Annotated in this window: 216 protein-coding genes, 1 pseudogene and 1 other annotated feature (2 of these 218 cut by a window edge); of the genes and pseudogenes, 88 read left to right on the forward strand and 129 right to left on the reverse strand. The window is 53.2% G+C overall.

The genetic code is table 11. The features are described from left to right. Window positions 1–116, reverse strand: partial view of a GPO family capsid scaffolding protein gene (locus tag ACUTQW_RS01420; protein WP_445654764.1) — the 5' portion only. 700 nt of this gene lie to the left of the window's left edge; the window shows 116 of its 816 coding nt (coding positions 1–116); its start codon is at window positions 114–116; its stop codon lies beyond the left edge, outside the window. Between the two features lie 142 nt (window positions 117–258). On the opposite strand from ACUTQW_RS01420, the gene ACUTQW_RS01425 reads away from it, so the two are divergent. Further along, window positions 259–2,031, forward strand: coding sequence for a terminase ATPase subunit family protein (locus ACUTQW_RS01425; RefSeq protein ID WP_445654842.1), 1,773 nt, complete (start codon window positions 259–261; stop codon window positions 2,029–2,031). Beyond that, entirely contained in the window at window positions 2,031–3,056 is a 1,026-nt protein-coding gene (locus ACUTQW_RS01430; protein ID WP_445654765.1) for a phage portal protein, read from the forward strand. Before ACUTQW_RS01425 ends, ACUTQW_RS01430 begins: the two co-directional genes overlap by 1 nt. A 31-nt stretch (window positions 3,057–3,087) precedes the next feature. On the opposite strand, the gene ACUTQW_RS01435 is transcribed toward ACUTQW_RS01430, so the two are convergent. The 11 genes from ACUTQW_RS01435 to ACUTQW_RS01485 form a co-directional block, all read right to left on the reverse strand. Continuing rightward, window positions 3,088–3,696, reverse strand: a complete 609-nt coding sequence (locus tag ACUTQW_RS01435) for a hypothetical protein (protein WP_445654766.1) — start codon at window positions 3,694–3,696, stop codon at window positions 3,088–3,090. Then, window positions 3,697–4,827, reverse strand: coding sequence for a DUF262 domain-containing protein (locus ACUTQW_RS01440; protein WP_445654767.1), 1,131 nt, complete (start codon window positions 4,825–4,827; stop codon window positions 3,697–3,699). A 355-nt stretch (window positions 4,828–5,182) separates the two neighbouring features. Further along, window positions 5,183–6,265, reverse strand: a complete 1,083-nt coding sequence (locus tag ACUTQW_RS01445) for a BsuBI/PstI family type II restriction endonuclease (RefSeq protein ID WP_445654768.1) — start codon at window positions 6,263–6,265, stop codon at window positions 5,183–5,185. Further along, on the reverse strand, window positions 6,262–8,058 hold the full coding sequence (locus ACUTQW_RS01450; RefSeq protein ID WP_445654769.1) for an HsdM family class I SAM-dependent methyltransferase: 1,797 nt from the start codon (window positions 8,056–8,058) through the stop codon (window positions 6,262–6,264). The genes ACUTQW_RS01445 and ACUTQW_RS01450 overlap by 4 nt, the downstream gene beginning before the upstream one ends. A gap of 418 nt (window positions 8,059–8,476) precedes the next feature. Beyond that, window positions 8,477–10,687, reverse strand: a complete 2,211-nt coding sequence (locus ACUTQW_RS01455) for a replication endonuclease (protein ID WP_445654770.1) — start codon at window positions 10,685–10,687, stop codon at window positions 8,477–8,479. Window positions 10,688–10,792: 105 nt separating this feature from the next. Continuing rightward, window positions 10,793–11,017, reverse strand: a complete 225-nt coding sequence (locus ACUTQW_RS01460) for a TraR/DksA family transcriptional regulator (protein ID WP_443001093.1) — start codon at window positions 11,015–11,017, stop codon at window positions 10,793–10,795. Continuing rightward, window positions 11,017–11,253 carry a DUF2732 family protein gene (locus tag ACUTQW_RS01465; protein ID WP_445654771.1) on the reverse strand — a complete coding sequence of 79 codons (237 nt, stop codon included), beginning with the start codon at window positions 11,251–11,253 and terminating at the stop codon, window positions 11,017–11,019. Before ACUTQW_RS01465 ends, ACUTQW_RS01460 begins: the two co-directional genes overlap by 1 nt. Window positions 11,254–11,319: 66 nt before the next feature. Continuing rightward, entirely contained in the window at window positions 11,320–11,622 is a 303-nt protein-coding gene (locus ACUTQW_RS01470; protein WP_445654772.1) for a hypothetical protein, read from the reverse strand. A gap of 11 nt (window positions 11,623–11,633) precedes the next feature. Further along, on the reverse strand, window positions 11,634–11,813 hold the full coding sequence (locus ACUTQW_RS01475) for a phage filamentation protein Fil family protein (RefSeq protein WP_445654773.1): 180 nt from the start codon (window positions 11,811–11,813) through the stop codon (window positions 11,634–11,636). A 10-nt stretch (window positions 11,814–11,823) separates the two neighbouring features. Further along, on the reverse strand, window positions 11,824–12,333 hold the full coding sequence (locus ACUTQW_RS01480; RefSeq protein WP_445654774.1) for a phage regulatory CII family protein: 510 nt from the start codon (window positions 12,331–12,333) through the stop codon (window positions 11,824–11,826). Window positions 12,334–12,362: 29 nt separating this feature from the next. Continuing rightward, window positions 12,363–12,593, reverse strand: coding sequence for a regulator (locus ACUTQW_RS01485; protein WP_445654775.1), 231 nt, complete (start codon window positions 12,591–12,593; stop codon window positions 12,363–12,365). Between the two features lie 140 nt (window positions 12,594–12,733). Here ACUTQW_RS01485 and ACUTQW_RS01490 point away from each other — a divergent pair, with 140 nt between their 5' ends. From ACUTQW_RS01490 to ACUTQW_RS01500, 3 genes are all read left to right on the forward strand, one after another. Continuing rightward, a complete protein-coding gene (locus ACUTQW_RS01490; protein WP_445654776.1) occupies window positions 12,734–13,306 on the forward strand; it encodes a phage repressor protein CI in 573 nt (190 codons plus the stop codon). Window positions 13,307–13,319: 13 nt separating this feature from the next. Beyond that, window positions 13,320–14,291, forward strand: a complete 972-nt coding sequence (locus tag ACUTQW_RS01495; RefSeq protein ID WP_445654777.1) for a hypothetical protein — start codon at window positions 13,320–13,322, stop codon at window positions 14,289–14,291. 80 nt (window positions 14,292–14,371) lie between these two features. Next, on the forward strand, window positions 14,372–15,406 hold the full coding sequence (locus ACUTQW_RS01500) for a phage integrase (RefSeq protein WP_445654778.1): 1,035 nt from the start codon (window positions 14,372–14,374) through the stop codon (window positions 15,404–15,406). A gap of 47 nt (window positions 15,407–15,453) precedes the next feature. Here ACUTQW_RS01500 and ACUTQW_RS01505 read toward each other — a convergent pair whose 3' ends face one another. From ACUTQW_RS01505 to ACUTQW_RS01535, 7 genes are all read right to left on the reverse strand, one after another. Beyond that, window positions 15,454–16,035 carry a hypothetical protein gene (locus ACUTQW_RS01505; RefSeq protein ID WP_445654779.1) on the reverse strand — a complete coding sequence of 194 codons (582 nt, stop codon included), beginning with the start codon at window positions 16,033–16,035 and terminating at the stop codon, window positions 15,454–15,456. 181 nt (window positions 16,036–16,216) lie between these two features. Continuing rightward, the gene (locus ACUTQW_RS01510; protein WP_006324462.1) at window positions 16,217–16,447 is read right to left on the reverse strand and encodes a helix-turn-helix domain-containing protein; all 231 of its coding nucleotides are present in this window, start codon (window positions 16,445–16,447) and stop codon (window positions 16,217–16,219) included. Between the two features lie 12 nt (window positions 16,448–16,459). Continuing rightward, window positions 16,460–17,023: a DUF2975 domain-containing protein gene (locus ACUTQW_RS01515; RefSeq protein WP_073440286.1), complete on the reverse strand. Its 564-nt coding sequence runs from the start codon at window positions 17,021–17,023 to the stop codon at window positions 16,460–16,462. A 188-nt stretch (window positions 17,024–17,211) separates the two neighbouring features. Further along, window positions 17,212–17,448: a tail fiber assembly protein gene (locus tag ACUTQW_RS01520; RefSeq protein ID WP_269139600.1), complete on the reverse strand. Its 237-nt coding sequence runs from the start codon at window positions 17,446–17,448 to the stop codon at window positions 17,212–17,214. Window positions 17,449–17,542: 94 nt separating this feature from the next. After that, the gene (locus ACUTQW_RS01525) at window positions 17,543–18,511 is read right to left on the reverse strand and encodes a threonine ammonia-lyase (protein ID WP_020438778.1); all 969 of its coding nucleotides are present in this window, start codon (window positions 18,509–18,511) and stop codon (window positions 17,543–17,545) included. A 198-nt stretch (window positions 18,512–18,709) separates the two neighbouring features. Next, window positions 18,710–19,222, reverse strand: coding sequence for a serine protease inhibitor ecotin (gene eco, locus ACUTQW_RS01530; protein WP_004942509.1), 513 nt, complete (start codon window positions 19,220–19,222; stop codon window positions 18,710–18,712). Window positions 19,223–19,362: 140 nt separating this feature from the next. Then, window positions 19,363–20,211 carry a 5'-methylthioadenosine/S-adenosylhomocysteine nucleosidase gene (locus tag ACUTQW_RS01535; protein ID WP_004942507.1) on the reverse strand — a complete coding sequence of 283 codons (849 nt, stop codon included), beginning with the start codon at window positions 20,209–20,211 and terminating at the stop codon, window positions 19,363–19,365. A 152-nt stretch (window positions 20,212–20,363) separates the two neighbouring features. Between ACUTQW_RS01535 and ACUTQW_RS01540 the strand changes: the two genes are divergently transcribed. After that, a complete protein-coding gene (locus ACUTQW_RS01540; protein WP_064798766.1) occupies window positions 20,364–21,098 on the forward strand; it encodes a phosphatase PAP2 family protein in 735 nt (244 codons plus the stop codon). 5 nt (window positions 21,099–21,103) lie between these two features. After that, a complete protein-coding gene (gene ybjG, locus ACUTQW_RS01545; RefSeq protein ID WP_064798765.1) occupies window positions 21,104–21,709 on the forward strand; it encodes an undecaprenyl-diphosphate phosphatase in 606 nt (201 codons plus the stop codon). A gap of 36 nt (window positions 21,710–21,745) precedes the next feature. Here ybjG and ACUTQW_RS01550 read toward each other — a convergent pair whose 3' ends face one another. Then, a complete protein-coding gene (locus tag ACUTQW_RS01550) occupies window positions 21,746–22,579 on the reverse strand; it encodes a hypothetical protein (RefSeq protein WP_004942502.1) in 834 nt (277 codons plus the stop codon). A 226-nt stretch (window positions 22,580–22,805) separates the two neighbouring features. Here ACUTQW_RS01550 and deoC point away from each other — a divergent pair, with 226 nt between their 5' ends. The 4 genes from deoC to ACUTQW_RS01570 all read left to right on the forward strand — a co-directional run bounded on the left by deoC (window position 22,806) and on the right by ACUTQW_RS01570 (window position 28,122). Next, a complete protein-coding gene (gene deoC / locus ACUTQW_RS01555) occupies window positions 22,806–23,486 on the forward strand; it encodes a deoxyribose-phosphate aldolase (protein WP_004942500.1) in 681 nt (226 codons plus the stop codon). Window positions 23,487–23,632: 146 nt separating this feature from the next. After that, window positions 23,633–24,397, forward strand: a complete 765-nt coding sequence (gene deoR, locus ACUTQW_RS01560; protein WP_004942497.1) for a DNA-binding transcriptional repressor DeoR — start codon at window positions 23,633–23,635, stop codon at window positions 24,395–24,397. 969 nt (window positions 24,398–25,366) lie between these two features. Beyond that, window positions 25,367–26,662 carry an HAAAP family serine/threonine permease gene (locus tag ACUTQW_RS01565; protein ID WP_004942496.1) on the forward strand — a complete coding sequence of 432 codons (1,296 nt, stop codon included), beginning with the start codon at window positions 25,367–25,369 and terminating at the stop codon, window positions 26,660–26,662. 92 nt (window positions 26,663–26,754) lie between these two features. Further along, window positions 26,755–28,122, forward strand: a complete 1,368-nt coding sequence (locus tag ACUTQW_RS01570) for an L-serine ammonia-lyase (protein ID WP_064798764.1) — start codon at window positions 26,755–26,757, stop codon at window positions 28,120–28,122. Between the two features lie 53 nt (window positions 28,123–28,175). Here ACUTQW_RS01570 and ACUTQW_RS01575 read toward each other — a convergent pair whose 3' ends face one another. Next, the gene (locus ACUTQW_RS01575) at window positions 28,176–29,381 is read right to left on the reverse strand and encodes a serine hydrolase (RefSeq protein ID WP_004942494.1); all 1,206 of its coding nucleotides are present in this window, start codon (window positions 29,379–29,381) and stop codon (window positions 28,176–28,178) included. Window positions 29,382–29,846: 465 nt separating this feature from the next. Between ACUTQW_RS01575 and ACUTQW_RS01580 the strand changes: the two genes are divergently transcribed. After that, window positions 29,847–31,214 (forward strand): pyridoxal-phosphate dependent enzyme, encoded by a 1,368-nt coding sequence (locus ACUTQW_RS01580; RefSeq protein ID WP_006324452.1) that lies wholly within the window; start codon window positions 29,847–29,849, stop codon window positions 31,212–31,214. A gap of 13 nt (window positions 31,215–31,227) precedes the next feature. Next, window positions 31,228–32,373, forward strand: coding sequence for a trans-sulfuration enzyme family protein (locus ACUTQW_RS01585; protein WP_445654780.1), 1,146 nt, complete (start codon window positions 31,228–31,230; stop codon window positions 32,371–32,373). A gap of 64 nt (window positions 32,374–32,437) precedes the next feature. Here ACUTQW_RS01585 and ACUTQW_RS01590 read toward each other — a convergent pair whose 3' ends face one another. Beyond that, window positions 32,438–33,460, reverse strand: coding sequence for an isopenicillin N synthase family dioxygenase (locus ACUTQW_RS01590; RefSeq protein WP_004942491.1), 1,023 nt, complete (start codon window positions 33,458–33,460; stop codon window positions 32,438–32,440). A gap of 295 nt (window positions 33,461–33,755) precedes the next feature. On the opposite strand from ACUTQW_RS01590, the gene ACUTQW_RS01595 reads away from it, so the two are divergent. Continuing rightward, complete coding sequence (locus ACUTQW_RS01595) at window positions 33,756–34,412, forward strand: HAD family hydrolase (protein ID WP_004942490.1); 657 nt, start codon at window positions 33,756–33,758, stop codon at window positions 34,410–34,412. Window positions 34,413–34,513: 101 nt separating this feature from the next. After that, window positions 34,514–35,134 (forward strand): glutathione S-transferase family protein, encoded by a 621-nt coding sequence (locus ACUTQW_RS01600; protein WP_004942485.1) that lies wholly within the window; start codon window positions 34,514–34,516, stop codon window positions 35,132–35,134. Between the two features lie 23 nt (window positions 35,135–35,157). Here ACUTQW_RS01600 and ACUTQW_RS01605 read toward each other — a convergent pair whose 3' ends face one another. Further along, window positions 35,158–36,267, reverse strand: a complete 1,110-nt coding sequence (locus ACUTQW_RS01605; protein WP_020438773.1) for a PQQ-dependent sugar dehydrogenase — start codon at window positions 36,265–36,267, stop codon at window positions 35,158–35,160. Window positions 36,268–36,398: 131 nt separating this feature from the next. On the opposite strand from ACUTQW_RS01605, the gene ACUTQW_RS01610 reads away from it, so the two are divergent. Next, complete coding sequence (locus tag ACUTQW_RS01610) at window positions 36,399–36,818, forward strand: GNAT family N-acetyltransferase (RefSeq protein WP_004942481.1); 420 nt, start codon at window positions 36,399–36,401, stop codon at window positions 36,816–36,818. A 13-nt stretch (window positions 36,819–36,831) separates the two neighbouring features. Then, window positions 36,832–37,812 (forward strand): magnesium and cobalt transport protein CorA, encoded by a 981-nt coding sequence (locus ACUTQW_RS01615; protein WP_004942465.1) that lies wholly within the window; start codon window positions 36,832–36,834, stop codon window positions 37,810–37,812. 22 nt (window positions 37,813–37,834) lie between these two features. On the opposite strand, the gene ACUTQW_RS01620 is transcribed toward ACUTQW_RS01615, so the two are convergent. Together ACUTQW_RS01620 and speB are read right to left on the reverse strand one after the other, a co-directional pair. Further along, the gene (locus ACUTQW_RS01620) at window positions 37,835–39,217 is read right to left on the reverse strand and encodes a sodium:solute symporter (protein WP_004942463.1); all 1,383 of its coding nucleotides are present in this window, start codon (window positions 39,215–39,217) and stop codon (window positions 37,835–37,837) included. Window positions 39,218–39,288: 71 nt separating this feature from the next. Continuing rightward, window positions 39,289–40,221: an agmatinase gene (speB, locus tag ACUTQW_RS01625; protein ID WP_037430527.1), complete on the reverse strand. Its 933-nt coding sequence runs from the start codon at window positions 40,219–40,221 to the stop codon at window positions 39,289–39,291. A gap of 248 nt (window positions 40,222–40,469) precedes the next feature. Here speB and ACUTQW_RS01630 point away from each other — a divergent pair, with 248 nt between their 5' ends. Next, entirely contained in the window at window positions 40,470–41,411 is a 942-nt protein-coding gene (locus tag ACUTQW_RS01630) for a LysR family transcriptional regulator (RefSeq protein ID WP_006324446.1), read from the forward strand. Here the strand turns inward: ACUTQW_RS01630 and ACUTQW_RS01635 are convergent. Next, on the reverse strand, window positions 41,404–42,228 hold the full coding sequence (locus ACUTQW_RS01635) for an SDR family oxidoreductase (RefSeq protein ID WP_006324445.1): 825 nt from the start codon (window positions 42,226–42,228) through the stop codon (window positions 41,404–41,406). The genes ACUTQW_RS01630 and ACUTQW_RS01635 overlap by 8 nt on opposite strands. Before the next feature lie 229 nt (window positions 42,229–42,457). Between ACUTQW_RS01635 and hisL the strand changes: the two genes are divergently transcribed. The 10 genes from hisL (at window position 42,458) to ACUTQW_RS01685 (ending at window position 50,566) form a co-directional block, all read left to right on the forward strand. Next, window positions 42,458–42,505, forward strand: a complete 48-nt coding sequence (hisL, locus tag ACUTQW_RS01640; protein WP_110605893.1) for a his operon leader peptide — start codon at window positions 42,458–42,460, stop codon at window positions 42,503–42,505. Then, window positions 42,481–42,607: a sequence feature (His leader region), on the forward strand. Its footprint overlaps the gene before it by 25 nt. Window positions 42,608–42,677: 70 nt before the next feature. Next, window positions 42,678–43,577, forward strand: coding sequence for an ATP phosphoribosyltransferase (hisG, locus tag ACUTQW_RS01645; protein WP_004942454.1), 900 nt, complete (start codon window positions 42,678–42,680; stop codon window positions 43,575–43,577). Between the two features lie 4 nt (window positions 43,578–43,581). After that, window positions 43,582–44,889, forward strand: a complete 1,308-nt coding sequence (gene hisD / locus ACUTQW_RS01650) for a histidinol dehydrogenase (RefSeq protein WP_020438771.1) — start codon at window positions 43,582–43,584, stop codon at window positions 44,887–44,889. Next, window positions 44,886–45,974: a histidinol-phosphate transaminase gene (gene hisC, locus ACUTQW_RS01655; RefSeq protein ID WP_006324443.1), complete on the forward strand. Its 1,089-nt coding sequence runs from the start codon at window positions 44,886–44,888 to the stop codon at window positions 45,972–45,974. The genes hisD and hisC overlap by 4 nt, the downstream gene beginning before the upstream one ends. Beyond that, on the forward strand, window positions 45,971–47,038 hold the full coding sequence (hisB, locus tag ACUTQW_RS01660; RefSeq protein WP_020438770.1) for a bifunctional histidinol-phosphatase/imidazoleglycerol-phosphate dehydratase HisB: 1,068 nt from the start codon (window positions 45,971–45,973) through the stop codon (window positions 47,036–47,038). The genes hisC and hisB overlap by 4 nt, the downstream gene beginning before the upstream one ends. Beyond that, entirely contained in the window at window positions 47,038–47,628 is a 591-nt protein-coding gene (gene hisH, locus ACUTQW_RS01665) for an imidazole glycerol phosphate synthase subunit HisH (RefSeq protein WP_006324441.1), read from the forward strand. The genes hisB and hisH overlap by 1 nt, the downstream gene beginning before the upstream one ends. A gap of 5 nt (window positions 47,629–47,633) precedes the next feature. Then, complete coding sequence (hisA, locus tag ACUTQW_RS01670) at window positions 47,634–48,371, forward strand: 1-(5-phosphoribosyl)-5-[(5-phosphoribosylamino)methylideneamino]imidazole-4-carboxamide isomerase (protein ID WP_198640405.1); 738 nt, start codon at window positions 47,634–47,636, stop codon at window positions 48,369–48,371. Then, the gene (gene hisF / locus ACUTQW_RS01675; protein ID WP_062791475.1) at window positions 48,353–49,129 is read left to right on the forward strand and encodes an imidazole glycerol phosphate synthase subunit HisF; all 777 of its coding nucleotides are present in this window, start codon (window positions 48,353–48,355) and stop codon (window positions 49,127–49,129) included. The genes hisA and hisF overlap by 19 nt, the downstream gene beginning before the upstream one ends. Next, window positions 49,123–49,737 carry a bifunctional phosphoribosyl-AMP cyclohydrolase/phosphoribosyl-ATP diphosphatase HisIE gene (hisIE, locus tag ACUTQW_RS01680; protein WP_004942439.1) on the forward strand — a complete coding sequence of 205 codons (615 nt, stop codon included), beginning with the start codon at window positions 49,123–49,125 and terminating at the stop codon, window positions 49,735–49,737. The genes hisF and hisIE overlap by 7 nt, the downstream gene beginning before the upstream one ends. A 175-nt stretch (window positions 49,738–49,912) precedes the next feature. Continuing rightward, window positions 49,913–50,566, forward strand: a complete 654-nt coding sequence (locus ACUTQW_RS01685; protein ID WP_006324440.1) for a hypothetical protein — start codon at window positions 49,913–49,915, stop codon at window positions 50,564–50,566. 78 nt (window positions 50,567–50,644) lie between these two features. Here ACUTQW_RS01685 and ACUTQW_RS01690 read toward each other — a convergent pair whose 3' ends face one another. Further along, window positions 50,645–52,855: a glycosyltransferase gene (locus tag ACUTQW_RS01690; RefSeq protein WP_064798762.1), complete on the reverse strand. Its 2,211-nt coding sequence runs from the start codon at window positions 52,853–52,855 to the stop codon at window positions 50,645–50,647. 185 nt (window positions 52,856–53,040) lie between these two features. Here ACUTQW_RS01690 and ACUTQW_RS01695 point away from each other — a divergent pair, with 185 nt between their 5' ends. Then, a complete protein-coding gene (locus tag ACUTQW_RS01695; protein WP_006324438.1) occupies window positions 53,041–53,853 on the forward strand; it encodes a polysaccharide pyruvyl transferase family protein in 813 nt (270 codons plus the stop codon). Window positions 53,854–53,915: 62 nt separating this feature from the next. Here the strand turns inward: ACUTQW_RS01695 and gndA are convergent, their stop codons facing one another. The 32 genes and pseudogenes from gndA to galU (ACUTQW_RS01855) all read right to left on the reverse strand — a co-directional run bounded on the left by gndA (window position 53,916) and on the right by galU (ACUTQW_RS01855) (window position 97,734). Next, entirely contained in the window at window positions 53,916–55,322 is a 1,407-nt protein-coding gene (gene gndA / locus ACUTQW_RS01700) for an NADP-dependent phosphogluconate dehydrogenase (protein WP_006324437.1), read from the reverse strand. Between the two features lie 137 nt (window positions 55,323–55,459). Then, entirely contained in the window at window positions 55,460–56,647 is a 1,188-nt protein-coding gene (locus ACUTQW_RS01705) for a polysaccharide pyruvyl transferase family protein (protein ID WP_020438767.1), read from the reverse strand. A 28-nt stretch (window positions 56,648–56,675) separates the two neighbouring features. Beyond that, window positions 56,676–57,818: a glycosyltransferase family 4 protein gene (locus tag ACUTQW_RS01710; protein WP_006324435.1), complete on the reverse strand. Its 1,143-nt coding sequence runs from the start codon at window positions 57,816–57,818 to the stop codon at window positions 56,676–56,678. Window positions 57,819–57,832: 14 nt separating this feature from the next. Then, window positions 57,833–58,729: a glycosyltransferase gene (locus tag ACUTQW_RS01715; RefSeq protein WP_020438766.1), complete on the reverse strand. Its 897-nt coding sequence runs from the start codon at window positions 58,727–58,729 to the stop codon at window positions 57,833–57,835. Next, window positions 58,726–59,880, reverse strand: a complete 1,155-nt coding sequence (gene glf, locus ACUTQW_RS01720) for a UDP-galactopyranose mutase (RefSeq protein ID WP_006324433.1) — start codon at window positions 59,878–59,880, stop codon at window positions 58,726–58,728. Before glf ends, ACUTQW_RS01715 begins: the two co-directional genes overlap by 4 nt. A gap of 7 nt (window positions 59,881–59,887) precedes the next feature. After that, complete coding sequence (locus ACUTQW_RS01725) at window positions 59,888–61,783, reverse strand: DUF4422 domain-containing protein (RefSeq protein ID WP_445654781.1); 1,896 nt, start codon at window positions 61,781–61,783, stop codon at window positions 59,888–59,890. 34 nt (window positions 61,784–61,817) lie between these two features. Continuing rightward, the gene (locus tag ACUTQW_RS01730; RefSeq protein ID WP_020438762.1) at window positions 61,818–62,558 is read right to left on the reverse strand and encodes an ABC transporter ATP-binding protein; all 741 of its coding nucleotides are present in this window, start codon (window positions 62,556–62,558) and stop codon (window positions 61,818–61,820) included. Continuing rightward, a complete protein-coding gene (locus ACUTQW_RS01735; RefSeq protein ID WP_020438761.1) occupies window positions 62,558–63,325 on the reverse strand; it encodes an ABC transporter permease in 768 nt (255 codons plus the stop codon). The genes ACUTQW_RS01730 and ACUTQW_RS01735 overlap by 1 nt, the downstream gene beginning before the upstream one ends. Before the next feature lie 362 nt (window positions 63,326–63,687). Then, the gene (gene galU / locus ACUTQW_RS01740) at window positions 63,688–64,575 is read right to left on the reverse strand and encodes a UTP--glucose-1-phosphate uridylyltransferase GalU (protein ID WP_063199883.1); all 888 of its coding nucleotides are present in this window, start codon (window positions 64,573–64,575) and stop codon (window positions 63,688–63,690) included. Between the two features lie 501 nt (window positions 64,576–65,076). After that, a complete protein-coding gene (gene galE / locus ACUTQW_RS01745; RefSeq protein WP_006324428.1) occupies window positions 65,077–66,099 on the reverse strand; it encodes a UDP-glucose 4-epimerase GalE in 1,023 nt (340 codons plus the stop codon). Window positions 66,100–66,223: 124 nt separating this feature from the next. Continuing rightward, window positions 66,224–67,591, reverse strand: coding sequence for a phosphomannomutase CpsG (gene cpsG, locus ACUTQW_RS01750; RefSeq protein WP_202291969.1), 1,368 nt, complete (start codon window positions 67,589–67,591; stop codon window positions 66,224–66,226). Window positions 67,592–67,606: 15 nt separating this feature from the next. After that, window positions 67,607–69,031: a mannose-1-phosphate guanylyltransferase/mannose-6-phosphate isomerase gene (locus tag ACUTQW_RS01755; RefSeq protein ID WP_064798760.1), complete on the reverse strand. Its 1,425-nt coding sequence runs from the start codon at window positions 69,029–69,031 to the stop codon at window positions 67,607–67,609. A 287-nt stretch (window positions 69,032–69,318) separates the two neighbouring features. Next, window positions 69,319–70,695 carry a TolC family outer membrane protein gene (locus tag ACUTQW_RS01760; protein ID WP_064798759.1) on the reverse strand — a complete coding sequence of 459 codons (1,377 nt, stop codon included), beginning with the start codon at window positions 70,693–70,695 and terminating at the stop codon, window positions 69,319–69,321. A 2-nt stretch (window positions 70,696–70,697) separates the two neighbouring features. After that, window positions 70,698–72,029, reverse strand: coding sequence for an HlyD family type I secretion periplasmic adaptor subunit (locus ACUTQW_RS01765; RefSeq protein WP_064798758.1), 1,332 nt, complete (start codon window positions 72,027–72,029; stop codon window positions 70,698–70,700). Between the two features lie 56 nt (window positions 72,030–72,085). After that, window positions 72,086–73,852 carry a type I secretion system permease/ATPase gene (locus ACUTQW_RS01770; RefSeq protein WP_006324423.1) on the reverse strand — a complete coding sequence of 589 codons (1,767 nt, stop codon included), beginning with the start codon at window positions 73,850–73,852 and terminating at the stop codon, window positions 72,086–72,088. Window positions 73,853–74,236: 384 nt separating this feature from the next. Next, window positions 74,237–77,218, reverse strand: a complete 2,982-nt coding sequence (locus ACUTQW_RS01775) for a beta strand repeat-containing protein (protein WP_445654782.1) — start codon at window positions 77,216–77,218, stop codon at window positions 74,237–74,239. A 547-nt stretch (window positions 77,219–77,765) separates the two neighbouring features. After that, window positions 77,766–78,944, reverse strand: a pseudogene (locus ACUTQW_RS01780) (transposase). Window positions 78,945–79,045: 101 nt separating this feature from the next. After that, a complete protein-coding gene (locus ACUTQW_RS01785; RefSeq protein WP_064798756.1) occupies window positions 79,046–80,740 on the reverse strand; it encodes a hypothetical protein in 1,695 nt (564 codons plus the stop codon). A 34-nt stretch (window positions 80,741–80,774) separates the two neighbouring features. After that, a complete protein-coding gene (locus tag ACUTQW_RS01790) occupies window positions 80,775–81,299 on the reverse strand; it encodes an acyltransferase (RefSeq protein ID WP_158513743.1) in 525 nt (174 codons plus the stop codon). A gap of 88 nt (window positions 81,300–81,387) precedes the next feature. Next, entirely contained in the window at window positions 81,388–82,698 is a 1,311-nt protein-coding gene (locus tag ACUTQW_RS01795; protein WP_145917146.1) for a hypothetical protein, read from the reverse strand. 117 nt (window positions 82,699–82,815) lie between these two features. After that, the gene (wbaP, locus tag ACUTQW_RS01800) at window positions 82,816–84,249 is read right to left on the reverse strand and encodes an undecaprenyl-phosphate galactose phosphotransferase WbaP (protein ID WP_445654783.1); all 1,434 of its coding nucleotides are present in this window, start codon (window positions 84,247–84,249) and stop codon (window positions 82,816–82,818) included. Between the two features lie 158 nt (window positions 84,250–84,407). Continuing rightward, window positions 84,408–85,505 carry a glycosyltransferase gene (locus tag ACUTQW_RS01805; protein WP_445654784.1) on the reverse strand — a complete coding sequence of 366 codons (1,098 nt, stop codon included), beginning with the start codon at window positions 85,503–85,505 and terminating at the stop codon, window positions 84,408–84,410. A gap of 11 nt (window positions 85,506–85,516) precedes the next feature. Further along, window positions 85,517–86,581 carry a glycosyltransferase family 4 protein gene (locus tag ACUTQW_RS01810; RefSeq protein WP_445654785.1) on the reverse strand — a complete coding sequence of 355 codons (1,065 nt, stop codon included), beginning with the start codon at window positions 86,579–86,581 and terminating at the stop codon, window positions 85,517–85,519. 54 nt (window positions 86,582–86,635) lie between these two features. Next, complete coding sequence (locus ACUTQW_RS01815) at window positions 86,636–87,757, reverse strand: glycosyltransferase family 4 protein (protein ID WP_445654786.1); 1,122 nt, start codon at window positions 87,755–87,757, stop codon at window positions 86,636–86,638. 25 nt (window positions 87,758–87,782) lie between these two features. Beyond that, a complete protein-coding gene (locus ACUTQW_RS01820; protein WP_445654787.1) occupies window positions 87,783–89,126 on the reverse strand; it encodes an oligosaccharide flippase family protein in 1,344 nt (447 codons plus the stop codon). Continuing rightward, a complete protein-coding gene (locus ACUTQW_RS01825) occupies window positions 89,116–90,345 on the reverse strand; it encodes a glycosyltransferase (protein ID WP_064798750.1) in 1,230 nt (409 codons plus the stop codon). Before ACUTQW_RS01825 ends, ACUTQW_RS01820 begins: the two co-directional genes overlap by 11 nt. After that, window positions 90,342–91,610 (reverse strand): colanic acid biosynthesis pyruvyl transferase WcaK, encoded by a 1,269-nt coding sequence (wcaK, locus tag ACUTQW_RS01830; RefSeq protein ID WP_445654788.1) that lies wholly within the window; start codon window positions 91,608–91,610, stop codon window positions 90,342–90,344. Before wcaK ends, ACUTQW_RS01825 begins: the two co-directional genes overlap by 4 nt. A 73-nt stretch (window positions 91,611–91,683) precedes the next feature. Then, window positions 91,684–93,858, reverse strand: coding sequence for a tyrosine-protein kinase Wzc (gene wzc, locus ACUTQW_RS01835; RefSeq protein ID WP_064799257.1), 2,175 nt, complete (start codon window positions 93,856–93,858; stop codon window positions 91,684–91,686). A 12-nt stretch (window positions 93,859–93,870) separates the two neighbouring features. Further along, window positions 93,871–94,305: an arsenate reductase/protein-tyrosine-phosphatase family protein gene (locus ACUTQW_RS01840; RefSeq protein ID WP_064798748.1), complete on the reverse strand. Its 435-nt coding sequence runs from the start codon at window positions 94,303–94,305 to the stop codon at window positions 93,871–93,873. Between the two features lie 9 nt (window positions 94,306–94,314). Next, window positions 94,315–95,451 carry a polysaccharide export protein gene (locus ACUTQW_RS01845; RefSeq protein ID WP_064798747.1) on the reverse strand — a complete coding sequence of 379 codons (1,137 nt, stop codon included), beginning with the start codon at window positions 95,449–95,451 and terminating at the stop codon, window positions 94,315–94,317. 449 nt (window positions 95,452–95,900) lie between these two features. Next, window positions 95,901–96,794 (reverse strand): UTP--glucose-1-phosphate uridylyltransferase, encoded by an 894-nt coding sequence (locus ACUTQW_RS01850; protein WP_006324405.1) that lies wholly within the window; start codon window positions 96,792–96,794, stop codon window positions 95,901–95,903. Between the two features lie 40 nt (window positions 96,795–96,834). Continuing rightward, on the reverse strand, window positions 96,835–97,734 hold the full coding sequence (gene galU, locus ACUTQW_RS01855) for a UTP--glucose-1-phosphate uridylyltransferase GalU (protein ID WP_064798746.1): 900 nt from the start codon (window positions 97,732–97,734) through the stop codon (window positions 96,835–96,837). Between the two features lie 668 nt (window positions 97,735–98,402). On the opposite strand from galU (ACUTQW_RS01855), the gene ACUTQW_RS01860 reads away from it, so the two are divergent. Continuing rightward, the gene (locus ACUTQW_RS01860) at window positions 98,403–99,989 is read left to right on the forward strand and encodes a TerC family protein (RefSeq protein WP_062791424.1); all 1,587 of its coding nucleotides are present in this window, start codon (window positions 98,403–98,405) and stop codon (window positions 99,987–99,989) included. A 28-nt stretch (window positions 99,990–100,017) separates the two neighbouring features. Here the strand turns inward: ACUTQW_RS01860 and dcuC are convergent, their stop codons facing one another. The 4 genes from dcuC to udk all read right to left on the reverse strand — a co-directional run bounded on the left by dcuC (window position 100,018) and on the right by udk (window position 104,794). Further along, window positions 100,018–101,376: an anaerobic C4-dicarboxylate transporter DcuC gene (gene dcuC, locus ACUTQW_RS01865; protein WP_004942381.1), complete on the reverse strand. Its 1,359-nt coding sequence runs from the start codon at window positions 101,374–101,376 to the stop codon at window positions 100,018–100,020. A gap of 192 nt (window positions 101,377–101,568) precedes the next feature. Further along, a complete protein-coding gene (gene asmA / locus ACUTQW_RS01870; protein ID WP_445654789.1) occupies window positions 101,569–103,401 on the reverse strand; it encodes an outer membrane assembly protein AsmA in 1,833 nt (610 codons plus the stop codon). A 44-nt stretch (window positions 103,402–103,445) separates the two neighbouring features. Next, a complete protein-coding gene (gene dcd, locus ACUTQW_RS01875; protein WP_004942378.1) occupies window positions 103,446–104,027 on the reverse strand; it encodes a dCTP deaminase in 582 nt (193 codons plus the stop codon). Window positions 104,028–104,152: 125 nt separating this feature from the next. Further along, window positions 104,153–104,794 (reverse strand): uridine kinase, encoded by a 642-nt coding sequence (gene udk, locus ACUTQW_RS01880; protein ID WP_004942376.1) that lies wholly within the window; start codon window positions 104,792–104,794, stop codon window positions 104,153–104,155. A gap of 243 nt (window positions 104,795–105,037) precedes the next feature. Between udk and ACUTQW_RS01885 the strand changes: the two genes are divergently transcribed. Then, window positions 105,038–105,667, forward strand: coding sequence for a phosphatase PAP2 family protein (locus ACUTQW_RS01885; protein ID WP_006324401.1), 630 nt, complete (start codon window positions 105,038–105,040; stop codon window positions 105,665–105,667). Between the two features lie 49 nt (window positions 105,668–105,716). Here the strand turns inward: ACUTQW_RS01885 and apbC are convergent, their stop codons facing one another. After that, a complete protein-coding gene (gene apbC / locus ACUTQW_RS01890; RefSeq protein ID WP_004942372.1) occupies window positions 105,717–106,829 on the reverse strand; it encodes an iron-sulfur cluster carrier protein ApbC in 1,113 nt (370 codons plus the stop codon). 160 nt (window positions 106,830–106,989) lie between these two features. Here apbC and metG point away from each other — a divergent pair, with 160 nt between their 5' ends. The 8 genes from metG (at window position 106,990) to sanA (ending at window position 116,798) form a co-directional block, all read left to right on the forward strand. Beyond that, window positions 106,990–109,017 (forward strand): methionine--tRNA ligase, encoded by a 2,028-nt coding sequence (gene metG, locus ACUTQW_RS01895; RefSeq protein ID WP_041416842.1) that lies wholly within the window; start codon window positions 106,990–106,992, stop codon window positions 109,015–109,017. Between the two features lie 204 nt (window positions 109,018–109,221). Further along, window positions 109,222–110,298 carry a sugar ABC transporter substrate-binding protein gene (locus ACUTQW_RS01900; RefSeq protein WP_325986996.1) on the forward strand — a complete coding sequence of 359 codons (1,077 nt, stop codon included), beginning with the start codon at window positions 109,222–109,224 and terminating at the stop codon, window positions 110,296–110,298. A gap of 181 nt (window positions 110,299–110,479) precedes the next feature. Next, window positions 110,480–111,706, forward strand: coding sequence for an MFS transporter (locus ACUTQW_RS01905; protein WP_064798744.1), 1,227 nt, complete (start codon window positions 110,480–110,482; stop codon window positions 111,704–111,706). Window positions 111,707–111,844: 138 nt separating this feature from the next. After that, window positions 111,845–112,252, forward strand: coding sequence for a CidA/LrgA family protein (locus ACUTQW_RS01910; protein ID WP_006324397.1), 408 nt, complete (start codon window positions 111,845–111,847; stop codon window positions 112,250–112,252). After that, window positions 112,249–112,944, forward strand: a complete 696-nt coding sequence (locus ACUTQW_RS01915; protein ID WP_004942363.1) for a CidB/LrgB family autolysis modulator — start codon at window positions 112,249–112,251, stop codon at window positions 112,942–112,944. Before ACUTQW_RS01910 ends, ACUTQW_RS01915 begins: the two co-directional genes overlap by 4 nt. Window positions 112,945–113,081: 137 nt before the next feature. Continuing rightward, window positions 113,082–113,966: a cytidine deaminase gene (cdd, locus tag ACUTQW_RS01920; protein ID WP_445654790.1), complete on the forward strand. Its 885-nt coding sequence runs from the start codon at window positions 113,082–113,084 to the stop codon at window positions 113,964–113,966. A gap of 221 nt (window positions 113,967–114,187) precedes the next feature. Further along, a complete protein-coding gene (locus ACUTQW_RS01925; RefSeq protein WP_004942358.1) occupies window positions 114,188–115,885 on the forward strand; it encodes an NAD-dependent malic enzyme in 1,698 nt (565 codons plus the stop codon). Between the two features lie 169 nt (window positions 115,886–116,054). Then, entirely contained in the window at window positions 116,055–116,798 is a 744-nt protein-coding gene (gene sanA, locus ACUTQW_RS01930) for an outer membrane permeability protein SanA (protein WP_004942356.1), read from the forward strand. Window positions 116,799–116,859: 61 nt separating this feature from the next. Here the strand turns inward: sanA and mglC are convergent, their stop codons facing one another. The 7 genes from mglC to ACUTQW_RS01965 all read right to left on the reverse strand — a co-directional run bounded on the left by mglC (window position 116,860) and on the right by ACUTQW_RS01965 (window position 125,412). Beyond that, window positions 116,860–117,870 (reverse strand): galactose/methyl galactoside ABC transporter permease MglC, encoded by a 1,011-nt coding sequence (gene mglC, locus ACUTQW_RS01935; protein ID WP_445654791.1) that lies wholly within the window; start codon window positions 117,868–117,870, stop codon window positions 116,860–116,862. Between the two features lie 11 nt (window positions 117,871–117,881). After that, entirely contained in the window at window positions 117,882–119,390 is a 1,509-nt protein-coding gene (mglA, locus tag ACUTQW_RS01940) for a galactose/methyl galactoside ABC transporter ATP-binding protein MglA (RefSeq protein ID WP_004942353.1), read from the reverse strand. Between the two features lie 176 nt (window positions 119,391–119,566). After that, on the reverse strand, window positions 119,567–120,559 hold the full coding sequence (mglB, locus tag ACUTQW_RS01945; protein ID WP_004942352.1) for a galactose/glucose ABC transporter substrate-binding protein MglB: 993 nt from the start codon (window positions 120,557–120,559) through the stop codon (window positions 119,567–119,569). 254 nt (window positions 120,560–120,813) lie between these two features. Next, a complete protein-coding gene (galS, locus tag ACUTQW_RS01950) occupies window positions 120,814–121,851 on the reverse strand; it encodes an HTH-type transcriptional regulator GalS (RefSeq protein ID WP_235196104.1) in 1,038 nt (345 codons plus the stop codon). A gap of 129 nt (window positions 121,852–121,980) precedes the next feature. Continuing rightward, the gene (gene yeiB / locus ACUTQW_RS01955; protein WP_277749125.1) at window positions 121,981–123,162 is read right to left on the reverse strand and encodes a DUF418 domain-containing protein YeiB; all 1,182 of its coding nucleotides are present in this window, start codon (window positions 123,160–123,162) and stop codon (window positions 121,981–121,983) included. Between the two features lie 179 nt (window positions 123,163–123,341). Further along, window positions 123,342–124,007 carry a GTP cyclohydrolase I FolE gene (folE, locus tag ACUTQW_RS01960; RefSeq protein ID WP_004942347.1) on the reverse strand — a complete coding sequence of 222 codons (666 nt, stop codon included), beginning with the start codon at window positions 124,005–124,007 and terminating at the stop codon, window positions 123,342–123,344. A gap of 247 nt (window positions 124,008–124,254) precedes the next feature. Continuing rightward, window positions 124,255–125,412 (reverse strand): YbfB/YjiJ family MFS transporter, encoded by a 1,158-nt coding sequence (locus tag ACUTQW_RS01965; protein WP_235196103.1) that lies wholly within the window; start codon window positions 125,410–125,412, stop codon window positions 124,255–124,257. A 107-nt stretch (window positions 125,413–125,519) separates the two neighbouring features. On the opposite strand from ACUTQW_RS01965, the gene ptrR reads away from it, so the two are divergent. The 3 genes from ptrR to fghA are packed head-to-tail and all read left to right on the forward strand — an operon-like array spanning window position 125,520 to window position 128,453. Beyond that, window positions 125,520–126,437 carry a putrescine utilization regulator PtrR gene (gene ptrR, locus ACUTQW_RS01970; RefSeq protein ID WP_235196102.1) on the forward strand — a complete coding sequence of 306 codons (918 nt, stop codon included), beginning with the start codon at window positions 125,520–125,522 and terminating at the stop codon, window positions 126,435–126,437. A 28-nt stretch (window positions 126,438–126,465) separates the two neighbouring features. Beyond that, window positions 126,466–127,593, forward strand: a complete 1,128-nt coding sequence (locus ACUTQW_RS01975) for an S-(hydroxymethyl)glutathione dehydrogenase/class III alcohol dehydrogenase (RefSeq protein WP_004942340.1) — start codon at window positions 126,466–126,468, stop codon at window positions 127,591–127,593. Window positions 127,594–127,607: 14 nt separating this feature from the next. After that, window positions 127,608–128,453 (forward strand): S-formylglutathione hydrolase, encoded by an 846-nt coding sequence (gene fghA, locus ACUTQW_RS01980; RefSeq protein ID WP_235196101.1) that lies wholly within the window; start codon window positions 127,608–127,610, stop codon window positions 128,451–128,453. 33 nt (window positions 128,454–128,486) lie between these two features. Here fghA and ACUTQW_RS01985 read toward each other — a convergent pair whose 3' ends face one another. From ACUTQW_RS01985 to ACUTQW_RS02020, 8 genes are all read right to left on the reverse strand, one after another. After that, window positions 128,487–128,801 carry a CcdB family protein gene (locus ACUTQW_RS01985; protein ID WP_020438747.1) on the reverse strand — a complete coding sequence of 105 codons (315 nt, stop codon included), beginning with the start codon at window positions 128,799–128,801 and terminating at the stop codon, window positions 128,487–128,489. 2 nt (window positions 128,802–128,803) lie between these two features. Beyond that, window positions 128,804–129,040 (reverse strand): type II toxin-antitoxin system CcdA family antitoxin, encoded by a 237-nt coding sequence (locus tag ACUTQW_RS01990; RefSeq protein ID WP_020438746.1) that lies wholly within the window; start codon window positions 129,038–129,040, stop codon window positions 128,804–128,806. 144 nt (window positions 129,041–129,184) lie between these two features. Further along, a complete protein-coding gene (gene gsiD / locus ACUTQW_RS01995; RefSeq protein WP_004942335.1) occupies window positions 129,185–130,093 on the reverse strand; it encodes a glutathione ABC transporter permease GsiD in 909 nt (302 codons plus the stop codon). A 9-nt stretch (window positions 130,094–130,102) separates the two neighbouring features. Further along, complete coding sequence (gene gsiC / locus ACUTQW_RS02000; protein ID WP_004942334.1) at window positions 130,103–131,023, reverse strand: glutathione ABC transporter permease GsiC; 921 nt, start codon at window positions 131,021–131,023, stop codon at window positions 130,103–130,105. A 52-nt stretch (window positions 131,024–131,075) separates the two neighbouring features. Continuing rightward, window positions 131,076–132,614, reverse strand: a complete 1,539-nt coding sequence (gene gsiB / locus ACUTQW_RS02005) for a glutathione ABC transporter substrate-binding protein GsiB (RefSeq protein ID WP_064799409.1) — start codon at window positions 132,612–132,614, stop codon at window positions 131,076–131,078. Between the two features lie 23 nt (window positions 132,615–132,637). Continuing rightward, window positions 132,638–134,515, reverse strand: a complete 1,878-nt coding sequence (locus ACUTQW_RS02010; RefSeq protein ID WP_235196100.1) for a dipeptide ABC transporter ATP-binding protein — start codon at window positions 134,513–134,515, stop codon at window positions 132,638–132,640. Window positions 134,516–134,534: 19 nt separating this feature from the next. Further along, window positions 134,535–135,491 carry an isoaspartyl peptidase/L-asparaginase family protein gene (locus ACUTQW_RS02015; protein WP_202290353.1) on the reverse strand — a complete coding sequence of 319 codons (957 nt, stop codon included), beginning with the start codon at window positions 135,489–135,491 and terminating at the stop codon, window positions 134,535–134,537. Window positions 135,492–135,912: 421 nt separating this feature from the next. Next, a complete protein-coding gene (locus ACUTQW_RS02020; RefSeq protein WP_006324382.1) occupies window positions 135,913–136,449 on the reverse strand; it encodes a DUF924 family protein in 537 nt (178 codons plus the stop codon). A 114-nt stretch (window positions 136,450–136,563) separates the two neighbouring features. Here ACUTQW_RS02020 and moeA point away from each other — a divergent pair, with 114 nt between their 5' ends. Then, window positions 136,564–137,802 carry a molybdopterin molybdotransferase MoeA gene (gene moeA / locus ACUTQW_RS02025; RefSeq protein ID WP_006324381.1) on the forward strand — a complete coding sequence of 413 codons (1,239 nt, stop codon included), beginning with the start codon at window positions 136,564–136,566 and terminating at the stop codon, window positions 137,800–137,802. 2 nt (window positions 137,803–137,804) lie between these two features. Beyond that, complete coding sequence (gene moeB, locus ACUTQW_RS02030; protein ID WP_006324380.1) at window positions 137,805–138,560, forward strand: molybdopterin-synthase adenylyltransferase MoeB; 756 nt, start codon at window positions 137,805–137,807, stop codon at window positions 138,558–138,560. Between the two features lie 122 nt (window positions 138,561–138,682). On the opposite strand, the gene ACUTQW_RS02035 is transcribed toward moeB, so the two are convergent. From ACUTQW_RS02035 to ACUTQW_RS02050, 4 genes are all read right to left on the reverse strand, one after another. Continuing rightward, the gene (locus ACUTQW_RS02035) at window positions 138,683–139,015 is read right to left on the reverse strand and encodes a hypothetical protein (RefSeq protein ID WP_020438744.1); all 333 of its coding nucleotides are present in this window, start codon (window positions 139,013–139,015) and stop codon (window positions 138,683–138,685) included. A 643-nt stretch (window positions 139,016–139,658) separates the two neighbouring features. Continuing rightward, window positions 139,659–141,251 (reverse strand): ABC-F family ATPase, encoded by a 1,593-nt coding sequence (locus ACUTQW_RS02040; RefSeq protein ID WP_004942319.1) that lies wholly within the window; start codon window positions 141,249–141,251, stop codon window positions 139,659–139,661. A gap of 260 nt (window positions 141,252–141,511) precedes the next feature. Further along, a complete protein-coding gene (gene mchS3 / locus ACUTQW_RS02045) occupies window positions 141,512–141,937 on the reverse strand; it encodes an MchS3 family protein (RefSeq protein ID WP_445654792.1) in 426 nt (141 codons plus the stop codon). A gap of 251 nt (window positions 141,938–142,188) precedes the next feature. After that, complete coding sequence (locus ACUTQW_RS02050) at window positions 142,189–142,998, reverse strand: isocitrate lyase/PEP mutase family protein (RefSeq protein ID WP_006324375.1); 810 nt, start codon at window positions 142,996–142,998, stop codon at window positions 142,189–142,191. Between the two features lie 91 nt (window positions 142,999–143,089). On the opposite strand from ACUTQW_RS02050, the gene ACUTQW_RS02055 reads away from it, so the two are divergent. The 3 genes from ACUTQW_RS02055 to ACUTQW_RS02065 all read left to right on the forward strand — a co-directional run bounded on the left by ACUTQW_RS02055 (window position 143,090) and on the right by ACUTQW_RS02065 (window position 146,514). Further along, window positions 143,090–144,010, forward strand: coding sequence for a LysR family transcriptional regulator (locus tag ACUTQW_RS02055; protein ID WP_006324374.1), 921 nt, complete (start codon window positions 143,090–143,092; stop codon window positions 144,008–144,010). Window positions 144,011–144,741: 731 nt separating this feature from the next. Then, a complete protein-coding gene (locus ACUTQW_RS02060) occupies window positions 144,742–146,049 on the forward strand; it encodes an MFS transporter (protein ID WP_006324372.1) in 1,308 nt (435 codons plus the stop codon). Window positions 146,050–146,082: 33 nt separating this feature from the next. Next, window positions 146,083–146,514: a hypothetical protein gene (locus ACUTQW_RS02065; protein ID WP_006324371.1), complete on the forward strand. Its 432-nt coding sequence runs from the start codon at window positions 146,083–146,085 to the stop codon at window positions 146,512–146,514. A gap of 96 nt (window positions 146,515–146,610) precedes the next feature. Here the strand turns inward: ACUTQW_RS02065 and ACUTQW_RS02070 are convergent, their stop codons facing one another. Together ACUTQW_RS02070 and ACUTQW_RS02075 are read right to left on the reverse strand one after the other, a co-directional pair. Next, window positions 146,611–147,111, reverse strand: coding sequence for an AAA family ATPase (locus ACUTQW_RS02070; protein ID WP_020438742.1), 501 nt, complete (start codon window positions 147,109–147,111; stop codon window positions 146,611–146,613). Between the two features lie 196 nt (window positions 147,112–147,307). Then, window positions 147,308–147,655, reverse strand: a complete 348-nt coding sequence (locus tag ACUTQW_RS02075; RefSeq protein WP_006324369.1) for an antibiotic biosynthesis monooxygenase family protein — start codon at window positions 147,653–147,655, stop codon at window positions 147,308–147,310. Window positions 147,656–147,729: 74 nt separating this feature from the next. Between ACUTQW_RS02075 and ACUTQW_RS02080 the strand changes: the two genes are divergently transcribed. The 4 genes from ACUTQW_RS02080 (at window position 147,730) to ACUTQW_RS02095 (ending at window position 151,461) form a co-directional block, all read left to right on the forward strand. Then, window positions 147,730–148,413, forward strand: a complete 684-nt coding sequence (locus tag ACUTQW_RS02080; RefSeq protein ID WP_037432501.1) for an ArsR/SmtB family transcription factor — start codon at window positions 147,730–147,732, stop codon at window positions 148,411–148,413. 63 nt (window positions 148,414–148,476) lie between these two features. Beyond that, window positions 148,477–149,184 (forward strand): glutathione S-transferase N-terminal domain-containing protein, encoded by a 708-nt coding sequence (locus tag ACUTQW_RS02085; protein WP_006324367.1) that lies wholly within the window; start codon window positions 148,477–148,479, stop codon window positions 149,182–149,184. Between the two features lie 138 nt (window positions 149,185–149,322). Continuing rightward, on the forward strand, window positions 149,323–150,750 hold the full coding sequence (gene phoA / locus ACUTQW_RS02090; RefSeq protein WP_004942302.1) for an alkaline phosphatase: 1,428 nt from the start codon (window positions 149,323–149,325) through the stop codon (window positions 150,748–150,750). Window positions 150,751–150,900: 150 nt separating this feature from the next. Next, a complete protein-coding gene (locus tag ACUTQW_RS02095) occupies window positions 150,901–151,461 on the forward strand; it encodes a GNAT family N-acetyltransferase (protein ID WP_006324365.1) in 561 nt (186 codons plus the stop codon). 6 nt (window positions 151,462–151,467) lie between these two features. Here the strand turns inward: ACUTQW_RS02095 and ACUTQW_RS02100 are convergent, their stop codons facing one another. Next, on the reverse strand, window positions 151,468–152,091 hold the full coding sequence (locus ACUTQW_RS02100) for a TetR/AcrR family transcriptional regulator (RefSeq protein ID WP_006324364.1): 624 nt from the start codon (window positions 152,089–152,091) through the stop codon (window positions 151,468–151,470). A gap of 97 nt (window positions 152,092–152,188) precedes the next feature. On the opposite strand from ACUTQW_RS02100, the gene ACUTQW_RS02105 reads away from it, so the two are divergent. Then, window positions 152,189–153,028, forward strand: a complete 840-nt coding sequence (locus ACUTQW_RS02105; RefSeq protein ID WP_006324363.1) for an NmrA family NAD(P)-binding protein — start codon at window positions 152,189–152,191, stop codon at window positions 153,026–153,028. A gap of 434 nt (window positions 153,029–153,462) precedes the next feature. Beyond that, window positions 153,463–155,040, forward strand: a complete 1,578-nt coding sequence (locus tag ACUTQW_RS02110; protein ID WP_004942294.1) for a malate:quinone oxidoreductase — start codon at window positions 153,463–153,465, stop codon at window positions 155,038–155,040. 61 nt (window positions 155,041–155,101) lie between these two features. Here the strand turns inward: ACUTQW_RS02110 and ACUTQW_RS02115 are convergent, their stop codons facing one another. Further along, on the reverse strand, window positions 155,102–158,299 hold the full coding sequence (locus ACUTQW_RS02115; RefSeq protein WP_064798742.1) for a DUF4214 domain-containing protein: 3,198 nt from the start codon (window positions 158,297–158,299) through the stop codon (window positions 155,102–155,104). A 596-nt stretch (window positions 158,300–158,895) separates the two neighbouring features. On the opposite strand from ACUTQW_RS02115, the gene ACUTQW_RS02120 reads away from it, so the two are divergent. Further along, window positions 158,896–159,354 carry a helix-turn-helix domain-containing protein gene (locus tag ACUTQW_RS02120; RefSeq protein WP_004942292.1) on the forward strand — a complete coding sequence of 153 codons (459 nt, stop codon included), beginning with the start codon at window positions 158,896–158,898 and terminating at the stop codon, window positions 159,352–159,354. Between the two features lie 61 nt (window positions 159,355–159,415). On the opposite strand, the gene ACUTQW_RS02125 is transcribed toward ACUTQW_RS02120, so the two are convergent. From ACUTQW_RS02125 to ACUTQW_RS02140, 4 genes are all read right to left on the reverse strand, one after another. Beyond that, on the reverse strand, window positions 159,416–160,312 hold the full coding sequence (locus ACUTQW_RS02125) for a fimbrial protein (RefSeq protein WP_445654793.1): 897 nt from the start codon (window positions 160,310–160,312) through the stop codon (window positions 159,416–159,418). Between the two features lie 137 nt (window positions 160,313–160,449). Further along, entirely contained in the window at window positions 160,450–163,014 is a 2,565-nt protein-coding gene (locus ACUTQW_RS02130) for a fimbria/pilus outer membrane usher protein (protein WP_004942289.1), read from the reverse strand. A gap of 78 nt (window positions 163,015–163,092) precedes the next feature. Next, entirely contained in the window at window positions 163,093–163,821 is a 729-nt protein-coding gene (locus tag ACUTQW_RS02135; protein WP_004942286.1) for a fimbrial biogenesis chaperone, read from the reverse strand. Window positions 163,822–163,885: 64 nt separating this feature from the next. Beyond that, window positions 163,886–164,443, reverse strand: coding sequence for a fimbrial protein (locus tag ACUTQW_RS02140; protein WP_004942285.1), 558 nt, complete (start codon window positions 164,441–164,443; stop codon window positions 163,886–163,888). Between the two features lie 473 nt (window positions 164,444–164,916). Between ACUTQW_RS02140 and ACUTQW_RS02145 the strand changes: the two genes are divergently transcribed. The 3 genes from ACUTQW_RS02145 to ACUTQW_RS02155 all read left to right on the forward strand — a co-directional run bounded on the left by ACUTQW_RS02145 (window position 164,917) and on the right by ACUTQW_RS02155 (window position 168,045). Next, window positions 164,917–165,633 carry an EAL domain-containing protein gene (locus tag ACUTQW_RS02145; RefSeq protein WP_006324358.1) on the forward strand — a complete coding sequence of 239 codons (717 nt, stop codon included), beginning with the start codon at window positions 164,917–164,919 and terminating at the stop codon, window positions 165,631–165,633. Window positions 165,634–165,655: 22 nt separating this feature from the next. Beyond that, window positions 165,656–166,246 (forward strand): hypothetical protein, encoded by a 591-nt coding sequence (locus ACUTQW_RS02150; RefSeq protein WP_004942281.1) that lies wholly within the window; start codon window positions 165,656–165,658, stop codon window positions 166,244–166,246. Between the two features lie 176 nt (window positions 166,247–166,422). After that, complete coding sequence (locus ACUTQW_RS02155; RefSeq protein ID WP_064798741.1) at window positions 166,423–168,045, forward strand: FMN-binding glutamate synthase family protein; 1,623 nt, start codon at window positions 166,423–166,425, stop codon at window positions 168,043–168,045. A gap of 101 nt (window positions 168,046–168,146) precedes the next feature. Here ACUTQW_RS02155 and betA read toward each other — a convergent pair whose 3' ends face one another. From betA to betI, 3 genes are all read right to left on the reverse strand, one after another. After that, entirely contained in the window at window positions 168,147–169,814 is a 1,668-nt protein-coding gene (gene betA, locus ACUTQW_RS02160) for a choline dehydrogenase (protein ID WP_004942278.1), read from the reverse strand. 225 nt (window positions 169,815–170,039) lie between these two features. Next, window positions 170,040–171,512 (reverse strand): betaine-aldehyde dehydrogenase, encoded by a 1,473-nt coding sequence (betB, locus tag ACUTQW_RS02165; RefSeq protein ID WP_006324356.1) that lies wholly within the window; start codon window positions 171,510–171,512, stop codon window positions 170,040–170,042. A 20-nt stretch (window positions 171,513–171,532) separates the two neighbouring features. Continuing rightward, entirely contained in the window at window positions 171,533–172,129 is a 597-nt protein-coding gene (betI, locus tag ACUTQW_RS02170; RefSeq protein WP_037430460.1) for a transcriptional regulator BetI, read from the reverse strand. 390 nt (window positions 172,130–172,519) lie between these two features. On the opposite strand from betI, the gene ACUTQW_RS02175 reads away from it, so the two are divergent. Then, window positions 172,520–174,559 (forward strand): choline transporter, encoded by a 2,040-nt coding sequence (locus ACUTQW_RS02175; RefSeq protein WP_004942272.1) that lies wholly within the window; start codon window positions 172,520–172,522, stop codon window positions 174,557–174,559. Between the two features lie 50 nt (window positions 174,560–174,609). Here the strand turns inward: ACUTQW_RS02175 and ACUTQW_RS02180 are convergent, their stop codons facing one another. Genes ACUTQW_RS02180 through ACUTQW_RS02190 form a run of 3 tightly spaced genes read right to left on the reverse strand, consistent with a single transcriptional unit; the run spans window position 174,610 to window position 176,343 of the window. Beyond that, complete coding sequence (locus ACUTQW_RS02180; RefSeq protein ID WP_004942270.1) at window positions 174,610–174,885, reverse strand: pentapeptide MXKDX repeat protein; 276 nt, start codon at window positions 174,883–174,885, stop codon at window positions 174,610–174,612. 59 nt (window positions 174,886–174,944) lie between these two features. Next, complete coding sequence (locus ACUTQW_RS02185; RefSeq protein ID WP_006324353.1) at window positions 174,945–175,721, reverse strand: molybdopterin-dependent oxidoreductase; 777 nt, start codon at window positions 175,719–175,721, stop codon at window positions 174,945–174,947. A 10-nt stretch (window positions 175,722–175,731) separates the two neighbouring features. Next, complete coding sequence (locus ACUTQW_RS02190; RefSeq protein WP_037430457.1) at window positions 175,732–176,343, reverse strand: cytochrome b/b6 domain-containing protein; 612 nt, start codon at window positions 176,341–176,343, stop codon at window positions 175,732–175,734. 153 nt (window positions 176,344–176,496) lie between these two features. On the opposite strand from ACUTQW_RS02190, the gene ACUTQW_RS02195 reads away from it, so the two are divergent. Both ACUTQW_RS02195 and ACUTQW_RS02200 read left to right on the forward strand, forming a co-directional pair. Next, complete coding sequence (locus tag ACUTQW_RS02195) at window positions 176,497–177,210, forward strand: response regulator transcription factor (protein WP_006324350.1); 714 nt, start codon at window positions 176,497–176,499, stop codon at window positions 177,208–177,210. Between the two features lie 3 nt (window positions 177,211–177,213). Beyond that, on the forward strand, window positions 177,214–178,680 hold the full coding sequence (locus ACUTQW_RS02200) for a HAMP domain-containing sensor histidine kinase (RefSeq protein WP_006324349.1): 1,467 nt from the start codon (window positions 177,214–177,216) through the stop codon (window positions 178,678–178,680). 41 nt (window positions 178,681–178,721) lie between these two features. Here the strand turns inward: ACUTQW_RS02200 and ACUTQW_RS02205 are convergent, their stop codons facing one another. Continuing rightward, window positions 178,722–180,146: a heavy metal sensor histidine kinase gene (locus ACUTQW_RS02205; RefSeq protein ID WP_064798739.1), complete on the reverse strand. Its 1,425-nt coding sequence runs from the start codon at window positions 180,144–180,146 to the stop codon at window positions 178,722–178,724. Continuing rightward, window positions 180,143–180,814: a heavy metal response regulator transcription factor gene (locus ACUTQW_RS02210; protein ID WP_004942258.1), complete on the reverse strand. Its 672-nt coding sequence runs from the start codon at window positions 180,812–180,814 to the stop codon at window positions 180,143–180,145. The genes ACUTQW_RS02205 and ACUTQW_RS02210 overlap by 4 nt, the downstream gene beginning before the upstream one ends. A 140-nt stretch (window positions 180,815–180,954) precedes the next feature. Here ACUTQW_RS02210 and ACUTQW_RS02215 point away from each other — a divergent pair, with 140 nt between their 5' ends. From ACUTQW_RS02215 to ACUTQW_RS02235, 5 genes are all read left to right on the forward strand, one after another. Beyond that, the gene (locus ACUTQW_RS02215) at window positions 180,955–181,581 is read left to right on the forward strand and encodes a hypothetical protein (protein ID WP_020438728.1); all 627 of its coding nucleotides are present in this window, start codon (window positions 180,955–180,957) and stop codon (window positions 181,579–181,581) included. A 14-nt stretch (window positions 181,582–181,595) separates the two neighbouring features. Next, the gene (locus tag ACUTQW_RS02220) at window positions 181,596–182,201 is read left to right on the forward strand and encodes a cytochrome b/b6 domain-containing protein (RefSeq protein WP_064798738.1); all 606 of its coding nucleotides are present in this window, start codon (window positions 181,596–181,598) and stop codon (window positions 182,199–182,201) included. After that, window positions 182,194–182,961 carry a molybdopterin-dependent oxidoreductase gene (locus ACUTQW_RS02225; RefSeq protein WP_004942254.1) on the forward strand — a complete coding sequence of 256 codons (768 nt, stop codon included), beginning with the start codon at window positions 182,194–182,196 and terminating at the stop codon, window positions 182,959–182,961. The genes ACUTQW_RS02220 and ACUTQW_RS02225 overlap by 8 nt, the downstream gene beginning before the upstream one ends. A 173-nt stretch (window positions 182,962–183,134) precedes the next feature. Beyond that, complete coding sequence (locus ACUTQW_RS02230; RefSeq protein ID WP_006324345.1) at window positions 183,135–183,911, forward strand: HPr family phosphocarrier protein; 777 nt, start codon at window positions 183,135–183,137, stop codon at window positions 183,909–183,911. 67 nt (window positions 183,912–183,978) lie between these two features. Then, window positions 183,979–184,509, forward strand: coding sequence for a GNAT family N-acetyltransferase (locus ACUTQW_RS02235; protein ID WP_006324344.1), 531 nt, complete (start codon window positions 183,979–183,981; stop codon window positions 184,507–184,509). 9 nt (window positions 184,510–184,518) lie between these two features. Here the strand turns inward: ACUTQW_RS02235 and ACUTQW_RS02240 are convergent, their stop codons facing one another. Beyond that, window positions 184,519–185,394, reverse strand: coding sequence for a LysR family transcriptional regulator (locus tag ACUTQW_RS02240; protein ID WP_006324343.1), 876 nt, complete (start codon window positions 185,392–185,394; stop codon window positions 184,519–184,521). Between the two features lie 93 nt (window positions 185,395–185,487). On the opposite strand from ACUTQW_RS02240, the gene ACUTQW_RS02245 reads away from it, so the two are divergent. Then, a complete protein-coding gene (locus ACUTQW_RS02245) occupies window positions 185,488–186,471 on the forward strand; it encodes a nitrilase family protein (protein WP_006324342.1) in 984 nt (327 codons plus the stop codon). A 97-nt stretch (window positions 186,472–186,568) separates the two neighbouring features. On the opposite strand, the gene ompX is transcribed toward ACUTQW_RS02245, so the two are convergent. Continuing rightward, window positions 186,569–187,087, reverse strand: coding sequence for an outer membrane protein OmpX (gene ompX, locus ACUTQW_RS02250; RefSeq protein ID WP_004942247.1), 519 nt, complete (start codon window positions 187,085–187,087; stop codon window positions 186,569–186,571). Between the two features lie 399 nt (window positions 187,088–187,486). Between ompX and rhtA the strand changes: the two genes are divergently transcribed. Both rhtA and nanQ read left to right on the forward strand, forming a co-directional pair. Beyond that, entirely contained in the window at window positions 187,487–188,374 is an 888-nt protein-coding gene (gene rhtA, locus ACUTQW_RS02255) for a threonine/homoserine exporter RhtA (protein WP_004942245.1), read from the forward strand. A gap of 144 nt (window positions 188,375–188,518) precedes the next feature. Next, entirely contained in the window at window positions 188,519–189,016 is a 498-nt protein-coding gene (gene nanQ / locus ACUTQW_RS02260; protein ID WP_020438723.1) for an N-acetylneuraminate anomerase, read from the forward strand. Here the strand turns inward: nanQ and ACUTQW_RS02265 are convergent. Further along, window positions 188,991–189,530 carry a shikimate kinase gene (locus ACUTQW_RS02265; protein ID WP_006324340.1) on the reverse strand — a complete coding sequence of 180 codons (540 nt, stop codon included), beginning with the start codon at window positions 189,528–189,530 and terminating at the stop codon, window positions 188,991–188,993. The genes nanQ and ACUTQW_RS02265 overlap by 26 nt on opposite strands. 398 nt (window positions 189,531–189,928) lie before the next feature. On the opposite strand from ACUTQW_RS02265, the gene dps reads away from it, so the two are divergent. The 5 genes from dps (at window position 189,929) to glnQ (ending at window position 193,487) form a co-directional block, all read left to right on the forward strand. Further along, a complete protein-coding gene (gene dps / locus ACUTQW_RS02270) occupies window positions 189,929–190,432 on the forward strand; it encodes a DNA starvation/stationary phase protection protein Dps (RefSeq protein WP_006324338.1) in 504 nt (167 codons plus the stop codon). Between the two features lie 189 nt (window positions 190,433–190,621). Continuing rightward, window positions 190,622–190,888: a DksA/TraR family C4-type zinc finger protein gene (locus ACUTQW_RS02275; RefSeq protein WP_006324337.1), complete on the forward strand. Its 267-nt coding sequence runs from the start codon at window positions 190,622–190,624 to the stop codon at window positions 190,886–190,888. Between the two features lie 371 nt (window positions 190,889–191,259). Continuing rightward, window positions 191,260–192,003 (forward strand): glutamine ABC transporter substrate-binding protein GlnH, encoded by a 744-nt coding sequence (gene glnH, locus ACUTQW_RS02280; protein ID WP_006324335.1) that lies wholly within the window; start codon window positions 191,260–191,262, stop codon window positions 192,001–192,003. Between the two features lie 105 nt (window positions 192,004–192,108). Further along, a complete protein-coding gene (gene glnP / locus ACUTQW_RS02285; protein ID WP_006324334.1) occupies window positions 192,109–192,768 on the forward strand; it encodes a glutamine ABC transporter permease GlnP in 660 nt (219 codons plus the stop codon). Further along, the gene (glnQ, locus tag ACUTQW_RS02290) at window positions 192,765–193,487 is read left to right on the forward strand and encodes a glutamine ABC transporter ATP-binding protein GlnQ (protein WP_004942230.1); all 723 of its coding nucleotides are present in this window, start codon (window positions 192,765–192,767) and stop codon (window positions 193,485–193,487) included. The genes glnP and glnQ overlap by 4 nt, the downstream gene beginning before the upstream one ends. A 186-nt stretch (window positions 193,488–193,673) precedes the next feature. Here glnQ and rlmF read toward each other — a convergent pair whose 3' ends face one another. Next, a complete protein-coding gene (gene rlmF / locus ACUTQW_RS02295; RefSeq protein WP_006324333.1) occupies window positions 193,674–194,639 on the reverse strand; it encodes a 23S rRNA (adenine(1618)-N(6))-methyltransferase RlmF in 966 nt (321 codons plus the stop codon). 120 nt (window positions 194,640–194,759) lie between these two features. Between rlmF and ACUTQW_RS02300 the strand changes: the two genes are divergently transcribed. Both ACUTQW_RS02300 and bhsA read left to right on the forward strand, forming a co-directional pair. Further along, window positions 194,760–195,398 carry a flavin reductase family protein gene (locus ACUTQW_RS02300; protein WP_004942223.1) on the forward strand — a complete coding sequence of 213 codons (639 nt, stop codon included), beginning with the start codon at window positions 194,760–194,762 and terminating at the stop codon, window positions 195,396–195,398. Between the two features lie 169 nt (window positions 195,399–195,567). Continuing rightward, window positions 195,568–195,828 (forward strand): multiple stress resistance protein BhsA, encoded by a 261-nt coding sequence (bhsA, locus tag ACUTQW_RS02305; RefSeq protein WP_004942221.1) that lies wholly within the window; start codon window positions 195,568–195,570, stop codon window positions 195,826–195,828. 66 nt (window positions 195,829–195,894) lie between these two features. On the opposite strand, the gene ACUTQW_RS02310 is transcribed toward bhsA, so the two are convergent. From ACUTQW_RS02310 to ACUTQW_RS02325, 4 genes are read right to left on the reverse strand one after another with little or no spacing between them, the layout of a single operon-like run. Next, complete coding sequence (locus ACUTQW_RS02310; protein ID WP_006324329.1) at window positions 195,895–197,751, reverse strand: M3 family metallopeptidase; 1,857 nt, start codon at window positions 197,749–197,751, stop codon at window positions 195,895–195,897. Between the two features lie 49 nt (window positions 197,752–197,800). Continuing rightward, window positions 197,801–198,760, reverse strand: coding sequence for a DNA-binding protein YbiB (gene ybiB, locus ACUTQW_RS02315; protein WP_006324328.1), 960 nt, complete (start codon window positions 198,758–198,760; stop codon window positions 197,801–197,803). A gap of 38 nt (window positions 198,761–198,798) precedes the next feature. Then, window positions 198,799–199,431, reverse strand: a complete 633-nt coding sequence (locus ACUTQW_RS02320; RefSeq protein WP_006324327.1) for an FMN-binding negative transcriptional regulator — start codon at window positions 199,429–199,431, stop codon at window positions 198,799–198,801. A gap of 60 nt (window positions 199,432–199,491) precedes the next feature. Next, on the reverse strand, window positions 199,492–200,913 hold the full coding sequence (locus tag ACUTQW_RS02325) for an MFS transporter (protein ID WP_037432490.1): 1,422 nt from the start codon (window positions 200,911–200,913) through the stop codon (window positions 199,492–199,494). A 97-nt stretch (window positions 200,914–201,010) separates the two neighbouring features. Between ACUTQW_RS02325 and ACUTQW_RS02330 the strand changes: the two genes are divergently transcribed. Further along, window positions 201,011–201,847 (forward strand): helix-turn-helix transcriptional regulator, encoded by an 837-nt coding sequence (locus tag ACUTQW_RS02330; RefSeq protein ID WP_006324325.1) that lies wholly within the window; start codon window positions 201,011–201,013, stop codon window positions 201,845–201,847. Between the two features lie 2 nt (window positions 201,848–201,849). Here ACUTQW_RS02330 and ACUTQW_RS02335 read toward each other — a convergent pair whose 3' ends face one another. After that, window positions 201,850–202,479: a LysE family translocator gene (locus ACUTQW_RS02335; protein ID WP_006324324.1), complete on the reverse strand. Its 630-nt coding sequence runs from the start codon at window positions 202,477–202,479 to the stop codon at window positions 201,850–201,852. 73 nt (window positions 202,480–202,552) lie between these two features. Beyond that, entirely contained in the window at window positions 202,553–203,467 is a 915-nt protein-coding gene (locus ACUTQW_RS02340) for a LysR family transcriptional regulator (RefSeq protein WP_006324323.1), read from the reverse strand. 112 nt (window positions 203,468–203,579) lie between these two features. On the opposite strand from ACUTQW_RS02340, the gene ACUTQW_RS02345 reads away from it, so the two are divergent. After that, window positions 203,580–204,224 (forward strand): MFS transporter, encoded by a 645-nt coding sequence (locus tag ACUTQW_RS02345; RefSeq protein ID WP_445654794.1) that lies wholly within the window; start codon window positions 203,580–203,582, stop codon window positions 204,222–204,224. A 20-nt stretch (window positions 204,225–204,244) separates the two neighbouring features. Further along, window positions 204,245–204,940, forward strand: coding sequence for an MFS transporter (locus ACUTQW_RS02350; protein ID WP_445654795.1), 696 nt, complete (start codon window positions 204,245–204,247; stop codon window positions 204,938–204,940). On the opposite strand, the gene ACUTQW_RS02355 is transcribed toward ACUTQW_RS02350, so the two are convergent. Further along, entirely contained in the window at window positions 204,899–205,813 is a 915-nt protein-coding gene (locus tag ACUTQW_RS02355) for a DMT family transporter (RefSeq protein ID WP_020438719.1), read from the reverse strand. The genes ACUTQW_RS02350 and ACUTQW_RS02355 overlap by 42 nt on opposite strands. A 137-nt stretch (window positions 205,814–205,950) precedes the next feature. Between ACUTQW_RS02355 and ACUTQW_RS02360 the strand changes: the two genes are divergently transcribed. Beyond that, window positions 205,951–206,385, forward strand: coding sequence for an Lrp/AsnC family transcriptional regulator (locus tag ACUTQW_RS02360; protein WP_004942199.1), 435 nt, complete (start codon window positions 205,951–205,953; stop codon window positions 206,383–206,385). Here ACUTQW_RS02360 and dinG read toward each other — a convergent pair whose 3' ends face one another. From dinG to ACUTQW_RS02375, 3 genes are all read right to left on the reverse strand, one after another. Continuing rightward, a complete protein-coding gene (dinG, locus tag ACUTQW_RS02365) occupies window positions 206,386–208,584 on the reverse strand; it encodes an ATP-dependent DNA helicase DinG (RefSeq protein WP_006324320.1) in 2,199 nt (732 codons plus the stop codon). Window positions 208,585–208,651: 67 nt separating this feature from the next. Then, entirely contained in the window at window positions 208,652–209,044 is a 393-nt protein-coding gene (locus tag ACUTQW_RS02370; RefSeq protein WP_004942196.1) for a tautomerase family protein, read from the reverse strand. A 4-nt stretch (window positions 209,045–209,048) separates the two neighbouring features. Continuing rightward, entirely contained in the window at window positions 209,049–209,366 is a 318-nt protein-coding gene (locus ACUTQW_RS02375; protein WP_020438718.1) for a carboxymuconolactone decarboxylase family protein, read from the reverse strand. Between the two features lie 426 nt (window positions 209,367–209,792). Between ACUTQW_RS02375 and ompC the strand changes: the two genes are divergently transcribed. The 3 genes from ompC (at window position 209,793) to ACUTQW_RS02390 (ending at window position 212,865) form a co-directional block, all read left to right on the forward strand. Next, on the forward strand, window positions 209,793–210,890 hold the full coding sequence (gene ompC / locus ACUTQW_RS02380; protein ID WP_004942192.1) for a porin OmpC: 1,098 nt from the start codon (window positions 209,793–209,795) through the stop codon (window positions 210,888–210,890). Window positions 210,891–211,160: 270 nt separating this feature from the next. Then, window positions 211,161–212,009 (forward strand): GNAT family N-acetyltransferase, encoded by an 849-nt coding sequence (locus ACUTQW_RS02385; RefSeq protein WP_006324317.1) that lies wholly within the window; start codon window positions 211,161–211,163, stop codon window positions 212,007–212,009. 40 nt (window positions 212,010–212,049) lie between these two features. Then, window positions 212,050–212,865: a 5'-nucleotidase, lipoprotein e(P4) family gene (locus tag ACUTQW_RS02390; RefSeq protein ID WP_004942188.1), complete on the forward strand. Its 816-nt coding sequence runs from the start codon at window positions 212,050–212,052 to the stop codon at window positions 212,863–212,865. A gap of 45 nt (window positions 212,866–212,910) precedes the next feature. Here the strand turns inward: ACUTQW_RS02390 and ACUTQW_RS02395 are convergent, their stop codons facing one another. From ACUTQW_RS02395 to ACUTQW_RS02425, 7 genes are all read right to left on the reverse strand, one after another. Further along, window positions 212,911–213,309 carry a GNAT family N-acetyltransferase gene (locus tag ACUTQW_RS02395; protein ID WP_044033784.1) on the reverse strand — a complete coding sequence of 133 codons (399 nt, stop codon included), beginning with the start codon at window positions 213,307–213,309 and terminating at the stop codon, window positions 212,911–212,913. A gap of 50 nt (window positions 213,310–213,359) precedes the next feature. Continuing rightward, complete coding sequence (locus tag ACUTQW_RS02400) at window positions 213,360–213,878, reverse strand: GNAT family N-acetyltransferase (protein WP_020438717.1); 519 nt, start codon at window positions 213,876–213,878, stop codon at window positions 213,360–213,362. A gap of 2 nt (window positions 213,879–213,880) precedes the next feature. After that, on the reverse strand, window positions 213,881–214,450 hold the full coding sequence (locus ACUTQW_RS02405; RefSeq protein WP_020438716.1) for a helix-turn-helix domain-containing protein: 570 nt from the start codon (window positions 214,448–214,450) through the stop codon (window positions 213,881–213,883). A gap of 69 nt (window positions 214,451–214,519) precedes the next feature. After that, window positions 214,520–214,831 carry an AzlD domain-containing protein gene (locus ACUTQW_RS02410; protein WP_004942179.1) on the reverse strand — a complete coding sequence of 104 codons (312 nt, stop codon included), beginning with the start codon at window positions 214,829–214,831 and terminating at the stop codon, window positions 214,520–214,522. Next, on the reverse strand, window positions 214,828–215,538 hold the full coding sequence (locus tag ACUTQW_RS02415; RefSeq protein WP_037432489.1) for an AzlC family ABC transporter permease: 711 nt from the start codon (window positions 215,536–215,538) through the stop codon (window positions 214,828–214,830). Before ACUTQW_RS02415 ends, ACUTQW_RS02410 begins: the two co-directional genes overlap by 4 nt. A gap of 70 nt (window positions 215,539–215,608) precedes the next feature. Further along, window positions 215,609–216,454, reverse strand: a complete 846-nt coding sequence (locus tag ACUTQW_RS02420; RefSeq protein ID WP_006324312.1) for an AraC family transcriptional regulator — start codon at window positions 216,452–216,454, stop codon at window positions 215,609–215,611. Between the two features lie 33 nt (window positions 216,455–216,487). Then, window positions 216,488–217,939 carry an MFS transporter gene (locus ACUTQW_RS02425; protein ID WP_006324311.1) on the reverse strand — a complete coding sequence of 484 codons (1,452 nt, stop codon included), beginning with the start codon at window positions 217,937–217,939 and terminating at the stop codon, window positions 216,488–216,490. A gap of 104 nt (window positions 217,940–218,043) precedes the next feature. Here ACUTQW_RS02425 and ACUTQW_RS02430 point away from each other — a divergent pair, with 104 nt between their 5' ends. From ACUTQW_RS02430 to ACUTQW_RS02445, 4 genes are all read left to right on the forward strand, one after another. Then, window positions 218,044–218,697 (forward strand): helix-turn-helix transcriptional regulator, encoded by a 654-nt coding sequence (locus ACUTQW_RS02430; RefSeq protein WP_004942172.1) that lies wholly within the window; start codon window positions 218,044–218,046, stop codon window positions 218,695–218,697. Window positions 218,698–218,731: 34 nt separating this feature from the next. After that, complete coding sequence (locus ACUTQW_RS02435; protein ID WP_006324308.1) at window positions 218,732–219,223, forward strand: DUF2878 domain-containing protein; 492 nt, start codon at window positions 218,732–218,734, stop codon at window positions 219,221–219,223. A gap of 148 nt (window positions 219,224–219,371) precedes the next feature. Then, window positions 219,372–220,283, forward strand: coding sequence for a drug/metabolite exporter YedA (yedA, locus tag ACUTQW_RS02440; protein ID WP_006324306.1), 912 nt, complete (start codon window positions 219,372–219,374; stop codon window positions 220,281–220,283). 146 nt (window positions 220,284–220,429) lie between these two features. After that, window positions 220,430–220,606, forward strand: coding sequence for a hypothetical protein (locus ACUTQW_RS02445; protein WP_006324305.1), 177 nt, complete (start codon window positions 220,430–220,432; stop codon window positions 220,604–220,606). Here the strand turns inward: ACUTQW_RS02445 and ACUTQW_RS02450 are convergent. Further along, window positions 220,594–221,505, reverse strand: a complete 912-nt coding sequence (locus ACUTQW_RS02450; RefSeq protein ID WP_006324304.1) for a LysR family transcriptional regulator — start codon at window positions 221,503–221,505, stop codon at window positions 220,594–220,596. The genes ACUTQW_RS02445 and ACUTQW_RS02450 overlap by 13 nt on opposite strands. A 128-nt stretch (window positions 221,506–221,633) precedes the next feature. On the opposite strand from ACUTQW_RS02450, the gene ACUTQW_RS02455 reads away from it, so the two are divergent. Continuing rightward, window positions 221,634–222,365 (forward strand): SDR family oxidoreductase, encoded by a 732-nt coding sequence (locus ACUTQW_RS02455; RefSeq protein WP_037432484.1) that lies wholly within the window; start codon window positions 221,634–221,636, stop codon window positions 222,363–222,365. Window positions 222,366–222,392: 27 nt separating this feature from the next. On the opposite strand, the gene ACUTQW_RS02460 is transcribed toward ACUTQW_RS02455, so the two are convergent. The 7 genes from ACUTQW_RS02460 to ACUTQW_RS02490 form a co-directional block, all read right to left on the reverse strand. Further along, on the reverse strand, window positions 222,393–223,175 hold the full coding sequence (locus tag ACUTQW_RS02460) for a phosphate/phosphite/phosphonate ABC transporter substrate-binding protein (protein ID WP_020438710.1): 783 nt from the start codon (window positions 223,173–223,175) through the stop codon (window positions 222,393–222,395). A 5-nt stretch (window positions 223,176–223,180) separates the two neighbouring features. Beyond that, the gene (locus tag ACUTQW_RS02465) at window positions 223,181–223,957 is read right to left on the reverse strand and encodes an ABC transporter permease (RefSeq protein WP_006324301.1); all 777 of its coding nucleotides are present in this window, start codon (window positions 223,955–223,957) and stop codon (window positions 223,181–223,183) included. Beyond that, window positions 223,954–224,889, reverse strand: coding sequence for an ABC transporter ATP-binding protein (locus tag ACUTQW_RS02470; RefSeq protein WP_004942157.1), 936 nt, complete (start codon window positions 224,887–224,889; stop codon window positions 223,954–223,956). The genes ACUTQW_RS02465 and ACUTQW_RS02470 overlap by 4 nt, the downstream gene beginning before the upstream one ends. After that, a complete protein-coding gene (locus ACUTQW_RS02475; RefSeq protein WP_006324300.1) occupies window positions 224,886–226,046 on the reverse strand; it encodes an ABC transporter permease in 1,161 nt (386 codons plus the stop codon). The genes ACUTQW_RS02470 and ACUTQW_RS02475 overlap by 4 nt, the downstream gene beginning before the upstream one ends. 73 nt (window positions 226,047–226,119) lie before the next feature. Then, complete coding sequence (gene osmF / locus ACUTQW_RS02480; protein ID WP_004942154.1) at window positions 226,120–227,052, reverse strand: glycine betaine ABC transporter substrate-binding protein OsmF; 933 nt, start codon at window positions 227,050–227,052, stop codon at window positions 226,120–226,122. A 29-nt stretch (window positions 227,053–227,081) separates the two neighbouring features. Beyond that, the gene (locus tag ACUTQW_RS02485; protein WP_006324299.1) at window positions 227,082–228,149 is read right to left on the reverse strand and encodes a fatty acid desaturase; all 1,068 of its coding nucleotides are present in this window, start codon (window positions 228,147–228,149) and stop codon (window positions 227,082–227,084) included. 88 nt (window positions 228,150–228,237) lie between these two features. After that, a complete protein-coding gene (locus ACUTQW_RS02490) occupies window positions 228,238–228,714 on the reverse strand; it encodes an OsmC family protein (protein ID WP_004942150.1) in 477 nt (158 codons plus the stop codon). A 231-nt stretch (window positions 228,715–228,945) separates the two neighbouring features. On the opposite strand from ACUTQW_RS02490, the gene ACUTQW_RS02495 reads away from it, so the two are divergent. Next, on the forward strand, window positions 228,946–229,734 hold the full coding sequence (locus ACUTQW_RS02495) for a PhzF family phenazine biosynthesis protein (protein WP_037432482.1): 789 nt from the start codon (window positions 228,946–228,948) through the stop codon (window positions 229,732–229,734). A 62-nt stretch (window positions 229,735–229,796) separates the two neighbouring features. On the opposite strand, the gene ACUTQW_RS02500 is transcribed toward ACUTQW_RS02495, so the two are convergent. Next, a protein-coding gene (locus tag ACUTQW_RS02500) for a LysR family transcriptional regulator (RefSeq protein WP_445654796.1) crosses the window boundary here: on the reverse strand, window positions 229,797–230,686 show its 3' portion. 19 nt of this gene lie beyond the right edge of the window; 890 of the gene's 909 nt are visible here — the last part of the coding sequence; its start codon lies beyond the right edge, outside the window; its stop codon occupies window positions 229,797–229,799.

A 230,686-nucleotide genomic window follows, 5' to 3' on the forward strand; every position in this document is an offset into this window, starting at 1 on the left:
ACCTTCGTGCTGTAGGTCGCAGCCATCTGCTGAATATCCGCACCGCCGATCTCGCGGCCGTCAATGGTGTCGCCTTCAACGCCAATGCGGAAAAACTTAGAAACTTTCTTTGCCATATAAACGGCTCCGGTTGTGGTGGTTGGGTTCGGAGCTAGTTTCAGGGGAATGGCGTCGCGTCTCAACGCGTTGCGGTTGGAAGATCTGAGGCACAACAAGGGCTTAATGCAGGGTGTCCGGCGCTTCCGTAGCCTTGACATCATGAAAACGACACCGACGACAACCATCATCAGCGATCCGCGCCGCCAAGCTGCCTTGCTCTACTGGCAGGGCTTCTCTGTGCGCCAAATTGCGGAGACGTTGAACGCCAAAGCACCCACCGTGCAGAGCTGGAAGCTGCGCGACAAATGGGACGATATCGCGCCCATTTCCCGCGTGGAGCAAAGCATGGAAGCGCGGTTAATTCAGCTCATCATGAAAACGCAAAAGGAGGGTATCGACTTCAAAGAAATTGACCTGCTCGGCCGCCAGATTGAACGGCTGGCGCGGGTCAATCGCTACTCAATGAGTGGTAACGAGGCAGACTTAAACCCGAATGTCGCCAACCGCAACAAAGGCGAGCGTAAGCCCGTCGAGCGCAACCTGTTCAGCGAGGCCGCCGTGGAGAAGCTGCAAAGCATCTTCATGGAAAATGCCTTCGAATATCAAATGAGGTGGTATCGCGCAGGGCTGCAGCATCGTATTCGCAACATCCTGAAATCGCGCCAGATCGGCGCAACATTTTTCTTTGCCCGCGAAGCACTTCTCGATGCACTGACCACCGGCCGCAATCAGATTTTCCTGTCGGCTTCAAAGGCGCAGGCGCATGTATTCCGCAACTACATCATTGATTTTGCCCGGCTGGTCGATGTTGACCTGAAAGGCGATCCCATGGTGTTACCGAACGGCGCCCGCCTGATTTTTCTCGGCACCAATGTGCGCACCGCGCAGAGCTACACCGGCAACCTTTATCTGGATGAATATTTCTGGATACCGAAGTTTCAGGAACTGCGCAAAGTCGCCAGCGGGATGTCACTGCACGCCAAATGGCGCACTACCTACTTTTCCACGCCGTCCAGTCTTGCACACTCCGCTTATCCGTTCTGGTCAGGGGAGCTGTTCAACAAGGGCCGCCGCAGCAAAAACGACCATATTCAGCTCGACCTCAGTCACAGCCACCTTGCAAAAGGCGTGCTGTGCGGGGATGGGCAGTGGCGGCAGATTGTCACGGTAGAGGATGCGCTGACCGGCGGCTGTAACCTGTTCGACCTCAATCAGCTCTCCCTTGAATACGCGCCATCAGAGTATCAAAACCTCTTGATGTGCGAATTCGTGGACGATACCGCGTCTGTGTTCCCGTTCGCGGAGCTGCAAAGCTGCATGGTCGATACGCTGGAAGAATGGGAGGACGTCAATCCGTACGCCGTGCGGCCGTTCGGCTATCGCCCGGTATGGATTGGTTACGATCCGTCAGAAGCCAACGGCGGTGACAGCGCCGGTTGTGCTGTGATAGCGCCGCCTATGGTGGCCGGTGGCAAATTCCGCGTGCTGGAGCGCCACCAATGGCAGGGCATGAACTTTGCCGATCAAGCGCAGAAAATCGCAGACCTCACCGAAAAATATTGCGTGGAATACATCGGCATCGATGCGACCACCGTCGGGCAAGGGGTTTTCCAACTAGTGCGCGAATTCTTCCCGGCAGCGCGAGAAATCAAATACACCCCTGAAATCAAAACCGCCATGGTGCTGAAGGCCAAAGACACCATCGGGCGCGGCTGTCTGGAATACGACACCAGCCACACCGATATCACCGCCGCCTTTATGGCGATCCGCAAAACCATGACCGCCAGCGGCGCACGCTCCACCTACACCGCCAGCCGCAGCGAAGAAGCCAGCCACGCCGATGTCGCGTGGGCAATCATGCACGCCTTGCTTAACGAACCGCTGACCGCAGGCAGCGGCCACAGCAGCCCGAACATTTTGGAGTTTTATTAATGAGTAAGCGCAAAGGCCGCAAGGCACTCACCTCCCCTGTCCCTTCCACTCAGGGGCAAGACTTTGAGGCGTTCTCCTTTGGAGAGCCTTCTCCGGTGTTGGATAAGAGGGAAATTCTTGATTACATCGAATGCACCGGTAACGGCAAATGGTACGAGCCGCCGATCTCGTTCGACGGGCTGGCGCGCAGCGTGCGGGCCGCCGTTCACCACAGTTCGCCAATGTTCGTGAAGCGCAACATTTTGGCGTCTACCTTCATCCCCCACCCCATGCTGAGTCAGCAGGAATTTAGCCGTTATGCGCTGGATTATCTGGTGTTTGGTAATGCCTTTTTAGAGGTAAGGAAAAACCAACTTGGCGAACCGCTTCGCCTGCAATGCTCACCGGCAAAATATACCCGCCGGGGTGTTAAACCAGATACATATTGGTTTGTACAAGACTGGAAAGAGCCTCACCAATTTGCGCCGGGAAGCGTGTTTCATCTGATTGAGCCGGATATCAATCAAGAGCTGTACGGCCTGCCGGAGTACCTGAGCGCCTTGAATTCTGCGTGGCTGAATGAAGCGGCGACACTGTTCCGCCGCAAGTATTACCAGAACGGTGCACACGCCGGTTACATCTTGTATATGACCGACGCGGCGCAGAGCACCAGTGACGTCGACAAGATGCGCCAAGTGATGCGAGACACTAAAGGGCTGGGTAACTTCCGCAATCTATTTATGTACGCGCCGAACGGTAAGCCCGATGGCATTAAAATCTTGCCACTGAGTGAGGTCGCTACCAAAGATGATTTTTTCAATATCAAGAATGCTACTAGAGACGATTTGCTAAGTGCTCACCGCGTTCCACCTCAGATGATGGGGATTATACCGAACAATACTGGCGGGTTTGGGGACGTAAAAAAGGCCGCTCAGGTGTTTGTACGCAACGAGCTAACGCCGCTACAGGAACGCATGAAAGAGGTCAATGAGTGGATAGGTGAAGAAGTGATTAGATTCGCGTTGTATGAGTTGCCGAGCGAATAAGAAAAAGCCGCCCATGATTGGCGGCACTATTCTAAAATTTATAGTAATGCATTCGCAATAAACTAAGTATATCTTCTGCATCTTTTACTTCTGATGATGGAGAGAGAAAATTGGTAACATGTCGAGGCCCTTTATGAGCTACAGAACCACGTCTTTTTCCATATGTGGTAATATTAGCTAATAGCATCGGGTCTATTAATGCTTTATCGTACCCTGAGAACAAAGCGAGCTTCGAGAATGAATGACTCTTGATACCATTATTGTCAGAAACTTCTTTTTGTGCTTTTTTTATAAGACTATTAACCACCGCTTTGAATTCACCCTCATCATATGGAGCAGTTATAGAGATAGGCACACCTAGTTCGTTAGCTATTGCTAGCAAGTTTTTAAAATATGCAGTGCCATAACCATTTTGCACAACATCATTTTTTATTAAAACCAACATTTCGAGAGCTTTTGTTTCTATATATTCTTCAATTTCAGCATGTACCAATAGTTGATATGCCGCTGCATTTAAAATATCAAACTTATAGTTTATTGGATCTGTAATCTCATTTTTTATTTGACGAGCCATATACTTACTTTTTAATCTTTTGACTCGCTTAGTCATATCATTAAATAGAGGGCTGGCTTGAGACATTTAAACAATCCTTCGCGCTACGATGTCATACTGCTTGCCAATAACACCTGCTAATACACGACCCCACATATCTATACGAGTATGGGTCGCTCCCGTTGTTTTAGGGGTTTTTTCCACAGAGTCTCTAAACTCTTGAGATAGGCAAAGTTGTCGAAACGCATTTTCTATATTTACTTTATCTCTCAAGACAAGCGCAGTTAATGCTGGCTCACTGAAAAATCGCGCAATGCAGTCAAAAATAGCTCTATTGATAACGCGCTCATATTTTGTACCAAGCCACTTTTTGAAAGAATTTTCCCCAAAAACCTTTAAAGTAGTATCTAAAGCGAGATCTAAAGAGTTTAGTGAATCAATTGTCTCTTGCTTAAGGTTGTCCCAGTCATTTTCATAATACTCTACTGTTTTATCAAGAAACTCTTTAAAGTTCCCCTTATAATTCTCAATACCCCTATTATAAGCTATAAACCTAAGAACTAACTCAGAATCACGCATCCTTTTATCAAGCAACTTGCCAAATAATGCTTGGAATGGATTACTACTTGAGAGATAACTTTCAATTTCATCAAGCAAGTTCCCACCAATTAATGCTTTTCTCAATTCTTGAGGGGATAATTGCAAGCTTCCACTATTCAATCGATAGAATATCGCATATAAGAAGCTTTCATCTTTCCAGCTTCTAATCACTGTAGAGCGCAATGTACTATTATCTAGATATTCGCCATCTTCACTTGGAAGGCCACTATAATCCAAACCATTTAGCTCAGGCCTAATGTCAAGTCCTTTAAGACGAAATTTACCTGACAAAAAATCATTGATGGTAATCAATCTTTGCTTTCCATCGATAACAATAAAACGGCCTCGATGTTCTTTTTGCTCGGCTAATACTATATTAGGAACTGGCATTCCTACAATAATTGACTCAATCAACCTGCTTTTACGTGTGTCATCCCAAGCGCCACGACGCTGAAAGCTAGGCTGCAAATTAATATTACCCTTATTAATCTGACTATCAATAGTTTCTATCGTCCAATCAGCATTCATTACGACAGACTCTTTAAACGAGATTGCTTTGTTTAAATCATCTTCATCTTCTTGCTGGTCATCTGGAATCTCTAATTCGTACTGAGACATTTAACACCTCTATGCTCTACTGGTATTGAATTTTCACTCAATTTGACATTATAAACAATACTTACCCTTTCATCAGCAGTAGATTTCCATCACATAAACGTTCTACGCAATGTTAAGTAGCGTTTTTAACAGTTTTGGATTTATACCCGTGTAATATTCAGATGAACATGTTTTTCGACGGCTGCGCGCAATGCTATCCCCGCCTCGCCTGCCCGCTTCGTGTGTCACTTTTCATGCAGGTGCATGATCCGGCGCGATCCGCGCCAGTGCTGACGCTGTGGGGATAAAAATCACACCGGATCATCATGCAATTTCATGCATCTAATGCATGCAATGCAGCGGGTAATGGCATTTGCTAATTTCTGTCTGACAATTTAACTGGCTGCCCATCTCTTAGATCAATCAAATGCTCAGGTTCTGAAGCAAACCATGCATACGATCCCCAAGCTAGTTCAGAGATTGATTTTTTAAATGGTCCATTGCCACGATCCATGAACGCAGTGAGAAAAGCCAAGTGGTTCTCGCTAAAACCCGCTTCCAAAGCTAATTTGGTTAATGTAACTTTCCTTTCCCTGTTTATTGGGCCATCAGTCGCGACGACTTCTGTGAAAACGACCAACATGTCTGCGCCACTGCTATCATCTCCTAAATCAACGAGAATTATGTCAGGCAATGCCTTTGATGCATCAATTTTTAGACCTAATGCATGCGCTAAATCTTCATCCCTAGCAACTACTTTATTACCGGATTCTGACAACCAGAGAATTGCTGGGGCTTTAAGGAATTTTGGCGCAAAAACTTCAATTACAGCTTTCGCAATTACACTTGAAGGACCAGGTGCTAATGTTCTTTTTTCCCCATTGGGAAAAGTTATAATCACCGCATCCTCTGCAATAGCTGCTCCTGATTTCATCAATCGCAATCTAGATAAGGCAGCTTTATTTAAACGTGTGTCTTGCCACTTAGTGATAGCTACCTCTAAATCGCTATCGACTAACTCTTCATCAAACAATGTAGCAAAGGATAACTCAAGGCTATATTTAGGCTTAGATGATGTTGTTGGAATACCACTACGTTCAATTACAGCACCACATGGTATAAAACCAGAACGTATAGTTTCATCTCTGATCGGTTCTCGTGAGTTCGGAGCATACCAAGCGTCTATTGGGCGTTCTTTTTTACTAGACAGTGTCCGCTTTACCCACTCCTCACGGCTTACATCATCGATAAGTTCAGATTGTCCGACACCCATATCCGTAACCTGACTAGGTCTTATCCACCGCTCACTGCCTGAGACAGCACCAGCATAAAACATAACATACAACGTCTTAGCTGCCATTTCACGGATGACATAATTCCGATTTTCTGTGCCCTCAGGAAAAATGAGCGGAAGCCTCTCTATTATAATTTCTAATTTTGGAACTTTCGGCAAGCTCATTTAAAATTCACTCCATAGAATTTAGACAATGTCTTTTCAATTTTTTCGCTAGAAGAACCAGATAAAACCACCTTCTCAAATTTTAAGATCTCATCAACACTTGGAAGTGGTATTGAATTCAATTCATATGCTGAAACGGCTACGCTTCCACTAATACAGCGAAAAGCTCGGTCAACGATTTTTGAGTTTAGTATTGCAGCAATAGTTTCTGGTTTTATTTGAGAAAATAGCTCACTGGGATAAATCATATTGATATGATTCTCAACCACAACAGCTCGATTTTTGTCAAGAAATGCCTGCGGTAAAACCGCAGCTAAAAGCCGCCGACTCTGTTCTTTTGAAGTTGTTCTTTGAACAAGAACACACTCGGTAGATGTAAGCAAATGAGATTGCTCTGGATAAACATCAATATAGGGAACGTGATTCCGGCGGTCTGAACTAAAATTGAACCCAGAGTTTGTAATAGACTCAGCCCAAATAAGAGGGTAGCTTTTCTTAGTTGGGACGGTACGTAATTGCGACTTGAACCTATTCCATACCAACTGCCCTGTGGATACATTGTAACCAAGGTCGGATAGTCGATTAGGCATGAGTTTTATTGCATTCAAAAAAGCAGCATCTTTTGCATTTCTTGGAAGTAACCACGCACTCCCACCATGTTCTATTTTCACATCGCCAATCTTTTCAACTTTAGCATCATTTAACCCTTTAGGTATCAATGATGAAATTTTAGATGGTTCCTGATGCTTACCTAATCTAAATGTCGTGAGTAGTGTTTCTTGGAGCACATCATCAAATACGCCTTCGCGATCAGAAATAAAATCAAACGCGAATGGAGTAGCTTCATCAGTTAATAGTTTCCTTAGTGCCATAAAATACTGCCCACCTAGAAATGATGTAGGTGTCAGATATGCAACAATACCACTTTCTGGCTTTGCTAACCGAATAGCCAAATCAGTAAAAAGACCATAGAGATTAGCATGCCCATAGAGTGAACGAGAATACTTTTCTCTCAGCTCAGAATTAAGAGTAACTCTACCATATGGAGGATTACCTATAACAAGATCAAAGTGACCTAAATTACTTTGCTGTAGTGCATCTCCAACAATGATAACATCATCAGGTAATCTTCTTTTTGCTGCAATACAAAGGGGCATTAATGCCGCCTCAAGGAGGACTAGAGTCATCCAAGCAGCAAAAGGATCTATTTCAATACCTTTAAGTCTCTTAACTAAACGCCTTAGTATCCACTCTGGTGAAGAGCCTTTTTCCTTCTGTAACATTCTTAATGCGACTGGTGCTAAAAATGCCCCACCACCGCATGCTGGATCAATAGCTGTACCTTTAGAAAAATCAACCCCTGTACTCTCAGCCAGATCTAATAACCGTGAAACTAAAGGCGGGGGGGTATAATATGCACCAATTTCTGAACGGTAAGATGAAGGCAACATCACTGTGTATATAGAGCCAATCAAGTATCCCGCATCTTCAACAGGAAAAGTAGCTATTAAATCGCCAGTCATTTTAGCTAGCTCAATAGCATCACAGGATATGTCAGCCAAAAAAACAGTGTGGGATACTGATTTAATTTTTATTGTACTTTCTTGGGCTTTAGCAAGTGAATCCCAATATGCACTTATAACATAAGCACAGTACGAACGAGCGTGAGCAAGTCGGTCTTTATCCGCTTTATAGCTTCCAGCATAACCACGAGCCATAGCCTTACAGGTTTGATACCGTTCTAATAATGTCAACTCACTATCAGTGAGGAAATCAAATTGTTGGGCATTCATCACACTATCCTACTGTTTATAACTATATGTATTTTAACAACATTACCAAGTTAGGCCGGGCTTGCTTCGCAAGAATGTCATGTCCCAATAGCCCCTAAGCTTAACATCTCATCCAACTAAGGGGCAGCATACAAAAAAAGTATGAATTTATAAATTTAATTATACGAACGAGTGAGTTGTATTTGCATGCTCAGTTGCGTCATCTTTAACCTGACTCACTAATTCCGAAATCCATACAAGAGCTATGTCTTTATCCTTCGGTTGACTCTCATAGCAAACCCCCAAACGGGCAATGAGTTCAATACGTTCCAAAACAACCATTTCTTCCACTGCTGGTAAATGCACCTTGTTCCTCCGATGCTCAATAACTGTATGCATATACAGTATTAACCATAAATTTCGCTTCTGCAACCAATTATTAAAAACCTGCCCAATCATTAACCGGCGCATACTGCATTGAAATATCACCAAATTTGATTTTAGCACCACGCGCTAGCGCTTCCAGTTCCCAGCGCTTAGCGGCAATGTCGTGCAGTGCCAAATCGGCCCGAATTACTCCCAGCCGGTCACGTTCTACCGAGGTCAATCTTGCTGAAGGGGCAACATCTGGAACGCTATAAGGGTCAAAACTGCGCTGGGGTTTCTTTATCTGTGAAGGAATAGCCCGTATACGGCTCATGACAGACCGTGTAACGGTCATATCATCCCAGTCAATTGGGATTTCCGACGGGTACTCCAGCACCGCCACGGCCCCTACAGGCTCACTATCCTGCGTATCTGTCACGCCTTTGCTATCGGCCAACCCACAGTTATTGACAGGACTCCGAGGCGCGCCGGAGGCGCTTTTCAAAGTCAAAGGCTCAACGGCAACAGCTTTAGCGACGATGCGCCATTGCGTTATGCGGGTTTCATAGATGCGATCTGCTCCAATATGCGGGGCATAAATCCCCGCGATTTTCTGGACTTCTTCGTCATAGGCGTTGAGTTCGTCGGCAACCCTGCGGGCAACACGCACGGTCTGATCGTCGCGGGAAACATTGGTGCCGCCCTGAGCCAGAATGTAGGCGGCAAAATCACCGGCATCAGCGGCAGCGCGTACCGCTTCCACGCTGTCGTCAAACTCATCGGCCAGACTGATAGAACGAATTTTTCGGCATTCACGCCACGCTCCACGCGACGGCAGGCCAATGAATTGAAATTGGGGAATGCGCCACGTGGAAGCCCACGCAGTGACAGCGGCGGCCGTCTCGGTCAACAGCTCGCCGGTTTCATGATCACGCTCGCCATCCAGCGCGTAACCGTCGATATTTTTGGCGATGTATTTGGCGATATAGCCCGCCGCGCCACCTTTGTTCAGGTGCTTGCAGTCAAAACGATTCTTAGTAGCGCCGCGCTCGTCGCCATCCTCGGCCATGGCATAGCGCCGCATGATATCGATCACCGGCTGGCGCTGCTCTTTGGAGGTAAACAGCATCATATGCCAGTGCGGCGTTGCATCGTGATGCGGCTCGACAACTCGCACGCCGTAAACTTGCAGCCCGTTGTCTTTAAACGCCGTCCGAATATTGCTAAACAAGTTCACAAGATAACGCTGGCCGTCTTTTGGCGTATACGCTTCTTCATCCCAATTGTGGTTAAACTGCACCTTCGGGCTGTTTTTGCCGACGGTACGTGTCGGATGGTATTTGGATGGCGTGGTGATAGTGATAAACATCCCCTTATCGCCTTTAATCTCGGCAGCCTGTTGAACCCCGGCAACTATCGTCATTAACTCCATGCGGCGGATCTCCGGGTTAGAGATACTCGCCATTACCTTATCGATTAGGCTGAATCGCTCGCCGGTTTCGACGTTCTCCAGCTCGCGGCTGTTGAGGTAATCAAAGTTAGACTGGCGACGAGCTTTCACTTCACGGATCGCCTGCTTGCTGGCATAGGACGACGCCCCACGGTTCACATTGCCGACGGCAATCAGCAACGCCTCGCGCCAGCGCGTGCGCTGGGCTTTTAACTGGCGTTCCCACCATTCCGCATCTACCAACCTAGACAGACTTGCGATCGCTGCCCGGGCATCAAGTTTGCCCTTGCGGTATTTGCTCCAGTGCATCGGTGTGATGTTGAAAGCTCGAGCCATCGGCGCGGTATGACCATAAAAACAGGCTTGAGTGCTGTCTTCAAACAGCCCTGTATTGTCTCCGCCGTTGCATTTAATGAATTCTTCAACGCGGCTCTCATAGATAGACAGCAGTTGACCGGCCACGCGATCCGCAAGGCGTTTCAGCTCTTTGTCATCCATGCCCGGTAAGCCAGCATAATTATCAATCTCAGCCATCCAGCGAGGTGAAGCCGCTAAGTTCATTCCATTCTTGGCATTAACGGCTTCCATACGGGGCCAGATGCGGCGCTCGAACTGAAACACCAACCATTTATTGGCGTCATGCAGCCCTTTGGATTTAAGCAGATAGTCATGGCGTGACAGGAAAATGGCGCTGAGAAAACGCGGTAGAGAGTGGATATTGCGTAAAACAGCTTGCCCCTGAGCGTGTTCCTCACGGGTAAGCGGTCTTACTGGCCCGGCAACTGCCGGGCGTGGTGCATTCCATGGGTAAGCCCATAGATTTCGTTCAGTCATACTGCTGTACTTCAGGTCTGCGAACATATTCAGCATCGCTCAAATCGGCGGCCCAAAAAAAGCCCACTGCAATAAGCAGCAGGCTGAGCACGATAAAAAAGCTTGTCATGACTGCACCACATAAGAACGACACTTGGCCTCACGCAGCTGTTGGCAGGAAACACAGGTGTCTACCCCAGAAAGGGCAATGCGGCGCGCTTCGGGGATCGGTTCGTCGCAGTCTTCACATTTGAAAGCAGAAGGCATAACCGAGAACTTACGGGCGTTAGCAATCTGTGCATCCAATAGCAGAGCCTGACGCTCTTGTGACAAATCCATGAGGTCGGCCATCAGTGCAACTCCTGCGCTTGACTCTCGATGGCTTCAGCTTCTTGGCGCAGCAGTTCTACAGCTTCAGTTACACTTAGGCCGTCGCACGTGATGTGTGCTGCTAAACGCACCAAGCGAGCCGCAGCAACCTCAGCCTGATTCCTGCGCTCATCCAAGCGAGCATCGTTAAGTAAAACAGTCACGGCACTAACATCTTTGCCGCTGGCAGGATCAAACCCGATAATGCATTTATTCATTTTGTTAATTCCTTATTTTAGGTAAAACGATGCCCGGCGGGTTAACGCCAGAATTACGCAATGCCGTTAATTAGTGTTTAATTCGCAATCATCATTACTGATAAAACGCGGTAAGGTTTTTGATAAATCAATAAGGTCATTAAATGCCCATATTAATTTCTGACGTTCGGTATAACTCATTTCTGCAAATTTCATATTTACATGCCGCTCTTTCAGCCCAGCATGAAAACAAAGCGTTCTGCGGATATGCCCCGGTGACTTATCAAAAGCCTCTTGCGCCACGTTCTTTCTATGCGCAAACAAATCCCGCTTAATCTGGGAAATGCGCTTTATGCCAATAGCTTTTTGGTCATCAGTAGCCAGTAACATATCAACCCCAATTAGCGGCAGAACAAACGGCGCAGCAGTTGCGCAGGTTTTGCAGTAGACAGACCGCGCAGCAATGCAGCCTGATCGTGACGTGGACGCCAGCGTTTACCGCCCGGCAGTTCAATAAAGCCGTTTTCAAAATGGCGCGATGGGCTTTGCTGTTTCAGCAGTGGAGCGATTGAGATAGGCACAGTGATCACCTCAACTTAAACCAGCAACTGCACTCAACCCGCTGATCACGTCAACGGTAGAGGCTAGCGCCGGGGTGGATTGGATACGGTTTTGAACGGTAAGGCCGATTAGCGACAAATGACGGATCGCCGTGTTAACGCTATCGAGTAGAGCGGATTTACGAGATGCCGTTTTGTGATCGCCTTCTACCGCCGCCGCCGCAACTGAACCTACTGCCGCTGTTGCTTTCAACGCGTACGTAGATATGTTGCCAGCACATGCCTCATTAACTGGCACTGAAGGTAAACAGTTCAACTGTGCCAGCAAGGCATCTACCAAGCTGGAATCTTCTGTTGCATCAGTGATTGCCAACAGTTCGGTGCAACTCAGCTGATGCGGTTGTTCTGGGTTCAGCTTGTTGCGCAGCATCTGCGGCTTCATTTCAATCTGTTCAGCAACGCGCACAAGGTTTTGCCGAACCGCAAACTGGCGACACGCCATCTCAAAATGTGGATGTTTCGAAACTTCAAAATCAAACATTCCTCTCCCCTTTTGCGTCTGGCAACATCTCAGACCGTTACCGAAAATTCACATTCCGAGAGTGCATTAAGCGTAAGCTTCACCATATTGATCAGGACTTTCTCTCGTTTTGCACCAGTACCTAAGCGATGACGGTATGAAGACAGACGCCCATCAGCGAGCATGTCATCAACGGTATTTTTAGATAACCCTGTGAGTTCACAGTACTTTTCTATAGTGACGTGCGGTGTAGGAACCGTGATTGAAATGTTTTGACGCATAGTGCAAGATCCTCCGATGACCTGTGGCGGGTCGCGTTAAGTGGTGGTTAATGGTGTTTAACGCCAAAAACTCCGTTTCGAGGTAAATTTAATACTCCGAATCGGATTAGTCAACGAGATTTACTTTGTTTTGGTGGTGTATGGAATTTAATCAGGGTGCTAAAGCAGCTATCGAAAGGATGGTTGAGGCCTACGGGGTCAAGACAAAACTTGCCTTATGTGATGCATTAGGTGTTACTGCCAGCGCTCTTTCTAACCGACAAGTCCGTGATTCGTTCCCAGCGGAGTATGTTCTGAAATGCGCCCTTGATACCGGAGCATCATTGCGGTGGTTAACTTATGGTCAAGGTGAGATGCATGAGAAAAACGTTGTTACGGCACCATCGGCACTTGCTGTACCAAGCAAAAAACTACTAAGTCGCCAGCTTCATGACGGCGAAACCCTATTACTAGATAAAAGATTTCTCCCTGAAGAAATCAAGAACCCACTTGTTGTCATCGATGGTGAGATTAAATATATCGCAACTCAAGCTTATGATGAGATTTATGATGGCGTCTGGATTATAAATATAGATAACAATATCAGTATTAGAGAGTTGACCCGCATTCCTAACAATAGAGTTCACGTTTCTGACAAAAAAAACACTTTTGACTGCCCTATTCCAGATTTAAACGTAGTTGCAAGAATAGTAATGATCTGCGAGAAAGTATAAAAAGGATTAAAACATGAATAATAATGATACTGAAACCCCTCAAAAAAAATTATTCGAGAAAGCAAAGTACCTTTGGAAAAAAAACGCATTAACAACGGATGAATTCGACAGCGTTATGCAAAAAATAAATAGGGGCGATTTTGATTATGCTCATAATTTATTAGAACTTATTGAACATGAACATATAAGAAATGTAAGCAATAATAATAGTGACCTAAGTCTAGATGATCTTTACAAAACAAAAGAGAATCAAAAAAGATACATTGATGGTGTATCAAAGAGAATAAACAACCTTGAAAAAACAAATACAAAATTAATAATTACAAATGAAAACCTTAAAAAAACAATTGAAATATTGGCCGCAGAAAATGAAACAATAAAAGAAAATTCAAATGAAATACAAAAGGAAAATTTAGAACTAAAAAACAAACACCAACAAAATAGAATTGACGAAAAAATACCAGATTATGTAAAGGATGTGAGCCAAAAGTTAGACGTGGCAGATAAATTTTTTTCTGACATGTCTCGCTACTGGTCTATTGCAGGTTTAATATTGGCTTTATGTGCAGTAGCATCTGCATTTTGTACTTTCTTTTATGGTTTAGATACTATATTAGACAACCAAAAACTGACTCCTACCGTTATTCTCTACACATTTGTCAGAGGAGGGCTAGGCATAGCCCTTCTATCATGGGTTTCTTATATAAGCTTTTCTAACGCCAGAAACTACACCCATGAATCTATCCTTAGAAAAGATAGACAACATGCATTAACATTCGGACGACTATTCCTGCAGATATATGGCTCAACAGCAAGTAAAGAAGATGCCATTCATGTATTTAAAGATTGGAATATGTCCGGTGATACCGCATTCTCAAGTAAAAGTAGCGCTCCCCCCAGCCCATTGAGCTATATAGACACCATAAAAAATGCTTTATCAAAAGCATCAGCAACAACTAAAAGCGCTGATAAAACGAATGAATAAAGTATGACTTAGTAAAAATCAAACATTGACCACTGTTATTATATACAGTTAAATACCCCTCAATTTCAAGAGGGGTCACAATGGCAGTTCGGAAACAATCATCCGGTAAGTGGTTATGTGAGTTTTACCCTGCAGGTCGCGATGGCCGCAGGGTACGTAAGCAGTTTGCGACAAAAGGTGAGGCAGTCGCATTTGAGCGCTTCACTACAGAGCAGGTAGATACCAAGCCGTGGCTAGGAGAAGCAATTGATCGCCGTAAACTGAGCGAAGTCGCCAAGCTTTGGTATAACCTCCACGGCCAATCGCTTACTGCTGGCGAACGCACCTACAAGAAATTAGGCATGATAATCGAAGCCCTAGGCGATCCCACTGCGACCACCTTCACAGCTAAAGACTTCGCGCATTACCGTGATAAACGTTTGTCTGGCGAGATCTACTTTTCCGAAAAGTGGAAGAACGGTGCTGAACCTGTAACCGTCAATCTTGAACAAAGTTATCTAAGTGGCATGTTCAGCGAACTGGCCCGGTTAGGCGAATGGAACCAGCCCAATCCGTTGGAGAACATGCGCAAGTTCACTGTTGCCGAGAAGGAAATGGCGTGGCTGACCCATACACAAATCACAGAGCTGTTAGCAGCCTGCAGCAGAAGCGACTCTGATTTACCTCTTATAGTCGAGGTGTGTCTCAGTACTGGCGCTCGCTGGCGAGAAGCAGAAAACCTCACCCGGTCACAGATAACACCGCATAAAATCACATTCATTCGCACCAAGGGCAAAAAGAACCGCAGCGTTCCGATCAGCAAGGCACTGTACAAGAAGTTGAAAGCACGGGGTGATGGTCGACTGTTCAGCGAATGCTATTTCCGCTTTATGGCCGCACTTGAGAGCACCAACATTCTGTTGCCCAAAGGTCAGCTTACCCATGTGTTACGCCATACCTTTGCGGCACACTTTATGATGTCTGGCGGTAACATTCTGGTGCTGCAACGCATCCTTGGCCACCATGATATCAAGATGACAATGCGCTATGCTCATCTTGCTCCAGAGCACCTCGAAACAGCCCTGCAATTCAACCCATTGGCGACGATGCCAAGTGGCGACAAAGTGGCGGCATAGGTTGGCAATCACCGTATTTCCTCACCCTTTATCAATATAAAAACTCCTTATAAATCAACTAACCTATTGATTTTATTATTGTAGTAAGGAAATCGGGTTTTTTGTTGTCTGTAACCTTCCGCCCTTACAAAACGGGCCCTCCCGCACGGCCCTGTTTCGCTGATGGCGACAAAGTGGCGACAGCCATTTTGCGGGACACAAAAAACCTGCTTTCGCAGGCTTCTTGTTAAATCCAAAGTGATCCCTGATTGCTCCTTGTTGGGTGCGGTATCGAGCGAGGCAAGCTGGGTAATAAACGTCGTAGCAGTTTCTTGCGTCTGGTCAATATGGCTCACCTTAATGGTACTTAAACCTGCGGCCAGCGTGGCGTTGAGCTTATTACGCGCCGCCACCTTCTGCACAATATCGCTCAGGGAGGTGTCATGATAAGGCTCATCCCGGCGGGTATTGAGTGAGCCGCGAAAATCAATACTCCTGCGCGAAGGGCCAGCAATGGATAGTTTGCCCCGTAGTGAGTTGATGCAGGCATGATGCCGCCCGGCACGACAGACAACACGCGTTGGGTGATGGAAGACAGGCCAGACAACAGGGATACCTACCGGGGCGGTTTTGAGGAAATGCGGCAACATCAGAGAAAGCCGCAAACACAAAACCCGCATTGCTGCGGGCTTTTTCTTATTAACGTTCTACACTTCCAGTCTCATGCGTTGTGCATGCGCCCGTACGGTTCAAATGCAACCAGAGACACGCATTCATTGAGCAGTTTCTCTTTACCTAACGTAAAGGCTCTTCATCTTAAAATAGAAAGTCTCACACTGAATCTTCGTGAAAAAACTCATCTTGACAGTAAATTAATATGTCGCCGGGCTGACATTCAAGATAGTGGCAAATTGCATTTAACGTGGAGAAACGCAATCCCTTTATTTTACCCTGTTTAAATAATGAAAGATTTTGCTCGGTAATACCAATGGCCGAAGCCAAATCTTTTGATTTAATTTTACGACTAGCTAAAACCACATCTAGCTTTACGATAATCGACATATCAAAATGACCTTAAATAAACTGCTGATTTTCTTCATGTAGATCGCTGGCCTGCTTCAGTATGTGTGCAATTACCATGACACAAGCTGCGATAAATAAAGACATAACATCTTGCGGTGTGAAACTGAAAGTGACCATTCTATGTTCATAAGGCTCTCGCATCGTTCCCCAGATACTGAGTAATGGGCCACATATCAGATTTAGCAAAGTCCAAATAGCAATTGAGCGGCCAGTTTTCCCGAGATGTATACTGGCCGTGGCAGAGAAGTAAGCTCGTTTAGCATAGGTTTGAAAGAGCAAACGTAAATGGTAAAGGCCAAAAGCGAGAGCCAGGAGCGGGATACTGGTCAGAATAATCGCCCCAGCAATTTGCCACCAAGGGAATAAACTCAAGTCAGCTGCACTTTCTTTAACAAATTGTGCCGTAAGCGAGAAGCTGAAACCATACCCCCCTTCGCGTGAAATCATAACGGGGAAAAGCCACCCAGCGACATTCAGTAATATGATTATGATTAGAAACATAAGTGTGATTGTGGCCATGCGCTGGCTCAGGATTGAAATCCGTTCGGTAGACATAGTGACCTCGATTCTTAAGAGTAGAAAACGAAAGAATCCTACCGCGCAAAACATCACTAAACAACAATTTTTTATCGTTTTACGATAATTTATTGCCGCATAACGATGACCACTGACTCGACAGCGATTGAATTTCGAGCCGTAAGGATAGTGACTTATTGGTGCTGCCTTTCATGGTATTCACCTTTTTAGCTACTGGGCGCTGACGGCCAGTCAATGCCAGGCGCGTCTGAAATATCCAGGCGATTTAGCATCACAGGGTATCTTTTCCATTCGTCCAACCTAACTTGCCCCGTCTTGCTCGCTATATCCAAATCCATTGCATCCTGTAGCGGCGCGATCATCCTGGCGGCTGATGCAATGCGGATGCACTGCTCAGAGCGCCGTCGAACATAAAATAGATGGGGCGAAGCCGCACGGCCCACCAATGAAGACGGTCGTGAGGCCCCGAATACCGATGATGAAAACGGGAAGGCTGCGGATTTTATCAGGCACCGTTACCGTAACCGCGGACCTAAATCACTGCTCTTGCGAGTAAGCCACCCATTTGGCCATGTCGTGATGCGAGATATTCCCGCCGCACACCACTATCCCGATGACGGCATCAGAGGGCAACCTGGGTGCGGTCGCAATGACTGCGGGTATAAGCGCCCCGGAGGCGAGTTCAACCCATAATTTTGCCTGTTCGCCAAAGGCGAGCATGCCGTCAATCGCCTCCTTATCCGAGACAACAACTATATCCTCGGCATAGGCTTGAGCATGGGCCAGCATCATTTCATCAATAATCGGTACCCCAAGGGTAGAGATGATCGAGGTGACATCAATATTTACCGGCTTTCCGGCACGCAACGCCTGATGCATTGAACTGGCACCTCCGGTCTCAACGCCCCAGATTCGGATATCCGGCTTAATGGCCTTCAGCGCCGTAGCCGCACCTGCCAACATTCCACCGCCACCCACGGCAATGAAAACGTCGGTTAACTCCGGGCAATCGGCAATAAACTCAAGCGCCAGGGTTCCATGCCCTTCAGCTATCAGCGAATCGTTGCAGTCGTCGATGACGACATATCCCTCGTCAGCCATAACTTTGGCGCGCTCAAATGCCGCGTGGACATCGGATTCGATGATGACGGAACTGCCGAGGTCACGGACCCGATCGACAGAGGTCGCCGGCGCGTTGGGGGGCATGATAATAGTGACGTTGGCGCCAAAGATCTTCGCAGCCTCGGCAATGGCGATACCAAAATTGCCGCCGCTCACCGCGACAAATCGGGTCTCGTTGAAATCGCCGTTCAGGCTCAGGAACTTGTTGAGCACTCCGCGCGCTTTAAAGGAACCGCCAAGCTGGGTATTTTCAAGCTTCAGGAAAACCGGTCTCTGAATCTTTTCGGCCAATCTCGTTCCGGCAATGGTTGGCGTACGTATGACCTTCCCTGCTAACCGTTCCGCCGCCGCGACGACCGCGTTAAATTCAATTAATGTTGTCATTTTTGCCCAGTCAGGTAGAAGTTGTTGAATCAAGTGTTTGGCAAACTATCCCGACTGAGAATAGAGTTCTGCGGGCAGGGTTGCAACAGGCGTCCATATTCGGTCTTAGCCACAAAAAACCCGCCTGCGGGCGATTGCCAACTGCGCAATCCACTCTCCAGACGGGTTCGTTTCGTGTAATGGCCTAGCCGTGCTGCATTACTTTTGTTCGGCGCTGCTCAGGGTGTCTTCGGCTTTCCACACGCGGTATTTCACTTCCACGTCCTTCGGCACGTAAACCACGATCGGCAGGCGGCTGTTGTAGCGCTGCATGGCGGCATCGCCCAGGTTGGCGGCAATAAACTTCTGCTGCTTGGCACCGTCCGGGCAGGCCATCATGGTGGAGGCCGGTGCAGACAATTTATCCAGCACCAGGTAGTCGTAGCCCCAACCGGAAAGGGTTTTGCTCTCCAGCGTGCCGCCCATCATGTGGCGGTTACAGTCCACTTCCAGCGTTTTCCCGATCAGCAGCTCAACCTTGAAGTTTTCTTCCTGCTCCTGCTTCGGCAGGTAAATCACCTGGCGGCTCATGCCTTTTTCCGCTTTCGGGTACGGCGCGATCTTTTCCAGTGGCTGTTTGCTGATATCGGCGTCAGCGGCCGGGGTGGCAGCAATAGCGCTGGCGGAAACGGCCATCAGCAGGCCGGAAAATACAACGGATGCCTTGTTCATGTTTTATCCCTACAATTTATAAGATGCTTCGGCCATAAACTAATACACTGCCGCCAGCCTGGCTATAGGTTTAATCTTCTTTACAATAGCCAGTGTCCAGGTACAAAAACCTATCTTCAGCCATTGGTCGGGATAAAACCTCAGTGGATTGCGGTTTTGGCGATATAGGCCTTCACCACCTGATAAACATAGTCCTGGCATGCCAGCCCGGTTTGCGGGTCGTATTTGCCCTGATTGGTAATATTGTTGGACAGCACCCGGATGCCGATAAACGGAATAGAGAAAGAAGCGGCGATCTGCGCCGCAGAAGCCGTTTCCATCTCTTCAACCGAGGTGTGATAGCTTGCCCGGAAATGGCTAATACGGTCCAGTTCGCTGTTCCACACGTCGGCGGAGCCAATCACGCCCTCAACCACCTTGCCCCGGGTGTAGCTTGCTTTAACGCCCTCCGCTATCGCCAGCAGTTTGGCGTCTGCCGGGAACTGGCGAATGCTGTGGACATTTTTATCCTCACCCGCACTGCCCTTCGAAGCCAGCAGGTCCATGGGTTGCCATTGCCGTGAGTCGCTGCCTTCCCCTGCCGCCTTCTTCGGTGTTTTAAAGGCCCCCAGGCTCACCGAATATTTGCCCAACACGATATCGTAGACCTTGAGCGCCGGATCGTGGCCGCCTGCGGTTCCCTGGTTGATGATCGCTACCGGCTGGAAGCGGGTGGCGGCAATCGCCGTGGCCGCCGCTGCATTGGACATGCCTTTCAGGGTTTCAGATACCACCACCGGATAACCGTCCACGGTGCCATGCCAGAAACGCCAGCCGCCAATCTGTTCCTCACGCGGGTTATCCAGGCGTTGGGCGAAGCGTTCCGCCTCCACCGGCATTGCGCCTTGCACCACAATCGGCCCGGCTGCATGGCCTTGCTGCGCCAGTGCTAACGGGGAAAATGCCACGCCACAGGCGGCCAACAGCATAAAGCTCAGTTTTTTCGTCATCACCACAGCGTCCCGATAAAAAGCAAAGGGTTACCTTAGCCGAAAGGCGAAATCCCGCCTATCGCTTTCTCGCGGGCCTGCCGAAGGGTTAAGGTTTTCTTAAGACAGAATTATTACAGTGACATAATTCCTCACTGCCACCGAGCCTGCGCGTGAACCCAAAACCTTCATTAAATCAATCCTCAACGACACCACAAATTCAGACTAACGCCCTTTACTCCCTACCGGCATCCTTTTACCTTTGGCAGGTTTTTGGGTTGATAGTCAGCGGGTTATTGTTCCTTTGGCTGTCGCGCAACGAACAGCTGGATTGGGCAATCAGCAATTACTGGTTCGACGCCGCCAGCGGCCATTTCCCCTGGCAAAACGATCGCTGGCTGGACCTGATCAACCATCGTTTGCTGAAAATCAGCGTGATTAGCGGTGCGGTGCTGGCGCTGTTTTATGGCATTTACCGCCGTAACCCGCGCATGATCGTCGCCATGCTGCTGATCGGCATCGGGCCGTTGGTGGTCGGGATCCTCAAAGCCACCAGCGCGCATTCGTGCCCGTGGGATCTGATCGAATACGGCGGTAAAGCGATGTCCTACCCGCTGTTCGGCGCGGTGCCGGCCGAACCCGGGCCGGGCCGTTGCTTCCCCGGCGGCCATGCTTCCAGCGGTTTTTCGGTGATGGCGCTGTTTTTCCTGTTTTATCCGCAACGCCCGTGCCTGGCTTACTGGTGCTGGTTCGGCGGCATTATGCTCGGCATGCTGATGGGGTTTGGTCAGGTCATGCGCGGCGCACATTTTCTTACCCATAACCTGTGGGCAGGTTGGTGGGTTTGGCTCAGCCAACTGGCTGTTTATTGGATGGTGAGCGGGTATTTCCGCCGCAAGACAAGGTAAATATTATGGAGCAGTTGAATTATCTTCTTTTCGCCTGGATCAACGCGACCCCGGCGTCCCCCGAGTGGTTAATCGATGTCGCGACCTTCCTGGCGCGCGATCTGATCGCCATCGTGCCTGTGCTGATCGTTGGGCTATGGCTGTGGGGGCCGCAGAGCCAACTGATATCGCAACGTGAAGTGGTGACCAAGACGACGATTGCTCTGCTATTCGCCATGCTTTCTGCCGCCACCATCGGCATGTTGTTGCCGCACGAGCGGCCGTTTGTCGCCAGCATCGGCTTCACCTTCCTGGCCCATGCGCCGGACAGCTCATTCCCCAGCGATCACGGCACCGCCATCTTTACCTTTGCCCTGTCCTTCCTGTTCTGGCATCGGGTTTGGTCCGGCATTTTATTGCTGATCGTCGCGGCCGGCATCGCCTGGTCACGCGTGTACCTTGGCGTGCACTGGCCGCTGGATATGGTCGGCGGTTTCCTGCTCGGCCTGGTCGGCTGCTTGTTCGCGCAACTGGTGTGGAACCTGTTTGGCGATGCTATCGCCGCTAAACTGACGCGCCTGTACCATTTCCTGTTCGCCTTCGCGATCCGCAGGGGCTGGGTAAAAGAATAATCGCGCATAACGGCAGGGGCGGCACCGTCCCTGCCATTACACCACCCCGGTGGTGACACGAAACTCCCGCATTTTTCCTCCCCCCAACATCTTCACCGCCGCCCCGCCGGGCGTATATGGGCTGCAGGTAGCCGGCTGAACAAACCTGACCAAGCGTTGGCTGCCTTGTTGCGTAATGGGGCGCAGGCCGTAATTGAACTGGGCGGTAGAAAACCGTGTTACGTACCGCCTGCCCTTTGACGCCAGCATAAAGAACTCGGCCTGATCGACATACAGCGACAGATCGTCCGAGCACAGCATCTCTTGTTCGGCCACGTTCCCGTGCGGTGCCAACGCCGGAGCCGGCAGATTCTGACGGAAGACCGCATCCGGAATGCAGCCATAGTTAAGGTGGCAAACGTAGTTCAACGGCAGCGGCTCATCGGCAAGGTTGGTGATTTGCATCTCGATGGCAAATTGCGCGCTGTTCGCCGTTAAACGCAATGCCGGGCGTACCCGGCAACGCGGGTGAGAAAGTTCTCCGCTACCGTAAAGCGCCAATGTATCGCCTTCCACCTGCAACCCTATCCGTTGCATGCCTGCCAACAAACTGTCTTGCTGCGGCCAGGGTGAATGAAACGCAACGCCGCCAACCGGTTTGCCCTTGCCCGCTCGGGTGCTGCGACGCCCCGATTTCAGCGAGTAGCCGTCAAACTCGGCATCCCAAATCGTCAGGCCGCGGTAAGGCAATACCGTCAGAGTGCCACGGCGATTCGCCAGCGTCAGCACCTGGCCGCCCTCTTCACAGGTAAAAGCCGTGACCACAAAATCCGCATTGCGGAAAACTTCATCCGGTTGCATCCCAAACTGCTCAGGCGCCAGATTTATCATCATGTTCCTCCTTTTCCCCTGGGTGTTTCGCTCGTAAACGCGCAGCTTGCACTCTAAATGTTACTTAAATAACATAACATCATTCATTATGTTATACACCTAACAGCCCAAAAAACGATGATCTCCGCGTCATTTTTAAAATCGCGCTATGTTTACCGTCAGTGAAATGTTATTATTCTAACATTGTTCACATTCTGCTTTGTTTAAACCTCAATAAGGAATAGAGATGACTACCGAAAACATTGATTACGCCCGTTATGTCGATCACACCCTGCTGGCCATGGACGCGACCGAAGCGCAAATCGCCAAGCTCTGTGAAGAAGCGCAGCAGCACAATTTTTACGCCGTGTGCGTAAACTCCGGGTACGTACCGCTGGCGGCGCACCTGCTGCAAGAAAGCGAAGTAAAAATTTGTTCCGTGATCGGTTTCCCTCTGGGTGCCGGCCTGACCGTAACGAAAGCCTTCGAAGCTAAAGCGGCGATTGCGGCCGGCGCGCAGGAAATTGATATGGTGATCAACGTAGGTTGGCTGAAAAGCGGCCTGCTGGATGAAGTCAAAGCCGACATCGCCGCAGTGCGCGAGGTTTGCGCGGCGATCCCGTTGAAGGTAATATTGGAAACCTGCCTGCTCAGCGATGCGCAGATCGTTCAGGTTTGTGAAATGTGTCGCGAACTCGATGTGGCCTTCGTCAAAACCTCAACCGGCTTCAGCACCGGCGGCGCTCGTGAAGAGCACGTTAAACTGATGCGAGCCACTGTAGGCAGTGAAATGGGTGTGAAAGCATCCGGCGCCGTGCGCGATCGCGCAACCGCCGAGAAGATGATCAAAGCAGGTGCCACTCGTATCGGTACCAGCTCTGGCGTAGCAATCGTTTCCGGTGATCAGGCTGCCGCCGGCAGTTACTGATAACCTGAGGCGCCCCGATACCGGGCGCACGCCGTGATAATCTGATGCGGGGCAATGCGTCCAGCCAATAGGCTGAGTGCGTATTGCCCCGCATTTGTGTGTTCGGCCCTAGAGATTGGCTATTAACCCTGTGGGAAGACAGACTGATGGAAACGCGGCGCGAAGAACGTATCAACCGGTTAGTGCAGGCGTTAAAGCGCTCTGACAAGATCCACTTAAAAGAAGCCGCCGTGTTGTTAGGCGTTTCAGAAATGACCATTCGCCGCGATCTCAGCGCGGAGCCGGCCGCCGTGGTGTTGCTCGGCGGCTATGTGGTGGCCGATCCACGCAGTAACGGCGTGACTCACTATTTTGTTTCCGATCAAAAAGCCAAGCAGGTAACGGAGAAGCGCCGTATCGGCCTGCTCGCCGCTGCGCTGATCGGTGAAAACGACACGGTATTTTTCGATTGCGGCACCACCACCCCGGCGATTATCGACGCTATTTCCGATGAATTGCCCTTCACGGCGGTGTGCCACTCGCTGAATACCTTCCTGGCGTTGCAGGACAAACCGAACTGCAAAGTGATCCTGTGCGGCGGCGAATTCAAACCGAACAACTATATTTTCACCGCCGTCGGCCGGCACAACGAGCTGGATCATATCTGCCCGAATATCGCCTTTATCTCCGCAGCCGGCCTGAGCCTCCAACATGGCGCCACCTGTTTTAACTTCGACGAACTGGAGATGAAGCACCGGGCGATGGCGATGGCGCAGCAAAAGATCCTGGTCGCCGACCACAGCAAGTTCGGTAAAACCAAGCCTGCGTGCATCGGCCCGTTGACCCAGTTCGATCGGGTGATTACCGACCGTCAGCCCGACCCGCTATTTGTCGATTTTTTCAACGAAAACGCCATCGCCATTCGTTTTTAAACCGCCTCTTACCGTCGGCCGCGACCGGCGGTGCTCTTCATCGCTCGGTTCAGCCCCGCCGCAAACAGGACAAATAATGCGCAGTTGATGCATTTATTTTTTTAACCGTACGCTAGATTCAGGTTAATAAAGCGCAACAACCTATCAGGTATATTCCCCCACTTCAGCAAAATCCGACGAAATATCGACGATTCATTCGGCTTGATGGCGCTTTTATATGATAAATAGCGGCAACGTCGATGCGATAAATATCAACAAACATGCAACCATAACGCGCTAAATATGCCCAAATTAGTTTATTTATATGATGAATGGTTAAGCATTTTTATTCGCTATCCGGTTAACTAGTTTACCTGCGTTATTAGCGGGATATTCCCAACAAAACAAATAAAAATCATTAAGTTAATAGATATTTTACTTAAAAATACAATGTGATCTGCGTCACTAAAACTGCTTAATCCGGGTTTTTAGCTAGATCCAAACCTGCGCTTAAAATATATTGCTCGGCTTGCTGACAACAACAGCGTTTTATCTGGTTAAATATTGTTCGCACCGAATAAACATTGAAAGACTCTTGAGAGCGTTCTCAGTGCGAAATCTTACACAACTGCGCAACACATGCGTGAAAAACCAATAAAAAAGCAGTTACACGCACACATTACGCATTTGAGAGCATGATCACGGTTGTTTCCACTGTAAATCGTTATCTTGCCGCCAACAAAATCGGCAGGCACGGACCTTCCGGCAGCAGTACCGATGTAATGCCCTGATTCGGCGGAACGTCATTTGGTTAGTTATCCGACGCCTGCGCAAAAAGATAATTAGCATAATAAACAACCAGGGGGACGCCAGTTATCCCCGCAAGCAACACCTGATTCTTACCGATGTCGTATCTGAATTACGCCATTCGGTTTTAACCTTAAGTTTTGCCTTTAATTTTAAATTATCGTGTTCACTTCGGAGATATTTATGGACACTACACAGACCGGCACTATTGCCTCTGCGGCTTCTGGCTCCACCAGTACCTGGCGTAAAACGGACACCATGTGGATGTTGGGCCTGTATGGCACCGCCATCGGCGCGGGCGTTTTGTTCCTGCCAATTAACGCCGGCATCGGCGGTTTGATTCCTTTGATCATCATGGCCATCATTGCTTTCCCGATGACCTTCTTCGCCCACCGTGGCCTGTGCCGTTTCGTCCTCTCCGGCAAAAATGCCGGTGAAGACATCACCGAAGTCGTTGAAGAACACTTCGGCATCAGCGCCGGTAAGCTGATCACCCTGCTCTACTTCTTCGCTATCTACCCAATCTTGCTGGTTTACAGCGTGGCGATCACCAATACCGTCGACAGCTTCATTACCCACCAATTGGGCATGACCTCGCCACCGCGCGCCATTCTGTCGCTGATTCTGATCGTCGGCTTGATGACCATCGTGCGTTTCGGTGAGCAAGCCATCGTGAAAACCATGAGCATCCTGGTGTTCCCGTTTGTCGCCGTGCTGATGCTGCTGGCCGTGTATTTGATCCCGAACTGGACCGGCGCCATCTTCGAGAACGTCTCTCTTTCCGGTGCAGGCACCGGCATGGGCCACGGTCTGGTGATTACCCTGTGGCTGGCGATCCCGGTCATGGTGTTCTCCTTTAACCATTCGCCGATCATCTCCGCCTTTGCCGTAGCCAAGCGTGAAGAGTATGGCCAGGAAGTTGCCGAGAAAAAGTGTTCTCGCATTCTGGGTTACGCTCACATCATGATGGTGCTGACCGTCATGTTCTTCGTGTTCAGCTGCGTACTGAGCCTGTCTCCGGAGAATCTGGCGGAAGCCAAGGCGCAGAACATCTCGATTCTGTCTTACCTGGCCAACCACTTTAACAACCCGATGATCGCTTACATCGCACCGGTTATCGCCTTTATCGCCATCACCAAGTCGTTCCTCGGCCACTACCTGGGCGCACGTGAAGGTTTTAACGGCCTGATTGCCAAATCGATGAAGAGCCGTGGCAAAACCATCAGCACCAACAAGCTGAACCGCATCACTGCCATCTTCATGCTGGTCACCACCTGGATTGTTGCGACCCTGAACCCAAGCATCCTGGGTATGATCGAAAACATGGGTGGCCCAATCATCGCCATGCTGCTGTTCCTGATGCCGATGTACGCTATCCGCAAAGTGCCTGCAATGCGCAAATACAGCGGCCACATCAGCAACGTATTCGTCGTAGTGATGGGCCTGATTGCCATCTCCGCTATCTTGTACAGCCTCTAATCAAGCTCCGCCGGCGCCCCGTGCGCCGGCTTCTCTCAGCACGGCCCCCTTTACTGCACTAACGCCTAACACCTGAAGAAGGAGGCGAGACCATGGTCAGCGTTTTCGATATTTTCAAAATTGGTATCGGTCCATCGAGCTCCCACACCGTCGGCCCGATGAAAGCCGGCAAGCTGTTCACCGATGATTTGATTGCCCATCAACAGTTGATGGATACCACCCGCGTGGTAGTGGATGTGTACGGTTCGCTGTCGCTGACCGGCAAGGGTCACCACACCGACATCGCGATTATCATGGGGCTGGCGGGCAACCTGCCGCATGACGTGGACATTGACGGCATCGCCGGTTTTATTCGCGACGTTGAACACCGTGGCCGCCTGCTGCTGGCTAACGGCCGCCATGAGGTGGATTTCCCGTTGCAAGGCGGCATGAACTTCCACAGCGATAATCTGCCGCTGCACGAAAATGGCATGCGCATTCGCGCCTTTGGCGGCGAGCAACTGCTGCACAGTAAAACCTATTACTCGACCGGCGGCGGCTTTATCGTCGATGAAGAACATTTCGGCCAACCCGCGACAAATCAGGTTCAGGTGCCCTACCCGTTCCGATCGGCGCGTGACCTGCAGCAACACTGCAAGGATTCAGGCCTGTCGCTATCCGGCATGGTGATGCAAAACGAGCTGGCGCTGCACAGCAAGGCCGAGATCGACGCCCATTTCGCCGACGTCTGGCAGGTGATGCGCGCCGGCATCGAACGCGGCATGAACAGCGAAGGCCTGTTGCCCGGCCCGATGAAAGTCCAGCGCCGCGCCGCCGCCCTGCGCCGCATGTTGGTCACCGGCGACAAGAACAATATCGACCCGATGAACGTGGTTGACTGGATCAACATGTTCGCCTTCGCCGTGAACGAAGAGAACGCCGCTGGCGGCCGCGTGGTGACTGCGCCGACCAACGGTGCCTGCGGCATTATCCCGGCGGTGCTGGCCTATTACGACCAGTTTATTCGCCCGGTGAATCCGAATTCCTATACCCGTTATTTCCTGGCTTCCGGCGTGATTGGCGCGCTGTACAAGATGAACGCGTCGATTTCCGGTGCAGAAGTGGGTTGCCAGGGGGAAGTGGGCGTCGCCTGCTCAATGGCGGCGGCGGGATTGGCGGAGCTGATGGGCGGTAGCCCGGCACAGGTTTGCATCGCGGCGGAGATCGCCATGGAGCACCATCTGGGGTTGACCTGCGATCCGCTGGCCGGCCAGGTTCAGGTGCCTTGTATCGAACGTAACGCGATTTCTGCGGTGAAGGCGGTCAACGCCGCACGCATGGCGCTGCGCCGCACCAGCGAGCCGCGCGTGTGCCTGGATAAGGTGATTGAAACCATGTATGAGACGGGCAAAGACATGAACGCCAAGTACCGCGAAACCTCGCAAGGTGGCCTGGCGATCAAGGTTGTGGCCTGTAACTGATAAAAGCGAGGGCGCAATGTTATCCATTGCGCCCTCTTTCATTATTATTGCCGTTAACCGAAAACGCTGCCGAACCACTGGCTCAGCTTCATCATCACCATGTCCCAAATGCGGCTGAAGAAGTTGCCTTCTTTCACTTCCTGCATCACCACCAGCGGGTATTGTTCAATGGTTTTACCGTCAAGCTGGAAATCAATGGTGCCCACCACCTGGTTTTTCGCCAGCGGCGCTTCCAGCGTTGGCTGATTCAGTTTGTAACTGGCTTTCAGATTTTTCATCTGCCCTTTCGGGATAGTGACCGCCGCATCTTTGGCGACGCCCAGCGGCACGTCGTTGATTTCACCGAACCACACGCGCTGAGTCACAAACGGCTTGTCGGTTTTAATCGGCGTGGCGGTTTCGTAGAAGCGGAAACCCCAGGTCAGCAGTTTTTCACTTTCGCTGAAACGAATACGGTCGCTCGGCGCACCCAGCACCACCGAGATCAGGCGCATCGGGCCGTCGGTCGCGGATGCCACCAGGTTATGGCCGGCGCCGCCGGTGTAGCCGGTTTTGATGCCGTCGACATTCAGGTTGGAACTCCACAGCAGGCGGTTGCGGTTAACCTGGCGGATCTTGTTGAAGGTGAACTCTTTTTCTTTATGCAGCGCGTACTCAACAGGCACGTCGCGGATTAGCGCCTGGCTCAGCAATGCCATATCGCGCGCGGTGCTGTACTGCCCTTCCGCATCCAGGCCATGCACCGTCAGGAAATGGGTATTCTGCAGGCCCAGTGATTTGGCGTAGTTGTTCATCAGACCGACGAACGAATCCTGGCTGCCCGCCACATAATCGGCCAATGCGATGCTGGCATCATTGCCCGACTGAATGACGATGCCTTTGTTCAGTTCCATTACCGGCACCTGATCGCCCGGTTTGATAAACATCAGCGAAGAGCCGCGCAGCGCCGGGTTGCCGGTTGCCCAGGCGTCCTTACCGACGGTCACCATATCCTCCGGTTTGATCTTGCCGGCCTTGATGGCCTGGCCGATCACATAGCTGGACATGATCTTGGTCAGGCTGGCGGGATCGAGACGCGTATCGGCATTGCCCTCCGTCAGGATTTTGCCGCTGTTGTAATCCATCAGCACAAACGCCTTGGCGTCAACCTGCGGGGCCGCCGGCGCTTCGGCTGCCTGGATTGCAGGCGTAGCCAGCAACAAAATGCTGACGCTAAAGGTCAATTTCTTCAGGGAGGTGGATAAGTTTTTTTTCATCATGACGTCGCCAGAGTGTCCATTCAAATCATTGAAATAGCGTTAACTTTCAAACATGTTCACGTTTTCAGCCAACCAGCGAGAGTGGCTCGGCGCGCGTTTGCCAACCGCAGACTCCCTGCGGCCCCCCAACGGGTGAGCGGCGCACCAAAAATGCCCTTGCTGTGAGTTTATTAGATTTATCTTATTTTTGCAGGGTTTAGCATGAATTTTCATCATTTTTACATAACTGTACGCTCTGTCGCGCAATTTGGATGAAAAGCCAGCCATACGATGTTTTCTTATACCACTAACGGCTATACGGCTGCACATCTGAACCGCTGAACATCTGCGCATCCATACGTCCAAATCAGACTAATATATTCCAAAAATGCATATTGAACGGTTATTTGTTCTTTTTAATGCGCTTATTCACAGCGCTATCATCCAGATAACGGTTTTTAAACCGAATTATCCTGGAGATTACCCATGGCAATACCGCACTCCGTCATCGACATGATCGGCAATACCCCGATGCTGGAACTGACCCAGTTCGATACCGGCCCCTGCCGGCTGTTCGTCAAACTGGAAAACCAAAACCCCGGCGGCTCGATCAAGGATCGCGTGGCGCTGTCGATGATCGAGCAGGCCGAGCGCGACGGCAGCCTGCAACCCGGTGGCACCATCATTGAAGCCACCGCCGGCAATACCGGCCTGGGGCTGGCGCTGGTGGCGGCCCTGAAGGGCTATAAACTGCTGCTGGTGGTGCCGGACAAAATGAGCCGCGAGAAGATTTTCCATCTGCGTGCGCTGGGGGTTGAGGTGGTGCTGACGCGTTCGGACGTGGGCAAAGGCCACCCGGCTTACTATCAGGATTACGCCAAACGGCTGGCGAATGAGATCCCCGGCGCTTTCTATATCGATCAGTTCAACAATCCGGCCAACCCTGCGGCCCATACCCGCACCACTGCGCCTGAACTGTGGCAGCAGATGGAGAATCGGGTGGATGCCATCGTGGTCGGGGTCGGTTCAGGCGGTACCCTGGGCGGCCTGAGCCAGTATTTTGCCGACGTATCGCCGCAAACCGAGTTTGTGTTGGCCGACCCTGCCGGCTCGATCCTGGCGGACTATCTCGATAACGGCCAGATCGGCGAAGCCGGCAGTTGGCTGGTGGAAGGCATCGGCGAAGATTTCATTCCGCCGCTGAGCAACTTCAATCAGGTGCGTAACGCTTACCGCATCGGTGATGCCGAAGCCTTCACCACCGCGCGCGATCTGCTGCGCAAAGAAGGCGTGCTGGCCGGTTCATCCACCGGCACCCTTTTAGCCGCCGCGCTGCGCTATTGCCGGGCGCAGACCGAACCAAAACGCGTGGTCACCTTCGTTTGCGACAGCGGCAACAAATACCTGTCCAAAATGTATAACGATCACTGGATGCTGGAACAGGGCCTGTTGAGCAAACCGCAGCACGACGATCTGCGCGATCTGATCGCCTACCGTCACGACGAGGGCGCAGCGGTGTCGGTCGCGCCGGAAGATACTCTGGCGATCGTTCATGCCCGCATGCGGCTGTATGACATTTCGCAACTGCCGGTATTGGAGGGCGATCGCGTGGTCGGCCTGATCGATGAGTGGGACCTGCTCAATGCGGTTCAGGCGGACGCCAGCCACTTTAGTCTGCCGGCCACCCGCGCCATGACCCAGTCGGTCAACACCTTGCAAAAAGAGGCCAGCTATCAGGATTTGCTCGCCACCTTCAATCACGGCCACGTTGCGGTGGTGCTCGACGGCGAGCGCTTCCTCGGCCTGATTACCCGGACAGACGTGCTTAACGCCTGGCGCCAAAAATTACGTTAATAAGGATTATTGTATGGCCAAGTTCGATACGTTGACCGTTCATGCCGGATACACCCCGGACGCCACCGGCGCAGTGATGCCGGCTATCTACGCCACCTCGACCTACGCCCAACCGGCGCCGGGCGAGCACACCGGCTATGAATATTCACGCAGCGCCAACCCGACGCGCACCGCGCTCGAAAGCGCCATCGCCGAGCTGGAAGGCGGCAGCCGCGGCTACGCCTTTGCCTCCGGCCTTGCGGCCTGCTCAACGGTACTGGAGCTGCTCGATCAGGGCAGCCATCTGGTGGCGGTCGACGATCTGTACGGCGGCACCTACCGCCTGCTGGAAAAGGTGCGCAGCCGTACCGCCGGTTTACGCGTCACCTATGTTTCCCCGGCGGACATTGCCGCGCTGGAACAGGCGATCGAGCCGGAAACCAAAATGATCTGGGTAGAAACGCCCACCAACCCGCTGTTGAAGCTGGCCGATCTGAGCGCCATTGCCGCTATCGCCAAAAAACACGGGTTGATCAGCGTGGCGGACAACACTTTCGCCTCGCCGTATATTCAGCGGCCGCTGGAGCTGGGGTTCGATGTGGTGGTGCATTCCGCCACCAAATACCTTAATGGGCATTCCGACGTGGTGGCCGGAGTCGCTGCCGTGGGTGATAACGCGGCGCTGGTGGAACAACTGGGCTTCCTGCAAAACGCGGTGGGCGGCATCCTCGATCCGTTCAGCAGCTTCCTGACGCTGCGCGGTATCCGTACGCTGGCGTTGCGCATGGAGCGCCACAGCAACAGCGCCTTGCGTATCGCCCAGTGGCTGGAAACCCAGCCGCAGGTGGAGGATGTTTATTACCCAGGCCTGCCGAGCCACCCGCAGCACGCGCTGGCGGCAAAGCAAATGAGCAGCTTCGGGGGCATGATTTCGGTCCGGCTGAAAGGTGATGACGCCTTTGCGCGCAGGGTTATCAAGCGTTCGCAACTGTTCACCCTGGCGGAAAGCCTGGGCGGCGTTGAAAGCCTGATCAGCCAGCCATTCAGCATGACCCATGCGTCGATCCCGCTGGAGCAGCGGCTAAAAACCGGCATCACGCCGCAGTTGCTGCGCCTGTCGGTGGGGATTGAGGATGTGGAAGATTTGATCGCCGATCTGCAACAGGCGCTGGCGGAATAATCCCCCGTCATGAACATGAGATAAAAAGGCCTGGCTTACCGCCAGGCCTTTTTGTTATCCGCAGTCAAACGCCGACGACATCCTGATAGTGGCGCTGCGCCACATCGGGGTGGGAGCGGATCCGCCCCTTCAGATAGTTAAAGCCCACGTCGCGGAACAGCGGGTTATGCGGATCGCTGGCCGGGCCGCGCGCCTCTGCCGCCAGTTGCGCAGGCAGTTGATACAACGGCACCACGGCGTCTAACCGCGCCCCCAGGAAGAAAGCGATCGACAGCCTGTCGCTTCCCGCCGGCGGCGTCTCCACCCGATGCACCGTAGCGCGCAAATAACCGTTGGTCGCCAGTTCCAGCAGCTCGCCGATGTTGACCACGAAGGTCTCCTCGCGCGGCTCGGCGTCGACCCAGTTCCCTTCGCTGACTTCGACCTGCAAACCTTTTTGCCGGTCTTGCAGCAGGAAGCTGAGGAAACCGGAATCCTTATGGGCACCCACCCCCTGCCCACTGGCGGTCGCTTCGCGCCCCGGGTAACGGATCAGCTTGATGTGTTCATTCGGCTTCTCGCCGTAGAGCGGGTCAAACGCCTGCTCCGGCAACGAAAGCGCCAGCGCAAAAGCGCGCAGTAACCGCAACGACATGCCGGTCATCGCTTGCTGCCATTGCAACAGCAGCGGTTTCAGCTCGGGCAGCGCCTCTGGCCATTGATTCGGCCCCTGCAATCGTGCCCAGCGCGGCGTTTCTTCGGCCAGTTGCAACGCCGGGCGTTCCGCGCCGATATCAAACTGCTCGCGCCAGTCCGGCTGGCCACGCGTCAACTCCGCTGCCGCACGGTTATAGCCGCGAAAGTGCGGCGAATGAACCATCTGCACAGCCAGCTTGTCCGCTTCCGGTAACGCGAAAAATTGCCTTGCCCGCTGCTGCAATTGCGCATTCAACCGGGTATCGACGCCGTGTCCGCGCAGATAAAAGAAACCTACGTCACGCGCCGCCGCACGCAAGCCGTCGAGAAACGCCTGCCGCTGCTGCGCATCACCGTCAAGCTGCGAAAGATCCAACAGCGGCAGCGTCTTCAGCGTCAGTGGTGGTGTCATTGTCCTGTTCCTCGTCATCCCCAACAAAAACCGGGCCGGTATAAAGGCGAATTATCAACATTTTCAGCTCCTGAATGGCCTGCGTATGCCCCTATAGTTACCACCCAGTCTGACGGGCGAGCCAATATTGTTGCGTTCTAAGATATGCAAAGGTTCAACAAAATGACGTAAAACCGTCATCAATGTTTCTTATGCTCTGCGCAATTTCGTCGCCGCCACTGGCTGGCGGCATAGGGTATCCGCTATTGTTGTATTCAACCCCCCGTTTCCCTCCCTGCCTGCCGGAGAAATACTGATGGATTTAGCCTTGTTCGACCTGGATGAGACCCTGATTGATGATGACAGCGCCAGCCTGTGGATCCGTTGGCTGGTGGCGGAAGGGTTCGCGCCGGCGGAACTGGAACAGCAGGAACAACAGCTGATGCAGCTCTATTACCAGGGCAAGCTGTCAATGGAGGACTACATGCAGGCCACCCTGACGCCGCTGACCGGCTTAAGCACCCAGACGGTGGCCGGTTGGGTACAGCGCTATATCCGACGTGATATCCTGCCGCGGGTTTATCCCGCTGCACGTGAGCGATTGCTGTGGCACCGCGAGCGCGGCGACTGCATTCTGGTCATTTCCGCCACCGGCGAACATCTGGTCGCGCCGATAGCCGAACAGCTCGGTGCCGACGGTGCGCTGGCGATTGGCGTCTCCATTGAAGACGGACGCTTCACCGGTGACACCTACGGCACCATGACCTACCAAAAAGGCAAGGTGATCCGCCTGAAGCAGTGGCTGGCGGAACACCCGGAGCTGAGCTTCGAACACAGCCACGGTTACAGCGACTCGCTGAACGACAAGGCGATGCTGGAATATGTCGACAGCGCTACGGTGATTAACCCAGACAGCGATCTGCATGCGTTGGCTGTCGAACACGGCTGGGAAGTGTGCCGCTGGGAACGCTGAAAGCGGGCAAAAAATGCCATCCGGATGTGACAAAACCCAAATTGTGGCGTAAGAATAATCACTTAGGTTTGTTAATCCGCTGAAGCTTAAAGAGGGGCTCTATGCTGACCATCTGGGGTCGTGAGAATTCAAATAATGTCAGAAAAGTGCTGTGGTGCGCCGCAGAGCTGGAGTTAAGCTACACCCATATCAATGCCGGCGGCGCATTCGGTAAGGTGAACGAAGAGCTCTATCGTTCGTTAAACCCGAATGGCCTGGTGCCGTTGCTGCAAGACGATGACTTCGTGCTCTGGGAATCGAATACCATCGTGCGTTATCTGGCGGCGAAGTTTGGCAGCGAGCCGTTCTACCCGCAGGATCTGCAGGCGCGAGCCAGCGCAGAGAAGTGGATGGACTGGACAACCTCCACTATCGTCGCGTCCTTCTCCATCGTGTTCTGGGGACTGGTGCGCACTAAACCAGAACTGCGCGACATGGCGAAAATCGAAGCGGCGATCGCCACGCTGGAAAAACACTTCGACGTGGTGGAAGCCACTCTGGGCAGCCAGCCTTATCTGTCCGGCGAAGCCTTCGGTTTCGGCGACATTCCGCTCGGCAGCTTTGCTTACGCCTGGTTCTCCATGCCGATTGAGCGCCGTCCGCGCCCGAACATGGAGCGCTGGTACCAACGGTTGACCGAACGCCCGGCCTATCAACGCGCCGTGATGAGCGAGTTAACCTGAGTGTTGCGCGCCCCGTTGGGGCGCTATGATTTCTCCGTCAGCCCGACACGCAACAGCTTGCCGTTATCCGCATCGGTTAACAGATAAATATAGCCATCCGGCCCTGTCCGTACCTCGCGGATCCTTTCCCCTCGATCCTCCAGCAACCGCTGTTCGGCGATCACCTTGTCGCCCTGCAACGTCAAACGAATCAATGCCTCCTGCGCCAGCGCACCGATAAACAGCGAGCCCTGCCATTCCGGGAAACGGCTGCCGTTGTAAAACGCCATGCCGCTGATGCCCGGCGAGACTTGCCAATAATGCAACGGCTGTTCGGTGCCGGCCACTTTCTGCCCTTTCGCCTCCGGGATCGCCAAACCGGAGTAATTGATGCCGTAGGTGGCGATAGGCCAGCCGTAGTTTTTGCCCGCCCGAGGAAGATTGATCTCATCGCCGCCGCGCGGGCCGTGCTCGTGCTCCCAGAGCGCTCCGCTCCACGGGTTCAGCGCCAGTCCTTGCGGGTTACGGTGACCATAAGACCAGATTTCCGGCCGCTTGCCGGCCTGGCCGACAAACGGATTATCCGGCGGTACCGCGCCGTCGGCAGTTAAGCGCACCACCTTACCTTGCAGCTTGTCCAAATCCTGCGCCGTCGGCCGTTGGTTATTTTCACCCAACGCGATAAACAGATAGCCCCGACGATCGAACGCCAACTTGCCGCCAAAATGGTTGCCGACCGACAGCTTCGGCTGCTGGCGGAAAATCACCTTGAAACCGTCCAGCCGCCGGTTGTCGGCGCTCAGCCGCCCATAGCCCACTGCGGTGCCCGCCTTGCCGTCATCACCCGCTTCGGCAAAGCTGAGATAAACCCGACGGCTGTCGGCAAAATCTGGCGCCAACAGCACTTCCAACAGGCCACCCTGCCCTTCGGCATACACCTGCGGCACGCCGGTAATCGGCGCTGACAGCCCTTTGCCCTGCTGCCATAACCGCAAACGCCCCGGTCGTTCGGTAATTAACATCCCTTGTTCACCGGGCAAAAACGCCAGCGACCACGGGTGTTCCAGCTTGTCTTGCAACTGCGTTACCGCCGGTGCGGCCTGCAGCAGGCCACTGAATAACAGCAAACCGGCCATCATGGTCAATCGGGGCATGGCATCCTCCTGGACAAAAACCGACCCATTCAGTGTAGCCCAGCAGGCCGATTCCGACGTTTGTTTTAAATTTCAATATGTTGAATTTTAGCCAAACTGAGCTTAAGTTAACGAATTACTCAGGAGAAAACATGGATATCACCGTAACCGATACACTCAGTGAAGACACCCTTGACGCCATCCGACAAGGTCTGAGGGCCCATAACAGCCCGTACATTGATGCCAGCCAGCGTAAACCGCTTGGCGTCTATACCCGGGATGCTTCCGGTCAGGTTGTCGCCGGGCTGACCGCAGAGACCTGGGGCTACTGGCTCAGCGTCGACTGGCTATGGGTGGCGGATTCGCAGCGTGGCACCGGGCTGGGCCGTAAAGTGCTGCTGGCCGCCGAACAGGAAGCTATCGCCCGTGGCTGTCGTTACGTTCGTTTAGATACCTTCAGTTTCCAGGCTCGGCCGTTCTACGAGAAACTTGGCTACCAACTCCAAATGACGCTAAAGAATTACCCGGTGGAGCATGAATGTTACTTGCTCACTAAAACCCTAATTGAATAAAACAGGTGGCCTGATGGAAACCGCAACCATGGTTGTGAACAGCGTGGCGTACAAAGCCGGTAAACGGCTGGGTGAAGTGACCATTGATGACATCAGCGACGTGGTCAAGCAGCCGGATACCTTCGTCTGGCTCGGGCTTTGGCAGCCGGAGGACGCCTTTATGCGCAAGGTGCAGGAAGAGTTCGGCCTGCACGATCTGGCGATTGAGGATGCGCTGTGCGCCCACCAACGGCCCAAGCTCGAAGCCTACGGCGATTCGCTGTTTATCGTGGTCAAAACCGCGCAGTGGGGCGACAACGAAGTCGAGTACGGTGAAACCCACTTCTTCGTGGGCAAAAACTTTTTGGTCACGGTGCGCCACGGCGCGTCACCCAGCTATGCACCGATCAGAGCCAAAGCGGAGGAAAACCAGAAGCAGCTGTGCCACGGACCCGGCTTTGCACTGTATTCGGTGCTGGACTTTGTGGTGGATAACTACCGCACCGTAGTGGCCAAATTCGAGGCGAGCATCGAAGGCATCGAAGCCAACATGTTCAAATCGGAGTTTGATCAAGCCGCCATCGAGAACGTCTATACCCTGCGGCGGCACCTGCTGGCGCTGCGCAATGCCGCGTGGCCGATGGACGAAATCTGTAATCAACTCATTCGCCTGCATGAAGAGGTGATTCCGAAGGAACTGCGTGCCTACGTGCGGGACGTTCAGGATCATGCACGCCAGGTGGTCAGCAACATCGACGACATGCGCGAAATGCTGACCAATGCGATGCACGTGAACCTGGCGCTGGTCACCGTTAAACAGAACGAAGTGGTGAAACGGCTGGCGGGCTGGGGGGCGATCCTGGCGATCCCGACCGTGGTTTTCAGCCTGTACGGCATGAACTTTGCCGACATGCCCGAGCTGAAATTCCCCTGGGCCTACCACGCCACCCTCGGGGTGACCGTCGCCGGTTGTTTCTTCCTGTATCAGAAACTGAAGAAGTCCGGCTGGTTGTAAACGGCAACCCCGTTTTGCCAAATTACTCAGACAGTACCTGCGGTTGCGGGTTTTGCCGGGTCAACAGGCTGCCAAGCACAAAGGCTACACCGCCCGCCAGCAGCCCACCGTAGATCGGGCTGTTGGCCTCGATGCCGTGATAATACATCAGCCCCAACACACACAGGCTACCGGCCAACATGCTCGCGATAGCGCCGGTGCTGGTGGCTCGCTGCCAGAAAATCGCCCCGACCAGCGGGATCAGCATGCCGCCCACCAGCAAATTATAAGCCAGCGTCAGTGCCGCCATGACATCCCTTACCAGAAACGCCAGCCCCAGCATAATCACGCCCATGATCAGGGTGGTCAATCGTCCGGCCGCCAGCCCGCCCGAAGGCCGCTTGCGGATCGCCGGCAACACGTCTTCCAGCGCGATGGTGGAAGAAGCCAGCAGGCATGCGCTGGCGGTTGACATCAGCGCAGCCAGGGCGGCGGCGGCCACCAGCCCGCTAACGCCTGCCGGTAATACCGCCTGAGCGATGGCGGCAAAGGCGCCGTCGGTGTTGGCCAACTGCGGCAGGACAATTTTGCCCGCCATGCCGATCAGCGCACCTGTGACGCCATACAGCACACAGTAGACCCCGGCTCCCAGGCCGGCATAGCGCGCGACATTGGCACTGCGGGCGGTAAATACCCGCTGCCAGATATCCTGACCAATCAGGATGCCAAAGAAGTAGATCAGGAAAAACACCAATATGGTGTCCAGTCCGATGGACGACAACTGATAATAACCGGCCGGCAACAGGTTGCCGAAGGCTTCCCAGCCGCCGGCCTTGACGATACTCATCGGCATCAGCACCAGCATCATGCCGACGGTCATGATGATAAACTGGATGATATCGGTGAGCGTCAGTGACCACATGCCGCCCAGTGTAGAATAGAGCACCACCAAACCGCCCCCCAGCAGAATTGACGCGGCAAAAGGCAGATCAAACATCACCTGCATCACGCTGCCGATGGCGATAATCGAGGTCACCGCCACCATCAGGTCATACGCCAACATGATGGCACCGCTGGTGACCCTGGCTGCCGGATGATAGCGGCGCGCCAGCACCTGGCTGACGGTATACAGCTTTAACTGGAGCAGCGGTTTGGCCAACACCGTGCTCAATACCACAATGCCCGCCCCCAGCGCGCCGCACAGCCACACGCCGGAGATGCCATAGGTGTAACCCAGTTTGACGCTGCCGATGGTTGACGCGCCGCCGAGCACCACGGCGGACAACGTACCAAGATACAGCCCCGGCCCCAGATTGCGGCCGGCAACCAGGTAATCCTCTTTGGTGGCGGCTCGCCGTACGCCCAACCAGCCCACCGCCCCTATCATCAAAAAATAAAACACCACTACCAGCAGATCGAGATTCATCGGCCACTCCGTATGCTTGTTGTTATGTGAACTCAGGCGCAACGGCTCCGCCGGTCCGGGTTCGCCGCGTCTTATCTTTCAGGCAGGACGCACAGCATTTCAAACAGCAGGTTTGCCGCCAGCAGAGCCGTGTTGCCGGAACGATCATAAGCCGGCGAGACCTCCACCACGTCCGCGCCGATCAGATTCAATCCCCGGCATCCCCTGACGATCTCCAGCCCCTGCCAAACCGACAGCCCACCCACCTCCGGTGTCCCGGTGCCCGGCGCAAACGCCGGATCCAGCCCGTCGATATCAAAGCTGAGGTAAACCGGAGCACCGCCCATTTGCTGACGCACCTCCGCCATCAACGGCGCCAGCGAGCGATACCAGCAGGCTTCCGCAGGCACCACACGGAACCCCTGCCGCCGCGACCAATCAAAATCGTCCGCCGCATAACCGCTGCCGCGCAGGCCAATCTGCACCACCCGTTGCGGCTCCAGCAGCCCTTCTTCATAGGCGCGGCGAAAAGTGGTGCCGTGGGCCAGCTTTTCGCCGAACATCTCTTCGTTGGTGTCAGAATGGGCGTCAACATGGATTAACCCAACCGGGCCATGATGGCGGGCGACGGCGCGCAGGATCGGCAGCGTCAGCGTGTGATCGCCCCCCAGCGTCAGCGGAACGCACCCATGGGACAAAATGCCGTTATAGGCCAGCTCAATGCGACGAACGCTGTCCTCCAGGCTGTAAGGATTAATGGCGATATCACCTAAATCGGCGACTTGCAGCCGCTCAAAAGGCGCGGCGCCGGTGCCCATGTTGTAGGGACGGAGCATCACCGACTCCTGGCGAATTTGCCGTGGCCCGTAGCGCGTTCCACTGCGATTCGAGGTGCCTATATCGAGAGGAATGCCGACAAAGGCCGCAGCCAGCCCCTGGGCATCATCGGCTACGGGCAGGCGCATCATGGTGGGGATGCCGGCAAAACGCGGCATCTCATTACCGCTCTGGGGTTGATTCAACATGTTTTTTCCTTTTCTCAGACGTCGAAAATGCCAACATTCAGATAACAAACACAGGCTACCCGCCGCCAGAAAGGGCTACCATTCCATCTTTGGAATGTAAGCATCGAAAACGCCGATGCCAGTAACACATTGAACTATTGATTTTTATTTCAAATCCATGACATATGAACGCAGGCTTCCAACCTTGGATGCCCATTGCGATGATGTTATCAGAAGGTTAACTGCCGGCTATTCTTGCGGAGGGAAAGGTGCTCACCAACCTAAGCGATATCGATCTCAGACTGCTGCGGGTTTTTGTCGCCGTAGCCGAAGCCCAGGGCGTCAGCGCCGCCCAGGAGGCGCTGTTGATGAATCAGTCGACCATCAGCACCCACCTCGCCACGTTGGAGACCCGGCTGGGTTTTCGCCTGTGCCAACGTGGCCGATCCGGTTTTATGCTGACCCCGAAAGGGGAACGCATACTGATCGCCTGCCGCAGTCTGTTCAACGCGGCACGCGACTTTACCCGGGTGAGCCAATCGCTAAATGGGTTGCTGACCGGCGATCTGCAGATCGGTCTGGTGGATAACCTGGTGTCGCTGCCGGGCAATCCGTTCAGCCGCGCCATCAAACATTTTCAGCACCGGCATCAGGATGTTCAGTTGCAGTGCCGGATTTGCGCCCCCGCCGAACTCGAACAGGGGCTGCTGAATCAACAGCTCGATCTGGGGATCGGGTACTTTGGCCAGCAGTTGAATGAATTGCAGTATCAGCCGTGGCTCCAGGAAACGCAGGCGATTTATTGCAGCAACGATCATCCGCTGTTTACCGTCGAGCAACCGAGCCGCGAACAGATCGAAAATGCGCGCTGGGTTAAACGTGGCTATCTGCTGGCGCAACGGCTGTGCCCTGTCGCACCGTTAAACCTCGGCGCGGTTGCCCATCATATGGAAAGCGTTGCCCATTTGGTGCTTAGCGGGGAATATCTCGGCTACCTGCCGACCCATTACGCCGCGCGCTGGGTGGAACAAGGGGTATTGAAACAATTGGGTGGGCAAGCGCTCTCATATCAGGCGGCGTTAAACCTGGTGACACGGCCCGGCCAGCCTAAGGAGGCGTTGAGCGCGTTGCTGGAGGATTTAAATCAATTGGCGCGGGAAGCGCAAAAAACAAACCCCGCGACAGCGGGGTTTGAGAGGCGAATTAGTTGACCGGCATACGTGCCGGATCCGGGTACTGGTACTCAAACCCCAGTTCGTTGCAGATGCGGCTGCCGTCCACCAGCCGACCGCCCTGCTCGCTCTCGGCGGCAAACTGTGGCGGGGCCAGATGCAACTGCTCCGCCAGCGCAGGGTAGAACTCGCGCTTGGTCGGATGGGCCGGCGCGCACAGATTATAAACGTGGCCGCCTTTCGGCAGCTTCAGCAGCAGTTGAATGGCCGCAATCACATCATCCTGATGTACCAAATTAACCCCTTGCGAGCCGCCCTTGACGTCTACTTTGCCGGCCAGGAAACGGCCAGGGTGACGATCCGCGCCAACCAGCCCCGCCAGACGCAAAATATCCACCGAGGTGTTAGGCAGTTCATGCAGCCAGCGCTCAAGCTCCGCCAGCACACACCCGGAGGGCGTCACCGGCCTCAGCGGCGAATCTTCGCGCACCGTGCCGGCCGTTTCGCCATACACCGAGGTTGAACTGGTAAAAATGATGCGCGACACGCCAAAGGCCATCGCGCTGTCCACCAGCATGCGAACCGCATTGAAGTAGTTTTCGCTGCCTTCTACGGTACGGCGAGCGGGCAACGTCACCACCAGCGCATCGACACTCAGCAACGGCTCCAGATCGTCCGGATCGCAAATCAGATCAGGCGTCATTTCCAGCCGATAACATTCAATCCCGCTCATGCGCGCGGCCTCGACGCCATCCGGCGTAGTTTTACTGCCGACCACGTCAAACCCACGGCTCATCAGCGACAGGGCCAGCGGCATCCCCAACCAGCCCAGACCAATAATGGCTACCTTTTTCATTATCTTCCTCTCTTGAAGATCGCAGCGCTCTGCCCATTAAGGCTACGCCACTCCGTGAGGTGATACAATCCACCCTGCTTAAGCTTAGGTAAAACCGTGTCTAGCTAATAACCCACCCTGTTTCAATAAATTAAATTTATGACTGTAAAAAAGGGTTGCGCGACAGACAGCGGATAGTTTAGGTTAATTAGCAATTCGGTTTGTACCGACATTTTACAGAGAAAACACCATGACACGCATTCAGTTCAACCACCATCATCACCATCATCCTGACTAGTCTTTCAGGCGATGTGTGCTGGGAGACGGTTTTTTAATCTTCCAGTGGCGCGCAGAATGCAAGAGAGAGCCCTCGGAAGATTTCTTCCGAGGGTTTTTTTTTGGCTCCGGACAGACAGAAAAATAATTTTTACAATAAATTCATAAAATTACAGATTAAAACAGAGGTTACCATGCTGGACAAAACACGTTTACGGATAGCAATGCAGAAATCAGGCCGCCTGAGTGATGAATCCCAGGAACTGCTGGCGCGTTGCGGGATCAAAATCAACCTGCAACAACAACGCCTGATTGCCTTCGCCGAGAATATGCCGATTGATATCCTGCGCGTGCGTGATGACGATATCCCAGGGCTGGTCATGGATGGCGTGGTTGATCTGGGCATCATCGGTGAGAACGTGCTGGAAGAAGAGCTGCTCACCCGCCGCGCCCAGGGCGAAGACCCGCGTTACTTCACCCTGCGCCGCCTGGACTTCGGCGGCTGTCGCCTGTCGCTGGCCGCACCGCTCGACAGCGAATACAACGGCCCGCAAAGCCTGCAAGACTCCCGCATCGCCACCTCTTACCCGCACCTGCTGAAGCAATACCTCGACAAACAGGGCGTGCGCTTCAAATCTTGCCTGCTGAACGGTTCCGTCGAAGTGGCACCGCGCGCCGGTCTGGCCGACGCCATCTGTGACCTGGTCTCTACCGGCGCAACTCTGGAAGCCAACGGCCTGCGTGAAGTCGAAGTGATTTATCGCTCCAAAGCCTGCCTGATCCAGCGCGACGGCGAAATGCCGGAGGCGAAACAACAGTTGATCGATCGCCTGATGACCCGTATTCAGGGCGTGATCCAGGCACGTGAATCCAAATACATCATGCTGCACGCGCCGAGCGAGCGCCTGGACGAAATCGTCGCGCTGCTGCCGGGTGCCGAGCGCCCTACCATTCTGCCGCTGGCCGGCGCGCAAAACCGCGTGGCGATGCACATGGTCAGCAGTGAAACCCTGTTCTGGGAAACCATGGAGAAGCTGAAAGCGCTCGGTGCCAGCTCCATTCTGGTGCTGCCAATTGAGAAGATGATGGAGTAACGCCATGTCGACCTTCAATACCCTCGTCAATTGGGCGGACTGCAGCGAGCAACAGCGGGCAGAACTGCTGATGCGCCCGGCGATCGCAGCCGAAGACAGCATCACCCGCACGGTGCGCGAAATCCTCGACAACGTGAAGGCCAAGGGTGATCAGGCACTGCGTGATTACAGCGCCAAATTTGATAAAACCGAGGTTGGCGCGCTGCGCGTCACCGCAGAACAAATCGCCGCAGCCGGCCCTCGCCTGAGTGACGAGGTCAAGCAGGCGATGGCGGTGGCGGTGGCCAATGTGGAAACCTTCCACAATGCGCAACAACTGCCGCCGGTCGATGTGGAAACCCAACCTGGCGTACGCTGCCAGCAGGTAACCCGCCCGATCGACTCCGTCGGCCTGTATATTCCCGGCGGTTCCGCACCGCTGTTTTCTACCGTGCTGATGCTGGCAACCCCGGCGCGCATCGCCGGCTGCCGCCGCGTGGTGCTCTGTTCGCCGCCGCCGATTGCCGACGAAATTCTCTATGCCGCGCAGTTGTGCGGCGTGCGGGAAGTCTTTCAGGTGGGTGGCGCGCAGGCCATTGCCGCCATGGCGTTCGGCACCGATTCCGTGCCGCGTGTGGCGAAAATCTTCGGACCGGGCAATGCCTTTGTCACCGAAGCCAAACGCCAGATCAGCCAACGGCTGGACGGTGCGGCTATCGATATGCCGGCCGGCCCTTCAGAAGTGCTGGTGATCGCCGACAGCGGCGCCACTCCGGCGTTTGTCGCCTCTGACCTGCTGTCGCAGGCGGAACACGGCCCAGACTCCCAGGTGATCCTGCTGACCCCGGACGCGGCCATGGCGCAGGCGGTGGCCGTTGCGGTAGAGCAGCAGTTGGCTCAGTTGCCGCGCGCCGAAACCGCCCGTCAGGCGCTGGCCAGCAGCCGACTGATCGTCGCCAAAGATTTGGCCGAGTGCATTGCCATCAGCAACCAATATGGCCCGGAACACCTGATCATTCAGACCCGTAACGCCCGAGAGCTGGTCGACAGCATCACCAGCGCCGGTTCGGTGTTCCTTGGCGACTGGTCGCCGGAGTCCGCCGGTGACTACGCTTCCGGCACCAACCACGTATTGCCGACCTATGGCTATACCGCCACCTGTTCCAGCCTGGGCCTGGCGGATTTCCAGAAACGCATGACGGTGCAGGAACTGACGCCGCAGGGCTTTATGAATCTGGCGGCCACCATTGAAACGCTGGCCACCGCCGAGCAATTGATTGCCCACAAAAACGCCGTCACCCTGCGCGTTGCCGCCCTGAAGGAGCAAGCATGAGCATAGAAAATCTGGCACGCGCCAACGTTCGCGAGCTGACCCCTTATCAATCGGCACGCCGCCTGGGCGGCAACGGCGACGTGTGGCTGAATGCCAACGAATACCCGACCGCGCCGGAATTCCAACTGACCGCCCAGACCTTTAACCGTTACCCGGAGTGCCAGCCCGCGCTGGTGATCGAGCGCTACGCCGATTACGCCGGGGTTAACAAAGAGCAGGTGCTGGTCAGCCGTGGCGCGGATGAAGGCATTGAGCTGCTGATCCGTGCGTTCTGCGAGCCGGGCAAAGACGCTATTTTGTTCTGCCCGCCGACCTACGGCATGTACGCCGTCAGCGCCGAAACCTTCGGCGTGGAGCGCCGCACCGTAGCGGCCAGGCAAGACTGGCAGTTGGATTTGCCGGCTATCGCCGACAGCCTGGACAACGTGAAACTGATTTATGTCTGCAGCCCGAACAACCCGACCGGCAATCTGATCGATCCCGACGACCTGCGCACGCTGCTGGAGATGGCCAAAGGCAAGGCGATCGTCGCAATTGACGAGGCCTATATCGAATTCTGCCCACAGGCAAGCTGCGCCGGTTGGTTAAAAGACTACCCGCACCTGGCGATCCTGCGCACTCTGTCGAAGGCCTTCGCGCTGGCCGGCCTGCGCTGTGGTTTTACGTTGGCTAATGAAGATCTCATTACCCTGCTGCTTAAGGTGATTGCACCCTACCCACTGTCGACGCCGGTGGCCGACATCGCCGCTCAGGCGCTCAGCACCGAAGGGATCCGCACCATGCGTCAGCGCGTTACCGAGATCTCGGCCAACCGCAGTTGGCTGCAACGCGAACTGGAAAACTGCGCCTGCGTTGAACAGGTTTTCACCAGCGACAGCAATTACCTGCTGGCACGATTCACTGCCTCAAGTAATGTGTTTAAAACCTTATGGGATCAGGGCATTATCTTAAGAGACCAAAATAAACAGCCTGGGTTGTCCGGTTGCCTGCGCATCACCATAGGCACCCGCGACGAATGTCGGCGTGTCGTCGATGCGCTGTCAGCCCTGCCCGGAGCAACCAAGACTCGCCAGGAGCCAATGTGAGCCAGAAATTCCTCTTTATTGACCGTGACGGCACGCTGATTGCTGAACCGCCGGAAGACTTCCAGGTCGATCGCCTGGACAAGCTGGCGCTGGAGCCGGACGTGATCCCTTCGCTGCTGAGTTTGCAGCAGGCCGGTTATCATCTGGTGATGATCACCAATCAGGATGGCCTCGGCACCGCCAGTTTCCCGCAGGAAACCTTCGATGCGCCACATGGCCTGATGATGCAGATCCTCAGCTCACAGGGCGTTCACTTTGAAGATATCCTGATCTGCCCGCATCTGCCGGCAGACAACTGCGACTGCCGCAAGCCGAAGACCGCGCTGGTGAAAGGCTATCTGGAACCAGGCGTGATGGATACCGCCCACAGCTATGTGATCGGCGATCGCCCGACCGACGTTCAGTTGGCGGAAAACATGGGTATTCAAGGGCTGCGCTATCAGCGCGACACGCTGGGCTGGAAAGAGATCACTCGCCAATTGACCCAACGTGACCGCCACGCGCGGGTTAATCGCGTCACCAAAGAAACGCAGATCGACGTCAACGTTTGGCTGGATCGCGAAGGCGGCAGCAAGATCAAGACCGGCGTCGGCTTCTTCGACCACATGCTGGATCAGATCGCCACCCACGGCGGCTTCCGCATGGACATCGACGTGAAAGGCGACCTGTATATCGACGATCACCACACGGTAGAAGACACCGGTCTGGCGCTCGGCGAAGCCTTGAACAAAGCGCTGGGCGACAAGCGCGGCATCGCCCGTTTCGGCTTCGTGTTGCCAATGGACGAGTGCCTGGCGCGCTGCGCGCTGGATATCTCCGGCCGCCCGCACCTGGAATATAAGGCCGAGTTCAACTATCAGCGCGTCGGCGATCTCAGCACCGAAATGGTCGAACACTTCTTCCGTTCGCTGTCATACACCATGGGCTGCACACTGCACCTGAAAACCAAAGGCAAAAACGACCACCACCGGGTCGAAAGCCTGTTCAAAGTGTTTGGCCGCACGCTGCGCCAGGCGATCCGCGTTGAGGGCAACACCCTCCCGAGTTCGAAAGGAGTGCTGTGATGAACGTGGTGATTCTGGACACCGGCTGCGCCAACCTTTCGTCTGTCACCTATGCGGTGCAGCGGTTGGGTTACCAGCCGGAGGTGAGCCGTGATCCGGAGATCGTGCTGCGCGCCGACAAGCTGTTCCTGCCGGGCGTCGGCACCGCGCAGGCGGCGATGGATCAATTGAAAGAGCGCGAGCTGATTGATCTGATCAAAGCCTGCACCCAGCCGGTGCTGGGTATTTGCCTCGGCATGCAGTTGCTGGCGAAAAGCAGCGAAGAAAGCGGCGGCATCAACACGCTGGGCATTATCGACACGCCGGTAGTGCAGATGACCGACTTCGGTCTGCCGTTGCCGCACATGGGCTGGAATCAGGTTTCCGCGCAGGCAGGTCACCATCTGTTCCGCGGTATCGAAGACGGTGCCTACTTTTACTTCGTTCACAGCTATGCGATGCCGATATGCTCAAGCACCATCGCCCAGGCGAACTACGGCGAGCCCTTCACCGCCGCCGTGCAAAAAGACAATTTCTTCGGCGTGCAGTTTCATCCAGAGCGATCTGGAGCGGCCGGCGCGCAACTGTTGAAAAACTTTCTGGAGATGTAGGCAGCATGATTATTCCGGCTTTGGATTTGATCGACGGTAACGTGGTGCGTTTGCATCAGGGCGATTATGGTCAGCAGCGCGACTACGGCAACGATCCGCGCTCACGTCTGCAGGACTATCAACAACAGGGCGCGCAAGTCTTGCATCTGGTCGACTTGACTGGCGCCAAGGATCCGGCGGCGCGCCAGATCCCGCTGCTGCGCAAACTGCTGGCAGGGGTTGACGTACCGGTACAGGTCGGCGGCGGTATTCGCACCGAGCAGGACGTCTCGGCCCTGCTCGAGGCGGGCGCGACCCGGGTCGTCATCGGTTCCACGGCGGTCAAACAGCCGCAGCTGGTGCAGGGTTGGTTCGAACGCTACGGCGCGGAAGCCCTGGTGCTGGCGCTGGATGTACGCATCGACGCCGAAGGGACCAAGCACGTGGCGATCAGCGGCTGGCAGGAGAACTCCGACACCACGCTGGAACAGGTGGTCGAGCAGTTCCTGCCTTACGGCCTGAAGCACGTGCTGTGCACCGACATTTCGCGTGACGGCACATTGGCCGGCTCTAACGTGGCGCTGTATCAGGAAATCAGCCGCCGCTATCCGCAGATCGCCTTCCAGGCATCGGGCGGTATCGGCAACCTGGATGATATCGCCCAGTTACGCGGCAGCGGCGTTGAGGGCGTCATCGTAGGCCGCGCCCTGCTGGAAGGTAAATTTAGCGTTGAGGAGGCTATCGCATGCTGGCAAAACGGATAATTCCCTGTCTGGATGTGAAAGACGGGCAGGTAGTGAAAGGCGTGCAGTTCCGCAACCATGAGATCATCGGCGATATCGTGCCGTTGGCGCAACGCTATGCGCAAGAAGGCGCAGACGAGTTGGTGTTCTACGATATTACCGCCTCCAGCGATGGCCGGGTGGTAGACAAGAGCTGGGTGTCGCGCGTGGCGGAGGTGATCGATATTCCCTTCTGCGTCGCCGGCGGGATTAAAAGCCTGGAAGATGCCAGCCAGATCCTCTCTTTCGGCGCCGACAAGATTTCCATTAACTCACCGGCGCTGGCCGACCCGACGTTGATTAGCCGGCTGGCGGATCGCTTTGGCGTGCAGTGCATCGTGGTAGGGATCGATACCTGGTTCGAAGCCGACACCGGCAAGTATCACGTTAATCAATACACCGGCGACGAAAGCCGCACCCGCGTCACAGAGTGGGAAACCCTGGACTGGGTTAAGGAAGTGCAAAAACGTGGCGCCGGCGAGATTGTGCTGAACATGATGAATCAGGACGGTGTGCGCAACGGTTACGATCTGGAACAGCTTCGGCGGGTGCGAGACGTGTGCAAAGTGCCGCTGATTGCCTCCGGCGGTGCGGGCACCATGGAACACTTTCTGGAAGCGTTCCGCGATGCGGACGTCGACGGCGCATTGGCCGCTTCGGTGTTCCACAAGCAAATCATTAATATCGGCGAACTGAAAAAGTTCCTGGCAGACCTTGGCGTGGAGATTCGCGTGTGTTAACAGAACAACAAAGAAACCAGCTGGACTGGGAAAAAACCGGTAGCCTGCTGCCGGTTATCGTCCAGCACGCCGTGTCCGGCGAAGTGCTGATGCTCGGTTATATGAACCAGGAAGCGCTGGCCACCACCGAACAGAGCGGCAAGGTCACCTTTTTCTCTCGCACCAAACAGCGACTGTGGACCAAGGGCGAAAGCTCCGGCCATTTCCTGAACGTGGTCAGTATCACCCCCGATTGCGACAACGATACGCTGTTGATTTTGGCCAACCCGATTGGCCCAACCTGCCACCTGGGCAACAGCAGTTGCTTCCACCCGGCCGCCAGCGATTGGGGTTTTCTGTATCAGTTGGAGCAACTGTTGGCGGAACGCAAGACCGCCAGCCCGGACAGCTCTTACACCGCCAGCCTGTACGCCAGCGGCACCAAGCGCATTGCGCAGAAAGTTGGCGAAGAAGGTGTGGAGACCGCGCTGGCCGCCACGGTGAACGATCGTGAAGAGTTGACCAACGAGGCTTCAGATCTGATTTATCACCTGCTGGTGCTGCTGCAGGATCAGGATCTGGATTTGAGCAAGGTGATTGGCCGGCTGCGCGAGCGGCACCAGAAATAACCTGATTTTCCAAGTAATAAAAAAACACGGCTTAGTCCGTGTTTTTTTATATCTAATTGAAATTAAACAACATTAACCCAACATAAATCAACATAAAATCCATATGTAAAAACAAGAATTTAACTTAAAATCAACACAGGAGAATCATATGGGCAATATCTAGTAGGGTTAAAAAATGAACAATTATGATCTGGAACGCTTTGAAAGCCTGGGTGACAACTGTGAATTTGGTTTCTACCTGAGAAGTAAAGGTCTCGAAAATGGTAGTCTTTTTCGCTGGTCATTGATCAAAGATCATCAAGACCTGCTCAACCTGGTCACAGGTGATTTTGTAAATTTCTATCAGTTCGACAATTTGCAGCCCACCTGGAGCAATATGCTCGTTGATAAAGATAACGGTATTATCTTCCATACCGATCTCTATAGCAGCCAAATTGATAACAATTGGGTTTTTGATGATGCCGAAAATGAGCGAAAAGAAAAATACCTGATCGAAAAAAATAAAATAAATTATCTTGTTAAAAAATTTCTTGATGGTCTAAAAAGTAATAAAAAGATTTTCGTCATTAAGAAGAATAATAACCAAATTGATATGAACGTAATAGCGCTACTAGCTAATGAACTGAATCGTAGAGGAAAGGCTAAGATTTTGGTGGTTTTCCAAAGTGATGACAGTAGTCAACATGGCGTCATTGAGCATGCAGGCGAAAATGTTCTTATTTCTTACATCGAACGTTTTGCAGAATATAATAAAGCGGATGACATCTCTGTTGCGGGATGGGATAAAATCGTAAATAACATATTGCATGCACTGCCCTCGGAGATATGATAATTAAATATCTCGGCAACTGGAATGCAGACATAAAAAAAGCGCCGTAAAAACGGCGCTTTTTTATCATGCGTTAAATCAACGGCCTTTAAGGATACGATAACATTTTCTCAAAGCACGGTAAAATATGTTTTTTCTATTGACTGCGTCAATTAACACGTTGAAGCGATCATGTGCCCAACCATCTCGTTGCTGAGAAATAAGAAACTCCAGCTTTTCATTGATGGTGCCGAGGGTACCAGCATCCCCCATATTCCCATTATTCCGGTAAAAGGCAAGATCGCGTTCCAATTTATTAATCTTGTCCATAAAAGAGGGTAGCAATCCCATCGTATACTGGACTTGATTACCTGGAGTCATGAATGGACGATAGCTGCGGAAATTATTCTTTGATTTATTACCACTGATCAGCATGCCCGTATTAGCAACGCGATACCAGAATAACGGTTCAGGAATAACCTGCATTTTATAGCCTGCCAACGCTACACGGCAGAAAAACTCCCAGTCTTCATGACCAATACCATAATCTTCCGTAAATCCGTGCAGACTATCAAAAACGTTCTTTTTTACCATAGCATTAGCATCGCCAAAGCAATTGGCAAAACTGGCTACGTTGATGTCAGCACCCAACGGCAGCCAGCAATCCTTCATTTTTCTAAATGGCGACGGGAATTCATCACCGTAGATCAGATCGCTTGGCGTTGTTAAGACATCGCTACCGGAGTGGATTGCCGCCTTAACAAACATCTCAATTTCGTCAGGTTTGGCGACGTTATCGTCATCCATGAAAATCAGGTACTCACCTGCTGCGTGTTTTGCAGCCAAATTCCTTGCTGCGCCCAAATAGTTATTTGAGCTTTTAATGATCTTCCAGCCTCTATCCGTGAACTCTTTATTAATCAGGTTCAGGTAACGATGAGAATCTTCTTTTACGCTGCCATCGTCGACAAGGATAACCTCAAAATTCGAATAGGTTTGTGTCTTGAGGGAAGCTATCGCCTGCTGCAGTAAATGGCACCGATCGTGATGAACCAAGCAAACAGTAACTAATGGCTCAGGATTAACGCCTGGGGCAATTTCACGCGTCTTAAAATCTTCTTTAAGTTTAGCCACCCATTTTTCTTTAATCTCTTCGACAGATTCTGAAAGCTGCGAAGCAATGCTCAAGTTATCAAGTCGAGAGGCTATTTTTAGATAAAGTTCACCAGGTGTTGGGTTAAAGATAATATCAGGATGGTTTTCCTCGGGGATTAGCTCTTTGATGCCACCAACGGAAGAAGCTATGAAGTTGACACCACCAATAAGACTTTCATAAACCGTATAAGGTGAGTTCTCCACCAACGAGGGAATGACTACCAGAACATTTTCTTTCTTTATATATGCATCAGCCTGGGTGCGATCGTAGTCGGTAATAATATTAACTTTTACTTTGATCTTATCCGTTTTTTCACGAATATGCTCAATCGAATTAAAGTTATCCGACGTCACACTTTTTCCTAGAAACGTAACGGCCGATACCTTTTCTAGTTCATTATCTTTTAAACTCTGTAAAGCGCGCAGAAAAATGTCCAGGCCCTTACGCGTTTCAAGACGACCGAAGAAAACCAACTCCACCCCAGAGGCATTATTTTTCTTACTACGGGGACGAATAAGCTGATCATCTTCTTCTTGTATAGAAAAGGGTTCGCAGTTAAAGATAACCTGGCTGCGCTCCGGCAGAACCCATTTCTTATCTTTCATCCAGTCTAAAAGGTATTGGGATGGGCTAATAACCTGATCCGCCATCTCAACGACCTTCTGCTCCATGAAATACAATTCCATGTGATTCTGATCGTAAGGCAATTGATAATTGCCCTCATCAGCCCAAAGCGTCGAACTATGGGTATTAACGATAAAGGTTGTTTTTTCAAAGAACAACCCCTGCTCCTTACTCAGGAGCGAATAATACAAATCAGCCTGCCATTCACAGCTAATGACGACATCATACTTATCATTATTTTTTAACCAGTCATATACAGTATAGCTTTTCCTTCTAAAATATGGAGCGTCAATATTAACTTCGCTCAATGAAGGAAGAACCCTAAGATTAACGTTATGCTCACTGTATACATCAATCCAATAATCAATATTTTTATCACCTGATTCAGAGTAATCTCCGCAGGTATAAAGAACATCGATATCGAATCCCTCCTTGGCCATATTTACTGCCAGAGAGGTAAATGCTGTGCCTATTCCCCCATTACGAATTGGACCTTCAATGTCGGGAGTAACAATAAGAACTTTCTTCATTCTAAAATAATCCTTTTAAATCATTTATTGTCTAATTTAATTATTCTTATTATAATTTAGTAACAAATATATAGTTGTTGATATGAGAACAAAAATTCAGTACGGTACATACTATCTATCTATGCGAAGGAGCGTGTTCACAGTACTTTCAACTATTATGTTATTGCGAAACGCGGAGTTACAAGATGTTACACAAAAACGAAAATCCACTGACCCTATTGTTAAAATCATATTGCGAAAATTATCGTTTTATTTACAAAGCCAATCCAGGAAATGCAGGTGATGGTGTCATAGCTGCTGCGACGTATGACTTCCTTGAAGGAAATAATTTTAACTTTTCCCCTTATGACGCCACAGAAAATTACACACCCGAAAGAGATATTTTACTCTTTGGGGGTGGCGGAAATCTTATTGAAGGTTATTATGCCGAAGGTCGTGATTTCATACGAGACAACATTCATAAATTTGCAAAAACAATTATATTTCCATCAACAATAAATGGGTATGAAGATTTTTTTGAAAATAATAAAAACTCATTATTTATTTGCTGTAGGGAAAAAATATCTTATTCGAAATTATTGAAGTTAGGTTATCTCCCTAATGAATCAATTATATTGACTCATGATATGGCATTTTATCTTAATAAAGAAAATTACGTAACTTCAATCGTTGCGAAAAAAAAGGCAGTTTCCTGTTATAGAACAGACTCCGAGTCATTAACAAAAGAACATCGGGAAAATAATTACGATATATCGCTCACTTGGAATGGTGACTTTTGGGATAACGTGCATCTTGCCAGAAACTCAACGCGTTCTCTGATCAGCTTCTTACAAGAGTATAAAACTGTGAATACCGACAGGTTGCATATTGCCATCTTAGGTTCACTACTTGGTATGGAGGTTAACTTCCATCCTAACTCTTATTATAAAAACGAGGCTGTTTATGACAACTCATTGTTGAATTATTATCCCAAGACTTACTTTATGAAGAATTCGTAATTTTTATAAAATTTTATATGAAACCGCCGGGTTTCCCCGGCGGCTTTACTAGATTCGGTTAATTATTCCATCCATTCGGTATGGAATACACCTTCTTTGTCGATACGCTTATAAGTGTGGGCACCGAAGTAGTCGCGCTGCGCCTGGATCAGGTTGGCAGGCAGTACTGCTGAACGGTAGCTGTCGTAGTACGCGATAGCTGCGGAGAAAGTCGGCGTTGGGATACCGTTCTGTACCGCGTAGGACACCACATCACGCAGCGCTTGCTGATATTCGTCAGCGATCTGCTTGAAGTATGGCGCCAGCAGCAGGTTGGCGATGTCGGCATTGTCTGCGTAAGCATCGGTGATTTTCTGCAGGAACTGAGCGCGTATGATGCAGCCTGCGCGGAAGATCTTGGCAATATCGCCATAGTGCAGATCCCAGTTATTTTCCTGAGAAGCCGCTTTCAACTGAGAGAAGCCCTGCGCGTAAGAAACGATTTTGCCCAGGTACAGCGCACGGCGCACTTTCTCGATGAATTCAGCTTTGTCGCCGCTGACTGGCGCAGCTTTAGGACCGGTCAGCACTTTAGACGCGGCAACGCGTTGGTCTTTCAGTGAGGACAGGTAACGTGCGAAAACGGATTCGGTGATCAGAGACAGCGGTTCACCCAGATCCAGAGAGCTCTGGCTGGTCCATTTGCCGGTGCCTTTGTTGGCCGCTTCATCCAGGATCACATCAACCAGGTATTTACCTTCTTCGTCTTTCTTGGTGAAGATGTCTTTGGTGATGTCGATCAGGTAGCTGTTCAGTTCGCCTTTGTTCCACTCGGAGAAGGTCTCAGCCAGCTCTTCGTTGTTCAGGTTCAGCGCCTGTTTCAACAGGGAATAGGCTTCTGCGATCAGTTGCATGTCGCCGTATTCGATGCCGTTGTGCACCATCTTCACGTAGTGGCCGGCACCGTCAGCTCCGATGTAGGTCACGCAAGGCTCGCCTTCGGCAACCGCAGCGATTTTCTTCAGGATTGGCGCCACCAGCTCATAAGCTTCTTTCTGGCCGCCAGGCATGATTGAAGGCCCTTTCAACGCGCCCTCTTCACCGCCGGAAACGCCGGTACCGATGAAGTTGAAGCCTTGATCAGACAGTTCGCGGTTACGACGGATGGTGTCCTGATAATAGGTGTTACCACCGTCGATCAGAATGTCACCTTTATCCAGGTGTGGAGTCAGGGAAGCAATGGTTTTGTCTGTCGCTTCACCCGCTTTTACCATCAGCAAAATGCGGCGTGGTTTTTCCAGCGATTCGACAAACTCTTCGACGGTGTAGAACGGCGCCAGGTTTTTACCCGGGTTCTCAGCGATAACCTCGTCAGTCTTGTCGCCTGAACGGTTAAAGATAGAAACGGTGTAACCACGGCTTTCGATGTTCAATGCCAGATTGCGGCCCATTACCGCCATGCCGACAACGCCGATTTGTTGCTTGGACATTTAGGAACTCCTGTCTGAGGATGACCCTGTTAACAACTTTGGCCAACAGGTTTTGTGATGTGGCACACATGTTAACTCAGGATTGAGCAGCGTGGGTAGTGATTGGTGCGATAGGCTTTGCAACAGTCTATAACCACTCAAAAATCATACAGCCTGGCTAACAATTTCCGCTTCGCCAGGTAAATTTTCTCACATCCTTCAGAGCGATCAGCGCGTCTTTCAACCAGCAACTGCGCTATTGAATCCGCAGAAACTTCAGGGCTGGCCATCGGCCAGTCAGACATCGGCTGCAGACTGGCAAATTTGTTATCATAGTAATCTGACCAAGACAGAGAGATGCCTGCGACGCCCAAACTGGCGGCAATGACTTGAAAGTGAAAACGCGAACTAATGCAGAAATCATTAACGGCAAATTGAAGACCATCGCGCCAAATATCTTCGAAACGAATGAACTCAGCCTGCGGAAAACACTGCCTTATCTGTTGGAAGAACACGCCGTCGGAACCTGGTCTGAATTCATAAAATCTGATCGCGGTATCCGGATACTGCTTACTGAATAAGGAAACCGCCTGCTGAAGTATCGCCAACAAATTCTGCGTCAAAAGGCCATTTTCAGAAAGCTCAGTATGAATGCATAAGTGCAACGTAGGCTGTTCGCGCTCGATCAGGCGCCCTATCGGATGATCGGGGAAGGCGAAGTAATCATCGCCGGTGAAACTCAAAGCAGGAATATCGAACGGCTCCAGCACTTCGAAACTGGCTCGGTCACGCACGTCAAAGTAATCGAACTGACGAATAAAGGGCGAAAGTTTATTAGCATTGTCGGCAGACAATGGCTGCAATCCTAAGCCGGTAGCGTAACAAACCAAATCGTGTTTCTTTGCGAAATAGGCCGTAAGCTCCATAAGGCGAACGTTCGCACCCCACAGCTCATTAATATACCCGCCGCCCAAAAGATGGATGCTGTGCGCGCCACCAAATATCTTTCCCATAAGACGTTCACGCAAAGGAAGTTTGTAAAAATCGGCAAACTTTTCTTCAACCGAGCCTTCATCACCCAGAGCTTGTGCCAGACGCCAGACATAATCCACGCATCTGGCAGCTGGAAATAATTCCGAGGCGACTACGGAATCAACCGCATCAAGATAAATAGTACAACCAGGAAACCTTTCTTGGAGATAATCCACCCAATAACGCGTCAGCATATCATCGCCAAAATTTGGCATGCCGGCAGCAGATATTAGATAAAAGACTTTCGTTTCAATGAGCTGAACGGGAATGTCCTTATTGTGCCTTTTCGTCCATCGCTTTGCGAAAAAAGCCAAAATGAGACTCCTGTATTTCAGTCAAAAATTAGTAACCTTCAGCAGAAATAGCCCTTTGATAGAGTTTTAGAGTGTCGTCAATGACTAAAGACGAGGCGAACTTGTTTTCAATGCGCTTTCTCCCGCGCACCCCCATCTCGACTCTTTTACTGGGGCTGGTAAGCAAATGCTCCAGTTTTTCCGCCAACAGAGCGATATTGCGTTTCTCAACCAAGCTGCCGGTGTATTCGTCGATAATCAAACTTTGGCAACCACCAACGTCATACGCGATGCAGGCACGCCCGACTGACGAAGCCTCCAAGAGGATGCGTGGGATACCTTCGGAATAGGTCGATGGAAGCGCAACCACATTAGAAGCTTTAATCAAGCTGTACACATCGCTGCAACGGCCAAGCCAGTTAATCAAACCCTGCTGATGCCATTCTTCGATCTGCGACAGAGGTATAGCATCCTGATCGTCGCCGATGGAAATACCCGCCACGTTGAGCACAAAATCAACGCCTTTAAGTGCCAAGCGTTTTTTCACCTCGACCAGATCGCCCAGTCCTTTACTCCAGAGCAAACGGCTGGCGAACAGAACAATCGGCTTTTCGCGATTTATTTCCAATGAATAGTGGTAGATTTCCGGGTTGATGCCCGCCCCGTCAATCACTACGGTCTGATTCTTATTTACCTGGGTCAGCTCGATCAAACGATCTCTATCGTGCTCGTGTTCAAAGGCAAGCAACGATTTTTTATTTTGAAAAATATGCTTGTAGGAATGCAAGGTGAGCAAACGAATGATGTTCATAGATAATTTATCTTCCATAAACACCCGTCCCAGCCCGACAAAGCCCAAGATAATGGGTTTGTTATAGAAGCGGGCAAAGAACCCCCCCATCAGACAAGGTTTGATGGTGATGCAATGAAGCACATCAGGGTTGATCTTCTTGAGCAAACGCCACACTTTGAAAAGTGAACCGACAAAGTGGAACGGGTTAATGGATTGCTCAGAAACTGAAGAATTGTGACATACAAAGCCTTTCTCTGTCAGTTTTTGCAGGATATCATCGCCTACAAAGTGACTGACAACATGTATTTCATAGCCTGCCGCTTTAGCAGCAAAAGCGCGTTCAACCCAGTGCAGATCAAAGTACCAGTCTGAGTTGATAAAATAACAAATCTTTTTCATTTAACTCTTACCGGCTAATGTTGTTTACCATTTTTACCTGATATACCGTCAACAATACCGCGAACTACGTATCTAATATATTCCGCTTTCCGCTCTTGGGATGTAAAAGAAAGTAAATATTTTGTAATACGCAGTGCGATAGCACCTACTGAGTATGGTCTTTCATTTTTTCTGAACAATGCCCTTGAAAGGAGCAGATTTCTTACCAGATAGTAGACCTTCCAGGGTGGGTTGACTCCCACACTCGCAGTCGGTACATCGTGTAAGAACGTCAGCTCGGGTGAGTATCGGATACGATACCCTCGTTGACTTAACCTGTAAGAGAAGTAAAGATCATCATAATAAATAAAAAGCTCAGGCCAAATTGATTCGCGATTAGCGCTTAAAACGTCTTTGCGAATTATTGCGCCAACAAACGAAAGTGTCGCCACCTCAGACGCATGTTGCTCATCAGGGAGGTAACTTTTGGGCCTGAGAATATACTCTAAGGTCTGCACCATCGAGGTAGGCATGGTTCTATAGGGTACGTTCATTTTACACAACGCCCCCTGCATATCTACCACGCGGCAACAATAAGCATCGTAGCCTGATTGAACCACGGCAGAAAATTTCTCGATCAGCCCCGCCGTTGGGTAAGCATCATCATCAAACATAAACACCCAGTCGGTGTTTATGTTCTCTGCAATAAACTCGCTTCCCAGTTTAAAACCGCCAGCCCCTCCGCCGTTGCTTTTGGCACGTATCACATGAAGGCGCGTATCATCAATTGCATTCAACCATTCAAAAGTATTGTCGGTAGAGGCGTTATCAACGATGACAATGTGCTGAAAGGGCAACGCTACCGTCGCTGCCCAGCAGAGCTTTAGTTTTTCCAATCGGTTGAAAGTAACAATTAACGCCGTTGCATTCATCTGACGCTGACCGTAAACACTGGCATTGAGTGTGCTGTTTCAAGACTTTCCAGATAGGTCTCAGCCGTTTTCAAAGCCTCGGCAATAGTCACATCCATATCCAGGTAGCGATAAGTCCCCAAACGACCGATAAAAGTGATGTTTTTTTCTTGCTCAGCCAAATCAACATACTTCGCCAACAGGCTCATCTCACCGACCTGACGGATAGGATAATAAGGGATATCATCCGCCTCACAGGCCCGACTGAACTCTTTGTAGCATACTGAACCGTCATGTTGTTCCCATGGTGAGAAGTATTTATGCTCTGTAATACGAGTATAAGGCACTTCTTGCTCGCAATAGTTCATTACGGCACACCCCTGGTAGTCCCCTTCCACGGTAAAACGCTCAAAATCGAGGGTCCGATAGCCCAGACGACCGAACTGGAAGTCGTAGAAAGCATCCAATGGCCCACTGTAGAACACGTGATCATATTGCGCACGTGTTTCCGTCTGGTATGCGATCCCCAGAGACACTGAGATATTAGGATGATTAAGAATACCCGCAATCATGCTGGTATATCCGTCTTTCGGCATGCCCTGGAATTTATGATTGAAGTAATTATCATCATAATTAAAGCGAATCGGTAAACGTTTCAGGATTGAAGCCGGCAATTGGGCGGGTGACATTCCCCACTGTTTGATGGTGTAACCTTTGAAGAAGGCCTCATACAGTTCTTTACCGACAAAACGCAATGCTTGCTCTTCAAAGGACTGAGGGTCCGTTATGCTACTGTCGCCTTTTTCAGCAATTAATGCTTTCGCCTCTGTAGGCGAACAGGTCTTTTTAAAGAACTGGTTAATGGTATGCAAATTAATAGGCAGAGAGAAAACCTGACCATTCACTGTAGCCTTTACACGATTTACATAGGGCATCATGGTGGCGTATTGGTTCACAAAATTCCACACTTGCTCATTGTCAGTATGGAAAATATGTGGGCCGTAGGTATGTACCATCACATCAGTTTTTTCATCACGGGCATCATAGCAATTACCTGCAATATGCTCGCGACTATCGATGATTTGGACTTTATGCCCTTGCTCAGCCAATTGACGACCGATAACCGCGCCAGAGAAACCAGCGCCAACGATTAAAACATTTTTGCTATTCATCAGTATGTTACCCAAGTATTACGCGTCTAACTTTATAATAGTACTTCGTCAATGTGTTGCGGCGTACAGTTCCTTTTGGTGCCAACTTGTTCAAGGCAGGCATTAGTAACCTTTTGACCTTTGTCAGATTTAGTACGGGTACATGATGATCTTTCTGCGTGCTACCCGAGAGCGCCACTGAAGTCACTAATCGTTCATAGCTCTCAAATGCCCAGGGCGTATTTACGACATTCTTGTGATAATTATCAAAGAAATCAACATGCCTATTGTTCCAGGGTTTATTTTCCCCGGCAAAGTGAATCATTTTAGGGTTTTTACGTGCCTTGAGGAAACTCATATACGTGGCAAAACGTAAGTTCGGGAAGAAATCATCAGTATTACCGTTGCCATGGTATACGTTCCATTCTAATGGCAGATAATGTACGCGCCCATGGAATACCTGATTCATAATATCCTGATCCAGGAACCAATAGGTCTTGCTTTTCAAGGCATCCATCAGGCTGGAAAAAGTATTTTCTCTATTCATCTGAACGATATTGAATACTAAAATTCCGGCCTGGAAATAACCATCCGGATTAGCCATACCCAGTGAGGTTGACAAATATTGTTCCGCGGGCATCACACCATCGCTGGATTGCGACATGGCACCAAACATGACGAAACCTTCCATTACAATATCTTTTACTGCAGCAACCAGATTATCTTCCAACGGCACCGTCATCAACTCCGCCAGATCGCTTTCCACGACGGTATCGGAATCGATAAAGATAACTTTTTCAAAATCAGAAAAAAGTTTCGGAATAAATAAACGGGCATAGGTTGCAGCACTAAAGTGCGCCCGCGTAAATACGCTTTTTATTTCGCTGAAAGCATTAACATCAAAGAAACGCAGATTAATATTTTCATGTTTGGAAACTAATGTAAAAAAGCGTTCTTTATTGGCTAAAGCAACACCATTTTCCAACACCACCAGATCGTAATTCAGTTCCGGATTGGCATTGGCAATAATGGAGTGAATCAGCGCCCCACCGCTAATCGCATAATTATCATCAAAACAGATTACTACCGGCACATTTTTGACTGGAAATGCAGGTTTTAACTTTGCATTAAAAGTTTCCTGCTGAATGAATGTACGCTGTAACTCTTTGATTTTTAATTCATGCTTATCAATTTTATAATTGATATAAATATTTAGCAATCTTTCTGAAATATGACCTACAACCCGTTTTTCTTGATTATTGTAATTTTTAAACCGGATTTTTTCTTCTAACTTATCAAGAATGGCGAACAACCATTTTGAATAGTCATCAAATATGTCTTTCCTCATGACAAACATATTTGTGTAATAACCGTCTGATGCGTTATTAAATTTATCTGCCGCGCTCTTATACTCTGGATAAAGCGCATCCAGAACTTCCAATGCAGCATCATAGTCTTCAATATGAAGATAATTGGATATCTTATAATGCTGGTAGTTATTTTTACTACCCGCAGCGTTAACATCCCACTTTTTTGGCAAAATAACATCAACGTCTGCTAAACATTTGATAATGTCGGGGTCGTTTAATCCGTATTGGTGTTGGTACTGTTCGTCGATTTTCTCATAATTGACCACACCCCAATTATCCTCCGGGGCATGTTGATCTTCAGAAAAATTGAAATGACGACGATAATGCATAAAGCCGATATAATCAGCTGGAGCGGCATTTTTCCACACCCAATAATGGGCAGTCAATTCACAGTAGAACGGATTTTTGAATGAAATATTATCGCCAGTATCATCACCTGGGCAACCAATCTCATTTAAACTATTTGCCTTTCCCACATGAATTGGTTGGATTAATGTAGATTCAAGAAAAGCACTTGGCTTATGGTGACAAGTGTAAATTTTAATATTACTCATTTGTATTACCTAAAGATTACCTTGTTCATAAACATCAAGCCATTGCCTCTTTATAATGAGAGATAACTGTTTTAGCATCTCCAATTTCTCTCATTTTATGGTTCTCTATCCAAATGACCTTGTCACAAATTTTCTCAACATCGGCAAGATTATGACTTACAAAAAGAATAGTGACACCTTTTGCCTTAAACTCACTGATAGTATTTAAGCATTTGCGTTGGAATGAAATATCCCCCACAGCCAAAACCTCATCGATAATGAGAATATCAGGATCAACTTGGGTGATCACAGAAAAACCTAACTTTGCCAACATACCGCTGGAATAAACACGAATAGGTTCATCAATGAAATCCCCCAATTCGGAGAACTCAATAATCTTATCGAGTCTTTCCTTCAACTCCTTACGGCGCAGCCCTAATAAAGTTGCATTGAGGCGGATATTTTCACGGCCGGTCAATTCAGGATGGAAACCGCCGCCCAATTCTAACATGGAAGCCACGCGCCCCTGTACGCTAACCGTACCCGAGGTAGGCCGCATCACACCGGCTACAAGCCCTAAAGAAGTACTTTTTCCTGCACCGTTTCGGCCTATCAGCGCAACTGATTCGCCCTTTTGAACCTGAAAACTAATGTCGCCAATAGCCAAATAGCTACGTCCCCGTAGCAGGTTGAACGCGCGGCGCGGATTAAAAATCAACTCTTTAATGCCAGATCCAATATGATGATATAATGGATAGCGCTTAGTCACATTTTTAAATTCGATAGCTATGCTCATTATAGAATCTCTGCAAACCTGTACTTCAGCTTATTGAATATACTAACGCCAATGATAATAAACAACAGTGCATATCCGTATAGCATGCCAACCTGTTGATAATCTATGACACCATTCATGAACAGATCACGCCAGCTCAATATCATATTGGCTAGGGGGTTATAATCAATCAGGAATTTGTATTCTTTTGGAATCATATCTCCGGAATAGAGAATTGGGGTGCAATAAAACATCAGCATAATACCCAACGTGACAAATCGCTCCAAATCGCGGAAAAAAAGATTCAATGTTGATAACATCATGGCAATACCGAAAGTCATCATCATTTGTGCCAAGCCTATTAATGGAACACCCCAAATCCAATCAATAGATGGTCGCATGTCATAGACATAAAGAAATACGATAATAACTGGGATCGTGCATAAAAAATGCAAACACTCCATTAACACATTACTGAATGGAATCACCGAACGTGGAAAAACGGTTTTTTTAATAATTTGAGCATTCGCTAGAAAAGAGTGTAACGAGTTTGACGTTGAGCTGGCGAACCATTGCCAAGGGAAAAGACCGGTAATAATAAAAATAGTATAGTTAGGGATTTGAACCCGCATGACTAACTTAAATATAAAATAGTAGATCATGGCAAACAGCAATGGGTTAGCGATTGACCATAAATAGCCAAAGAAACTACTTTTATATCTTACTTTTAATTCTTTCTCTGTAATGACCGCGGCCAAATCCCAGAGGTAACCTAGACTATACTTCATATAAAAACTCGATTTAAGATTAAAATTCCCTAACATCTGAAACGTAATAGCATTTCAACCGGTGCAGATCTTGATGAGAAACACTTACCTACGACTGGCTCGAAGGAATCAAGTACTGCTCAATTTTAAACGATATTTTCAACCACGCTACCGCCCCTGGCGTTGCTGCAACCAGAGTACACTTGAGATAACTCACTGATTTTTATTAAAACAGCAAACTGCTCACGCCCCTACTCGCTTTCGCTATCGTGGCCCCAACAGCCTCTCTATTGCGGGTCTGGGTGCTCGCTAAGGTACATCCAACCGCACCCTATTGCTCTAGGAATAGGCTGGATTCACCGTCATCAAATCACTTGTAAGGCTTAGTCCTGCAGCATCCCCTTCAGCCACTCGGCGAATGCAGTTCCCTGAACAGGATGACGAACGCCGTACTCTACGAACGCTTTCATATAACCCAATTTATCGCCACAGTCATGAGAACGCCCCACCAAAGCAAAAGCATCAACCGGCTTTTGCTCCATCAGCATAGCGATAGCATCGGTAAGTTGAATCTCACCGCCAGCCCCGTAAGGCGTTTTTTCAAGCAACGGCCAAATGTCTGCAGCTAAAACATAGCGCCCTACCACTGCCAGGTTGGACGGTGCTTCATCAAGCGCTGGTTTTTCTACAATCGCGTGCATTGGCACACTTTCACCCGGCGCGACCACAGCACCTCGGCAATCCACCACCCCGTACTTGGAAACATCCTTTTCTGGCACCGGCTCAACCATCACCTGACTGCGACCCTGCTGTTCAAAACGGGCTATCATACTGGCCAGGTTATCTCTTTTCAGGTCGCTGGCAACATCGTCCATTAAAACATCAGGCAGCAGCACAGCAAAGGGTTCATCGCCAATTAAAGGCCGAGCGCACAAAATCGCATGACCCAAACCTTTGGATTGCCCCTGACGGACATGCATCAGCGTGACGCCTTTAGGGCAAATCGATTGAACTTCCTCCAGCAGTTGCCGCTTGACACGCGACTCCAGCATGCTTTCCAGTTCAAAGGAAGTATCGAAATGATTCTCGATGGCATTTTTAGATGAATGAGTTACCAGAATAATTTCTTTAATGCCGGCAGCGACACATTCATTCACGATGTATTGGATGAGGGGTTTGTCAACGACTGGCAACATTTCTTTAGGAATAGCCTTTGTTGCCGGCAACATGCGGGTGCCAAGACCTGCAACTGGAATAACAGCTTTAAGCATTTCTGTGGAGACTCCCAACTACTTTAGTTTCATTAACACAACACACCAAATGTTTACCACTGTGGCCCATCGTTCCGTCCGCCAATTTTGGGTGTATTGCCAAAATGATGTCAATTTTCTTCGGGCTGAAGTATACACCTATGTTGAGGGTTAATACATTAACACCACATAGACGACCACCTAGTTGCCTATCAGTTAGCCTGAACACAACTAAAAAATCAAAGTAAGATAATGAAAAAAATGAAAAAAACTAAATACGCGCCTATTTTGGCGCTAACATTGAGTCAAGTATATAGATATAGAAAGCATCGGCTTTTGAACAAATATCAATCACAATAAATAGCAAAAATATAGTAACTTACGTTATAAATAACTCCATTTATTGAGAATGATTATTGATCAACCCATTCAGCCCATAGGCTATAAATATCAACGTACTATTAATAAAAAAAAGCCCACAAAATAGGGGCTTTTGAAGATTTTTTGTACGTTAGCGCAGCCTTAGAGTTTATTGCCGTACCCTTGCGGGTTGTTCTTTTGCCAATTCCACGTATCACGCATCATATCATCAATCCCGCGACGTACTTCCCAACCCAACTCCTGGCGCGCCAGATTGGCATCAGCCCAAAATGCTGGCAGATCGCCATCACGGCGCGGCAAAATCTGGTAAGGAATGTTCACTCCTGAAGCCTTTTCAAAAGCCTGGACCATAGCTAAAACAGAGTAACCAACTCCAGCTCCCAAGTTATAGGCTTTGAACCCATCGATCTTATCCAAGTGGTCCATCGCCATCAGGTGGCCCTCGGCCAAATCCATAACATGAATATAATCGCGCACACCGGTACCATCTTCAGTCGGATAATCGCCACCGAATACACCCAGTTTCTCAAGTTTACCAATGGCAACTTGAGAAATGTAAGGCAACAGGTTATTTGGGATACCGTTTGGATCTTCACCAATCATCCCCGACTCATGGGCCCCGACTGGGTTGAAGTATCGCAGGGCAATAATGGAGAATTGAGGCTCGGCCTTGGCGAAGTCCTGTAGAATTTGCTCCACCATCAGTTTCGATGTGCCGTAAGGGCTGGTGGTACCGCCGATCGGCGTGGTTTCAACATAAGGAACAGGGGAATTGGCACCATAGACCGTTGCGGAAGAGCTGAAGATGAACTTGCTCACCCCTGCGCGACGCATTTCTTCCAGTAATACCAGAGTACCAGAAACATTATTTTGATAATATTCAAGTGGTTTGCGAGTTGACTCACCGACTGCTTTCAGGCCGGCAAAGTGGATCACGGCTGAAATCTTATTCTCGTCGAAGATGTTGCGCAAACATTCACCATCCTGAATATCGCCTTGGTAGAACGTTGCCGCTTTACCAGCCAACTGTTCGACGCGGTGCAACGACTCCTCTGATGAATTCGACAGATTATCCAGCACAACAACATCTTCGCCACGCCCCAACAAGGCCAGCACGGTATGAGAACCAATATAACCGGCACCGCCAGTGACTAAAATCGCCATAACAACTCCTTATACGCGCCTATGGCGCTAAAGATATAAATTTTGATTATCGCCCATGACGTTCATTCAAACAAACAGGGCTGCAATAGCAGCCCTGTTCTGATGCAACATCGTGGTAATGACATTAGCGAGACAGCATCGCCAGAATTTCGTTTGTTTTTTCTTGCATCAACGCTACATTCGCACGTGACTCAACGTTGAGACGCACTACCGGTTCGGTATTGGATGAACGCAAGTTAAAGCGCCAATCTGCAAATTCCATGCTGATCCCATCGGTGTAATCTACCTCACCGGCCTGGGCCAGATAGTGTTGCTTCACGCTTTCAATTGAAGCTGCTGGCTGCGACAGTTTGATATTGATTTCTCCTGAGGACGGATAAGCTGCAATCCGGTCCTGCACCAGTTGCCCCAGCGTCTGGCCCTTAACACAGACCAATTCAGCCACCAGCAGCCACGGAATCATGCCGCTATCGCAATAAGCAAAATCGCGGAAATAGTGGTGGGCGCTCATTTCACCACCATAAATGGCATCTTCTGAGCGCATACGCTCTTTAATGAAGGCATGACCCGTTTTTGACATCACCGGCACGCCGCCAGCTTTGTTCACAACATCGATAGTGTTCCAGCTCAGGCGTGGATCATGAATGATTTTTGCCCCTGGTTGTTTTTGCAGGAAAGCTTCCGCCAGCAGGCCAACAATATAGTAACCCTCAATGAAATCACCTTTTTCATCAAACAGGAAGCAACGGTCGAAGTCGCCATCAAACGCGATCCCCATATCCGCACCCTGTTCACGCACAGCATTGGCAGTATCTGCGCGACACTCGGGCAATAACGGGTTAGGAATACCATTCGGGAATGTGCCGTCCGGCTGATGATGGACCTTAATAAACTCCAACGGGACGTTCAGGGCCTTAAGAGAGGCTTCGATCGCATCGATTGCATGCCCGGCCGCACCATTGCCTGAGTTGATAACCAGTTTCAACGGTTTGAAGTTTTCGGTATTCACATAAGACAGCACATGCTGAACGTAATCACTCAACACGTCCTGACGCACATAGCTACCACGCGTAGCGACCGGTGCAGGGAACTGATTGGTTTCCGCCAGTTCCTGGATTGCCCGTAATCCAGTATCTCCGCTAATCGGGCGTGAACCTTCACGAACCAACTTCATTCCGTTATAGTCGATGGGATTATGACTGGCTGTCACTTCCACGCCGCCGTCAGCTTTCAAATGAGAAGTGGCAAAATAAACCTCTTCAGTCCCGGTCATACCGATGTCGATAACGTCGGTGCCAGCATCCTGTAAACCTTTTGCCAGAGACAGCTTCAAACTTTCGCTGGTCAACCGCACATCACAGCCCAAAACAATGGTCTTCGGTTTCAAAAACTCGCCATAAGCGCGCCCTATGCGGTAGGCGATATCATCATTCAGCTCTTCACCTAATTTACCGCGCACATCGTAAGCTTTAAAACACGTTAACTTTTCCATCGCCAAACCCTTTAATTAAACTCTGCCATACCGATCGTGTAAACGCTCAATGTCATCTTCTTCAAGGTAAAACCCTGATCGAACTTCAATGATTTCAAGATCGATTTTTCCAGGATTCTCCAGCGTGTGAACGCTGCCGGCCGGGATGAAGGTGGATTGATTTTCCGATAAGAAGAATTCTTTGTCTTCAACATTCACTTTTGCCGTACCACTGACGACCACCCAGTGTTCTGCGCGGTGAAGATGGCGCTGTACTGACAATCCTTCGCCAGGACGGACAATGATTTTTTTGACCTGGAAATGTTCGCCGCTGTCGATATCGCAGATCTTGCCCCATGGACGATAAGAAGAGGAGTGTTGGCGGAAGTGATGAAGATTACGTTTCTTCAACTCATCAACCACCTTTTTGACATCCTGAACACGGTCTTTAGTCGAGATCAACAACGCATCATTGGTATTGATCACGATAAGATCGTCCAAACCAATGGTCGCCACCAGAGCAGAGTCCGAAGAGATGTAGTTATTGTTGGAGTCGATAGAGATAACCTCACCAACGTTGACATTCCCTAAGCCATCTTTTTCGGAAACCTCCCATAAGGACGACCAAGAGCCAACGTCGCTCCAACCGGCATCAATAGGAATGACTACCGCATCCTGCGTTTTCTCCATGACCGCATAGTCTATGGAGTCACTTGGGCAGTGCTTAAATATTTCCTGATCAACACGGATAAAATTCATATCACGCTGACTGGCAGCCACAGACTGTTGCGTAGTGCTGAAAATTTCTGGGCTGAACTGCTGCAGCTCTTGCAGGAACTTGGCCGTTTTAAACATAAACATACCGCTGTTCCAGCTATACTCGCCACTGGCAAGATACTCAATCGCCATTTCCAGGCAAGGTTTCTCCACAAAAGCATCAACTTTGAAGCATTGATTGGAGAGCGCAGTACCACGTTTGATATAACCGTAGCCGGTTTCCGGATGCCCAGGAATAATACCGAAAGTCACCAAATTATCTTCGGTGGCATGCATAATTGCCGTTTTTATTGCCGCATGAAAATTTTCAACCTTTTTAATCAAATGGTCGGCAGCCAACACCAATAATATGCTGTCTTCGTCTTCTTCGGCAGCCAAATGCGCTGCCAACGCAACAGCTGGCGCAGTGTTACGCCCAACAGGCTCTAAAATGATATTGGTCGCAAGTTGATCGATTTCACGCAGTTGTTCAGCGACTAAAAAACGATGCCCCTCATTGCAAATAACCAATGGGGCGGCGACTTCCACACCATCGAGCCCGGCTAAACGTTGCAAAGTCTGCTGCAACAGGCTAAATCCACTGTCATCAATGGATAAAAACTGCTTAGGAAACGATTCGCGCGACAGCGGCCACAGCCGGCTGCCAGTACCGCCAGCCATAACCACAGGAATTATTTTTGACATTATTAATCCTTTACTCAATCGTCTGGCTTATAAACAAGAATGCGGCTTAAAACCTACCTACCCACCATTCTAAAGTCATACAATTACACATAAACAGTGGTATACATGTTAAAAAACAGTCACTCCAAAGCCAATCACCGCCTATGAAACAACATACGAGAAAGATGAATTACTTTCGGGTAAGGGCAGGAGCACCACTTGCAGCTAACATAACGTATTGTGACAAAAAAGAGCAGCTCAAGGCTGCTCTTTCAGACTAATACTCATAACCAAAGTTAAACTCTGTCTCAACGGCTTAGAGCAAAGTACTGAGCCACACGCTTTACATCATGCTCATCCAGGGTACCTGAATCACTTAGCAGGGTGATCCAAGCCTTGATATAGGTATATTTCGCCGACGCCAAGTCCTTTTGCGCGCTGTATAACTGTTGCTCAGCGTTAAGCACATCTACGTTGACGCGTTGCCCCGCCAGCACGCTTTGCCGGGTAGCCGTGACCTGAGTGGTCGCCGACTTGACCGCCAACTCGTAGGCAGCCAGCTTGGCACGGCTGCTGATGCACAGATTGAACTGCTTGCGTAAATCATTCAGCGTGGTGCCCGTCTGAGCATCCATTTCATACATTGCCTGCCCATAGCGTGCGGCAGCCTGGCGGGTTGACGCCGAAACGCCGCCACCGGCATAGATGGGTACGCTGACCTGTACGCCAATGCTGTCGGTGCGATACTTTTGATTAACCGTGTTATCGCTGCTGGAGTCATTTTCCGAATGTGAGGCGTAAAGCTGCACCTGAGGCATAAAACCTGCGCGATTTCTCTCCACTTCATATTTAGCAGCATCAACACCGTGACGTGACGCCGCCAACGTCGGGTTATTTTCCAGAGCGATCTTTTGCCATTCCTCAAACCTGGAAGGGATGAGCGGCGCCACCTGGAATTTGCCTGGGCGCAACGTTTGCAACTCATCCAGTTGGTTGAGCGGGACACCAATAATCACCTCCAGCTCGCGCTGAGCGGCATCCAACGCATCACGCGCTTCAATCTCCTGTGCCTCGGCCAGGCTATAACGGGCCTGGGTCTCAGAAACGTCGGTAATGGTGCCTTCACCGGCCCCCATTAAACGATCGTTCAGCGCCAACTGCTCTTTATAAGCCGCTTTCTGCGCGGAGGCCAACGCGATCTGGTCTTTCGAGTAAGCCACCTCCACGTAAGCGGAAATCACCCGCACCGCCAAATCCAGAAACTTGCTGCGATAGCGCTCATCCGACATCAGCGTTTGCGCCACGCCGGCTTTATAACGCGCATAAGCCTCGTAATCGAATAACGGTTGCGTCAGCGTAATCGAGCTGGAATAGCTGCGATACTGCCTGCGCTGGGTGACTTCGCTGACATTGCCAAAAATGTCACTCGATGGAAATTTTTGCGTCTGCCAGTTTCTCGGCGAATTCTGGTAATTGCCCGATACCTTCGGCAACAGCCCCGCCCTGCCGATATTTTCGTTTTCGTCTCCTGCCTCTTTCTCTTTTATTGCCGCCCGGAAGGTCGGATCTTTTTCAAGTGCCAGCGAATATGCGTCTAGAATCCCTATCGAATGAACCGGCGCAGATATCGCAAACAAGAGGGTACTGATAGCAAGGCCAGCAACCTGTCGTTTAAATTGAATCAAAATTATTCCTCGGTTAAAGAAGTATGAGCGCGATCCAAAATGGGTTTAAACAGATAGCTCAACAGCGAACGCGACCCCGTCTTCACGAACACCTCAACAGGCATACCCGGTTTGATGTCTTCCCCACTCAGCATCTTCATGCCTTCTGGCGTTACCGTAACCTGCATCTGGTAGTAGGGTTCACCGTTGGCCTTGTCCACCAGCCGATCGGCGGAAACCAACGTCACCGTTCCCGGAATTTTCGGGGTCTTGTTTTGGTTGAAGGCGGTAAACATCAAATCCACCGGCAACCCGTTGTACACTTTATCGACCAGTTCCACCTTGAGGCGAGAGTCCACCACCAGCGTAGCCTGACTGGGTACAACGTCCATCAGGTGGTCACCCGCTCCCACGACGCCCCCCTGAGTAAAGATACTTAATCCGACCACGGTGCCATCCACCGACGAAGTGATGGCCGTGTTGCCGAGCTCAAAATTCGCCATTTCAAGTTTATTTCTGAATTCGCTGGCATCCATTTGGGTCTGCGCCAACTGGGTTCGGACCTCACGCTGATAATCGGCAAAACGTTGGTCGATCCGCTGCTGAGACTCCTGCAACTGCTTTTGCAGTTGGCCAATTCGCCCAACGGTTTCATCGATGCTGCTGTTCACCTCGGCAAACTGGCGCTGAACTTCCAGATAGCGGTTACGCGGCAAATAGCCGTCCGCAGCCAGCTGTTTCATGCTGTTCATCTGCTCGCGCAGACTCGAAAGCTGAATCTGTTTGTTAACCCGTGAGTCCTGCAGGCCTTTCAATTGGAAACGCATGCCATCCATTGACTGCTTATAGCCGTCGATTTCGCTTTGCAGCCCCAGGCGCCGGGAAGAAAACAACTGTGTTTGCAATGCAATAATTTCGGCCACACGTGGCTGATCTTGGATTTGCTCAAAAACGGGGGAGAAAGTGACTTTGGTTAACCCATCTCGCTCGGCGAGCAACCGCCCTTCCGAAGCCAGCGTGGTGTAGTACTGGTCCCGCAGCGAAGCGACCTGAGCCAGTGCTTGCACCTGGCTCAATTGCACCAGCACCTCACCGGCTTTAACCTTGTCACCTTCTTTAACGGCGATATTTGTGATAATGCCACTGGCTGGCGCCTGCACCGTTTTACGGTTGCCGGAGACGGTAACGGACCCCGGCGTCGCAACCCCTTTGTCCAAAGGCGCAAATGCTGCCCAGGCAAAAAAACCAAACAGTCCAAACCCAACCACTAACCATCCCATGCGGGTGAAACGCCGCTCATCCTGGGGGATCTGCTCTGAATACGAGTCTTGCGGCTCACCAATGTGCGTAGACATACCAACTCCTTTGACTGCAGACGACGCATTTCAGCGCCGCCCGGCAAGTTCACAGCTTAATTAATTTGAGTTTTTGGGATATTGCCTTCGTCCGGCTCGGAATTGACTGCGCGAACCGCCTGCTGTGGAGTCTGCGCTTTCTGAGCATTCGCCAGCGCCTGCAACACCTGCTGAGTTGGGCCAAATGCATTGACGGTGCCGTTCACCAGCAACAACAATTTGCTGGTCATCGACAGCAGATTGGTTCGATGGGTAATCAGAATCACCGTTTTATTGCGTTGTTTAAGGAACAGAATCGCCTGATTCAGCGCCTTTTCACCGGCATCATCCAGGTTGGAGTTAGGTTCATCCAACACGATCAGGGAAGGATCGCCATACAACGCACGCGCTAGCCCAATACGCTGCTTCTGCCCACCAGAGAGCCCTGCACCACCGTTGCCTATGACCGAATCATAACCATTAGGGAAACGCAGAATCAGTTCATGCACACCAGCCAGTTTGGCGGCCTCAATCACTTTCTCTGAATCGATAGCGTTAAAACGCGCGATATTCTCTGCAATGGTGCCGGCGAACAATTCAATGTCCTGCGGCAGGTAACCGATATAGGGTCCCAACTCGTCTTTGTTCCATTGATAAATATCGGCGTTATCAAGCCGTACAATGCCTTCGCTTACCGGCCAAATACCGACCAGCAAGCGCGCCAACGTGGATTTACCGGAAGCGCTTGGCCCAATAATCCCCAGCACGTCTCCCGGTTGAATGGCAAAGCTGACGTTATGCAATACCGCGTCGGCTTTGGAACCCGGTGGCGTGGCGGTTACGCCTTCTACCGAGATGACACCTACAGGTCGAGGCAACGACATGCCCAACCCGCGCGGCGGGTGCTTATCAAGCAATTTTACCAGGCGTTGATAGGAGAGCTTGGCTGAACTCCAGCTTTTCCAGACGTTGATCACCTGTTCGATAGGTGCCAGCGTGCGCCCCATGAGAATCGAACCGGCAATCATCATTCCGGGGGTAATGTGGCCATCAATCGCCAGCCAGCCGCCCAGCCCCAGCACCAATGATTGCAGCGAGAGACGAACAAACTTGGTGATTGAAGTAACGGTGGTGGCGCGTTCGCTGGCCACACGTTGGCTATTGAGGAAGCGTTGGTGCAATGTAAACCAACGTTGTTTAAGATTAGGCAACATGCCCAATGCCTCGATCACCTCGGCATTACGCAAGTTGGTGCTCGCCAGGCTGCTGGACATGATTGACAGCTTGCTCGCTTCGCCCAAAGGCTTCTTGGAAACCATTTCGTTGACAACCGCCAGAGCGATCAACAACAGCGATCCCACCAGCGCAAACAAGCCAAGCCAAGGGTTGAACAGGAAAATCACCAGCAGATAGATCGGGAACCAGGGCGCATCGAAGAAAGCGAATAAAGCGCTACCGGTAAGGAATTGGCGAACGGTAGTTAAATCACCCAGCATCTGTCCTGCATCCGAAGAGCCATTTTTAAGATTTGCCTCATACGCCGCAGTATAAATACGGGTATTCAAGCGCATATCCAACTGGCTGCCAATACGGATAACCACCATGCTGCGGACATACTCTAATAACGCCATCATGCCGAACATACCCAGCATAATCAGCGTTAACATCAGCAATGTGATCTCATTACGCGATGGAAGCACCCGGTCATAAACCTGGAGCATATAGATCGAGGGGACGAGCATTAACAAATTAATAAATGCGGTAAATATGCCAACGGTCCAGAAAATTTTGCTGCGTGTCCGTATAACATCCGCAATTTCATTGCGCGGTATAAATTGATTCACTTTCTGCCCTTACATCATGTGCACTGTCAGTCCAATCCGCATTGATTTCCTCTAAGGAAATTCCTAAAAAGAAAAAATAGAAAAAATCCTAAAGAAGGCTCACCCCAAACATGCTCGAGACTGCAGATACTTTTTTTAACTATAGGTAGAGAAAGTGGATATCGGCAAGGTGGAACACGAAAAAAACCTCTCGCAACTAATCAAGCTAAAATCAGTTAAAACAACAAGATGAAAGGGAACATAAATAAAGTGGGATTATTCAGTAGAGAGATAAGTCAGAGATGATGACACTGCTCACAAATAAAAAACGGGGAGATTTAACCTCCCCGTATTATTTAATAACTAACAGTTTCAATGGAAACTATTACTCTGCAGAGTTTACACTCATGCGTAATGCAGAGTATCAATCAGTTGTTGGTGGTTTTGACCAGTCAGGTAAACAACGCTGTCGTTGGTATCCAGAGTGTGGTTATCGTTATTATCGATAATCACATAGGAGCTGGCGTTATTGCCTGTTCCGCCGAACACCACAGATGCCACACCGACTTTAGCGGTCAGTGAGTTACTGCTATCCAGGCCGAGGATACCGCCCAGCAGCCCGATAACGCCGTTGGTCAGACCGCCAACCAGCGTACCCAGCAGAGCATCCAGAGTATCGGAAGCACGGGTGCCGTAATCCGCCACCGCAGTGCCGCTGGTATCGCCGGAAATGGTCAACGCGGAAGCAACGTCGACAATTTTGTCTTTGGTGCTGTCAAAGTCGGTGATGGTAATACCAGCCTGAGTATTACTGGCCTTAGCTTCGAAGGTATTTACACCAGTGCCGCCGGTCAACGTGGTATTGCCGATCGCCGCCAGGTTGTCGGCAGCTGTAGAGCCTTCCACCGTCAATTGGTAGCCATTCAGACCCAGGGCAGTCAGAACCGGCGCCAGCAGCGCGGTAGTGACAGCACTCAGTGGCAGAATGTTCAGCAACTGAACGATGATACCGTCACCGGTACCGCCGTGGCTTGAATCAAGATTCAGGCCGCCAGTGTTGGCCGATGCATCGATATCACGGACGTTGCTGTAACCGCTACCCAGAGTCAGGTCAAGCAAGTGATCGCCGGTAACGGTGATGTTTTGTACCTGAGCATTGGTCCCGGTCAGCGACAAAATATTGTCAAAGTTACCGGTACCACCGGAAGCGATGTTCACGTCGGTTAATGCCGTTGGGAACAACAGGCTACTGCTGCTGTTCAACGCCAGAGAGCCTGCGTTCACATCCGAAGAACTTGTAGCGGTAAAGTTAACATCAAAGTGATTGGTCGCATTCTGCAGGAAAGTAATTTCCACGCTGCTTGCCGCAGTCGCATTACCCGTAACTTCCAGTTGCGCCGAACTGCCCCCGGCGGCATTAATCACTTTCACCGCTTCGGCCAGGCCAGAGAGTACGAAGCCTTGTGAACCGATATTAGAGGTAGCAGCCTGATTGATAGTGGTGCTAAGAGTCCCTGTCAGGCTTGATTCTGAGATGGCATTACCGGTTAATACGCCAAAATCAAAGGTATGGTTTGCCGCAGTGGATCCGCTGCTTACCGTTGCCTTGCCGATATAACCCGCCAGATCCAACTTCTCGAAATTGCTGAACTGTGAAGAATTGCTGGTAATAGTCGCAGTACGAGTAAGGGTGTTGCCTGACATCACGACGTTTTTGGTAATAAAGTTGGCGGAGATAGTATCAATACCAGCGCCACCGTTGCCGGAAACGCCTGCACCTACGGTATTAGCACCGCCAACCGCAGCATTGCCCAACCATTTCAGCGAGTCATTCCCTGCGCCCAGATTAAAATCACCGGTAGCGGTAGCGACAGCCGCCGTAGCGGTAACCAGCACATCATCCGCGCCGGAGCTGGCGTTAAGGATTACGTTGCCGTTATTCACGGTGATATCAACACCCGGGTTAACCCCGTTGTCTGACAGGTTAACCGTTGCTGCGCTGGTGCCGTTAATGGTGAGATTCGCCAGATGATCGGCGAACTTCAGGTTAACGACGCTGGCGGCATTGGCGGCAAGCAGGACATCGGTCAATACCGCAGTTTCTGCATTACTGATCTGATGTGAAGCCCCGGTATTAACCGTTCCGGTAGCGTTGCCACCAGCCGCTGTTGTGCTCAGGGAGGCTGCAGTTTTGTACAACAAGCTGGTGCCGATATCAAATTCAAACCCGTGTTGCTGGGTTACCGTAGTCGCATCGGTCGCCGTCGAAGTGCGCAAATCGTTGATAATCGCCTGAGTAATGGCCGATTTATCAGAACCTAACGCGCTGTAGACTGCTAATTGACCTGCATTGGCAGCAACACCATGCACCGCAGTATAAACATGTTGAATAAAATCATCACCTGTCAGCTGCGCGCCTTTGCGTTGGAATTCAGCAGACGTCAACAGTGTAGCAATGAACCCTTTATAGGTGGTGGTACTAAGAGCTAAATACTTACTCCAGTTATCTAATGCACCAGCATCGATCCCGCGATCAGGTACGGCTAAATACAAAGCAGCAGCTTGTTCCTGGAAACTCAGCCCAGGTAGCTGTCCGGGAGCGTAAGTCACTGTTGCATCATTGAAATGCTGCTGTGCGACCAGATCACCAGACGCGACAGTGCCTTTCAACGAGTTAATAATTTCAACCATCACCTGACCACGAGTAGAACCTGCTCCAAGTTCATTCACATAGGTAGAGAGTTCACTGGAGGAAGGGGCTCGTTCAAAACCAAATTTAAACAGACGAGTGACAAAATCAGCACTGCTCAGCGTAGAAAGATAAGATCTTTCATTCACAAACTGTTGAGCAACCTGCGCTAAAGATTTTGTCCCGGCGTTTAAAATAGTACCCCAAGTATTGATACCTGCTGCTGATTGCACTGAACCAATAATGTGATAAAGAGCCTGAACGTCGGAAGCACCTTGACCCGATGCAGTTACGCTGGCCGAAGGGTACAAAATCTTGTTAATTTGAGTATCGAAAGCGCTTTGCGAATTAAGGCTTGCGGAATCAAAACCATGATAGCTATTAAGATTTTCAATACTCTTATCAATGGCTAAGGACAACGAACCACTCGACGAGAGCAGATCTTGTAAAACTGACGTTGAAGCAGCTACACCATACACTTTGGTATAGATAGTTTGTAGGATATTAAGATCTGTTTGACCACTATACAACGCCTGACCACTTGCAGATGAAATCAAGTCCGCAATGTATGCACCACTGGTTAAGGTTCCAGATTCGAGTTGCGCACCTACGCTGTCATATACTGCACTACTTGCACTTTTTCCTAAGACAGCATACAGAATAGCAGCTGCCTCTTTTTGAAATGCCAGAGAAGCCATAACAACCCCCTTCGAGGTACATTAAAAAGTAATAAATGTCCACCTTGACAAAGCCTTAATCGGAAATGCAAAAGTGGATGAATTATTAAAAAACCTTAAAAAACAACCATCTTTAAACTACAGTTCACGTAATCGGAATCCTCCCAAAATATTAATATTTCTATTTAAAGAAAGGACAGGAATGGAAAGTTGTCAAGAAATGCGGAAAAAATAAAAATCAGCAATAACAAAACGATGGCACTTAAACAAAAAACACATGTATTACATGCACATAGAAAAGAGCTTCATATTAATTTAAGAACTAGTTAGCCAGCATTGGAGCAACAATAAGAAAAATAGGGTATGGGCATAACAAAAATTCGGAGCAGAATGGCTCACTCAAATCATGTTATGTCATAAGAGAAAAACCATTAAATTAGCATGGTTATTGATGAGCGGAAAATGCAAGGAGTAAAATAGGAGAGGGGATAAAGGAGGTGAGAATAAGAACAACAGCTGAAAAGTCTTCACTGGAGATTGCCCATAATTCGCTATAACTGCCAGCGTATTAAAGGTGATTGCTCGGACGGTCACCGAATTCGATAATAAAACGGCTCACCACCAGTCGCCAGTTTTGATCGGCATACTCCATGTCTTTGAAGCATCCTTGATTGCTAGATAAATAATCTTTCATACCGAGCCGCCCATCGCGAACACTTTACGTTTTTTATCGCGCGTTGGACCAAAGCGTTTAGCGACTCGATCGCATTGTTGCTATAGATGGGGTTACGGATATTAGATAGATAGCCGAAGAACGTATTGAGTTTTCTCAGTGTGTACGCCAGCTTTTACTAATTTACGGATACTTATCATCCCAGAGACCCGCGAACACATCCAATGCCATCAGTACAACTTCTTCGGTGCCTGGTACTCGGTGAGCTCTATAGCCCTTTCAATCAGGCAATCAGGCAATCAGGCAATCAGGCAATCAGGCAATCAGGCAATCAGGCAATCAGGCAATCAGGCAATCAGGCAATCAGGCAATCAGGCAATCAGGCAATCAGGCAATCAGGATATCCTGAACACCCCCAGTTTTTAAGCTCCACTGCACTCTAAGGCAGACTTTACGCCTTCATTTTCTGCAAACTACATGCCCAGAAGCCCTTTCCAACCTTCGGTGTTAATGCCCAGAGCAAAAAATACTGCTTTATTAATTACACTACTGCCGTGGCAGACTTTTACAAAAAAATAGCCAAGAAAAACTACAAGATACAGATAATCAAGAGGTCGATTTTGGCATTCAGCAACTTACTCTTTTACTGTATCTGTGACTTTAGATATCAGTATTGGTAACATGCGGGTATCGGGCATTTCCTTGAACATGGTGATGATGTCTCGTCTTGTCATCCGTTTGACGTACAGGGATAAAATTTGGTCGCCCATTTGAGTAATTCCCATCCGGTTTTTCTTTATCAGTTGGGGTTCAAAGGTGATTTCACGGTCACGTGGTATACTCAGTTAAATCCCGCCACATTGTAAAGCAACGTTGTAGACGAGTATCCATTGCAGGTGTTAGAGCTGGATTTAGGGGGGGATCTCATGCCCGGTATGGTTCAATCAGTTCAACTTTCAGTGCTGTTTCGACAGTAAGTTTCGTCAGCATGCGGGTAAATTGATTGAGATCGGCTTCGGTTTTAAGGCCCTAAGCCGGTTCAAGAGCCAGTGCTTGAAGCTGCTTTTCGTCCATATTTTCCAGCCTTCGTTACTGGAATGAACATATCAAAAACTGGCAATTACACAATTTAATTACAGTCTCCACCATCTATGTAGAAATCTCTAAATATATTTCTACATAGATGTTATTAGAGCATCAGCCAGACTAAAACTTCCTGGTGACATACCCTTAGCATTAACGACTAACATATAATGCGTTGCCCATTCTGGTGCCTGTAACCTTAAAGGAGACTGAACAACACGCTGCCAATTGCTGCCAATCGAGCCTATTTCAATCTCACGCACAGGGCCATGTTGAAGCTTACGTTTCAGGTTTGCGTTTCCATTTTCATTAAAATATGAAACACTTACAAAATAAGCAGCCACAAATATTTTCCCGCTCGACTTACCATCCCCTTTAATTTTAAAACTATAAGTATAGTTCTGCAGTCTACGTGCAGGTGCCATTGCGACCAAACTTAGTGGAATACCACTACCTACAAGTTTAGTCAATAATAAAGTTTTGTCTTTGGACTGTTGCTGCAATTTATATTTAGCCGCAGGAGATTCGGTATTGGCAGCTAATTTCCCTACCTTTTCGTTTTGATCGAAAAATATTGCCCAATCCCCGCCCTGATCAGAAGAAAACTCACCATCCGCTAATTGATTCTCCGACTGACTTAGCAGTAGTGAAACGGCAAAATTTCCATTGCCATTCAGTAACCGAGAATCAACCGCACTGAAAATTCCATCCCCAATTTTGAAAGTATCTTGTTGAGTTAGAAGGTTCAAAAGTCGGCAGCAATAAAAATAAACTCCGCCTCCGCCCTTAACTGATTCAACCACTGCATCAACAGGGAGTTTTCCTTTTTCAAACCCCATGATAGTCGCATCTCGAATAACAATACTCGCAGATTGATCCTCGCTACAAAAATAAGGTATCATTTTAATTGGGCTTGATTTATTATTAAACTCGTGATGACCACCATGTATAACAATTGAGCCAGCATTGGCCTCTAAAATTCGTCCAACATAGTCGATAGAAACACCTGCGAGATAAAATTCACCATTTGGGTTACTGTTACGAACGCCTATTCCTGCTGATGTCGCAATAACACCACCAAAGTAAGCAATATTTTCGCCACAATTAGGAAAACCAGAAGGCATATCGATGTGAATGCCCGTTCGAAAGATCTGAGCACCATAGTGACATATATTATATGAATTGCTTTGGTAAACGTCCCCACGACCAAACTCAGTAAGGGTGACAGCTCCCATCACAACATTTCCAAGTAATCCTTCAGGGCTATGAAATAACCGCCCTATCACCTTGCTCTTTCTACCAGGCCCTTGAACTAAGGTTCCAATCATTCTCGCACCTCCCAGATTAGGGAGTTGGCCAAGGTCAAGAGCACCAGAATTATAAAACCGTATAAAATAATTGCCTTCAACATCTGGAATGCCTGAGGCATCGATCACGGTACCATCGGCATGACCGACCAATGTAACAAAAGCCAAGTCAATATCAGTTTTTTCAGCAACCCAAGGCTGAAAATCTTTAGCTAGGTGGATTTCGGTTCTTTTTTTAATATTTTTCTTAATAAACTCTTGCGCCGCGAGCAACTCATCACGAGATGAGACGATAATTGAATCAGAGACCAAAGCGCCGGAGAATGAGCGTTTTTCATCCATAAAACGTGCTTTATCAGACAGGTCTCCACTCGTAGGAGTATCTACTTTACTACTGCGGTTATCTGCTGCTAGCGTATTTGCCGTAAATGCGGCAGCCAAAGAATAACCAGCCCCCCTTAAAATAGCACGTCGATCCATATAACCTCCTGCAGATGAGAAAAAATTAAGAACACTAGAGCTCCCAAGAGATATTTCTTTTAACAACCTTTGCAGGATTACCGGCAATAAGACAATTCTCTTCTAAAAAATCACCACTGACAACAGAGTTAGCTGCAACGACACAGCCAGAGGCAATATTTGTACCTTTCAAAACAGAGACATTGCAACCAATCCAAACATAATCGCCAATATTAATTTTTTTACTTCTTTCTTTTTTATTCTCGTAAGTTAGCTGATGGAAGTCATCATCAAGAAATTGACAACCCCAGGATATATTACATCCCTTTCCAATATAGATACCATTGTAAATAATAAAGGTATTATCAGGGCCGATATACCCACCTTGACAAATAAAGGTAGCATCTTTGTTTATATCAACTCGACATCCTCGACCAAAGGATAATGAACCGCGACAAGTTAATTTACCGCGAACGTTAAAGTAACTCGGTGTTTTATTACTAACGTGCCCCACATTTCTCAGACCAAGGAACAGCAAACCGTCATCTAAAATAAAGTTATCTCGCCCTTTGATATACACTTTATTTGCTGAAAATAAATTTCGTAGACCTAGCAATCGATAAAAAAGAGATCTAGCCAAGACATATAAAAAATTGCATTCTGATTTTTTACATAGCACTCTTAGTTTGTTCAACTCGGATATCATTTTTATCGGTCCCAGAAATTAATGAAGAAACTGATGCAACGTAGATTAAGAACATCCATAAAGAAGGAGATGATATATCAGGAACAGAGAAAAATGCGCCTAAGATGAAGCCTAAAAAGAGCGTCAAAAAGAAAAGAGCGTTAGGTTCACTTCTATTTTTGAACAAAGGTTTTGTTAGGAAATAAACAACAACTGCAAACAAAATAAAACCAACAACACCCAAATTAGTCAATATTGTAAGTAAAAGCGAAGAGGCACGATTACTACCTAAACCTAATCCCATGAAATAGCTATCATATAGGGCAGACAATGACAAATAGTTACTCCAACTGCGGATCATTCCTGAGTCCGAAGTCATTTTCTGGTCATATAAGGAAATCAACGTATCACCGAAGAGAATAAATACTATTGACGATATAATTACTAATAAACATAAAGAAATTAAAACACGTTGAGAGTTAGTGCCGCGCAAAACAAAGAATAACAAGAACGAAGTAGTAGCAGTTAAAATCGCAGTTGATGACCTATTAAGTGTCAACAAGAAAAGCATGCCTACCCCAAGGACAAGTATACCGAACTTTCTTCGTGCGAAAAGCAGAGGAGCTAAGGATGATGCAATAAAAGCCCCAGCAGATGAAGGTTCTGAGTAAGTACTTGCCAAACGATTTTCAGCCAGGGCTGTAATAGAATATCCACCATTAGAATACAGGAAATCAACAGGAAGAGTTTCCTTACTTACTAACCACCAAAGAGAGAAGAAAGCGAAAATAAAAATACTTAAATAATACGATATATATAACTGATTAAAGTTTATTATTTTGGGTGCAAACCGATAAGTTACAAGCAGCGTGGTCACATTTATAATAAAAAGACAAATCTGTGATATATTTGACATCGAGAAACGAAGTGGCTTTCCATTTGTCGCATAATTTATCTCAAAGCTAAATGCAGATGAGACGACACGGGTTCCAGAGAAAAGAGAAGGAGCAGACATTGTAATTAAAATTGAAAACATGACAAGCACGATGAATAGAAAAGTTACTTTGCTTATATTTATGCTTAGCCCATTAGCGAGTACATAGGGACTCAATTTTATCAAGAATAAGATCTGAGTAAAAAAGAACGGTGTAATCCAGAGGCTACCGAATGAGAAAACAGAGGCAGCCTGAAAGACACAGGATGTCAGCATCAACACATAGAGATACTTAGGTGGAAAAAATATAAAAAGCAGTGCCAAAGAACACCAAACAATTCCAAAAAGAGTTAAAGTCATATTTGTCACTCATCACTGTCATATGTACAAAAACCAAAAATTAAACAACTACTATTCAGCTAATCAACTTTAATAATTTTATACAGAGGATGTTACTCCTCTGTACCGACTACAGTATCAATATGCGCCATCACGTTTAAGGACAACACCGATTGTTTTGAAAAGAATAGCGATATCATTCCATAATGCCCAGTTTTTAACATACCAAGCATCAAAATAAACGCGAGTATCATAGTCTATATCGTTTCTTCCTGATACTTGCCAGAGGCCTGTCATACCTGGTTTAGCCATTAAATAGTAGTCTACATCTCCCGCATAACGCTCAAGTTCATCTTCAATCACGGGACGTGGTCCAACCAGGCTCATTTCACCGATAAAAACGTTCCATAGTTGAGGTAATTCATCGAGGCTGGTTTTACGAATAAATGCTCCAATCTTTGTTATCCGCGGATCATTTTTCAACTTAAAGTCTTTATTCCATTCCTCACGAGCAACAGGGTCACGTGCAAGGACTTCTTTCAATACTTCTTGTGAATTCAATACCATTGAACGGAACTTTAAACATTTGAATTTTTTACCTTCATGTCCAATACGTTCATGGCCATAAATAGGCTTTCCGCCATCACGAGAAACTTTATAGGCCAGAAGAGCCAACACTGGTGAGAGGGCAATCATAATAAACAAAGAACCGACAATATCAAAAGTGCGTTTAATAATTCTCGATGATCTTTTAGCCAAATTATTGCTAACACGAAGTATCATTACTTCGTGGCTAAAAATGAATGACATATCGGTCCCATAAAGCGGGACTCCGCGCAATGTTGGAATAACAGATACTGATCGACAATTATGCTTCGCAAGATTTTTTAACCACCAATCTCTCAATGTATGTTGCTCAAATTCTAATGCAACGATAAACTGTGTATTCTCAGTATCAACAAAACCCCATAATTTTTCTTCGCTATTAATCACTGGAATGTTGAAGTAACTGTCTTCACACGGTTTATCTGTACATACAAATGCTGACACAGCAAAACCTAATACCTCCTCGCTTTGTAAAGCAGCATAGGCCTCAAAAGCATTTTTCCCCGAGCCAATAATAACAGTTTGTTTTTTCCACAGATTAAAATTATTTAGTATCCTTTTTGTGAGCGCGCGCCCCATAGGAATAAGGAAGATAATCAGTCCCCATGAAAACATCCAAACATAGCGTGAGAAATTCCATTTAGAGAAAGCAACTAGTGCGAGATCCAATACTGCAAAAATCACCAATGTACGGATGACTTCTTTCAGTTCAAACCAGAATGGCTTTCTGTAAGTATAGTGCCTCAGCCTTGTCCAGAACCATATAACACAGACGGCTGATAATACCAGTTGGGCTATAGCCCTCGTAAATATTTGATCTTCTGGGATGAAATCACCTAAATCGCCAAAAATTTTATATATAATAAAATATGCCAGATAAATTGACAAATTAAAAAATATCAAATCTGAAAGGGCAAGTGACAATTTACTTATTATGCCTTGGAATAGGCCACTATTTCTTTTCATCGATTTTTCCATGCCATTATTTAATATGACAATAAAATAAATATCAAATCGTAGAGTTAGAACAATCAAGCGATTTCAATATCATTTGACTATCTATTAACCCTTCGGACTGTTAAAGCTTAGCTCGCAATATGTCGAATTAACATAAAAATTGAAGTTCAAGTATTGTCATCTAACAATTCTTTATAGATGCGAGATGTGTTAGAAATCATTTTATCAGCTGTGAAATTCTGTAAGAATATTACTTTGGCTTCCATTCCCATAGTTTTCCATTTCTCCCTAGGCGTATTAATTAAACGCTCCACAATTTCTGATGAGTTCCCCATCTCAAACAAATAACCATTTCTATTATCTTTCACGACCTCTGGTAAGGAAGTGCAATTAGTAGCCATAACAGGTAACCCATAACTCATAGCCTCTAAAGGCACCATTCCAAACCCTTCCCAACGACTTGGCATGACCAAAACATCTGCATGCGTAAAATAGGGAGCAAGAGCATCAGAATCTAACCAACCAGTGAATGTAGTTTGTGGTAGGCTTCCAACTTCAAAACTCTCATTATGTACTGCCCCTCCCACCGCGGTAAGATGAAACGGTTGATTCTCTAGCGATCGCATAACTTCAGCAAGTACATCAAACCCTTTCTGAAAATCAAACCGCCCAACAAACAGCACGTTGAAAACGTCATGACGATAAGGATTTAATGGGACAATTTTCGAATCTTGTTTTGCGACACCATTATGAACGACCCTCAGTTTTTCTGAAGGAAGCCCAGCCTCTATGGCTTTTTCCTTTTCATATTCGCTAACACAGATAATAGCATCTGTATATCTTGACAAGATTTTTTCTATCCACGAATAGATTATCTGTTTTTTACGTGATGATTGCATGAGGAATGCAAATGCATGTGGGCAATACACTACTTTTGGGCGCCGTATTGGCCTCAATAAAATTAAAGCGACCCGTCCCATAAATCCTGCAAAAGTGCTGTGCAAATGCACTATTTCTGGGTTTTCTTTAAGAACGACTCTTAAGAAAAGGAAGAAAAAACTCAGAAAAGAAGACAATCCACGCCCTTTCCTGCTATAAGGAATTAAATATTCGTTCCCAATATTTTTTAACTCTTGGCGCTGATCCTGAGGAATAATGCAAAGTACATTATTTCTCTTATTAGGTACTAATTGATCTTCGACAAGCTGCCTCATTACCGTTGCAACGCCACCCTTTATCGTCTCTGCAGCATGGAGAATCTTCATTTGCATACCTGTCATTTTTTATGGGCCAATATTTCGTCTACGATTTGGCTAATTTTCAAGGCTGAGTCGCTCCAAGAAAATCGTTTGATATTAGCATCCCCCCTACTAATCAATTCTGATCGTAATTTTTCATCTAGGATTATTTTTTCCATTGCCGATGCAATATCTTGTTCATTATACGGATCAAAATAAAGGGCACTATCTCGCAGAACTTCGGGCATAGAAGCCATATTAGAGGATATTACAGGGCAACCACAAGATTGGGCCTCTAAAGGTGGGATGCCAAAGCCTTCGTAGAAAGAGGGAAAGACAAAAGCCAGTGCATTTTGATATAACTTGATCATATCTTTGTCATCAACTCTTCCCATAAATTCTATTTTTTCAGTTTTATTTATTAATGAAGAAAAATCTTGTTTGGAAAAGCTAGTGGCTGTTTTACCAATAATTTTTAGAGAAATATTATATTTATCACCTAGCAATTCAAATGCTTTCAACATACCATGAAAATTTTTATGGAAATTGGGTGATGACACAGCCAGAAAGTAAGGTTTATTTTCATCTGAACGCACTGTTCTTTTAAACTCATCACTTACAGCATTATAAATTATTTCTATTTTATCTATAGGGTAACCATATACATTATTGATTTCTTTTTTCGAAAACTCGCTAACAGTAAGCAGCTTTTTACTATGCTTCAGCATCATTGGGATAAGAAATCCATAAAACAACCTGAATTTTTTTGAGAAACTTTCTGGGTAGCGTTTATAGGTAACATCATGATGAGTAACTATTTGATTATTATAAAATACAGGTGCAGTACTACCTAAATTGAGTAATAATCCAGAATCATTATTTTTTAAAAATCTAGGTAATTCAATCTGTTCCCATTGATGTCCACTTTTACTACCAATCTCTTTGACTTGAAGTTGCTCGGCGACATCTTTTCTTAAAATCCCTGGTGGGGACAAAAAAATAATATCGTCGCGAATATCATTCAATGACAGGGATATTTGTTCTGCAAACCGCTGAACACCCGTAAGTTCTTGAGTCAAATATCGTGCATTAACAAATAACATCCGTCATCCTTTAAAGTTTAATTCTAAAAAGTACTAAAAGAAATTTAGTAATGATTACGCTCTATATATTTCAATATACTTATTCGTAACTTCATCACAGTTGAACATTTCGCTATTCCTTACTTCGACATTTTTTTCAGAGAGATTTACTGTATCCAAATTCTCCATGAAATATATTGTTGGAAATAATGTCTCAAGTTCTGATATCCCACCAACTGCATTAGTCAAAACAATTTTTTTTGCCAAAACAGACTCTAAAACAACACGCCCGAAAGGCTCTCGCCATTTTATCGGGAGAACAACCACATCAATCTGAGAAAGAAACTGACTTGACGGTATAAAACCAAGCAGTTTTATTCCTTTTTGATTTGCAAGAGATTCTAACTCTTTACCTTCTTCAGACATAACAAAACGACCCGCCGCATAAAAACTCGCGTTAGGGTATTTTTCTTTAAACTTGTCGACAAGTTGGCAATAGGTATCGAAACCTTTGTCTTTTGTCAATCTTCCAATAAAACCAAACCGTAGAACTTCTGATTCAATTTCGTTGATTTCTGGTTTTTCAACAGCATTATAAATATAATCAAGAGTAGCATTAGAAAAAAATCCATTTTCAGAATGAAACTTCCGAATGAAATCACTGATACCAATATATATATCAACATTCTTACTGGCTAATTTCTTTCCAAACGACCAAACTTTAACACTTTTCTCAGAAGGATCCATATTTCTATCACTTGAGAACATTATGGAGTTCGGGTGAAAAAGGTAATAATCTCGAGTCGTGTGAACCAGTTTCTTTTTTTTCTTTTTAATAACTGACCAAATAGCAACTGAAAAACCAGCAATGTTGTTTGTATGAACCACATCAGGGTTAAAATCATCAATTTCTTTCGAAATTAATTTAGCCATTAGGATATTGTAGCTATCTATAATATGCCACATCAGACGCTGTATTTTACTCTTGCGACTATCATCAAATGGCCAATAAATATTTTTTAGAGGAAGATAAACTACTTCTACATCATTTATATTAGCAATCTTCTTATTATTTTCTTTATGTATGCAAACCACTCTTACCTGATGCCCTTTACGTACCAGCTCTTCCGCTAATAATTGAACAGAAACCTCTGCCCCTCCAATTTGATAAGGATAGTAAAGCGTGTTTACGATCATAATTCTCATAATATAATCACATACCTTATAAAATTACTTTGTATAACCACTCGCTAAAATTAAAGTAATTTATGCAGAGTACAATAATCAAAGAAAGTAGCGCCGAACCACCCCAGGAAGTCATATACTCCTTAAACGTCACGCCGACAACAGGACGAACAAAAAGAGGATAAACTGCGATACTCATCACTACTTGTGCAATTGATAACGACATAGCGACTAAACTAAGGCTTGAGCCAAGCAGGGAGGCGAAAACAATAATAATAACGATGATACCAGCCCAAATATTCCACATGAACTCTTTTTTTGTCGTACCATTCGCTTGTGAAATAGCTCCAGTAAGCCCCCCCATTGGACGTAAAATACCGAGTAACAACATATATGGTATAAGCTCAGCAACATTTTCATGTCCAGAGCCATACAATACTCGCACACCTATATAGGCACAGAGACCAATAAGTATATAAATCACGGCACTGTAATTAACAATAATAGTTACAGATTTAAGGAACAATTCTTTTAATTCTTGTCCGGAATGTTGTTTCTCAGCAAAGCGTGGTAGTGTCAACCGGTTGATAACAGGAGTAATTAATTTTAATGGTTGTAATATCAATTCTTTGGCTAAAGAATATATACCCAAAAATTCTGCGCCTAAAAATTTACCAATAATAAAAGTATCAGCTTGGGTTCTCAGTTGGTTGATAGTTTGTGAGCCGAGTTGATAACTACCATAGTGCAAAGCACTTTTGAACGTAGTTTTACAGAAAGCAAATGTCGGGTGCCAAGAGCGCTCTCCTATAATCAGCATTAATAAAAGCCTTAAAAAAGCATTTAAAAACTGACCAATTATTACGGCAGAAACAGTAAGTTTAGCAAAGTAGATCAACGCGACGGTGACAAGGAAAGAGATAAACTTGGCAAACATCTCTATTCGAGCCAAAAAAATCAATAACTTATTTTTTACAAAATGGGCCTGATATTGTGACATGGCGCCAAGAATAAAGAAGTTTAGGCTGATCAGCCCAAAAAGATATACCAACTCTGGCATATTATAAAATACAGAGAGTGGATATGCTAATAGCAATATAAAAACGCCTGTAGCCAGTCCAAAAAATACGTTTACCCAAAAAATAGTGCTTTGTTCACGTTTCGTTATCGCTTGTCGATGAACAAGGTAACTACTCATCCCCATATCCTGGAGAACCATCGCAACCATTAAAACTGCATTAATGATGGCCAGTATTCCCAGTTCTCTAGTGTCAAACGAACGCGCGATTACCCCTAGCTGAGCCAGCTGTACCACCGCGGCAAATATGGTCCCAGCAAACAACCATACCGCTTGTTTTTTTACACTATTGTCAGACTTCATTTTTTATTAACTCTAACAGCTCAGTATTAAGTTTATCTTGGTTAAATTTTTCGACGATCGTTATTCTTGCGGCCTGTGTTACTGCCGTAATTTCATTCTTTGCCATTAATTCTAATACTAAATGTAGTAACTCAGCCAATTGCTCAGCACTTCTTTCATCTGCCAACCAGCCAGATAGATCATTTTTAATCAACTCTGGAATGCCGCTATGCTTAGTGGAGATTACCGGTAGACCAACTGACATGGCCTCCATCAACGCAACCGGTATTCCCTCCATATCTCCATCTGCCGCAGTAACTGAAGGTAGCAGGAAAACATCGGACTCTGAAAGCATAACTTTTATGTTTTCTTGCGACACAAAACCCAAAAGTTTGACTTTGCTTTCTAATCCGAGTTGTACAATAAGCTCTTTTAAATTATCGTGTAGTGGACCAGTACCTACAATACAATATTCGAAGTCGACTTTACCGGTATTGAAAATCGAACATGCCTTGATTGCATATTCAAGCCCTTTTTTCTCAGTTAACCTAGCGACACTGATAATTTTTATTTTCCCAGTGTGTTTTGTTTTTTCTTTATAAGAAAATCTCGAAATGTCTATCCCCATCCTCGACACATAGATTTTATCTTTATCGCAGCCCATGCTTTCTATTTTATCTGCCCACAAATTACTAATAGGCAAAATTAAATCCCCCTCATCAAAAAGCACTTCATAATCACTTTTAAAATCAGAGAGTGTTTTTTTATGGGAAACATCTAGTCCGTGAAAAATTGTTGCAATCTTTCCTTGCAAAAAACCCAACCCCCTCAATTTATTCGCAATCACTCCAACCGTACCAAAGTGTGCAACAAACATATCAGATTTAATTACACCAGGATTTTTTGCAATAATTGCAGGCAACAATAAATTGGCAGAGTGCTTACCATATTTTCGCTGATTAAATGAATTAAATAACGCACGACTTTTATTTCCACTAACGACCTTTAACAAACGCGCCGATATCTTCTTCCAACTACTTTTAGACTCTGAGGGCAAAAGATAACGTACTTTTTCTTGCAAATTATACTTCTCTACAATTTCGTGTTTTTTTTCTGTATCGCCTGGCCATATGGAAATTATGCTTACATCAACACCTTTATCTATAAAGGCCACTATTTGCTGTATAACAAATGTTTCTGAATAATTTGGGAAGTGACTCAAGAAAAATGTAACTTTCAATTTTTTCTCTCCACTTCTTTTATTATATCTTTCATTATTACCATACCTTTTACGCGCTCATTATTTATTGCGGCATGTACTTTCTCATTTACTGCTGCAATGTTTTCGAGTATCGCATTCACTTTCGAAATGAGCGAACCATCGATTAACGTAGCGACATCTGATGAAAGTTCAGGTAGGCCTAATTGTTTCATAATACCGGCCGATTTATGCTCATAATTAATAGCTACGGCTGGTGTTCCAAAGTTCATCGAGATAATTGCAGAGTGTAAACGAGTACCAATTGTTAGTTGGCATTGGCTTAAAATGCTACCTAATTCAACATCATTAAATTCATCCATGACAACATGATAGTTATCTTTATTAGTCAGACGATTTCCAACCTGAATCGCAATCATTCTGTCGTCTTTATGATAGCTATCTATACCTGTGCATGTGGACACTGCCAACACATTAAAACCTTGTGAGATCAAATTATCGATCAAAGACCCTATTGCTATTTCATATTCAACTTGGGTCACCCCGAGGCGCTGGTCAAAGGGTGCCAACTCTCGCATTGTAATCGCAACACTCGCACGCTCATTAATAACACGGCTCCAATGCTCCAGAGCATAATTAGAGGGCCTCACACAATTATTAACCAACCACGCCGTATCAACACCACTGATCACTTTTTCCGTAGTGATACCGCTTTTAAGCATTAGATCTTTACTGATTTCTTCCCTAAGAGCCAACATTTTTACTTTTGAAAATACCAAATTGGCAATTTCATTAAAATTTTTTCTTTCAAACGGCCCAACACTGTGCCCGATCATATAGATTGGTTTCTTTGCAAGAATTGCACAAAGTGAATGTTCAAATTGATTTTTACCGTAGAGATCAACGAAAAATGATCCACCGACTTGTATAACAGCATCATATGTTTCTAATTTTTGTATATAGTCGTCAAATTCAACTGGGATTTTGAGTATTTTAGCTAGCAAGCCATTATTAATTCGTGATACTAATAGGGCAGGTAAATAGCGATTTATTAATGCCTTAATAACTCTACCTTTAAATCCACCATTTTTCTTAAAATGATAACGATAAAGCACATCATCTTCGACTTTTCTTCCTAACAGATAGGACGAGCTCACAGAGTAACGACTTATGGCAGTAACTTCGATCGCTGGATCAATTACTTCTATCGACTCGATCAACCCCCTCAATATAGCACCATCTCCACGATTTCCGCACGTATGGTTTCCCACAAGTAAAAGCTTCATATTACCCTCTGGATATTTCGAAAAAATAGCAACACCGTAACCGGTGCTGCTTAATTAGATGTTAAATTATATATTATGACTTCTCATTCGAGCGGTAATCGTACTGATAGTATCCATAATCACCGTAATAACTACTCGCGCGTTTCTCGACAGCGTTGAGTATTACACCTTTAATATCAATTCCGTTCTGGTTAAAACGACGAATACTAATCTCCATTTCTTTGACCGTATTAACCGAAAATCTAGCTATCATTAAGCTAGTACCTGCATTGTGCCCGATGATCGCGGCGTCGGTAACAGCCAGAATTGGTGGTGTATCAATCATTACAATATCGTAATTTTTCTCTGCCCACTCAATAAGTTCATTAAAGCGAGAACCCATCAACAACTCTGAGGGATTAGGTGGAATAGTACCACGTGGTATAAAATCTAAATTCTCAATTTCTGTTTTTCTTACTGCTGCTTCTTTCGATACCTGTTGCGACAATATATCAGAGAGTCCATTTTGCCAGTTAGTATTGAGAAGCGTATGGGAATAGCCTTTCCTCATATCAGCATCGATAACCAAAACACGTTGTCCTGCCTGGGCAATCACTGCTGCTAAGTTAATACTAACAAATGTTTTACCAATATTAGGGCTAGCGCCGCAAATCATCAGAACATTATTCTTCGATTCCAACATGGCAAAATGCAGACTCGTACGAAGGCTTCTAACTGCCTCAATCGCAAGATCTGCCGGATTACCTACAGCAAGAAGAGTTTTAGAGCGAGTATTACTTTTCTTGTTGTTACGAAGAATAGTTTCTATATCCTTCTTCTGCTGCCATTCAGAAAGCGGAATACTTGCATACACATTGATCCCCTGTTCCTCCAATTGGTCAGGACTTTCAATACCGCGATGCAACATGTTCTTAACAAGAACGATAACGACTGCAATTGCTCCTCCCAGTAAAGTAACAATGACTACGATTAAACTTTTCTTAGGTTTCACCGGGTTCGGTTGTGTTACTGCTGGATCGATAATCCGTACGTTTCCTACGGTGCTTGCTTTTGTGATCGACAGCTCTTGTTGCTTATTCAGCAACTGCATGTAAATCTCTTTACCAGCATCAACATCGCGGGTCAGGCGTAAAATTTCCTGCTGCGTTTGGGGCATTTTGCTTACGCGCTTGTCTAACTTATCTTTTTCTTGTTGAAGCGTTATTCTTTTCTCAAGCAATGCACGGTAAGCAGGATGCTCTTTGGTATACAACTTCGATATTTCTGCTTCTTTGAACGTCAATTCGTTGAGTTGAGCCTCAACACCAACAATAGTGTCCAATACCGATTTGGCTTCAAGAGAAAGGTCTACAGAATCATTAGCTTGACGGAAACTATTAAGTTTATCTTCCGCCGTATTCAACGAATCTCTTACCAACGGCAATTGATCTTTCAAGAACGCCAGGCTTTTAGCGGCTTCTTCCGATTTACGCTCTACGTTTTGTACGAGATAATTGTTGCTGATGCTATCAATTATTTTTTTAATTCGTACAGGATCATCTCCCATAAGGCTAAGAGATAGTACTCCAGTATCTTTACCTTTATCTTCAACTGTCAGTTCATCAAGTAACTGCAGTGTAGCTGCAAGTTTAGATAATTTGCTAACCTCAAATACTGTTCCTGGCTTGGCGACGACTTCGCTAACAAGAAGAGAAACTCCATTTCCTGTTGCATAAACGCCAGCCTTCCCTTTAATTATTTCTACTCCATCAAATTCAACAGAATAATTGTTTTTATCAATGACGGTAAGTTCTAATGGCTTTTCCGCCATGCTCTCAGGAATATTCACACGAGATACTGCAATTTGACCTGGGACCTCGCCAGTTAAACGGGCCCAACCACGGCCAAACATAGGGAAATATTTTTGATTTACTACAGTATCAAGATTCAGATCTTGCACCGTTTTCCCAGCAATCATTCTTGAAGTGATCAACTCAATTTCAGTTGATGATGCGGGTTGCGAATTGGGTAGCATTTGTGAAATATTATTTACAAGCGAGTTACCTTCATTTTGCTCAACTTGTACGGTTGCATCAGCCTGGTAAATTGGCGTTGCGAACAGACTGTAAATAATACCCATTACGGCAAATAAGGCAGTAATTCCTATAATTAACCAGCGATGGTCAATTAACGTTCCTACCAGCCGCCCCAAGTCAATCTCTTCATTTTCCTTGCTGGCAGTAGAGACAGCTCTAGTTTTTTCAGTCATTGTCATCTCTGTTTAGCGATTTAATGCTTGTGCCCACTTCTGAGCTGAATCAGCAAGCAAGCGATATACAAATTCAAATGCCTCAGCACTTTTTCGGTATGGGTCAGGAATCTCTCTTTGATCAAGCCAGTGACCAAACAGCATCGTTTTCCCTCTCACTTCCGGGGCTAATCGACAAACTGCATCAATGTGCCCCTTTTCCATAACCAAGATAAGTGAGTAATCTCGGCACATCTCTTTGGTTAATTGCTTGCCTACATGCCCTTCTAAAGACAAGTTATGTTCATTCGCTACAACGATTGCAGTCTCATCCGCCGATCTTCCGACAAGGGCACTAATGCCCGCTGAATCGATCCGCTTGTTGGGCACAGACCGTTGTAGCAAACGTTCCCCCGTAGGAGAGCGACAAATATTCCCTACGCAAACAACCAATATTGAATCAAACATCGTTCATTCCTATGGCCAGTTACGAATACGCAGTGTGCCTTCGGTGAGGTCATTGAAGCTGGAAATTGTCGGCGCCAACTGGCTGATCAAACGGTTCCAACGCACGATAGGTGCCGCTGTTACGTAAACAACGTCATAGGGTTGCAGTTGGAATTCTGCTCCCATAACCATGGCAGTAGCATCTGCCATATTAAGTTGGTATATGTCAGCTAACTTATTCCCCTGCGTGCCGTGTAGAGGGCGAATAACGAACACCCCTGTAGCATCTGCCGCAGTTTGGCTAATCCCTTCAGTATTTCCCAGCGCTTCGGTCAGCGTCATGCCGCTTCTGTCCATCTTCAGCGTGGCCGGCGCTTTTACTTCACCCATAACGAAAACTTTCAGATCGTCGTTACGCGGTACATAAAGAATGTCACCAGGATATAACAGCTGGTTTTGTGTAAGATCGCCATTTTGCATCAGCTTTTGCAACGATAAACGCTGCTCTTTGCCATTATGCGTTAAGACGATATTTCGCCAGTCTGCATTATCACTCAGACCACCAGCTGCGTTGATCGCGTCAAGTACCGTGAGAGGAACGTTAGTGATAGGTTGCTGACCTGACGTTTTAACTTCGCCGGTAATGTATGTTTTTTGAGAGCGAAAAGCGGCAATATTGACGTCAACTTGTGGGCTTTCAATATACTGTGCCAATCGATTCGATATTTCGGTACGAACCTGACTTGCCGTCTTCCCGGTAACCTTTACCTTGCCAATGTAAGGATAGAAAATCGTGCCATCCGATTGCACCCAGTTGCCCGTGTCGCTGGCGCTACGGTATTGCCCGGCAGGTGTGGTCAACTCAGGGTGATCCCAGACAGTAACGTTTAAGACATCACCTACGCCAATCCGATACTCATAACTACGCAGAGAAGCTTCCAACAGAGTATTGGGCTGTGCAACTACCTTGGCAGGGCGCAGTTTTTGGATTAATTTTGGGGTAACAGGATAGACGTTCACAAGATCGTCAATGTCGAAATTGCTATCCTCCTGTTTTACTGTATTTTTTCCCGAGGTACTTAAATGTTGACCTGGGAGAACCGTACAGCCACTGATTATACTGATTGATACCAATACCGATATCATTTTCAATTGTCGTTTTGCCATCGAGTTATCATCACTTTCAAAGTAAATGTATCCGCAAAGCTACCAAGCCAGCCCACCTTGGCTGCGTATTTGTAACCTTACCAAACTGCATTGTTACTTACCTGGAGTTAGGTATCTTCACCAAGACGGGCACCCTTCACAGATAGCTGAAATGTCGAACTGTTAAGCCACTGTTGAAGTTAAAAGAGTTAGTATGGCTTATTGTAAAAGTATGACTCTGTTGTCGATAAAGCCACATTATAAATGACTATTATAATCAATTGAGTCACAGTGGTGGATGTTCACAGAAATGTTGCCCTCTTGTGCAGTTACTACAACCAGTAACCTGATTGCCGCATTATTCCACAAGCCACCCGATACTAATATAAAAACATTTTTCCAGAATGGAGGCTGCCAGCGTAATGAAATATAGCCTTTTTACGCCTGCAGCCCAAGAGAATTGAGATCGTTCAAAACGCCAGCTTTTCTGCCCATTCGCGGAAAGCCTTGCCTTGAGTTGGGTGACGCAGGCCGTAGGTCACAAATGCCCGCAGATAACCCATTTTTTCTCCGCAGTTGAAGGATTCACCTACCAGTTCCATCGCTTCTACAGGTTTACTTTTCAGTAACTCTGCAATGGCATCTGTCAATTGAATGCGGCCCCAGGCACCGGGTTCGGTCTTTTCCAATAACGGCCAGATATCGGCAGACAAGACATAGCGCCCTACCGCCGAATAATTGGATTTAAACTGAACGTCACGACCCGGTTTTTCTATAATCGAGGTCATGCGGGAACTTTCACCGGGTTGCAAACTGTTGGTCTCGCATTCAACGACCGAGTAATCGTGCAGCACATGCTCATCAGCCGCCTGCACCAGCACCTGGCTCAGCCCAGACTGTTCGAAGCGAGCAATCATGTGCGGCAGGTTATCTTTCTTAAGATCAGCCTTTGCGTCGTCAAGCAGTACATCCGGCAACAGCACGACAAACGGTGAGTCACCAACCAAAGGTTTGGCGCACAGCACCGCATGGCCCAGGCCCTTAGGTTGCCCCTGACGGATGTGCATCAACGTCACGCCTTTAGGCGTAATCGACTGAACCTCATCCAGCAGTTGGCGTTTTACACGCGCCTCAAGCATCGCTTCCAACTCAAAAGAGGTATCAAAATGGTTTTCGATCGCATTCTTGGAGGAATGAGTCACCAGAATGATTTCTTTAATCCCGGCAGCCACGCACTCATTGACAATGTATTGAATCAACGGCTTATCAACGATCGGTAACATCTCTTTGGGAATAGCCTTGGTTGCAGGCAACATGCGCATACCCAGGCCGGCAACAGGAATGACAGCTTTCAACTTGGTCATGGTAATCCTCTTTCTTGTGATCGCGTTTAAGCCGCAAAACTTATTTACTGTTCAATGTCTGCTTCAGCCATTGGGTAAAACCTTCACCTTCCGAAGCATGACGCAGGCCATATTGTACGAACGCTTTCATATAGCCCAACTTATCGCCGCAGTCGTGCGATTTGCCGCTCATATGGAAAGCTTCTACGGTTTCCTGCCCCATAAGGGCGGCAATCGCATCAGTGAGCTGAATTTCATCACCGGCCCCCGGCAAGGTTTTTTCCAGCAAAGGCCAGATATCCGCAGACAACACATAACGGCCAACTACCGCCAGATTGGAAGGGGCTTCCTCTCTTGTCGGTTTTTCAACCACAGCAGTCATTGGTGTGCTTTCACCTGCTGCCAGCGCAGCACCGCCGCAATCTACAACACCGTATTTCGACACGTCTTGTTCCGGTACCGGTTCCACCATGATCTGGCTGAAGCCGGTATCAGCAAAACGCTGAATCATTTTGGCCAGGTTCTCTTTACGCAGATCGGCGGTAGAGTCATCCAGCAATACGTCCGGCAATAACACGATAAAAGGCTCATCGCCAACCATTGGCTTGGCGCAAAGTACCGCATGCCCCAGCCCTTTCGCCTGGCCCTGACGGACTTGCATGACTGTCACATCTGCCGGGCAGATAGTCTGTATTTCTTCCAGCAGTTGGCGTTTGACACGCGATTCCAATACAGCCTCAAGTTCAAAAGAGGTGTCGAAGTGGTTTTCAATTGCATTTTTGGACGAATGAGTGACCAGCACGATATCTTTGATCCCGGCAGCTACGCATTCATTCACAATGTACTGAATCAGTGGTTTATCGACCACAGGCAGCATTTCTTTAGGAATTGCTTTTGTTGCCGGCAACATACGGGTTCCCAGGCCCGCCACGGGAATCACAGCCTTCAATCTCTTTTGCATGTTTTTTATCCACAATCAAATAACTATAACGTAGCCGAACCACCTTGCCTAAGAGAGTTACGAAGCACGGAGCGGAGATGGTTTAGACACGCTACCGCCCTTGGCTTTCAGCTACCAATACACTGTTATTAATTTTCCTGTCTGCCAGTCACTGTTTGCAGCAAGACCAACATCTGTACCCATCATTAAGTGATAATCAGGTCACATAAGAACAAAAAAATTACACCCTTATAACTAAACAATGATACTTGTAAATGTTTATGCGCCTAAGATTCTTATACTATTACTTTGTTGATACAAGCCTAAGATGCCTGTTGGCTATCCTTTTCAGAATAAGACTACTAAGGGCACATAATTGAACTGAGTGTAGCAGCCAAAAACCAATGCAACGATTTGATTTTAAAAAAATTATAATTATGATGTTTTTATGTCTACAACTTAGTCACAAGAATCTCTCCAACGTTTTGGCCCCCTTCTTCCTAATCACCACTATCAACCTCCTCCCTGGCTATCCGACCGATGATTTTTTATGCATTGTTCCGGCTTAAACTCGGCATGCAACAATTCCATCGCAGAACCAGCACAGTTTTAAAGTTGAATTTTCCCCGCCCAACACCCATCATTCCCTTACGGCATAAGCCGTCGAACTTACAGGTGAAATTGGGCGTATGGAATGGATCGCAGATCCAACAATTTGGGCCGGCCTGGCCACTTTGGTCGTGCTGGAAATCGTTCTGGGTATAGACAACCTTATCTTTATCGCCATTCTGGCGGAAAAACTACCAAAACAACAAAGAGATAAAGCTCGCGTCGTGGGTCTGTTGCTGGCCTTGCTGATGCGTCTGGCACTGCTCGCCTCTATTTCCTGGCTGGCGACGCTGACCAAACCGCTGTTTGTGGTCGCGGAGCACCCCTTCAGCGGCCGCGATCTCATTATGCTGGTCGGTGGTATATTCTTGCTGTTCAAGGCCACCATGGAGCTGAACGAGCGGCTGGAAGGCAAGGATGATGAGCAGCAAGGGCCGCGCAAAGGCGCCCGCTTCTGGCCCGTGGTGGCGCAAATCGTGGTATTGGACGCCGTCTTCTCTCTCGATTCGGTGATCACCGCCGTCGGCATGGTTGATCATCTGGCAGTAATGATGATTGCGGTCTGTATCGCTATCGGGCTGATGCTGCTGGCCAGCAAGCCGCTGACGCGATTCGTCAACGCCCATCCGACTATCGTCATTCTGTGTCTGAGTTTCCTGCTGATGATCGGCTTCAGCCTGGTTGCGGAAGGGTTCGGCTACCATATTCCCAAGGGCTATCTGTACGCAGCGATAGGCTTCTCCGTAATGATTGAAGCCTTAAACCAGCTGTCTCAGTTTAACCGTCGTCGTTTTCTGTCAAAGGTACGGCCACTGCGTGAACGAACCGCAGAAGCGGTGCTCCGTATGCTGAGCGGCAAACATGAAGAAGCGGAGGTGGACAGCCACTCTGCCAACCTGCTGGCCGACAGCGCGAGCGAAAGCGGGGAGATATTCAACCAACAGGAACGGCACATGATAGAACGTGTGCTGGGCATGGCACAGCGTACCGTAAGCAGCATCATGACCTCTCGCCATGACGTGGAATACCTCGAGCTGAATGATCCGCAGGAAAAGCTGACCCAGTTGCTGGAAAAAAACCAGCATACGCGCATTGTGGTGGTCGAAAACAGCGCCAGCGATGAACCGCTTGGCGTCATTCATACCATTGATGTCCTGAAACAGCAGTTGACTCAGGTACCGCTCGATTTACGTGCGCTGGTGCGTCAACCGTTGATTTTCCCGGAGCAATTAACGCTGCTAAGCGCACTGGAACAGTTCAGACAGGCGCAGACGCATTTCGCTTTTGTCGTCGATGAATTCGGTTCGGTCGAGGGGGTCGTTACCCTGACAGACGTGATGGAAACCATCGCCGGTAACCTACCGGAAGCGGGCGAGGACGTTGATGCACGGCACGACATTCAGCAAAACGAAGATGGCAGTTGGACCGCCAATGGCCATATGCCGCTGGAAGACCTGGTGCTTTATCTGCCTCTGCAGCTGGAGGATAAGCGCGAATACCACACGATAGCCGGCTTGCTGATGGAACACAGCCAGCGCATCCCCCAGGAAGGTGAGCAATTGCAGATCGGTGACTACCTGTTTGAACCGCTGGAAGTCAGTAGCCACCGTATTTTGAAAGTGAGGATCACCCCGCTGTCGGTACCGGAGCCAGACTACGAGGTATAAATCGGTGCCGGGCGATGCCCGGCTACCTTTATAGATGCTGAGGCACCAGCAGTTCGGTTGCCACAATCACCACGATCAACCCGACAATCACCGGCACCGAAGTCCGTTTCACCACGTCGAACGGCGAGATTTTCGCCATGCCTGATACCGCCACCACCACACCGGAAACCGGCGACAAAGTGCGCCCCAGGTTTGAAGCCTGCAACATCGGGATCACCAGATAGGCCGGATTGACGCCCATCTGCGCAGCCAATTTGGGGATCAGCTCCACAAAAGCATAGAACGGCGCATTCCCCGAGCCGGTGGTCATTGCCGCCAGCATGGTAATCACCACCAGTACCAACATCATGATAATGCCGCCGGTACCGAAAGACTGCGCCAGACTGATTAACCCACTGATAAAGCCGAGGGTGCTCAACCCCTGAGCGAATACGCCGGCGGCCACCAACAGCATCACCACGCTGGCAAAAGCGTCCGCCATACCGCGATACGCGACTTCCAGGCCGGTAAACACCTGTTTGGCGCTGAAACTACGCAGGAATTCAATCACCGCCGCCAGCAACATACAGCCAACCAGCACCGTGATGATATGCAACTCCGGCCCCCATTTACCGTCAAAAACCAGCACGCCCAGGATCGGCGTGAACGGCAAAACCGCGTAGAAACCCGGAGCATGCGTGGTAATTTCACTCACATCCATAATGTGGTGCTGTTCGTTATTTTTCTTGTCGAGATAGCGTTGCCAAAAGAAATGCGCAATCGCCATACAAACAATTGCCGCAATCGAAATAGGTAAGGTGGTTTTAAAAGCGAAGTCCACCAAAGGCATTTCCGCCGCCTTGGCGGCCAGCACCACGTCACCGGACGTCGGCGCCAGAATAATCGCCGCGGGCGAAGCGCAAATCGCTGCCGCAGCACCACGACTAATACCGACGTTAACCATCAATGGGAACAGTGTAGCCATCAGCAATACGCCCAGGCCGGTGGCGGAAGAGACCGCCAGAGACATCAGGCAGGCGACGAAATAGGCCGCGACCATCAAAAGATACGGGGAATTGATCATCTGGAGCGGACGGGAAGCCAGCTTTACCACCACATCGTTGGCGCCAATGTGTGTCATATAAGCCGCAAATCCGCACAACATCATGATCATCATGCCAAGATCGCCACCGCGGCTCATCAGCAGAATTTTAACGTATTCGATGATGTCGGTGGTGCGCCATCCCGTAGACGCGGCGCCGGCAGGCAGCAGGTTTTTCCCCATTACGGCGCTTATAGCCAGCAACAGCAGGCCGCCAACCATCAACACCCCGGTAGCGGAGTAGCCCTTGATAATATAGCGACCAACGGCAGCCGCAACGGCTGCACCAATAAGAAGTTCTATCATATTCCCTCAATTTGTTGTTTTTAACCGTGCTGAAGCCCAGAAGTCGCATAACTGCCCAATACTCTGCACAAACACAGCAGAAGTTGTCATGATTTCTATCAAAGTTACGGGAGGAAATTATTGGGAACGGCAAATGCTCTGCGGGGATCAAAGAAGGCGCGGGCCGCTGACCGGCCCGCATCTTACCAGGGGCTAAAGCTTATCGAGCAGCTTTTTAAGATCCTGGCCTTCACGCGAATCTTTGTTTTTTTCGGCCCATTTGTTCAGCGCATCCTTGGCCCGTTTTTGCAGCGTTTTACGTAATATCTGATCAACCTGCAATTGGTAGTTAAGCTGTTGCCAAGGGCCATAAACCCGCAGTGGAATTGGCGTTTTTTGCAGTTGCTCGATCAGTTCGCCGCGCCCTTGCCAGCCGCCAGTCACCCGCACGTTAAGCACCATATCGCACTGTTTACCCGGCATATTCACCGTACCGCCACCGCTCAGATTCAACAGCGGGGAGTCCGCACTCAGTTCACTGATGTTTACCGTACCGCCGCTCAGGTTGGCTTTCGCCGAAAGCTGTTTCACTTCGGTAAAGCGCTGGTAATTATCCTGCCCGCGCACGCTGCTGTCGTTACGCGCCACCGCCTGCTGGATCAACTGCTGAATATTCAGTCCATGCAGTTGCGCGTCCTGCATCGCTAACTGGGCGGATCCCTTCCACCGGTGTTCAAACGACTGCGAAGTCAGGCGATCACCCGTTAAATCCCCTTGCATGCTGAATTTGCCGGTCAACACCTGCGGCATGTCGAACGCCTTAAGAACGGCACCCAGCTCAACCTGCTTCAACACCGGTTGCACGGCGATCACCGGCCTGCCGCCACGCGCATCCAGCGAACCCGGTAACGCAAAGTCCCCCCCAGCCAATTGACCGGAGAGCGTATGCACCGTCAGCAAGCCCTGTTGGTTATCCGCTTGCAGCGCCAAATGGGCAATGTTCATGCCACGATAGGTCAGTTGGTCAACGTTCAAATTAAGCTGCGCAGTAAAGTCTCGCAACACTTCCAGATTTTGTTGCGGATCTTCCGCTTGGTTAGCTATCACCGGCGCCGCAGTCACACTCACGGCTTGTTGCGTGCCCGAGCTGGATTGCCAGCCGGAAAGCGCATCCAAATTCAGGGCCGTCGATGTCAGATTCATTGCATAAACCGGCACCTCGCCGAATCTCACGCTGCCACTGCCAGAGAACTGACTGTCATTGGCGCTCAGAATCAATTGGCTTAGGGCAATTTGCTGCGGTGTTTGTTGATACGCCACCTGGGCGCTGCCATCACCTTTAATGCCGCCACCCAGAATGTCAGCACCTTCCAGTTGATAATTGAACTGAGTGACCGTGGCCGCGATACGGCGCGGGTATTGCTGCAGATCGATATCTGCCGCCATGCTGAAAGTCAGATCGCGCTGGTCGCGGTTAACCCGGCTGGAAAGCTCCATTTGCGCATGACGATTGGCATTTTGCTGCAGGACGAGGTTAATATCGCGAACGTTAATCTGCTCGTTATTGGCGCGCTGCCAAATCAGCAGGCTGTCCACAATCCGCAGATTATCGATATCAAATTTCCACGGGGTATCCAGGGTCTCTTCGGTATCGCCCGCAGGTGCGATAGGTGCGTTCGGTTGATTTTGCTCTTCACTCTCGGGTGTCAGGCGAATGACGGCATTTTTCAGCATCACCTGTTTCACAAACAACTGATGCGACAACAACGGCAAGAGTTTGACATCAAGGCGCATGTTATCCGCGCTCACCACCGGCGCTTTGGCTCCGGGTGCAGTCAACGTCATGCGCCCGGCCAGAATGCTGAGCTGCGGCCAGATATGCCAGCGAAGCTCGCCGTCCAGCGTCAGATGATAACCGCTCTTTTGTTCGACCTTCGTGACCATATAGGCGCGAAAATCATTCGGATTAACCAACAGCACCAGCGCGGACATTCCCGCCACCAGCACAACCAGTAAAATCACCAAAGTCGTCAGTAATCTTCTCATGCCATCCTCTTGTCAACGCCACACCGACAGTGCTTCAAGCGCTGTTAGTCCTTGTCGATTCGACTGGCCACTGCACCCTGCTGATCGCGGTATTTTGCATCCTGCCGGCTGTTGTAAGGACGCGCCGCCGGCCCGGAAAGCGGTTCAAAGCTTAGAGCGCCAATCAACATGCCCGGACGCAACGCCAGCGGCAACTTACCTGAATTATAGAACTCCAGAACAATCCGCCCCTGCCAGCCGGGATCGATACGGTGCGCGGTCACGTGAACCATCAGCCCCAGACGCGCCAATGAGGAACGGCCATCAAGCCAGCCCACAAGATCGCTGGGCAACGTGACCGACTCAAGCGTGACCGCCAGCGCCAGTTCGCCCGGGTGCAGGAAGAAGGCTTCGCCTTCCGGCAGCACTATCTCGTCACTCATCACGCGGTCCAGCGCCGCGCTGACTTCGTCTTTTGGTCCGCTGAGATCGATAAACGCGGCAGTATGGCCGCGAAACACGCGAAACTGATTGCCTAAACGGACATCCACTGTAGCCCCGTTAATACGCTCAATCGGCGGACGCGGTGAAATCACCAGTTTTTCACTATCCAGCCAGGCTTCTATATCACGGTCGCACAGTCTCATTTCTTTATCTCCATCAAGGCGTGTCACTAAAACAAAAATTGCCACACAACGGACAAAAGGTCTACGCCACGGCGTAAATACTTGCCCGACGGCCGGAAACACAGGTTTCCCGGCCATGAACGGCATTATTCAAAGAATTGGCTGATTTTAGCTTTTAGAATGTCGATCGCAATGCGGTTTTTGCCGCCGCGCGGAACGATAATGTCGGCATATTGCTTGGAAGGTTCAATAAACTGCAGGAACATCGGACGAACGGTTTTCTGATATTGCGCCATGACCGAATCCATAGAACGTCCACGCTCATTGACGTCACGCTTCATGCGGCGCATCAGGCAAATATCCAGCGGCGTATCGACAAAGATCGAAAAGTTCATTTCCTGGCGCAGGCGGATATCCGTCAGCAACAGGATCCCCTCCAGAATAATCACCTTTTTCGGCTCGAGGTGGATAGTCTCTTTCTTGCGCGTATGTTCGGTGTAACTGTACAGCGGCAACTCTATCGCCTTGCCTGATTTCAGCATTTGCAGATGCTGGAACAGCAGGTTGTGATCCATGGCGCTCGGGTGATCGTAGTTAGTCTTGACCCGTTCTTCCATGGTCAGGTGCGTCTGGTCTTTGTAGTAACTGTCTTCAGGAATAACGCCGATATGTTCATCGCCAACCTGATCGCGAAGTTCACGATATAACGTGCTGGCAATAAGGCTTTTTCCGGAGGCAGATGCGCCAGCTATACCAATAATGACGCACTGATGCGGCTTGTCAGTCATAAAATTTAAAGACCTGATTTCGAAGTGTGAGGGAGGGAACTAAAACGCGACAATTATAGGGAGTTAGCCGGCATTGCGCCACCCTATATTGTCGCAGCGGGGCCGCTATCTCGGGTTATTTCGCCAAAATCGGCCTTAAGGTTTTAAGATTATTGCGCCTAGGGTAATCCGATGTGGCAGGGTAAACTCCGTAGCTTGTTCATTATCCTGCTGATGGGATGATGTATTTCACCGGAGACTGACGTGCTGGACTGGTATTTTCTGACATTTTTTGGCGACAGCATGCTGCTGCTGCCCTGCGCGTTGATTCTTTTTGTCGCATTAATCGCTCCGCGCGCCACCCGAACAGCAGGCTGGCAATGGGCACTGATCTTCGGCTGTGCCGGCGGCTTGGTATGCGCATCCAAACTGGCCTTTATGGGCTGGGGTATCGGTATAGAACGTTATGATTTTACAGGGTTTAGTGGCCACTCGGCGCTGGCTGCCAGTATCTGGCCGGTATTTCTCTGGACGCTGAGCGGTCGTTTCTCGCATGCGGTGCGCAGTCTGGCATTGGTCGTTGGCTACGTATTGCCTCTGACGATTGGCTTGTCGCGGTTAGCCATTCAGGTACATTCGCCTTCGGAAGTCATCAGCGGCCTGGCGTTAGGCTATCTGGCCAGCAGCCTGTTTCTGTGGTTACAGAGCAGCAAGGCACGCCCGCAGCTTTCCTGGTGGCAAATCGCCGGTGCGCTGGCTTTACCGATCGTTCTGATGGGACATCGACAACCGGCGCCCACCCAGGGTCTGCTGGAACACATAGCCACTGCCTTGGCGCATATCGACCATCCTTACACCCGAGCCGATCTACACCGGCTGCGAGTCACGCCATAAACAAAAACCCCGGACCTGCGCCGGGGTTTTGCTTTTTAATCTGCGAGGATTACAACGCGCGGAAAGAGATTTCCGTCGGAATGGCTTCGCCCTGCCAGTACATCTGCGCCGCGACACGGCCGGCAAGCTGGCGATACAGTTCCGCAAATTCGCTGTCAGGACGACTGATTACCGTCGGCGCGCCGCGATCCAAATCTTCGCGCAGCGAGATGTGCAACGGCAGTTGCCCCAACAAGCGGCTGTTGTACTTTTTCACCAACTTTTCTGCCCCGCCAGTGCCGAAAATCGGCTCATGATGACCGCAGTTGCTGCAAATATGCACGCTCATGTTTTCCACAATACCGAGCACAGGCACATGGACTTTTTCGAACATCACAATGCCTTTGGCCGCGTCCAGCAGGGCGATATCCTGCGGTGTGGTCACCACCAGCGCACCGGTAACCGGAATGTTCTGCGACAGCGTCAGTTGGATATCCCCGGTGCCCGGCGGCATATCCAGCACCAGATAATCCAGATCCGGCCACAGCGTGTCCTGCAGCAGTTGCATCAGCGCCTTGCTGGCCATCGGGCCGCGCCACACCATGGCGTTGTCGTCGGTCACCAGGTAACCAATGGAATTGGTCGCCAGACCGTGCGCCAGGATCGGCGCCATATGCTGGCCGTCCGGCGAGGTTGGCCGTTCATGCTCGGTGCCCAACATATTGGGGATCGACGGGCCGTAGATGTCGGCGTCCAGAATGCCGACCTTCGCGCCTTCGGCAGCCAGCGCCAGTGCCAGGTTGACGGCGGTAGTGGATTTCCCCACCCCGCCCTTGCCGGAACTGATGGCGATGATATTGCGCACGCCCTTGATGCCGGCCTGATCGTTGGCGCGTTTCAGCGTGGCGATGTCATGCTTCAACTTCCAGTCGATCGCCTCTGCCCCGGTGACGCGCAGCAGTTCTGCACTCACTCGGTCTTTCAGCGTTTCAAAGGCACTCTGCCAGGCAAACGGCATGATCAATTCAATATGCAGTACGTGATCCAACAGCGTGCAGTGGTGAATAGCCTTCAACGCGGTCAGGTTGTTTTTTAACGTCGGGTGTTCAAAGGCGGCCAGTACACCGGTCACCAGGGCACGCAGAACTTCGGGGTTGGTCTGCTCGGGGGATTTTGCGCTCATCCCGGCTCCTTGATTTTGAATGGATAGCTTCCCGCTAAGCATATCAGAACTGCAGGTCCGCTGGCGTGTGTCTGTAGAAAGAAACCGCCCTAGCCGTAGAGAGCGCGATCGGGTAACATCGAAGACCCTTTTTATTCATTACAGAAAGCAAGTTCTCACTATGGCTCAAGTCGCGAAAAAATTATTGGTGACGTGCGCGCTACCGTACGCAAATGGTTCCATCCATCTCGGCCACATGCTCGAGCACATCCAGGCGGATATCTGGGTTCGTTACCAACGAATGCGCGGCCACGAGGTTCATTTCATCTGTGCGGACGACGCGCACGGCACGCCGATCATGCTGAAAGCTCAGCAGTTGGGCATCAAGCCGGAAGAAATGATTGCGGAAATGAGCCAGGAGCACCAACAGGATTTCGCCGGTTTTGGCATCAGCTATGATAACTATCACTCCACCCATAGCGATGAAAACCGTGAACTCTCGAGCCTGATATACGGCCGTCTGAAAGAGAACGGCTTTATCAAGAACCGGACTATTTCCCAGTTGTACGATCCGGAAAAAGGCATGTTCCTGCCTGACAGATTCGTGAAAGGCACCTGTCCGAAATGCAAATCGCCGGACCAATACGGCGACAACTGCGAAGTGTGCGGCGCGACCTACAGCCCGACCGAGCTTATCGATCCGAAATCCGTTGTTTCCGGCGCCACACCGATCCTGCGTGATTCGGAGCACTTCTTCTTTGATCTGCCTTCGTTCAGCGAAATGCTGCAGGCCTGGACCCGTTCCGGCGCGCTGCAAGAGCAGGTAGCGAACAAGATGCAGGAGTGGTTTGAGTCGGGTCTGCAACAGTGGGATATTTCCCGCGACGCGCCCTATTTCGGCTTTGAGATCCCGGACGCACCAGGCAAATACTTCTACGTCTGGCTGGATGCGCCAATCGGCTATATGGGCTCATTCAAGAACCTGTGCGACAAACGCGGCGATCTGGACTTCGACGAGTTCTGGCGCAAAGACTCCAGCACCGAGCTGTATCACTTCATCGGCAAAGACATCGTTTATTTCCACAGCCTGTTCTGGCCGGCGATGCTGGAAGGCAGTAACTTCCGCAAACCGACCAACCTGTTCGTACACGGCTATGTGACGGTTAACGGCGCCAAGATGTCCAAGTCCCGCGGCACCTTTATCAAGGCCGGCACCTACCTGCAACATCTGGATGCCGACTGCCTGCGTTACTACTACGCCGCCAAGCTGTCCTCGCGCATCGACGACATCGACCTGAATCTGGAAGATTTCGTGCAACGCGTGAACGCCGATATCGTGAACAAGGTGGTTAACCTGGCATCGCGCAACGCCGGCTTTATCAGCAAGCGTTTTGGCGGCCAACTGGCCGATAACCTGGCCGATCCTGCGCTGTACCAAACCTTCGTTGACGCGGCAGGAAGCATCGCCGAGGCCTACGCCAGCCGTGAGTCCGGCCGAGCAATCCGCGAAATCATGGCGCTGGCCGATCTGGCCAACCGCTATGTGGATGAGCAGGCACCTTGGGTCGTCGCGAAGCAAGAAGGCCGCGATGCCGATTTGCAAGCCATCTGCTCGATGGGCATCAATCTGTTCCGCGTACTGATGACCTACCTCAAGCCGGTGCTGCCATCGCTGACGGAACGTACCGAAGCCTTCCTCAACTGCGAACTGACCTGGGATGCGATCCAGCAGCCGCTGCTGGGCCATCAGGTCAATGCGTTCAAAGCCCTGTTCAACCGTATCGACCTGGACAAGGTGAATGAAATGGTCAGCGCTTCAAAAGAAGACATGGCAGCGGCTAAAGTGGTCAGCGGCCCGCTGGCTGAAGATCCGATTCAGGAAACCATCACCTTTGACGATTTCGCCAAGGTTGATATGCGCATCGCCTTGATCAAGAGCGCCGACTTTGTCGAAGGCTCTGACAAACTGCTGAAACTGCAGTTGGATCTGGGCGGCGAGTCTCGTCAGATCTTCTCCGGCATCCGTTCCGCCTACCCGGATCCGAAAGCGCTCGAAGGCCGCCTGACCATCATGGTCGCCAACCTTGCGCCGCGCAAAATGCGTTTCGGCATCTCTGAAGGCATGGTGATGGCTGCCGGCCCTGGCGGCAAAGAGATCTTCCTGCTCAGCCCGGACAGCGGTGCTCAGCCAGGAATGCAGGTGAAGTAACTTCCGCTTTACTGCCATAAGGGCCAAGCAACAGCTTGGCCCTTTTTTATTTGTGCCCCCCTCAAAAGACGCCATCGCAGGCAAATTTTGCATGCCGCCCAAAAGCGATATATTTCAGCACTACATATAGACGTCCAGATGTAAGGACTGCTATAAATAACGCCTTACCGGGATAGCCATCACCTGCTTTTGGAGCCAATAATAATGAAAACGATAAAAACACCGCTACTGGCCATTGGCCTGCTGGCCGCCCTGCCACTGTTCGCCGCAGAATCGTCCACGCCGGCTCCGGTGCCAACCGCCATCGCCCAGCATCAGGGGCCGATCCGCATTGCAGTGATCCGCAATCTGGGTTCAGACGACAACACCACTCAGTTTCTGGCCGGCGCCATTCAGGAAGGGCGTAAGCTGGGTTTCAAAGTAGATACCTTCCTCAGCAACGGTGACGATGCGCGTTTTCAAGATTTCGTGAACCAGGCTGTCAGCCAAAAATATGACGGCATTATTCTCTCGCAGGGCCGTGCGCCCTATTCCACCGATTTGGTCAAACGCATTGCGGCGGCGGGCATTGCCGTCTCCGTATTTGATACCGACGTCAGCGGCAGCATTCCCGGCGTAACGGTTTCGCAACAGGATGACGCTTCGCTGGCAAATGAGTCGTTCGGCCAACTGATTAAAGACTTCAACGGGAAAGCCAATATCATCAAGCTTTGGGTCGCCGGTTTCCCGCCGATGGAGCGCCGTCAGGCTGCCTACCAGCAGTTGCTGAAGCAAAATCCGGGCATTCATGAGTTGGAATCGATCGGCGCAGTGTCATCGGACGTGCAGGGCGATACCGCCAACAAGGTTGGCGCGGTGCTGGCCAAATATCCGAAAGGCAAGATTGACGCGATCTGGGGCACCTGGGATGCCTTTAGCCAAGGCGCCTACAAGGCTCTGAAAGAAAATGGCCGTACCGAAATCAAACTGTACAGCATCGATATCTCCAATCAGGATCTGCAACTGATGCGCGAAGCCAATAGCCCGTGGAAAGTCAGCGTAGCGGTGGATACCAAGCTGATTGGTGCGGTAAACCTGCGTCTGGTGGCGAACAAAATTGCCGGTGAACCTACGCCTGCAACCTATGAGTTCAAGGCCGCGTCTATTCCGCAGGCGTTGTTGGCCAGCCAGCCGGGGCCGGTCAACGTGGCCGGGCTGGCAAAAATTATCCCGGGCTGGGGCAGCAGCAACGATTTTATCCAGCCCTGGTTCGCCACGCTGCAGGCTAAATCGGGCAAATAATCTCTTCCGCTGATCCCCAGATAAAGAGGGGCGCTGCATGCGGCGCCCCTATTGTTCGGGGCAGCGGCAGCGTGAAAAGCGGCGGCGTAACCTCTTTTTTTCACACAGCATCTTCCCAGTCGGCCAAAATGAGCTATGTTATCAACATCGCTCAATAGCTGTATGCATAAACAGGTCCGACATGAAGGGATTCCCACCGCTGATCATCGCACTGCTGGCCAGTTCGCTGGTGTTGACCATTGGCCGCGGCGTCACGCTGCCGTTCATTACTATTTACCTCACCGGGCATTTCCACCTGTTGCCGAAAAGCGTCGGCATTATTCTGGGCATCAGCCTGGCGATCGGCATTTTCGCCAGCCTGTATGGTGGCTATCTGGTGGACAAGTTCAACAAAAACACATTGATCCTGCTTTCCATTTTACTGTTCGCCCTGAGCTTTTTCGCCATCCCGTGGATCCCGCGCCCGGGAGGCATCGTTCTGGTGCTGGCGATCCTGCATACTGCCTATTCGGTGCTGGGCATCACCATTAAAGCGTGCTTTGCCGACTGGCTGCCGGTCACGCAGCGTATAAAAGCCTTTTCGCTCAATTACACGCTGGTAAATGTCGGCTGGGCGGTGGGGTCATCTCTGGGCGTTATGGTGGCCGGGCTGAACCCGCTGCTGCCGTTCTACCTCTCCGGTGGGCTGGCCTTATTGACGGTGGCGACACTGAGCTTTCGTCTGCGTGGGCAGTTGCATTCAGGGCAACCCGCGGCCGCCGAATCTGCGCCGACCACATTGCCTGATTTTCGTCAGACGCTGGCCATCCTGCGCAGCGATCGTCGGCTGATTTACTTTACGCTCGGCAGTACGCTGGGGGCTGTCGTTTTCGGCCAGTTCACCGGCTATCTGTCGCAATACCTGATTATCGTATCGAACGCCGAATTCGCGTACAAAATCATTGGCATGGTGATGATCGTCAATGCCTGTATCGTCATCGCGTTGCAGTATTTGCTGAGCCGGGGCATGCGTCAGGAAAACATGCTGCGCTGGCTGGCGCTGGGCACACTCTTTTTCATTGTCGGGCTGATCGGTTTCATGCTGGCGGGGCAATCCGTCTGGCTGTGGGCCGTGGCCATGGCGATATTCACGCTGGGGGAGATTATCGTTATCCCGGTGGAATATATGTTTATCGACTTTATCGCACCTGCGCATCTGAAGGGCAGCTACTACGGCGTGCAAAACCTCAGTGCGTTGGGGGGCGCCATCAACCCGGTGCTCTGCGGTTTTATCCTCAGCTACGCCGCACCGCCATTGATGTTCCTGATGTTGATTGCCGCCGCGTTATTGAGCCTGCTATTCTTTTTCCTCGGCCACCGGCTGGCGCAGAAACAGCAACCGAACTCTATCGCCACCTACGTGGAATAAGACTGCGCGCGACCTTTCGCCGGTGCTGCCAACCTGCCCAACGGGCATGGATGTCATAGAGAGAATTCATGGTGTGATTTGTGGCGCAGGTCACAGTTTAATTGTATGATGAATACATCAGTTAAACGGGAAAAGGTGATGGCCAACGTGCTTACACTGTGCTGGAAATACCTGAGGGCAATCGTCCTTATCTACCTCTGCTTGTTTGCCGGCAATGCCATCGCGGCGCTACTGCCGATCGCCATTCCCGGTAGCATTATCGGCATGCTAATCCTGTTTGCCCTGCTCTCCAGCCAAATTTTGCCGGCGAAGTGGGTCAAGCCCGGCTGTCATCTGCTGATCCGTTATATGGTGCTGCTGTTCGTGCCGATTGGCGTCGGCGTGATGAACTATTACGACCAAATCATCGAACATCTCAGCCCGCTGGTGGTTTCCTGCGTTATCAGCACCCTGATGGTGCTGATCGTCGTCGCCTGCACCTCTCATTATTTTCACCGTGAACGTAAAATCATCGGCAGTGACGATCCTGCGGAGGGTAAAAAATGATCCATGAAATCTGGTGGTCATTGCCGTTGACGCTGTTGGTCTACTTTGCGGCTCGCTGGCTGGCTCAGCGGTTGAAGATGCCGCTGCTGAACCCGCTGCTGGTTTCCATGGCGGTGATCATTCCCCTGCTGCTGCTGACCGGCGTTCCCTATGAACGCTATTTTCAGGGCAGCAAAATTCTCAACGATTTGCTGCAACCGGCAGTAGTGGCGCTGGCCTTCCCGCTGTATGAGCAGTTGCACCAGATCCGCGCTCGCTGGAAGTCGATTATCGCAGTGTGCTTTATCGGCAGCATGACGGCGATGATCAGCGGCGGCGCCATCGCGTTGTGGATGGGCGCAACGCCGGAAATTGCCGCATCAATCATGCCGAAATCCGTCACTACGCCAATCGCCATGGCGGTAGCGGGATCCCTTGGCGGCATCCCCGCAATCAGCGCCGTCTGCGTTATTTTCGCCGGCATCTTCGGTTCAGTATTTGGCCATTCGCTGTTCAGGATGCTGAAAATCACCACCCGTTCGGCACGCGGCCTGGCGATGGGCACCGCTTCGCATGCCATAGGCACGGCACGTTGTGCGGAAATGGACTATCAGGAAGGCGCTTTCAGCTCTCTGGCGCTGGTGATCTGCGGGATTATTACTTCTCTGCTGGCGCCCTTTGTCTTCCCGGTGCTGCTGCATCTGTTCGGTTAACGGGTTGGAAACTTGCGATACATCTCGCATTTATCGTTTTCATTGCAGTGATTTCATCAATAAAGAGATATAAATCACACTTTATTGCTTCAAGGCTGCCTAAAATGTTATCCCGTTAACCTGTAGAGAGATTTTCTATGCACCCGCGTTTTCACACCGCTTTCGGCGAACTGTCCGCGACATTGCAATCCGTCCTGCTGCCTTATTTTGATGCGCCTGATTTCCCGGCCATGTTCAGAGCGGAGCAGGTAGACGCGATCAAGCAGCGCTGCGGGCTGGATGATGATGCTCTGGCATTTGCCCTGCTGCCTTTGGCGGCGGCCTGCTCGTTGACGCCGATCTCCCATTTCCACGTCGGTGCCATTGCCCGCGGCCAGAGGGGCAACCTCTATTTTGGCGCCAATATGGAATTCAGCGGTGCGCCGATGCAACAAACCATTCATGCAGAACAGTGTGCCGTGACCCACGCCTGGTTGCGCGGTGAGCCTGGCCTGGTCTCCATCACCGTTAACTACACGCCTTGCGGCCACTGCCGCCAGTTTATGAACGAACTGAACAGCGGCAGCGGCCTGCAAATTCGCCTGCCCGGTCGTGAGCCGGCCACGCTTGGCGACTATCTGCCGGACTCGTTCGGCCCGAAAGACCTGGATATCGCCACGCTGCTGATGGATCGGGTCGATCAGGGCTACCAGTTGACGCTGTCTGACGAACTGGAGAAAGCCGCGCTGGCGGCCGCTAACCAAAGCCATGCCCCCTACAGCAACGCCCACAGCGGTGTCGCGCTGGAGGCCGAAGACGGTACGATTTATGCCGGGCGCTATGCGGAGAACGCCGCCTTTAACCCGAGCCTGCCGCCGCTGCAGGCCGCGTTGATTCTGCTGAACGTCTCCGGAAGCGACTGCCAGAAAATCCGCCGCGCGGTACTGGCCGAGCCGCAAACCGCTATCCTCACCCAGTGGGATGCTACCCGCGCCACGCTGGAAGCGCTGGGTTGCCAAAACGTCAGCCGCATCACTTTCTAATCCCGATCACGGCGGTGCCGCCCGGCGCCGCTGTTAACAGCCCCGTAAGCCGATTACAATGGCATTCACGTCTTAAAACACTTTCTTTAGTTAAATTAGGACGTGATCGTCGATAATTACGCCAATTTACCTCATGATCCGATAACAATTGCTGTACATATTTTCCCGATCTTTTAGGATCGGCATCATAAAAGCTATCCGATACGTTGAAGAGCAAAACAATGGAACTTGAATACGAAAGCAAACGCCCCCTCTACATCCCTTACGCCGGCCCGATTCTGCTGGAATTTCCGCTGCTGAACAAAGGCAGCGCCTTCACTGAAGATGAACGCAGCCATTTCAACCTGCACGGTTTACTGCCTGAAGCGGTGGAAACCATCGAAGAGCAGGTTGAGCGCGCCTATCGTCAGTATCAGGATTTCAAGAACGATAACGACAAACACATCTATCTGCGCAACATCCAGGATACCAACGAAACCCTGTTTTACCGCCTGCTGGACGCGCATCTGAGCGAGATGATGCCCATCATCTACACCCCGACGGTCGGCGAAGCCTGTGAGCATTTCTCCGACATCTACCGCCGCGCGCGCGGGCTGTTTATCTCTTACCCAAACCGCGATCGCATCGACGACATGCTGCAAAACGCCACCAAGCAAAACGTCAAAGTGATCGTGGTCACCGACGGTGAGCGTATTCTCGGCCTGGGCGATCAGGGCATCGGCGGCATGGGCATTCCTATCGGCAAGCTGTCGCTGTATACCGCCTGTGGCGGCATCAGCCCGGCCTATACCCTGCCGGTAGTGCTGGACGTTGGCACCAACAACCCGCAGCGCCTTAACGATCCGCTGTACATGGGCTGGCGCCACCCGCGCATCTCCGGCGATGAATACCACGCCTTTGTCGAAGAGTTCATTCAGGCCGTAAAACGCCGCTGGCCAAATGTGCTGCTGCAGTTCGAAGACTTCGCGCAGAACAACGCCACTCCGCTGCTGAACCGCTATCGCGATGAGATTTGCTGCTTCAACGACGATATTCAGGGCACCGCAGCGGTCACCCTTGGCAGCCTGATCGCCGCCAGCCGCGCCGCCGGCAGCCAGTTGCGCGACCAAACCGTGACCTTCCTTGGTGCCGGTTCAGCCGGTTGCGGCATCGCCGAGCAGATTATCGCGCAGATGAAATCTGAAGGGTTGAGCGAAGCCGAAGCGCGCGCCCGGGTCTTCATGGTGGACCGTTTCGGCCTGCTGACCGACAAACTGCCCAACCTGCTCGATTTCCAGAGCAAACTGGTGCAAAAGAGCGAGAACCTGGCTTCATGGCAGACCTCCAGCGACGCTATCTCGCTGCTGGACGTAGTGCGTAACGCCAAACCGAGCATTTTGATCGGCGTTTCCGGCCAGCCGGGCCTGTTTACCGAAGAGCTGATCCGCGAAATGCACAAGCATTGTCCGCGTCCGATCGTCATGCCGCTGTCCAACCCGACCTCGCGCGTGGAAGCCCGCCCGGAAGACATCATCAACTGGACCGACGGTGCCGCGCTGGTCGCGACCGGCAGCCCGTTCGCGCCGGTGAGCTATAAAGACCAGTTGTTCCCTATCGCCCAATGCAACAACTCCTATATCTTCCCGGGGATTGGTTTGGGCGTGTTGGCTTCCGGCGCCACTCGCGTGACCGACGCCATGCTGATGGCGGCCAGCCGTGCGCTGGCAGATTGTTCGCCGCTGGCGACCGACGGACATGGCGCACTGTTGCCGAATATCGACGATATTCAGGGCGTCTCCAAGTGCATCGCGATGGAAGTGGGTAAAGCGGCGCAGCTGCAGGGAATGGCGGTGGTCACCTCTGAAGAAGCGCTGTCGAAAGCCATTGAACACAACTTCTGGCGACCGCAGTACCGCAGCTACAAACGCACCTCGTTCTGATTTACGCAGGTGAAGCGCAAGGTCCGGCACGCCGGACCTTTTTTATTGTCAAAACCGCCTAAAAATGCGGCGCAATACGTGCTTCAGGCGGCGGACAGCTTGCGTCAGCCAGTCAGGTAAAGTAGCCTTGAGCCATCTTTTTTGGCCCCTGTGCGCGTAAGGCAATAACATGTGGAAACGCCTGATAATCAGCCTGTTCATCATCATTGCGGTGTTGATGCTCTCGGCGCTCGCGCTCGATCGCTGGATCAGTTGGAAAACCGCACCTTACGTCTACGACGAACTCCAGGGTCTGCCCCATCGCCAGGTTGGCGTGGTGCTAGGCACCGCCAAATATTACCGTACCGGCGTCATCAACCAGTATTACCGTTACCGTATTCAGGGCGCGATTAACGCCTATAACAGCGGCAAGGTGAAATACCTGCTGCTGAGCGGAGACAATGCCCAGCAAAGCTATAACGAGCCCATGACCATGCGCCGCGATCTGATCGCCGCAGGCGTGGCGCCCAGCGATATCGTGCTGGATTACGCCGGGTTCCGCACCCTGGACTCCATAGTGCGCACCCGCAAGGTGTTCGACACCAATGACTTCATCATTATCACCCAGCGCTTCCACTGCGAGCGCGCGCTGTTTATTGCCCTGCATATGGGGATCCAGGCTCAATGCTACGCAGTGCCGTCGCCGAAAGACATGATGACGGTGCGCGCTCGCGAGATCTTCGCCCGCCTTGGCGCGCTGACCGATCTGTACATACTCAAACGCGAACCGCGCTTCCTCGGCCCGCTAATCCCCATCTCCTCCATGCATGCGGTGCCGGAAGACGCCCAGGGTTATCCGGCGGTGTCGCCAGAGCAACTGGTAGAGCTGGAGCACAAGCTGAAAGAAGAAAAGCAAAAGGCCAAACAGCCTTAGCTGCAACGGTGAAAATAAAAACGGTCGGCATCTGCCGACCGTTTTTATTGCTGCGGAACGCTTATTTCTTCTTGGCGTATTTCAGCGAGTCCAGCGCCACGGCGAAGATAATGATGCCGCCCTTGATGATGTACTGCCAATAAGGGTTAACGCCAATGTAGGTCAGCCCGTAGTTGATGACGGTAAAGATGATCACCCCGGTCACTACGCCCAATACCGTCCCCACCCCACCGGCAAAGGACACGCCGCCCACCACGCAGGCGGCGATGGCATCCAGCTCATACATAAAGCCAAGGTTGTTGGTGGCGCTGCCGATACGGCCGGCTTCCAACAGGCCGCCGAAGGCATAGAACACGCCGGACAGCGCATAGATCATGATCAGGTTCAACGACACGTTCACGCCGGAAACCTTTGCCGCTTCCGGGTTACCGCCGATGGCGAAGATATTTTTGCCGAAGCGGGTTTTATTCCACAGGATCCAGACAAAAATAATCGCGATAATGGCGTAGAAGGTAATGTACGACAGCTTAAAGTCGCCAAAGCGCAGGAATCCCTGGGCAAAGCTGGAGAACTTCGGATCGAACCCCGCCACCGGCGAAGCGCCGACAGAATCGTAATACAGCGAGTTGATGCCGTAGACGATGATCATGGTACCCAGGGTGGTAATAAACGGCGTCACATTCAAGTAGGCGATGATCAGACCGTTCACCAGGCCGATCACAGCACCCACGGCGCACACCAGCAGGATCACCAGCGGAATAGACCAGGTTTCCATATGCGGAAACACTTTATTGACGTTGTCCATCGACTGCAGCAGCGTTGCCGCCACCACCGCCGCCAGCCCAACCTGGCGCCCGGCGGACAGGTCTGTGCCCTGAGTCACGATCAGCCCGGCCACGCCCAGTGCAATAATGATACGCACCGATGACTGGGTCAGGATGTTGCTCAGGTTCATTAAACTGAGGAAAGTCGGGTCCTGGATAATAATAATTGCCAGCAGTACCAGCAATACCACGTAAATGCCACCTTCTTTAAAATAGGTGAACAAAGTTTTTTTATTCAGCGCGTTCATAATTCTGATCCTTAAAGGTGCAGGGATGCGAGACGTAAAATTTCATTTTGCGAGGTCTGTTTGGTGTTGACGATGCCCGCAACCTGACCATTACTCATCACCAGTATTCTGTCGGTAATTCCCAAAAGCTCCGGCATTTCGGACGATACAATAATGATCCCCTTGCCCTTCTTCGCCAATTCGGTCATCAGCTGATAAATTTCGAATTTGGCGCCGACGTCAATGCCGCGCGTCGGTTCATCCAGCATTAATATTTCCGGTTGGGTTAGCAGCCAGCGGCCGATAATCACCTTCTGCTGGTTACCGCCGGACAGCGAACCGATATGGGTGTGGTGGCCCGGCGTTTTGACCCGCATGGCGTCGATCACCCATTGGGTGTCGCTTTTCATCCGGGCGTTGTCCAGCAGACCGATTTTATTTTTATAGTTGCGGATATTGGATATCAGCGAGTTAAAGCCCACGTCCAGATAGGCGTAAATCCCGGTAGAGCGTCGCTCTTCCGTTACCAGTGCAAAACCGTGGTTAATCGCTTCATTGGCGCTGTGATTGTTGATGGCCTTGCCGTGCAGCTTGATGGTGCCTGCCACTTTTTCACGGATACCGAACAGGGTTTCCACAATGTCCGTGCGCTTGGCGCCCACCAACCCGGCAATGCCAAGAATTTCACCCTGGTGCAGATCGAAGGAAACATCGCGAATGGAAGGCTGGCGCAATGACGTCAGGTTCTTCACCTCCAGAATTACCTCTCCCGGCGTATTCTGTCTGTCGGGGAAACGCTGACTGAGCGAACGGCCCACCATCATCGAGATGATCTTGTCCATATCCAGCCCTTCCAGCGGCTGAGTGGCGATCCACTGGCCGTCGCGCAGGATGGTGATTTCATCGCACAGCTGGAAGATCTCTTCCATTTTGTGCGAGATATAAACAATGCCGCAGCCGCGCTCTTTCAGCTTGCGAATAATGGTGAACAAATGGTTCACCTCTTTTTCCGTCAGCGACGAGGTCGGCTCATCCATAATGACAATCTTGGCGTCATAGGAAAACGCCTTGGCGATTTCGATCATCTGCATTTGCGATACCGATAGCGTGCCCACTTTATCCCGTGGGTTGATATCGATATCCAGCTCGTCGAATATCGCCTGGGTGTCCTTCAACATCTTTTCCTGATCGACAAACATGCCTTTGGTCGGATAACGCCCCAGCCACATGTTGTCCATCACGGTGCGCTGCAGGACCAGGTTTAACTCCTGATGCACCATTGAAACGCCGTGTTCCAGCGCCTCTTTTGAGCTTTTGAAATCAATTTCCCGGCCCTGAAAAACAATACTGCCGGCATCTTTTTTATAAATGCCAAACAGGCATTTTAATAATGTCGATTTCCCGGCGCCGTTCTCTCCCATTAACGCATGAATGGAGTGCGGACGAACGCGCAGGTTAACATTATCCAATGCCTTGACGCCGGGGAATGACTTACTGATATCGGTCATTTCCAGGAGGAATTCGCGTGGGCTGTCGGCCATAAATACACCTGGCTATTATTGTACCCCTCGTCTTTCAAACCGCAGCGTTGTCCGCTGCACCGTGAAATCCGTCGGGTATAGGCTGTCATTTTAATAAAAAATTCCCCCGCCTGCGGCTTTCCTGGTGTTGGCGCTGAGCGCACCCCAGGCGGGGTCATTACGGCTTATCTCAGAACTTACTTAACAAACTGAGACAGATTGTCTTTATCTACGCCAACGTAAGGAATGCGCACCACTTTATTTTCGATTTTATATTGGGTGCCGTCGGCGGCCGGTTTGCCCGCAGCCAGGTTTTTCGCCAATTCGAAGGTGGCTTTAGCCTGGTTGTCGGCATCGTTCAGCACCGTCCCCGCCATCGCGCCGGATTTGACCATCGCCAGAGCTTCCGGCAACGCATCCACGCCGAATACCGGAATGCTGGATTTGTTGTGTGCCTTCAGCGCTTCTACCGCGCCCATTGCCATTGCATCGTTGTTGGCGATAACCACTTCAATTTTGTTGGCGTTCGGGCCGGACAACCAGGCGTCCATTTTGTCTTTCGCCTGAGCGGTGTCCCACATGGCGGTGTCCATCTGCAGTTGCTGAGTTTTAAGACCGCCTTCGTTCAACGTCTTCACCACATAGGTGGTGCGCGCTTCGGCATCCGGGTGGCCCGGTTCGCCTTTCAGCAATACATACTGAATCTGACCGTCTTTGTTCAGATCCCAGTTCGGGTTGGCTTTCCAGTGCTTGGCGATCAGCTGGCCCTGGATCACGCCGGACTCCTTGGAGTCGGTCCCGACGTAAAACGCTTTGTCGTAGCTGTCCAGCGCTTTGCGGGAAGGCTCTTTGTTGTAAAACACGACAGGGATATCGTTTGCGCGTGCCTTATCGATAACCACCGGAGCGGCGGCAGGGTCAACCAGGTTAATCGCCAGCGCTTTCACGCCTTTGGCGATCAGCACATCAATCTGGTCGTTTTGCTTGGACTGATCGTTCTGCGAGTCATTCATCAGCAGAGTGATATCCGGAGAGGCCTTGGCGTCTTTCTCGATCGCCTTGCGCACTACCGACATAAAGTTGTCGTCGTATTTATAAATGGTGACGCCAATACGGGTATCTGCATGAGCTGCAGCACCAAACATCATGGCTGCGGCCGTCGCGGCCAGGGTGAAAACCTTCTTATTCATTGTCTGTCTCCGGTTTATGTAGGTCGTACTCGGTATTGAGCCAAAGGTAACCGGCGGTGGGTGCACGACCGGGTCTGGCAGGTTCCCTGTCATCCGTGAATCATGTTATTCCTGAAAAGTGCTGTGTCAGCGCGAGATCAAAACGGCAGCGGCAAGTGCCTTTGCGCCGGAAAACGCCTAGAGCATAGACGGGGCGATGTTAATAATCTGTGAATTTTCTCACAGATTGAAAACGGTTACACAAGATTAAATCTTCAGAGAGTGACCGCCGCCTCACTTTGCCAGGGGGCATCGGAATGGCGACGTACCAGAGTGGGCATAAACAGGTGGCGCGCCTGTGGCTCCAGCCCGCCAGCCGCGCCCCGCAGGGCCAATTCGGTGGCAAGAGTCGCCATGGTAACAATGGGATAGCGTACCGTGGTCAGTTTAGGGCTGGTATAGCGTGCAATGGGGATATCATCGAACCCCACTATCGAGAAATTTTGCGGCACAATGATACCGTTTTCTTTCAGCACCGCCATGGCACCGGCGGCCATAGCATCGTTGTAAGCGAACACGGCGCTCAGATGCAGATTACGGCCAAGCAGCTCGACCATCGCGGCCTCCCCGCCCTGCAGATCCGGCGAGCCGTAAGCGCGCCAGCTGTCCGGCGTCGCCAGCCTCGCCACGCTCATCGCCTGTTCATAGCCCTGCTGACGCAGCGGCCCGTCTTCGATCGGGTGATTGGAGCCCAGATAGCCAATACGTTGATGGCCCTGCGACAGCAGCAGGCGCATCGCCATCTCCGCGCCGCTGACGTTATCCAGGCCAACGCAGCGGTGTTCGTAGCCGGCGATGATTCGGTTAATCAGCACCATACCCGGCACTTGTTCGAGAAAGGCGATCAACTCGGCGTCACACAAGGCCTTTGCATGAACAATCAAGGCATTGCATCGCTGCCGAATCAATACTTCGATGGCATGACGCTCTTTTTCCGCCTGATGGTAACTGTTGCCTATCAGCAGGTATTTGTGGTTTTTCTGCGCCACAGTGTCTACCGCTTTCACCAAAGCGCCAAAGAAGGGGTCGGAAACGTCCATCACCACCACGCCGAGGGTATCGCTGCTTTGGGTGGCCAACGCCTGCGCATTGGCATTGGGCCGATAGCCCAGCTCCGCTACCGCCTGCAGCACCCCTTCACGCGTCTGTTTGCTGGTCAGGGCGCTATTGTTCAGCACGCGGGAGACGGTCGCCACGGACACGCCCGCGCGTTTCGCCACGTCGCGAATGGTGATTGGGTGAACAGAGGCCATGAAAGATCCTGAGGTCGGGGTAGTTGACAGTGGCGCTATCCTACCCCGTTTGTCATCCTCCTCTGCGTGAATTACGTCACAGGAAAGAAAACGTTTACATACATTTTTTTAACCTGCCTGCGCCAGATCTCAGTTCAGCGCCTTGGTTTCCGCTTGGCCGGCGGCCAGATGAGTCAATTTGCGCCACAGCCACTCTACCGGCCCCTGCGGGAAGTGCCTCAACCACAGGTTGGAAAACAACAGGTTAGCCAGCCAGACCAACGGCACAAACGCCAACAGTTGCAGGCGGTCAAACTGCTGATACAGGCCAAAGCGATAGAACAGCGTGGTGCAAATCAGCGTTTGCAGCAGATAGTTGCTCAGCGCCATACGCCCGACCTGCGTCAGCCAATGGCCGATGCGCAAGCGCGACAGCGTAGGCCAGAAACCGTAACACAGCGCCAGATAGCCCATCGCCTGCAGCGGCGAGCCCAACTCACGCGGCACCTGCAATAAAAACCCGCTCCAGCGGTAGTCCCAGTGCAGATGCCATTGCAACGCCACCGCCGGCACTTGGATCAGCAATGAAAGCGGTATCAGCCAGGCCGCCTGCCGGCGATAGTAGCCCGGCGAATAGGTACCGCGCAGCCAACCGCTGCGCATCAACCCCGCGCCGAACAACATCAGGCCCGCCAGTTCCCAGCCGTATTGAGCGCCAATCGCCAGCAGGCTGGAAGACAGCAGGTCAACACGGCTGCGCCATGCCTCCATGCCCCCCTGCAATTTCCAGAACTTCTCATACTGCAGCTCAGCTACGCCGGGTTGCCAGAAACCGCCCGGCTCACCGTGCGAAACGAACCCCAGCAGCAGCAACACCCCAACGCCAATCAGGTACAGCACCACGCCGGTTTTCAGCAGTTGATACGTTTCTTTCGCGTCGCGGATCATCCGCCAGCACACCAGGCCGATTAAGCCGTAAGCCAGCAAAATATCACCGTCCCAGAGGAAAATGGCATGCCCCAGACCAAACAGCACCAACCACGACAGCCGGGCGCGTATCCAACCTTTGCCGCGGCGCAGCAGCATTTGCAGACCTGCGCCGAATAACAGGGCAAACATGGCCAGGAACTTGGCCTGCGCGAAAATATCCAGCAGCGCCCAGGTCCAGGCATCGCGAGAAGTCGGCAGCCCCAGATAGGCGGGGTTAAGGTAGGCCGCCTTTGGCAAGCCAAAGGCGCTGATATTCAGCAGAAGAATGCCAAGAATGGCGATACCTCGCACGCAGTCCAGCGTGGCGATGCGTGGCAAGGGGGCCGTGGAGCTAGTGTTCATTATTTTACCGCTGTATGCCGCTCATTAAAAAGGCGCCCGCAGGCGCCTGTTATACTTGAAGCTGCCTCTGTGTTGACTGCGTGCACTTACCCGAATCACTTACCTGAGTAAGCTCATCGGGATAAGCGCCCTTGCCGCCTTGATGCAACTCAATTATCTAGGGTAGAAATGGCCCGCCATCACCCCTGGTGATGACGCACCGCGCGCAAAAACTCCTGGCGCGTGTTCTGGCTGGACTTGAACAGCCCGCCCAGAGAAGTGGTGGTGGTGGCGCTGGTCGCGTCACGGATGCCGCGTGCCTTGACACAATAATGGACCGCATCGATCGATACCGCCACGTTATTGGTACCGAGCAAGGTTTGCAATGCCACCAGGATCTGCTGAGTCAAACGCTCCTGCACCTGGGGGCGCTGGGAGAAGAACTGCACGATACGGTTGATTTTCGACAGGCCAATGACCGCATCTTTCGGAATGTAGGCCACGGTCGCTTTGCCGTCGATGGTCACGAAGTGATGCTCGCAGGTGCTGGTCAGCGTGATATCGCGCACCGTCACCATTTCATCTACCTTCATCTTGTTTTCGATGACGGTGATTTTTGGGAAGTTGGCGTAGTCCAGACCGGAGAAAATCTCATCGACATACATTTTGGCAATGCGGTGCGGGGTTTCCGCCAGGCTGTCGTCGGACAGATCGAGATTAAGCAGCTGCATGATTTCCGTCATGTGCTCTTTAATACGACGTTTGCGCGTTTCGCGATCCAGCACTTCACCGCGCAACGGGGTTTCCAGACCACGCTCTTCGAGCGCTGCGTGAACCAGGGCAGCTTCTTTACTTAATGATGTCATTTATTCTCTCCAACGGACTTGAACTCACCCATCCGGCGGCTTTACCGGGCAGACAGGTGAATTGCATACTCTCCTGACGGCAGAAGTTTCCGTAGTTGATAACGTGAACTCGGTCAAGATTTTGACCCCACTCTAGAGGAGAGTGAAGGGATTATCCAGTGATTGTACTTCAACCGCAGGTGAAATATTCGCATTTAGCACAATCAGGCCTGCTGCGGGTATCCCGCGTTTTTTGTACGGAATTTAATCACGGCGGCGTCGGTTTTCGCGCCAATTCACGCGCCGGCGTATTCACCACCAGCAGACCGGCCACGATCAGACCCACAACCGCCACATACAGCGCCGGTTCCAGCCTGTGGGTCAATGCCGTCGACAGCGCCGACAACGTAGGGCCAACCAGTTGCCCCAGCGCATAACCGGTGGTCAACAATCCCGCCATATAGCGCGCATGGTTGGGCGCCAACTCCCGGCCATGCTGGATGGAAAGCTGCACCACGCTGAGGAAACCGCCGCCGGTAAGCAGCGCTCCCAGCGCCAACCCGGCCACACCCGGTACCACTTCCGCACACAATACCCCCAGCGCCTGCACCCACAGGGTAATAGCCAGACGTGACTGAGTGGTCAGCCGGTGGCGGGTCAGAATGCCGAGGACGATCCCCAACACCGCCGCACCACCGAAGATCGGCCAAACGAATTGAGCGAACACGCTGTTAGGGAAACGCGCCGCCGCCATCTGCGACAGAAAGGTCGCCGGCAGAATATAGCCAAACCCCGCCAGACTGTAGCTCCATACCAGGCGTTTCAACGCCGGGGTCAGTTGCAGCGGCTCCGCTGCCACGTTGGGGCGATGCAACTCGCCGGCACGCGGCAGGTTGATGCTGATGGCGCCAATCAGTACCAGCGCCAATACGCCGTACACCATCCAGGCCTGCGACGCCGTCAGGGCCAGGCTATGAATGCCCACCGCCAACATGCCGCTGATAAAAATTCCGGCACCCGGGCCGGCGAATACCGCCGCGCTCAGCGCCGGCCGGCCATAATGCGCCAACCGCTCGTTGGTCCAGGCCGCCACCAATACCATCGACCAGCCGCTGGCCCAGCCGATGATAAATCGCACCGCACCATGCCACCACTCGCCCTGCACCACGGCGGAAAGCAGCGTCAAGGCCACCGCACCCCACACGCCCAGCCACAGCCGGCGCTCAACGTGGCGGCTGGCGCGCATGGCGTCGTAAGCGCCGCACAGATACCCAAGGTAGTTGATTGCCGCCACCAGCCCGGCCCCGGTCAGGGTAAACTGGTGCTCGGCAATCATCAGCGGCACCTGCGGGGTAAAGGCGAAGCGCCCAATCCCCATCGCGACGATCAACGCAATAAAACCGCTCAGGGCAATTCTTAAGGCCATGTAGAGTTATCCAGACTGTTAAAAGAGAGTTGCCAGCATCATGCCGCAGTATTAAACTCACAAAAAATGAATAATACTCATCAAGTTCATCACGAAAAGAGAAGACCATGGATCTGACCCAGCTTCGCATGTTCTGCAGCGTCGCCGAAACCGGCTCCGTCGCCCGTGCCGCCGAGCAACTGCACCGCGTGCCGTCGAACCTGACCACGCGCCTGCGTCAGCTTGAGCATGAACTGGGCACCGATCTTTTCATCCGCGAAAAACAGCGCCTGCGTCTTTCGCCGATGGGTCACAACTTTCTCTGCTACGCCAACCGCATTCTGGCGCTCAGCGAAGAGGCCATGAGCATCACCCATGCCGGTGAGCCGGCGGGTAACTTCGCTATCGGCTCGATGGAAAGCACGGCCGCTACCCGCCTGCCTACTCTGCTGGCCGCCTATCACCAGCGTTTTTCGCAGGTGTCGCTGTCGTTGATCACCGGCACCTCGGGCGAAATCACCGAACGGGTACGCGCCGGTACGTTGGCGGCGGCGCTGGTCGATAGGCCGGTTCAGTATGACGAACTCAACGGTTGTATCGCCTTCCCCGAACACATGGTGGTGATCTCCTGCCTTGACCACCTGCCGATTCATAACGCTAAAGACGCCAAAGGCGAAACGCTGTTTGCCTTTCGGGCAAGCTGTTCTTACCGCCTGCGGCTGGAGTCCTGGTTCAAGCGCGAAGGCGTATTGCCAGGCCAGATTATGGAAATCCAGTCCTATCACGCGATGCTGGCCTGCGTTGCCAGCGGCGCCGGGCTGGCGATGATCCCGCATTCGGTGCTCAGCCTGTTGCCAGGCCATGAACGGGTGAAAGTGCATGCCCTGCCGGATGATATCGCCCAAACCGCCACCTGGTTGCTGTGGCGGCGCGATGCGTTCAGCCCGAACGTGCGGGCGCTGAAAGAACTGATTATTGAACAGGCGGAAACCGCCGCTGTTGACAACACCAACCTCGTTTCATCAGACGCTATCGACATAGCCTGATTTAAAAAATAGACCACTGGAGACTATGATGGAAATGATCAAAACCCGTGCCGCCGTTGCCTGGGGCCCGAACCAGCCGCTGAAAATCGAAGAAGTCGACCTGATGCCACCGCAAAAAGGCGAAGTGCTGGTGCGGATCGTCGCCACCGGCGTCTGCCACACCGACGCTTACACCCTGTCAGGGGCCGATCCGGAAGGCGTGTTCCCGGCGATCCTCGGCCATGAAGGCGGCGGCGTGGTAGAAGCGGTGGGCGAAGGCGTCACCAGCGTGGCGGTCGGCGATCACGTGATCCCGCTGTACACCCCGGAATGCGGCGAGTGCAAATTCTGTAAATCCGGCAAAACCAACCTGTGTCAGGCGATCCGCGCCACCCAGGGTAAAGGTCTGATGCCGGATGGCACGACTCGCTTCTATAAAGACGGCCAGCCAATCTTCCACTACATGGGCACCTCGACCTTCTCCGAATACACCGTAGTACCGGAAATCTCTCTGGCGAAAATCAGCAAAGAAGCGCCGCTGGAAGAAGTCTGCCTGCTGGGTTGCGGCGTCACCACCGGCATGGGCGCGGTGATCAACACCGCCAAAGTGCAAAAAGGCGACACCGTGGCCATCTTCGGCCTCGGCGGCATTGGCCTGTCGGCGATTATCGGCGCGCAGATGGCCGGCGCAGGCCGCATCATCGGCATCGATATCAACACCAGCAAGTTCGATCTGGCGCGCAAACTGGGTGCTACCGATCTGATCAACCCGAAAGACTACGATAAACCCATTCAGGACGTGATCGTTGAGCTGACCGACGGCGGCGTCGATTTCTCCTTCGAGTGCATTGGCAACGTCAACGTGATGCGCTCCGCGCTGGAATGTTGTCATAAAGGCTGGGGCGAATCGGTGATTATCGGCGTAGCCGGCGCCGGCCAGGAGATCTCTACCCGCCCGTTCCAGTTGGTCACCGGCCGCGTCTGGCGCGGTTCTGCCTTCGGTGGCGTCAAGGGCCGTTCGCAGTTGCCGGGCATCGTCCAGCGTTATCTGGACGGCGAGTTCGCGCTGAATGACTTTATCACCCACACCATGGGGCTCGATCAGATTAACGAAGCGTTCGATTTGATGCACGAAGGCAAATCAATCCGCTCGGTTATTCACTTCGACAAAAAATAAGCCAGGAGGCAGAGATGAACTCGTCATTAGAACTTCTCGAAGAGCACCGCATGTTCGGTGGCTGGCAACAGCGTTACCGCCATGCAGCGCAGAGCCTGAATTGCAACATGACTTTCAGCATCTATCTGCCGCCGCCGCGTGATGATAACCCGCCGCCGGTGTTGTACTGGCTGTCGGGGCTGACCTGCAATGATGAAAACTTCACGTTGAAGGCCGGTGCGCAACGCATCGCCGCCGAACTGGGTCTGGTGCTGGTGATGGCCGATACCAGCCCGCGCGGCGACGATGTGCCGAACGATGAAGGCTACGATCTGGGCCAGGGCGCCGGGTTCTATTTGAACGCCACGCAGGCGCCGTGGGACAAGCATTTTCGCATGTACGATTACCTCAGCGATGAGCTGCCGGCGTTGATCAATCAGCATTTCAGCGTCAGCGATCGCCAGTCGATCTTTGGCCACTCCATGGGCGGCCATGGTGCGCTGATGCTGGCGTTTCGCAATCCGCAGCGCTTTCGTTCGGTATCGGCGTTCGCGCCGATCGTCAACCCTTGCCAGGTGCCCTGGGGGCGAAAAGCCTTCACCGCCTATCTGGGGAACGACGAAAGCCAGTGGCTGCAATACGACAGCTGCCACCTGCTGGCTAACGGGGCGGAAAAAATGCCGGTGCTGGTGGATCAGGGCGACGGCGATCAGTTCCTGGCGGATCAACTGCAACCGGCGAAACTGGCCGAGCTGGCTCGCCAGCGCGACTGGCCGCTGACGCTGCGTATTCAGCCAGGCTACGATCACAGCTACTTCACCATCGCCACCTTTATCGAAGACCACCTGCGTTTCCACGCCGAACACCTGTTCCGCGGATAAAAAAATCCGGGCGGTTTAACCGCCCGGATTTCATCAGATACCGTCGAAAAGAAAATCTATTGCGGCTTTCACCTTGGTTCGGTATTGGGAAGCATCGCAAAATTCAGCGCCCAGGATACGAACGGGAATACTTGCCATCTCATGAGTCATAACGGCGTACTCGTTGTCATCCACCAGCCTGACCAAAGGGTTCAAGCGTTCCGGGCGAGTACTGGCCGGATACTTTTCAATGGGTAATAACGGGATCACAACTCGGCGATTTAATTGCCCAATGATATCGCTCGTCACATCAAGCAGCAGAGGATAGACTGCGCTTTTCCCTGTATTCGCGTATACCGTAAATTGCATCGCTAAAACGTCCTGTATTCGTCACTGAAACAGCCATGTTCATCATGAAAACGATTTAAAGCATCGATCGCTTCTCGGTTTTCTTCCTTCCATTTTCTCATCTCATGCTGACGCAATTCTGCATCCAAAGCAGCATTCAGCGTAGCACTGAGGTTAATGCCCGCCTCACGTGCACGGCTCAGTAAACTGCGTTCCACCGCCATGGTAACGCTTTGGGTCGTTCGTTGTTTTACTGGCATTATCACCTCCCGCAATAACCTTCGTGCAAGCAACACGGCTTATTGAACGAATAATAACACCGAGAAGTGGTGTTAGCCCATTCAAATGTGCGCCACGCATCATGGCGAAACCGGCCCGGACGCGCAAAGGCAACAGACCCAAAGTCACCCCTTCAGTTTCGGATCCAGCGCATCGCGCAGCCCGTCGCCCAACAGGTTGAACGCCAGCACGGTGAGGAAAATCGCCAAACTGGGGAAAATCGCCACGTGCGGCGCAATCACCATATCGGCTCGCGCCTCGTTGAGCATCGCGCCCCACTCCGGCGTCGGCGGCTGCGCGCCCAGGCCAAGGAACGACAGGCTGGCGGCGGTAATGATGGAAGTGCCGATACGCATGGTGAAATACACCACAATCGACGAAAGAGTGCCCGGCAAAATATGCCGCACGATGATGGTCCAATCCGAAGCGCCGATGCTGCGTGCCGACTCGATATAGGTCAGGTGCTTCAGCACCAGGGTATTACCCCGCACCAACCGGGCAAACGCCGGAATGCTGAAAATGGCCACCGCGATAATCACATTGGCCATGCCACTGCCCATGATCGCCACCACGCCAATCGCCAGCAGGATGCCGGGAAACGCGAACAACACGTCGCAAATGCGCATGGTGATACGATCCCACCAGCCCTCATAATAGCCCGCCAACAGGCCCAGCAACGTGCCAATCAATCCGCCGGCCAGCACCGAGAACACCCCGGCGGCCAGCGAAATGCGCGTGCCCATCAGAATACGGCTAAAAATATCCCGCCCCAGCGAATCCACGCCCAGCCAATGCACCAGCGAAGGGCCTTCGTTCAGGCGGTCATAATCAAAATAGTTTTCCGCATCAAAGGGGGTCAGGTACGGCGCAAACAGCGCTGCCGCCACCAACAGCAACACAAACAGTCCCGCGACCAGCGCCACATGCTGTCGGCGGAAACGCCGCCAAAACTCATGCCACGGCGTACGCACCGCGTTAGGGTTGATCGTCGGCATCGCCTTCAATGCAGCGTTACGTCGCCAATGCTTAATCATGCAGCGCCCTCATTTGTAGCGTATCGCCGGGTTAATTGCCGCATACAGCATGTCCACCAACAGGTTAATCAGAATGAACTCCAGAGAAAACAACAGCACCTCGGCCTGGATCACCGGGTAATCGCGCATCTCGACGGAATCGACCAGCAGCCTGCCCAGCCCCGGCCAGTTAAAGACTTTCTCCACCACGATAGAACCGCCAAGTAGAAAGCCGAACTGCAATCCCATCATGGTCACCACCGGGATCATCGCGTTACGCAGCCCGTGTTTCACCACCACCATGGTTTCTCGCACGCCCTTGGCGCGCGCGGTGCGCATATAGTCTTCTTGCATCACCTCAACGAATGAAGCGCGGGTAAAGCGCGCCATCACCGCCGCCACCGCCGCGCCCAACGTAATCGAGGGCAAAATATAGTGCCGCCAGCTGTCGGCGCCCACCGTCGGCAACCAGCCGAGGTTGACGGAAAATACCTGCATCAGCAACATGCCCAGCGCAAAGGCGGGGAATGAAATGCCCGAGACCGCCAGCGTCATGCCCAGGCGATCCGGCCAGCGGTTTCGCCACACGGCGGACACCATGCCGATGGCCATGCCGAAGATCACGGCCCACAGCATGCTGGTGAGGGTCAGCCACAGCGTTGGCAAAAAGCGCGAGCCGATCTCCTCGCTCACCGGGCGCTTGGACACCATCGAGGTGCCGAAATCGCCCTGTAACGCATTGACAAAAAAATGGACGAACTGCTGAGGCAACGGCTTATCCAGCCCCAGGTCCTTGCGCACCAGTTGCACCACCGCTTCGTCGGCATCCGGCCCCGCAGCCAGCCGCGCCGGATCGCCGGGCAGCAGGTGAACGAACAGAAACACCAGCACCGCGACAATCAGCAGCGTCGGGATCAGACCCAGCAGTCGTTTCAGAAAATAATTAAGCATGTCGGGTTAATCCCCTCACCCCGCCCCCGAATAGAGGGCGGGGATTGGCGCCTTATTTGAGATCGGCATTATCAAAGTTGAACGAGGTATCCGGCATCACATAGAAACCGCTCAGCTGTTTGTTGTTGGCCGACAGCAGGCGCTCGGTCGCCAGGAAGATCCACGGCGCGTCGGCCCAGATCCGGTCCTGCGCATCCTTGTAGAGTTTTTGCTTCTCGGCGCGATCGGTGGTCGCCAGCGCGCCGGTCAGATCCTTGTCCACCTGCGGGTTGCTGTAAAACGCGGTGTTGAACTGTTTGGGTGGCGCAGCCTGGGTGGAGAACAGCGGCGACAGCGCCCAATCCGCCTCGCCGGTCGACGCCGACCAGCCGGTATAGAACATGCGCACGCCGGTGTCTTTCACCCCGACGCTTTCCACCTGCGCGGCACGCTGGCCGGCATCCATCGCGGTCACCGTCACTTTCACCCCAACCTGCGCCAGCTGCTGCTGGGCAAACTGCAGCACTTTCTGCGCGGTGCTGTGATTATGCGAAGACCACAACGTGGTGGTGAAACCGTTCGGGTAACCGGCCTCTTTCAGCAGTTCGCGCGCCTTGACCGGATCGTACGGCCACGGCTTGTAGCGGGTAGCGAAGTCGATCGCCGGCGGTACTGGGCCTTCCGCCGGTACCGCGTAGCCGGAGAACGCCACTTTGATCAGCGCATCCTTGTTGATGGCGTAGTTCAACGCCTGGCGCACTTTCGGATTGTCAAACGGCTTCTGGGTGACGTTCAGACTGATATAACGTTGCAGGATCGACGGAGCCGCCACCACGTCGAGCTTGGCATTGCCTTCCAGCACCTTGGCCTGCTCGTAAGGGATCGGGAAGGCAAAGGTCGCTTCGCCGGTTTGCAGCATCGCCGCACGGGTGTTGTTGTCCACCACCGGGCGCCAGGTGATGCTGTCGAGTTTCGGCAACCCCGGCTTCCAATAGCCGTCGAACTTCTTCACCTTGACGAAGTCGGTCTGGTTCCAGGTCACGAACTGATACGGCCCGGTGCCCACCGGATGGAAACCAATGTCTTTGCCATACTGCTTCAGCGCCGCCGGGGAAATGATCGCCGCCGCCGGGTGCGCCAGATTGTTGATAAAGGCCGAGAACGGTGCCTTCAACACAATTTTCACCGTGTTGGCGTCCACCACTTCGGTTTTGTCGATCATCTTGAACAGGTTGTAGCGCTTGAGATGGCTGTCCGGGTTGCTGGCGCGATCCAGGTTCACCTTCACCGCCTCGGCGTTGAACTCGGTGCCGTCGTGGAATTTCACCCCAGGATGCAGCTTGAGGGTATAAGTCAGGCCGTCTTTACTCACCTCGTAGCCGTCCGCCAGCACGTTAACCAGCTTCATGTCTTTATCGAAGCCGAACAGCCCCTGATAGAAAGACTTGGCCACCGCCTGAGACAGCGTGTCGTTGGCGTCGTACGGGTCCAACGTGGTGAAGTTGGAAGCCACGGCAATCACCGCATCCTTCGCCGCCCAGGCCGGGCCGGCGCCCACCGCCGCCAGCAGCACGGCGGCCACCAACGCATTACGTTTGAATGTGTGCTTCATGTCGCTTGTCTCTCCTGAGGTCTTTAATAAGCACCGGCGATAGGGTGGCGGGCAACAAAGTGCCCCGGCCCAACCTGTACCAGCGGTGCGGTAACGGGTTCATCGCCCAACGCGCGGATCGGGCTGGGAATTTCATCCACCAACAACGGTTGGCGTTTATGGACATGTGCCGGATCGGCCACCGGCACCGCCGCCATCAGTTTGCGGGTGTATGCGTGCTGCGGGTTGTCGAACACCGCCCGGCGCGGGCCAATTTCGACGATCTGGCCGAGGTACATGACCGCCACGCGATGGCTAATGCGTTCCACCACCGCCATATCGTGCGAGATAAACAAGAATGCGATGCCGAGCTCACGCTGCAGATCGAGCAGCAGATTGACGATTTGCGCCTGAATCGACACGTCAAGCGCCGACACCGATTCGTCGGCAATCACCACCTTCGGGTTCAATGCCAGCGCACGCGCAATACAGATACGCTGCCGCTGGCCACCGGAAAACTCATGCGGGTAACGCCGCGCATGCTCAGGTTTCAGCCCCACGCGCTCCAGCAACCAGGCCACACGCGCCTCCGCCGCCTTGCCACGCGCCACGTTATGCACCAGCAGCGGCTCCATAATAGAAAAGCCGACGGTCAGCCGCGGGTCCAGCGAAGCGTAAGGATCCTGGAAGATAAACTGGATATCGCGCCGCAGGTGCTGCAACGCCGAGCCTTTCAGTTGGTTTATCTGACGGCCGTCAAAGGTGATGGTGCCGTGCTGGCTGTCCACCAGCTTTAGCAGCGAACGGCCGGTAGTGGATTTGCCGCAGCCGGACTCCCCCACCAGCCCCAGCGTTTCGCCGGGATAGAGATCAAAACTGACGTTTTCCACCGCGTGTACCCGACGGGTGACCCGGTTGAAAAGACCGCTGCGCAGGTCAAAGCGCGTGACCAGGTTTTCCACGCGCAGGATCGGCGCTGCGCCCGGCGGCACGGTATCCTGCGGCAGCCCATTGTCTTCGCCGTTGGGCAGAGGAAATTTGGCCGGGAAGTCTTTATCCGCCATCGAACCCAGCTTCGGCACTGCCGCCAGCAACGCCTGGGTGTAAGGCTGTTGCGGCGCGGCGAACAACTCGCGCACCGGCCCTTGCTCCACTTGTTCGCCCTGATGCATCACCAGCACCCGGTCGGCAATCTCCGCCACTACGCCCATATCGTGGGTGATAAAAATAACCCCCATCTGCATTTCCTGCTGCAACACGCGAATCAGTTGCAGGATCTGCGCCTGAATGGTGACGTCCAGCGCGGTGGTCGGCTCGTCGGCAATCAGCAGCGCGGGTTTGCAAGATAACGCCATGGCGATCATCACCCGCTGGCGCATGCCGCCGGAAAGCTGGTGCGGATAACGGTTAAGTACCTCTTTGGCTTCGGGAATGCGCACCAGGTCGAGCATGCGCAAGGCTTCTTGTTTCGCGGCGCGACCGCCCATCGCCTGATGCAGCCGCAAAGACTCGGCGATCTGCTCGCCTACCGAAAACACCGGATTCAGCGACGTCATCGGTTCCTGAAAAATCATCGCCATATCGGCGCCGCGCAGGGTTCGCAAGGTGCTCTGACGCGCTCGCGCCAGATCCAGCACCTCGCCGTTGCGCCGGCGAAACGGCATAGCGCCGCTGACGATAGCGCCGCCACCCTGCTCAACCAACCGCATCAACGCCAGAGAGGTCACCGATTTGCCCGAGCCGGACTCGCCGACGATCGCCAGCGTTTCGCCGCGATCGATGTCAAATGACAGGTGGCGCACCGCCTCGACGGTGTCGCCCTGTTGGTTAAAACGGATGCCAAGATCGCGTACCGACAGTACGCGCTGCGGCGGCAGAAATAACCCGGAGTCCGCCGCAGGCGGCATTGAAGTATCGGTCATGCACCCTCCTGGTGATCGGTTAGCGATAAATCCCTATGGACGGCGCATCGCCGACATAACCGAAGCCGCGGTACATCCCTTCGCTGTTGAAAGGCAGGGCCACGTTGCCGTGGCGGTCGATGGCGATCAGCCCGCCGCTGCCGCCCATGGCCGGCAGTTTTTCCATCACCACCCGGTCGCTGGCCTGCTGCAGGCTCAGGCCGGCGTACTCGATCAAGGCAGAAACGTCGTAAGCCGCGACGCCGCGCATGAAGATTTCGCCGGTGCCGGTACTGGAGACCGCCACCGTGGCGTTGTTGGCATAGCAGCCGGCGCCGATGATCGGCGTGTCGCCAATCCGGCCGGCCTGTTTATTGGTCATACCGCCGGTTGAGGTGGCGGCCGCCAGATTGCCTAATGCGTCCAGCGCTACCGCACCGACGGTGCCGAATTTACGATCGGGGTCTATCGGATCGCCGGCCTGCGCCGCGCCGTCGTGATCGAGCAGCACCCGGCCCTGCTCCGCCTGAGCGCGGTGCAGTTGATCAAAACGTTCCTGGGTAAAGAAGAAATCGGGGGCGACCATTTCCAGGCCGTGGGCCGCGGCGAATTTTTCTGCGCCTTCACCGGCGAACAGCACATGTTGGCTGTTTTCCAGCACCGCACGCGCGGCCAGCACCGGATTGCGTATCCGGTTAACGCCCGTCACGGCGCCGGCATCGCAGGTGCGGCCGTCCATCACGCAGGCATCCAGTTCGTGGGTGCCCTGATGAGTGAACACCGAGCCCAAGCCCGCGTTGAACAGCGGGCACTCTTCCAGCAACCTCACCGCCTCGGTGACCGCATCCAGCGCGCTACCGCCCTGGGCCAAAATATTCTGGCCTGCGGCGACAATGGCCGACAGCACCTGAATATATTCCTGTTCCTTTTCTGCACTCAACGCCGCACGGGTAATTGCGCCCGCACCGCCATGAATGGCAATCACTGGTTTGCTCATTTGCCTGACACCCTGTGTTAATTCCAGCCCTTTTCCAAGACGCCTATCCCCTATGGATTTCAAGTTGCAACCAGGCGGCCAGTTCGGGAGCCGCCAGGTATGCTTGAAATACGACGGGTGTAATTATTATTCAGACTTTTTTCGACTATATTTAGCCCGGCAATCGAAGTAAAGCATAAAGTCGCCGTTCAGCATTTAGCGTAGCCCTCTTAGACCATTTTGCACCTTGAAATAACTTAGCGGAATAAAAACAGGGTGTTAGATCAAAGCATTCACGCAAAAAGTCATGTCTGATATTTTTGGCAAGCGCCCTACTTGATGGACAGTCATTTTCCTAAAAAATAACCGATAGCTCTGGATAAATAGCCGTGAATCGCTCAACCTGCGGTTTTTTCGCAGGTTGAAAGCAGATAATCGATATTCAGAAACCCGATCCTGGCAACAGCAGAAATGCCTCTTCTTCCGGCGTGCTGATCCGGCCTAATATCGCATTACGGTGCGGGTAACGGCCAAAACGATCAATGATCGCCTTATGCCGTAATTCAAATTCCAACTGATCGCCATTATTCAGTTCGGTATACAGCGCCAGTGCCTGCTGATGAATCACCGCCGATTCCGAATGCATAAAGGGTAAATAGAGAAAACCGCGCTGTTCGCGGCTGAGCTGTTCGCATTGCCCGGAGCGGATCGCCTCTTGCGCCAGCACCAGCGCCATGCAGTCGCTGGAAAATGCGCGGGGCGTGCCGCGAAACAAATTACGGCTGAACTGATCGAGCACGATCACCTCCGCCAGCCGCCCTTCGATAGTTTCGCGCCAATGCGCCAATTCACCCGCCGCCGCCGCGTGCCACAGCTCGCCAAAACGCACCTGCAACCGGCTGTCGAAATCCTCGTCTTTCTTGAACCACATCACCGGATCGATCTCCTCGAACCAGAAGTCTATGACCTGTTTATGCATAACGTCTCTCCCTTGTTTAACTCAGTGTAACCCGTTCTCCCCTTCGGCGTTATCTGCCATAATACTCCCACTTTGCCGCTATTTTTCGCGCACCCTGATTACGGAGTTCCCTTTATGGATCATTGCCATACTTCCGATCTCATTTCCCTTGAGCAGGCGCTGGAGAAGATGCTCAGCCAACTCTCTCCCCTGCAGCAGACCGAATCCATCCCCCTGAACGCCGCCGCCGGCCGCATTACCGCCGCGCCGGTGATTTCACCGATCGACGTGCCGCCGTTCGCCAATTCGGCCATGGACGGTTATGCGGTGCGTATCGCGGACCTGCATGCCAACGCCCCGCTACCGGTCGCAGGCAAAGCCTTTGCCGGTGCGCCGTTCGACGGTGACTGGCCGGCCGGCACCTGCGTGCGCATCATGACCGGCGCGCCGATCCCAACCGGCGCCGAAGCGGTGATCATGCAAGAGCAGGCCGAGGTGAGCGATGCAGGCGTTCGCTTCAATGCCGCCGTGCGCGCCGGACAAAACATCCGTTTGGCGGGAGAAGATATCCGACAGGGCGCCGGCGTGTTGCCTGCCGGCGTCAAACTGGGCGCTGCGCAGTTGCCGTTGCTGGCCTCGCTCGGCGTCGCCGAGGTACTGGTGATCCGCAAGTTGAAGGTCGCGGTATTCTCCACCGGCGACGAGTTGCAGCCGGTAGGCCAGCCGCTAGAGGCCGGGCAAATTTATGACACCAACCGCTTTGCGGTACGTCTGATGCTCGAACAATTGGGCTGCGAGACGCTCGATCTGGGTATTATCCGTGATGACCAGAACGCGCTGCGCGCCGCCTTCGAGCAGGCGGACAGCCAGGCTGACGTAGTGATCAGCAGCGGCGGCGTGTCGGTGGGTGAAGCCGACTACACCAAACAAATGCTCGATGAGTTGGGCGAAGTCAGTTTCTGGAAATTGGCGATCAAACCCGGCAAGCCCTTTGCGTTTGGCAAGCTGAAGCACGCCTGGTTCTGCGGCCTGCCGGGCAACCCGGTTTCCGCCGCCCTGACCTTCTACCAGTTGGTGCAGCCGTTGCTGGCAAAACTGGCCGGCCACAGCGAGTGGCACCTGCCACCGCGCCTGCGCGCACGCGCATTGACGCCGTTGAAGAAGGCGCCGGGTCGTCTTGATTTCCAGCGCGGCGTGTTTGCCAGCAATGCCCAGGGCGAGTTGGAAGTGAGCACCACCGGCCATCAGGGCTCGCACGTATTCAGTTCATTCAGCCAGGGTAACTGTTTCATCGTGCTGGAGCGCGAACGCGGTTCAGTGGCGGTTGGCGAAACGGTGGAGATCGAGCCATTCAACACCTTGTTGAGGAGCTGAACATGCTGCCGGAATTAACCGACGCCGAAACGCTGCGCTATAACCGTCAGATTATCCTGCGCGGCTTTGACTTCGACGGCCAGGAAAAACTGAAGGCCGCTCGAGTGCTGATTATCGGCCTGGGCGGGCTGGGTTGCGCTGCTGCGCCATACCTGGCCGCGGCGGGCGTCGGCCACTTGACGCTGGTTGATTTCGACACCGTCGCCCTCTCCAATCTGCAACGCCAGATCCTGCATCGCGATGCACGCCTTGGCATGACGAAGGTCGAATCGGCTCGCCTCGAGTTGAGCGCTATCAATCCGCATATCCGTATTGATGCCGTGGACGGGCAGTTGAACGACGAACAGATGGCGGCGCACATTGCCGCCTGCGATCTGGTGCTGGACTGCACCGACAACGTAGCGACACGCGATCAGCTCAACCGCCAGTGCCATGCGCAACGCAAACCGCTGGTTTCCGGCGCGGCGATCCGCATGGAGGGGCAGCTCAGCGTATTCACCTACCAGCCGGACGAGCCCTGCTACCGCTGCCTGAGCCGGTTATTCGGCGAAAACGCCCTGACCTGCGTCGAGGCTGGGGTTATGGCGCCGCTGGTGGGCACTATCGGCACGCTACAAGCTCTGGAAGCGATTAAGCTGTTGACGCATTACGGCCAGCCCCTCACCGGAAAACTGTTGATGTTCGACGCCATGACGATGCAGTTCCGCGAGATGAAATTGCCGAAAAACCCGCAGTGCGAAGTGTGCGGCGGGGAATAGTAAGCATTGGCCAAACGGGTAACCATGCAGGGCCGCAGAGCCCCATTCTGATGAATAATATATAGGGCGAACCATCGCCCTATATTATGCCTGACCCAATCATTTTCTGAACCTGATCGATGCTATCCACCCCAAACATCTTTTTGAAACCTTGCCCAGCCAATTGCCTGGATTTCCGCGAGAGAAAAACTATTCCCAGAAGGTTGCCATGGCCCGATCAAACCAGGATTATAATTAGGGTTGTAGGACCCTAATCCTTGTCCAATGCCGGGGGCGGTTTGGTGACCATGTTGTATCCCACTGTATAATTCACCAGCCACATACCCTCCCAATGCTCCGGCGTAAGGATTACCACCAGAGGCCCAAGTCCCTACTAAAGTGCCGCCCAGTTGAGCCAGTTGTTCACCACCAGCACCCGATATCTGAGCAATTTCGCGCAAACCAAGCTCTTTCATTTTTCGTCATCCTTTACATTGATAATGTTGAAAAAAACAAAGGCAAAGCCGCCCAAAAGACATAAAAAAACAATCAATAAAAAGAAATATAAATCTCCACCATGAATACTGTTACCAATATAATTCACAGCGGTGAATATCATAAAAAGGTATGTAGCGCAGCGCATCCATTTCCGAAAAAATATGCCATTAGTTCTAAAAGACTGCATTAATCACCCCTAAAATACTGAAAAAGCCTCTCATCATGTGTGATAACGATTATTACTAACGTTTGCGCGAGAAAATATCAAGATATTTTCATCCTTATTAAAATCAAGGTAAACAGACTAAAACCAGCAACTACTTCAATATATAAGTCATTCGCATAACCGATTTTTAACTAATTTTATGGCAAGGTTAATTAATGGCATTAACGAACCAGGTAAATATACGGGCAGCTTAAAATAATAAAATTAAGCTTCTACACTCGCTTTACGATAAATAAAAGACATGCATTCCAGATTTTATGCTTACGGGGAAAAATGCAGATAGTGAACGATATTTGAGGAGTGTATGTCAGAATTTCAACAGAACATTTTACTCTGCACTATAACGGAGACAAAAAAGGCGGGAATGCTCCCGCCTTTTGACTGCCTAAGCAGAGTTAAACGATACCCTGGCTACGCAGATAGTCTTCGTAGTTGCCGGTAAAGTCGATAACCTTGGTCGGCGTCATTTCCAGCACGCGCGTCGCCAGCGAACTGACGAACTCACGGTCGTGGGAGACGAAGATCAACGTACCTTCGTACATTTCCAGCGCCATGTTCAGCGATTCGATGGATTCCATATCCAGGTGGTTGGTTGGTTCATCCATAACCAGGATATTAGGGCGCTGCATCATCAGCTTGCCGAACAGCATACGGCCCTTTTCACCACCAGACAGCACCTTAACTTTCTTCTTGATGTCATCCTGGCTGAACAGCAAACGGCCCAGCACGCTGCGCACCGCTTGCTCGTCGTCTTTTTCCTGCTTCCACTGGCTCATCCAGTCGAATACCGTCAGGGTGTCATCGAACTCGTATTCGTGATCCTGAGCGTAGTAGCCGATCTTGGCGTTTTCGGACCACTTCACGCTGCCGCTGTCCGGCAGAGCGTCGCCCACCAGCGTTTTCAGCAGCGTGGATTTACCGATACCGTTCGGGCCCAGTACCGCCACTTTCTCGCCCACTTCAACCATCAGATTGAACTTGCTGAACAGCGGGCCGTTATCGAAGCCTTTGGTCAGCGCTTCCACTTCCAGCGCGTTACGGAACAGTTTCTTGTCCTGATCAAAACGGATGAACGGGTTCTGACGGCTTGAGGCCTTCACTTCTTCCAGTTGGATCTTGTCGATCTGGCGGGCGCGAGAGGTCGCCTGCTTGGATTTGGAGGCGTTGGCGCTGAAGCGGCTCACGAACGATTGCAGTTCGTTAATCTGTGCCTTCTTCTTGGCGTTGTCCGCAACCAGACGCTCGCGCGCCTGAGTGGCCGCAGTCATGTATTCGTCGTAGTTGCCCGGATAAACGCGCAGCTCGCCGTAGTCCAGATCCGCCATGTGAGTACAGACCATGTTCAGGAAGTGACGGTCGTGCGAAATGATGACCATGGTGCTGTTACGATCGTTCAGCACCTGCTCCAGCCAGCGAATGGTATCGATGTCCAGGTTGTTCGTCGGTTCGTCGAGCAGCAGGATTTCCGGATCGGAGAACAGCGCCTGCGCCAGCAATACGCGCAGTTTGAAGCCCGGCGCGATCTCGCTCATCGGGCCGTAATGCTGTTCAACCGGGATGCCTACGCCAAGCAGCAGTTCGCCGGCGCGCGCTTCGGCGGTGTAACCGTCCATCTCACCGTAAGCCACTTCCAGATCGGCCACTTTATAGCCGTCTTCTTCGCTCATTTCGGCCAGACCGTAAATGCGGTCACGCTCTTCCTTCACCGCCCACAGCTCGTGATGGCCCATGATGACGGTGTCCAGCACGCTGTATTGTTCGAAAGCGAACTGATCCTGACGCAGTTTGCCCAGGCGTTCGTTCGGATCGAGGAACACGTTGCCGCCGCTCGGCACCAGATCGCCACCCAGAATTTTCATAAAGGTGGATTTGCCGCAGCCGTTGGCCCCGATCAAACCGTAGCGGTTACCGCCGCCAAACTTGACGGAGATGTTTTCAAACAACGGCTTACTGCCAAACTGCATAGTGATGTTGTTAGTGCTTAACACAGCGCTCGCTCTTCATATCATTGGGAATGTGATTTGGCGCGCATTATGCCATAACGAGGATAAGAGATCGCGGGAAGTTTCGGTGACAATTTGAGCAAAGGTGCGGCGGCAGAGGATCATGCGCTTAACCCGACATGCCGGCCCATGGTTCGGCGTAATGCAAGCCCGCCCGTTGACGGAGGGATACCGGTGAAGCTATTACCGCTTGAAGGTTGCCATGGGCCGCTTCCCCAAGAAATAGAGTAATTCAGTAAATTTACTCACATGCATCCATGATTCAAAATACCAAAATATAAATGTTTAAATTTTTCTTTTCTTAGAATGTCTGCTTTCAATACAGAAACATCATCATTCCACTCTTTTTCAGAAATGGATTTGACGTCATTATTATTTAGTTTACCTAGTTGTTTCAATCCACAAGCTGCATAGAGTTTACTTTCTGGCGTTGCCTTGGGATTATTGGCTGTTCTCAGGAAAATATCAGTTGCGTTCTTGCTTTTAAGAATATCTATTACAGCAACTTCCCCTTCACTAATCTTGCCAGCAAAGCCATTCATTCCTAAAGAAAAATAACCAACCTGGGATAAGTTGGCTTCTATAGTTTCATAATGATTTTCATTTGCGTAGCCATAGAGAGGACATAACGCAGTAAAAAATAAAGTAGCAACTATAAAAATCCTTTTCATAAAGCCCACCCGCATTCACAAATCATTTACCTTATGCCAACCTAACCACATAAATAAAATCATTGCAAATAGAAAACTTATAGCCGCATTAATAACATGAATCATTAAAATCCATAAAATAGCTTGATTCATATACTCTTATTATACGAGCATCAACCATAACCTTACTTTTCTTCAACCATTTTTTTGAAACCGCCCCGCCCCCCCGAACATGCCGAATGCGGTAATCCCCCATCCGGCATCCTGACTCGTTAATCGGGGAAACAACCGTTGATATGCGAGTAAGGCGCTGCATCACCGAACAGCGGTTCGGAACTGCCATCGGCCAGAAAACCTGCCGCCAATCTGGCAGTGTGCGTCCACAGGCTTTGCGGGATCCATGAGCCGACGCTCACCCGGCGTACGCCAAGCGCGGCGAGTTGCTCCGCCGGCAAAAGACCAGGCCAGGCGATCACATTAAGCAGCAGATCGGTTTGGCCGGCAATTTCACGGATCTGTTCCGGGTCCGTCACGCCCAAAACAAACAACCCATCAGCCCCCGCCTCGTGGTAGCTCTTGGCTCGACTCAGCGTTTCACTGACTCGCATGGCGGCAGGGACCAGGCTGCGCGCATAAACGTCCGTGCGCGCATTGATATAAAGTTTAATCCCCATGCGCTCCGCGACATTACGCACCTGGGTGATTTTCTCGCACAAGATCTGCGGCGAATCCGCCCCATCCTGAATATTGATGCCCACCGCACCGGCGTCAATAAAGCGCGCCACCCGGCTTTCCAGGCTGCCTTCTTCATCCGGGTAACCACTTTCGATATCCACGCTGAGCGGCACTTTAATGACGCGCGCAATCGCCGCAATGCTCGCCAGATGCGGGGCTAACGGCAACCTGTCGCCATCGCGATAGCCCAACGACCATGCGACACCGGCGCTGGTAGTGGCGATCGCGGCGGCACCGAGGCTTTCAATCAACAATGCGCTGCCGGCGTCCCAGGCATTGGGCAGGCGTAATGGGTGTGGCTGACGGTGCAGATTGGCAAAAACGGCGGCATTATTGTGAGTGTCCATAAGGTTCTCCCGGTAAAAAACGCATTCTAACCATCATCAATTTGGATGATAATAGCCGTAAATTTCAGATATTCATTCCCTGGGAGAACGAATGGAAGAACCTTCCCTGCAACTGGTAAAAGCCTTTGTCGCCGTGGCTGAACATCAGAGCTTCGCCAGAGCGGCGCAAGCGCTGAATATGACGCCTTCTGCCGTCAGTCGCCTGGTCAAAAAGCTTGAGCAACAGGTTGATATGCTGCTTATCAACCGCACAACCCGGGCGATGTCGCTGACCGAAGCCGGCCAGCGCTACTTCACAGACTGCAGCGCCGCGCTGGAACAATTGAGAATGGCCTATGAGCGAATGCGCGATGAGCAAAGCCAGCCGCAGGGAACGTTGCGTGTCAGCACTTCGCTGTCGTTTGGCCGCCTGCACGTCGCGCCGCATCTGGCGGCTTTTATGGCGCAGTATCCCCAACTGCGAATAGACCTGCTGATGACCGATCGTTATGTCGACATTGTCGCGGAACGCGTGGCGGTCGCTATCCGCATTGGCCGGCTACCGGATTCAAGCCTGGTGGCGCGCAAGCTGCTCAACAACCGGCGGATCCTGGTCGCCTCACCGCATTATCTGCAACAGCACGGCACACCGACAACGCTTGAGGAACTGCGGCAGCACCAGTGCCTGGTTTCGACGGCGAGCCACGATGGCGATAACTGGCGCCTGTTCGGGCCCGCGGGGGAGACGGTGTTTCAGCCCAAGGGCCGAATGCGAGCGGATAATGGCGATGCGGTCAAACAATTTTGTATAGACGGCCAAGGCATCGCATTTCATTCCGCCGTGACGATGGCCGAATCGATACGTTTGGGGGAATTGGTGCAACTGCTGCCGCAATGGACAGGGAGAGAAACCGGAGTTTATTCCGTTTACCCGCCGGGGCCGGTGGGGCCGGCAGCGCGGGCGTTAATCGATTTCCTGACACTGAGATGGCAACAGGAACCTTGCCTGCAAATGCAAAAAACAGAAGTTTAAGAAAAAATCAGCGGGGCTTGGCCACGACATTCAATCGCCCCGCATTTTGCACTACTGGCGCATCAGGGCATAGGGAGCCTTGTTCGAGAGGTCTCAATATCCTGGATTACTCGTCTTCCTGCCTGCGTTCGAGAAAACACATTTGCATTCACAAAAACAATTATTCCAATAAATTAAATTCACTAAAAATATTAATCACTCCCAGGCAGGCCTAAAAAAACCATCAGACTTATCGCCTGAGCGATAGAGAGTGCCAATGTTTACGTTAAACACCCCAACAAAAAAACAACCTTAGCCTGCAGGTGATAAACCATTATCCCCTTGGATTAAGTAAATGCTTTTCCTTTACCCTCGCCTTCAGGACGAATAGCAATTTTTATTGCTACGGCAGAACCACACCACCGCATATTCCTCTCTACGATTAAAATTGTGATTCACCTCTTAAAACCCACAAGGAATCGGATTCTTTGTGTGTGTCAGGTCACTAAATCGTCAGCCAGGCATGCTTTCCACACCACCCAGATACCCATTAACATTTTGATAAAATTAAAATTAAAACCATTAATTTCATTTTCATGCCGCGAACAAACCCGTATTGCATATAGTTGTACATACAAGTATATGTAAACAAGAGATTGCAAAAATGTGATCACGGCAAACAGCATCCTTCAGGTATCACTGGTGAAACATTAACAATAAAAACATGCCACCCATCGCGAGAGATAGAGATAATGACGAACACAGTTGAAAATGAGTTATCCGAGAATCGGACGATCGACAAGAAAACGATAAATTATAAAATCATATTTGGCGCCAGCCTCGGTAACGGGCTGGAGATCTTCGATTTCACCGTTTACAGCTTCTTTGCCGCCATTATCGGAAAGCTGTATTTCCCCAGCGACACGGCCTACGGTTCTTTATTAATGTCGGTGGCCGTTTTTGGCGTCGGCTTTATTATGCGGCCGCTGGGCAGCATGGTGTTGGGGGCCTACGCCGATCGGGTCGGGCGTAAGGCCGCCATGTTAATGACTATTGTTCTGATGGGCGTCGGCACGGCGCTGATCGCCTTCGCCCCCACTCATGCGCAGATTGGCATCTTCGCACCGATGCTGATCGTGGTCGGGCGATTGATTCAGGGCTTTGCCGCCGGCGGTGAAGTGGGGTCTGCGACCACCCTGCTGCTGGAGTCGGCCGGGGCCAACCAGCGGGGATTCTTTGTCAGTTGGCAGGCGATCAGCCAAGGCATCAGCGCCTTGCTCGGTGCCTCTTTCGGGCTGCTGTTGACCTATTTTCTGCCGGAAGAAGCCCTCTATTCCTGGGGCTGGCGCGTGCCTTTCATCGTCGGCCTGCTGATTATTCCCGTCGGCGTATATATCCGTAAACACCTGGAAGAAACCTATAGCGGCGAGGTTGCGGATCAAGAACGCCCACCGGTTAACCCGGTCTGGGATGTGCTGCGCAATCACTTTAAAGACCTACTGCTGGGAATGCTGATCATTATGTCCGGCACCGTGATGGTTTATATTGTGCTGCTGTATATGCCGACCTATATGATGCAGACCTATCACATTGCCGCACCAACCGCCTATCTCTTCAGCTGCATTGCCTCAGTGGTGCAAATCGTCGCCGTTTATTTCGCCGGCCGCTATGTCGATCGGGTACAAAACTACAAAAGACCGCTGCTTTTCTCTATCTTTGCCGCCCTGATACTGATTTATCCCACGTTCTGGTTCCTGGGCTCCACACACTATCTGTGGCTGGCAATCCTCTTTCGCATCTTGCTGATCGGCGCTTTAGGGATCAATATGCTGTCGAGCACCATGCTGATCGTCTCTGCGCTACCGCGCCATGTCCGCGCTACCGGCACCTCAATGATTTATGCCTTCGGCGTTACGCTGTTTGGTGGGTCGGCGCAGCTCATCGTCACCTGGTTACTGGATGTCAGCGGCAATCCTATGGCGCCGGCCTGGTATGTCACCGGCATGCTGACTATCAGCCTGATTGCCACTACAGTGTTCAAGGAGCGGCACAAAAACTGACGCAATGGTTTTGTCCCAGGAGCGAAGAGAAGTATGGATACCCCTTATAATTTGGCATTACTGACAGGCGCAGGGCTGAGCGCCATGGCGGCCCTGGTGCATGTTTGGGTGATCAAGGCGGGGCCGCGCGGATATCGCCTGTGCGGCGCCGGCGATCGCTTTATCCGCGCCGCCGAAGCCGGCAAGACATTTCCGGCCATCGCGACCGCAGGTATCGCCCTGGTGCTGTTTATCTGGGCGCTGTACGCTTTGGCCGGCGCCGGCATTATTGCGCCGCTGCCATTGCTGCGCCCCGCGCTGTGCTTCATCACGTTTATCTATTTGTTGCGTGGTATTGCCGGCCCCGTTGCGCTGCGCAATACCGGCCGCAGCCACAGATTTATCGTCATAAGCTCATTGATATGTCTCTGCATAGGTCTGGTTCATCTGCTGGGGCTTATACAGCGTTGGAATGTGCTGGTATAGCTTTCCGTTAACGCAAGAGATAACACCCGCTCTGCACCGCAGAGCGAGGTCGCTGTCGATACCGCGTTTGAAACCACGCCCCTCAAACGGGCTGACTCAGGCCTGATCGCCGTATCTAACCACAGTCAGCCGCTCTTCCTCTGAAGGGGAAACAAAGTAGTGGGTAAGCAGATCGAAGGTTTCTTCGCTGAGCACAAAAGGATGATCGCCCTGTTCATTTCTCAGTTTGATCCGGCTTTTGCATTGCGTATCGCTGACGTCCAGAAAATGCAGACAATGGCTAACGCCGGCGGCGTCCGCCAGTTGTCTGGCCCAAAGACGACGATCCGGCGTGTTCATCGGAAAATCGAGCACCACCGACAGCCCATGACGCAGCAGCTCTACAACATGTTCGCTCAATGCCTGCCGTAGCCGGGCCGAATAGCGGACGTAATCCTGCAACCCGGTCATCTGTTGTTCATACAGCGTCGCCAGCCAGCTGTCCTCAACAATCAACAGCGTTTGTGGCTGCTGCGACAAGCGGTTTGCCAACGTCGACTTGCCTGAACCGGCTTTGCCGCACATCAGATGTAAAACAACCTGGGGGTGATTTCCCATGACGTCCTCCTGGGTGATGGCCAGCAGGAGGATAGATTGCCCCGCCTTACTGGCGGGTTTTGGCTTGAAAGAGACGCGCTATCCCACCACTCTGAGAATGGTGATAATAATCTGCGCGAATACAAGTCGGTTTTTATTCATCCACTATCAATAGAATAAAGCCGGGAGGGCTGTCAACGATAAAACCAACTTTGCATTAACCTGCGTGATAGCCGCAGCTGTCCTGCGGCGCTTGATCCCGCTGATCCAAACCATAGTCGCGCACCACCTCCGCCACCCGCAGGCGATACTGCGCCAGCACATCATGGCGGCCACGCGCCTGCGCAGCCCGGTGCTGCTCGAGATTGCGCCACTGTTTTACCGCCTCTTCATCCCGCCAGAAGGACAGCGACAGCAACCGCTGCGGATCGGCCAGGCTTTGAAAGCGCTCGATGGAGATAAATCCGTCAATCTCCGCCAGCAGCGGCTTTAGCTCTGCCGCCAATTTAAGGTAGGTTTCACGCTGCCCGTCGGCGGCCTGCAATTCAAAAATAACGGCAATCATAGAGAGTTCCTGTCAGGACGATTAACCCTATCCTAAGGCTAGACCTACAGCCATACTTCGCCTAATCTCGAAGTATGAATGACATCAATATCGAAGATCGCCTGGCGGCACTGACTGCCGCTATTGCCGACCGTACCCGTGCGCGCATGTTGTGCCTGCTGATGGACGGCCGCGCCTATACCGCCACCGAGCTCAGCGCCGCCGTGGACGTCGCCGCCTCTACCGCCAGCGGGCATTTGGCGCGCTTGCAGGAACAACGGTTGATCGCCTGCGTCAAACAGGGGCGCTACCGCTATTTCCGCCTGGCGGGCCAGCCGGTGGCCGATGTGCTGGAAACGCTGATGGCGCTGGCCGGCGTCGAACGGCCGACGGTGAAAAGCACAACCCCCACCTCGCTGCAATTCGCCCGCACCTGCTACGATCATATGGCCGGTGAAGTGGCGGTAAAACTGCATGACCGTTTGCATCAGTTGGCCTGGCTGGTGGGCGAGGAAGACTACCGGCTGAGCGACGCGGGGCGGGCTGCCCTGACGCGGTTGGGCATCGACTGCACGCCTGCGCCTTCACGGCGGCGCTTCGCCTGCGGCTGTCTGGACTGGAGCGAACGCAAGGCTCACCTCGGTGGCGCACTTGGCGCAGCGATGCTTAACGCTTTTATCGAACGCGGCTGGATAAGGCGCCGGCTCGATAGCCGCGAGCTGCAACTCACCGCCACCGGCAAGAATGCTCTGAAAGCACATTTTGACCTCACGCTTTAGCCCCACAGCGCGTTAGCTTTGGTGCAATACTCAATAGGCACACCGTCAACCCGAGGACTCCTCATGCTCGATCAAACCCAATTCCCCATCACCAAACTGTGGCCGGCGCAACATCCGGAACGGCTGCAGCTTTACTCGCTGCCAACGCCTAACGGCGTAAAAGTCTCCATCATGCTCGAAGAGATCGGCCTGCCTTATGAAGCGCATCTGATCGATATCGGCAAGAATGAAACCTGGACGCCGGAGTTTTTGTCGCTGAACCCGAACGGTAAAATCCCCTCGATTATCGATCCCGATGGTCCGGGCGGTAAGCCGCTGCCGCTGTTTGAATCCGGTGCCATCCTTTTGTATCTGGCAGAGAAAAGCGGTCAATTCCTGCCACAGGATCCCGCGCAGCGCTACGAAACCATCCAATGGGTATTTTTCCAGATGGCCGCGGTCGGCCCGATGTTCGGCCAGCTCGGCTTCTTCCACCGCTTTGCCGGGCGTGAATACGAAGATAAACGCCCGCTGGAGCGTTATAAAAATGAATCCAAACGCCTGCTCGGCGTGCTGGAAAGCCGCCTTGAAGGCCGCGACTGGATCATGGGCGCAGATTACACCATCGCCGATATTTCACTGCTGGGCTGGGTGCGTAACCTGATCGGTTTCTACGAAGCGCGCGAACTGGTGGAGTTCGACAGTTTCCCACGGGTGGGGCAATGGCTGGAGCGCGGTTTGGCGCGCCCGGCAGTGCAACGCGGCCTGACTATTCCCGCCCGCAACGAATAATTTATTGCCTGGGATAGCCGCCGGCTATCCCATTTTCGCCCCCCGCATCGTCATAAAAGTGTCACACCTCTGCACTACTCTCCCTGCGTAACAAACTGATGCTATTTGTGTTTTATTATTACGACAAGGAGTTTTCCCATGCTGCAGCCCGTTTCTTTGATCGCCGGCGCCGTGTTATCCGCCCTGCTTTGTTCCACCGCCCTCGCCGATGAAACGCCGGCCAATACCGCTGGTCTTTCCGAGCGAGCGGCACGCGGTAACATCGTGGAACCGGGCGGCGCACGCCGTCTGAGCGGCGATCAAACCGCCGCGCTGAAAGCCTCGCTGTCTGACAAAACGGTCAAAAACGTGATTTTATTGATCGGCGACGGCATGGGCGATTCTGAAATCACCTCGGCGCGCAACTACGCAGAAGGCGCGGGCGGCTATTTTAAAGGCATTGATGCCCTGCCGCTGACCGGCCAGTACACCCATTACTCGCTGGATAAGAAAACCCACAAACCGGATTACGTGACGGATTCCGCCGCTTCGGCGACCGCATGGTCCACCGGCGTAAAAACCTATAACGGCGCGCTGGGAGTTGACGTCAACGGCAAGGACCAGCCGACGCTGCTGGAGATCGCCAAAGCGGCGGGCAAAGCCACCGGCAACGTCTCCACCGCCGAGCTGCAGGACGCCACACCGGCAGCGCAGGTCTCGCATGTTACCTCGCGCAAATGTTACGGCCCGGAAGAAACCAGCGAAAAATGCGCCACCAACGCGCTGGAGAATGGCGGCCGCGGCTCGATCACCGAGCAATTGCTCAAAACCCGTGCCGACGTCTCGCTGGGCGGTGGAGCGAAATCCTTTAATCAGCTGGCGAAAAGCGGCGAATGGCAGGGAAAATCATTGAAAGACCAGGCAACTGCGCTGGGTTATCAGTGGGTGGAAAACCTCGACGGCCTGAATGCCATCAGCGTAGCCAATCAGCAAAAACCGCTGCTGGGATTGTTTGCCGCCGGCAATATGCCGGTGCGCTGGCAGGGCCCGAAAGCTTCGCATCACGGTAATATCGACCAACCGGCGGTCACCTGCGAGAACAACCCGGCACGTACTGCCGACATCCCAACGCTGGCGGCGATGACCGAAAAAGCGATAGATCTGTTGAAAAACCAGCAGAACGGTTTCTTCTTGCAGGTGGAAGGCGCATCGATCGACAAGCAGGACCATGAAGCCAACCCTTGCGGCCAGTTCGGCGAGACGGTCGATCTGGATGAAGCGGTACAGAAAGCGCTGGCCTTCGCCCGCGCCGACGGCAACACCCTGGTGATCGTCACCGCCGACCACGCCCACTCCAGCCAGATTATTGCCGTCGATGCCAAGGCTCCAGGCCTGACGCAAACGCTGACCACCAAAGATGGCGCGCCAATGACCATCAGCTACGGTAACTCGGAGGAAGGCTCTCAGGGACACACCGGCACCCAGTTGCGCGTTGCCGCCTACGGCCCGCATGCGGCTAACGTCGTGGGCCTGACCGATCAGACCGACCTGTTCTACACCATGCGTGACGCTATGGCGATCAAGTAAGTTGGTTGCCGGGTAGCTTGCTCTATCCCTTCTCCTCCTGAATATCAGGGGGAGAAGCGGCTTTAACAGGTTAAAAATGATCGATTAACGGCTATATTCCCCCTTGAGTCTTCACTTCGCGCCAAAGCGCCCAGATGAAAGGATGAACCCTTGCAGTTGATTAGCCTGCCATTGACCACCGAACGCCTGCGGCTACGCCGCTTTACCCCTGCCGATCTCAACGCCTACGCGGCTTATCACCGTCTGCCGGCGGTTTATCGTTATCTGTACGCCCCCACGCCGAACGACACGCAGTTGGAAGAACAGCTTTCCCAGGCGGTGGCTTCGCGTTTCAGCGAGGATGGCGATATCTTTTATTGTGCGGTCACCCTGCAAGACAGCGGGGAATTGATCGGTGAAGTGCTGCTGAAACTGGCCAACCGCGCGGCATTGCAAGCAGAGATCGGCTATATCTTCAACCCGGCCTACGCCGGTAAAGGCTACGCCGCAGAAGCGGTGCGCGCGGTGCTGGAGCGTGGCTTCAGCGAAGTGGGCTGCCACCGCATCTTTGCCCGGCTCGACGCCGCCAACCGGGGCTCGATCGGCGTGGTCGAGCGGTTGGGCATGCGCAAAGAGGCGCACCTGCGGCAAAACGATCGTTTCAACGGCGAATGGGGCGACGAGTTTATTTACGCCTTGTTGAATGAAGAATGGCAGCACGGGCTGCCGTAGCGCGTTCTAGGCATCTGCCAGCACCTTCGCCGCCATTTGCTTATAGCTCTCCACCAGTTCTCGGCCCTCATCGGGGCCGGTACTGACCGCCAGGCGCATCGTCGCCTCTCCCAGATGCATCAGCAGAAAAGCGGCATTTTCAACCGCAACGGGAGCCGCCTGTGGCCGTAAACGCCGTATCGCCGCCGCCAGCAATGCACCGTTCAATCGGCTTTCCGCCACCTCTTCTTCGCGCAGCGTTTTGTTGGCCTGCGTCGCCGCCCAGATATCCCGCATGACGGGCTCGGCCATAAACAAGGCATAATATTCGTCAATCAGGCAGCTAAAAGCCTCGATCAGTTGCGGAAAATCCTGCACCCGAGATAAACACTGCTCGATGCATTCGCGCGCTTCCTGGTTATAACGCTGTGCCAACACGCGCACGATAGCGGTCTTATCCGGGAAGTACTGGTACAGCGCCCCAATGGAAATACCGGCATTGAGCGCCACTTCGCTCATGCGCATCGCATCGCTGCCCTGCCGGGCTATCAGCGCGGTGGCGCAATCGAGGATCAGCTCCACCTTCTCGCGGCTCCGCGTCTGGCTGGGTTTACGCCGCAACGCGGGCGGATTTTTTTGCTTGTCATTCATCAGCATCGTCCTTTGAACCAAAAACTGCCTTGACAATAATACGAGGGTTTATCATATTTACAAAACATGAGTGACACTCACATTTTGGAGATGAACGATGGATAACAGCGATAAGACCGCACCGATACTGGTTTTAGGCGCCACCGGAAAAACCGGCAGCCGTGTAGCAGCGCGTTTGCAACAACATGGCGTGGCCGTACGCCCCGGCCACCGTGGCGCCGCCATTCCTTTTGACTGGGAGGACAGCGGCAGTTGGCAACCGGCCTTACAAGATGTGAAAAAGGTGTATCTCAGCTTTCAGCCCGATCTGGCGGTGCCGGGCGCCATCGACACCATTGAACGTTTTTGCCGTCAGGCGGTAACGGGCGGCGTGCAAAAGATCGTGTTGCTCAGCGGGCGCGGAGAAGACGAAGCCCGGCAGGCGGAGGAAGTGGTCGAGCGCAGCGGCGCGGACTGGACGATATTGCGCGCCAGCTGGTTTATGCAAAACTTCAGCGAAAGCTTTATTCTCGATGAGCTGCTGAACGGCACGGTTTATTTGCCGCCGGGCGAAATTCCAGAACCCTTTATTGATGCCGACGATATCGCCGACGCCGCGGTCGCCGCTCTCACTCAGCCCGGCCACAGCAATAGGGTATATGAGCTGACCGGCCCGCGACTGATGACGTTTGAACAAGCCATTAGCGAGATTGCCGCCGCCAGCGGACGTGAGATCCTCTATCGGCAGGTGCCGATAGCCGATTATGTCGGTTATCTGCGCGAAGCGCAGTTGCCGGAGGAGATGGTCAGTTTGCTGGAATATTTATTCAGTACGGTACTGGATGGACGCAATGCGTCACTGACCGACGGCGTTCAACGCAGCCTTGGGCGCCCGGCGCGTGATTTCACCACCTATGCCGCCGACACGGCAACCCGCGGTATTTGGCAACCGCGCTAATCGGATGCCGGCCGCCCTACGGCGGCCATTTTCTTTTTGTTACCGGTTAGCCTTTGCAATTCATCGCTAAATATTGTGTGATAATGAAATATCGTTTAAATCAACGGCAATTAAACCCTGCTAATTTAACGGTTATATTTAGCCCGCAATAATAAATGAATTATTCCTGCCTATATTTCTCTTTTTTTAGTTACAAAAGTAGTTTTTAACATTCTTGCAAACAATAATATCCCCTCAGTAACCTGAGTTGAACACTCCGCCTCCAGGTAGCCTGTAATAATCCACTTTTCGTTAAAGAAAACTATTAACAAAAAGACATTATCACTGCAATTCGGCTCATGCCGGGCGGTCTGTTTTGGCTTATTTCCAGGGTAACTCCCGATAAATTCTTTCACCTGCAATGAGTAGAATTTACACATAAGAGATTTGATTTAATGAGAAAATTACTCGTCCTGATCTTCTGTCTGAATCTGTTCGGCGTCACGCAACAGGCTGCCGCAGAAGAGAATAAGACCGTCGATGTGGTACTGATTGGCGGCGGCATCATGAGCGCCACCCTGGGGACTTACCTGCATGAGCTGGAGCCGAACTGGTCCATCGACATGTATGAGCGCATGAACGGCGTTGCGGAAGAAAGCTCCAACGGCTGGAATAATGCCGGTACCGGCCACTCCGCTTTCGCCGAAATGAACTACACCCCGGAGAAAGAAGACGGCACCATCGATATCAGCAAAGCCGTGGTGGTTAACGAGTCTTTTGAAATTTCTCGTCAGTTCTGGTCTTATCAGGTAAAAAATAACGTCCTGAAAGATCCAAAATCCTTTATTAACAGCGTACCGCACATGAGCTTTGTCTGGGGTGACGATAACGTCAACTTCCTGCGCAAACGCTATGCGGCGCTGCAGCACAGCACCCTGTTCCGTGGGATGGAATACTCCGAAGACCCCAACCAGATTAAACAGTGGGCGCCACTGGTAATGAACGGCCGCGATCCGGCGCAGAAAATTGCCGCGACCCGCATGCCGCTGGGTACCGACGTCAACTTTGGCGTGATCACCCATCAACTGGTGGATACACTGACCAAAAATCCTAACTTCAAGCTGAACCTGAGCCATGAAGTGCGCGATATCAAACGCAACGCCGACAACACCTGGCGCGTCACCGTGGCCGATCTTAACCGTGACGGTAAAGAAACCACCGTTAACGCCAAGTTCGTGTTTATCGGGGCAGGCGGCGCCTCTCTGACACTGTTGCAGAAATCCGGCATTCCTGAAGCCGACGGCTACGGCGGTTTCCCGGTCGGCGGCCAGTTCCTGGTCACCACCAATCCGGAAGTGGCGAATCAGCATCTGGCCAAGGTTTACGGCCTGGCCAGCGTAGGTTCGCCGCCAATGTCGGTTCCGCACCTGGATACCCGCATGCTGGATGGCAAGCGCGTGGTACTGTTCGGGCCGTTCGCCACCTTCTCCAGCAAGTTCCTGAAAAACGGTTCGCTGTTCGATCTGCTGCACTCGCTGAGCACGTCTAACCTGATGCCGATGACCCACGTCGGGCTGGATAACTTCGACCTGGTGAAATACCTGGTTGGCCAGCTGATGATGAACGACGATGACCGTTTCGCTGCGCTGAAAGAGTACTTCCCTGAAGCCAAACAGGCCGACTGGAAGCTGTGGACCGCCGGCCAACGCGTGCAGATCATCAAGAAAGATGATGAGAAAGGCGGCGTGTTGCAGTTCGGCACCGAAGTGGTCAGCTCCGAGGACGGCAGCATCGCCGCCCTGCTCGGCGCATCACCGGGCGCCTCTACCGCTGCGCCAATCATGCTGCATCTGATGGAAAAAGTGTTCAAAGATAAAGTGGCGACGCCGGAATGGCAGAGCAAGCTGAAAGAGATCATTCCATCCTATGGCCACAAGCTGAACGGCGATATTGAAATGACCAACAAGATCCGCGGCTACACCAGCAGCGTCTTGCAGTTGGACTATATCGAAGTGAAGCCGGAAACTAACTGATTTTCCATAAAAAAGCAGGCCGCAAAGCGGCCTGCTTTTTTAAATGGCCTAAGGTCTGAATCTAGCTAAATAGCTCATCATAATGAGTATCTTGTATCCTGCCTGTTATATTAACATCTGTTTTAAAGAACAAACTGTTTATCAAATCATTATGAACTTGATCCTTAAGCAGTACCACGCCGTCATTATTATCCAATTGCTGATTGTTATTTCTGTCGATAATCAAGAAACTGTCCGATTTGCCATTACCATGTTCAATAGATGCGATCCCCACTTTGCTGCTTAACCCTGTATCCAGATGCAATAGCGCCTTCAACAAACCCAGTGCGTCCCCTGGAACATTCCCCGCCATCTCCGTAAGTTGGCTGACCACACTGGTATCATTGCCAACACCGTAATCTGCCACCTGAGTATTACTGTTGTTGTTGGAGATTAGCGTTACCTTGCTGGAGGTGTAACCGTCGAGGGTAGTATCAAGGATAACATCCTGCTGCGCCTGGAAATCCTTGAGTGTAATGCCTGCAGTTGCGACACTGGATTGGATCTGGAAGGTATCTCGCCCGCCCCCGCCCGTTACGGTAGTATTATTGGTCAACAGGAACAAATCGTCTGCCTGGCTGCCTTTGATATTAAGTTGCTCACCGTTCAATCCCAGGCCACCCAATACGCCATCCCACAAGGCCAAATCACTACCGGTTAGCGATAGTGAATGAAGCAAATTCACCACCGCTCCGTTACCGGTGCCTCCTGTCGCACTACTGTCGATTTTGACCCCGGCGCTATTATTGGTCGCATCAATAGTATGTACTGTCTTATAGCCTTCTTTCAAGGTTAACAACATCTTATGGTCACCGGTGATATTCACCGTTTCTACCTGTAATTTTCCTGGAAAATACCTATCGGTTATGTCTATTCTTGAACTCGTATCATGCAATCCCAATTTGTTGGCAAATTCACCATACCCTGACGATTCGATATTAATCGTTTTCAAGCCCACTCCGCTTGGGCCATCACTTTGTTGACTCTTTACACCAATATAACCCGCGTCAACTAATCCTGAAGAAGATGCATTAAACTTAATATCAAATTTTTCAGTTACATCAGGCATAAATGAGAATGTGGTGGTATCTCTGTACCCATTCCCTTGCACCTCCAGATGAGCCATTTTCGAACTTTGTATATTAATAATACGAACACCTATATCATTCACGTATGCATCCACAGGTATTTCCTTCGGTAGCACCCCCGTTTTCAATGTGTAATAAGCAGCTCTACTGCCAAAAACAAAACCTTTCTCACCAAGTGTAGTATTTTTAGCTGCCTGTGTGACTACACCTGGAGCATCGATAAAATCCAATGTTGCATTTCCCGTCAGAAGCCCCATATCCAACACCCCGCCAAAGATCTCCGTGAGCTGACTTTCATTATATATTTGGCCCCCTGGCTCATATTGAGAACGGTATAAAACCCCGCCGATATAACCATCCAACTCTATCTGTTGAAAGTTTTTATAAAACTCAGCGTGAGATGAAATTTCGGTGTGTCGGCTGATACCGTTGTAATAGATGGTAATGACTTTTTCAATATAGTTTGCCGAAATTATATTATTACCAGCCCCTCCATCGAAATAAACAGAACCCTTTATGCTATTAAAAGTAGCGCGCATGCTGTGGGCATTTCCATCCCAGTACAGGACATCATCTCCCGCACCGAATCTATAGTTCGCGACACCAAAATAATGTAAAGCATGGTCGTTGAAGTAGTCACCACCATTACTTCCATAGAAATTAAGCGCAGACATACCGCTATCGATAGTTACCCCCTCGCTCACGCCATTGGTCGAAAGTTTAACCGTGCCTGCTGTAATATCATAAGGCCCGACATCGTTAATGGTTAAATATTTTAGGTGGTCGGCAAACGAAAGGTCATTAGTACTACCATCAAACTCATTAGGATCTATGGTGACACTTGTAAGCACAGCAATTTCCGCATTGCTTAGAGTATGTTTTACGCCAGAATTAGCCGTGCCTGTATTATTCTTCCCTAATTTGAGAGCGGTTTCATACATCAAGCTGGTGCCAATATCTCGTTCAAAAGCGTGCTGAGCTATACTACTCTCATTATCAGTCGCTGTGTTATTTCTTAAGTCAAAAATGATCGCAACTGCAATATCACTTTTAGCCCCTAATCCTGCATAATGGCTTAATTCACTGGCAGTAGCATTGCGTCCATGTAACTCTTTAAAAACATGTTGTATAAATTCATTGCCATTCAGCTGCGCGCCTTTGCGCATAAACTCAGCAGACCCTAGTAACAACTCGGCCAGCTCTTTATAGCTTCGACCTTTTTCAAGGTATTTACTCCAGTTATCCAAGCCACCGGAGTCAATATTTCTGTGAGGTATAGCCAAATATAAAGCCGATACCTGCTCCTGATAATTTAGTGCCGGCAGCTCACCCTGTTTGTGAAAAACTGTGGTATTTGCGATGAATTTGTCTTTGGCCGCCTGATCTGCAGGTGTAACGGGATCCCGTAAAGATTTAATTATTTCGACAAGAACATCACCTCTTCGGCTGCCATGTTCTAGCTCATGTAAATATTTATTCATTTCACTTTGATTGGCCTCTCGTTTAAACCCTTGCAAAAAGAGTCGCTCAATAAACTGAGTATTATCCAGTGCGGTGAGGTAGGCTCTATCATAGATGAATTTTTGAGCGACCTGTTCCAATGTCATCTTTCCACTATTGAGCATATTCCCCCAATAGCCGATCCCATCAGCAACGGCCACAGAACCAATAACATAATAAAGTGAAAAAACATCCTGAGCGCCATGCGCATCAGTTGCCTGATTCACCGTTGGATAAAGTATTTCATTAACCACCTTATCAATCTTGGCTTTTGCTGGATAATAGATACCTGTTTTGTCTCCACCTGTCTTATACTTATTAATATAAGAAATTAGAGTCGCAAGAGCCTCATCCAATGGTAGTGAGTATAACTCATTGAAGGATGGCATATTATCTGGAGAACGGCCAAAAATAGAATAACCAATTGCGGTGATCACCGCGCTGTTAGAATACCCACCGTACATTTCCTGCCCAGTTTCCGAGTCGAGTAATTTTCTCGCAAGCCCAGTGGCGCTGAGTTCCCCCCTCTCCATTTGGGCACCTACACGATCAATCTCATAAATATTTGATTTAACACCAAGTATGCCATAATAAAAAGTAGCGACCATCTTTTGATATGCTAGTGAAGCCATAATTCCCCCCAGATTATTTTCTAAAAAATATCGTTATCACAACGTTTTTACCTTACAAAACTAGCGCAGCAGTAGTTTCTCAAATTCGGTAATTTTCAGCGTACCCTTTTCAATACACGGTTCAACACAGTCAGACTCTATAATTCTCACTTTGGCACCAAGAATGACATACAAAAACATCTACCTTCAGATAGAACACTCATCCAGAAAAATAAAAAACCTTACAAAACAAATAATTAAAATAAATTAATAAAAATTGGTTAGAGAAACCCTAATTAATAACAGACTAAACTCTTATGAATGTCAAGCCGATAAAAATAAATTAATGTTATTATTAAAATTGAAATGATTACTAATTAAAATTTTTCACACGGGCATATATGCTAATGAATCAGCGGGTAGCTAAAGTGAATATGCATATCTTATCGCTCAGAGGATTTATGCCCCCTCAATGTTATGCATCAAAAAGTATGACTCCAGAATTAACAAGATATCACTTGCAAAAACCGATGCATCATCTATTATCAAAGAACTAGCTTGGATAATTACTCTTACCTACTATGACCTGAATGCCGTACCGCGGGAGAACTTAAACAATGGATCGCGTCAATATCATTCACGATTTGCTGAACTGGATTGAAACTCATCTGGATCAACCGCTGCTGTTAGATAACGTGGCGGCGAAATCGGGCTACTCCAAGTGGCACCTGCAAAGGATGTTCCGCAGCACCACCGGCCATGCGCTGGGCAGCTATATCCGCGAGCGCCGCCTGTCACAGGCCGCGCAGGCGCTGCGTTCGACCCCACGCCCTATTCTCGACATCGCCCTGCAGTTCCATTTTGATTCCCAACCGTCATTTTCACGCGCATTTAAAAAACAGTTCGGCAAAACGCCGGCAGTGTATCGCCGCACCACGCGCTGGGACGTGGTAGAGATGCATCCGCAACCGATCACGCCGCAGAACGGGCATCGGCACGAGCCGTCGGGTGCGCACTTGTGGTATGCGGGGAAATGCGTCGAAGGCGCCTGCACTCATTGGATGGGCCTGCGCTGAGGCGGATAAAAAGCAAAAAGCCAATGGGCAATCCCATTGGCTTTTTTAATGCCCGCGACACTCAGTTGTATTCGATGGTAAAGGTTGCGGTCGACTGGATATTGCCGCCTTTGATCGTAGTACCGGTACGGTAGTAACGGGCTTTCAACGGCAGGGTCAGGGTGTTGGCCTGGTTCGGCACGGTGCGGCCTGCATTGACCGCGTCACCGTTCTTGATAGGCTGCGTGGTGCTGCCCGTCAACAACTGCACGGCAACGCCGGAAGCCGTATTGGCGCCAGGTTGCGATTTGATCACGCCTGGCGCATTAGAACTGTCCGGAGTGTAGTCAAAACGCACATTCACAATCCCCTGCCCGGCATTGCCTGGCAGCAGATTTTCTCCGACGCCGCCAACGCAATTAATGTTGAGATCAAACGCCTTCTCACCCTGGGTTGAGCCGACGGCGCCAAAAGAGGTTGCCGTGACGGTATCCAGATTAACCACCTTGTTTTTGGAACCGCTGTCCACATTGCAGGTGGAAGTGACAATCGTCAGGCTGTTGGCATCGACAATCGATTGCAGCAGCGGCAACCCAGGACCGGTACCGTCCATGTAATAGTTGGTATATAGCCCGGTAGTCAACTGGCCGGTGCCTGTCTGAGCCGCAGTTTTAACGACGTCGATCTTGAAGTAACCGCCGTTAAGGGTCACGTTGGAATTACCAGAGAACCTCAAGGTATGAGGGTAGAAGTTACTCACCGAGCCGGCCTCACGGTACAAACGAATGCCGATACCCGGAATATTGGTGCTCCACACATTGGCGAAGCTGGTAGAGCTCCCCTGCATGATCGAACCAATCGCGCTGCCGCCTCTTGAGCAAGTGGCGATATTACTGACTTCATTGATTGGAAACTGTCCGGTAACCAAGGTATCGCCCACCTGGCTGCCTGGGGTCACCAGCACACGCCCAAGCTTCATATTGATCACCTGCGCCTTGTAACCACTTCTGACAGAACAGGCGGCATAAGCACTTTGACTGCCTACCATCATCAAACCGAACAGCATCAAGCATTTCGCCGACGTTTTATTCAGTGACAGAACACGCGTTAATTTTATCATTTGCAACTCGCTTCAATAATTTCGTAGTCAGTATTGCCCTGCGCTTTCGCCTTGTAGCTATAGCTGACAGAACACTGCTGCGTAGGCTGCGTGCCCCATTTCACCTGTAACAACCCTTTTTGCGCTTCAGTACGCAAGTAGATGCGGCTGCCCTGGCCGACGATGCCCACCACCTGATTGCGGGTATCCAGCACTTCAGAACCAAATGGCAACGCGTTGCCGTCCGGGCCGAGGGCATGAATGATCAACGCCTGGCCTTTGGTGGTTTTGAACTCCAGCCGTGCGATGGCACCGGCGTAAGGCGCAATCTGCTGACTGCTGCTTTCCAACTCCACATCGCGCGACATGCCGCTCGGATCGAGCGTTACGTTGGTCATACGGTATGGCGCCACATAAGGCACTACCGCATAGCCGTTATCATCGATACGCACGCCCGGCGAGTTGGTCACGATAGCTCCGGCGGCGTCCGGCGCCTCTACCAGCACCATGGTCTGGCCGCGCTGCGGCGTCATGGTCACCCCACCGCTGTGAGCCACTACGCTGCCCGATGCCCCGATCGACGACTGACGATAATCTTTGCCGTAGCTGTAAGAACCGTTCAGCGTCGAGAACCGGCTACGGTATTCGCCGCTTACGCTGCTGTTGGTGCCGCCGGATTGATCGTTAGCCAGCGCCGCGCTGTAGCTGATGTTGTTGTCTTCACCGGTAGAACCGTTAATGCCCACGCGGCTGCTGTCGTAGCCGTTATCGGTATAGCCCAATGAACTGTTCAGGCTCAGCGTCTGCGAACCGACGCTGAACGGAACCGACAGCGTCAGGTAATAACGGGTTTCATCACGGTTATACATGTCCGAGGTGCGCATGGCGGACAGGCCGTAGGTGACGCGACCATAATAGTTGTTATAACCCACCTGATACTGCTTGGTGCTGCCGCCCCGGTTCCAGTAATCGCGAACCGAACCGGTGATATACAACGCGCCATAGTCATCGCCCAGCCCCTGATTGAGGGTCAGTTGGTATTCGCTGCGCTGACGGTTAACGGCGTCGGCACTCAGGTTTTTGCGTTCGTTGTCTCGCGAGTAAACGGCGTCGCGCAACGAAAGGTAACCGGAGGTGGAGTAGCGATAAGCGGCGATGGTGAAGTTGGTGTTGGTTTCAGTCATCAACTTGCTGTAGCTGAGCTTATAGCTCTGGCCGGATTGGTCGCCCTGCTTCAGGCGGGTATTGGCCTGAGTCACATCCAGAGCAAAGGCGCCGATCGGCGTCGCCACCGCACTGCCCAACAACACGGCACCATAGCCGTCACTGGCGATAGCGCCGGTGTAGCCGGTGATGATATTGGTAAACCCGCGCTGATAAGTCGCCTGGAACATATCGGGTTCCTTGCTCAAATTATCATCGCGCACTCGGCCTGCAGTCAGGGCATAACGCTGGATCCCCGGACGCAACATCTGCGCTACCGAAGCGTAAGGCACGCTGAACTGGCGCTTGCTGCCGTCGGCCTCGTTGATGGTGACGTTCAAGTCGCCGCCGTAACCGGTTGGGTAAAGATCGTTAATCACGAATTCGCCGGGAGCAACGGTGGTCTGGTAGATCAACTGGTTATTCTGACGAATCTCTACCAGCGCGTTACTTTGCGCCACGCCACGCACCACGGGCGCATAACCGTTGAGAGAGTCAGGCAACATGCGGTCATCGGTCGCGACCTGTACACCGCGAAAACCGATAGAATCAAAGAAGTCGCCGCTGGTATAGGTATCACCCAACGTCAGCATGCCACGCACGGCCGGGATGGCGCGCTGCGCGTAAGTGGCGGTGTTTTGCCAATGGGTGCTTTCGTTGGAGCGCCAGTTGACGTTAGAGTCGTGGCGCAACTGCCAACCGGCCACGTTTAACCCGGCGTTCAGGGTCAAATAAGCGTTGGTTGAATCCGCGTTGCTGCCGTTGGCGGAACTGTGGGTATTAAAGGCATTGAAATTATACGAAAGGCTGCCGGCGGTAATGCCGCGATCCCAGAATTTCGGATCGACATAACCGCGCGCACTGCGGCGCAGCGACGACTGCGGGATACTGATATCCATTCGCAGCGAGCTGGTATCCAGGCGATAATAGGCTTCCGGCACCCACTGCGGCAGGCTTTTACAGGTATCGGTAGTCACCGAAGGATCGCTGCTCAATGCCGCAGTATCCACACCGAATTCATCCAACGACAGCAGAGAAAAACAGGTATCGGCACTGTTTTTACCCGGCACGTTTTTGAAATCGATACTCTTCTTGCCTTTCCACTCGCCGTTAACGTAAACGTCGAGTGAGTATTTGCCGGCAAGAATAGGGTTGCCGTCGCGGAAGCGCGAAAGATCGACGCCTTGCGCCTCTCCAACCAGGAAACTGCTGTTGAAGGAAGCTTCAACCGGGGCGGTGGGCTTTTTGCTGTCGGTAACGATTTCCGCCAAGGCAAATCCAGGCGCCGCCAGGCAAAGCGCGCCGCCGGTCAACAACAGAATCGATTTATAGTTAAATAGCGCCAGTTTAATGGCCGCAGAGATAGGCAACTCTTTCATATAAAAGCATTCCTTTACCAAATTAAGCTCACCCCACCGACAGCTTGCGCTCTGGGGTATGAGTCTCTCTTCCAAGAGTTACTTTTGCTTATTCTTAGTGCGGGACACGCGTCCGCCAAAATCGTTAATGGTGGTAAATGCAACGTCGGCGATGCGCGAGCTGTCACCGGAAAACGACAGCGTTTTTTCCTGGCCTGGAGCCAGCATGTCGCCGTGTGGTGCCAACGGCACTTTCTTCTGGTTGACGACGGCATTGATTTCGGTAAACGACACGTAATACGGCGTTGGGTTTTTCACGCTGACGCCGGCGCCGCTAAAGCGCCACTGCAGTTTTTCAGGTGCATCGTTCGCTTCGCCAGTCAGGCCGGCCGGACGATACAGCAGTTTGACGCGGGTGCGGAAAGCCACCTGTAAAAAGTTTTCAGGCGTACTGCTGCTTGCCCCGGTCGGCGCAGGAGGGATCTCCAGTACGTTCAACCAGAACAGGGATTCTTTGTCTTGTGCCAATGCTGACGTGGTCAGTGAAACACGCAGCGCCTGGCCGGTAGCCGGTTCAACACGGCTGATTGGCGGGGAAACGATAAACGGCGCCTTGCTGTTTTCAGGCGTGGTTTTCGCATCGCCTTCGTCAATCCAGGATTGGATCAATGCCGGTGAAGTTCCATTATTTGATAATTGGACAGTAACTTCCCGTTGTTTTCCCGGATAAATAATACGCGTACCGTTAATGATGACACTGGAAAAAACGCTGCTGCTGAATAGCGCGGCAATCAGCAATACACTGTATTTTTTAAATGAATTTTTCATTATTTTATCACTACGGTAGGGAAAAACGGCGGGGGTAATTCCCCCGCCCGAATAAGAATATTACTTATTGATAAATGATGGTGTACTGAACGCTTGAAGTCACATCACCAGCGCCGGCAGCGTTGGTCGCGTAATATTCAGCGTAGTAGTTCAGGTCGGCAGAATCGCCTTCGTTAGCAACGGTAACCCACTGAGAGTTATTCTGCGCACCGTTGGTGCCGGCTGCCAGAATTGGCAGGAACTGGTTGTTGCTGCCCAGCAGCTGAATTTGCACGTTGGTCGCTGCATCAGTCTGTGCCTGGTTGTTCAGACGGCCAGTATTGAAATCAACAGTTGCGCCTGGCTCGAAATAAGTGGCTACCTGGCCTTTAGAACATTTGGTCAGGTTGATTGCGAATGGAGTACGGCCGGCAGTCGCGCTCTGAGTTGCCAGAGTTGAAGCAGAAACAGTTGGCAGAGTAACGGTGAAATCTTTACCGCCTGGGGTGCTGATAGTACAAGTCTGGTCAGTCACTTTACCGTTGAAAGTAATAGTACCGTCAGTCGCTTGTGCAGAAAAAGAAGAAATAGTAGCGGCGCTTACAGCCAATGCCAATACGGCAGACAGTTTAGAAATTTTCATATTTAGACTCTCGATGAATTAATACAACTATTAAGTACATTCAGCGATGCTACTCCTTGTCAGGAATGAAGCCCCGATGAATCCATTGCCCGGCGAAATATAGACCAGGCGTATTCTTATTGTTAAATCGTTTATAACATTCATATCACCCCTCTTGATAGGAAAAAACTATCAACAAATACCTATCGATCGATGTTGACGATTCAACTGAATAGGAATAATCTGTGTTTTGAAAAGCCAGGTAGTGCAACATATTGCTTTAAGTGATAATTATCAGGATATTATCCTGTATTTTTACATTTTGTTACCTTTGAAATCATTTGGACTTCACGACAAATTGCGCGTTTAATGGTCTGGAGGCGGCATGGCACGTCCTGGTTAAATTAAATAAGATAATTACCAATAAAAAGCATTTTTTTACTTTTATTACCGTTAAAAAACAATAAGTTACATATCAGTCAAGGGATTGAGAAATGAGCGGTTCTTTTAGAGCGAAAAATAACGGGATTAATTATGTTTTCCAGCCTATGTTCGGAAAATCCGGACAATTGCTGGCCGTTGAATGCTTGTCCCGATTCACTTTCAATAGCGAAAATGCTCATTTTTCCCCTGAACAATTTTTTCGTTCTGCCGATAGCGCAACCCGGATTGAGATTCTGTTAGAACAAGTCAGCCTGATAGAAAAATATAATCACTGGTTTCGTGACAATCAGGTTATAGCCACATTGAATGTGGACGACCATTCGTTACGTTCGCTGGCCAGCGACCATTTTGCAGAAAGAATTCGCGCCACTCGTTGTATTCACTTTGAAATCAGCGAAAACTCAACCCGACTGGTAAAAGATCGCGTTCATGGCGATCCCTTACTGAAAAGTTATTCATTTTGGCTAGATGATTTTGGTTCTGGCTACGCCGGTTTCTCCGCGTTGTATAACAGCCAGTTCCGCTTCGTTAAGCTCGACCGATTTTTGTTATGGGATTTCATGGGAAAATCTGGCGGTGACGGCTTAATGCGCGCTTTATTGCGATTTTTTTACCTTAACCATTACAAGGTAATTATCGAAGGAGTTGAAACTCCCGACCATAAAAAATGGCTGGACGAAATGCCATATTACGCACTGCAGGGAAAGCTGTGGAAGGAATCCGACATCAAGGATTTGAACTCGCTTCTTACAGCTGAATACTTTTAACTCATTATTGGTGTCTGCCATTATGTCTAAAAACAATGTCCTTGTTATTAGTGAGTGTAAGTACAGCTATGTCGGCCTTTCGGTATTAGTGAAAAAACATTACGGCAAGTACGATATCAGACTGTTTTCGGATTTTATGCAGGGTGGCTCCAAGGCGGAAAAGATAATTAAGCACGATATCGCGCTGATCTTTACCTCGCAAAATCTGGAGCAAAGTGTCAACGTCATTGAAAGCCTGGTGTCAATGCATCAGCAATACAACACCAAAACGCGGATCCTGGTGTTTTATGATGACGAACGCGTAGTGAAACTGCTGTCGATACTGGGTATTTCCGTTGAATTGGTCTCTACCCGCATCCCACTTTATTCGCTGCAGGAAAAAATACAAAATCTGTTGGAAAGCAAAGAATCAGGCGGGATAAAAATGCAGAAAACCCGCGAACTCAGCCCGGCGGAAAGCGATGTCATCTTCAACCTGCTGCGTGGCGATAGCCTGCTGCATATTGCCCAGAAGCGCGGCACGCACCCCAAAACCATCTTCTCGCAAAAATACAGCGCGATGAAAAAGCTGCGTTTGCGCAGCATGAGCACCATCTTCGTCGCCAGTAAATAACCCTTCAGGCTGCTACCCGGCGGCCTGCTTTTGTCACGCTAGGTTAAATTAATGTAACAATGAGCGACAAAGCAGCAACAGCCACATAACACTCCTGTCCATTGGTTACGATTTGCCCGCGGGAAAGTCCCGCGAGCCCTGTCGTCTGGATTAAATAAAAAACATCAGGAGATGTTATGAAATCATCCTTATTCAGCCGTTATACCTGCTTTGTTTTGAGCATCTTGCTTGCGTTGGCGTCATTGACGCTGTTGCCGCAGCGGCCCTGGTTTTGGCTGCCTACCCTCCTTTTCGGGGGGCTGAGCGCTCTGGGCATTTACGATCTGACTCAGCAACGCCACGCCATCTGCCGCAACTATCCGATCATCGGCCGCCTGCGCTTTTTCTTCGAATTTATCCGCCCGGAAATACGCCAATATTTACTGGAAGAAGATAACGCCCAGATCCCGTTCTCACGTACTCAACGCACGCTGGTCTATCGCCGCGCCAAAAATGAGATGGGCGACAAGCCATTCGGTACCCAACTGGACGTTTATCAAACGGGTTATGAATGCATCGGCCATTCCATGCGTCCGGTAGCGGCATCCGATCCCACCAGTTTTCGCGTGGCGATCGGCGGCCCGGACTGTAGCCAACCCTATTCCGCCTCAATCTTTAATATCTCCGCCATGAGCTTCGGCGCGTTGTCGGCCAACGCCATCCGCGCCCTCAATCTTGGCGCAGCGAAAGGCAATTTCTATCATGACACCGGCGAGGGCAGCATCAGCCGCTATCACCGCGAGCACGGCGGCGATCTGGTGTGGGAACTGGGCAGCGGCTATTTCGGCTGCCGCACCGCCGACGGCCATTTCGATCCGCAGCGTTTTGCCGAGCAGGCAAAAAGCCCGCAGGTAAAAATGATTGAAATCAAACTCAGCCAGGGCGCCAAACCGGGCCATGGCGGCATTTTGCCGGCAAAAAAAGTGGATGCGGAAATTGCCGCCACGCGCGGCGTGCCCGAGGGGGAAGACTGCATTTCTCCGGCTTCGCACAGCGCCTTCACCACCCCGGTGGAAATGATGCATTTTATCCAGCAACTGCGCGAACTGTCCGGCGGTAAACCTGTGGGTTTTAAGCTGTGCATCGGCCACCCGTGGGAGTTTGTCGCTATCGCCAAGGCGATGCTGCATACCCATATTTTGCCGGACTTTATCGTAGTAGACGGTAAGGAAGGCGGCACCGGCGCCGCACCGCTTGAGTTATCCAACTATATGGGTATGCCGTTGCGCGAAGGGCTATTGTTCGTCCACAACACTCTGGTGGGCTGCGGACTGCGCGACAAGATCAAAGTCGGTGCCAGCGGCAAAATCATCAGCGCCTTCGACATCGCCAGCGTGCTGGTGTTGGGGGCCGACTGGGTGAACTCGGCGCGCGGCTTTATGTTTGCCGTCGGCTGCATCCAGTCGCAAAGCTGCCACACCAACCACTGCCCGACCGGCGTCGCCACGCAGGACCCGCTGCGCCAGAAGGCATTAGTGGTACCGAACAAGGCGGAACGCGTTTACCACTTCCACCAAAATACGGTCAAAGCGCTGGCGGAAATGCTGGCAGCGGCCGGCGTCAGCCGCCCGGAGCAACTGACGTCTCACCATATGCTACGCCGCATCACCTCAACCGAAATCAAGGTCTACGCGGACATCTATTACTACCTGGAGCCAGGCGCATTGCTGGAAAAAGAGATCCAAAGTGATTTTTATGCGCGGATGTGGCGCATGGCGACACCCAACAGTTTCGATCAGGCGATCTCGCTGCCGGTTTAACAGAAGAGGGAAAGTATTGCCCCCTCGCCTCGGGGAAGAGCATTGGAGAGGGGGTGCTTGCTACGGCGGCCCTCCCCCTCAGCGGCGAGAGGGCATATAGGTTACGGCTTGCGCGCCGGGGCGTCGCCGGCCACGTAATACTCTGCGGTACTGCGCGGCAGCGGCGCACGCTGGCGAATGTTGTCGGCAATCTTCTCGGCAATCATTATGGTGGTGGCGTTCAGGTTACCGGTAATGATCAGCGGCATGATGGAGGCATCCACCACCCGCAGCCCTTCCATGCCGTGCACCCGCCCCTGGCCGTCGACCACGGCCATCTCGTCTTCGCCCATTTTGCATGAGCAGGAAGGGTGAAAGGCGGTTTCAGCATGCTCACGCACAAAGGCGTCCAGCTGCTCGTCGGTCTGCACCTCCGGCCCCGGGCTGATTTCGCGACCGCGGTACTCGTCCAGCGCCGGTTGCGCCATGATTTCACGCGTAATGCGGATCGCGTCGCGGAACTCCTGCCAGTCTTGCTCCGTCGCCATATAGTTGAACAGGATGCTCGGATGCTGACGCGGATCTTTCGATTTCACCTGCACCCGGCCACGGCTCGGGGAACGCATCGACCCGACATGAGCCTGGAACCCGTGTTCTTTGACCGCGTTGCTGCCGTTGTAATTAATCGCCACCGGCAGGAAATGATATTGGATATTCGGCCAGGCGAACTCCTCGCGGCTACGGATAAAACCGCCGGCCTCAAACTGGTTACTGGCGCCAATGCCGGTGCCGTTGAACAGCCACTCTGCGCCAATCTTCGGCTGGTTGAACCATTGCAGTGCCGGATACAACGACACCGGTTTTTTACAGGCGTACTGCAGATACATTTCCAGGTGATCCTGCAGGTTCTCACCGACGCCCGGCAGATCGTGCACTACCTTGATATCCAGGCTTTTCAGCAGCGACGCTGGGCCGACGCCGCTGCGTTGCAGGATCTGCGGCGAGGCAATCGCCCCGGCGCACAGCAGCACTTCGCGCCGCGCGCTTGCGCTGGCGATCTGATTGCCGTCGCCCTGCAAGTAATCAACGCCCACCGCACGTTTGCCATCGAAGCGAATACGATCGGTCAATGCATGAGTAACGATTTTCAGATTAGGGCGTGAACGCGCCTGATCCAGATAACCGCGAGCGGTGCTGGCGCGGCGGCCTTTCGGCGTCACGGTACGATCCATCGGGCCGAACCCTTCCTGCTGATAGCCGTTTAGATCTTCGGTACGCGGATAGCCCGCCTGCACGCCGGCTTCCACCATCGCGTGGAACAGTTCGTTGTTGCCGGCTTTCGGGGTAGTGACGCTGACCGGGCCGTCGCCGCCGTGATAATCGTTCGGGCCGATATCGCGGGTTTCCGCCTTGCGGAAATACGGCAGACAGTCCAGGTAGCTCCAGTTTTCCAGACCCGGCGCTTTTGCCCAGTTGTCGAAATCCATCGCGTTGCCGCGGATGTAGCACATGCCGTTGATCAGCGAAGAACCGCCCAGACCTTTGCCACGGCCGCATTCCATACGGCGGTTGTTCATGTGCGGCTCAGGATCGGTTTCGTAGGCCCAGTTGTAGCGGCGCCCCTGCAACGGGAAGGCCAGCGCGGCCGGCATCTGCGTACGGAAATCCATCCGGTAATCCGGGCCGCCGGCTTCCAGCAGCAACACGCTGACATCGGCGTCTTCGGTTAAACGGGTCGCCAATACGTTGCCGGCGGAGCCGGCACCGATAATGATATAATCGTATTCCATCGATTATCTCCTAAATATTCGTATGCCTGAATGATGCGAATGGCTTGAATTCCGCATGCTGAATATATCAAGGCAGCTTTGGATGCAAAAAAGGATATATCCCCTATGGATTTCGAGTTACAGCTAGGCGGCAAGGGCGCAGAGCCCCAGGAGCTTACTCAAGTAAGTGACTGGGGTCTGCGCTCGCAGCCAACCACGCTGTAGCTTGAAAGACGACGGGGATAGTTAAAATACCGAGGCGTAATCGCCCAACTCGACCTGCACCGATTTTATCTGCGTGTAGTGCTCCAGCGTGCTCAGGCCATTCTCGCGGCCGACGCCGGATTGCTTGTAGCCGCCAACCGGCATTTCCGCCGCCGACTCGCCCCAGGTGTTGATCCAGCAAATGCCGGCTTCAAGCTGGTGAATCACGCGGTGAGCTCGGGTCAGATCCTTGGTCACCAGTCCGGCTGCCAGGCCGAAAGTGGTGTCGTTGGCACGGCGCACCACTTCTTCTTCGCTGTGATAAGTGAGGATGCTCATTACCGGCCCGAAGATTTCTTCACGCACAATTTCCATGTCGTCACGGCAATCGGTAAACACCGTCGGCGCCACATAAGCCCCTTTGGCGTATTCGCCTTCGGTCACGCGCTCACCGCCGCACAGCAAACGTGCGCCGCTGTTCTTGCCGCTCTCGATAAAGCGCAGCACGGACTCCATATGCGCAAAGCTGACCAGCGGCCCAAAGTTGGTTTGCGGATCGGCAGGATCACCCAGACGAATGCGCTTCACGCGTTCGAGGATTTTCGCTTCGAACTCTGCCTGCAACGCCGCCGGGACAAACACGCGCGTACCGTTGGTACACACCTGGCCGGAGCTGTAGAAATTGGCCATCATCGCGATGTCGGCAGCGCGATCCAGATCGGCGTCGTCAAAAATAATCAGCGGTGACTTGCCGCCCAGTTCCATAGCGACTTCTTTCAGCGTTGAACCCGAGGCATTGGCCATCACTTTCTTGCCGGTTTTTACCCCGCCGGTGAAGGACACCTTGGCAATGCCTGGGTGATCGGTCAGATACTGGCCGACTTCCGCGCCGCTGCCGGTGAGCACGTTGAACACGCCGTCCGGCACGCCGGCTTCGGTGTAGATCTCGGCCAGTTTCAGCGCAGTCAGGGAGGTCACTTCGCTCGGTTTGAAGATCATTGCGTTGCCCGCCGCCAAGGCCGGCGCGGATTTCCATAATGCGATCTGAATCGGGTAATTCCAGGCGCCGATACCGGCCACCACGCCCAGCGGCTCGCGGCGGGTATAAACGAAAGAGGTGTCGCGCAGTGGAATCTGCTGGCCTTCGATAGCCGGGATCAGCCCTGCGTAGTATTCCAGTACGTCGGCGCCGGTGACGATATCGACCGCGGTGGTTTCCGACATTGCCTTGCCGGTATCCAGCGTTTCCAGTGCCGCGAGTTCGTCATTACGCTCGCGCAGAATATCCACCGCACGGCGCAGAATGCGCGAACGCGCCATCGCCGTCATCGCCGCCCACACCTTCTGCCCGCTGGCTGCGCTGGCAACCGCACGGTTGACGTCTTCAGCGCTGGCGGACTGGATCTCGGCAAGCACTTCGCCATTCGCCGGGTTCACTGCGTTGAAGGTTTTCCCCTCGGTACTGTCTACATAGGCACCATGAATATAGAGCTTCTGCAAGCCAAAACGGGACATAGGTTCTCCTTGGATTGTCCTCAGGGTGGCGTTTGCCCCCGGAGTTGAAACGTAATGTAATCGGTAGTGAGTGCGATCGCCTGCGCCTGATTAAACGCCGCCCCGCGCAGTGCGCTGCGCAACCACAAACCGTCGATCAACGCCGCCAGCCCTTTGGCCGCCAAACGCGCCTGCGCCTGCGGCAATGCGCGGCTGAACTCGGCGCACAGGTTGGAATACAGACGGCGGCCGTTCACCTGTTGCAACCGGTTAAGCTGCGGCTGATGCAGGCTGCTGGCCCAAAAGGCCAACCAGGTTTTCATCGCTGCGCTGTTGATCTGGCTGTCGTCGAAGTTGCCGGCAACGATCGCCTGCAGCCTTGCGGCCGGGCTCTGGTTGTTCAGCGCCTGTAGCCGCAGCTTCACCGCTTCCCCCAAATGGCTGATCAAATAGCGCATCGTGGCTTCCAGCAACCCGTTCTTATCCTTGAAATAGTGGCTGATGATGCCGTTGGAAACGCCCGCCCTGCGCGCTATCTGCGCAATGGTGGCGTCATGCATTCCGACTTCGTTTACCGCGGCCAGCGTGGCATCAATCAACTGCTGCCTTCTGATTGGCTGCATTCCTACCTTTGGCATAATTCGACTCTCACAAAACCGACTTCGGCCTCATCTCAGCGGCGAATTTCATCGACTTTCCGCCTGCTGAACTTGGTCTTCATGCGGACTATTAAACTTTTTTTTGATTGAACGTTCAATAAAAATTGCATATATTTTATTGCCGCCTGGTTACAAAAATGTACTTTTCGGTTGTGGAACTGGCTGATTTTTGTGAGGTATTTAACGAATCTGACCAAAATCAGTGTCTGTAAGCGGTTCCCACCACGAAACGATTTTCCGTTTCGTTAACAGGCTAAACGGCAAGCAGTGCCGCTTTTTATCCGCACTTTTCCGGACGACGCCTGCGCGTCGTTCAGAGCAGAAAGGTGGGCACGATTTTATTCAGTTGTTAAAAAACAGAGGACGACGATGACAACCAGCGAAACCTCCTCAAAACCGCAAAAGGATCGCCTTAATCCTGTGGTTTTCTTTACCTCGGCAGGGCTGATTCTGGCCTTCTCGCTGATGACAATCTTTTTTACCGATTTCTCCGGGCGATGGATCACCCGCACCCTGAATTGGGTTTCAACCACCTTCGGCTGGTATTACCTGCTGGCCGCCACCCTGTACATCGTATTCGTGGTGTTTATCGCCGCCTCGCGCTTCGGTTCGATCAAGCTCGGGCCGGAACAGTCGAAACCCGAGTTCAGCCTGATGAGCTGGGCGGCGATGCTGTTCGCCGCCGGCATCGGCATCGATTTGATGTTCTTCTCGGTCGCCGAACCCGTGACGCAATATATGATGCCGCCGGAAGGCGATGCCCAAACGCTGGAAGCGGCACGCCAAGCCATGGTGTGGACGCTGTTCCACTATGGGCTAACCGGCTGGTCGATGTATGCGCTGATGGGCATTGCCCTCGGTTATTTCAGCTACCGCTATAACCTGCCGCTGACCATCCGTTCGGCGCTGTACCCGATCTTCGGTAAACGCATTAACGGCCCGATCGGCCACAGCGTGGATATCGCAGCGGTGCTGGGCACCATTTTCGGCATCGCCACCACGCTCGGCATTGGCGTGGTGCAGCTCAACTACGGATTGAAGGTGCTGTTCCAGGTACCGGAAAACCTGACGGTTCAAAGCGCACTGATCCTGCTTTCGGTGATTATGGCCACCATTTCGGTGACCTCCGGCGTCAACAAGGGCATTCGTATTTTGTCGGAGCTCAACGTGTTGCTGGCGCTGGGGCTGATCCTGTTCGTGCTGTTCTGCGGCGATACCGAGTTCCTGCTCAATGCGCTGGTGCTCAACGTCGGCGATTACGTCAATCGCTTTATGGGCATGACGCTCAACAGCTTCGCCTTCGATCGTCCGGTGGAATGGATGAACAACTGGACCCTGTTCTTCTGGGCCTGGTGGGTGGCGTGGTCGCCGTTTGTCGGCCTGTTCCTGGCGCGTATTTCGCGCGGGCGTACCATCCGTCAGTTTGTGGTCGGCACGCTGATCATTCCTTTCGTGTTCACCCTGCTGTGGCTGTCGATCTTCGGTAACAGCGCGCTGTACCAGATTATCCACGGCAATGCCGCCTTTGCGCAGGAAGTGATGCAATACCCGGAACGCGGCTTCTACAGCCTGCTGGCGCAATACCCGGGCTTCACCTTCAGCGCCTCGGTGGCCACCATCACCGGCCTGCTGTTCTACGTGACCTCGGCGGATTCAGGTTCACTGGTGCTGGGCAACTTTACCTCGCGCCTGGCCGACATCAATAATGATGCGCCCAACTGGCTGCGGATTTTCTGGTCGGTGGCCATCGGCCTGCTGACCATCGGCATGCTGATGACCGACGGCGTGCCTGCGTTGCAGAAAACGACGGTGATCATGGGTCTGCCGTTCAGCTTCGTGATCTTCTTCGTGATGGCCGGGTTGTATAAATCACTGCGGGTGGAGGACTATCGCAAGGCCAGCGCCCTGAATACCAACGCCCCCATGCCGATTTCGAGCAATGACGTGCTGAACTGGAAGCAGCGCCTGTCGCGGGTGATGAACTACCCTGGCACCCAGTACACGCAAAAAATGCTGGATACCCGTTGCAGACCGGCAATGCAGGAAGTGGCGCGCGAGCTGGAACTGCGCGGCGCCAAAGTGGAATTTACCGAAGTGCCGCCGACGGAAGATGAGCGTTTGAACCACCTGGAACTGCTGGTGCATTTGGGTGAGGAGCAAAACTTTATCTATCAAATTTGGCCACAGCGTTATTCGGTGCCGGGCTTCACCTACCGCGCCCGCTCAGGCAAATCGCACTATTACCGGCTGGAAACCTTCCTGATGGAAGGCACCCAGGGCAATGATCTGATGGATTACAGCAAGGAGCAGGTGATCGGCGACATCCTCGATCAGTACGAGAAGCACCTGAACTTCCTGCACATTCACCGCGAAGCGCCGGGCAATACCCTGACCTTCCCGGATATGTGATCCGTTCGACACGGCCAAAAGGCGCAGTTTTTTAAACTGCGCCTTTTTTGTTACTGCCCCATCGCATCCTTTTTCATGGCGTCTTTCTTCATACCGTCTTTCGCCATGTGGTCCTTTTTCATCGCGTCATGCTTCATGGCGTCTTTCTTCATGCAATCCTTGCCCATGCAATCTTTCTTCATGCCGTCTTTAGCCATGCCGTCATGCGACATCTGGCTCATGGCGTCCTTCTTCATCGCATCCTTACTCATACTGTCGGCGGCATTGGCACCTGCCACACCCAACATCAACGCGCTGCACATCATCATTGCGAATAACTTTTTCATGCTATGTCCTTCTTTCATGTCAAAGACGCCTGAGGCGCCGGGGAGATTCGCGGCCGCCGTCAGCTGCCGCCAAACCAGTTATAACCTTGGTCTTCCCAGTAGCCGCCGGGGAAGCGATTGGTGATCTCAATCACCTGAATGTGTTTCGGGTTCTTGTAGCCGAGCTTGGTCGGCATGCGCAGCTTCATCGGATAACCGTATTTGCGCGGCAAAATCTGGCCGTCATAGGTCAGCGCCATAATAGTCTGAGGATGCAGCGCGGTGGCCATATCGATGCTGGTGTAGTAATCATCGGCGCATTTAAAGCTGACATAGCGCGCGTTCAAATCCGCGCCAATTGCCTTGAGAAAGGTCGCAAAGGGCACCCCGCCCCACTTGCCGATGGCGCTCCAGCCTTCGACGCAAATATGGCGCGTCACCTGGCTGATTTGCGCCATCCGGTGCAATTGCGGCAATGTCCAGGCGCTTTTGTCCAGCACCAGCCCGCTCACTTCCAACCGGTAGTCGTCGCCGTTGATGTCCGGCGCCTCCTCTTCGCCGTAAAAGGCGTTGAACGGAAACGGCCGGGTGATCATGGATTCGGGATAGACCGGTGCCAGATGGTCAGCGCTGAACAACCAACCCTGCACCCGATCGTTAAAACGCGAAATGCGGCTCAGCGCTTGCTCGACGTTGGCATTGCTGCTGAGATCACAGCCGGTGAGCATCGCGATGCCGCCCAGCGTCAAACCGTTGCGCAGAAAGCGGCGGCGCGACGAAGATGCCAACAGTCTCTGCGCCTCTTTGACGATCGCCTGTCCTTCACTCACAGTGATAGAGGGCTTATCCGTTTTCATTGTCATCTCCTTAACGCCCGCGCAGCATGGCCAGCAAGGTGCGGGGCACCAGTGCTACCATCACCAGATGAATCACGACAAACCCCACCAGCGCCGACATGGCGAAAAAGTGGATATAACGCGCCGCCTCGTAACCGCCAAGCAGCTCGCGCAGCAGCGGAAACTGCACCGATTTCCACAGCACCAGCCCGGAGAGCGCCATCAGGATGCTGTCGGCCATCACGAACAGATAAGCCGCACGCTGCACCATGTTGTAGTGGCGCAAATCGGCATGCTGCAGCCGGCCACGCAACGCGGCGCTCAGATCGGTGAAAAACTGTCTGGGGCTGAGCGGCCAAAATTTGCGTTTGAAACGGCCACTGACCAGGTTGATCAACAGGTAACACAACCCGTTAAGCCCAAACAGCCACATGCCGGCAAAGTGCCACTGCAACGCGCCCCCCAGCCAACCGCCGAGCGTCAGCTCGTTGATAAAGCTGAAATTGAACAGTGGCGATGCGTTATAAATGCGCCAGCCGCTGGTGACCATAATCAGCATCGCCAGCGCATTCAGCCAGTGGGTCAACCGCAACCACAGCGGATGCACAAGCGATGGTTTTTCCGGTGTGAGAGTCATGCTCATGCTTATCTCCTGGCGGCCAAGGTGGCGATGAGCGAAGTATTCCCCAAATTTGTTCCCCGAGACCTCACGCAAAGTTAAATAAAATGTGATAACTCCATGCACGGCGGTTGTGTAGACTTTCAGCTAGGATCGGGCAATCAGCGGTGGGTACAGATGGAAAAACCAAAGAGAATTTTAATCGTTGAGGATGACGGCGACATCGCCGAGCTGTTGCAGTTGCACCTGCGCGATGAAGGCTACGACATTAGCCACGCCGCCGACGGCAATCTGGGCATGGCGATGCTGGAACAGGGCGGCTGGGACGCGCTGATCCTCGATCTGATGCTGCCGGGCGTCGACGGGCTGGAGATCTGCCGCCGGGCGCGCAACATGACGCGCTACACGCCGATCATCATCATCAGCGCGCGCTCCAGCGAGGTACACCGCGTGCTGGGGCTGGAGCTGGGTGCCGACGATTACCTGGCCAAACCCTTTTCGATGCTGGAACTGGTGGCGCGGGTCAAAGCGCTGTTCCGCCGCCAGGAGGCGATGAGCCGCAACCTGCGTATGGACGCCGGCACGCTGAGCTTTGACGGCTTGACCATAGACCCCATAGCCCGCGAAGTGCAGCTGAATCGGCAACCGATCGATCTGACGCCGCGCGAGTTTGACCTGCTGTATTTCTTCGCTCGCCATCCGGGCAAGGTGTTCTCCCGCCTTAGCCTGTTGAACCAGGTGTGGGGCTATCAGCACGAGGGGTATGAACACACGGTGAATACCCATATCAACCGGCTGCGCATCAAGATAGAAAGCAACCCGGCGGAACCCCTGCGCATCCTCACGGTGTGGGGGATGGGCTATAAATTCGCGGCGCCGCCGCAAGAGTAAAACATGAAAAATCTTACCTTAACGCAACGCCTGACGCTGATCTTCGCCCTGCTGCTGCTGCTCTGCTGTGCCTTCTCCGGCTGGTTGCAGGTGCGTAGCAACACCCAGTACAGCCAGGCGACCATTCAACGGCTGTCCGGTAATCTGGCGCAACACATCGCCGCCAGCAACCCGCTGCTGGGCCAGGACGGTTTGAACCCGCAATCAGTACATACCCTGTTCGATCAACTGATGGCGGTGAACCCCAGCGTCGAGGTTTATCTGCTCGACATACAGGGCAATATTATCGGCAATGCCGCGCCGGCCGGCCGCCTGAAACGACAAAAGGTCGATCTGTCGCCGCTGCAGGCGCTGCTCGACGGCGCGAGGATGCCGGTGTACGGCGACGATCCGCGCAGCCCCGACGGGAAGAAGGTATTCAGCGTCGCGCCGCTGAAGGTCAACGGCCAGATTGAAGGCTATCTGTATGTGGTGTTGCTCGGCGAAGATTATACCGCGCTGGCCAGCAACGCTCAGTTCAGCTCGGCGGTTAAAATGGCGCTGTGGTCGATGGGACTGGTGGTAGTGTTCGGCCTGCTGGCCGGCGGCTTCGCCTTCCGCTGGGTGACGCGACCTATCCGCCAGTTGACCCGGCAAGTGAGCGTGCTGGATAACGGCGGCATCGCCGCGGTGCAGGCCTATGCGGCGCAACCGGTTCCCAGCCTCGGGCGCGATGAGGTTAGTCAGTTGCAGTTGGCGTTTCACAGCATGGCGCAGCGCGTTGCCGAACAGTGGCAATCGCTGTCGCAGCAGGACCAGCAGCGGCGCGAGTTTATCGCCAATATTTCGCACGATCTGCGCACCCCGCTCACCTCGCTGCACGGCTACCTGGAAACGCTGTCGGTAAAATCGGCCAGCCTGAGCGAAAACGATCGCAGACGCTACCTGGAGACCGCGCTGGCGCAAAGCCGCAAGGTGGGCAAACTGGCGCAAGAACTGTTCGAACTGGCGCGGCTGGAGTACGGCGTGGTGAAGCCGCAAAAAGAGCCGTTCTCGCTCGGCGAGCTGGTGCAGGACGTATTCCAGAAGTTCGAGCTGGCGGCCGAGGCGCGGCATCAGCGGTTACGCGCCGATATCGCCCCGGGCATGCCGCTGGTGTTTGCCGATCTGAGCATGATCGAGCGGGTGCTGACCAACCTGCTGGACAACGCCATTCGCCATACGCCGCAGGGCGGTGAAATCGGCGTACGGCTGTGGCAGCAGGAAGACAAGATACTGGTGCAGGTCAACGACAGCGGCCCCGGCATTCCGCAGGCGCTGCGCGCCGACCTGTTTGTGCGGCCGTCTATCCTGCACGGCGCGCGCCGCCATGCCGGCGGGCTGGGCCTGATGATCGTACGGCGCATTTTGCAACTGCACGGCAGCGACATTCAACTGGTCGAGCAAGCGCAAAAAGGGGCCTGCTTCCGCTTCGCCATTCCGCCGCGCTGATCGATGCAGCCGGGATCCAATGCGCCGCATTCAGCGCAGTATTAATCGGCCTGAGGAAATATCAGGCTAAAGGTGATGCGCGCCGAGGGTTCACCGGCGATGCACTCGGCACGAACCTCGCCGCCGTGCAGCGTCATGATGGCGCGCACGATCGATAACCCCAGGCCGCTGGCATGGCTGCCGGCGCTGCGGGCTGCATCGGCACGGTAAAAACGGTCGAACAGCTTGTCCAGGTGCGCCGGTGAAATGGGCCGCCCTTGATTGACCACCTGGATCACTACCCTTCCCTTCGGCTGACTGAGCGCCTGCAACCGTATCTGGCTGTTTTCGTCGGCATAACGCACCGCATTGGCGACCAGATTACTCAACGCACGCTGAAACAGCATCGCATCCGCCATCAGTTGCCCCTCGCCCCGGCAAACTAAAGTGATGCCCCGCTCTTCCGCCAGGCCTTCGAAATAGTCCGCCACCCGCTGAAGCTCCTGCGCTATATCCATTCGGCTACAGTTCAGCACCGCCTGCGCTTCCCCGGCGCGCGCCAGGAACAGAATATTTTCCACCATGCGCGAAATGCGCTCCAGTTCGTCCATATTGTTCGACAACAGGGTTTCATACTCTTCCACGCTGCGCGGCTGATACAACGCCACCTGGCAATGGCCCATCAACGCGCCCACCGGGGTGCGGATTTCATGCGCCAGATCGGCGGAGAACTGCGTCAGGCGTTGATAGCCTTCATTCAGCCGATCGAGCATGGCGTTAAACGAACGGGTCAGTTGTCGCAGCTCCTTCGGTGCCCCCTGCTCACTCAGCCGAGTCGACAGCGTATTCGGCGTGATCACCGCCGCCTGTGCCGCCATGCGCCACAGCGGCTGTAACCCACGGCGCATCACCCAATAGCCCAGCAGCGCGATCAGTAAAAACGCCACAGCCACCGCAGCGACGATCCGCCACAGATAGCGCGCCAGCATCTTCTGTTCATTGACCATCACGTGAGCCGCAGAGATCTGCAGCAGGTTGCCGTCATCCAGTCTCACCAGCGCCGATGCGACACGCAGCGGCACGCCCTGCGCCGTTTCCCCACTGCTCACCGCACTCAGAAGCTGAGGCGCGTCGACCGGCGTTGGCGTTATGGGCGGCAGCGTCAACCTGGCCGGATTAACGTTGATTAAGGGTTTTTGCCCCGGTTGCTGAAAAATCAAAACGTCCTGTTCATTGCCCAGCATGTTTTCAAACAGGCCGGTGTTGGCCACCAACCGGTCGAGCGGAAAGCGCTGGCTCAGCAAATGGCGAAAATACTCCACCCGGCCGGTAACCTGAAAATCGCTGCGGGTGGTCATCTCCTGACGCATCGCGCCATACAGATACCAGCCTGCGCCGCTGACCACCAGCGCCGCCACCAGCGCAAACAGCATGGCGCTGCGTAACGTCAGCGACAGGCTGTGCCAGCGTTGGGCCAGCACGTTCATGAGCGCGGCTCGCAGACATAACCGATGCCGCGCACGGTATGAATCAGCTTGATAGCGAACGGCCGGTCAATCTTGGCGCGCAGGCGTTTGATCGCCACATCCACCACGTTGGTGTCGCTGTCAAAATTCATGTCCCAAACCTGCGAGGCGATCAAGGTGCGCGACAGCACCTCTCCTTCGCGCCGCACCAACAGGTGCAACAGCATAAACTCCTTATTGGTCAGCGGGATCACCACATCCTGCCGTACCGCCTTGCGGCGCAATACGTCGAGTTGCAGATCGGCAAGGCTGTAGTGATCGGCTTCACGCACCGTACCGCGCCGCAGCAGCGTGCGGATACGCAACACCAGTTCAGTGAAGGAAAAGGGTTTGATCAAATAATCTTCGGCCCCCAGCTCCAGGCCATGAATGCGATCCTGCACCCCGTCACGCGCAGTCAGAAACAGGATCGGCACATCGCTTTTCTTGCGCAGCACTTCCACTATCTGCCAGCCGTCCAGCCCCGGCAGCATCACGTCGAGCACGATGGCGTCGTAACCGTGCTCCAGCGCCCGGAACAGCCCGTCAGTGCCGTTACGCGCCAGATCGACGCTGTATCCCGCCTCTCCCAGCCCTTTTTTCAGGTAATCACCCGTGCTGATGTCGTCTTCAATCACCAATATCCGCATTGTCGCCACCTCGTTGCATCTGCGGAAATACTAGCAGTTTCGGCTGACATTCTTGATGACATTAATGTCATCAAACGGACATGGTGCTGTCCCTGTTGTTCGACCATGCTTAACCGGCAACCCATACAAAGGAGAAGATTATGATTACCCGTCATCGTTTTGCCGGTTTACTGCTGTCCACCCTGATGCTGTGCAGCGGCATTGCCGCCGCCGCCCCGGCACCGGGAAAAGTCATTGCTCCACTGCGTGGCACCATCGATCAAGTCAGCGACAGCAGCCTGCAGCTCACCGACCGTAAAGGGGAAAAGGTCAGCGTAAAAATCAACGATCAAACCAAGGTACTGAGCGTATCCAAGGGCACGCTGGACGATATCAAGCCGGACAGCTTTATCGGCACCGCCGCCGTACCGCAAGCGGATGGCACCTTGAAAGCGCTGGAAGTGCACGTGTTCGCCGCCAGCCTGCGCGGCACCGGCGAGGGCCACTCGGCCTGGGAATCTGCCGACGGTAAGGTAGACACCATGACCAACGGTACCGTCGGCAAGCTGGTGAAATCCAACGGCCGCACTCTGACCGTGACCTACGGTAACCAGCAGAAAACCGTCACCGTGCCGGAAGACGTGCCGATCGTCACCCTGGATCCCGGCGATCGCAGCCTGTTGAAACCGGGCGCGCACATTGTGCTGTTCTCCGCCACTGACGAGAAAGGCGAACGCGTCGCCACCCGCATCTCCGCCGGCAAAGACGGCACCGTTCCGCCAATGTGACCCAGGAAAAAACGATGAAAACCAACGCGCCGCGGCCGGTGCATCGCTGGCCGGTCCGGATCACCCATTGGGTTAACCTGTTCGCCATGGTTTGCATGTTCATGAGCGGCTGGGAAATCTACAACGCCTCACCGCTGTTCGGCTTCCGCTTTCCGCCACAGATGACGCTCGGCGGCTGGCTGGGCGGCGCGATTGGCTGGCATCTGGCGGTAATGTGGCTGCTGGCGCTTAACGCGTTGTGCTACCTGTTGTGGAGCCTGTTCAGCGGCCATTTCCGGCGCGATCTGCTGCCGCTCAGCGCCAAGGCGCTGCGGCGCGAAATCGGGCAGGCGCTAACGCTGCGGCTGCAACATCACCATGGCCGCTATAACGCCATTCAGAAACTGATGTACCTGGGCGTGCTGGCGCTGGGGCTGCTGCTGGTGCTCTCCGGACTGGCCATCTGGAAACCCGTGCAGTTGCAAGGCTTGGTGAGCCTGTTTGGCGGGTTTGACACCGCGCGCTACGTGCATTTTTTCGCCATGTCCGCCATTGGGTTATTTGTGGTGATTCACCTGCTAATGGTGATTATCGTGCCGCGCACGCTATGGGCAATGATTACGGGTGGCAAACATGAATGATAAACGACGGCGCCCTTCGACACCGGCGTTGGAACCGGACCAGAAAAAACAGCTGGTCAATCTGCAACGCCGCCTGATGCTGCGCTCCGGCCTGACGCTGGGCGGCATCGCCATGCTGACCGGCTGCAACATGCAAGACGGCGATCAGGTGGATAAAGTGCTGTGGGCCATGTCGCGCTGGAACGATCGGGTACAGGCCTGGCTGTTCAGCGGCCAGCGGCTGGCGCAAACCTATCGGCCGGATCAGATTACCCACCCCTTCCCGTTCAACGCGTTTTACCCCGAGTACAACGTACCGGAGGTGGATCTCGCCAGCTATCGGCTGGAAATTTCCGGCAAGGTGGAGAAAACCGCCCCCTGGACGCTGGAACAGCTGCAACGCCTGCCGCAGCAAAGCCAGATAACCCGGCTGATCTGCATCGAGGGCTGGAGCGCCATCGGGCAATGGGGCGGCGTACCGCTGCGCAGCTTCCTGCAGCATGTCGGGGCGGATCTGAATGCCCGCTACGTCGGTTTTAAATGCGCGGATCGTTATTACTCCAGCATAGATATGGCCACCGCACTGCACCCGCAGACCCTCCTGGCGCTGGATTTCGGCGGTAAGGCATTGCCGGCGGACTACGGCTATCCGCTGCGGCTGCGAGTGCCAACCAAACTGGGCTTCAAGAACGCCAAGCATATCGCCGCCATTTTTGTCAGCGATACCAATCCCGGCGGCTACTGGGAAGATCAAGGCTATAACTGGTTTAGCGGAATCTAGTTTTCTGCGCAGTACTGCGCAGAACCCACGCTACCGGCTGGAAAAGAGCGTTAACCTCCGTCAGGGGGTTTTTCTGTTTAAACCTCATTTTCTGATATCCACCTGTAAAATCATTTCTGCCCCCCGCTGCTGCCCTGTACCATGAAGAAATTGCCGGATTACGGAGCTGGAACATGCCTAAATTTGCTGCCAATTTATCGACGATGTTTAACGAGCTGCCGTTTCTGGAGCGGTTCGAGGCCGCCGCCGCCGCAGGGTTCAAGGCGGTGGAGTTTCTGTTCCCCTATGAATATCCAGCCGAACTGCTGGCGGAACAGCTGCGGCGTCATGATCTGCAACAGGTGCTGTTCAATACCCCTCCGGGCAATGTTGTAGCCGGTGAATGGGGGTTGGCCGCCGTCCCCGGCCGCGAACAGGATGCGCGCGCCGATATCGAATGCGCGTTGGCCTACGCCATCGCCCTGAATTGCCCCTGCGTGCACGTGATGGCCGGTTTGGTCCCGCAGGGAGCCGACTGGCAGCGCTATCGCGAGAGCTTTATCGGCAATATCCGCTATGCCGCAGAGGCCTTCGCCGCACACGGCATCAAGGTTTTGATCGAAGCCCTCAGCCCACAGGTGAAACCCCACTATCTGTTCTCCAGCCAACACCAGGCCGCGCAATTGGTCGAGGCTATCGATCGCCCGAACGTTTTCATGCAGTTTGATTTTTTCCATGCTCAGTTGGTTGATGGCAATATCAGCGGCCTGATGACCTCGCTGGCCGGGCGCTACGCCCATATTCAGATCGCATCAGTGCCAGATCGTCATGAGCCGGACGACGGAGAACTTAATTATCCGTGGCTGTTCGCACAGTTGGACAACATGGGCTATCAGGGTTGGATCGGCTGTGAATACAAACCTCGCGGCGAAACCGCTGCCGGGCTTGGCTGGATAAAGCCTTACCTCTAATGGCTGGCGACGTCACTTCTCTGGCATACTCGCTACACCGTTTTTCGCTCTGTGCAGGAAAAAAATAATGCCGCTTATCACCACCGCACCGCCGTTGCTGACCGAGCGTTTACGCCTGGATGCGCATACGCTTGACGACTTTGAATCGCTGGCCGCCATGTGGGCCGATCCCGAAATTGTCCGCTATATCGGCGGTACGCCGAGGGATCGCGAAGATTCCTGGGGCCGGCTGATGCGGTACGTTGGTCACTGGACGCTATTAGGGTACGGCTACTGGGCGGTACGCGATAAAATCAGCGGCGCTTACCTCGGCGGCATCGGTTTTTCCGATTTCCAGCGCGCTATTATCCCGGCACTCGACGCCCCCGAGATGGGCTGGACATTGATAACGGCGGCGCAGGGCAAAGGGTATGCCACCGAAGCCTTGCAGGCAGCGCTGGCCTGGGGGAAGGAACACTTACCCAGCGATAAGGCGGTGTGTATTATCTCGCCGGAGAACCAGCCTTCGCTGGCATTGGCGAAAAAAGTCGGCTTTAGCGAAAGCCACCGCAGCGAATACCACCAGAATCCGATTGTGGTGATGCACTGCCCCTTATGAACGCAGGCTTTAAGGCGCCTGCACCGTCGCCAGCGCAACCTGAATAAAATTATCCCGCAACGCGTCGGGCTGCTGCGGATTCCAGGCAATTCCGACCTGCCATTCGGTCGCGTCACCGCTTAACGGCAAGATATCGATGCCCGTAGGCACAATATGGGTGACGCTGTGCGGCAACAGAGCCACGCCAATACCTGCGGCGACCAGCGCCAGCAGCGTCTGGATGTCGCCGGCCTGCTGCACGACATTCGGCGTCAATTGATGCGCGGCAATAAAGCGCAGCGATTGATCGCTCAGACCGCGCCCGCGTTTGGGCGTCAGTTGCAACAGCGGCAAGGTGTTAAATCGCGCCATCAGGGTTTCCGCCCGCAGCGCCAGCGCCGATGGCGCCGCCAACACCAGCCGATCGCTCAGCAACGCCGTGGCCCGCAGCGGCGCACTGACCGGCAACCGCACAAATCCCACCTGCAATTCTCCCTGCAATAACAACTGATATTGCCGCTCCGAAGGCAGATCCTCCAACCCCACGGCCACCGCCGGAAAACGTTGGCGGAAGGCGGCGACCAACTGCGGCGCCAAATGGAAACTGGACAGGCCAAACCCGAGCGCCAGCCGCCCTGCAGCCCCTTGCACCACCCGCAGAGCGTGCTGCTGAAACTGCAAATGCCGGTCGACCAACGTCTGGGCTTCGGGATACAACCGCTGCCCGCTGGCAGTAAGCTGAGCGCCCTGACGGCCACGGTTAAACAGCCGGGTCCCCAGCAGTGTTTCCAGCGCCTGTATCTGTTTGCTCAACGCCGGCTGAGTAATGCACAGCCGCTCCGCGGCCAGACGATAATTGCCCTGCTCGGCCAGCACCACGAAAGCGCGCAGTTGTTTTATATCCATTCCACCAGGTTATCGATATAGGAATTTAATTGATTATACAGTAATCAATACGCCTGCTGTAATCAACGCCAGATAACAGCCAAAGGTAACCTTATGACAACGCCTCTGCGCGCCGCGACGGTGCAATTTCAGCATCGCGCCAATGATAAAAACTACAACCTGTCGGTAATGGAGGGCTTTATCGCCCGCGCCGCCGCCGAACAGATCCAGGTATTAACCTTTCCGGAGATGTGCATTACCGGCTACTGGCACGTGCGGCACCTCAGCGCCGGCGAGATTGGCGCCCTGGCGGAACCGATCGCCGACAGCCCTTCTCTGGCGCGCATTCGTCCACTGGCGGAACGCTATAACATGGCAATAGGTGTCGGGCTGATTGAGCTGGGCGAGGATGGCAACTATTACAACGCCTACGCCGTATGCCTGCCCGACGGCAACCTTCACGTTCACCGTAAACTGCACGCCTTTGAACATGAGGCGATAGCCAGCGGCGACAGCTTTACCGTGTTCGATACTCCCTGGGGAGTGCGGATGGGCGTTCTGATTTGCTGGGACAATAATCTGGTGGAAAACGTGCGTGCAACCACTCTGCTGGGAGCGGACGTGCTGTTGGCACCGCACCAGACAGGTGGCACCCACTCGCGCAGCCCGCACGGCATGAAACCAATCCCGCTGGCGCTGTGGCAGCAGCGTGCGGAAAATCCGCAGGCGATAGAGGCGGCATTCCGCGGCGAGCACGGGCGCGGCTGGCTGATGCGCTGGCTACCGGCACGTGCCCATGACAATGGCCTGTTTATTCTGTTCAGCAACGGCGTGGGGCGTGATGACGACGAAGTGCGTACCGGCAACGCGATGATCCTCGATCCCTATGGTCGTATCCTGTCGGAAACCTGGGCTGCGGAAGATCAAATGGTAATCGCCGACCTCGATCTGTCGCTGATCCCGCTCAGCACCGGGCGTCGCTGGATCCACGGTCGTCGGCCGGCGTTATATGGCATCCTCACGGAACCGCAGGGTTACGAGCGCGATGCCCGCAGCGCCCGCTTCTCATCGCAACCGGCGCAAAAACTGGGTAAATAACGCTGAATTTCAGGCAAAAAAAATCCGCCCGAAGGCGGATTTTTATCCGGTACGGCCAACTGCGCCGTACGCTCACGCCCGTAGGCATGGAGAAATCTTAGAAACGGTAGCCTACGCCAACCATCCAGGTGCCAACGTCAACACTGCGGATGCGGCTCTGCTCGTAACCTACGTCCAGAGCAACTTCCTGGATTGGGTTGAATTGCAGACCAGCGCCGTAAGTGAAGCCGTAGTCGCTGCTGCCGTTACGGTCGTTGCCGTTCTGTGCATTATCAATGTTTTTGCCGTAGCCAACACCGATCACACCGTAGATGCTTGCCCAGTCATTGAAGCGGTAAGCTGGACCGGCAGTGATAGAGTTGTACTGCGCTTTGTTGTAGTAACCGCCCTGAGAGCCGTCCTTTTCCAGATGGGTAAAGGAACCGATCACGCCCAGTGGGTTGTTGTCGAACTCGTAACGGTACTTCAGGTTGAAACCGTCGGCTTTGTTGGCAACGCCTTGGAAGTCACCCTGCGCATAGCCAGCGGATACGGTGCTCTGACCAGCGAATGCGGTACCTGCGGTTACTGCTAATACACAGGCTGCTACTGCGGAAAGACATGCAATTTTTTTCATAACCACCTCAAACGCGTTATATTTTTAAGTAAATCCATTTGTTCATGCATTGAAAATATAGCAAAAATTAGCGTGAAACTCTGCCTTAAAATGAGTGTCTAACGCTTTATATCGTGTAACATAAGATTTCAAGAACAGTGTATCTACTTCTTTTCGCTCTATTTTCGAGCCGCATTCTACTCGTTTGTGTGACAAGAATCACCTATTTAATATCCAGACAATTCCGAAATAAATGCGCATTTTTTGACCATATACGCTTGTTTTGCGTCTGAAGCCGGTGGCTTTTACCGTTTCGTACGCTTTTCGCAGACACATTTACCCCATTTCATTTACACTGCCTTCATCCAAATTTCGACTGTCTTCCCAAGGCTGTGGAAGGCGAACAAAAGGCTCATAAGGATGTCTGCGTCTACACCCGCTAAAGCGCCTTCCGCGCTGCTGCCCATCTGTTTGTTAATCATCGCCATGGTATCGATCCAGGGCGGCGCCTCGCTGGCCAAAAGCCTGTTTCCGCTGGTCGGCGCGGAAGGGATCACCACGCTGCGTCTGAGCATCGGCACGCTGATTCTGTTTATTATCTTCCGCCCGTGGCGCATGCGCTTCGCCGCCGGCAGCCGCTTGCCGCTGCTGGTCTACGGCCTGGCGTTGGGCGCCATGAATTACCTGTTCTACCTTTCGCTGCGCACCCTGCCGCTCGGCATCGCCGTGGCGCTGGAGTTTACCGGCCCGCTGGCGGTCGCCATGTTTTCCTCACGCCGTGCGATAGACTTTTTATGGGTGGTGCTGGCACTGGTCGGGTTGTGGTTCCTGTTGCCACTGGGTCATGACATGGGCAGTATCGATCCTTTCGGTGCAGCCTGCGCACTGGGCGCGGGCGCCTGCTGGGCGGTCTATATTATTTTTGGCCAGAAGGCCGGCGGCGATCACGGGCCGGGAACGGTGGCAGTCGGTTCCCTGATAGCCGCTTTGGTGTTCTGCCCGATTGGCGCCTGGCAAGCCGGCAGCGTATTGCTTAATGTCGATATTCTGCCCACCGCGCTGGCGGTAGCAATCCTGTCGACCGCGCTCCCTTATTCGCTGGAGATCATCGCGCTGCCGAAAATCCCGGCGCGCACCTTCGGCACTCTGATGAGCCTGGAGCCGGCAATGGCTGCGCTTTCGGGCATGCTGTTCCTTAATGAGCACCTGACCCTGGTGCAATGGCTGGCTCTGGCAGCGATTATCGCGGCATCGATGGGCTCGACTCTGACCATCAAATCCAAACCGCAAATCGAAAAACTGTCTTGATAATCTGATACGCCCGCATGGCGCTAAAGCGGAATGCTGGCGGGTTAACTGTTTTCGTACCGACAAACGGGCATACTTTTTCCCGAAACAACCAACGCTTTTATGGAACCCAACCCGGCAGGGTTGATCACATGGAGAACCAAAGTGATTTATAACACTCTGTTTAACCCACGCTACGGCCGTGGAATGTCGTCAGTACTGATTAAGGCCCTCACTGCTCTGCGTCAATACGATCTGCCCGAGCTGGCGCTGGGGCGGCATGAAATCGACGGCGAGAAGCTCTTTATGGAAGTAATGACGCTGACAACCGGGCCGGCGCAGGCCAATCGCGCCGAACTGCATCGGGAATATGCCGCCATTCATCTGTTAATCAGCGGCGAAGAACGCATTGATTACGGGTTGCCGGGCGATTGGCAAAGCGAACGGCCCTACGACGAAGCGCAGGATCTGCAACTGTCGGATATCATCCGCCATCGCCAGACGCTGCAAATGTTTCCTGGCATGTACGCCATCTTCTTGCCCTATGAACCGCATCAACCCGGGTGTCAGTTGAATGCCCCAACGGTTATCAAGAAAGCCGTGGTGAAGGTGCATTACAGCCTGCTGTTGCCACCGATCACTCCTGAGGTAAAGAACGAATAAACGTCAGGGTCTGCCCGGGTGAACGCAGCCGAATAAAGCGGATATGTGCATACCGGGCGTTATTCATATCATCAAGGTAGTTGGCCCGGTTTTTACGGTAGGTTTTGAGGGTCCACAGAATTATCGAATCGCTGCTGAAAAAAGAACGGCGAAAGCTCTCGCGGTTGCCGGTGCCGGGCCACAATTCAGTGCGGGCCCAGGCTCGCGTGGCTGCACGGCGCACAGCCTGAAACAGCGTGCGGCAGAACCCGTAGTCCACCCACACGACCCAATCGACCTCACGCCACTTGATCGATTTGGTTCGTGTATAATTGCCGTCCAGCACCCAGCCGCCGTCCGTCTCGCCCAGCACCTGTGCGAGACGGGCCAAAAACTCATCATCCGGCGTGCCTTGCCAATCCTGCCGCCAAAATAGCTTGTCCAGCTCGATATAAGGCACTGAAAATTTTTCCGCCAACTGGCGCGCCACCGTGCTTTTGCCACTGCCGCTGGTTCCAACTACGTTAATTTTCATAGGTTCGCAGGCGATAAAAATAAGGGGTAGATATTCTATACGCTCCATTATCGGGCTATCAACCTGAATTAACAGCCAATTAACATAACGACACAGTCAGGGCCGCCCTAAAAATATATCACTCTGGAGAATGAAATTATTACGAAAAGTATCTCCGCGTTTTTATTATTATCTTCAACAGTTACAAACCCATGAACACCAAATTTTAAAATCATTAAAATTCATAATCTTAAAAAACAATAAAGCCAGGTTATCGCACTGCAATTTTCAAGGGAAAATTCCCATTCGTTATTGCCTATTTATCCAATAGCCATTTTCACGCTGCAAGAATGAATATGGCTGCTATAATTATCCCCGTGACAAAAATAGGACAACGACCCACAAAGAGGATATCTGATATGAGTACCGCTAAACTGGTGAAAACGAAATCTTCTGATCTGCTTTACACCCGTAATGACATGGACGAAAAAACGAAGCTGGCCGCGATCAAAGCCCTGAACCATCAGGTGGTGCAGTTTATTGACCTGTCGTTGATCACCAAACAGGCGCACTGGAACATGCGTGGCGCCAATTTTATTGCCGTTCATGAAATGCTGGACGGGTTCCGCACCGCGATCACCGATCATCAGGATACTTTTGCCGAGCGCGTAGTGCAGCTGGGCGGCGTGGCACTGGGTACCGTGCAGGTGGTGAACGATAAAACCCCGCTGAAAAGCTATCCAACCAACATCCACAGCGTGCAGGAACATCTGAAAGCGCTGGCGGATCGCTATGGCGCAGTGGCGAACGACATTCGCAAGGCCATCTCCGAAGTGGAAGATGAAGATACTGCCGATATGTTCACTGCAGCATCACGCGATCTGGACAAGTTCCTGTGGTTTATCGAATCCAATATTGAATAAACCCGGGTAAAGGCTATCCCCCCACCCCGCATCGCGGGAATTAAACAGGCTGCGGACTTTATCCCGGCCTGTTTTTCTTTTTACGCCGCTTGAATTGCTCAAAAAAACGCCCATAGTAGACTTAATCAGGCAGCGATTGGCCGCGTTACGTACAGAAGAATACGGCGAAGACACCAAAGTGAGGTCACCATGGCAAACGGCTGGGCGGCGGATGGCGCCGTACAGGATCAGATCGACTCCACCGTTGATGACGCTGTACAGCGTGCACGGCATGCGCTGGGTCAAGGTGAGAGCGAGCATTATTGCCAGGAGTGCGGCGAAGAAATTCCGCCGGCACGCCGGCAAGCGTTAAAAGGCGTGCGTTATTGCCTGGTCTGCCAAACCGAACTGGACAAAAAACAAACTGACAGCGGCTTATATAACCGACGCGGAAGCAAAGACAGCCAATTGCGTTAAGAGGGTGAATGGTTAAGGGCACCAGGTCCCGCGACCATTTCCCGTACTTATCGAACATTCCTGCACCATATGCAACAACGATGCATCATAAAAGTTAGAGTTAGTTATCAATATTGAAGCGAAACTGTTAACTATCGGTTGTTTCACCCCCATTATTTGGTTAATGATAGGCCAGTGCACCAATGCGAGACCAAAAGCACCATTTTGGGGCCTCAATTTGGTGCATGACAATAATAATATGCCTTCAAAGCACAACATTGCATCACAACTCTTTGTTTTTATAGTAGTTGAAAACATGGCACGATTTTTTCATGGCACCAACTGCAATATAAAAAATGGGTAATCCGCAACCTGTACAGGAAATTCCTCACATGAAGTCAATTTTCAAAGTCTCCCTGGCCGCACTTTCGCTGGCTTTTGCCGTAAGCTCCCACGCAGCAGACAAACTGGTCGTCGCAACCGATACCGCATTCGTTCCCTTTGAATTCAAGCAAGGCGACAAATACGTTGGCTTCGATATCGACCTGTGGGCCGCGATCGCTAAAGAGCTGAAACTGGATTACACCCTGAAACCTATGGATTTCAGCGGCATCATCCCGGCGTTGCAAACTAAAAACATCGATTTGGCGCTGGCGGGTATCACCATCACCGAAGAACGTAAAAAAGCCATCGAGTTTTCCGACGGTTACTACAAAAGCGGTCTGTTGGTAATGGTGAATGCCAACGACGACAGCGTAAAAAGCGTGAAGGATCTGGACGGTAAAGTGGTGGCGGTGAAGAGCGGCACCGGCTCGGTGGATTACGCCAAGCAAAACATCAAAACCAAAGATCTGCGTCAGTTCCCGAACATCGATAACGCCTATATGGAACTGGGCACCAAGCGCGCTGACGCGGTACTGCACGACACGCCAAATATCCTGTACTTCATTAAAACTGCAGGCGCTGGCAAGTTCAAAACTGTCGGTGAATCACTGGAAGCCCAGCAATACGGCATCGCCTTCCCGAAAGGCAGTGACGAGCTGCGCGTGAAGGTGAACGGCGCGCTGAAAACGCTGCGCGACAACGGCACCTACAACGAAATCTACAAAAAATGGTTCGGTACTGAGCCTAAATAACGGGTGACGTCAGCCACTGTTTAACTTGAGCACGGGGGCTGTGCCTTAGCCCCTGCGCTTTGTTGTATCTGATTCCCAGCATTGGGATCATCGGGAGAAAATACCATGCAGTTCGACTGGAGCGCCATCTGGCCCGCCATCCCCATTTTGTTAGAAGGCGCCAAAATGACCCTGTGGATTTCGGTCCTCGGTCTGATTGGCGGCCTGATCATCGGCCTTGTCGCCGGCTTTGCCCGTACCTACGGCGGTTGGCTTGCCAACCATGTCGCCCTGGTGTTCATAGAAGTGATCCGCGGTACGCCGATCGTGGTACAGGTGATGTTTATCTACTTCGCCCTGCCAATGGCGTTCAGCGATTTACGCATAGACCCGTTCAGCGCGGCGGTGGTCACCATCATGATCAACTCCGGCGCCTACATTGCGGAAATTACTCGTGGCGCGGTGTTGTCGATCCACAACGGATTCCGCGAGGCGGGCCTGGCGTTGGGGCTGTCACGCCGCGAAACCATCCGCTACGTCATTATGCCGCTGGCGCTGCGCCGCATGCTGCCACCGCTGGGTAACCAGTGGATCATCAGCATTAAAGACACTTCGCTGTTCATCGTGATCGGCGTGGCGGAACTGACCCGTCAGGGCCAGGAAATTATTGCCGGTAACTTCCGTGCGCTGGAAATCTGGAGCGCCGTAGCGGTTATCTATCTGATCATCACCCTGGTGCTGAGCTTCGTTCTGCGTCGTCTGGAAAGAAGGATGAAAATCCTGTGATTGAATTTAAAAACGTCTCCAAGCATTTTGGCCAAACCCAAGTGCTGCACAATATCGACCTGCAAATTAACCAGGGTGAAGTGGTGGTGATTATCGGGCCTTCCGGCTCCGGCAAGTCCACGCTGCTGCGCTGCATCAACAAACTGGAAGAGATCACCAGCGGCGATCTGTTCGTCGATGGTCTGAAAGCCAACGATCCCAAGGTCGACGATCGCCTGATCCGTCAGGAAGCCGGCATGGTGTTCCAACAGTTTTACCTGTTCCCGCACCTGACGGCGCTGGAAAACGTCGCCTTTGGTCCGATCCGTGTACGCGGTCTGAAAAAGTCGGAAGCGGAAAAACTGGCACGTGAGCTGTTGGCCAAAGTGGGCCTGGCGGAACGCGCGCATCACTACCCTTCCGAACTGTCCGGCGGCCAGCAGCAGCGCGTGGCCATCGCCCGTGCGCTGGCGGTAAAACCGAAAATGATGCTGTTCGACGAACCTACATCGGCGCTTGACCCGGAACTTCGTCACGAAGTGCTGAAGGTTATGCAAGATCTGGCTGAAGAAGGCATGACCATGGTGATCGTGACTCACGAAGTCGGCTTTGCCGAAAAAGTGGCGTCGCGTCTGATCTTCATCGACAAGGGCCGTATAGCCGAAGACGGCAACCCGCACGATCTGATCAACTCGCCGCCAAGCCCGCGTCTGCAAGAGTTCCTGCAGCACGTCTCCTGATTTACCCTGCTCAACGGCGGGCCGCTTTCTGCGCCCGCCGTTTCCAACGATTCTTTCTTGAAAAGCGATCAATGCCTCGCCGCTTGGCGTAATCGATCCCTCGTGGGCACACGAGCTGCGGCAGTAGAATTGAAAGGAAAATGCGAAGTTTTATTGGCGCCGGTTAGCTGACCAGCGCCTGAGGAATTAACGCCAGCGTTCTGCCGCCCAGGCAGCCTGCTGCTCGGCGTCATGGAAGGTCCAGGCCACGAAACGGCTGATCTTTTGCCCCTGTGCCATCTCGATGGTGCGGACTTCCACCGCACCCGCCAGCTTCAGCGCGTGGTAAATGCTTGGCAGAGTCGTATTTTTGGAGATAAGCGAGGTAAACCACAGGCAGTTTTGCGCCTTGCCGACGCTCTCCTCCACCATCTTGCGCACGAAGGCTTCTTCACCGCCTTCACACCACAGTTCGTTATTCTTGCCGCCGAAGTTCTGTATCGGCTTGTCGGCCACTTCGCCTTTGCCCAGCTTGTGCAGTTTAAGGCGGGTGCTGGCGCGCGCTTCCTGTTCTGAACCGTGGAACGGCGGATTGCACAGCGTGGCGTCAAACTTCTCCGCCACGCCGATAATGCCGTTAAGGATAAACTCCGGCTGTTTTTGCAAACGCAGACGCACGCTGTTTCTCAGCGTCGAGTTCATCTCTACGATCATCTTGGCCGAATTGAGCGATACCGGGTCGATCTCCGAACCGGTAAACCGCCAACCGTACTCGCGCAGGCCGACGATCGGATAAATGCAGTTGGCGCCAATGCCCACGTCGAGGATCGCCACGCCTTTACCGCGCGGGATCTCGCCACCGTTGCTGGTGGCCAGCAGATCCGCCAGATGGTGCAGGTAATCGGCTCGCCCAGGGATCGGCGGGCAAAGGTAGTCGGCGGGAATATCCCAGTGTTCGATACCATAAAAATGTTGCAGCAAGGCACGGTTGAGCATTTTAACCGCCGCCGGATCGGCGAAATCTACCGAGATATCGCCCCAGGCATTCGGTTTGACGAACGGCTCCAACGCCGGGCAACTGGCGATCAGCGCCGGAAAATCATAGCGTGAGCGATGACGGTTACGCGGGTGCAGGCCGCTTTTCTGCTGCGGGAAGGTTTTCTTTTTTTCCACCGTGACGGGCTCTCTTTAAAGGCATTTCTGGCGCGTAAGATACCATAAAGCGACGCCAAACTTGCAGCCGACGAGAAACCCGTCAAAATAAAAGCTCGGTTAATCCACACCAGGTCGTTTATGAGCAGTGAGTCCCGTTATTACTATGAGCCCGCCGCAGGCCACGGTCTGCCGCACGATCCCCTGAACGCCATCGTCGGTCCGCGCCCCATCGGTTGGATCTCCTCGGTCGGCGCCAACGGCCAACGCAATTTGGCGCCTTACAGCTTCTTTAACTGTTTCAACTACCGCCCGCCCATCATCGGCTTTGCCAGCACCGGCTGGAAAGACAGCGTGGCGAACATCGTGGAAACCGGAGAGTTTGTCTGGAACCTGGCGACACGCCCGCTCGCCGAGGCCATGAACAACAGTTCCGCCAGCCTGGCGCGCGGCGAAGATGAATTTGCCTTTGCCGGCGTAACGCCGCTGCCCGGTCGGCGCGTGAAGGCCGAGCGCGTAGCGGAAAGCCCGGTAAACTTTGAATGCCGCCTGACGCAGTGCATTCAGTTGCAAAGCGCCGCCGGCGAGAAGGTGGAAACCTGGCTGGTGCTGGGCGAAGTGGTCGCGGTGCATATCGACCCCGCGTTGCTGGACGAGCATGGCGTTTATCAAACCGCCGCAGCCGAACCTATCCTGCGCGCCGGCGGCCCGAGCGCCTACTATGGCATTTCGGAACAACACCGTTTCGATCTGCTGCGCCCGGATGCCCTGAAGCGCTGAACAAGCCCCCTCGTTCTCCCTCGGGAGAATGAGGGGGGAATTAACAATCAAAAAATCTGAAAAAGATTATCAATACTCTCCGATTTCATCCTGCCTGTCACTGCGTAATAATCACTCCATCGAAAGGCAACTCCCTTTCTCCCTTACAAACTTGACAGGAATGACTCTCATGAAAAACATCAAAACTTTTGCTGCTGCTATCGCTCTGGCTACCGTATCTTTCACTTCTTTTGCCGCTGAACACGTCAGCGCACAAGACGCCGCCCAATTCGAAAAAGCCGGCGTGATCACCGCCAGCGGCGCTACCGACCTGAGCAGCCTGAAAGCTCAGTTGGCAGCCAAAGCCGATGCGGCCGGCGCCAAAGCCTTTACCATTACCTCTACCAGCGGTAATAACCTGATGCATGCCACTGCGGTCATCTACAACTAATCATTTGTTGCAGATAAAAAAAAGCCCGCCGATACGCGCTATCGGCGGGCTTTTTTCAATGGGTTGTCAGCCCAGGCGAGCGTTAATCGCCGCAGCGAAATCACGGCACATCTGCTCGTCGCCCCCGGCGTTATCCGCCAGCACCTTATCGCCATCCACCACCCGGATATGCGCCGCCAGGTCGAAATCAGCCGCCGGCTGCGGCCGGGCGGCAGCATCGGCAATGGTCTGCCGCGCCTCCTGCCATGCCTGCGCTACCGTCTGGTTACAAGCCTGCGCCAGGTAGTCCGGGTTAAAACCTTCGCCGGTCAGGCTGCGCAGCGTATCGTCGTGGCTGACGCCGTTGCCCGGTAACCAGTAGTGGCGTGCCAGATCCGGGCCAATCGCCGGGTTGTCGGTGAGATAACCGTCGCGCTGCAGGAAGAATTGGCGCGTCTGCTCGACCGCCATCAACGCCAGCAGATAGCCCTGATAGGAACAAGCCGACTCCAATGACAACAGATGCGGGATCGCCAGCGTCGGGCGCGGGCTGCCGCTGATACCCAATATTTTGCTTTCTACCTCGCGCGCCAGCGCGGTAATCGCCTCCGGCGTACGTTGTTCATCCTCCCACTGGTACAGCGCCCATTCAAAGTAAGGCACCAGCAAGATATGACGCTCGTTGAAGGCCCGCATCGGTTGGCGTGCTGCGATACTGGCCTCAATCAGCGCATCCGGCACCGGTTCGCCGGCGGCGTTCTTCGCATAACGTTTCAGCCAATCGGCGTCGTCCAGCAGGCTGTCGCAAAACATCGACTGGGTTTCGGCATAGGCCATTGACGTCGGCGGAAACTCCTGAGAGAAGCAGGGTGCGTTCTGACAAATATTGGCAAAGTGCGCGGCGTGGCCGCCCTCGTGGAACAGGGTGTTCAGGCCATGAGCGCCGCTGCCTACCTGATCCGGCTGCGCCAGGCTGGTAAAGTTAATCCGCGCCGGCAGCCATTTGCCCTGCTGGATAAACGGCGGTACCGGCCCGTGCATAAAGCCGTTTTCATACTTGCCTGGGCGCACCAGCAGATCGAGATCCATCTGCGCGCCGCGAAAACCGATGTGCAGCCGTTTGAAACTGTTGATCCAACGTTCCAGCGACTGAGCAAACGGGAAATAGGGATCCAGTTGGCGGGTCACGTCACCGGCGCTGGCATAACGCAGGTTCCAGGGTTCCAGCGCCTGCGCGCCCTTCTCCGCCGCCAGCTGTTGCAAGCTGCGTGAATTGGCCTCCCGGGTCTGCTGCTCGAAACGATCGAGGATGGCGAACAGCTGTTCCGGCGTCATGCGCTCGGTTTTGTTCACCTTGTAGTCGAAATAGTTGCGAAAACCCATCTGGCGCGCAAAACGGTTTCGCAGGCTAATCAGCTCCGGCAGGCCGTTGTGCAGCAGCCACTGTTCCAGCTCGCGCAGCGCGTCTTGCGAGCTGCGGCGGCAGTCTTCGTTTTCATTGGTAGCCTGATTGGTCAACAGCTCGCCGAGCGAAGCATTCACCCGTTGCCCTGCGGCATTCAGGTGGCTGACCGGGTTGGCCTTGCGCCGGGTATAAAGGTCCGCCTCGGCGCTGATGATCTGATCCAGCAGCGTTTGCGCCTGCGCATCTTCAATCGCGTTGCAGTCGAAGAAACGCAGCCAACCGTTCAACCCATGTTGCAGCGCATCACGCTGCGCATCCTGCGGCAAGATCTCCAGCCCGGCCAGCAGCCGGCGAATTTCAGCCAGCCGACGCGGTTCGCCGATAAAGCGCTTGTAGGCGCTTTCCGCCGCCGAGAAGCGCGCCGAAACCTCATCGCCGCCGGTGCCCATATAGTTCTGCCAGAACAGATCTTCTTTGGCGCGGTGAACGTCGAGGTAGTCCTGATTCAATTGATTGAAGTAATCGAGTGCCTGTTGCATAACCATCCTTTCGGCCAATATGCGTGATGTTCCAGTATAGCCAAGGGATTTACGCGCTGCGTAAACGCGCCAACCCTTGTTCCAGGCTGTCAACTTCACCGGCGGCCAGCAGACAGCAGGCAATCTGGCGCTGGATCGCCAGCGGAATAGCCACCTCCCCCGCCAGGCAGCGTTCGGTCCAGCGCGCGGTGGTTTCGGCATCCTTCGCCGCCGGCAGCTCCGGCGTCTCGTCCTGTGCCGGCCGCTCCAGCAGCACCTGCTGTTCGCCGTCGACGATGTAATGGATCTGCGGGCAGCGCTGCGGGTTGGCGTAGGCTTCCCCTTCGGTACCGTGCATCAGCAGCCCGCGGGCGCCAATCTGGCGAAAGAAGGATGCCACGCGGCCGACATATTCCGGATGCGACACGCTGGCGATGCGCAGCACATCCTGCTCGCCGAAGGGCGTCGCCAGTTTGGCCAGCGTATGGGCGCTGTTACGCACCCCCATGCGCCAGCGCAGGCCAAGCTGCCTGTCCAGCGGGGCGGATAAGGCGCCGACCGGGATAAATACCGTTTCGCCGTTGTCCAGACGTTGCTGAGCATGCGCGGCATCTTGCGACCAGGGCAGGCCCAGCGCACGGAAGGTTTCCGCGCTGGTAACGCGGGTGCTGTCATCCAGCACGCCGTGTACCACCACCGGCAGGCCGACACGCGTCAGCAACAACGCCAGCAGCGGCGTCAGATTAGCCTGTTTGCGCGCGCCGTTGTAACTGGGCAACACCACCGGCATCGGTCGCCCCCGCGGCGCCTGCAGGCGCATCACCTGCTGTTGCATCGCCTGGTAAAAGCCCAGCATTTCCTCTTCGGCTTCCCCTTTAATGCGCATGGCGATCAGAATGCCGCCCAACGCCAGTTCACCCACCTCGTCGGCCAGCATCTTTTGATAAAGCTGAAAGGCGGTTTCCCGGTCCAGATCGCGCGCGTGGTTCTTCCCACGGCCTATTTCTTTGATAATTTTGGTGTAATCCATCGCCTGCGTCCCCTGATTCAGTCTGGGATTAGCATACCCTATCCACGCCGCCGCTCAACCTCATCCGCCAACCGCTGCTGGTCGGCGTTACCGGCGCGCAGGCCGGCGATCACGCCGTCGACGTCATCAGGGCTACGGTTCTGGCTCATCTTCCATTTGCCCTCGCGCCGGGTCACGGCGATTTCGATACCGACAATCCCCTTGATCTGCGCGGCGATATAATTCGCCGGGGCATCGTCAACCCGCCAGGGTTCAGGCTGCCGGCCTTCCTGCAACGCCGTTAACCCTTCCAGTTGCCGGCGCAACCAGTCTGCATCTTCGGTTACCCTGGGTACGCCATATAGCTGCACCAGACTGTAATCCCAGGTCGGCACCACCTTGCCGGTCCGGCGTTTGGTTTCGTACCAGCCCGGCGAGATATAGCCATCAACGCCCTGAAACACCACCAGACATTCCTGCACCGCCTGTAACCCTTGCCAGTGGCGATTGGCGCGTGACAGGTGCGCCCGCAAGCAGAGGTTTCCCTGCTCGTCGGCATCAATCAAAAACGGCAGCGGATCCGCCACCAGCCCTTGCTCACCCTGGCTGATCAGCATGCCCAGCGGGTTGGCGCGCACCAGCGCAATTTGGGCTTCCAGGTCATCTTCACGGAATGCGGCAGGTTGATACATGCGTTTGGCTCCTTTGACGTCAAGCAGAAGCCACCAGCAATAACACCCGCCGGCGGTTTGCTAAAGAGCCAGTTTACGCTGTTGTTGGATGATCCACCTCAGCAACACAAAGGCCACCCCCATCGCCGACAGGTTGTAGATCATGGCGCCGGCAAATGCCTGCCCATAACGATCCGCTCCGCCGCCCGCAGCCAACAGCGGGACAAAAAATGCGCCGCTGGCGGCGATGCCCAGTGCGCCGCCCACCTGCTGCACGGTGGAAATCACCCCGGCGGCCATGCCCGCCTGCTGTTCCTTTACCAGCCCGAGCACCAGATTAAGCAACGGCGTCATGCTCAGTGCCTGTCCAAACCCCAGTATCACCAACCCCGGCAGCAGCCAGAGTGGAGCCGCCAGCGCCGTTCCCCACAGCACCTGCACCACCAACAACGCCATCCCGGCGGCGTAAACTGCCACGCCACCGGCCAAGACGCCGTTGCCCCAGCGCTGCGCCAGCGTTGGCGCCAGAAACGAGGCCAGCATAAAGGCCACGCTGGCGGGCGCGAACAGGCTGCCTGCCTGAAACGGCGTCAGGCCAATCCCCGCCTGCAACAACAGCGCAAAACACAGGAAGAACGAGGAAGCGGTAGAGTAAATCGCCAGCACCACCGCGACCCCAGGGCCAAAGCTTCCCTGCCGGAACAGCGCAGGATCGAGTACCGCATCTCCGGTATGCAGCGCCAACCGGCGCTCCCAACGCACAAAAAACCAGAGTACCGACACCGCCAACGCCAGTGCCGGCCACACCCACCAGGGCCAGCCGCGCGACGGCCCTTCCAGCAATGGCACTAGCAGCAACAACAAGCCCGCTGCGGCCAGCAGCAGGCCGACGCCATCCAGCCGCTGCGCCTGCTCGAGGCGCGATTCGGGAATGCGCCGCGCCGCCAGCAAAGCCAGCACGCCAATCGGCAGGTTGATCAGGAAAATCATGCGCCAGCCACTGCCGAAAATATCAGCCTCGATAATGAACCCACCGAGGATCTGACCGAAAATCGCCGCCAGCCCCAGCGTCATACCCAGCCAGGCAAAGGCGCGCCGCCGCTGTTGCGGGCCGTACAGCACGCGCAGCAGCGCATAAATCTGCGGGAACAGCAGCGCCGCCGCCGCCCCTTGCAGAAAACGCGCCGCGATCAGCATGCCGAGCGACGTAGCCATGCCGCACAGCGCCGAAGTCAGGGTAAAGCCCAGCATGCCCAGGCTGAACATCCGGCGACGGCCAAAACGATCGCCCAAACGCCCGCCGGCTATCAACAACACGCCGAAAGCCAGCTCATAGCCGGCAATAATCAGCCCCACGCCGGCAAAATCGGCGGCGAACTGCTGCTGGACAACCGGTGCCGCCACGTTCACGACAAACAGGTCAAACACCGTCACGAATCCGCCCAACAACAACACCGGCAACCCAGGCAAGCCCCGATCGCCGCAAGATAATGACTGTTCCATAACACCTCCGAGATTAGGATGGCGGCAGTATGGAACATGTCTTAAACTGTTACTATATAGCCATTTATACTATTACTGAAAACAACAGGACAGCCGTATGCCGCCACGTACCCTCAATAGAACCCGTCAGGATCTGGCGGACTTTCTGCGTCAGAAGCGCGAGAAACTGTCGCCGCAGGCTGTAGGCTTGCCGAGCGGTAACCGACGCCGTACGCCGGGGCTGCGGCGCGAAGAGGTTGCGGCGTTGGCGGGCGTGGGCCTCACCTGGTACACCTGGCTGGAACAAGGGCGGGAAATCAACGCTTCGGTGGATTTTCTGGAAAATCTGGCGCGGGTGTTAAAGCTGGATGCGACCGCACGATACCATCTGTTTTTGCTGGCGCATCAGCGCCCGCCGGTACCGGTCGGCCATCAGTGGTGCCAGGTTTCACCGCTGGTGCGCCGCCTGCTGGACGACCTGCAGTTGCGCCCGGCTTACGTGATGAACCTGAGTTGGGACATCATCGCCTGGAATCCGGCGGCGGAAAAGCTGTTCGCCATCGGCGATCGTCCGGCGGAGCAGCGCAACATGCTGTGGATGCTGTTCGCCGATCCGCAGCTCAACCAACGGCTGGTGGAGTGGCAGGCGCAGGCGCCGCAAATCCTCGCCAGCTTTCGCCGCGACTATGCCCGCGCGCCCGATGACGCCACCATGCAGCAACGGATACAGGCGCTGGAGCAGGTATCGCCGCAGTTCCGCCAGCTGTGGCAGCAGCATGACATTCACGGCCGTTGCCAGGGGCAACGCACCTTCAACGTGCCGGGTGCCGGTCAGGTGACCTTTGAGCACGCGTCGTTTATCGTCGATGAGGAAAATCATTTGCGGCTGGTGATGTACAGCGCGCTGGCGCAATGCCCGGCCAGCGCGGCGTTTGAGGCGTTGTTGCAGGCGTGAAGCTATTTGCGGCTGTCAAAGATCAGCTTGCAGGCCAACCCGGCGAACACGCCGCTCAGCAGGTAGTTCGGCCAGCGTGCGCTGAAGCGGCGGCCGACAAAGCGGCTTTTCATGCCGCTGACCGCCAGGATCACCCCGCCGTTAATCAGCAGGCCCACCAGATTCAGTACCGTCGCCAGCAGCAGCATCTGCACCACCACTGAACCGGCATGCGGATCGAGAAACTGCGGGAACAGCGCCAGAACGAACAGCGCCATTTTCGGATTGAGCAGGTTGGTGAACAGCCCCTGGCGGAAAATTCGCGCTGTCGGCACAGCCGCTAATCCGGCAGATGCCTGTAAACTGCTGCCCAATCGCAGCGTTTTCCACGCCAGATACAGCAAATAAGCCGCACCCAACAATCTCACCGCATCATAGGCCAGCGGCACCGCGACAAACAGCTGCGACAGGCCCAACGCCGCCGCCAATGCGTGGCAGTAAGTGCCGAGCTGGATCCCCGCCAGTGACGCGAAACCGGCGCGACGCCCCTGGCTGACGCTGCGCGAAGCGATTAGCAGCATATCCGGGCCTGGAGTTAGCGTTAACGCCAGACAGGCGCCGGAAAACAATAAAAGCGTGGAAGCATCAACCATAAATCACCTGAGCGGAACGTGGCGGGAGCGAAGCTTTATCATAGCCACGCCATCGGCTTTTACCAGCGCCAAATCATTGCCATGGCGCCTTGGGCAGGAAGTCCGCCAACAGAGCGTCGATCGCCACCCGCACCCTCAGCGGCATCGCGGTGCCCTTCAACCAGACGACGTTAATCGCCAGCCCCGGCCCACAGCTGCCTGGCAGGATTTCCCGCAGCGTCCCCGCCGTCAGCGCGTCGTGCGCCAGCCAGCGCGGCAACATGGCAATGCCGTGCCCGGCGCAGGCGGCACTCAGCACCGCCTCCATATTCCCCAACCGCAGGCGGGCCGGCGGTTGCAGCCGCTGAGTTTTCCCCTGCGGGTCCAGCAATTCCCAGGGCTGGCTATGCCCGTCACGCAGCATGGCAATCGCCTGATGCTGCAACAGCTCCGCCACCGCGCCAGGCTCGCGCTGCCGCGCCAGATAGATAGGTGCGGCGCAAAGTATCTGCTTCTGTTCCCCCAACTGGCGCGCGGTGATGGCCGCCGCATCGCCGGGCGAACCGATGCGCACGGCCAGATCGATGCCCTCTTCCGCCAGATCTGACGCCCGATTGGAAAACAGCGCTTCGAGATGCAACTGCGGGTAGCGGTCCGTCAGCGCCAACAGCGGCGGCAACACCCATTTTTGGCCGAACAGCACCGGCAGCGATACCCGCAACCGTCCTTCCGGCGTGCGGGCGCGGGCTGCCAGTTGGCTTTCCGCCGCTTCCAGCGCCGCCAGCGCTTTAAGGCAATCGTCATAAAACAGCTGCCCTTCGTCAGTCAGCGACAAACTGCGCGTGGTGCGCTGAAACAATCGCACCTGCAACCGCTGCTCCAACCGGGCCACCGCTTTACCCACGGTTGAACGGGAAAGCCCGAGCTGTTCCGCCGCGCGGCTAAAACCGCCGGCCTGAACAGCCTGCACAAAGGCGCGGATCGCATGTAATCGTTCGCTGGAGATCATGATGGCTGCCCTATTGGCGATATTAATTCGCTTATTAAACGATGAAACGCCGCCACTGGCTACTCTCTGCGCTGAGTAAACTGAACGCATTATTTTCAGCCGAGGAAAGCCCATGAGCGAACGCAGCGAAGTCCTGACCGAAGCCGGCACACCCCGCCTGTGGCGATTGCTGATCGGCATCAGCATCGCCAGCTTTTTGGGCTGTATCGATTTCACTATCGTCAATACCACAATCCCGGCCATTCAGCGCGAGCTGGCGGCCAGCCTGAGCCGCGTGCAGTGGGTAATGGCGCTGTTCGTGATGGCACTGTGCGCCTTTATGGTCAGCGCAGGGCGGCTGGCAGATTTGTACGGGCGCCGTCGGGTGCTGTACAGCGGGATGCTGGTGTTCGCCGGCGCGTCGCTGGGCGCCGGGCTGGCGGGCAGCATTGAGCTGCTCAATGTCTGGCGCTTCGTACAGGGTGCGGCCTGCGCCGTGTTGTACACCGCCACCACCTCGATCGTCGCCGATGCCTGGCCGCCGCAGCAGCGCGGTCGCGCCATCGGTATTTTACTGGCGGTGAACGGACTGGGCCTGGCGATCGGCCCGGTTGCCGGTGGCCTGTTGGTCGGCTCGCTGGGCTGGCGCTGGGTGTTTCTGTTGAACGTGCCGTTGATCGCGCTGAGTTTCGCGTTCTGTCTGGGAACGGTGCGGGAGTCTCGCGCACAGCAAGGCGCACGGCTGGATATTCCCGGTCTGTTGCTGTTGATCGTCTGATCGTCGGCGTCGCCGGGCTGTTGCTGGCCATCAGCCAGGGCGGCCAGTGGGATTGGCTGGATACCAAGACCCTGCTGACAACCGCGTTGGCGGTGGCCGCGCTGGGCCTGTTGTTGCCGGTCGAGCGCCGGGCGCATTCACCCTTGGTGCCGCTGGAATTGCTGCGAAGCCCAGCCTTACTGCGCGTCTGCCTGCTGAGCGCGCTGCTGGCCTTCTTCTACTGCGCCGCTTTTTTCCTGATGCCGGTCTATCTGGAAAGCACCCGCCACTACGGGGGCGTAATGCTGGGTTTATTGCTGTTGCCCACCACGGCAGTGATGGCGTTCATCTCGCCCTGGGTGGGTCGATGGGTGGATAAATCCGGCCCACGACCGGCGTTGATCCTCGGCTTTGCGGCGCTGGCCTCCTCCGCCGCGCTGCAAAGCCTGTTTACCGCCGCCAGCCCGTTGTCGCTGCTCCTCAGCGCCTTCGCTCTGATGGGGCTGGGTTGGGGTTGCATTCTCGGCCCGCTGGTGATGGCTACGCTCGGCAGCGTCAACGAAGCGCAAAGCGGCGGCGCGCTGGGCATCACCTGGACGCTGCACAACCTGGGCGGCGCGGTAGGTCTGGCACTGGCTGCGTTGATTTACCCGGCCTACGGCTACCGGGCGGTGATGTTGTTACTACTGACGTTGTCACTGTTCGGATGCCTGCTTGCCGCCTGGCGTAGCCGTTAATTTCACCTTGCGTTCTCCCAGCAGGTTCATGCCCGCAGCCGCCAACAGGATAATCGCGGCGCCGGCAACCTGCAGCGCGACCAGCCGATGACCGAACGCCAGCCGGTCCACCAGCATGGCGGCGATCGGATAAATGAACGACAGCGATCCGATCAGGTTGGTCGGCAGTTTTTGGATCGCGCCGTACAGCAGCACATACATCAACCCGGTATGCAGCACCCCAAGCGTGGCCAACATGCCCCATTGCCCGGCCGTCGCCGGCGCGTGGAAATCCACCAACGGCAACAGCATCACCACGCCGACCGTCACCTGAATCAGTGCAATCAGATGCGGCGGCGTGCCTTTCAGCCGTTTAGCCGCTAACGCCATCAGCGCATAGAAAAATGCCGCTCCAAGCGACAACAAAATGCCCATCAGGTAGTTGCTCTGCTCGCCCGCCTGTTTGGGCTGTGCCAGCACCACCAGCATCATGCCGACAAACGCCAAGGTCAGCCACAGCAGCTTGCGGGCGGTGAGTTTCTCGCCGAGAAACAGCGCGCCCAACGCGACCAACATAAACGGCTGAGTGTTGTACACCGCAGTGGCAATGGAAATAGACGCATAAGAATAGGCGGCAAACAGCAGCAGCCAGTTGATCACCAGCGCCACGCCACCGGCTACCGCCAGCAACAAAGTCACGCGCGTCAGGCAATCGCGCCGCAGTTGGCCCAGCGCTCCGCAGATAGCCAGCAACACCGGCGCGCCCACCGCACAGCGCCAGAACACCACATTGATCACCGGCTGGCCGGACATCAGTACGAACCAGCTAATAGTGCCGGAAATCAGCATTGCGGCGATCATCTCCAGCGAACCGCGCTTTATCTCTGCATTCATGGTTATTTCCTCAAGGTTAAGCCTATGCCCTTAGCTTGAGGTTTTTCCACACAGGTTTCCATCGCATAAAAAAGGCAAATATGCTTAAATGCCTTTTTATCGCAGGCGTAATAAACAAAATACCTAATGGAGAGCTTATGGATGATATAGATCGCCAGATCCTGACCATTCTGGCGGAGGACGCGCGAGCATCGCTGAAAACCCTGAGCGCCAGGGCCGGGCTGTCGTCGCCCAGCACCTCAGAGCGGCTGCGGCGGCTGGAGGAAAGCGGCGTGATCCAGGGCTACACCCTGAACGTCAATCTGCAGGCGTTGGGTTACGCTTTTCAGTCGCTGGTGCGCATCAAGCCGCTGCCGGGCATGCTGAAGAAGGTCGAGCAGATGATTCAGGAGATCCCCGAAGTGATCGAGTGCGACAAGGTGACCGGCGAGGACTGTTTTATCGTGCGCCTGGTGGCGCATTCGATGGAGCAGCTCGACCAGATCCTCGACCGACTGGCCGAGCGGGCGCAAAGCAACACCTCGATCGTCAAAACCACGCCGGTGAAGCGTCGCCTGCCGCCGCTGCTGTGATTAACGCGTGCGTCGGCGGGTAAACGGGTTCTTGCGCTTTTTGTCTTTTTTCTCCGCTTCGGCGGCAGACTTGAGCGCAGCCTTGTGGGCCTTGTCCGCTTCCGGCACCTCACGCTGCTCAATCGGAAACACCGGCAACGCCGCCAGCAGCCGCGACCCGTAGCTTTTGGTCAGCAGACGGCGATCGTAAATCACGATCTCGCCGTGGCACTCATTGCTGCGAATCAACCGGCCAACCTGTTGGATCAGGTTGAACGAAGCGCTGGGCAGGCTCTGCACTTCAAACGGATAACGTTTGAGCGATTTTAGCCACTCGCCCTCGGTGAGGATCACCGGGCTGTCGATCGGCGGGAACGCGATTTTGTGAATATGCACCTGGGTCAGCAGTTCACCTTTCAGATCCAGCCCTTCGGCAAACGACTGCAGGCCAATCAACACGCTGGCCGTGCCCTTTTCAACCCGTTTGCGGTGTTCCTCAACCAGCCGGTAGCGCGGCTGATCCCCCTGCACCAGCAGCATCAGGCGCAGATCGGTAACGTAGCTGAGGAAGGTTTGCATCGCCCGGTGGCTGCTGAACAGGATCAGCATGCCCTTGTGTTTACCGCCGGCCTGCTCGGCGCGGAAGAAGCGCGCCATTTCTTCCAGGTGCTCCGCTTCGTTGGCCATCGCCGGTTCAAAGCGCATGTTCGGAATGACAATTTTGCCCTGTTCAACGTGATTGAACGGCGAGGACAGGGTTTCGAAGCGGTCACCGGCCTTTTCGCTCAGCCCGCTCATTTCTTGCAGGCGCGCAAAGCTGTTGAGCGAACGCAGCGTCGCCGAGGTGATCACCACGTGCGGCACTTTGCGCCACAGCAACTTTTCCAGCTGATCGCTGACGCGAATGCCGACGCAGTGCAGATACAGGTGCGTCACGTTATCGCGCAGGTCGCGCGTGACCCATTTGGAGATCGGCGCGTTGGAGGATTTGTCCAGCGCCGCCAACCGCCACAGTTTGCTCATCGCCTCCAGATAGCCCAGCGTGCGGCTCATCTGAATGATCGAACGGTGCAAGCGCACGATGTCGTGCTTGCCGGTCTGTTCAGTGAGATCGTTCAAGATGAACTCCGCCACCCCACGCAAGGCGTCGGTCAGCTTAAACAACCTTGCACTGGTCTCCACCATTTCAGCCGGCAGCTCGCCCATTTCAAACCGGTGTTCGGCGATGACGCTGTCGGTGGGCAGATAGGCACTGACCTGATGCTCGAAGATCTGGATCAGCTCACGCAACTCTTCGCAGTGATTTTTCAGCCGCTCGTCATTTGCCAGCCCCGGCGGGTTTTTCGGCCGGTATTGCGTCATGCACTGTTCGACGTGGCGCACGATCATGTCCAACTGCAGGTTGGTCGACAGCGCGGTGATTTCGCCGTCAATCTCCAGCGCGTCGCGCGCCACCTCCGGCAAATGATGGCCTTCGTCCAGCACCAGCAGCAGCTCTTTCGGGTTCGGCAGCACCGATTCGGTTTCCAGCGCCGCCATCACCAACGCATGGTTGGCTACCACCACGTCGGCGGTTTCAATCTCTTTGCGGGCGATATAAAACGGGCATTCGCGGATGTAATGGCAGTTGCGCCCCAGGCAGTTGGCTTTGTCGGTGCTCAGTTTGCCCCACAGCGGATCGTCGATCGACAGCTGATAATGGTCGCGCAGCCCATCCCACTCATGGCGGTTGAGCGCCTTGGTCAACTTTTGGCACAGCGCCTGCTCTTCACCGCTGGACGGCGCCAGTTCGTCATCGAGGAACAGCGTAAGGTCACCCTGCTCGCTGACGTCGGTGCTCAGCGCCGCCAGATTGCGCGGGCAAACGTAGCGCCCACGGCCAAAGGCACCGGTGAATTTCAGATCGGGGATGATCTTTTTCAGCAGCGGCAAGTCTTTGCTGTAGATCTGATCCTGCAACGCCACGTTGGCGGTGCTGACCACCAGCGGTTTGCTCTCCGCACGGCCCACGGCGATCCCCGGGATCAAATACGACAGCGTTTTGCCGACGCCGGTCGGCGCCTCAATCGCCAGGTGGCGCGGGTAATCGCCGGCCAGCGTCTTGGCGACTTCGGCGATCATCTGCCGTTGCGGCGCACGGGAAATAAAATCCGGTATTTGTTGCTGCAGGGCTTTGTACCACTGGCCAATCTGATCTTTTACTGCGGGGGAGAGCGCCATTCAACTCTATATCTAAACGAAATGATGGCGCTATTGTCCCACAGACCGCCGGCCGAGTCAGCCCGAGTTATGGCTGGGTTTCAATCATTGAGGCGCGGCCAGCACTGAACGACCACTCATCCAGTTGAGTGGTGGTGATGACGATCATCACATCTTCCGGACGCAGTTGCAGGTTCTCCTCCAGCAGCGCCGCCAGCCGTTGATAAAAACGCTGTTTGGTGGCGGTATCGCGCGGGCGGCCGATGGTGATGTAAAACAGCACATAATCCGCCGAACGCGGCCCGCCAAGGTAATCGCGGTCGTATATCAACTCGCCGGGGCGGTATTGATCGATGGCCTGAAATTTGTCGGCCGGCGGCACGTTGAAGGTGTCGACCAGCGCCTGATGCAGGCTGTCGGACAGGGTTTGCAGATATTCCGCTGATTTTCCCTGATGCAAGGCAATACGGCTGAAAGGCATAAGGTTACTCCTGTTCCAATTTACGCAGGCGCGCCACGGCGCTAGCCGCCGCCGGCCAACCGGCATAGAACGCCAGATGGGTGATCAATTCGGCAAGCTGCTCACGGCTCACGCCGTTGCGTTGCGCCAGTTGCAAGTGAAACGGCAGTTGCTCTACGCGATTGAGCGCCACCAGCGCGGCGACGGTAATCAGGCTGCGTTCGCGCGGGCCCAGCTCCGGCCGCTGCCACACGTCGTCGAATAATACGCTGTCGCTGAGCTGCGCCAGCTTGGGGGCTATATCGCCGAACGCCTGTTGGCCGGCCTGTTGGGAAGGTTGCATCATTTTCTCCTGCTGTTTAACGGATAGCCTTAAGCTACTCGCCGTCATGGCAGGTGAAAATCGGGATTTTTGATATCAAAGGTTCATAAAAACAGGACGGTATTCACCCTAGGATCAACGCCAGCCTAACGGCAATTCTTGAGGATAGGCTGCGTGTGCGTCCTGCAACGCATAAGTCTCACGCATGTCTCCGGCAGAAATCAGGAACGGTATCGCTGTCTGTAGATCCGTCACGACACTTGTCCGGGGAAGAAATTCACACTTTTCGCAACTTTTTTAATCGTTCGATATGGAAATGAATATTTTGTCATAAATAGATCACATAACTGAGGTAAAAAATCCTCGCCGCAAACAAAGAGGCGGCACAGTGAAACTGCAGTACAACTGATGATAAGCGTCTTTCAATCGAATAAAGCAGGGTAAATCATGAAACGTAATCTTCTGGCCGTTATTATTCCGGCACTTTTAATTGCGCAGACAGCACAGGCAGCAGAAATCTACAATAAAGACGGCAACAAGCTCGATTTTTACGGCCGCGTAAAAGCACTGCACTATTTCTCTGACGATACCGGCAATGATGGCGACAAAACCTACGTGCGTATCGGTTTTAAAGGCGCGACTCAAATTAACGATATGCTGACCGGCTACGGCCAGTGGGAATATCAGATTTCGGCTAACCATGCCGAATCCGACAGTGCGAAAGACACCAAGACCCGTCTGGGCTTCGCCGGTCTGAAATACAAAGATCTCGGCTCATTCGACTACGGCCGCAACTACGGCGTTATTTATGACGTGGGCGCCTGGACCGATATGCTGCCTGAGTTCGGCGATGACGCTTACGTCAAAACCGACAACTTCATGAACGGTCGCGCCAACGGCGTGGCAACCTACCGTAACAACGATTTCTTCGGCCTGGTCGACGGCCTGAAATTCGCGGTACAGTACCAGGGCAAAAACGAAAACGATGGCCGCGCCGGCAGCAAGGCGAACGGCGACGGTTGGGGCCTGTCTTCCAGCTACGAAATCATCGACGGTCTGAGCCTGGGCGGTGCCTATGCCTCTTCCAACCGTACTGCAGGCCAAAAAGCAGGCACCTTTGGTAAAGGCGATAAAGCCGATATCTGGGCCGGCGGTCTGAAATACGACAACAACAGTGTTTACCTGGCCGCGACCTATTCGCAGAGCCATAACATCGTGCCTATTTCCGGCACCGCAACCATAAATAACAACTCCACCTCCGTTAGCGGCTTTGCCAATAAGGCGGAAGGCGTGGAATTGGTTGCGCAATATCTGTTCGACTTCGGCCTGCGCCCATCGCTGGGTTATGTTCAGTCTAAAGGGAAAAATATCGAAGGCGTCGGCGATGCCGATCTGGTGAAATATTTTGACGTTGGCGCTTACTATTATTTCAACAAGAACATGTCGACCTATATCGATTATAAAATCAACCAACTCGACGACAACAATAAGCTGGGCCTGAAAACCGACGACGTTGTCGCCGTCGCCCTGACTTACCAGTTCTGATGTGAAGAATAACCACCACTGCAATCTTTAGCTTCGGCTACTTGAAAAGATTTACTTCGCCGGGCGGCTGCGCCCGGTTTTTTTCATTTGCGCTTTCTGCCCCCAGGCCCCTGCCCGATTTCCACTCTGCATCCCGTAACCGCACGCAGAAACTTGCCTTGTAAAACAATCGGGTCTAGATGTAATACCCTACGACTTTCACGTTGCAGACCACAAGGTTGCAGCCTGAAAGATGACGGGTATCGCCTCTCTTTCCCACAGGAATAAGCCATGCACAACGATGGACGGTTCGAGTATCAAAGTGCCTTGCGCTACAGCAGCGACCAATTGGCGCAGATCCTCTGCCACTGTTTTGAAAACTACATTGTGCGTTTTGTCATTGATGGCGCCACCTTCGCCAGCCGCTTTGGCGCCGAAGACCTCAGCCTGAACGACAGCCTTATCGTCACCCACCAACAACAGCCGGTGGCACTGGCGCTGATAAGCCGCCGTGGCCTGCACAGCCGGGTAGCGGCGCTGTCCATCCGCCCGGAAATGCGCGGCAAAGGGCTGGGGAAAGCGCTGATGCGGCGTATCGTCGCCGACGCGCACAAGCGTGGCGATCGTCGGTTGTCGCTGGAGGTGATCGAAGGCAATGACGCCGCACTGGCGCTCTACCACCAGGCTGGCCTGCGCATCGTCCGCACCCTGACCGGCCACCAGGCCGATGAGCCGACAACCGCCGACGTGGCGGTGCTGCAAGAGATTGATCCATTAACCGTCTCGCACCGCCTGACGGCCGAAGGCGCCACCGACCAACCCTGGCTGATCGCGCCGGAATCGCTTTACAAGCTGCCCGGCCAACCGCACGCCTTTACCCTTGACCGCCAGGCCTATGCGGTGGTGCAGGCCGGGGCCGAGAAGTGTTTCCTGCGCATGATCTACGTGCCGCCGCAGCACCGCGGCAAAGGGCATGCCCGGGCGCTGCTGGCTGCGTTGCAGGCACACTTTTCGCCGCTGCCGCTGGCGGCCAACGTTTACGTTCCCGACGTGGCTGCGCCCTTCTTTGACCGGCTCGGCTGGCGGCAAGACGCGTTACGCCAGTTCGAGATGGCGATGACGTTGAATACCGCACACTAACAACCCGAAAGTTATCCCTCGATGTAGGGCAGGAGAAAACATGCAGAAAATGACCCTTGGCGCGGCGATCGGCATTGCGCTATTGACGCTGACCGGCTGCGCGCAGCCGCCGAAAACCGATCTGCAGGCCCAGCAGCGGCTGGCGGACCAGTCGGTGCTGGCGCTGAACTGGTTCCAACAGTCCGGTGAATATCAGGCGTTGGCGCACCAGGCATTCAACAGCGGAAAACGCGCCTTCGATCAGGCCAGGGCCGCGCCGGGCAAGAAGAAGGCCGTGGTGGTCGATCTGGACGAAACCCTGCTGGACAATAGCCCGTATTCCGGCTGGCAGGCGCAGCAAGGCAAGCCGTTCGCCGCCGCTACCTGGGCGAAATGGTCACAGGCCGAACAGGCAGGGGCCGTGCCGGGCGCGGTGCAGTTTGCCCGTTACGTCAACAGCCACCAGGGCACGATGTTCTACGTCTCCAACCGCAAAGTGTCCGAATACGCCGCTACGGTCGCCAATATGCAGAAACTGGGCTTTACCGGCATGTCGGAAAAAACCGTGCTGCTCAGCAGCGACACGTCCAACAAGCAGGCGCGCTTTGACGCCATCAAACAGGCAGGCTATGACATCGTGGTGTACGCCGGCGACAACCTGAACGACTTCGGCGCGGCAACCTATCACCAGGATAATGCGCAACGCCGGGCCTTCGTCAGCGATAATCAAAGCAAGTTCGGCACCGAGTTTATCGTGCTGCCTAACCCGCTGTACGGCGACTGGGAAAGCGGTATGGCCCGCGATTACAACAAGCTGACGCCGGAGCAGAAGCTGCAAATCCGCCAACGGGCCATCAAGGCCTGGAACGGGCAGTAATCGCGGTTGTGGCATTGCCGCAGGGACGTTGCGCCTGCGGCATAGTCACAATGTTTTTTCGAAACACACAGCCAGCGGATTGCCGCGATAACGGCCATAATTTTCACGCAGCTGATAACCCTGTGCCAGATAAAACCTCACGGCACGCTGGTTAACCCGACGAGTCTCCAGCCACAGTTGCCGATAACCCCGTTGCCGCGCCTGCCGTTCAAGCTCTCGAAGCAAACGGCCGCCGGTGCCGGCACCGGCCTCACGTATGTACATGCGCTTCACCTCGGCAATTCCCGGCACCAACCAACGGAAGGCGCCGCAGCCCACAGCCACACCGGCCGCATTGCGTGCCAGTAAAAAACAGGCGTTTGCCGCCCGCATTTCGCTCACGTCGAACGACGCCGAACCGCTATCACCGGTAATTTCCGCCAGCCTCGCCGACAACTCGGCCATCAGCGCCAGCGCCTCCGGGCTGTCGGCCTCGGCGGGTACAATGCTAAGCGTCACAATAATTTGTACATATAACTGGTGGCATCCAGCGCGCTGCCGTTGCTGGCGCGAGCGTACTGCGGAATGCTTCCCGCCAGCTGAAACCCCAGTTGACGATACATGCCCTCGGCCGTGTCGCCGGTCAGGGTATCCAGCACCAATAAATGCCGCTGATACTGAATCGCCCTTTGCTGAATTTGCAGCATCAGCTCACGGGCGATGCCCTGACGGCGAGCCTGCGGATGCACCATCAATTTCACTACCTCGGCGCGGTGGCGGCCGTTGTCAGGCATGTCCAGCAGCAGTTGCACCGTGCCGACCACTCGCCCCGCTTGCCGGGCGACCAACAGGATCCTGTCTTCACGATCAATCGCCGGCAGCAGACGGCGCCAGAACGCCTGCGCCTGTTCCAGGGTGAAAGGCATCACAAAACCAATACTCGCGCCTTGCGATACGCTGGCTTGCAGCATCTCGGCCAGCTCGGGAAGAGCGTTTTGTACCTCGTCGGCGTTCAGTTGCTGTATCTCAATCATGATTAGGGCCTGCAGATAACAAGGGTGTAATGGGCCGGCAGGGTGCCGGGCACAGCAAACCGGGAAGCGCCGAACAGCCGGTAACGCAGACAGTCGCCCGGCTCAAGCTGGAAGGTGCGGTCCTCAAGCGTCAGCTCAAGCCGGCCTTCCAACAGCCAAAGATGGTGCTCGAGCGCATGTACCGAAGGCGCGTCATAGGCGATTTCCGCCCCGGCTTCGAGCCGGCCTTCGATAAACTCCGCCTTGAACAGCGCGGCGGGCGGCGATACCGAACGGCGGTGAAAGCCGCTGGCGCGGTCGACCCACACCGGTTGCTGCTCACGGCGCAACAGTTCCGGCGGTTCATCCTCGACCTCGCTCAGCAGGCGTGACATGGTCAGCCCATACGCCGAGCACAGCTTGTTCAACAGCGAAGCGGTCGGGCTGGTTTCCGCGCGCTCCACCCGCGACAACGTCGCCCGGCTGATGCCGGTTTGCTGCGCCAACTCCTCCAGCGACCAGCTTTGCCGCTGACGCAAGTCAGACAGCCGCTGCGCCAAACGGAGATCGGCGCTTTCCATTCCGTTATCCATTCTCGTGCTCCTGATGATAAATCCCATATAAGAGAAATAATCTCAAATAAGGGATTCGTCAACCGGATTTTAAAACAGGCCGCACAGGGCGATAAAAATCAGCATGCTCAGCAGCACCACCGCCAACATATTGCGCAAGAAAAACGCCAGTATCACCGCAAACAGCGCGCCCCACAGATAAGGATTATCCGGTACCGCGCGCAAGGTATCGCCGCTGAAAGCCAGGATCGGCCCGCAGATCGCCGTCAGCACCGCCGGCACGGAAAAACTCAGCAGGTGCCTGAAGCGTGGGGACAGCCGCACCGGCAGGCCCGGCGCCAGAAAACAGTAACGGTTGAAAAACACCACCAGGCCCATCAGCACTATCGTCAACCAAATCATGCGCCCCCCTTGCTGCACAGCATGCCGGCGCCCATCGCCGCGACGGTGGTGATAATCAACGCGCCCGGCACCTGAAAATAATGCAGCGCCACCGACAGCGGCAACGCAGTCAATACGCACGCCAGCACCGGCAGGTTGCGGATCATCGGTACTACGATGGCGATAAACGTGGCGGCAATGGAGAAATCCAGGCCATAACGGTCCAGATCCTCGGCGCTGCCGGCGGCCAGCACGCCTAACAGCGTGAAAAAAATCCAGCTCAGGTAAAAGGTCAGCCCGGCACCCAGCGCGTACCAACGGTTAAAGCGCGCCGGCGCCTGGTTGCAGGTGAGGGCAAACAGCTCATCGGTCAACAGGAACCCCAACAGCAAACGCCAGCGCAAGGGGAGCGGCGCTACGCTTTCCCGCAGCCGCAGGCCATACAGAAAATGTTGGGCGGTGACAAAAAAGGTCGAGACCAAAATGGCCAGCAACCCCGCTCCGCCTTTGATCATGCCCATCGCCACCAGTTGCGAGGCGCCGGCAAAGACAATGGCCGACATGCCCAGCCCCTGCGCCGCCGTCAGGCCGCTCTGGATGGCCATCGACCCCGCCAGGATGCCCCAGGGCAATACCGCCAGACACAGCGGCAGGATCGCCGCCGCCCCTTGCAGCGCCGGGCGCAGCCGGGACACCGGCGGCTCGGTGAGGATTGATAAGTGCGTCATGCTGTTCTCCTTCGTTTGAAGGCACAGCCTAGGGCAGGATGCTTCCGGGGTATTGCACAGGATTGCGCGGCTATTTCAGCGATTTAACATAGTCGCCGGGCGTGATGCCCATCGATTTGCGGAAATGGCGGTGGAAATGGCTTTGATCGTGAAAACCGCTGCTCAGCGCACTGTCCAGCACGCCATGGCCGGCCTTCAGCATTTGGCGCGCCTTGCGCAGTCGGGCCTGGATTTGGTAAGCATGCGGCGGCAAACCGGTGGCCAATTGAAACTGACGCAGCAGATAGTAAGGGCTGAGCGCCACCCGTTCCGCCAGCTCCAGCAACGAAACGTCTGCCTCGGGGAAATCATCCAGAAAAGCCTTTACCTGCGTGACCTGACGCTGCGCCTTACTCTGCGGCGCGGGTTCGATACGGCTTTTACCGTGCCGCAGCATCAGCCAGGTGAGCGCAGAAAACACCATGGTTTCTTTCAGCAGGCGGTTTTCATCGCTGCGCAGCAGGCTGAACGCCAGCCGCAGTTGGCCGGCAAGGCCGACATCGTGAATCACCGGACGGGGGAAATAAGGCGTTGCCCCGGCGCCGGTTTTCAAATCTCGCGAGAGAAACGCCAGCAGTTCCGGGGTGGGATACATCGCCTGATAGGACCAGCCGTCTTCGCTGGCGGCGCTGCCGGTATGGATATCGTCGGCGTTGACCAGAATGATGCTGCCCAGCGGCGCCACGTGCTCGCCGCCGGTCCGGTAAAAACGCTGGGCGCCGTCGTCGATCACCCCTACGCAGAAGCCTTCGTGGCTGTGGCGCGAGAAAGTTTGTCGGCGATAGGTAGCCTGCAGCACCCCCAACCCGCCGAGTTCGTCGACGTGCATGAAGCTGGCCTGCTCCCGACGAGCGTTACGCCCTGCGCTTTCCACCATAATATCCGCCTCCGCTGAATGAAGTTTATTCTATCATTCAGTGGACGGATGGTTTTGTACAAAATTGCCCGTTTCGTCGGCCGGCGGCGCGATGGCCGCACAGCGCCAGGCGCTGAACATCGCCAGCAATGGCGCCAGGGCAAACAACAGGAACAGCCAGCGTGCGGCATTGGCCGCCCCCACCGCCCCGCCCGGCTCATTGAGCCCGGCCAGATTCGCGATCATCCCGGCCAGCGCCGCGCCAAAGGCGGTGGCAAACAGTTGCACCGTGGTGATGGATGCGCCGGCGATATCCTTATCCGCTTCAGGGGCGACCTGCAGGATACGCGTCAACAGATGCGGCCAGCCGAAACCTATGCCGAATCCCACCAGCGTCAGCGCGATAACGATCGGCGTCAGCGCCAGCCAGTGGCCGCCGGAAGGGGTCGGCATCAAAATACCCAGCGCCAGCAGCCCCACCAGCACGAACAGCGGCCCGCTGATGATCGCCCGGCGGATGCCCGCGCTGCGCCAGCCGGAACTGAGGATCTCCGACAGCGTCCACCCCGCCGCCATGGTGGCCGCAATGTAGCCGGAGATCAGCGGCGATTGACCATGCAGGGTTTGCAGGAAGTAAGGCACGAAGATTTCGCTGGTCATGCCTACCACCAGCAGGGAGACGGTGATATACAACGAGGCCAGTTGGGAGCCGCGACGCAGAGCGCCATGCGGCAACAGCCGTGCGCGAGAGTGCGCTTCGCGCTGTATCAGCCAGGCCATCAACAGCAGCGCCAAAGCAATGCCGCCCAGATTGATCCACGCGCTGTCCGCCAGGCTACCGGCAGATACCACCAGCACCGCCGTCGCCAACAGCAGCAACTGAGCCACCGGCAACGGCGCCGCCTGTTGCTGCGGTTTACCCTTGGGCAGGATCAGGAAAGTGAAACCGGCGTACAGCACCATGATCGGCAACAGGATGCCGAATGCCCAGCGCCAGGCGTTCAGTTCGGCAAAAATCCCGCCCACCGCCGGCCCCACCAGCGTCGCAATGCCCCACATCGCCGACACCAATGCCATCGCGCGCGGCCACAGCTTTTGCTCAAAGACCAGATTGATCATGGCGTAGGACAGCGCAAAGATCAGACCGCCGCCAAACCCCTGCACCGTTCGGCCGATCAGCATCACCGGCATCGACGGCGCCAGCGCGCACAACATGGCTCCGGCGATAAAAAACAGCGACGCCACCAGATAGGCGCTGCGTGCGCCATAGCCGCTGAGCAACCGCGCGGATAACGCAGAACCGAGAATGGACGCCACCACAAACAGCGTGGTGTTCCAGGCATAGAGATTCAGGCCGCCGATATCCTGCACCACCGAGGGCAAAATGGTAGTGGCGACCAGAATATTGATGGCGTGCAACGCTACGCCGAGTGAGAGCGCAATCGCGCTGGCGCCATTTTTGCCGGAGAAAAGATCGCTCCAGCGACTATCATCGTTAGTTATCACGGTTGTCGTCCTGTTTTCAGAGTAATGGCATTGAGTTGCGGATGATATTGCGTTAAATTTAACAAGTATTAACTTGGAATAATGGTAGGGCGAGGCGGAGAAATATGTCAAGAATAAACTTGGAAAATAGCGGTAACACCGCACAGTCGGTCAGTGACCGTTTGCTGACGCTATTGAAAACCCGCGGCCCACAGCAAGCGTCTGATGCAGGAAAAGTCCTTGGCACCACCGGTGAAGCCGCACGCCAGCAGTTCGTCAAGCTGGCGAAAGAGGGCTTGGTTGAAGCGGTGGCGGAAACGCGCGGCGTCGGCCGCCCGGTGCAGCTGTGGCACCTGACCGTCGCCGGCAACGCGCGTTTTCCGGATACCCATTCCGAATTGACGGTGCAACTGCTGCGCACCGTGCGCGACAAACTGGGCGAACAGGCGATTGACTTGCTGATCGACACCCGTGAACAGGAAACGCGCATTAACTACAAACAGGCGATGATCGGCGCGACCGATTTGCAAGAGCGCGTCGCGCGCCTGACGGCCATCCGCACCCGTGAAGGCTACATGGCCGAATGGCGCACCCAGGAAGACGGCTCCTTTCTGTTGGTGGAAAATCACTGCCCGATTTGCGCTGCCGCCACCGTCTGCCAGGGATTCTGCCGTGCTGAACTGAGCATTTTCACCGAGGTGTTGCAGGCGCAGGTTGAGCGATCCGAGCATATCCTGGCCGGCGCGCGCCGTTGCGCTTATCGCATCTCTCGGCAGTAAGCAGGCACTCACCTATGCAATGGGCAAACCTGCAATGAAACCGCACGCCGGATTCTGGCTGGCGACGCTGGGGATCAACGCCGCTTGGCTGTTGGCGATCCTGGGCCGCGATCGGGTCAATGCCGTACTGCTGGCCGGCGCGGTGCTGGCGCTCATCTTTACCTCGGCGCACCGGCGGCGATGGGCGCTGTTGACCGCCCTGACCGGTATCCTGATGGACAGCCTGTGGAACTACGCCGGCGTGCTGCATTTCAGCGGCCACAACCTGTTGCCGTTATGGATGGTTGCCCTGTGGCTGGCCTTTGGCTGCTGGTGGTTTTGGCTGCTGGATCTGATCAAAGCCGCCCCTTTGCCGCTGGCGGTCCTGGGTTCCATCGCCGGGCCGCTGGCGGGCATCATCGGCTGGAAGTTGGGTGCAATACAGCCGGGCACCGCGCCGGAAATCATGTTGTTGCTGCTCTCTGTCGGCTGGGCCGTCTTTCTGCCCGTCGTAAGTTGGCCGCGTCTGAACAAGCCGGCCCCGTAACCGCGCGGGTTGCCTGCCATTCGGCGGAATATCGCTTTTTCACTGGCCCTTTCTCCATCAAAAAACTGCTGAAAAGCGTTGCTTATCCTCCACCCGATCGGGTTTACTGAGTCCTCTAATAATAACCTTCCCTGCAGAATAAAAACCCATGCTTAGCCAAAATAGCCGTAACGTCCTGCCGTTAATCGGGGCGCTGTTCACGTTATATATTGTTTGGGGGTCGACCTACTTCGTGATTCGTCTGGGCGTAGAGAGCTGGCCGCCGTTGATGATGGCCGGTATCCGCTTTCTGGTCGCCGGGATCGTGCTGTTCAGTTTTCTGGCGCTGCGCGGCCATGCCCTGCCAACGCCAAAGCAGTGGCTGGCCGCCGGCACCATCGGCATTTTGCTGTTGGCGGTGGGCAACGGCTTGGTAACCGTGGCGGAGCATCAGAACGTGCCTTCCGGCATTGCCGCGGTGATGGTGGCGACGGTACCGCTGTTTACCCTGTGCTTTAGCCTGCTGTGGGGCATGCGCAATACCAAACTGGAATGGGCGGGCATTGCGCTGGGCCTGGTGGGGATCGTGCTGCTGAATACCGGCAATAACCTGGTCGGCAACCCGACCGGCGCGTTGCTCATCTTACTGGCCTCCGCCAGTTGGGCGTTTGGATCGGTGCTGGGGTCACGCATCTCGCTCCCCGCCGGGCCGATGGCCGGTGCGGCGGAAATGCTGGTCGCCGGCGTAGTGTTGCTGGCGGTCAGCCAATTGAGCGGCGAACGCCTCACGCAGCTACCCAGCGCCAAAGGCTTCTTCGCACTGGGTTACCTGATCGTCTTCGGTTCCATGCTGGCGATCAGCGCCTACATGTTTTTGCTGAAAAACGTGCGCCCGGCGGTGGCGACCAGCTATGCCTACGTTAACCCGGTGGTGGCCGTGTTGCTCGGTATCGGTTTCGCCGGCGAGACGCTGGCACCGCGTGAATGGGCCGCGCTGGTGATTATTGTTGCGGCGGTGGTGCTGGTGACGCTGGGAAAATATCTGTTCACCCGCCCGGCAAGCCGTATAAACAGAAAATAGCCTGGCTCGGGGCGAAGATATTCGCCCCTATGCCGCCGTCAACAATGCGGCGGCTGGGAAGCCCACGGGTATAAAAATGCGTCTTGTTTCACCCGACAAAGGGTCTATAATTCCCGCTGTTCCAAACAACCTGCGAAACTATTCCTATGCTGAAAAAAGCCTTTATCATCGTTATCGCCCTGGCCGCCTTTGGCTCGTTGGGTGGCGTATTCCTGGCCGGGCTGAATATGTACACCCGTTCCACCACGCCGCTCGAAGAGAGCACCACCACCAGCGATGCCGCCGTCAGCACGGCTCCGGCAGACAGCATTCAGGCCAAGTGATGGTCCATCCAGCCCTGGCAACGTTGCTGTAAAAAGCGTTGCAACAGCCTGACGCGCTCCGACACCTGCGAACGGTGCGGACACACCAGGCTGATGGGCACCGCGTCGCTTTGCCATTCCGGCAATAGCTGCACCAAACGCCCCGCGTGAATATCCGCCACCACATCGATAGCCGATTTACGGACAATACCGTGCCCGGCCAGCGCCCAACGCCGCGCCACCTCGCCGTCGTCGGTAAAATAATGGCCGTTCAACGGCACTTCAATGCACTCATCCCCACGCCACAAGCGCCATTCGGCCTGCCTGCGCCCGCTGGGCTGATAAATCAAAATGCCGTGTTGCGCCAGTTCCGCCGGCGTCTGCGGCGCGCCATACCGTTGCAGGTAAGCCGGGCTGGCGCAGATTAAGCGCCGGTGCTGCGGCAGAATGGGCAGCGCCACCAGCGAAGAATCCGCCAGTTGGCCAAAGCGCAGCGCAATGTCTACCGGCTCGCGAAACAGATCGGCCTGGCGGTCGTTAATCAGCAATTGCAGTTGAATATGCGGGTGCTGCAGCTTGAATTCGTCCAGCCAACCCAACAACAGGTTACGGCCAAAATCCGACGGCGCAGAAATTTGCAGCACGCCGGAAAGCCCCTGGTGTTTCTCGCGTATCGCCTGCTCCCCTTCCGCCAACGCGCCTAACGCCAGCCGGGCGCTATCAAGATAACGCCGCCCCTCCTCCGTCAAGCGCAGGCTGCGGGTGGAGCGCACCAACAGCCGTACCCCCAGCCGCTGCTCCAGCCTTTTAACCGCAATGCTGGCCGCCGCCGGGGTGATATCCAGCGCGCGCGCCGCCTCTGAAAAACTGCCGCCGTCCACCGTACGAACGAACACGTCGAGATCGATAAAGGATGTCATGAGGATCCTGGCGCCACGCCTATTATTAAAAGTAATTTATAAGTGTTTGCCATTTAGGCTGATTGTTCGCGGATTTTCAATGCCTGATGATAGATAACATCAACATTCATGGCAATCGAGGCACTATCATGACCCTCTCTTCTTCTTCCCTGAACCGGCAAAAGCTGGTGATTATCGGCGGTAACAGCGGTATCGGCGCGGCGGTGGCTTACGCCGCCGTGGCAAACGGCGCCAGCGTAGTGCTGGCCTCACGCCGCTCCGGGTGCATGCAACACTATCAGCCCGCCGACGGCGGCAACCTGCGGGTAATGCAGGCGGACGTCACCGACGAAAATTCGCTGCGCGCGCTGTTCGCCGAGGTCGGCGAGTTCGATCATCTGGTGTTCACCGCCGGGCCGGCAGTTCAGGCCAAACTGCTGGCGGATACGGATTTTGACAAGGCGCAGGCCAATTTCGACGTCAAACTGTGGGGCGCATTGCGTGCCATTCAAGCCGCGCTGCCTACCTTGTCACCGAAAGGCTCCATCACCCTGACCTCCGGCCAGCTGTCGCGCAAATACCTCAGCGGGCAGTTGATTAAAACCGGCATCAATGCGGCGCTGGAGGCGATTGGCAAACAGTTGGCGAAAGAGCTGGCGCCGCGTCGGGTCAACGTGGTCAGCCCCGGCGTTACCGTCACCGAAGCCTACGATGCCCTTGGCGCCGAACAGCGTCAGGCGATGTTCGCCAAAATCAGCGCCGGGCTGCCGGTCGGGCGCGTCGGCCAGGCGGCGGACGTGGCGGCAGGGTATCTGCTGGCAATGGAAAACGGCTTTATCACCGGCAGCGTGATTGACATCGACGGCGGCGGCCTGTTGTAAGTTTGGCAAGCGCCGCCTGGGGGAAGCTTACAGCGCCGTCACCCCCAGCGCGGCGGCCTGTTGTTCCAGTGCGGTGATCTTTTGGTACGCCGAACGGGGGACCAGCGTGAAATCGCCGATCAGCAGGCTGTCGCTCACAGCCTCCCCCACCATCGCCTTTGCTCCGGCGCGCAATATTTCCAGCTGTTCCGGCGGCGTATGCGCTGAGGTAATCAGCGGCAACCCTGGAACGACGGCCGTCCGACCAATAATTTTCACCCCCGCCAGCGCCTGCGGTTGCGCCCGTTTGAGCAATTCCAGGCTGACGCAGTCAATGGCCGCAATGTCCGCTTCGCGGTTTTGGATTAGCCTGAGCGATTGATAATGCGCACCGGAGGCAATGGCGGCGCGGAAGAATTTTCCGTCTTGCGCCAAAGGCGCGATCAGGGCGCGCAGGCTGTTATGACCAGACTGCGAATCGGTGCTGTTATAGGCCGCTACCCGGCCGCGAAAATCCGCCAGGCTTTCGCCCGGCTCATCATCGCGGACCACCAACCAGCTGCTGTACTCCGGCCCCTCGCAGCCCTCGACGCGATAGTGATAAGTGCCGACCAGTTGTACCTGCGGCAGGCTGCTGACCAGCGGATAACCGCAGGTCTGGCTGAGCAAGACATCGTCCTGCTGCCAGTGCCGCGCCAAATCCTGCGGCCAACTCAGTTGCGGCGGCAGATCCGCCAGCCCCAAATCTTGAAGTTTTTCGCGCAGCACCTGCCAAAAGGCCTCGGCCGGTTGATGCGTAACGCCGTACATCGGCAAAGATACCTGCTTCATGTCCCTTACCCCACAGAAGGATCCGCCGGCGTCTGCTGACGCCAGGCGGTGAGATAGCGCACCCAGCGCTCAAACAGCATATCGGTGATGATCGCCAGCAAGGCCACCACCGCTGCGCCCTGGATCACATAGGCGGTATTGAAACCGCTCAGGCCGATGATGATCGGCGAACCTAGCGTTTTGGTGCCGACGGTGGAGGCGATCGCCGCCGTGCCGATGTTAATGATGACCGACGTGCGGATACCGGCGACAATCACCGGCGCCGCCAGCGGCAGTTCGACCCGCCACAGGATCTGCCTGGCGTTCATCCCCACCCCCTGCGCAATCTCGCGTGTGGCGCTGGGCACCGACTCAATCCCCGCCAGCGTCCCCTGCAAGATGGGCAGCAGGCCGTACAGCACCAGGGCAATAATCGCCGGCTGCTCGCTAAAGCCCATCACCGGCACGGCAACCGCCAGCACCGCCACCGGCGGGAAGGTCTGACCGACCGCCACCAGGGTTTCCACCAGCGAGCGAAACTCCTTGCCGGCCCGGCGGGTCACGCCGATCCCGGCCGCCACGCCAATCGCCACGGCGATCAGGCTGGAAACCGCCACCAGCAGCAGGTGCGCCCACACCAGCGAAATAAAGCTGTCTTGCTGATAGACCGGCCGATCCAAGTCGGGGAACCAGGCGGCGAACAGCCCGTGCAAATGATTCATGCCAAACACCAGCGCCAGCAGCAAAGCAAAGGTCCAGGGCAGCGGATCGCGCAGCCAGCGCGTGGAACGCTGCGCACTCATGACAGCGCCTTTTGGTTAATCAGATCGTTGAAATGCAGCACGCCGAGCGCTTCGCCCTGTTCGCCCACCACCGGTAAACGTTCACTGCCGCGCGCCACAAACACCGACAGGGCTTCGCGCAGGCTCATGGCGGCAGCGATCGGCTCGCCGTCGGCACTGCCGGGGCGCACGCGCTCCGCCACCGTTCCCAGCGACAGCAGCTTGATGCCACGATCGCTGCGACCAAAGAAATCGCGGACAAAATCGTTGGCCGGCGCGGTCAGCATCTCCAGTGGCGTGCCCTGCTGCACAATGCGCCCTTGATCGAGCAATACGATGCGATCCGCCAGCGCCAGCGCTTCGTCGATGTCGTGCGTCACCAGCACTATGGTACGTCCGGAAAGATGATGAATGCGCGCAATCTCCGTTTGCAGCGCCGCACGAGTGACGGGATCCAGCGCGCCGAATGGCTCATCCATCAGCAACACCTCAGGATCGGCGGCCAGCGCGCGCGCCACCCCAACCCGCTGCTGCTGCCCGCCGGAAAGCTGGTGCGGGTAGCGGCGGCGGAACAGATCCGGCTCCAGGTGCAGCAGTTCCAGCAGTTCGGTCACCCGGTCGCGGATGCGCGCTCGCGGCCATTTCAGCAGTTGCGGCACGGTGGCGATGTTCTCCTCCACCGTCCAGTGCGGGAACAGGCCAATCGACTGAATGGCATAGCCCATCCGGCGGCGTAGATCCTGCGGTTTGAATTTCTGGATCTCCTCGCCGGCAAAATAAATCTTGCCCTCATCGTGCTCGATCAGCCGGTTGATCATTTTTAACGTCGTGGATTTACCGGATCCCGAGGTGCCGATCAGTACGGCAAACTCGCCCTCGGCAATCTGCAGCGTAAGGTCGTCCACCGCCGGCTTGCCCTGAAAAATCTTGCTGACCTGGTTAAAGTGAATCATCGGCGTGACACTTCCAATAATGAAACCATAAATTTAAACAGCGAATCGACGATTACCGCCATCACGATCACCGGGATCACCCCCAGCAGCACCAAATCCAGCGCGCTACTGAGCAAGCCCTGGAAAACAATGGCGCCAAAACCCCCGGCACCGATCAACGCCGCCACCACCGCCATGCCGACGGTTTGCACCGCCAGAATGCGCACGCCGGTCAGAAACAGCGGTAACGCCAGCGGCAACTGCACGCGCAAGAAAATCTGCCCGCGCGTCAGGCCCATGCCACGCGCAGAGTCGATCACACTGGCCGGCACGCTTTGCAGCCCGGCTACCACGCTGCGCACCAGCGGCAACAGGGCATACAGCACCAGCGCAACGATCGCAGGCGCCATGCCGATACCGCTCACGCCGTGCTCCGCCAGCCAAGGTACCGCCGTCGCCAACCCGGCCAATGGCGCTATCAGCAGACCAAACAGCGCAATCGAGGGCACGGTCTGGATAATGTTCAGGGTCGAGAAGATCGGCGTTTGCCAGCGACGGGAACGGAAACACAACACGCCGAGCGGCACGCCAATCAGCAGTGCCGGCACCAGCGTCGCCAGCAGAATGGTCAGGTGCTGCAACAGCGCGGCGTCGAATACGTCCTGCCGGTTGTAGTACTCCTTCAGCAACGAAAGCTGATCCAACTGATGCCCAAACAGCAGCGCTAACGCAGGCAGAACTACCAGCAGATTGCCGAGGATACGCCACAGGTGCGAGGCAGCAAGACGGGTCATGGCGTCCGCGGCCATCAACAGGCTCAGCGCCAATATCAACCAGCAACCGCTGCCCCAGGAAGTACGCGCCAGTTTGGAGCCTTCCTGCGCCAGTTGTTGCGCGGCATGGCCGCTCAGCCAGAAGGCCAGCGTCAGCAATGCCGAAGCGGCCAGCGCGGTGAGCAACGCGTTGCGCCTGCTCGGCGCCAACAGGCTAAGCGCCGCCAGCACCAGCATCGGCGCCAACAACCACAATGCCGGGCCATGCAGCAGGGAGATCAGGGAAATGGGCTTGCCCGACAGCAGGCGATTGGGGGCATAGCTGAGAAACGGCAGGCCAAATGCGGCCAGCAGCAACAGGATAAGCAATGTCAGTAAAACGCGGTTTTTTACGGCAATAATCAAAGAAACTCTCCGGCTCCATGTCTGGTGGGCCGTATCCCGCCCCTCTCCCAAGGGGAGAGGGGGAATATCGGCATTATCCCTTAACAAATCCTTTCTCTTTCAGATAAGCGGCCGCAACCTGTTTGGCATCCTGGCCTTCTACCGCGATCTGCGCGTTGAGTTTCTGCAGCGTCGGGCCATCCAGCGAGGCAAATACCGGCTGCAGCAGTTCGGCGATATTGGCATGCTGTTTCAGCGCCGCCTCGCGAATAATCGGCGCCGGCGCGTAAATCGGCTGCACCCCTTTTGGATCTTCCAGCGTTTGCAGCCCCAACGCCGCCACCGGGCCGTCGGTGCCGTAGGCCATCGCCGCATTCACGCCGGAGGTTTGCTCCGCCGCCGCCTTGATGGTCACGGCGGTATCGCCGCCGGCCAGCGACAACAGTTGATCCTGATTCAGTTTAAAGCCGTAGGCATTTTGGAACGCCGGCAAAGCATCCGGGCGCTCGATAAATTCCGCCGAAGCCGCCAGCTTGAACTTGCCGCCGCCGTTGATCCACTTGCTCAGGTCGGCCAGGGTCTTCAGGTGGTTGGCGTCCGCCACATCCTGACGGATGGCGATGGTCCAGGTGTTGTTGGCCGGCGATGCCGCCAGCCAAACGATTTTGTTCTTGTCATAATCGAGCTTCTTCACCTTCTCGAAACCGGCCTGAGCGTTTTTCCACGCCGGATCTTTTTCATCGGAGAAGAAAAATGCGCCGTTGCCGGTGTATTCCGGGTAGACGTCAATCTCGCCGGAGGTGATCGCCCCACGCAGCACCTTGGTGGTGCCGAGCTGCAATTTGTTGGTGGTTTTGATGCCGTTGGATTCCAGCACCTGCACGATGATGTTGCCGAGCAACGAACCTTCGGTGTCGATTTTAGACCCGACGCGCACCGTATCGGCAGCCTGCGCCACGCCGACGCTCGCGGCGAGCAAGGTCAACGCCAGAGCAAAGAAACGTCCACGTGATGGAGTGATAGCCATACTTTTTCCTCTTGTAATGTGTTTTCCGGCTATTTGGCCAGATCGATTGGAAAATCCTGAGAAACGCGCTTCCATCGCGCAATCAATGTCTCTGCCGGCCAGGCATCATATTCGCGCTGGTGCGCCGCCGGCGTTTCACCGCCGCTGAAAGGGTGAACCTCAACGGCAACCGGGGTAAACGCGTAGTCACTCACCCATTGGCCATAGCCCTGCACCACAAATCCCTGGCTGCGCTGCCGGTACGCGCCGCGCTCCGCCAGATACACTTCCCGTAAACCGTACCACGGCAAGCCGGGCAGATCATGGTGAACTAAATGATAGTTCAGATTGAGAAACAGCAGCCGCCACGGCCACGCCGCCTCATTAATAATAGAACGTGCCTGCGGAGCTTCAACGGCGCGATGCTCAAAAAACGATCTCACCTTGGTCAGCGCCAGCGCCGGGTAACTGACGGCCAACAGGTAGAACGCCGCGCCAATGCCCTGCCGTTGCAGCCAACCCAGCACCGCCACCAACAGCAGCAGGTGCACCAGCCACATCGCCAGCGTGCGCAGTTCGCCGGCGGCGATAGCTTTCAATGCGTTGACCAACGTAGCCGCGATATCCAGCGCCGGGCCAAGCGCAATGCGCCCGGCCAGCGTATTGCGTACCTTCGCCAACAGCGGAAACAGCCGTGGGAAACGCTGCCATTGGGCCTGGCTGAAATAATAGCTTTCGGGATCTTCATGCGGATCGGTCAGGTGTTCGTTGCGGTGGTGCTGAATATGCGAATCGCGATACAGACCATAGGGATACCAGACCGCCAGCGGCAACAGGCCAAACAGCTGATTGACTCGCGGCCAGCGCGTTGGATGGCCGTGGATAAGTTCATGTTGCAGCGACATATACCAGGTGGTCAGCAGGATCAGCAGCGGTGTGCCAAGCCACGGCCCCAGCGTCTGCCAGTACTGCGCCACGCCAAACCAGCCGCCGTAGACCGCAGCCATGATGCCCCAGGTCGGCAGCTCCAGCCGCCAGTACCAGCGCCGGTTAAGCTGCCGGATCCAGCTGCGCTGGGCAGAATGCAGATAGTGGCTGTGGCGTTGGGTTGAGGACATGCTGCGGCTCGCTGTAGGAAATTTTCCTCAGTATCTGCGAGCCGCAGTGGCGCTCAAAATAACGAAAGCGGTAAAGCAAAGTTAAAAATCAGCTATTTGCGTAAACGGCCTGCGGCTGACATTCGATAGGGAAATTGACCGAGTTGGCGATAAAGCACAGGTGGTGCGCCTTTTCATGCAGTTGTTGCGCCAGTTGCAGATCGTCGCCGTCCCGCACCGTTACCCGCGGGCGTAGCGTAACCGAAGTAAAGAACCCGCCGCGCTGGGCGTCTTCGCGCATGATGCCGACGGCGTTGTCCTGATAGGCCAGCACCGAAATCCCCGACGTGGCGCACAGGTGCAGATACCAAAGTTTGTGACAGGCGCTGACTGACGCCACCAGCAGATCCTCCGGGTTCCAGCGGGCGGCGTCGCCGCGAAAGGCCGGGTCGGCGGAACCGGCAATATCCGCCTTGCCTGCGGCACTGATGCGATGATCGCGGCCGTAAGATTTGTAATCCGGCGTACCGGCGCCCAGATTGCCTTCCCAGTTCACTTCCACGTCGTACTGATGTTCACCTTTCATTACCCGATTTTCCTTTTGCCATGCATCAAAAAACGCTAATCAAAGAAAGACCCGCGACAACTATTGGCGGAAAAAGGCCAAGGGGCAAGCGACGTTTTTATCCGGCAGCACGACAGTGACGTTTTCTCACGATCGCCGCATTTTTTATGCACGTCCCATCCCGTATCATCTCTGATGATGAGCGTAAAATTACAATATAATGACCAAAAAAACATAATGAGAGGATGATCGATGCTCCACAAAATGTACCAGGTTGACGCCTTTTCTGAGCGGGTGTTCGGCGGTAATCCTGCTGCGGTGCTGGTTCTGGATGATTGGTTGCCGGATAGCCTCATGCAGGCCATCGCCGCAGAAAACAATCTTGCGGAAACGGCTTTTGTTAAACCCGGCAAAGAAGGTTGGGATCTCCGATGGTTTACGCCGACCCTGGAGGTCGATTTCTGTGGCCACGCTACGCTGGCCGCCGCGCATATACTGGTAACCGAATACGGTATCGCAGGGACATTGTCGTTTTCAGCCCGCGTCGGCCAATTGAAAGTGAACGTAATGGAAAACGGCTATCTGCTGGATTTACCCTGTATTCCCCCGGAACCTCTCTCCCAACTACCGGCCGCTATCGCCCCGCTGTTCCGTGATTTGGCCGTCAGCCACTTCCGCAGTTTCGAGAATATTTTCGTGGTATTGGCAGACGAAGAGGCGGTCAGAGGTTACCGACCCGACCTCAACAAGCTGGCGGAGCTCGGGTCGGTCGGCGTGGTGATCACGGCAGAAGGCAAAGACTATGATTTCGTGTCGCGCTATTTTGTCCCCGGTGCCGGTATTCCTGAAGATCCGGTCACGGGGTCGATACATGCCACCCTGGTTCCCTTCTGGGCCGCCCACCTCGGCAAGACCCAACTTTCTGCCTATCAGGCCTCCGTGCGGGGAGGCCATTTGGCGTGCGAATTAAAGGAAAGCAGAGTCACGATCGAGGGCCAGGCCGTCACCTTTATGAAAGCGGAAATCCACCTGCCTGACTAACGCCGGCGTAAGCCTCCCCCCAGTAAAGCCGAGTACCTGCGGGCAATAAGGCGTATTCGGTTTCACTCTGCGGGATACGCATCCCCGGCATCGGCATACTGCTGCAACCGTTCGCACCACCATTTTGCCGCCAGGCCGGTGGCGCTTTCACGCCAGCCAAAATAGGCGATATCGCTGCAACGTTCCGCTTCGACACTTTTCGCCACCAGTTCGCCGCTTTTAAGGTAAGGTTCGGCCAGGTAGCGCGGCAGATAACCGCAGCCAAGGCCGCGAAGCTGCGCCCGCAGTTTGGCGTCGAAGCCAAAGACCGTCAGTTGATCTTGCTCCTCGAGGATATTGAGGTTCTGCGGTGCATTCACTCGCGAGGTATCCCGTACCACCACGGCCCGGTGCTGCCGGATATCGGCCTTCAGCAAGGGCTCTGGCAGCGCCGCCAGCGGGTGCTGCGGGGCCACGGCAAACACGTAATCCAGTCGGCCCAATTGACTGAAAGCATAGCCAACGCGCGACGGCGGTTCACAAATGGCGCCGATAATAATGTCCGCGCAGCCATAAACCAGCGACTCCCAGGAACCGGCCAGCACCTCATGACTAAAGGCCAGGCGGGTATGATGATGGCGCTGATAAAACTCTTCAATCAGCGGCAACAGCCGTTCGAACGGGAAGGAGGCGTCAATGCCCAGCGTGATCTCGCTTTCCCAGCCGTTTTCCACATAGCGCGCCTGTTGTTCCAGATCTTGCGCCGCCCGCAGCAGCACCCGGCCCTTTTCCAGCATCAGTTTGCCGGTATCGGTGAATTTCGCCCGGTGGCCGGAACGGTCGAGCAGGGTAACCTCGAGGTCGCTCTCCAGTTTTTGCACCATATAGCTCAGCGCCGAGGGCGTTTTGAACAGCGCCGAAGCCGCAGCGGCGAAAGAGCCGTGTCGATCCAGCGCATCCAAAATCAGTAACG

The organism is Serratia sp. TSA_7 (assembly GCF_052692135.1).

Bases quoted from the DNA above. Each gene is read 5' to 3' on its own strand.
- ACUTQW_RS01425 (WP_445654842.1), top strand. From the start codon at position 259: ATGAAAACGACACCGACGACAACCATCATCAGCGATCCGCGCCGCCAA.
- ACUTQW_RS01430 (WP_445654765.1), top strand. From the start codon at position 2,031: ATGAGTAAGCGCAAAGGCCGCAAGGCACTCACCTCCCCTGTCCCTTCC.
- ACUTQW_RS01435 (WP_445654766.1), bottom strand. From the start codon at position 3,696: ATGTCTCAAGCCAGCCCTCTATTTAATGATATGACTAAGCGAGTCAAA.
- ACUTQW_RS01440 (WP_445654767.1), bottom strand. From the start codon at position 4,827: ATGTCTCAGTACGAATTAGAGATTCCAGATGACCAGCAAGAAGATGAA.
- ACUTQW_RS01445 (WP_445654768.1), bottom strand. From the start codon at position 6,265: ATGAGCTTGCCGAAAGTTCCAAAATTAGAAATTATAATAGAGAGGCTT.
- ACUTQW_RS01450 (WP_445654769.1), bottom strand. From the start codon at position 8,058: ATGAATGCCCAACAATTTGATTTCCTCACTGATAGTGAGTTGACATTA.
- ACUTQW_RS01455 (WP_445654770.1), bottom strand. From the start codon at position 10,687: ATGACTGAACGAAATCTATGGGCTTACCCATGGAATGCACCACGCCCG.
- ACUTQW_RS01460 (WP_443001093.1), bottom strand. From the start codon at position 11,017: ATGGCCGACCTCATGGATTTGTCACAAGAGCGTCAGGCTCTGCTATTG.
- ACUTQW_RS01465 (WP_445654771.1), bottom strand. From the start codon at position 11,253: ATGAATAAATGCATTATCGGGTTTGATCCTGCCAGCGGCAAAGATGTT.
- ACUTQW_RS01470 (WP_445654772.1), bottom strand. From the start codon at position 11,622: ATGTTACTGGCTACTGATGACCAAAAAGCTATTGGCATAAAGCGCATT.
- ACUTQW_RS01480 (WP_445654774.1), bottom strand. From the start codon at position 12,333: ATGTTTGATTTTGAAGTTTCGAAACATCCACATTTTGAGATGGCGTGT.
- ACUTQW_RS01485 (WP_445654775.1), bottom strand. From the start codon at position 12,593: ATGCGTCAAAACATTTCAATCACGGTTCCTACACCGCACGTCACTATA.
- ACUTQW_RS01490 (WP_445654776.1), top strand. From the start codon at position 12,734: ATGGAATTTAATCAGGGTGCTAAAGCAGCTATCGAAAGGATGGTTGAG.
- ACUTQW_RS01495 (WP_445654777.1), top strand. From the start codon at position 13,320: ATGAATAATAATGATACTGAAACCCCTCAAAAAAAATTATTCGAGAAA.
- ACUTQW_RS01500 (WP_445654778.1), top strand. From the start codon at position 14,372: ATGGCAGTTCGGAAACAATCATCCGGTAAGTGGTTATGTGAGTTTTAC.
- ACUTQW_RS01505 (WP_445654779.1), bottom strand. From the start codon at position 16,035: ATGTTGCCGCATTTCCTCAAAACCGCCCCGGTAGGTATCCCTGTTGTC.
- ACUTQW_RS01510 (WP_006324462.1), bottom strand. From the start codon at position 16,447: ATGTCGATTATCGTAAAGCTAGATGTGGTTTTAGCTAGTCGTAAAATT.
- ACUTQW_RS01515 (WP_073440286.1), bottom strand. From the start codon at position 17,023: ATGTCTACCGAACGGATTTCAATCCTGAGCCAGCGCATGGCCACAATC.
- ACUTQW_RS01525 (WP_020438778.1), bottom strand. From the start codon at position 18,511: ATGACAACATTAATTGAATTTAACGCGGTCGTCGCGGCGGCGGAACGG.
- eco (WP_004942509.1), bottom strand. From the start codon at position 19,222: ATGAACAAGGCATCCGTTGTATTTTCCGGCCTGCTGATGGCCGTTTCC.
- ACUTQW_RS01535 (WP_004942507.1), bottom strand. From the start codon at position 20,211: ATGACGAAAAAACTGAGCTTTATGCTGTTGGCCGCCTGTGGCGTGGCA.
- ybjG (WP_064798765.1), top strand. From the start codon at position 21,104: ATGGAGCAGTTGAATTATCTTCTTTTCGCCTGGATCAACGCGACCCCG.
- ACUTQW_RS01550 (WP_004942502.1), bottom strand. From the start codon at position 22,579: ATGATAAATCTGGCGCCTGAGCAGTTTGGGATGCAACCGGATGAAGTT.
- deoC (WP_004942500.1), top strand. From the start codon at position 22,806: ATGACTACCGAAAACATTGATTACGCCCGTTATGTCGATCACACCCTG.
- deoR (WP_004942497.1), top strand. From the start codon at position 23,633: ATGGAAACGCGGCGCGAAGAACGTATCAACCGGTTAGTGCAGGCGTTA.
- ACUTQW_RS01565 (WP_004942496.1), top strand. From the start codon at position 25,367: ATGGACACTACACAGACCGGCACTATTGCCTCTGCGGCTTCTGGCTCC.
- ACUTQW_RS01570 (WP_064798764.1), top strand. From the start codon at position 26,755: ATGGTCAGCGTTTTCGATATTTTCAAAATTGGTATCGGTCCATCGAGC.
- ACUTQW_RS01575 (WP_004942494.1), bottom strand. From the start codon at position 29,381: ATGATGAAAAAAAACTTATCCACCTCCCTGAAGAAATTGACCTTTAGC.
- ACUTQW_RS01580 (WP_006324452.1), top strand. From the start codon at position 29,847: ATGGCAATACCGCACTCCGTCATCGACATGATCGGCAATACCCCGATG.
- ACUTQW_RS01585 (WP_445654780.1), top strand. From the start codon at position 31,228: ATGGCCAAGTTCGATACGTTGACCGTTCATGCCGGATACACCCCGGAC.
- ACUTQW_RS01590 (WP_004942491.1), bottom strand. From the start codon at position 33,460: ATGACACCACCACTGACGCTGAAGACGCTGCCGCTGTTGGATCTTTCG.
- ACUTQW_RS01595 (WP_004942490.1), top strand. From the start codon at position 33,756: ATGGATTTAGCCTTGTTCGACCTGGATGAGACCCTGATTGATGATGAC.
- ACUTQW_RS01600 (WP_004942485.1), top strand. From the start codon at position 34,514: ATGCTGACCATCTGGGGTCGTGAGAATTCAAATAATGTCAGAAAAGTG.
- ACUTQW_RS01605 (WP_020438773.1), bottom strand. From the start codon at position 36,267: ATGCCCCGATTGACCATGATGGCCGGTTTGCTGTTATTCAGTGGCCTG.
- ACUTQW_RS01610 (WP_004942481.1), top strand. From the start codon at position 36,399: ATGGATATCACCGTAACCGATACACTCAGTGAAGACACCCTTGACGCC.
- ACUTQW_RS01615 (WP_004942465.1), top strand. From the start codon at position 36,832: ATGGAAACCGCAACCATGGTTGTGAACAGCGTGGCGTACAAAGCCGGT.
- ACUTQW_RS01620 (WP_004942463.1), bottom strand. From the start codon at position 39,217: ATGAATCTCGATCTGCTGGTAGTGGTGTTTTATTTTTTGATGATAGGG.
- speB (WP_037430527.1), bottom strand. From the start codon at position 40,221: ATGTTGAATCAACCCCAGAGCGGTAATGAGATGCCGCGTTTTGCCGGC.
- ACUTQW_RS01635 (WP_006324445.1), bottom strand. From the start codon at position 42,228: ATGAAAAAGGTAGCCATTATTGGTCTGGGCTGGTTGGGGATGCCGCTG.
- hisG (WP_004942454.1), top strand. From the start codon at position 42,678: ATGCTGGACAAAACACGTTTACGGATAGCAATGCAGAAATCAGGCCGC.
- hisD (WP_020438771.1), top strand. From the start codon at position 43,582: ATGTCGACCTTCAATACCCTCGTCAATTGGGCGGACTGCAGCGAGCAA.
- hisC (WP_006324443.1), top strand. From the start codon at position 44,886: ATGAGCATAGAAAATCTGGCACGCGCCAACGTTCGCGAGCTGACCCCT.
- hisH (WP_006324441.1), top strand. From the start codon at position 47,038: ATGAACGTGGTGATTCTGGACACCGGCTGCGCCAACCTTTCGTCTGTC.
- hisA (WP_198640405.1), top strand. From the start codon at position 47,634: ATGATTATTCCGGCTTTGGATTTGATCGACGGTAACGTGGTGCGTTTG.
- hisF (WP_062791475.1), top strand. From the start codon at position 48,353: ATGCTGGCAAAACGGATAATTCCCTGTCTGGATGTGAAAGACGGGCAG.
- ACUTQW_RS01685 (WP_006324440.1), top strand. From the start codon at position 49,913: ATGAACAATTATGATCTGGAACGCTTTGAAAGCCTGGGTGACAACTGT.
- ACUTQW_RS01690 (WP_064798762.1), bottom strand. From the start codon at position 52,855: ATGAAGAAAGTTCTTATTGTTACTCCCGACATTGAAGGTCCAATTCGT.
- ACUTQW_RS01695 (WP_006324438.1), top strand. From the start codon at position 53,041: ATGTTACACAAAAACGAAAATCCACTGACCCTATTGTTAAAATCATAT.
- gndA (WP_006324437.1), bottom strand. From the start codon at position 55,322: ATGTCCAAGCAACAAATCGGCGTTGTCGGCATGGCGGTAATGGGCCGC.
- ACUTQW_RS01710 (WP_006324435.1), bottom strand. From the start codon at position 57,818: ATGAAAAAGATTTGTTATTTTATCAACTCAGACTGGTACTTTGATCTG.
- ACUTQW_RS01715 (WP_020438766.1), bottom strand. From the start codon at position 58,729: ATGAATGCAACGGCGTTAATTGTTACTTTCAACCGATTGGAAAAACTA.
- glf (WP_006324433.1), bottom strand. From the start codon at position 59,880: ATGAATAGCAAAAATGTTTTAATCGTTGGCGCTGGTTTCTCTGGCGCG.
- ACUTQW_RS01725 (WP_445654781.1), bottom strand. From the start codon at position 61,783: ATGAGTAATATTAAAATTTACACTTGTCACCATAAGCCAAGTGCTTTT.
- ACUTQW_RS01730 (WP_020438762.1), bottom strand. From the start codon at position 62,558: ATGAGCATAGCTATCGAATTTAAAAATGTGACTAAGCGCTATCCATTA.
- ACUTQW_RS01735 (WP_020438761.1), bottom strand. From the start codon at position 63,325: ATGAAGTATAGTCTAGGTTACCTCTGGGATTTGGCCGCGGTCATTACA.
- galU (WP_063199883.1), bottom strand. From the start codon at position 64,575: ATGCTTAAAGCTGTTATTCCAGTTGCAGGTCTTGGCACCCGCATGTTG.
- galE (WP_006324428.1), bottom strand. From the start codon at position 66,099: ATGGCGATTTTAGTCACTGGCGGTGCCGGTTATATTGGTTCTCATACC.
- cpsG (WP_202291969.1), bottom strand. From the start codon at position 67,591: ATGGAAAAGTTAACGTGTTTTAAAGCTTACGATGTGCGCGGTAAATTA.
- ACUTQW_RS01755 (WP_064798760.1), bottom strand. From the start codon at position 69,031: ATGTCAAAAATAATTCCTGTGGTTATGGCTGGCGGTACTGGCAGCCGG.
- ACUTQW_RS01765 (WP_064798758.1), bottom strand. From the start codon at position 72,029: ATGTCTACGCACATTGGTGAGCCGCAAGACTCGTATTCAGAGCAGATC.
- ACUTQW_RS01775 (WP_445654782.1), bottom strand. From the start codon at position 77,218: ATGGCTTCTCTGGCATTTCAAAAAGAGGCAGCTGCTATTCTGTATGCT.
- ACUTQW_RS01785 (WP_064798756.1), bottom strand. From the start codon at position 80,740: ATGGATCGACGTGCTATTTTAAGGGGGGCTGGTTATTCTTTGGCTGCC.
- ACUTQW_RS01795 (WP_145917146.1), bottom strand. From the start codon at position 82,698: ATGACTTTAACTCTTTTTGGAATTGTTTGGTGTTCTTTGGCACTGCTT.
- wbaP (WP_445654783.1), bottom strand. From the start codon at position 84,249: ATGAAAAGAAATAGTGGCCTATTCCAAGGCATAATAAGTAAATTGTCA.
- ACUTQW_RS01805 (WP_445654784.1), bottom strand. From the start codon at position 85,505: ATGAAGATTCTCCATGCTGCAGAGACGATAAAGGGTGGCGTTGCAACG.
- ACUTQW_RS01810 (WP_445654785.1), bottom strand. From the start codon at position 86,581: ATGTTATTTGTTAATGCACGATATTTGACTCAAGAACTTACGGGTGTT.
- ACUTQW_RS01815 (WP_445654786.1), bottom strand. From the start codon at position 87,757: ATGATCGTAAACACGCTTTACTATCCTTATCAAATTGGAGGGGCAGAG.
- ACUTQW_RS01820 (WP_445654787.1), bottom strand. From the start codon at position 89,126: ATGAAGTCTGACAATAGTGTAAAAAAACAAGCGGTATGGTTGTTTGCT.
- wcaK (WP_445654788.1), bottom strand. From the start codon at position 91,610: ATGAAGCTTTTACTTGTGGGAAACCATACGTGCGGAAATCGTGGAGAT.
- wzc (WP_064799257.1), bottom strand. From the start codon at position 93,858: ATGACTGAAAAAACTAGAGCTGTCTCTACTGCCAGCAAGGAAAATGAA.
- ACUTQW_RS01840 (WP_064798748.1), bottom strand. From the start codon at position 94,305: ATGTTTGATTCAATATTGGTTGTTTGCGTAGGGAATATTTGTCGCTCT.
- ACUTQW_RS01845 (WP_064798747.1), bottom strand. From the start codon at position 95,451: ATGGCAAAACGACAATTGAAAATGATATCGGTATTGGTATCAATCAGT.
- ACUTQW_RS01850 (WP_006324405.1), bottom strand. From the start codon at position 96,794: ATGACCAAGTTGAAAGCTGTCATTCCTGTTGCCGGCCTGGGTATGCGC.
- galU (WP_064798746.1), bottom strand. From the start codon at position 97,734: ATGCAAAAGAGATTGAAGGCTGTGATTCCCGTGGCGGGCCTGGGAACC.
- ACUTQW_RS01860 (WP_062791424.1), top strand. From the start codon at position 98,403: ATGGAATGGATCGCAGATCCAACAATTTGGGCCGGCCTGGCCACTTTG.
- dcuC (WP_004942381.1), bottom strand. From the start codon at position 101,376: ATGATAGAACTTCTTATTGGTGCAGCCGTTGCGGCTGCCGTTGGTCGC.
- asmA (WP_445654789.1), bottom strand. From the start codon at position 103,401: ATGAGAAGATTACTGACGACTTTGGTGATTTTACTGGTTGTGCTGGTG.
- dcd (WP_004942378.1), bottom strand. From the start codon at position 104,027: ATGAGACTGTGCGACCGTGATATAGAAGCCTGGCTGGATAGTGAAAAA.
- udk (WP_004942376.1), bottom strand. From the start codon at position 104,794: ATGACTGACAAGCCGCATCAGTGCGTCATTATTGGTATAGCTGGCGCA.
- apbC (WP_004942372.1), bottom strand. From the start codon at position 106,829: ATGAGCGCAAAATCCCCCGAGCAGACCAACCCCGAAGTTCTGCGTGCC.
- metG (WP_041416842.1), top strand. From the start codon at position 106,990: ATGGCTCAAGTCGCGAAAAAATTATTGGTGACGTGCGCGCTACCGTAC.
- ACUTQW_RS01900 (WP_325986996.1), top strand. From the start codon at position 109,222: ATGAAAACGATAAAAACACCGCTACTGGCCATTGGCCTGCTGGCCGCC.
- ACUTQW_RS01905 (WP_064798744.1), top strand. From the start codon at position 110,480: ATGAAGGGATTCCCACCGCTGATCATCGCACTGCTGGCCAGTTCGCTG.
- ACUTQW_RS01910 (WP_006324397.1), top strand. From the start codon at position 111,845: ATGGCCAACGTGCTTACACTGTGCTGGAAATACCTGAGGGCAATCGTC.
- ACUTQW_RS01915 (WP_004942363.1), top strand. From the start codon at position 112,249: ATGATCCATGAAATCTGGTGGTCATTGCCGTTGACGCTGTTGGTCTAC.
- cdd (WP_445654790.1), top strand. From the start codon at position 113,082: ATGCACCCGCGTTTTCACACCGCTTTCGGCGAACTGTCCGCGACATTG.
- ACUTQW_RS01925 (WP_004942358.1), top strand. From the start codon at position 114,188: ATGGAACTTGAATACGAAAGCAAACGCCCCCTCTACATCCCTTACGCC.
- sanA (WP_004942356.1), top strand. From the start codon at position 116,055: ATGTGGAAACGCCTGATAATCAGCCTGTTCATCATCATTGCGGTGTTG.
- mglC (WP_445654791.1), bottom strand. From the start codon at position 117,870: ATGAACGCGCTGAATAAAAAAACTTTGTTCACCTATTTTAAAGAAGGT.
- mglA (WP_004942353.1), bottom strand. From the start codon at position 119,390: ATGGCCGACAGCCCACGCGAATTCCTCCTGGAAATGACCGATATCAGT.
- mglB (WP_004942352.1), bottom strand. From the start codon at position 120,559: ATGAATAAGAAGGTTTTCACCCTGGCCGCGACGGCCGCAGCCATGATG.
- galS (WP_235196104.1), bottom strand. From the start codon at position 121,851: ATGGCCTCTGTTCACCCAATCACCATTCGCGACGTGGCGAAACGCGCG.
- yeiB (WP_277749125.1), bottom strand. From the start codon at position 123,162: ATGAACACTAGCTCCACGGCCCCCTTGCCACGCATCGCCACGCTGGAC.
- folE (WP_004942347.1), bottom strand. From the start codon at position 124,007: ATGACATCATTAAGTAAAGAAGCTGCCCTGGTTCACGCAGCGCTCGAA.
- ACUTQW_RS01965 (WP_235196103.1), bottom strand. From the start codon at position 125,412: ATGGCCTTAAGAATTGCCCTGAGCGGTTTTATTGCGTTGATCGTCGCG.
- ptrR (WP_235196102.1), top strand. From the start codon at position 125,520: ATGGATCTGACCCAGCTTCGCATGTTCTGCAGCGTCGCCGAAACCGGC.
- ACUTQW_RS01975 (WP_004942340.1), top strand. From the start codon at position 126,466: ATGGAAATGATCAAAACCCGTGCCGCCGTTGCCTGGGGCCCGAACCAG.
- fghA (WP_235196101.1), top strand. From the start codon at position 127,608: ATGAACTCGTCATTAGAACTTCTCGAAGAGCACCGCATGTTCGGTGGC.
- ACUTQW_RS01985 (WP_020438747.1), bottom strand. From the start codon at position 128,801: ATGCAATTTACGGTATACGCGAATACAGGGAAAAGCGCAGTCTATCCT.
- ACUTQW_RS01990 (WP_020438746.1), bottom strand. From the start codon at position 129,040: ATGCCAGTAAAACAACGAACGACCCAAAGCGTTACCATGGCGGTGGAA.
- gsiD (WP_004942335.1), bottom strand. From the start codon at position 130,093: ATGATTAAGCATTGGCGACGTAACGCTGCATTGAAGGCGATGCCGACG.
- gsiC (WP_004942334.1), bottom strand. From the start codon at position 131,023: ATGCTTAATTATTTTCTGAAACGACTGCTGGGTCTGATCCCGACGCTG.
- gsiB (WP_064799409.1), bottom strand. From the start codon at position 132,614: ATGAAGCACACATTCAAACGTAATGCGTTGGTGGCCGCCGTGCTGCTG.
- ACUTQW_RS02010 (WP_235196100.1), bottom strand. From the start codon at position 134,515: ATGACCGATACTTCAATGCCGCCTGCGGCGGACTCCGGGTTATTTCTG.
- ACUTQW_RS02015 (WP_202290353.1), bottom strand. From the start codon at position 135,491: ATGAGCAAACCAGTGATTGCCATTCATGGCGGTGCGGGCGCAATTACC.
- ACUTQW_RS02020 (WP_006324382.1), bottom strand. From the start codon at position 136,449: ATGCATAAACAGGTCATAGACTTCTGGTTCGAGGAGATCGATCCGGTG.
- moeA (WP_006324381.1), top strand. From the start codon at position 136,564: ATGGATCATTGCCATACTTCCGATCTCATTTCCCTTGAGCAGGCGCTG.
- moeB (WP_006324380.1), top strand. From the start codon at position 137,805: ATGCTGCCGGAATTAACCGACGCCGAAACGCTGCGCTATAACCGTCAG.
- ACUTQW_RS02035 (WP_020438744.1), bottom strand. From the start codon at position 139,015: ATGAAAGAGCTTGGTTTGCGCGAAATTGCTCAGATATCGGGTGCTGGT.
- mchS3 (WP_445654792.1), bottom strand. From the start codon at position 141,937: ATGAAAAGGATTTTTATAGTTGCTACTTTATTTTTTACTGCGTTATGT.
- ACUTQW_RS02050 (WP_006324375.1), bottom strand. From the start codon at position 142,998: ATGGACACTCACAATAATGCCGCCGTTTTTGCCAATCTGCACCGTCAG.
- ACUTQW_RS02055 (WP_006324374.1), top strand. From the start codon at position 143,090: ATGGAAGAACCTTCCCTGCAACTGGTAAAAGCCTTTGTCGCCGTGGCT.
- ACUTQW_RS02060 (WP_006324372.1), top strand. From the start codon at position 144,742: ATGACGAACACAGTTGAAAATGAGTTATCCGAGAATCGGACGATCGAC.
- ACUTQW_RS02065 (WP_006324371.1), top strand. From the start codon at position 146,083: ATGGATACCCCTTATAATTTGGCATTACTGACAGGCGCAGGGCTGAGC.
- ACUTQW_RS02070 (WP_020438742.1), bottom strand. From the start codon at position 147,111: ATGGGAAATCACCCCCAGGTTGTTTTACATCTGATGTGCGGCAAAGCC.
- ACUTQW_RS02075 (WP_006324369.1), bottom strand. From the start codon at position 147,655: ATGATTGCCGTTATTTTTGAATTGCAGGCCGCCGACGGGCAGCGTGAA.
- ACUTQW_RS02080 (WP_037432501.1), top strand. From the start codon at position 147,730: ATGAATGACATCAATATCGAAGATCGCCTGGCGGCACTGACTGCCGCT.
- ACUTQW_RS02085 (WP_006324367.1), top strand. From the start codon at position 148,477: ATGCTCGATCAAACCCAATTCCCCATCACCAAACTGTGGCCGGCGCAA.
- phoA (WP_004942302.1), top strand. From the start codon at position 149,323: ATGCTGCAGCCCGTTTCTTTGATCGCCGGCGCCGTGTTATCCGCCCTG.
- ACUTQW_RS02100 (WP_006324364.1), bottom strand. From the start codon at position 152,091: ATGAATGACAAGCAAAAAAATCCGCCCGCGTTGCGGCGTAAACCCAGC.
- ACUTQW_RS02105 (WP_006324363.1), top strand. From the start codon at position 152,189: ATGGATAACAGCGATAAGACCGCACCGATACTGGTTTTAGGCGCCACC.
- ACUTQW_RS02110 (WP_004942294.1), top strand. From the start codon at position 153,463: ATGAGAAAATTACTCGTCCTGATCTTCTGTCTGAATCTGTTCGGCGTC.
- ACUTQW_RS02115 (WP_064798742.1), bottom strand. From the start codon at position 158,299: ATGGCTTCACTAGCATATCAAAAGATGGTCGCTACTTTTTATTATGGC.
- ACUTQW_RS02120 (WP_004942292.1), top strand. From the start codon at position 158,896: ATGGATCGCGTCAATATCATTCACGATTTGCTGAACTGGATTGAAACT.
- ACUTQW_RS02125 (WP_445654793.1), bottom strand. From the start codon at position 160,312: ATGAAGCTTGGGCGTGTGCTGGTGACCCCAGGCAGCCAGGTGGGCGAT.
- ACUTQW_RS02130 (WP_004942289.1), bottom strand. From the start codon at position 163,014: ATGAAAGAGTTGCCTATCTCTGCGGCCATTAAACTGGCGCTATTTAAC.
- ACUTQW_RS02135 (WP_004942286.1), bottom strand. From the start codon at position 163,821: ATGAAAAATTCATTTAAAAAATACAGTGTATTGCTGATTGCCGCGCTA.
- ACUTQW_RS02140 (WP_004942285.1), bottom strand. From the start codon at position 164,443: ATGAAAATTTCTAAACTGTCTGCCGTATTGGCATTGGCTGTAAGCGCC.
- ACUTQW_RS02145 (WP_006324358.1), top strand. From the start codon at position 164,917: ATGAGCGGTTCTTTTAGAGCGAAAAATAACGGGATTAATTATGTTTTC.
- ACUTQW_RS02150 (WP_004942281.1), top strand. From the start codon at position 165,656: ATGTCTAAAAACAATGTCCTTGTTATTAGTGAGTGTAAGTACAGCTAT.
- ACUTQW_RS02155 (WP_064798741.1), top strand. From the start codon at position 166,423: ATGAAATCATCCTTATTCAGCCGTTATACCTGCTTTGTTTTGAGCATC.
- betA (WP_004942278.1), bottom strand. From the start codon at position 169,814: ATGGAATACGATTATATCATTATCGGTGCCGGCTCCGCCGGCAACGTA.
- betB (WP_006324356.1), bottom strand. From the start codon at position 171,512: ATGTCCCGTTTTGGCTTGCAGAAGCTCTATATTCATGGTGCCTATGTA.
- betI (WP_037430460.1), bottom strand. From the start codon at position 172,129: ATGCCAAAGGTAGGAATGCAGCCAATCAGAAGGCAGCAGTTGATTGAT.
- ACUTQW_RS02175 (WP_004942272.1), top strand. From the start codon at position 172,520: ATGACAACCAGCGAAACCTCCTCAAAACCGCAAAAGGATCGCCTTAAT.
- ACUTQW_RS02180 (WP_004942270.1), bottom strand. From the start codon at position 174,885: ATGAAAAAGTTATTCGCAATGATGATGTGCAGCGCGTTGATGTTGGGT.
- ACUTQW_RS02185 (WP_006324353.1), bottom strand. From the start codon at position 175,721: ATGAAAACGGATAAGCCCTCTATCACTGTGAGTGAAGGACAGGCGATC.
- ACUTQW_RS02190 (WP_037430457.1), bottom strand. From the start codon at position 176,343: ATGAGCATGACTCTCACACCGGAAAAACCATCGCTTGTGCATCCGCTG.
- ACUTQW_RS02195 (WP_006324350.1), top strand. From the start codon at position 176,497: ATGGAAAAACCAAAGAGAATTTTAATCGTTGAGGATGACGGCGACATC.
- ACUTQW_RS02200 (WP_006324349.1), top strand. From the start codon at position 177,214: ATGAAAAATCTTACCTTAACGCAACGCCTGACGCTGATCTTCGCCCTG.
- ACUTQW_RS02205 (WP_064798739.1), bottom strand. From the start codon at position 180,146: ATGAACGTGCTGGCCCAACGCTGGCACAGCCTGTCGCTGACGTTACGC.
- ACUTQW_RS02210 (WP_004942258.1), bottom strand. From the start codon at position 180,814: ATGCGGATATTGGTGATTGAAGACGACATCAGCACGGGTGATTACCTG.
- ACUTQW_RS02215 (WP_020438728.1), top strand. From the start codon at position 180,955: ATGATTACCCGTCATCGTTTTGCCGGTTTACTGCTGTCCACCCTGATG.
- ACUTQW_RS02220 (WP_064798738.1), top strand. From the start codon at position 181,596: ATGAAAACCAACGCGCCGCGGCCGGTGCATCGCTGGCCGGTCCGGATC.
- ACUTQW_RS02225 (WP_004942254.1), top strand. From the start codon at position 182,194: ATGAATGATAAACGACGGCGCCCTTCGACACCGGCGTTGGAACCGGAC.
- ACUTQW_RS02230 (WP_006324345.1), top strand. From the start codon at position 183,135: ATGCCTAAATTTGCTGCCAATTTATCGACGATGTTTAACGAGCTGCCG.
- ACUTQW_RS02235 (WP_006324344.1), top strand. From the start codon at position 183,979: ATGCCGCTTATCACCACCGCACCGCCGTTGCTGACCGAGCGTTTACGC.
- ACUTQW_RS02240 (WP_006324343.1), bottom strand. From the start codon at position 185,394: ATGGATATAAAACAACTGCGCGCTTTCGTGGTGCTGGCCGAGCAGGGC.
- ACUTQW_RS02245 (WP_006324342.1), top strand. From the start codon at position 185,488: ATGACAACGCCTCTGCGCGCCGCGACGGTGCAATTTCAGCATCGCGCC.
- ompX (WP_004942247.1), bottom strand. From the start codon at position 187,087: ATGAAAAAAATTGCATGTCTTTCCGCAGTAGCAGCCTGTGTATTAGCA.
- rhtA (WP_004942245.1), top strand. From the start codon at position 187,487: ATGTCTGCGTCTACACCCGCTAAAGCGCCTTCCGCGCTGCTGCCCATC.
- ACUTQW_RS02265 (WP_006324340.1), bottom strand. From the start codon at position 189,530: ATGAAAATTAACGTAGTTGGAACCAGCGGCAGTGGCAAAAGCACGGTG.
- dps (WP_006324338.1), top strand. From the start codon at position 189,929: ATGAGTACCGCTAAACTGGTGAAAACGAAATCTTCTGATCTGCTTTAC.
- ACUTQW_RS02275 (WP_006324337.1), top strand. From the start codon at position 190,622: ATGGCAAACGGCTGGGCGGCGGATGGCGCCGTACAGGATCAGATCGAC.
- glnH (WP_006324335.1), top strand. From the start codon at position 191,260: ATGAAGTCAATTTTCAAAGTCTCCCTGGCCGCACTTTCGCTGGCTTTT.
- glnP (WP_006324334.1), top strand. From the start codon at position 192,109: ATGCAGTTCGACTGGAGCGCCATCTGGCCCGCCATCCCCATTTTGTTA.
- ACUTQW_RS02300 (WP_004942223.1), top strand. From the start codon at position 194,760: ATGAGCAGTGAGTCCCGTTATTACTATGAGCCCGCCGCAGGCCACGGT.
- bhsA (WP_004942221.1), top strand. From the start codon at position 195,568: ATGAAAAACATCAAAACTTTTGCTGCTGCTATCGCTCTGGCTACCGTA.
- ACUTQW_RS02310 (WP_006324329.1), bottom strand. From the start codon at position 197,751: ATGCAACAGGCACTCGATTACTTCAATCAATTGAATCAGGACTACCTC.
- ybiB (WP_006324328.1), bottom strand. From the start codon at position 198,760: ATGGATTACACCAAAATTATCAAAGAAATAGGCCGTGGGAAGAACCAC.
- ACUTQW_RS02320 (WP_006324327.1), bottom strand. From the start codon at position 199,431: ATGTATCAACCTGCCGCATTCCGTGAAGATGACCTGGAAGCCCAAATT.
- ACUTQW_RS02325 (WP_037432490.1), bottom strand. From the start codon at position 200,913: ATGGAACAGTCATTATCTTGCGGCGATCGGGGCTTGCCTGGGTTGCCG.
- ACUTQW_RS02330 (WP_006324325.1), top strand. From the start codon at position 201,011: ATGCCGCCACGTACCCTCAATAGAACCCGTCAGGATCTGGCGGACTTT.
- ACUTQW_RS02335 (WP_006324324.1), bottom strand. From the start codon at position 202,479: ATGGTTGATGCTTCCACGCTTTTATTGTTTTCCGGCGCCTGTCTGGCG.
- ACUTQW_RS02340 (WP_006324323.1), bottom strand. From the start codon at position 203,467: ATGATCTCCAGCGAACGATTACATGCGATCCGCGCCTTTGTGCAGGCT.
- ACUTQW_RS02345 (WP_445654794.1), top strand. From the start codon at position 203,580: ATGAGCGAACGCAGCGAAGTCCTGACCGAAGCCGGCACACCCCGCCTG.
- ACUTQW_RS02355 (WP_020438719.1), bottom strand. From the start codon at position 205,813: ATGAATGCAGAGATAAAGCGCGGTTCGCTGGAGATGATCGCCGCAATG.
- ACUTQW_RS02360 (WP_004942199.1), top strand. From the start codon at position 205,951: ATGGATGATATAGATCGCCAGATCCTGACCATTCTGGCGGAGGACGCG.
- dinG (WP_006324320.1), bottom strand. From the start codon at position 208,584: ATGGCGCTCTCCCCCGCAGTAAAAGATCAGATTGGCCAGTGGTACAAA.
- ACUTQW_RS02370 (WP_004942196.1), bottom strand. From the start codon at position 209,044: ATGCCTTTCAGCCGTATTGCCTTGCATCAGGGAAAATCAGCGGAATAT.
- ACUTQW_RS02375 (WP_020438718.1), bottom strand. From the start codon at position 209,366: ATGCAACCTTCCCAACAGGCCGGCCAACAGGCGTTCGGCGATATAGCC.
- ompC (WP_004942192.1), top strand. From the start codon at position 209,793: ATGAAACGTAATCTTCTGGCCGTTATTATTCCGGCACTTTTAATTGCG.
- ACUTQW_RS02385 (WP_006324317.1), top strand. From the start codon at position 211,161: ATGCACAACGATGGACGGTTCGAGTATCAAAGTGCCTTGCGCTACAGC.
- ACUTQW_RS02390 (WP_004942188.1), top strand. From the start codon at position 212,050: ATGCAGAAAATGACCCTTGGCGCGGCGATCGGCATTGCGCTATTGACG.
- ACUTQW_RS02395 (WP_044033784.1), bottom strand. From the start codon at position 213,309: ATGGCCGAGTTGTCGGCGAGGCTGGCGGAAATTACCGGTGATAGCGGT.
- ACUTQW_RS02400 (WP_020438717.1), bottom strand. From the start codon at position 213,878: ATGATTGAGATACAGCAACTGAACGCCGACGAGGTACAAAACGCTCTT.
- ACUTQW_RS02405 (WP_020438716.1), bottom strand. From the start codon at position 214,450: ATGGATAACGGAATGGAAAGCGCCGATCTCCGTTTGGCGCAGCGGCTG.
- ACUTQW_RS02410 (WP_004942179.1), bottom strand. From the start codon at position 214,831: ATGATTTGGTTGACGATAGTGCTGATGGGCCTGGTGGTGTTTTTCAAC.
- ACUTQW_RS02415 (WP_037432489.1), bottom strand. From the start codon at position 215,538: ATGACGCACTTATCAATCCTCACCGAGCCGCCGGTGTCCCGGCTGCGC.
- ACUTQW_RS02420 (WP_006324312.1), bottom strand. From the start codon at position 216,454: ATGGTGGAAAGCGCAGGGCGTAACGCTCGTCGGGAGCAGGCCAGCTTC.
- ACUTQW_RS02430 (WP_004942172.1), top strand. From the start codon at position 218,044: ATGTCAAGAATAAACTTGGAAAATAGCGGTAACACCGCACAGTCGGTC.
- ACUTQW_RS02435 (WP_006324308.1), top strand. From the start codon at position 218,732: ATGAAACCGCACGCCGGATTCTGGCTGGCGACGCTGGGGATCAACGCC.
- yedA (WP_006324306.1), top strand. From the start codon at position 219,372: ATGCTTAGCCAAAATAGCCGTAACGTCCTGCCGTTAATCGGGGCGCTG.
- ACUTQW_RS02445 (WP_006324305.1), top strand. From the start codon at position 220,430: ATGCTGAAAAAAGCCTTTATCATCGTTATCGCCCTGGCCGCCTTTGGC.
- ACUTQW_RS02450 (WP_006324304.1), bottom strand. From the start codon at position 221,505: ATGACATCCTTTATCGATCTCGACGTGTTCGTTCGTACGGTGGACGGC.
- ACUTQW_RS02455 (WP_037432484.1), top strand. From the start codon at position 221,634: ATGACCCTCTCTTCTTCTTCCCTGAACCGGCAAAAGCTGGTGATTATC.
- ACUTQW_RS02460 (WP_020438710.1), bottom strand. From the start codon at position 223,175: ATGAAGCAGGTATCTTTGCCGATGTACGGCGTTACGCATCAACCGGCC.
- ACUTQW_RS02465 (WP_006324301.1), bottom strand. From the start codon at position 223,957: ATGAGTGCGCAGCGTTCCACGCGCTGGCTGCGCGATCCGCTGCCCTGG.
- ACUTQW_RS02470 (WP_004942157.1), bottom strand. From the start codon at position 224,889: ATGATTCACTTTAACCAGGTCAGCAAGATTTTTCAGGGCAAGCCGGCG.
- osmF (WP_004942154.1), bottom strand. From the start codon at position 227,052: ATGGCTATCACTCCATCACGTGGACGTTTCTTTGCTCTGGCGTTGACC.
- ACUTQW_RS02485 (WP_006324299.1), bottom strand. From the start codon at position 228,149: ATGTCCTCAACCCAACGCCACAGCCACTATCTGCATTCTGCCCAGCGC.
- ACUTQW_RS02490 (WP_004942150.1), bottom strand. From the start codon at position 228,714: ATGAAAGGTGAACATCAGTACGACGTGGAAGTGAACTGGGAAGGCAAT.
- ACUTQW_RS02495 (WP_037432482.1), top strand. From the start codon at position 228,946: ATGCTCCACAAAATGTACCAGGTTGACGCCTTTTCTGAGCGGGTGTTC.